We start from the raw sequence: 225116 nt of genomic DNA on the forward strand, positions 1-225116 counted from the left end.
TGAGTTCAAAGCCCAGGGCCTTAAACAAGCTGTGGGTGGCCGACATTACCTACGTGCGTACGAAGAAAGGCTTTGTGTACACCGCGTTTGTCACTGACGTTTACTCCCGACGGATCGTCGGATGGGCATTATCGGACTCGATGCGCACTTCAGGCATTACCGCTGCAAGCACTCAACCAAGCGACCCAAGTGTGCGAGGGAAACAACAGGTCTTATTCACCATTCGGATCACGGCTTATAGTACGTCAGCGTTGTCTACAACCAGCGACTTGCCCAGCACGGGATTGTCGCTTCTACTGGGACTGTCGGTGACTCCTACGACAATGCTCTGGCTGAAAACGTTAACGGCCCCTCATAAGAACGAGCTAATCCATACTCGCAGGTGGAATGACGTTGTAGAGGTAGAAATTGCGACATTCGAGTGGGTGTCATGGTGGAACGAGGTAAGGCTCCACCAAAGCCTGGGATACCGAACCCCGGCCGAGGCGGAAACCGAATTGTGGAAGAAAAACCCGCAACAGGGAATAATAGAAATCAAGGCAAATGCCTAGGAACAAAACTCGGGACACTTCACTACTATTATTTACAGACTGAAACCTCTATCTGGTACAAGGATCTAGTTCATGACCATTTCCTCACTTCTTACCCTGATGGGGATTTGGCTCGCGGCTTTGGTGTCTCCGGGCCCGGATATCGTGCAGGTCATCCGCGTGGCCCCACGATTCACGCGCGCCGGGCTATTGTGCGCGGTGGGGGTATTTAGCGGAACGGTCTTTTGGATTGTCGCCTCCCTGGCAGGTTTATCGGCGTTGATTACGGCGCGGCCGGGCGTGCTGAGCATCTTGCAATTGCTCGGTGGTCTTTTCTTGCTGTACATGGGCGTATTGTCCCTGCGCAGCGGGTTAGCCGCGCGGCGCGCGCCCGCCCGCGAGGTGGACACGGAAGACTACGCGGAGCAGGCGCGGGCGGCTGGCGATGCCGACGTCGAAGACATGACCAACTGGCGGGCCTTCAAGCTGGGGCTGGTGACTAACCTGTCGAACCCCAAGGCATTGGTATTTTTCGGGGCGGTATTCGCCCAATTCATCCGCCCGGAAATGTCTGTGGGGTGGACCATCGCCGTGGCGTTGATTCTTGCTGCCATGTCCTTCGTGTGGTTTTCTTCCTTCGCGCTGCTCGTGCGCGCGGCCGCGCGGTGGACGGCGCGGTATTCCGCCGGCATCGATATGGTCTCAGGCCTCGTCTTTGGGCTGCTCGGTGTGGTGATGGCCGGGGAAGGCGCCACCGCGCTGCTGAAGTCACAGTAGTTACCTGTTTCGCTGCAGGTGAGACACTTCCTACAGTTGTATGCGTTAGTAAAAATGCATATGAATGTGGAGGTGTTAGGTGGCTATAGGTGCCCTTGTGACCCTGATGGGCGTATGGTTCGCGGCCATGGCTTCGCCGGGGCCGGATGTAGTGCAGATTATCCGCCTGGGTGCGCGGTCCACCCGCGCGGCGGTGTGGGTGGCCATTGGCAGCACGACGGGCCTTGCCCTGTGGACCATCGCTTCGCTCGCCGGGCTTTCGGCATTGATCTCTACGCATGAGGGCATCTTGGTGCTCCTGCAGGTCTTGGGCGGCAGCTATCTGCTGTGGATGGCCTATAGCGCGATTTCCTCCGGCCTGCGCGAGCGGCGCGCACCCGCCACCGTCGTAGGCACGGAGAAGCAGGCACCGCAGCCGCGCGGGTTTACCCCGGACGGCATCATCAAGGCGAAGACCGCCTACCGCATGGGGTTGGTCTGCGATCTTTCCAATCCCAAGGTGGTCATCTTCTTTGGCGCCATCTTTGCCAATTTCATCGACCCAGGCATGGGCGTGGGCGGAAACGTCGTCGTCGCCGCGGTGCTGATACTGGAAAGCTTGGTGCTCTTCGTCGGCGTCGGTTTGAGCACGCGCGCGGTATCGAAGTGGATGGCCAAGAACTCGGCGTGGGTGGACATCGTCAGTGGCATCGTCTTTCTGCTCCTCGGCGTGATTATCCTCTTTGAAGGCATTCGCGGGCTCATTGCGATGTAACCTGAAGTTATGATTTTTACTACCACGAATACCGTCGACGGCTATGAAATCAGCAAATACCTGCGCATCATCGCTGGTGAGACCGTTACCGGGATCAATATGCTGAAAGACTTCGGGGCATCGATACGCAATATCACCGGCGGCCGCGCCTCTGGCTATGAAAGCGAGGCCATCAAGGCCCGCGAGGCGGCGCTGGATGAATTGTGGCGCCGCGGCCAGGAATTGGGCGCCGATGGCGTGGTGGGCATTGCCTTCGACTATTCCCCAATGGGCACCAATAATGACATGCTTTTGGTCACCGCCACGGGCACGGCGGTCTCGCTGCGCGCGCGTGACTAAGTTTCTCCACCCCCACCCATAGCCGCGCGGGAACGGCCTCTGGGTAAGCTGGGCGGCATGCTTGAGGTTGCAATTTCTGGCGAGTCCATCAAATTGGGCCAGTTTATTAAACTGGCCAGCTTGGTCGGCACCGGTGGTGAAGCCAAGGAACTTATCGCAGAAGGCGCGGTCACGGTCAACGGTGACACCGAAACCCGCCGCGGCGCCACGCTGCAGATTGGCGATGAGGTGTGCATCGAAGGCACCTGCGCGCGCGTGGGCGAGCCCGACGATGATGATGACTATTTTGATGAAGCCACCGCAGACGATGACTTTGATCCGGAAAAGTGGAGGAATCTATAAATGCCCGCATTTGAAGCCGAAGTAGGCATGCCCTACTGGATCGATCTGACCACCTCGGATCCGCGCAAGTCCGCCCACTTTTATGAGCAGGTCTTGGGCTGGGAAATCTCGGCCGAGTCCCAGGAGGACAACCCCTACCAGATGGCGCGCCTGCAGGGCCTGCCCATCGCCGGCCTCATCCCGCAGCCGGACGAGGCGCCTATGCCGGATACCTGGGTGACCTATTTCCTCTCCAAGGACATCGACGGCGATTGCCAGCGCACGGAGAACCTCGGCGGGCGCATCTTGGCCGCGCCCCAGCCTGTGCAGCTAGGGCACATGGCCCTGCTTGCCGATGCCGCCGGTGGCATGTTCGGCCTCATCCAGCCCTCCGGTCCCGAGCACTTCGTTGCCGGTGGCGAACCTGGCACCCCGGTATGGCACGAGCTGACCGCTACGACGCGATTCCAGCAGGCCATGGACTTTTATGGCGAGCTTTTTAACTGGGAGATTCGCGCCATGGAGTCCGAGGACGAGAATTTCATTTACGCCACCGCGGAAGAAGACGGCGCCCCGTTTGCAGGGTTGTGGAATGCCGAAGGCCAGTTCCCACCCCAGGTACCGAGCTTCTGGCAGACCTACCTAGGGGTGCGCGATATCGATGCCGCCGCCGAGAAAGCGGTAGAGCTCGGCGGTGAAATCATCCGCGAACCGTGGGATTCCCCTTTCGGGCGCATGTGCCTGCTCGCGGATTCCACCGGCGCGACCGTCACCCTGACCGAGGTCGAAGACGCTCCCGAGGATGAGCCCACCGAATCCGATGACGTACTCAACCCCACCAGGGACTAAGCGCGGGGAGAGGCGTTTATGTCAGACTCCTCTGATTTAGCACAGCGCGTGCTAGCCATCGTGGCCGTCATCCCACCCGGCAATGTGTCCTCCTACGGTGAGGTGGCAAAACTCGCCGAGTGCGGGGCCCGCAATGTCGGCACCGTCATGAATAGGCACGGTGGTAACGCCGCCTGGTGGCGCGTGGTCCGCGCCAATGGTGCCTCCCACGATCCCGTTCGCGCGGAAGAATACTGGGACCGCGAGGGCATCGAGCATTCTAACGGGCGCGTCGCCATGCATAAGCACGGCATGGATGCGCGGGACCTAAACGAATTATTGGGCGATGATGCTATGCGCGATGAATGATTTCTCCACCACGCATAGTTGCATTAATCGGAATAGTAGATAGTTCTTCAGTCGGGGTTTCAAGCGGGTTTTGCTGCAAGAAGGCGATATCTGCAAGGAATCCTTCTTCAATTTTTCCTTTGTGTCCACTCCAACCGGTAGCACGTGCGGAGCCAATCGTATAGGCATCGATAGCTTGCCGTACGCTTATGCGCTCAGCAGGGGAATACGCACTATTGGAAGAGGTTAATCTTTCTACAAAAGATTGGATAACCTTTAACGGGGCGCCTTCAGCTACAGGCCGGTCAGAGCTTCCAGGTAATACGGCGCCGGCATCAAGTAACCTCTTAGCTGGATAAGAGTCCTTAACTCGGTCGGGACCCAAGAGCTCTGCCATGCTATCGCCGAATGCCTTAATAAAATGTGGCTGCGGGGCTAATGCGATATCGAGTTCTGCAATGCGTTGTACCTGCGCATCAGTGGTAACGCCACCATGTTCAATGCGGTGGGGGATAGCAGGGCGACCGTAAGCCGCGGTTGCTTTGTCAATGGTGTCGATGGCAAGGTCTACCGCGGCATCGCCGAGTGCGTGCATGGCTAAAGACCACCCAGAAGCGGCGGCCCGCAGCGCGCTGGCTTGCATGGCTTCTGGGTCGTGCTGGAAATAGCCGGAATTTCCCGCGCACTGGCAATAGTCATGGCTCATAGCCGCAGTCGTTCCGAGGATGGAACCATCTGTGAAAATTTTCGTAGGTCCAATTTGTAGGCGGTTGTCCCCCAATCCTGTGCGCATTCCGGTATCAAGGGTTAGAGCTTCTGGATCATCGGCGTGATGGGGAAGGTCGTGCAAGGCGTCTAGTGTGATCATTGTCTGCACACGATGCCGTAGACGATTATTGTCTCGCGCGTTTTGATAAGCCTGCAGCTCCAGCGGTGAATGCCCAATCCATCCGCCGGCAATTCCTGCATCGGTGACAGAGGTAAGGCCTTCTGCGGCATAGACCTTGGATGCTGCGGCTAACGCCTTTTCCAAGTGAGGAAGGGCCTTAGGCTCGAGGAGCTCATTAATTGGGCGCATAGCATTTTCATCTAGTACTCCAGTAGCCTTTCCGCTTTCATCCACATTGATGGTTCCCCCTTCGATCTTTTGCTCAGGGTGGGTGCCAATGCCGGCACGTTCTAAGGCCTCAGAATTAACCGTTATTGCGTGGCCCGAATTGTGTTTTATAAGAAGGGGTCGCCCCTTGGTAATGGAATCGAGGGTATTGATATCGAGGGGGCCGTCATCCAATAGATGTGGGTTAAAGCCGGAGGCGATGATCCACTCACCCGTAGCCTCATCTAGTGATCCCTTTAGAGTGTCATAGACCGTAGAGCATTTACGCGCATCAGCAAGGCTAATCTCTAAAAGGGTTTCGCCGAACCATACCGAGTGTGCATGTACATCGTTGAAGCCAGGTAGCGCATAGCTTCCTTCGGCATCGAATTCTGTGTGAGCTGAGGAAGCGAAAGGGGCCTCTCCCGCTGGGGCAATATTGGCGATTTGTTCCCCGAAAACGGCGATATCGTATAGCCTGTTCGTCTCCGTTAAGGGCAGATGAACATTGCGGATAATAGTGCTGAACTGCATCGTAACTCCCTATAGTTGCTTGGGTCACACCCTAACAGGTGGGAAATCTTCAGGGGGAGGGATTGCCGGTAAAGCTCGTTGAATTGTGCATTTATCCAATATGAAGATGATTATATTGTAAAAAATTAGGTTTGTTATAAGTTTATTTGCGCTGGATCACAGTCTGTATAAAGTGTTGGCCAAGCAAATGAACGGAGAAAAAGTTGTCCGAACCACACAAAACGGCCCTTTCTGGGGCGCACCAGAACGAGGAAAATATAAGTGAGGAAGTCGTAAGCCAAGATATGGGACGGATTGCCTTATCGGCATTCGTCGGTACTGCCTTGGAATGGTATGACTTCTTCTTATTCGGTACAGCTTCGGCTCTGATTTTCAATCATCTATTTTTTGCATCAGGAGACCCGGCTACCGCAGCATTGGCATCCTTTGCCACTTTTGGTGTGGGATTTTTAGCTCGTCCCCTAGGGGGCGTTCTGTTTGGTCAAATGGGCGACAAATGGGGACGCCGTCCTGCATTGATCCTTTCCATTGTGGTTATTGGTACTGCAACTGGTCTGGTAGGTGTCCTCCCAGATTACTTTGCCATAGGTATCGCTGCGCCTATCCTGCTGACATTGTTGCGGCTTCTACAAGGTATTGCGGTTGGTGGTGAATGGGGTGGCGCCACCACGCTCGCTATCGAACATGCACCGGAAGAAAAGCGCGCTCGATATGCGTCGCTCGTACAAGTCGGATCGCCTGCAGGTACATTGCTATCCTCCGGCGCTTTTGCCTTGGTCTTTATGCTGGACGATGGCCAAGTAGATTCGTGGGGCTGGCGAATTCCATTCCTTGCAGCTTTCCCTTTGCTCGGGGTAGCGCTATGGATTCGTATGCAGGTTGAAGAATCTCCCGTATTTCGGGCTTTGGAAAATGAAGCAGAAAGCGCACCAAAAGGTTCGCTCAAGGAGCTGTTTACTGAATGTGCTCCTCAGCTTTTGTGGTCGACACTCGCAGCGCTTTTGGGCATTGGTGGATTCTTCGTGATGAATACATACGTGCTGAGTTATGGTTCTTCGGCGCTTGGACTAGAGCGGCAGTCATTGGTCAATGCGACTGTCTTGGCTGCTGTATTCCAGATACTCATCTTGTTCTTTTTGGGTCGCCTTGCAGAGAGGATTGGCAGCAGTCGAGTGATCGTCTTCGGCGGCATTTTAACCGCTATTGCGGCATGGCCCTTGTGGCTAATGATCGACACTGGGAATATGGCAATGGCAACGGTGGCAATCGTTCTTGGAATTTGCTTTGCCACTATTCCTTATTTCCGTTATTGGCGTGTTGTTGGGGCAGATGTTCCCAGCCAATCTTCGCTATTCCGGCATGGCCATTAGCTACAACGTATCAGGCGCAATCTCGGGGCTTTTGCCGCTCATTGCTACATGGTTGAACTCTTTCCATGAAGAGCAATCCATAGTTCCAGCCATTATTATCCTCATCGTTATTTCTCTTGCGACTGCCCTCGGTGGGTTCATGGGTGGCCGCCACCAGCGAAGCGATGATGTGCAGGTCCGGGAGAGTTAGTCGCTGACTACCAAGAGCAGGAGCTCAGCGCGAACAACGGGATCTGTGAGGTCTACTCCGCAGAGTGCTTGAATTTTCCTGATTCGAGAGCGCACGGTATGGCGGTGGACTGCGAGGTGCTCCGAGGTGGCAGCGATCTGAGAACCAGCGAGCAAGAATGCTTCAAGAGTGGGGAGCAATTGTGTCCCGTGCTCGGTATCGTAATCAGTCAAAACATCTATGGTGGTGCTGCGGCGATTTTCTAGTGCCTCGCGGACGTACGGGTTATGTAGCCAATCTGGTGCGGGTGATGAGTAGACGCCGCTCGTCCCGCGGTCAAGGCTATGTGCATGTTTATTCATCTGCGCTATTAGCTCGGGATTGACTTCGCGCCAGGGTATTCGCGGAAGGATTGAAACACGCACTGTTGGAAGATTGGGTGCGGAAAGTACTTTTTCCTGCGATACATCGTCTGCGGGGGCGGTGACGATTAGAGCAGCCGAGTTATCTACGGGCAGGTGGAAGTAATTGGTTCCGCCTTGTGCGGTCGTATGTTTTAGTGAAGCTAGGACTCGCCGTAACTGTGCTGGGGTGTCAGCGTACACTAAGTAAGCGGTGACGTTATCGGATGTGGAGAGTGTTGAAAATGCAGCCTCTAGGAGCATTGGCACACAGGATTCCAATTGCACAGCTAGGGCTAGCTGTCCCAAAAGGTCCTGTGCAGTGGACCACGGGGACTGCAGCAGTAAGCCAGCTAGCCCGACTACATGTCGGATTAGCGCGCGGTCAAAAGAGCCTATTTTTTCGGTGGCGCAGACTGTGAGGCCGTAACGATGCTGGGAATTGCTCTGAAAGTAGGTAGTTACCGTGGATAGGTTCCCTGAATTTTTAGAGTTCACAGAATGTGCCGTTGAGGTCAAGTCCGTTTGAGTGGTGTTTCTACCTTTCGATAGAGCATGCAGTGTGATGGTGTCAGGGGCCAGCACGTGCTCGGTGCTTTAACTGGTTCATGCGACCTCCTTGGTGGTGTCAGCGTCTATGACGTTGGCGGTAATCAATGCTTTGGTCTGTTCCAGGCTGGTTAGTGACATGTAGCGGTTTTGCTGGATCCAGTCATCGTGTTGTTCTGCTAGGACAGCACCAACAAGGCGCACGACAGCGTCACGATTGGGGAAGATGCCTACAACATCCGTACGCCTGCGGATTTCACGATTGAGCCGTTCAGTAGGGTTATTCGACCAGACTTTCTTCCAGACGGATTTCGGGGCGTTGGTAAAAGCTAAGAGCTCGTCGAGGGCTTCTTCCAGGTAGCTGGCAACGTGGGGGAATTTATCTTCACAAAACGCTACGACCTCACGTGCTTGGGACCACACCGATTCCGAGTCTGGTTGCTGGAATATCGTATGAAACATCGCCGATAGGGTTGGCCACTGGGTCTTGGCAACCATCGAAGACAGGTTTTTAGAAAAGTGCGTTCGACACCGCTGCCAGGACGCATTCGGCAACACGTCACTAATCGCATGCTGGATTCCTAGATGCGCGTCACTGGTGACAAGATAGACCTCATTAAGTCCGCGAGCTTTAAGATCCCTAAAGAACCCAGTCCACGACGCCACAGACTCAGATGTAGCAACCTGCATGCCCAATAGCTCACGATAGCCTTCGGCATTAACCCCGGTAGCCACGAGGACGGAAGCTTTGACCACGCGTCCTCCTTCGCGGACTTTCATGGTCAATGCATCACAGGCAACATACAGGTATGGACCGGTATCGAGTGGTCGGGTACGGAAGTCTTCGACCATCTCGTCCAGGTCTTTAGCCATGTCAGATACCTGCGACTTTGAAAGATTATTAATTCCCAAACTGGCGACGAGATCGTTCATCCTGCGTGTGGACACGCCTTTTAAATAGCAGGTAGCTATTACGGTTGTTAGTGCTCGTTCTGCCCGAGTGCGTCGTTGCAATAACCAGTCCGGGAAAAATGACCCGGTACGTAGTTTGGGTACAGCGACATCAATGGTGCCAACGCGAGTATCAAGATCGCGGTGGCGGTAGCCATTGCGGACATTGGTTCGAGACTTAGACGTGGTGGCGTAGTCGGCGCCGCAGATCTGGTCTGCTTGAGTCGATAGGATTTGGTTGATGAATCCTTGAAGCATCTCGCGCATGAGATCTGGGGATGCTTGGGCAAGCAATTCGTCTAAGTAGGTAGTCGGGTCTATAGAATATGGGCTAGCGGCCATCGTGGTTATCCCTTTCGAGGAAGTGTGGTTACGGAATCGAAAGGTACTACGGTGGTCGCCGGCCTCATTCATAAGGGGCCCACCGTCAGTTACAGATACACCACGCTACTGGACGCAACCTGCCGTTGACGGTGAGTCCGAGACAGAGAAACTGGAATCATTCGTTGTTTTCAACGCATCGAGTCCTTGATACGTAGCACTTGCAATCTCAATGCCCTGGGCATCGGTGAGGGTGACTGCGGCGTGTAGCTCTTTTCCGGCATGAGTTATGAGCGAATTAATGCCTTGGGTCGCAGCATGATTTAATCGCTCTTGTTGGCGCTCAAATACGCGTCGTTGTTCTTGGTCTTGGCGGGTGAACTCCGCATTTACAGCGTTGATGATGGATATGAACGGAATGGCACGGGGGACCTCAAACAGCGTAAGGCCATAGTCGATGCATGCGCGTTCTAGCTCGGGAGGCACCTTAGAAAAAACCAAGCCGGTTCCGAATCCGATGCCGTGTACACCGGCCGAGGCCAGCGTGCGCGCGTAGGTAGAGAAATCCGCCGGGGAATGTTCAAAGGCGAGGCCCAAGGTAAGAACGACTGCTCCTTCTTTGGTGAATTCGGTGGGATTTTTAAGTTCGCTGGCTTGGACCGTGGTGAAAGACTGGTGGGGACAATGAAGCGGGCGCAGTTGTAGTTTGCTTTGATGAAAAAGCCAGGTAAAAGTACTGGTGCTCATAAAAGTCTCGTTTGCTGTCGGAGTGGCTATACGGTCTGTATATCACAGTGGGAAATTTTCACCATAGTGTACGTAGAGGAGAAGCTATGTAGGCGGTCACAATATATTTAGACAGGTTGAAAATCACTGTGTGGAAAGGACACGATATGCGAGAGCTTGAATACCGTTTGGAGCAAACGCGCAAGGTAGAGGGACAGCTCCCTGGCCCAAAGAGTGCTGAATGGGATGCCCGGCGTAAGGCTGCACTGCCGGCTGGGCTCAATCCAGGTTTGCCTGGCTACGTGGTGGATGCCGATGGCGGAATCCTTGTAGACGCAGATGGAAACCGATTCATCGACTTGGCTTCCGGCATTGCAGTGACCTCTGCGGGCGCCTCTAATCCGGCGGTTGTACAGGCAGTACAGGAGGCGGTCGGGCATTTCACTCATACGTCTTTTCCCATCTCACCGTATTCTTCTTATATCGAAGTTGCGGAAAAGCTCAACTCGGTGACGCCCGGTGATCACGAAAAGCGCACCATCCTATTTAATTCTGGAGCGGAGGCTGTAGAAAACGCGGTCAAGATTGCCCGCAATTACAGTGGTAAAACCAGCGTGGCCGTGATGGACCGCGCGTTCCACGGCCGCACCAATCTCACTATGGCGATGACCGCCAAGCAAAGCCCTTATAAGTCAGGATTTGGGCCATTTGCGCCGGATGTCTTCCGCGCACCGATGTCTTATCCGGTTCGCGATGGCCTTAGCGGAGAAGAAGCCGCAAAGCGCACTATTACCACTTTGGAACAAGAGATCGGTGCCTCTAATTTGGCTTGTGTGGTCATCGAGCCGATCCAGGGTGAAGGAGGCTTCGTTGTTCCGGCGGAAGGTTATCTTCCCGCCATTGTTCAGTGGTGTAAGGATAATGACGTCATCTTTATCGCGGATGAAATCCAGGCTGGCATGATGCGCACTGGTACCTGGTTTGCTAGTGAACATGAGGGCATTGTCCCCGATATGATCACTACTGCGAAGGGCATTGCCTCTGGCATGCCGCTTTCTGCTGTAACTGGGCGTGCCGAAATTATGGATGCTCCACAGCCAGGCGGCCTTGGCGGCACCTATACCGGTAACCCGGTGGCCTGTGCGGCTGCCTTGGCCACATTTAAAGAATTCGAAGAAAAAGACTTCGGCGCCCGTGCTAGCCGCCTGGAAGACATTGCGCGAGAGGAGCTGGCGGAGCTTATCAAGGATGAGCGTGTTGCCGACTTCCGCGGTCGCGGCGCGATGTTGGCACTGGAGTTTGTCACAGCGGACGGTGAGCCAGACTCGGAGTTGGTGCATAAGATTGCCGACGCTGCGAAGGAGGAAGGAATTCTTATATTGACCTGTGGTCTTGACCACAACGTCATTCGCTTCCTGCCTTCGCTGGCTATTCCAGAGCACTTGTGGCGCGAGGGCTTGCAGGCGGTCGTGGACAAATTCCATGAATTTAAGTAAAGCCGGTTTGGCCTTTGTACCACCCGGCCTAGTCGCCGGTTTCCCCTTCCCAAGGCTGGATACCGGCGCGCTCCCAAGCGTTGAGGAAGGCTGTTGTCTCTTCCTCGGTGGTGATGGAAACGCGCACGCCCTCATCGAGGTAACGGCGGATAATGATGCCTTCCTCCGAAATCTTTCGCTCTACTTCTTTAGCATCACCTCGTGGTAGCCAGACGAAATTGGCGCGTGATTCGGGAACACCGAGGGCCTGTGCCACGCGGGTGCGCTGACGTTTGGTTTCGTCCACGCGTGCATCCAGCTCATCTTGGGCATGAAGTGCGGCGATGGCTCCAAGCTCGCCAATGTAGCTGACAGTGAGTGGCAAGGCGAGGAGATTGAGGGCATCGACAAGCTCGGGTGATGCCATGCCATAGCCCACGCGCGCGCCTGCAAGACCAAAGGCTTTGGAGAAAGTCCGAGCACCAATGAGATTTGGGTAGTTCTGAATCTCCTTGGCCGCATTTGGGCTATCCGGATCATCGTTGTATTCCCAGTAGGCTTCATCTAGGAGGACCACGATGTCCTTCGGTACCCGAGCCATGAAGTTTTCGAATTCTTCCTGGCTAATGGTGGTACCGGTGGGGTTATTAGGATTGCACAGGATGATGAGGCGCGTCCTATCGGTGATTGCATCGATCACTGCATCGAGGCCCAGCCGGTCATCATGCGTAAGCGGAGTCATTATGGGTTCGGCGCCAGCCATGCGCACATACAGCGGATAGGCTTCAAAAGAGCGCCATGGAAAGATGACTTCGTCGCCGGTATGGCAGGTAGCCATCACCGCCTGCTGCACAATGGCAGATGCTCCTGGGGCTACCGCGATGTTTTCTTCTGGTAGGCCCAGATAAGTCGATAATTCCGCTCGCAGCTCTGGTGAGCCATTGATTTGGTACCGATTCGCCACAGAAGCCGCCTGCGTCATAGCCCCCAGAACGGATGGAAGGGGTGGATTTGGAATTTCATTTGCAGAAAGCTTGAGCTTATTTGGCTCAGTTTTACCGGGCTTGTAGTCGGGGAATTTGTGCAAATCATCGCGTAGCATCGTAGTGCTTCTCCTTAAAATTGAATGTCAGCAGTGGAGAGATCGACGTTGAAATATAATGACAATCTTTTGAATTGACAAGGACGGAGAGGGAAGGGGGCCTTTAAATCAGGTTCCAGACCGTTACGGCCATAATGACAAGGCCCATTCCAAAGACGAAGTAATTCCAGATATCATCCTTGAACTGGGAATAGTCATCAAACTTCTTAAACATGTAGACAGGCAGTAGGTAGACCAAGAAGGCAACGAAGATGCCACCGACCACGGAAATCATGTCCACGATGGAAGGGTTATAGACGGACACCAAGGTGGTAGCCGTAAACACAATGATGTAAATGATATTGAGCAAGGTACGGCGGGACACCTTATTTGCCAATCGAGGTACAGCGATGCGCAGCAAATATTCCGTGCCTTCCTCAGAGCCCAACATGTGCCCAAAGTAAGAAGAAATGATTGCGCACATGGTGATAACTGGTGCCATGTAGGCCATGAACTGTGAGCCCGTTATGTTCGCAAAATAGGACAACACGGGGATGTTTTGCTCAGTCGCTTCCTTCATACCGTCTGCGCCCAGGGCTAGTACACATGACCAGACGAAGAACATGGTGAATACGACCAGCAGAGCAGCGGTGTAGACCTCCGTGCGGGAGACATGTTTTTCCGTCTTATCGCCGTAGGCGGGCTGCATATCTACGGAGAATTGTGAAAGCGCTGCCATGTGGGAAAAGGAAAAGACCAGGACTGGCAGAATTAACAGAATCCCTTTCAGGATGCTTAAGCCACCGTCTTCATACTCAAAGTGGATAAAACTTTGGATATCCCACTTTGGAATCAAATAGAACGAGGTGGCAGCCAGGGTGATGATGAGCGGGTAGACCAGTATTTGCGCTAGCCACAGCATGGGCTTGCGGCCAATGGCAAAAAGGCCAGTCATGATGCCAACGCAGACGATAGATAGTACCCACCGGTTAATGCTGGGGCCATCGAGCTGGTTGACAATGAAACTGTCGACCACGTTGGTGATGCTGATGCCATAAATGAGCACCGTCGGGACGATGGCCAACCAATACAAAATGGCGATGAAAAGTCCACCATTGCGACCTAAGTAATGGCGTACAAGCTCCAGGACATCTTTGCCGTGCTGTTCTTTTGGGGCACCGCTGACGATCCGAGCGTAAGTCCGGTGAGAAAAGTACACCAGCGGGAAGATGAAAACTGTGGCAAATACCAGCGGCCAAAAGCCAAACGAACCGGCGTTAAGCGGTAAGAAAAGAATGCCGGCACCAACGGCGGTGCCAAACAAGGTGATTACCCAGGAAAGAGTGGAACCAGTCGTTTCGGTCTTTTTCGATTGCTGCGAATTATCACCCGGCGAGGAAGAATTTTCAGTGTTTTCTGTATTCGCCGGATCGTGAATTGGGGTACTCATAATGATCCTCAGTTATTAATTGGGGCGGATGGAATGAAAGTTCAGTCTTTGACTGCCACGGATATCCGCGATTTAAGCGTTAAGTGCGCCTTGGCATAGCTCAGTCAGGGTGGCTGTCATCATGCGCACGCCGTCTTCCATGTCTTCATCTTTCGTAAACTCTGCCTCATTATGAGAGATGCCGTCTACGCTGGGGATAAAGAGCATGACGGTGGGGCAAGTATCTTTCATATTGGTCGAGTCGTGCCCCGCTACGGTTTGGACTTGTTCGTGCTTGAGGCCAAGCTCAGTGGCAACCGCATCGGCCAGGTGGACGCCTTCTGGTTGGTAGGGCGATAGCTTCCACTCATGCGTGGGGGTAAGTTCAATTTTTACCTTGGCTTCTAATTCGGCTTTGCTAACGATGTCGCGTACTGCCGCGTAGCCCTCATTGAGCGTTTCCCAGTCTGGGGAACGCAGGTCCAGGTTCATCTGCACTTCGCGGGCGATGGTGACTGGGGAATTGGGTAGGACTTTCATGGTCGAAACGGAGGCCTGCAGCGGGTGTCCTTCGCGGGCTTCGGCATAGCGGCGTAGTTCCGAAATCACAATGGAAGCACCAAAGAGTGCGTCTTGACGGTCCGCCAGAAGGGTAGATCCAGTGTGCCCCTGTTCGCCGCGAACAGTAACTTGGAATTTTTTGGCGCCCCACGTCTCAGCCACGAGCCCGATGGTGGCACCGGAGTTATCCATGCCGCGTCCCTGCTCGACATGGATTTCCGCATACGATGCGGCCTTGGGTGGGGTAAAGCTGCCGATGAACCCGTGGCGTTCCAGTTCAGAGTGGGCAGTGGTCCCATCCAGCGCAGTTGATTCATAGGCGCTGGTGAGATCCATCTTTCCGGTATAAACCGAGCTGCCCATCATGGAAGGTGTAAAGCGCGAGCCTTCTTCGTTGAACCAATTGACCACCGCGAGATTATGGGTGGGGGTGAGCTCGCCAGCCTCCACTCGGCGCTTGACTTCAAGCGCTGCGTGGGCGGAAGCCAGGACTCCGTAAGAACCGTCGAAGCGCCCTGCTAGAGGTTGGGAATCCATGTGGGACCCAGTGAGTACGAAGTCGGCACCGTCTATGAAACTGAGCAATCCGTATTGGTTGCCAATCTCATCGTATTCGACGCGGAAATCGTGGCTTTCTAGCCAAGTGTGGAACCAGCGGCGTACGGCAGCATCCTCGTCGGTGGCTGCCTGACGGTCGATTCCGCCGCCTGAGGTGGCACCGAAAGAAGACATGGTATGAAAGTCTTCGATAAATTCCGGTGTGTCTTGTGTCGAAGTAGCAGACATAAAAGGCTCTCCTCAGCTCTTTGTAGTGTGCATCACAAAGAAATACATTAGCGAGCAATATTACGTTTTATTAGTGAATTTGAGAAAATGATGGGTTATAGTGGCTTTTATTGTGCATTTGCACAAAAAGAGGTTGGAGAGAGCTGAGGCCGGTAATGGGAGGTGCAATGCCCGCAGAAAGGCTGGATACAGAGTGGAATGACCTCGTCCGCAGCATCGAAGGGGATGTGGGCACATTCGTCGATGAGTTCATCACGGAGTTTTTAGCACGCAGCCCCTACGGTGATATCGCCGTTGATGAGTCGGATTTGCGGGAAACTTCACGGGCGGTATTTACCGCATTGATTACTAAACTATGGGATGCTCCCCAGGGCGAGTCGGCCCTTCCTGTTGGCGAGCAAGCAGCGCTTGATAGGCGCTTACAGGAATTTGGCCGCTTGCGGGCACTGCAAGGGATTTCCATTACTGCGGTGGTAGAGATCATGCGCCTAGACTTCATCGTTCTTTGGCGCGGGCTAGCTAAGCGTTCCACCCCACAGACTCAACGTGCTCTAATCGCGAATGCAGAGCGGGTACAAGCTGCCGTTGATGAGATTTCTTCCCAAGTCAGGGTGGCGTTTATGCAGCAACAAGCGGCGATGCGCAATGACGCGAGGGTCAGTGCGCACCGTCACTTGGAAAGACTGTTTAATGCCCCAGAGCTAAGTCAGAACCAATTAGAGTCTATTGCCCAGGCCTTAGGGGTGGACCAACATGAGGTTTATGATGTTCTCGTTGCTGGTCCCTCACACGCCGCCCAGTTGGAGCAGGCTTTGGCGCCGTATCTGGCGGCCGGTTCGGCGTGGGGTATTTATGTGCGCCAGGCTTTTTGCGCTTTTTACCCGGTTGCAACAGCACGAGGTAATGAGGCGGCACCAACGGCAAGTCCAGAGGTTGCAGACGCGTTAGCACCAGAGGAATACTGTGGCTTAGATCGTGCCCGTGAGATGACTGCGAAGGCCGTTTCCAGCATTGTTCTGCCAGCCCAACGAGGGATCGGCGCAGTGCGCGCGTGTAGTGGCGGGCTTATTGATATGGCGGCGGCGGTAGAAGCTTCCGGCGTGATGGGTGATAAGGGACCAATAGCAGCCGAGGAAGCTTTGCCCATAGCCTTAAGTAGTTATGCGTATCATCTGCTTCCCGGCGGTACTGATGAGCCCGTAAACTGTATGGAGCGATTGCCGGACAAAGAACGCACCAAGTTGATTGATACAGTCACATCCTATTTTGCGGACGGTTCTATCAAAAGCACCGCCCGCGCGCTGGATTGTCATCGCAATACAGTCATTAACCGGCTCAAGCACTTTCAAGCAGTAACAGGGTTATCACCATTGGTGCCTGCCGATGCGTTCTACATAGGAATGGTGCTCTATCGGCTAAAGCACCCTGTTAAATAGCGCGGTTTTATCGCGCCGCAGGCAATGACAGATCCTGATCGGTATACACATTGACCACGGCCGGAATGCCGTTATTTACTGCCGTCAAAGCGCGTTCGATGGCTCCGGCAACATCCGCGTCCGCATCCACTGATTCTCCATGGGCACCGTACCCTTTGGCGACGGCGGCAAAATCTGGATTAGCCAATTGCGTACCGGAAACACGGTCTGGAAAGTGATTCTTTTGGTGATCACGGATGGTACCGAATTCACCGTTGGTCATGATGACCGTCAAAAATGGTGCCCCGAATTGTACAGCCGTGGCAAGTTCCTGACCATTCATCAGGTATTCCCCGTCGCCGGCAATGGCAACCACGGGGCGTTCAGGAAATTGCAATTTCGCCGATACCGCACCTGGGACGGAATAACCCATCGACCCGTTGCGCGCTGCTAGTTGAGAAGGGTAGTGCTGGGTGGGCAGAAATTGTTGTGCCCAAATGCAGTGGTTGCCTGCACCAAAGGTAAAAATGGCCTCTTCCGGGAGTTGGTCTTGCAACGCCTTAATGACTGCTTCCATATGCGCGGTGCCTGCAGAGGTTGCTCGCCAGTCCGACTCACTTGGAATGGTGGAGAACTCCTGGTGAGCGCGACGAGCGTTTTTAAACCACTCGGATTGCGCTGAAGATACCTCTCCGATGGTGATGTTGTCGAGGGCTTCCGCCAAGGCAACGGGGGAAGCCAAGATATGGCGGCTGATGGCTCCGGAATGTCCACGTAGGCCGGTATCGATGTTGACCACGATATTTTCCGGATGGGGATCTTGGCGCAAGGTATATCCGTCGGAGGGGACATCGGTAAGCAAAGCTCCTACCTCCAGTAGCACATCGGCTTCGGAAAGGAGCTCTGCGGCATGATCATTGCGGCCATAGCCCAACCAACCGGCATTGGCTGGCGAAGAAAAGGAGATGCGGTCGCTGGCGCGAAAATCGTGCACCACGGGAATCTGGTTGATTTCCGCGAACTTTTCGATCGCTCGCGCGGATTCTGGGGTCCAGCGGCCGCCGCCGGCAAAAATTAACGGCTTTTTGGCAGCAGCCAGCTTTTCCGAAACATAAGCGGCATCCGCTGCAGAAACGGCTCCCTCCGTCACTGGGATGGGTGCTTCAATTTCGCCTTCAAAGTCCTGGTAGAGCACATCTTCTGGTAATCCCACGATCACGGGGCCGGGACGGCCTTGCTTGGCCTGGAAGAAGGCTTCTGCCACGACGCGGGAGGCGCGCGTTGGATCATCGAGGACGAAAACCTGCTTGGCCTGAGTGCCAAACCACGCCTTAGGGTCGAATTCCTGGAAGGATTCACGGTCGCGGTCAGAGAAGGGGATGAGACCGACGAAGATAACCATTGGAGTGCCATCCTGCCAGCCGGTGTGGACTCCTACGAAGGCATTGGACGCGCCGGGGCCGCGGGTGACCATGGCAACACCGGGCTCGCCCGTAGCCTTGCCGTAAGCCTCTGCCATATAGGAAGCGCCGCCTTCTTGGCGGGACACGATCGCTTCTACAGGTGAGTTATACAGCCCGTCCAGGACAGGCAGGAAGCTTTCTCCAGGGACGAGGAATGCCCGAGAGGTGCCGTGGGCAGCCAGGGATTCGGCGATAGCGGTACCAACATGACGACGAGTCATAGCAGTCACTCCTTAAAACTGTGCGCTGAATTACTGCATTCATTATCCAAGTCTGATGCTATGCCTGTCTAATGCCTAAACCGCTGCTATTTCATTACCATTGCGCATAACCAATGCTTAAAATAGGTATGTGGATATACAACGCGTCAAATATTTCCTTACCCTGGCGGATTCGCCCACAGTCACCGCAGCGGCTTCTAAGCTCGGCATTACCCAACCGGCATTGAGCCGGCAATTGCGTCGCTTCGAAAAAGAGGTCGGCCTCGAGCTGTTGGAGAGGGGCACGGGCGCAACTGGTTCTCCTGCTACTTCATTGCGGTTGAACGATACGGCTCGATCACTTCTTCCCGCGTGTCGTCGCCTTTATGCTGAAAACCGAAGTACCGAACGTGCCGCAGAAGTCCTGCGGCAAGGTGTCGTAGAACGGCTAATTATTGCTGCAACACAAACTACGATTTCCACCATCGTGGCGCCTCTGATTGCTACTGCTCAAGAAGGCATTCCAGTGGTCACCACACAGCCGATAGAACACTATGCAGCATTCAATGCTTTGGAAGGCAATGCCGATGCCGTGGTGTCTCCATTGCCCCCACGAGATGACCTCTGCTTTCATGCGTTGGGGCAAGCCCCCATTCGCGCCTGGGTGCCGCCAAGCTGTGCGTTGGCCGGGCGGGACAACGTGGATATTGCGCAGCTATCCCAACACAGATTGGCGCTTCCTAGCCACCGCAGCGTGTCCCGCACTCTGTTTGATGCCTTCCTTGGTACCGCAAGCGCCCCGCTCGGAGAGATGATTGAATGCGATGACACCGCCACCTTATTGGCGTTAGCTAAAGCGGAGAAGGCCCTTGCGATTTGTACTGCAATTGCCGAGGCTAACTTGGTACCGCTAAAAATTACTGCGGGCGACGAAAGCCTTCAGGGGGTACCGCTGTATTTGGTGTGGAATCCGGGCCATTTTGCTAGCGCGCAATTAGAGAAATTGGGCGATGCACTGCAGAACTATATTGCTGCGGCTACGACGGCCTAAAGCGATAGTCTGGGGAACGTAAGAATGGCGGACAAAATAGCGCCTCCTCTGCTGTGTTGTGGTTATAGCTGTCATCGTTGCTTGCGTATTTATTGCCGCGCAGTACGAACTAAACGCTTGGCGGATACAACAAGAGCGCTATGGGTGGGGCATCGAGCACTCCCACGGGCGCGTCGCCATGCATAAGCACGGCATGGATGCGCAGGACCTAGAAGTATTGCTGCAATAGATAGTACAATAGGGAAACTTTTTGCATTTATAGCCTGCGGCGATGTACATCCAGGGCTACGCTAAATGCGTTATGAAAAAGCTGGCAATAAGTTCTCTCGTTACCACACTCTCCTTCGTGACCATCCCTGCTGCCCAAGCGGTCAGCCTCGATCCCCACTCCGTGCCTGAGCGCACGCAGATCACCGTCAGGCACGATTCCGGCGCCACCGTCTCTACCGCCAATAGTCACGAGTCCCGCCCGGCGCTATCCTTGAGCAAGATCTACCTGGGGTATTGGGTGCTCAAGTACGGTTCTGTTGCCGATAAAGCCCAGGTAGAACATATGATCCGCTATAGCGACGATAACGTGGCCAGCGACCTGGACCGCCGCTACCCGCAGGCCATTCCCAGCATCATCCAAGAATTCGGGCTGAGCGAGACCCACTACACCGGCTACTGGGGAACCACGCAGACCTCGACCGAAGACGTCGCGCGGTTTACCGCGGAGATCCAGCACGATCCCATCGCTGCGCCCATTTTTGCGGGAATGGCCACTGCTGCTCCCGTGGCTGCGGACGGGTATCGCCAGGATTTCGGCACCGACCACATTCCCGGAGTGTGGGGCACCAAATTCGGTTGGTCCGATGATCGCACCATCCACGCCTCCGTATCTACTGGGCATGGGTTTACCGTAGCCGCCAATACCTACGGGGACGCACAGACCCATACCGCGGATGTCACGCGCGGCATCGGCAATGCGCCGGTCGGCGGATCCAGTGAGGCCATCGGTGCCCGCATCGAAAACGACCTCAACCTGCCGGAACCTGCGCAGCAGGCGCTTCGCGATGCCACCCGCACCGCCGCCGACCTCGAGCGCCAAGCGTGCGCGAACGCTAATCAAGCCCTAGCGCAGGTAAGCTCGGTCCGGGTGTGCCAATAAGCGCCGAAGGGCTGGCCTTTAGATCAGGTTCCAGACGGTCACTGCCATAATGACAAGGCCCATGCCAAAGACAAAGTAATTCCAGATGTCGTTTTTGAACTGGGAATAATCATCGATCTTTTTAAACATGTAGACCGGCAGCAGGTAGACCAAGAATGCCACGAAGATGCCGCCGACCACGGAAATCATGTCCATGATGGAGGGGTTGAATACTGACACGAGGGTCGTTGCCACGAATACGATGACATAAATGGTGTTGAGCAGCGCGCGGCGCGAGAGCTTATTGGCCATGCGGGGAACGGCAATGCGCAGGAGGTACTCGGTGCCTTCCTCGGAACCAAGCATGTGCCCGAAGTAGGAAGAGATGATCGCGCACATGGTAATAAGCGGTGCCATATAACCAATGAACGGCGTGCCCGTGACGTTGGCGAAATAAGACAGCACCGGGATGTTTTGATCGGCTGCCTCCTTCAATCCGTCCGCGCCGAGCGCGAGGACGCAGGACCAGACGAAGAACATGGTAAATACCACGAGCATTGCGGCGGTATAGAGCTCCACGCGGGAGACGAATTTCTCCGTCTTCTTGCCGTAGGCCGGCTGCACGTCTACGGAGAACTGCGATAGCGCGGCCATGTGGGAAAAGGAAAAGACCAGAACCGGCAGGATGAGCAGAATACCTTTAAGGATTCCCCAGATACCGCCTTCGTATTCAACGTTGAGGAAGCTTTCAAAATCCCACTTGGGGATCAAGTAAATGGAGGTTGCCGCCAGGGCGATGATGAGAGGGTAGACCAGCATTTGCGCCAGCCACAGCATGGGGCGGCGGCCGATGGCAAAAAGGCCCGTCATGACGCCTACGCAGGCAATGGACAATATCCACCGATTGATGCTCGGCCCGCCGAGCTGGTTGACGATGAAGCTATCGACCACGTTGGTGATGCTGATGCCGTAAATGAGCACCGTCGGCACGATGGCCAGACAGTACAATACGGCGATGAAGAGGCCGCTATTGCGGCCTAGGTAGTAACGCACCAGCTCCAGGACATCCTTGCCGTGCTGTTCTGGTGGCGCGCCGCTAACTATGCGGGCGTAGGTCCGGTGGGAAAAATACACCAACGGGAAGATGAAGACGGTGGCGAAGACGAGCGGCCAAAATCCGAAGGCACCTGCGTTGAGCGGCAAAAAGAGGATGCCGGCACCAACACCGGTGCCAAAAAGCGCGATGACCCAAGACAGGGTGGAGCCCACTGCCTTTTGCCGGTTGGCTTCCTCTGCGGAGTTTTCGGGAGCTGCCCCCTCTGTACTTTCCGTGCTGTTATCCGTGCGGGACTCGTAAGTTGGGGCATTCATGAAGGTCTTCAGTCCTTTAAGTGGAGGATAGGTGGCAAAAGCGCCTTGAAGCGAGTGTAGCGAAAGTCACTACTAATATGTGCCATAAACCACATATTTATGCGCCCGAGAGAGCACCAGAAGGCTCAGGCGTTCAAAGCAACCGCGTTTGTCCAAAAATCGAGGGAAATTTTGGCGGAATGCGGTTGTTTTGGACATTTTGGGAGAAACAAGCACGGCTTGGGGTTAGCGGGTGAAGGCTAGCGCGTCCTGTGCGGTGCTGTGGCTGTAGCTGTCATCGTTTTTGGCGTATGTATTGCCGCGCAGGATGAGCCAGACGCTTAGCGGGTACAGGATGATCGCTACGGCGAGGGCCTGGATGATGGCGGCGATATCGGAATCGTGCAGGTAATTCCAGCCAAAGTGCAGGAGGAAGGATACCGCGAGGCAGCCGAGCGCCACGCCGATGCGCCACCAGAGCGGCTTGGCGGCAGCGTAGAGGGCCCAGCCGATGCCCCAACCGGCCAGCGCCGTGAGCAAGACGTGCAGGCCAGGGCCGGCGATAAGGCGCAGGCCCCACATCTGCACGAGCCCGGCGAAATCGCTATTCGGGTGGGTGGTAGCGCCCATGGAGCCGTAAAGGATGTTTTCGTTGGCCTCAAAGCCAAGGCCCACGACGGCGCCGACCATCCACCCGTGCCAGGGGCGGTTGAGCTGGCGGAAGGACATCAGGACGAATAAAACGCCTGCGGCCTTGGAAATCTCTTCGGGATAGGCGCCGCTCCAGGACATGAAGGAATCGACCCAGCCTGAATTGATGGCGAGCTGCATGACCGCCGGGGAGCTTATAGATGCCAAGCTAATGGCCATGCCGGAGCCCCATAAAAAGGCAAGTGGTGCCCATACGCGCGCCGGGCGCGCCCACATGGGGCTCAGGCGCAATAGCGCGATGACTACCGCGACGAGGATCGCCGCGATGAGGAAGCTGATAATGCCCATTAGCGGCGAGATAAACAGCGTAATGAATGACTGGGAGATAAATCCGATAAGCCCCAGGCCGGAGAAAATCCACAGCGCGGTGCGAAAGAGCTTAGACATTTTTACACCAAGGCCTTTCCAGAAAACTCCTCGATATCAGCGGTGACTTCTTCTGGTAATTCGTCTTGCCCGAAGGCCTTCCAGAGGCGTTGAGTGGTCGTGCGCGTTGCTGCGGAATCCCCGGTGACGGTGACCACCCAGTCCTTATTCTCGTCCGCACCGGTGCCGTTGATGGAGATGGCGGCGGTGGAGGAGGGGGCATCGGCAAGCGCGAGGGCGCCATCTTTACCTTCGTAGACTTCGCCTTCAGGAAGGCCTGGGGCCATGCCATAGGCGCGGACCATGCGGCGCAGGGTGTGCTCATCGTCGTCGGTATCTTCCACGATGACGGCCTGCACGGTGACGTCACCGCAGGTCCAACCAACGCTGGCCAGCGAGGCATAATCGCGCTCGCAGTACAGATCGGAGACGGTAATGTCCCAGTCGTGGCTGGGATCAGACAGGGTTACCTGCTCCACATCGGCGTGGTGTTGCGGTAGCACCGCGTGGACGATGGCGGGCAAGGCAAGGACCACCGTCACAAAAGCAAGGGCGGCGATAAATAGGCTGCGCGGCCGGGCTGGTGGAAACCGGAATTTTTCCATAGTCCATACCTTAACTGGAAGGTTTGGCCTACAGTGGCAACCATGAAAGATCTTTATCAATTGGTCAATGGACCTTGGGTAGAAAATCACGTTGTCCCAGATGATCGCGGTGTGGATGGCACCTTCCACGCCCTGCGCGATGAAGCAGAAGAACTGGTTCATGACATCGTTAAAGATAACGATGGCCGCCCTGGCAAGCTCTATGCATCCTTCATGGATACTGAGGGAGTCAACAATGCTGGCATGGCCCCGCTGGATGCGGACCTTGACCGCCTGAGCGCCGCCGACCCCACGGAATTGGCGCACCGCTTGGGCGAGCTCGAGCGCGAGGGCGTGGGGGCGCCGGCGACGTTCTGGGTAGAAAAGGACTCCGGCTCGGAAGAAGCCGTGGCCTATATCGTGCAATCCGGGTTGGGCCTGCCGGATGAGGCCTACTACCGCGAAGAAGCGCACGCGGAAACCCTGGCCGCCTACGAAAAGCACGTGGCCGAGATGCTGGGCTTTATCGAGCCCACCCGCCTATTTGGCCTCGGCACCGAGGTTGCCGCCGAGCGCATCGTGGGCCTGGAAAAGGAACTGGCGGCGGGCCACTGGGACGTGGTTTCTACCCGCGATGCGGTAAAGACCAATAACCCGTGCGAGTTTTCTGAGCTGCCCTCCATCACCCAAGCTTTGCTCGCCGGCGGAAAGCTGCCGGAGCATCGCGTGGTGAATATGATGCCGTCCTACCTGGAGCATTTGGAAAAGCTCTTTACCGCTGACCGCATGGCCGATTGGCAGCTGTGGGCCACCTGGCACATCCTGCGCTCCCGCGCCGCCCTCTTGCCGGAGGAAGTGGGCGCCAAGAACTTCGAGTTCTACGGCACCCGGCTCTCTGGCGCCACCCAGCAGCGCGACCGCTGGAAGCGCGCGGTGGGCTTGGCCGAGAGCCTGGTAGGAGAGGAAATTGGCAAGGAGTTCGTGGACGCGCACTTCCCAGAATCCTCCAAGCGCGAAATGGATGAGCTGGTGGACTACCTCATCGCTGCCTACCGCGAGCGCATTTCCCAGCTGGAGTGGATGACCCCGCAGACCCGCGAGCGCGCCCTAGAAAAGCTCTCCCAGTTCAAGGCCAAGATTGGTTTCCCCGATACCTGGCGCGACTACTCCGGGCTGGAAATTTCTGACCAGGGCGCGGATCTGATTGCCAATGCCCGCGCCGGGTCCGCCTTTTCCCACGACTATGAGCTGACAAAGATTGGCAAGCCCGCCAACCGCGACGAGTGGGTCACCACCCCGCAGACCGTCAACGCCTTCTATAACCCGGTGGTCAATGACATCACCTTCCCGGCCGCCATCCTGCGCCCGCCGTTCTATAACCCGGATGCGGATGCCGCTGAGAACTTCGGCGCCATTGGTTCTGTCATTGGGCACGAAATTGGCCATGGCTTTGATGACCAGGGCTCGCAATTCGATGGCCAGGGTAACCTGAACTCCTGGTGGTCTGATGAAGATCGCGCGGATTTTGAGGCGCTTACGGCAAAGCTGGTGGAGCAATTCGATGGCCAGGTCCCCACGGTGCTAAAGGATGCCGGCACCGAATCCGCCGGCGTCAACGGCAAGTTCACCTTGGGTGAAAACATTGGTGACCTGGGCGGATTGGGAATTTCCGTGGTGGCCTACAAGAATTACTGCGCCGATAAGGGCATTGACCTGCTGGGCCAAGAAGAGGAATTTGTGGTCGACGGTGCCGAGCCGGAATTGGCCGAGCACACCTACAACGGCCTGCAGCGCTTCTTCTTGTCCTGGGCCCGCGTCTGGCGCACGGCCATCCGCCCGGAGATGGCGACCCAGTACCTGGCCATTGACCCGCACTCGCCCGCGGAGTTCCGCTGCAACCTCATCGCCGCGAATATCGCCGAGTTCTACGAGGCTTTCGACGTGGACAAAGACTCCCCGATGTACCTGGCCCCTGAGGACCGCGTCACCATCTGGTAAAACGGTTCTCCCCCGAGCCCACCTTGTGCGCATCATGTGCACGCGTAGGCTCGGGGATATGACTGATGCACACGATAAAGATCCGCACCGGCCGCTAGAGCCCGGCCAAGAATGGCGCATCGGCGGGCAAGACCGCCAGATGAGCGAGGAAGAACAGCTAGAGCAGCTGGTTTCTTATATCGACGCCCATTATGAGACGCCGGATTTCCGCCCGCCTTGGGCCGGCGGTGGCTCGCCGGAGGCGGACCAGTATTGCGCACTGTTGCCAGACCGCATCACCCACGCCGCCATGATGGTTCTGGGCACCGGAGTTAATCAAGCGCTGCCCGGCACGGCGTTTACGGACGGCATTACCGTAGAATCCGCCGAGGTCGGCGCCATTTTTCGCCCCTCTGAGCCCACTGGCCGGTGGGCGGTATCGCTGCACTCCGGCGGCTGGTGGCGCGGCGATGGCAAGGCGCTGGAAATGCAGTGGCGCCCCGAAGTTGCCGCCGCCGCGCAGCTATCCGGCACCACGATCATTGACGTGGATTATCCGCTCGCGCCGGAGCATACGGTCAACGACATGGTCGCGGCGGTCAACCGCGCCATTGATTACGCCCGCGAGCAGGGCGCCTCCCACGTCACCACGTGGGGATATTCTTCCGGCGGTGCATTGGCAGCGCTCGCGCCTGCCGATGCCCTCTTGCTCACCTTCCCCGATTTCGGCGCTCTGGCCAACCTGCCGGAGGACTACCGCGTGGGCTATGAACTGCCCAAACAATTCCCTGAGACCTTCGTGCAGACTGCGACCGAGGACGAGATAGCCGATCGCGTCCGCATTCCCCAGGCTAAAGAGCGCGATTATGTCTCGACCCACCGCGTATCCACCCCGACCATGGCGCGCCAACGGGTGCAGGATGCAGCCGAATTTTTGCGCGGTGAGCTGGCGCAATAGATTAAGGCTCCATTATTTCAGCGATAATCGGGAACTTATGCCAATAAGGCTGCGACTAGTGAGCCATGAAGACTACAACTCATGGTGCGCTATCACGCCTGCATAAGTTTGCCGGCGTGATCGTCGCGCCGTTCCTCATTGTTGCCGCGCTCAGCGGCTTCTTCTACGCGCTCGCGCCCACCCTTGAGCAGTGGGTGTACCACGATGAAATCACCGCCACCGCGCAGGGCAGCCCGCGCAGCTTGGACGATCAGATCGCCGCGGCGCAGCGCCAACACCCCGGCGCTGCGGTGGCCGCGGTGGAGGCGTCTGAAGATCCAGAAGAGACCACCCGCGTGCTGTTCACGGATCCAGATGCTAAGAGCCCTAGCTACACCCATGCGGTATTCGTTGATCCAGTAGACCTGCGCATTACCGGCGAAGAACAACAATACGGCGGCTCGCGGGCGCTGCCACTGCGCACGTGGCTGTCCAATGGCCACCGCACCCTGTGGCTGGGCGAGCCCGGCCGCATCTATGCGGAGCTCGCTGCGTCCTGGCTCGGCGCGCTGACGATCGCCGGTGTCTATCTCTGGCTCAAGCGCAGGAAGAAAAGCCAGAAGAAAAACAATAAGGCGCTGCGGATACACGCCCGCTTGGGCAGCTGGTTGCTGCCCGGTTTCCTATTCCTCACCATCACCGGCTTGACCTGGTCGATGGTTGCCGGCAGCAATATTGGCAAGGTGCGCGAGGAGCTCAACTGGAAGGAACCGTCCGTGGCAACTTCTGTGGCAGAAGCCGGTGCCGGCACAGGGGCAGGCGAGGGTTCCGGCGCGCATGCTGGCCACGAGGGCCACGCGGGTCACGAGGGCCACGCTGGGCATAGCAGTGGTGAGGTCACGGACAACGACGTGCTCGAGGGCGCGCAGACGGCCTTGTCCACCGCTCGCAGTGAGGGGCTTACCGGGGTGCTGCGGATGACCCCGCCGGAGCAGGTCGGCGATGCCTGGACGGTGCGCGAGGGGCGCGCGGCATACAAGCTGCGTAGCGATGCCGTCGCGGTAACCGCAGATGGCCGTGTCATCGACCGCATCAATTCGGCGGATTGGCCGCTGGCCGCCCGGCTTACCTCCTGGCTTATCCAATTGCACATGGGCACCCTCTTCGGCATCTACAGCCAGGTGGCCTTGGCCGCGCTGGCGTTGGGCCTTCTCGTCATCAGCATCGCCGGGCTGTGGATGTGGTGGAATAAGCCGCGCCGCCGCCTCCCCGAGCTAAAAATAACCCCCGCCGTGGTGGCAGGGGTTGTGATCTACTCGATCATTGCGCCGCTATTTGGAGCATCGCTGCTCCTCTTCTTCGCCGGCGACTGGCTGGTACGCCGGCTGCGGCCTCAGTCCCGATCCCGGTCCCGGTCCGGCTCTCAGTCCGGAACGGGCCGCAGCAACGGGGACAGTGGGCCTACTGCTCGTCCTCGGGGCGAATCTTCATCTCGGATTCCTTCCACAGTCCAGAACGGGTAACGTCCTCGTAATCGATTTCTGCGTCGGCCGGGGTATTGCCCTGCGAATCGGTACGCAATTCGTACTTTTCAATGGCACCCCAGTCGCGCGCCCAATCGTTATTGAGGTAGCTCGGGATCTCGTAGGAGTAGTTCACCGCTTCCGCGGTGGACATGGCGCCACCACCGGCGAATGATTGGAACTCCGTGAGCGAGGTCTGCGCCGAGGCATCCGGCAGGATGCGGTACTCCGGAATCTCGGTCACGCCGGCGTAGTGGTCAAAGGTGCGCTGGCAGGGGAACTGCAGGGCCACCGCCCAGTCCAGCAAGGCCGGGGTTTCCTTGGGGAATTGGTTATTGATGGTGTCCAACTCCGGCACGCGCGGTGGGGTAAAGGCAATCCAGTCATCCTCGTCGGTGGAGTCATCCTTGGCCACGAGGCGAACCACGTTGGCATCGTCAGGCAGCTTATCCATCGGGATGCGCAGGTTGCGCCACTTGGGGGTTGCACCGACGGCGGACATCTCCTCTTCGCCCTTATTGCTGACGTTGCCATCCTCATCGATGGTGCCGTACTCCAAGGTGAGCTCCATGCCGTCTTGTTCCACACCGTTGACGTCATGGTGGTAGATATTGCCGGCCGCAGAAACCGCGAGTACCGGGGTCTTCTCGGTTGCCTCAGGCAGGTTGTACCACTGCGTGGTCACCTGCGAGGTGGCCTCTTGGTCTTCAGAGTACGAGCCCAAGACCGGCACGGTGGTGTAGTCCAAGTTGAAGGGCAAATGCATGGTGGAGCCATTGACTCCTTCGGTGCCGCGCACGCCGCCCTCAGAGGTATTAGTGGTCTCTCGGGCGTGCTCATCCTTTTTGCGCTTGGTCTCCTGCGAATCAGAGGAACCAGAAGAATCGGAGTCATCGCCGCCCAATTCGGTATCCGAGCCCGAGGTCGCGTCCTGCGAGGCAGAATCGGAGTCTCCCGAGCTGCCGCCGATGGCACCGACGGAAGCCGAATTCTGGTCTTCTGGCTCGATCGACTCAGGGATATTATTCGGGCCGAAGCCAGCATGGGTCTCGTCCTCATTGATGAGGGACTCGCCCAAGCTACCGCTGACCGGAGTGAGGAAGGAGTCATTGGTATTGGTCTCCACCAGGGTCTCGTTCGCCAGCGAGCAGGTATCGCCGCGCAGGGACGCGAGGTTGCCCTTGCCCACGGAGTAGGAATCCGCCTGGGCGATGGTGGACTTAGCAAAAGAGGCCATGGAAAAAGCCACCACAATGGCGCAGGCTAGCGCGATGGGCGCGGACATGATGCCGGCCGAGCGCGATACCTTGGCCGCGGCGTCGTCCTTGAACTGTTCCACAGTGCCGTCTTCTTGCGCCTGCAGCTTGCGGTGATCGTGGCGCAGGGATTGCACCACGCCAACCGCGAGGACGACCAGGGAGATGGCCAGCAGGATCTTATTGGCCTCAACACCCTTGAACTGCACCGTGCGGTCCCACCACGGGATGCCGAAGGAGGAGACATACCACCACGCGTTCCAGCCCGCGAACGTTAGCGCGAGCAAGAAGATGACCGCCGCGATGCTGAAGGTGCGGGCGCGCGGCGAGTGCAGCGCAAACCGGGAGAGGACCACGGCGGCGAGCGCGGCAATGACGCCTGCTACGCCGGCATAGATGCCAAAGTGGTGCGTCCACTTGGTTGGGGTGAACATGAGGAAGAACATGGACAGCGCCACGATGATGAGCAGGCGCTGGGTAGGGCCAACGGCGATGCCGCTGATCCGGCGATCCTTAATGACCGCCGCCGCAATAAGCGCCAGGCAAAACAGCATGGTAAATACGGCAAAACGGCGGGTCAGCGAGCCGTCCACGGATTCTTGGAAGAGCGTGGAGTAGCGGGCATATTCCGAATACCACGGCAGCGACGGGCCGACCTCAGAGCGGACGCGGGTGGATTCCATGACATTGGCCAAGGTTTGATCCCCGAAAGCTGCGACCATGATGGCGGTGCCAGACGCCAAGAATGGTGCGATAAGGGAAAGCCAGCCGGTGGCGCCGCCGCCCATGGCGGGAACGCGCTCGCTCATGGCGCGGAAAAGGTGGGGCACGCTCACGAGGAAGACGCCGACTGCAAATAGGCCGGTTGGCCCAGCGGCCAGCGTCAGGGTAGCGGAGATGGTACCCACCGCGGCGGGCAAGAGGCGGCGCGTGGCGATGGATCGCTCAAACGACGCCCAGGTCAGCATGACGCCGAAGGCCACGATCGGCTCCGGGCGAATGCCATTGTTATACGGCAGCCAGAAGGCCAGGAACATCAGCGCGGCCGTCCAGTGGCTAACGCGGCGCTTGTCGATGACCTCCCCAAACCGCGGCAGCATTTCGCGCGAGAGGATAAACCAGGTGATAAGACCTGCAATCAAGCCCGGCAGGCGCACGAACACGGACGCGGTGGAGATTTGGGACAGCAGCGCGACGAGGTCGTAATACGGCGCACCGAAAGGCGCCTCGGGCACGCCGTACCAGCGGTAATAGTTGGCCATGTAGGTGGCGTTATCGAAGACGCGGCTCATGGAGAAGATGAAGCCATCGTCTGAGGTATTAGCGCCGAAGATGTACCAGAATCCCAAGATGGCGGCGACCACGCCATCAAGCGGGCGCACCTTCTTCCACGATTCCGGCATGAACTTCAAGCGGCGGCCATCAAGCCGGTCGATGCGCCAGAGGCAGTAGAGGGACACAATGACCATGGCGCCGCCCAGCCACATGGCGATGGTCTTAACCGGCGACGGCGAAGAGGTAAACCGCGAGTTGATATCGACGTGGACATTGAGGCCATCATCAACCAAACGCTGCACGTCGGCCTTATCGTCCAATTCGGTATAGACGCCGGTTACCTGTGGGCGCAGATCGTCGTCGGTGGTCTTTTTATGCTTGCCCACGCTGACGGTGGTGCCGTCGCCGGTGGCGGAGATCTTGAGCTTGGCGGCATCGTCAAGCTGCGCTACCTCCTTGGCGTTGAGGGTAAGCAGCACCTCATCGAGCGAGACGACGGATAAGCCGTCATCGTTGGCGCGGACGAAGAGCCCGCGGTTCGAGGCCTTCTTTGACTCCGGCGGCACGGTGCCATAGACCATGTTCTGGCCATCGCGCAGCTCATTGACCGCGGACATGGGGATGGTGGCCTCTAGCGACTCGGGAGCCACGGAGATAAGCGGTGCGTTGATGGATTGCACCGAATCATGCTGCGGCCAATCATAAGACGACTGGGTCTGATCCACCGGCAGCAGCGGGGTGGCTACAAAACACAAGAAGCCAATCAATCCGGCAATGATCGCCGTCCACCGCAGCCCCTTTGGGGCGGTGGAAAAGCTCAAGCCGGAAGATCTCGCTTTATTCGAATTCACAGTTAGGCTATCTGACACGGCGATTAGTGTACGTCAGATAAGCCGTACTTCTTGGGTCCACGCCCGATAACACGGGCGAAGTGTGGGTGAACTTACTGGGTTCGTACCGCTGTTACGAAAGGACCGGTTTGTTTGAGCTCCCAGCCCTTGTCAAAAACCTCGGCGTTGAAAAAGACCGCGCGGAAGCGAATATTGGGCTGGTTGGGATAAATATCCTCGGCCAAGTGCAGCTTGTAACCGTCGTCTTTATTGTCTAGATCGCCGCGGAAAATCATGACATCTGGCCCGCGCCATGGGGTGGAATCCAGCGACTCCTTGAATTCCTCGGGGCTTTGCTCCCAGGAATCATTAGCCCAGGTTTCAATCTGGTCATTGCGGGTCGTAAACTCGCCCAGCGGATTGGCATAGTGGCTGGTAAAAGCGTTAAAGCCCCAGTACGGGTAGTAGGCCATGAACGTCTTTTCATCCGTGAGGACCACGGTTTCATTGGCGGTATAGCCCTGGTCCTGGATGAAGTTGTGGATATCGAGGTAGTGGTGGGAGGAATCGCTGGTAAAGCGGTCCCCACGCTCACCGTAGCCATCGGTATCGCGGTAGGCGTAGTCGATGGCATCCTCATTTTCCTCTGGGATCTGCTGGGCGTAGAACACACCCGCCAGCGTTAAAATGACGCCGAAGACGGCGGTCAGGCGCTTATTACCCGCGCTGGAGAAGCTGGCGGGGTACAGGCGGTGGATGCCAACGGTGCGCACCTCCCCTAGGGCGAGGATGCCGGCGGTGGCAAAGAGCAGCACCACGATGACCTCGAGGCGGAAGCTCAGCAGCGTGGTGCCGGCCAGGGTCACCACCATGGATAAGATGATCCACCCGTAGATGCCGATGAGGGCAAGGCCGAGCGCGCGCATCTCCGCGTTCTGCAGGCGCATGACGATGTAGACCAGGCCGACCAAGCAGAGGAATCCGACGATGCTCAAGGACAAGAAGGGCACCGGAAGCTGTGTGCCTTCTTCCGGCAGGTAGTGCTGCGCGGTGGTTTGCAGCGGGGCAGAGGAGTGCAGCACGCTCCAGAGATAGGGGGCCCATGCAATCAGCGCGATGGCGATAGAGATAACCGCGATGATGATAAGCCGGATAATGGGGCGCCACGTGCGCTCATAGAATGCGGTAAATACCGCAATGAGGCTCACGACGGTAAGCGCGGCCGCGCCAGTAAATAGCGTGTAGAACGTGGCGGAAATACCCAGGTACAGCGCCACCGCAAGGATGGACAAGCGTGATCCCTGGAAAGCCCTAGTGCTCAAGACCGCAATGGCAGGAATACCCATGGCGATAACGGCAGAGTACGGCTCTTCCGCCGCGATGGTGAGCGTGACGGCGGTGGTGGTCAGCGCGATGGCGGTTCCCACGGGCAGGGACTTAGTGAGGTGCTGCCAGATGGGAACGAGGATGCAGCCTGCTACCGCAATGGAAATCAGCGACCAGGGCTGGTAGACCTCCCAGCCTGGGACGCCGAGCAACGAGCCGAGGCGCCCTCCCAGCCAGAACCAGCCCAGCGGGTAGAAGGTGGGCATGTCCAGGTAGTTCATGTCCGCATAGCCCATTTGATCCACCGAGCGGGTAAGAAACTGGGTGCGGAATGCTTGGTCCACCTGCACGCCATCGAGCCACAAGCGCGAAGCAGAAAGCGGCAGGCCGATAGACGCGAGGGTGAGAAGGGCCGGCGATAGGTAGGTCACCGCGTACGTCACCCACGTGCGCCACCGCGGCCTGGAGAAAGTCTCCTTGTAGTGGTCATAAATCCACCACGCGCTAAATCCACCGGCTAGAACCAAGGTGATGACGACGCCGACGGTAGATAGCGCGCGGGTGACCATGGAGGTATTAAAGGACGGCAGGGATACCGCCTTGAAGGCATACCAACCAAGGAGGGTGACGATGCCGCCACCGAGGGCGGCGAAAAGGATACCCAGCAGGGTAGAGCGGTGGGGGAGTGCATCTGCGTGATACGCGGTGGTGCGATTCTTCTCGCTCGCTGGAGCTTTTTGGGAAGGCGTAGCTGGGCTTGTCATGCCCTTTAGTTTCGCATACCTTAATCCCACTTCTGGGATAAGGCGCGGTGTGAGCTGGCTTATTAACTAGCAAAGTGCGCAGGGCCGCGGGCCTTTTAGGGGCCCTGCGTACCCTGCGCGCTGCGAGGCACGCCGGAACCGCGGTTAGAACGGCAGCTTGCGGAAGATAGGCTGCGGGATGAACTTGAATGCCAACGAGACGTACTTGAACAGCGGGTGGACGTAGATGGATTGCTTGCCATCCAGTACCGCCTGCACGGTGGCCTTGGCCACGTCAGAGACGTTGACGGTCAGCGGGGCATCGCCGGCCTCGGCCGACATCTTGGTGCGAACCTGGCCCGGCCGAACGACGAGCACGTTGGCACCGGTACCGCGCAGTGCTTCATCCAAGTTGATGTAAAAACCATCCACGCCGGCCTTGGAGGCGCCGTAGACAAAGTTGGAGCGGCGCACGCGCATGCCGGCCACCGAGGACATCGCCACGATGGTGCCGTGGCCCTGCTGCTTGAACTTTTCGGCCAACAGCACGCCGACGGAGACGGGCGCGGTGTAGTTGGTCTGGGCGGAAGCTACGGCCTTGTCGTGGTTTTGCCACAGCTCTTCTTGGTCACCTAGGGTGCCAAAGGCCACGATGGCGATATCGACATCGCCGCGCTCCCAGGCCTTATCGATGACCGCCGGGTGCGAGTCAAAGTCGGTGGCATCAAAGTCCACGACCTCGACATCCGCGCCGCGGGCCTCCAGGTCAGCCTGCGCCTTTTCGATGCGCGGGGACTGGGCGCGGGCAGCCAGGGTGACCTTGGCAGGTCCGCGCTCAAGGAACTCAGCGACGACGCCGAGGCCAATTTCAGAGGTACCGCCCAAAAGCAGGATGTGCTGGGCTTGGCCTACTGCATTAAGCATGGTTTAAAAAATCTCCTTCATGAGGGTGGTGATGAGTCCAGTGATTAGTGCAGCTCGAGGCGGCGGGACATATCGGAGGCAAAGACCCCGGTGGGGTCGATGTCATTGCGGGTCTTGAGCCAGCCTTCTAGGCCCGGGTACATCTGGTGGAAGTTCTCGGCGGAGGTGCGCGATTCCTTTGCCAAGTACAGGCGGCCGCCAAACTCCATGACGCGGCGATCCAGGTCATCGAGAAGCTCGCCCAAGCCCGGGCGGATGGGGAAGTCCACGCAGACGTTCCAGCCAGGCATCGGGTAGCTCAGCGGCGCGCGGTTTCCTTCGCCGAAGAGCTTGAATACGTTCAGCGCGGAGTAGTGGCCGGAGCGCTGGATATCGCGAATGATCTCCTTGAACGGCTCCACGGCCTCCGTGGGAACGACGAACTGGTACTGCAAAAAGCCCTTGGAACCGTAGCCGCGGTTCCACTCGCCAATGAGATCGAGCGGCTGGTAGAACTGCGTCAAGTTCTTTACCTGGTTCTTCGCCGGCGCGCCCATGGTGTAGTAGGCCAAGCCCACAGCAGAGAGGCTGAGCTTATTCAGCGTCCAGGACGGGAAGATATCCGGCACGGTCATCAGCTGCGGCGCGTTGAATTTCAGCGGATCCTTCGCCAGCTTGGGGGCCAATTCCTCGAGCTGCGCCAAGGTGGCAAGGGAGCCGCGGGAAATGGTGGAGCGGCCCAACTTCGGCTCTGGGGAGATGACATCGAACCAGGCGGAGGAGTAGGTGTAATTGTGCTCCGAACCATCCGAGTGGAAGGCAATGGTTTCTTCCAGGTTATCGGTGCGATCCGTATCCGCGATGAAGTAGGCGGTCTCCGTCTTGGTCATGCGGATGGTAGCGCGCAGGATGATGCCGGTAAGGCCCATGCCGCCGATGGTGGCCCAGAAGAGCTCACCGCTGGGGTCATCGTCGCTGCCCTCTGGGGTGAGGTGGAGTACGCGGCCATCAGCAACCAACAGCTCGATGGAAACTACGTGGTTGCCAAAGGAACCGGCGGAGTGGTGGTTCTTGCCGTGGATATCGGGGCCGATGGCGCCGCCGATGGTGACCTGGCGGGTGCCCGGCAGGACCGGAACCCACAGGCCATAGGGCAGCGCGGCCTTCATGAGCTGGTCGAGGGTGACGCCACCATCGACATCGACAAGCGCGGTCTCCGGGTCAATGGAGTGGATCTTGTTCAGCTTTTGCATGTCGATGACCAGGCCGCCGCCATTTTGGGCGGGGTCACCATAGGAGCGTCCCATGCCGCGGGCGATGACGCCGCGGCGCAGGTGGGCGGGCTTGTCCGAGTTATCTTCCGCAACCTGTGCCACTGCGTTCTTGATGACGTTCACGTCTTCCGTGGACAGCACATGGGCGGTCGTGGGGGCGGTGCGGCCCCAGCCGTGCAGGGACTTTTCGGTGGTATGTAGTTCCATCTCTTACTCTTTGCTCGACGGATTGTATCGATGTACCAGCCTACCTAGCTCATAGTGCGGTGGCTGGAGTGACGTTCGTGATATTTAAAACATCGTGGGGCACACAGGCGGCCCCGAATGGTGTGTTTCAGAGATCCATGATCTCGCGGATTTCTTCCGGCAGGCCTGCTTGGGACTCAATGGTGGGCCCTTCGTAGGCGCCCAAAATCTCGTACACGCGGCGCCGCGAAGTGGAATCCAAAATCGGCATTTCCTCTGCCATCAGGCGCGTCATAAAGGGGCTAAGCGGCAGATTGGTGTGCTCTGTTGCTTCAAAATGCCCGTTGCGCTTATCGTCCTCGGCACGCTCATCTTGAGCGGCTTGCTGGGCCGGCGTCATATGCTCTGTCTTTTCCGAGTACATGCGCAATAGCTTACCGCCGCTTAGAGTGGTCGCTATGACAAACAACCACGAAGCAGCAGAAAAATCCCGCGATAATTATGCCCTCGATGACACCTTGGCAGGCCGAATCACCCAAGCGGCCGCACAGGGCATCGTCACCTCCTACCCAGATTGGATCAAATCCACAAAGGGCCTTATCACCGCTTACGTTTTGTCCACGATTGGTTTTGGCGCATTGGTGGCCTATACCAACGCCCAGGCCGAAGAGGACGGCGATGAACCGCGCTCCCCGCAGGAATTTGCGGATAAGGGCCTAAAGCTCTGGGCCATTTTGGCCGCGGTGCTCATCTTGGTGGGCCTTGCTTTGTGGGCCGATGTAGCCGTGTCTCGCAAGGTGGTGTCTTTCCTGCGCAAGCGCGGCGTTAAGCGCCCGTGGACGCTGTTGGGAGCAATCGGAGCGGCCGCGACGTTTATTATCAGCGAGCTAGAAGCGCGCGATATAGAAAAACTGGCTTCTTAAAATTTGCGTATGGTGGGGCCCATGAATGCAGGGGTCACCGATATTGGACAGGCACGGGCTCGCCGTGCTGACCCGCTGCTGTCATTAAAGCGGGAACCGCTCACCGTTATTTGCCAAGCCTCCAATATCCGCGCGGATGAGGAGGTGCACCGCCAAATCGGCTTTAGCGATGCACTTACCCTGCACGAGCTGCAGAAAGTACTGCATATCTGCTTTGGGCTGCCGGATGAAAAGTCCCCGTGGCATTTTTATGAACACACCGATGCCCGCGGTCCGCGCCTTGATCCAGAGCGTCAAGCTTCCGAATTCCTCTGGCGTGAGGGAGACCAGATCGATTTTGTGTGGGGGCTCTGGGACTTTGAGCTGGTGGTCGCGGAAATCTATCCCCGCGATAATGGCACCCCCAGCGCGCTGTGCGTGGGCGGCTCGGGCAGCCTCTTTGCACCCTTTGAACTTACCGCGGTGAACCGGGCATTAACCGGTGAAAAGATCACCGATGAAGTCCTGGCACAGGTTAAACCCCAGGTAAGGGCGCTCATCGAGCGCACCAAGCTTTATGACTTTGTTCCGCTCTTACAGGCCATGGACTTAAACCGTGGAAGCGACCTACCGGCGGCCACCGCCGAGGCACTGGCTAGCCTGCCGCGTGAGGTTACCAACGAGGGCAAGGATGCCTTTTGGTCCATGGCCTTGGCGCTATCCTGCATGGGCGGTGACGAGCTGACCGATTCTGTGGTGGAAACCACCATGGATGCCTTGGGCTGGGTCAACGATGATGGCAACACCTTGAAAGGCGCGGAGATTCGCGCGCTGTGCGAGGCCTCTTTGCGCCAATTGGCCCAGGTTGGTGCCTACGGCAAAGATGCCGCCGCGCCGGTGTACCGCCTAGACATGTACCGCGCGCTGCTGCGCGGGTAAGCTAACTGCCTGTGACTAATCCACTTGAAGATGCTGCAGAAGTAAAGCGCCCCTCCAGCTCTTTGAAGCAGCAGCTGGTGCGATTTATTGCGGTGGGCGTCTTTGCCGCCGTCATTGACTATGGGCTGACACTGTTATTGACCCACTTAGGTCTGCACCGCTCTGGGGCGAAAGCGATTGGTTGGGTTTTTGGCACCATCGCTGCCTATCTGGCCAATGCGCGCTGGACCTTTGGCACGAAGGTGTCCGGCCGCACGGCCGCGACGGTGGGCGTGTTATACGTATCCACCTTTGCCGTGCAGAATTTCTTGTACTGGGTGCTCAATGAGCCCCTCATTTCTTTAGGTTTTGAGGGCGCGGTGAAAGACACCATCGCCTTCGTCATTGCCCAAGGCGTGGCGACGGTGACCAACTTTGCCATCCAGCGGGTCTTTATCTTTAAGGAAAAATAGGCCAGCGGCACGCCTTAGGAGCGATTACCGGGGGCGGCGGAAATCCTCGCGGCGCCCGCGGTTGTGCAGCTTGAGCCACTCCAGGAAGCCGGCCGGATCGTGGCGTTGGACCAAGAAGAACCAGCCAAAGCGAGCAAATTCCTGGGGCAAAAGCTTGCGCATGCCGCGCTGCCACAGCAGGTAGCCGCGGTTGCGGTAGGTGAAAAAGCGCTTGAACTCGCCTTCCGGGTACTGGGTATGCATCTTGCCGCCCAGGATGGGCTTGAATTCATCCGAGCCATCTGGGTGCAGGTAGCTGGTGGTCAAGGCGGTGCCGAAGGACAGCCCGGAGTTGACCAAGCGGCGGTGGTATTCCACCTCATCGCCGCGGATGAAGAGGCGATAATCCGGCACGCCGATGGTTTGCATCGCCGCGGCGGAAATCAGGGCGCCGTTAAACAGAGAGGCGATGCCGGGCAGGAAGTCTCCCTCGAGTTCCTCCATGCGGCGGCGCCACACCAACCCTTGGCGCAACGGGAAGGCCAGGCGGCCGGGATCGTCGATATTGCACACGGCAGGTGAGACTTCGTGCAGGTTATTATTTCCTGCCACGCGGTAGAGCTCTTCTAATACGCCGTAATCGGCGGGGCGGCCATCATCATCGGCGCACCACACGGCGTCGGCACCGAGCGATAGCGCGGTAAGAAAACCGAGGGCGAAACCGCCCGCACCGCCCAGGTTGGTCTTGGACGGCACATAGACCGCTCGATCACCTGCCAGGGATTCCACCGCGTCACGGACCGCATCTTCGGCGCCATTATCCACCACGATGACCCACTCGACGGGGTGGGTTTGGTTGACTACCTTTTCGAGCGAGGCGCGCAGCAAGTCCGCGCGCTGGTGAGTGACAATGACGGCAGCGGTGGTACCGGTGGAATCAAGGGTGGCAGTCATGCGTTCCATCTTGCCACCGGGGAATGGATCTGCCGCGGATAAACACTCCGCGTGGGCTAAGCTGACTTTCTATGGAAAGCATGTGGCCACCGTTCGGGCTAAGGATATACGCGAGCGATACTACCCACCCCGGCATCGAACTCCGCGTGATGCGCGATGAGGATATTGCGGCAATCGCCGGTGTGGCGGCAGAGGATATCTACGGCGCAGACATTCCGGATTATGCCTTTCCGTGGCTCTTTAAGCCCGGGATGAATACGCCTGCAGCGGCGGCCCAGTTCCGGTGGACCAACCGCGCGCAGCTGCGCCCAGAAAAGTGGTCCTTGGATTTCATCGTGCGCGAGGTGCATTCGGGGGAAATCCTGGGCACCATCGATGCGCGGGCGCAGGACTTTGCTATGGCGCGAGAAATCGCGACCGGGTCGTGGGTCTTTCACCGGTTCCAAGGCCAGGGTGTGGGCACGCTCATCCGGCACGCGGTGGTGGCCTTTGGGCTCGATTACCTGGGTGCGCAGGCGATGACCACGAGCTGGGTGGCACAGAATGAGGCCTCGGCGCGGGTGAGCCAGAAGCTGGGTTACCAGGTGGTTTCTGAAGGGGAAGAAAAGGCGGGGCCGCAGAATAGTTCGCAGCGGCACGTGATTGCGCGCGTGGCGGCCCCCAATTACAAGCGCCCGGATGACCTGCATGTGGAGGTCTCCGGGCTGAGCCAGCAGCTGCTGGGGATGCTGCGCTAGCTTCTACCCGGCTGCCTCTTCGCCCTCAAAGCGCTGGCGCAGATCGCGCACGTATTCGCCTACTTCTGGGCCCTCGTACTGGCCCACGACCTCGGAGACCTCGCCCACGGAGCGGATTTCGCCGTGATCGATCCACAGCGCGGTATTGCACAGCTGCGCCAAAAAGTCATTGGAGTGAGAGGCAAAGACCAAGATGCCGGAGCGCTTAACCAGCTCTTGCAGGCGCACGCGGGCCTTGGCCATGAAGGCGGCGTCGACGGCGCCGATGCCCTCATCCAGCAGCAGGATTTCCGGCTCGATGGAGGTCACCACGCCGAGTGCCAGGCGCACGCGCATACCGGTGGAGTAGGTGCGCAGGGGCATCGATAAGTAATCGCCCAGCTCGGAGAACTCCGCGATCTCATCCATCTTTTTCTTCATCTGCTTGATGGATTGGCCCAAAAACAGCCCGCGGATGATGATGTTGTCGTAGCCGGATACCTCTGGGTCCATGCCCACGCCCAAGTCAAAGACGGGGGCGACGCGCCCGCGGACATCGGCAGTACCGCGCGTGGGCTCGTAGATGCCGGAAAGCAGGCGCAGCAGCGTGGACTTGCCGGCGCCATTGTGGCCAACGAGCCCGACGCGATCGCCTTCGCGCAGGTGCAGGTTAATATCCCGCAGCGCCTCAACCACCACGGTGTTGTGGGCATTTTTCCCAATGGCACCGCCCGCAGTAGAAAGCATGGCCTTTTTTAGGGAGCGGGATTTAGCATCAAAGATGGGAAAGTCCACGCACGCGTTATACGTATCGATTGAGACCATTAGTTTTTATCCTTTCAACGAGCCTCATGGTGGGGATGGGAGTAAAGGAAGGGAGGCTATACCCAGTAGCTCACGCGGAAGCGCCACTTGCGCATGACTAGCCCGGCGATGAACAGGCCGATTGCGGTGCAGCCGATGACGATCCACCAGTGGTAGGCGGCAACGGGCTCACCAATCATTGGGGCGCGCACGATTTCCAGGTAGTGATACAGCGGGTTGATTTCCGCGATGCGGGCGCGGTCTGCCACCGCACCGCCTTGGTCCTTGAGCGTATTGGTCATCCAGACAATCGGGGTGACGTAGAACAATAGCTGCGTCAGGGCCTCTAGCAGCGGGGCAACATCGCGAAAGCGCGTGGCGATGATGCCAAAGAACATGGTGACCCACACACCGTTGATGAGCAGGAGGAGCAGCCCGGGGATGAAGAGGAAGAATTCCCAGCCCAGGTTGCGCGGGAAGATCATAATGAGCAAGAGCCAGATGATGAGGTTATGGCCCAAAAACAGCGTTTGGCGCCACACCAGGCGGTACACGTGCACCGAAAGCGGGGCGGGAAGCTGCTTAATCAGTCCCTCATTTTCAATAAAGACCGTGGCGCCTTCCTTGATGCAGCCCGAGATGAAGGTCCACATAATAAGGCCCACGGTGACGTGGGGAAGGAATTCCGCGACGGGAATCTGGAAAAGCATGGAATACAGCAGGCCCAAGGCAAGCGCCATCACACCGGTGGCGATGGTGATCCAGAACGGGCCAAGGACAGAGCGGCGGTAGCGCTGCTTGATATCTTGCAGGCCCAGCTTGAACCACAGCTCACGCTGCTGTGCACCCCGCGTAAGGTCCGCGAAAGCAGCCTTGAGGGTCATGGACTGGGACGCTGGGACGGCCTCGCCTTCTGGCTGGGAGGTCATGCGGGCGATATCAGCGCGCAGTTGATTGTTATCTTGCACGCCCAACACCCTAGCGCGCGTGCTGGGCAAACGGGGAACTACACGCCGCTAGCCTGCGAAAACAGCGATGCCCAGGGAAAATTCAGATTTGGGAAACTGAAGCCAAATGCGTATACAGTAGGGAATCGACCGCCACGTGGTGGCAGTTGTTCAGTGCGATGAAGAAGGGGACCTAATGCCAGCAGCTTCGGCACACTATGACGTCTTTAGTGCGCGAGGTTTGTACACCGGGCTATCTGATGGCTGGACGTACCTCAACGCGCACGCGGTGCCCCAAATTTCGGAGCGCGTGACCTCCGGCGTTGCCCGGTCCTTCCGGATGGCGACGGCGGTAGCGACGCAAGAGGGCCCAGGCGGCGCCCACTCGGCCGCGCCAGAGCCGGGTCGGCTGGCAGGCGATGGCAACTACGCGGCAGCGCGCATGGCCATTGCGGATCTCACCGGTTCCAAGGCGGACCGCGTGGTCCTTGGCCCATCCTTGCCCGTGCTGTATCAATCCTTAGCGCGCGCGGCACGCCCGCTATTGGGCAGCAACTCCTCGGTGGTGCTGTCCAAGCTGGACCCGCCCACGCTGTATTCCGCTTTTTCTGAGGTGCGCGCCGATATCCGCTGGGCGCAGCCGGATCTGGGCACCGGCGAATTGCCGGGATTCCAGTTCGCGGAGCTTGTCGATGGCTCCACCAGGCTCGTCTCCTTTTCCGCCGCGCATGAGCTTCTGGGCACGGTATCCCCGGCCGAGGAGATCATTGACACGGTGCGGGGGCGCTCGCGTGCCTGGACGCTTCTCGATGTCTCCGCAATCGCGCCTTACCGCCCCATCCGCTTCGATGAGCTGGGCGCGGATATTGTGGGCATCGACATCGGGCTGCTGGGCGGGCCGCAGATGGCTGCCTTGGTCTTCCGCGATACGCGCATGCTCCGCCGCCTGGATGCCCTAAATCCCATTTATTCCAAGGAAGACGGCCGCAAGCTAGAAACTCCCGTCTCCTCCGGCTTGGCTGGCGGCGTGGGGCCACTGGTAGACCACCTCGCGGCCCTGGCCGGTGGGGATAAGGGTTCGCGCCGGGTGCGGCTTAATAAGTCCATGACCGCCCTGAATGCATACCTCGAGGACTTGCGCGCGGATCTGTACTCATTTTTGAGCACGCTTCCCGCCGTGCACATCCTGGGTATTACCGGCGAGGCAGCAGCGGGTGCGTCCGATAATCGCTTGCCGCGCCTTACCTTTGCGGTCCAGGGCGTGCCCGCGGAGACGGTGTACAAGCGCCTCTTTGATAATGGGCTCGTCACCACTCTGGCCCCGCAAACGCCGCTGCTTACGGAAATGGGCGTGGAAGAGATCGGCGGTGCCGTCACCGTGGCATTAGGCCCGTTTAATACCCACTACGATATCGAGCATCTCGTTCGCGTCGTTGCCTCGCTCGCCTAGGTTCGCTTGAGTAAGGCGCGCCGGGAAGCTACACCGTAAGGACCAGAGTGCCGGTGACCTCGCCGCTGTCGAGGGCGGTGTGGGCTTGGGCGGCATCGGCAAGCGGGTACGTGCCATGCAGCGCGTGTTTCACGCGGCCATCTTCCAGCATGGGCCACACATTTTTGATGGTGCCGGCGACGATCTCCGCCTTATCGTCCAAGTCACGCGCGCGCAGTGTCGTGCCCTGAATGGTCAGGCGCTTCGGCAGCATGGGAGCCAGGTTGATATCCGCCTTGGTGCCGCCCTGCATGCCAATGATGATGAGCTTGCCGTCCTTGGCCAGGCACTTCATGTTCTTTTCCAGATACTTCGCACCGATGATATCCAGGATGGCATCGCAGCTGCCCTTGAGCTCGTCGACGAAATCCTGCTCCTTGTAGTTGATGAGAATATCCGCGCCAAGCTCGCGGCAGCGATCCAGCTTTTCCTGCGAGCCGGCGGTAACAGCCACCTCAGCGCCCAGCGCCTTTGCCACCTGGATGGCAAAGGTACCGATGCCACCGCCACCGCCGTGGATGAGCACGCGCTGGCCCTCGTGCAGGCCCGCCTCGATGCCCAAGTTGGACCACACGGTGCAGCCGACCTCAACCACGGCCGCGGTTTCTTCCAAGCTAAATCCCTTGGGCAGCGGAAGGAGTTGACCCTGCGGGACGGCGACGTATTCCGCATAGCCGCCGCCCGCGAGCAAACAGCCCACCTCGGTACCGGTTTCCCAATCCGTATCGCCGGCATCCTCAATCACGCCGGCGGCCTCTAGGCCAATGATTTCCGATGCCCCTGGTGGCGGCGGGTACGCGCCCATCGTCTGCAGAATATCGCCGCGATTGACGCCCGCTGCCTTCACCTTCACCAGTACCTCGCCGGATCGCAGCTCAGGAACGTCTACGTCCTGCAGCTCTAGCGACCGTGGGGTATCAGGATCGGTCTGGACGATTGCCTTCATCTGTGTAGCACTCATACCGCCAATCTAATGGAGAAGGTGTGGTGTGCGCCACGTCCCATTTCCTCGTGGGGCAATGTGATTCGCGCGGGCCGGTTTAGTAAGCTAACCAAGTTGCCTTTTCGGCACGATGGAGACGTGGCAGAGCGGCCGAATGCACCGGTCTTGAAAACCGGCGAGGTTTATTCCTCCGCGGGTTCAAATCCCGCCGTCTCCGCAGGTGTCATGAGTCGCGACATGCTTGACAGGTCAGTCGCGACATCGTTGACAAACCGGCACCTCAGTTGTTTTTGTTCTGGGGTGCCGGTTTTTCTGTTATTTAGGGTTTAGGGGTAGGTCTCCTTTTTCCAGTAGGGCTTTTGGTAGTCGCGGGCTGTGTCGATGTAGTGCTCGGTGATGATTTCTCCGGTCGCAGCTAGTGATGTGGTTGTCGGCGATGGCCATGAGGATTTTTGTTTCTTGAATGCGCGCCCGATGCCTAGGTGGAAGAGCTTGCCGTCGTAGCGGACGGTGACTTTGCCTTCTGTCCCAGACGATGTCTTTTCTGGTGCGCCATTCTTGTGTGAGATTGTTGAGGCTGGCTTTTGCCTAGGCCCACCCCACGAAATTAATACCCCCATACATGACCTTCGCTGCCTCTTACCAGATTACAGAGACAACTACAAGGCGTAACACCGGGACCCCCACCTTGCCCAAATGGGGCGGAAGCTCTCAGTTTCTTACACTGTCGAGACTGTATGTGCAGCATGAATGTTTAGATTAGGGTCTAATATACCCCCATATAGGTTGGTTCGAGTGTCGTTCCAGGATTTGAAAATCAAGGCTGTGCATGTGTTACCTGGCGTTTTGGTGAATTATTTAGGTTTTAAGAAAGTTCCTAAATATTTAACTATGGACTACCCGTATGTATAAGGCTACCCTAACCTTATCTGTCAATTATCTGGTGTTTAGCTGTTTTTAAATGCGGTGGCGGGAAAGGGCTACGGATGAAATTCGCTAAGAAGTTGACTGCAACTATTGCGGTATGTGCCAGTGTTACTTTTGCTGGTGCTGGTGTTTCAAGCGCCAAGGTTTTTCACGGTCATTGGATTGGTGGCCGTATTGAAGAGGCGTATCACCGGCTTGGTGGGTGGCAGACTTTTGGTGACGCTACAACTGATGAGCGTGTAGCTAAAAATAATGGTCGGTTCCAGGTGTTTGCTAAGGATGCCTCCATTTATTGGCATGCTGGTGTTGATAATGGAATTGCTCACCAAGTGGGTGGGCGTATTCGCAATAAGTGGGGAGATCTTGGCTGGGAAGGCGCGGCCTTGGGATATCCCATTACGGATGAGTTGAAGACCCCTGATGGTAAGGGGCGGTTCAATCATTTTCAGGGCGGGTCTATCTACTGGTCGCCAGAGACTGATGCTCATCAAGTGTGGGGAGGCATTCGCGATAAATGGGCTCAGCAAGGCTGGGAGACCGGTGAGCTAGGGTACCCAACCACCGATGAGTTGCTTACCCCGGAAAAGACTGGGCGCTACAACCATTTTCAAGGCGGATCTATTTACTGGTCACAAGCTAGCGGAGGCCACAGTATTTCTGGCCCCATTCGGGATTTCTGGGGAAGTCAGGGATGGGAACGTAGCTCTTTGAAGTTTCCCACATCGGAAAAATACGCTGCAGGCGGAGGCATAAAGCAGGATTTCCAGGGCGGATCTATTCAGTATTTTAAGCCTACTGGCAAGGCCCTAAAGGCTTATGACAATCAAAATATTTCGAGTTACCGTCAGATTTATCCACTGTTTAACACCACCGACTTCAAGCGGTGGCATGCAGCCGGGGTCTATCGCGAAGTTATCCAAAACATGGATAAATACTTTCCTCTCTCCGGGTGCCCTGACGAAATTACTGAAGGCTCCGTATGCACTTTTACAGGTGTGGGCGGAGCTAAAAGCAAAGTAACCGTAGAGCGTATCTCTGATGAGGGATTCTCACTGGTTACTGCTAGCGATCATCCTGAAGGCGGCGGCAGAACACTAAACATCCGATTCGATGAAGTAACTTCCCCCAATGCCGGTGATGACAATGTTGTCTTTGACAACGACAGCGTAGAAACTTCCTACACCGGCTCTGACAAAACATGGGTTCGTCTCGTAGTTGAATCCTTTGGTCCGACACAGACCTCAAAGGTTCAAGGTCCTTTTAGCTCCGATCACATTGGTTCACAGGTATGGAGCAAGTTTGCCGGAACTGTGCGTTCAACAATTGACTCTTCCTCGACGACGTATATCCCGTTGGCACAGTAGCCACAGTGTTTATCCATGTATCTAGATTCAAGGAGCCTATTGTGAACTCTTTTGTTCAACGCTTATCTATTGGAGTGCTTACCTGCATAGTTTCTGCTGGTCTTGCTACCTCTCCTGCACTAGCGGGAATACCTGTGACCATCACAGCAGGTGACGGTGGCCTCGTTCAAAAAGACTGTGCTACTGGCGCGGAGTATGTGCGTATTGATTCTTCCGAGCTGGAAAACTCTAAAGCGTGCTTTTTCCTTACAAAGCCCACAGGCTGGGTGGCCGTGAACATTACGGGATCGTATGGAGTTGTCAATCGCTTAAAAGTGCCGGTTTCAGTGGCCTTTAAATTGCCCGATGGTGAAGTGTACTGGCAGAGAGTAGTGGAACCAGGAAAAATCCAAAGCATCGACGTCGGACATAATCGTTCTACTGTTGTTGAAATGCAGGTTACCCCGGTGGCGACCTCAAATGGTGCTGGCACTGGCGACCTTAGCGTGGATACAGTCAACCCACACGTGATCAGTATGCGTGCTGCTGGACGGTATGCAGGCGGAAAAATACTGCGATTGTCTTGGGCCGGAGTAGAACTATCAAGCATAGATAGAAACTCAGGCTTTAATGATCGCCTCGATGCGTCTTTTAAAGTAGTCCCAGCCCGCGATGGCTCTCAGTGCCTGTCCTTGGAAGCAGCTGCATACTCGGGCGTCTACTTGACCATGCAATCTAACGGATCAGTATCTGTTCAAAGCAACCCGAACGCCAAAGGCGCAACGTGGTGTCCTGCGAGTGTGGCAGAAATCCCCACAGGAACTCGCCTTGCCTCGGCATTAAATCAAAATCGTGTTCTCACAGCAAGTGGGACGCAAAAGATTGCGACCACCACTTCTCGCACGAGTGAATCGGTGTGGTTTATTGACCAGGGCCTTGCCCTACCCGGGAAGTAAACGCAAAACATGTAATAAAAGGGCCGCCACTGTGTATGCCTGCCTTTCTTCAGGCTGCTGTCGCTGTAGCGCATAGCGCCCAGTTAACCCCATACCTTTAGATAAGAAAGTCCGCACATGCGCTACAAGCATCATCACCCTGCGAAGACAATGACACATTGCGCTCGAAAAATCATGTCCGCCATCACCGCTGCTGCAGTAGGGCTTAGCCTTTCGTCAGCGCATGCGCTTGCCCAAGCAGATCAACGCGACCTGGGCGCTGAGATTGCTGATGAACAGCAAGCGAGAAACTATGCCATTGAAATGGTGAGCACCAACTTCCCTGCCTCGCAGGCAGCTGCTGAAGAAGTACTTCGGGGCGGGCAAGAAGAATTATCTGCTTATGCGAAATCAGGCATGGATGAGGCCCGCACTCAAGATCTTCGCCACATAGTGGTGACAATCTCTTCACTATCTGAAGAAAACGTTCAAAACGCAGCCAAACAGGCACTTGATGCAGGTGATATCGACAGTCTTAGCAACTTTATCGATACTGGGTGGCAAACAGCCCAAACCGAAGATGATCGTGCCACAGCGTGGAAAGCTACCCAAGCACCAGAAGGAAGTGTCCTTAAAGCAGCAGCCGAACAGGCACTATCTGCAGACACTGAAGAAGCCCTAAGCGAGTTTGCAGCTACAGGTGCAGATAAAGCTCGCTGGGATGATAAACGACGCGAAGTCTACGAACTTTCTCGATCCCCACTTCCATCAGTTGCTGCAGGCGCTTCAGAAGCACTGATAACAGATACAGATACAGCAATTGAGTCGTATCTTCGCTATGGGCAGTTTGTTGATGCAGCCCAAGACTCAGAGAAGATGAGTATTACCGAACTGGTCGATACCGCTATCGAAGAGTCCGATAAAGCCCAGCGTGCCGCAAGCTTCGCTGCAACAAACGCTGACCAAGCCAGACGGGCAACAGAGGCATCTCGACAGGCTACTCAAAAAGCAAAAGATGAGGCACTAGCCGCCGATGCAGCACAAGTAAGGGCAGACAATGCCGCAGTGTCGGCAGGAAAGCTTGCTAACCAGTCTGCCCAAGTAGCCGATAACGCAGTGGCTGCAGCAGCAGAAGCACGACAAGCCTTAGCCCAAACTGCCGATGCTCTAGCTCGTGCAGCCTCTGCTGCTTCTCGGGCGCGTATTGCAGCCCAAGAAGCAGCATCTCGTGCTTCTGCGGCAGGCTATGACGCCTCCATGGCATCTCAAGCGCGCCAAGCAGCCGAACAAGCTCGTGATGCTGCACGGGCTGCTGACAAAGCCGCGCAATCTTTTGCCCACGCAGACGCTGCTGCCGGTTTTGCCCGCACCGCCAGTGGTGCCGCAGCCAGCGCTGCAAACAATGCTGATGCGGCAGCAGCCGCTGCATCCGAAGCAGCAGCCGCCGCAGGAGCTGGTGACCAAGCCGCTGCAGAAGCACGAGCAGGTGCCGCACGAGCACGAGCAGCAGCCTCTCGAGCACGCGCAGCCTCTAACGAAGTCGATGGAATCGTCAACCAGATTACCGAACTAGTACGAAAAGCCCGTACAGCTGCTCGACAAGCCGCCGACCACGCAAATAAAAGCGCCCAAGCCGCTGAAGACGCAGCACGAGAAGCCGGCAATGCTTCTGCCGCCGCACAACGAGCCGGTGCTAATGCTCAATCAGCCCAAGAAGCAGCCTTAAAATCTATCGAGGCCATCAACCTTGCCAATGACATCGCTAAACTTTCTCAAGAAGTTGCCACCCAGCGCCAAGAACAAGAAGCCCAATACCTCAAAGACCAAGCAATTCAAGCAAATGAAGATGAGGCCCGTGACGATAAATATAAAAGCGATCAACTAGATAGGCGTAAGAAATTTGAAGCAACGCTAAGGAAGTTGGGGGCGTATTCTGAGCTTGAAGAGTCGGCAGATGGCTTTGGGGCGAGCCTTTCTGAGCCAAGCGATATCAGTGAGCTTCGCGATGCAACGATTGCTGCAGCGATAGTCGGCGGTCCATCCGTATCCGAAGCAGCAAAATTAGCTCTATCAAGCGGGACAGACCAAGATCTTCGGCAGTTTGCTACAAACGGGTATTCTGCCGCGTTAATAGATGATGAGCGAAACCAACTCAGAACGTGGTGGGCAACCGACCCGAACGAGGAGGTTCGCAATGGAGCCGAGGAATGGGTAAATGCAGACGGTGTAGTCGTTCATTGGTTTGCAACCGACGAAGTGAAACGGCTTCGCACCCCTATTCTGCTTGAAAAGGCCTGGGGCCTCAAAGAAAACGCCGGAAAAGCAGTCCAGCAAGCTGCAGACGCAGCTATTTCCGAGGGAACATATGATGCTCTTGATGATTTTGTCAACGGGACCGGCTATTCCAAAGCTCTCCATGAAGATCAACTCCAACAAGCCTACGAATTGGAAAGAACAGGCGGACCGGAACTAAAAGCTGCTGCGGAAGCTGCAATTCTAGGAGACCGAGAAGGGCTCAATGAGTTCATCACCATCGAAGCAGCTCGAAAAAGCGCAAATGATGCCGAAAAGAACACCCATGACCAACAGGTCAACGCGCTGTTAGAGAAAGGCTTCTTTGCAGCTCACCGAGCAGCAGAGGAAGCCGCTAAGGCACAGGAGTCCTACTTTTCCGCCTATGGTGATGCTCGGAAAGCCGCATCATTTGCACAGGAAGCTACGAAATGGTCTGGCCGTGCTCAGCAATCAGCGCAACGAGCACATATGTCTTTGGCATCGGCGCAAGAATCACTGAATTTTGCAAAAGAACAGCAACAACGTTCACATACAGCTGCAAACCAAGCTGAACAAGCTGCAAACCAAGCGTCTGCGAATTCTGATCAAGCACAAAGCTTTGCTTTAGATGCCCACTTATCGGCTAATCAAGCACGATCCTCTGCAGAGCAAGCAAGAGGATCGGCTGCAGCGGCTGGTAAAGATGCTGCAGCCTCTGCGCAGGCTGCAGATTCTGCATACCAAGCAGCAACCGAAAAATGGCAAAACGAACAAGTAGAGCTTCAAGCCGCTTACGAAGCTGGAAAAATTCAAGACGGCGTAAACACAAGTTCACCCGGAATTCTCGAAAGCATAAAGGAAGCGATTGGAAAAGAAGCATTAAATCTTCTTCTTGATTTCATTGGGGTTACCGATGTTATTAACTGCTTCCATGGTGAGATTTCTGGTTGCCTATGGACAGCGGTAAGCCTGCTCCCAGCTTCGAAACTTCTAAAAGCAGGCAAAGCAATACCTGTCCTGCGTAGACTCTTAAGCAAAACTGGCGAAATCCGCCATTTGCTCAGCGCACGACGCGCCGAACGTTCAACCAAGCTTAAAGAACTTCACAACATCCCATCCTGCGGACTCGTTTCCCTCAGCTCATCTACCTCACCCAAAAATCGAGTCCAATTTGCGCTAAATAGTACGAGCTTCCTTGAACGCCTGCGGTTTGAAGAAATTGCAAGCACGAAATGCACTGTTGGTTCAATATCGGGAAGGATCTATCGAGGAGGAAACTACTATCAACTTATGACACGTGCTTGGACCAACCCGCTCCAAGCATTCAGAGTCCAGCGGCACCACATCATTTCCTCTTCCGCGATCAAAAAAGAGGAGAAGTCACTTCCGAAAGGAATGAATCGTAACAATGCTCCCGCAATTCAAATGGACCCAGCAGATCACAAGGAGACTTTGTCTTGGGGAAGCGGTCCTGACGCAAAGAAATACCAAGAGGAGCAGGCTCAACTAGTTCGAGAAGGGAAAATTGATGAAGTATTTCAAAGAGAATACGAATATAATAAAAATAGGTTCGCCGGAAAATATGATCAGGCGCTAGACGAAATGATTGACGACGCTCTAGCCCGCGGTTTCCTAAGCAAAGACTTCCGTATCGGAAACAGTCGGGCAGCAGACAATCTAACAATGAAGCCAAACTACGCCACGCTTGTGGCCTAGACTGCAAAGAATAGAGCTCTCGTCTAAGTTGGATCTTCCAAAAGGCGGGGTCTAGAAGATAAACATCTTGCGTCAAGGAGTTGTAGAAAATGAAGTTTACTTTTGATGTTCCTGAACCGTTGCAGCTATCTGCACCTGTTTCATATTACGAAAATCTTCTGTCTGATTACCGATACCTGGATATTTCTTATCTCGGTATCGGCAGAACGGGCCAAATTTTTGGCAAATGTGAGATGGGGGGCATCGACTACGACATTAAGGGCTTTGAAAACGACGGATTGATTGCCTCAGTAGAAATCTTGGACGCGCGGGAGTCAGATAGCTTCCTTGATATCCCACTGTCATTGTCGAGTCGAAAGTTTGTAAAGGCCCTAAAAGATGTGGGGATCGAATTTGAACACGACCGTGACGGCATAACCATTCCCCACGACAATGGGACAATCGCATTGTCGTACCAATTCGGCAAAGTTGTAGCTATTTACTGGGGGTAGCTAGCCAATTTCAATCACACGAGTGTGCAGTCTGACTTACGCGACAGCCTAACCGAAGACCTTGACGTATTAAACAACCGACGAAGAAAGAAGTGCATCGAAAAAATGAAAATTGAAGGTACCTGTCCCTTGCCCGTACAACCCGGTATGACGGTGAACCAGGCTACTAAAGCATGCTACGACTCGGAATTAGGTGCGGATACGTATGAAGAGCAGTTTGAAGGCTGGGTTGATATCGAAACACTCGAGCCCGGTGATCCTGGCCGCAAGATTGTGTGCTGCGTGGAAGACGGTAAGTGCGTCACCGTTGAAATGAAGTACCTGGAGGTACCAATCACGGATACTTTCTATGGTGTTGACCTTAATCGTCGCCCCGCCGAGACCGCACAGGAGAGCACCAAGCGAGTCGCACAAGAGCTACAGCGCCAAGGAATCCGTGCTGAGATAAATGATTTCCTCATCTTATTGCCTGACCAATTCGTCGCAGTCGAAGTCGACGAAGGCGTTGCGTGGTTTGATCCTGAATATTGGAGTCTTGAGGACTTTCTTGAAACGTCGTTCCTTGCCTAGTGAAAAGTAATTCTTAGACGTTAGCGAACTCGCCGGCGACAGCATGCTTTAACGGAAAACAATTAGGATAATCCCCAACTTTGGCGAAAGTTCTAGTTTCCCGCTTTGTACTGCGGTATATGGCTAAGGTCGTTGCGCTCGTATTGCGAGCAAGGATCTGAACCTTGTTAGGTAGCCCCCGAACATCTAGCCCTGTAGGGCTGGAAGGAAATATAAGCTACACCCTATTGTTACGCCGGTGTGCGGCAGAATGTTTCCTGTAAAATAGGGCCGTTCCTAATATTGTTTTACACGTGTCTATCAGGGTTCAGGCCTTATGTTTACAGAAAGTGGTGAGTGTGGTGTTATCGTCTGACGGTTTCCATATTGAAAGTCATGGACCTGACCCCTGTTTGGTGGACACCTGATATCCAGCCCAGTCGGGCTGGGAAGAAAGGTAATCTACCATCATGTCCAGGTATTCCGAACAGTTCAAACGCGATGCCGTGGCCCTCTATAAGGAACAATGAGGATCTCTCGCTGAACTCAGCATTAGCCGAACTCGGCATCAACCGAGCTTCGCTGCATTCTTGGGTCAAAAAGTACGGCACCGGCAAACGTGCCCGCATAAAAGCCGTGCATGATAAAGCCCAGGCAGCGAATGAATCCGAACGCATTCGCCAACTGGAGAAAGAAAACACAAAACTGCGCGAAGAACGTGACATCCTGCGTAAGGCTGCGAAGTATTTTGCCGAAGAGACTCACTGGTGATCCGCTTCCAGTTTGTCTATGACCACCGAACCGAATACTCGGTTAAGCGGATGTGCCACGTGTTGAAGCTGAATCGCTCCTCGTTTTATAAATGGGTCCACACCCGTGAAAAGCGCAGGTCAAGGATGTATTCTGATGCCCTTATTGGTGCAAAAATCAAGGCCACTTTTGATGATGAGCATGGTCTTTATGGTGCTAAACGCATCGCTGCAAGCCTCAACAGTGATACGGATTTCAGCCCGATAAATCACAAGAAAGTCGCACGAATTATGAAAGCCATGGGGCTTAGAGGCTTTACCAAGCGCCGCCGATGTGTCACTACCAGGCGCAAGCCTGGCCACCGAGTCATGCCGGATTTGCTAGGCCGCAAATTCGCAGCTAACGAGCCGAACCGCGTTTATGTCGGCGATATTACCTACTTGCCATGTAAAGGAGGGAAAAACATGTATTTGGCCACTGTCATTGACACGTATTCACGCAAACTTGCAGGTTATGCACTTGCAGACCACATGCGTGTCTCACTGGTCATCGATGCTCTAGCTCACGCGCATGGTGTGCGTGGCAGTCTTGACGGGGCTGTATTCCATTCCGATCACGGCAGCGTGTACACCTCACAGGCCTTTAGGAACTATTGCTCGTCGTTGGGTGTGCGCCAGTCTATGGGAGCGGTAGGAACGAGTGCTGATAATGCCTTGGCAGAATCGTTTAACGCCACTTTAAAGCGGGAAGTGCTGCGTGATCGGAAAGTCTTTGACAATCCGATCGCCTGCCGCCGGGAAGTCTTCCGGTGGTGCATGCGCTACAACACGCGCCGGCGGCACTCCTGGTGCAATCTTGTAGCGCCTGATGTCTTTGAAACCGAGACTTCGGCTATACTGACCACAGCAGCATAGCTAGCCCCCGATGTGTCCACTTTCCGGGGGTCAGGCCCTACAGCAAATGTGGAGCTAACAGGACACCGGAAAGCTGCCTAAGCTAACGAGCTTCACGCTTGTTGCTGCGGCATTTCATACCGGGGGATGACGCGCCTAGTGCGGCGCAGACTTAATCTTGGAAATGTACAGGGCAAGTCAGGTGTGGTTGTGGTGCTGGCTTTGTCCCGGAGATAAAAATGCTCGATGAAAGGACTCCATGAATACCTCGGAACTTTATGTAGCAGCAGCGGAATCTACTAACCCTAATGACACGTGGTGGTTCCTTGGGTTCCTGCCCATTATTTTGCTCGTCGCGTTCTGGATTGCGGCGGTTATTTCTATTATCGCTTCTGGGTACACGATTGCGGCCAAGGTGCTCTTTATCGCCGCTACCTTTGCCCTTCCCTTCTTGGGGCCGCTTATCTGGTTCCTCTTTGTTCGCGGCAGGGAAGACAAACAAAGGCGCTAGAAGGGCCATCGTGTGGCTGGGTCTAGGGCATCCCGTGCTGTTCCAACCACGCGTTAATGCCGCCGCGCAGGGAAACAACTTGCTCGTAGCCGCGGCCGCGCAAAGCGTGGACGGCTTGCGCGGAGCGGATGCCGCTGGCACAGTAGATAACGGCGGCATCGCCCTGGCCGATGTCTGGGTCTTCGCCAGCGAGGATGCGGTCGAGGGACAGATGCGTTGAATGAGGAATGGCGGCGCGGGCGCGCTCGGCGTCGGTGCGGACATCGATAAGCGGGGCGTGCGCGGGGATCTCGCGGACCTCGGGGGCATCGGCTGGCTGGGTAGGCTGCGCGCCGGTGGGGCGGATGGGGATATATTCCCAGGTCCCAGATAGGGCCTCAAAGTAGCCGAGCGTGCCAATAAGCGGGGTGCCGACGCCGGTAATGATCTTCAAAGCCTCCAAGGCCATCGCGGATCCCACCGTGCCGACGATGGGGCCCAGGACGCCGGCTTGGGAGCACGACGGAACCTCGCCCGGAGCCGGGGCGGTGGGGAAGACATCCTCGTACACAGGGCCCTTGCCGGACCAAAAGACGCTCATCTGCGCATCAAAGCCCAGGATAGAAGCCCAAATATGCGGAATGCCCAGGCTGTGGGCGGCCCATGAGCACAGGTAGCGGGCGTCGAAATTATCCGTCCCATCGAGGACCACGTCGCAGCCGCGCAGCTGCTCGAGGGCGGTGGCGGATTCCAGGCGGCCGTGGCAGATGAGCTCCACCTCAGGGTTGAGGGCCCGCACCGCCGCTGCGGCCGATTCGGTCTTTGCGGTGCCAATGGAGGCGGTGGTGTGAATGACCTGCCGGTGGAGGTTGGAGGGGGAGACGAGGTCGTCATCGAAAAGCGAGATGCGGCCCACCCCGGCCCCTGCTAGGTAGAGCAGCGCCGGTGAGCCAAGCCCGCCCGCGCCGATGACCGCGACGTGGGAGTCAGCCAATTTCTGCTGGCCCTTTTCACCCCACAGGGCCTCTTGGCGGGCATAGCGGATGCTCATTCGAGGCCCACCCAGTTGACGGAGCCATCGCCGTGGCTTTGTTCCTTCCAGATGGGAACCTCGGCCTTGACGCGATCGGCACAGGCCTCCGCGGCGCGGAAGGCATCGCCGCGGTGGGCAGAGGCGGCGACGACGGTAAAGGCCAGATCGCCCACCTGTAGATCGCCAGTGCGGTGGGCTGACCACAAGCGCACGGGGTGTTGGCCTGCTACTTCATCGACGATCTCGCGCAGCTTTTCCGGGGCGCTGGGGTGCGCGGTATAAGTTAGCAGGGTGACATCGGGCCGGCCGCCATCATGATCACGCACGATGCCCTCGAAGGTGACCACCGCGCCCATGGCTGGGGTGATGATCTCTGCCTTGGCCGCGGCAAGGAGGGGCTCGAGGGGCTGCTCGGTCAGCATCGTGCCGACAGTGAGCCCGGTCTGCGCGGCGACATAAGAGGGATCAGTGCTCATGTTTTCCTTCTAACATATCGACGATGTGGACGATTAATTCATCTAGCACGGCGCACCCATCTTTGACCCCGCCGGTAGAACCGGGCAGGGTCATGGCAAAGGTGGTGTCATTGACGCCTGCGACCGCGCGCGAGGCCACCGCGGTGGGGATATTCTCCAGGCCCTTATTCCAAAAGGCCATGGCGATGCCGGGAAGCTCGCGCGTGAGGTGGGGTTGGACGGCATCGACGGTGAGATCGTCCGGGGTCAGGCCGGTTCCGCCAGAGGTGAGGATGACCGCGGGCTTTTCGGCGAAGGCCTGGTCCACCGCTGCGGCGATATCGGCATCGGGCACCACGCGGGCATCAGGGCAGTCGAAGCCCTTGCGGCGCAGGAAATCTACCGCGATGGGGCCCGAGCGATCTTCGTAGACCCCGGCGGCGGCGCGGGTGGAGGCGACCAAAACAATGGCGGTGCGAGCAGAACTCATAGGGGATAGACCTTTACTTTTTCTCCTGCGCTGAGGCTCTTACCAGCAGGAATGCGGATGAGGTGGGTGGCATCGACGGCTTGGGCCAGCAGGTGGGAACTAGCGCCGCCGGTAACCCGGGCCTGCGCACCAGCGTACCCGCGGCGGAATTGATCCTTGTGGGGTAGGCCCTCGATGGCGTGCGCGATTGGCACGCGATATGCCGCGGGCGCCCAGCCCAGGGTGGGGGCCACAAAGAGGCGGAAGCTCACCATGGTAGAAATCGGATTGCCGGGCAAGCAGATGACTGGGGTGCCATGGAAACTGGCGATGCCCTGCGGCCCGCCAGGCTGCTGGTCCACGTGGCCAAACCAGCCGGTGAGCACCTGCCGGATAACCTCGTATTTGCCCGCGGAAATCCCGCCGGAGGTGACGATGGCATCGGGGCGGTAGTCCTGCGTGGCCTCCTCCAGCGCGCGGGTGAGCACCTCTGGATCGTCATCGGTGGTGACGTATCCGGCGACCTCGATGCCGGCGCGGTGGGCCATAGCGGAGATGAGGGGCGCATTGGCATCAGGAATAGCAGCAACACCCGTACCAATTTCCGCGCCGCCGGTGCACACGAGGATGCGGGCGGGGCGATAAACGCTGACCTCCTCGATGCCCTGGGAGGCCAGCGCGGCCAGGCGCACCGGAGTGAGCTTCTCGCCCTTGGCGGCCAGGAGAACGCCCTGCTGGAGGTCCGTGCCCGTACCGCGGATGAATTGGCCCTCCTCAGTGGCCGGAACTGTAATGGTCTCGCCTGGCTGGAGGAATTCCTGCGGCTGGCACTTTTCAATCGGCACGATGGATGCCGTGCCCTCTGGAACCTTGGCTCCGGTCATGATGGGGCAGGCGGTGTGCAAGGGACCATCCAGCAGCTCGGTGGGATTCGCGCCGGCGGCGATGGTGGGGCCCACCTCGTACGATCCGGCTGCGGTGGCGGGCAGCGCGTAGCCATCCATCTGGGAATTGCTAAAGCGCGGCGAGGGGAAGGCGGTATGGACATCGGCGGCAAGGACCATCTCCTGCGCCTGCCCCAGGGGCCGGGAGATGACTTGGCGCGGGCCGAGGGCTGCCGCGACCTCGTGTGCGTGGGTTTCGGGAGTGCGCATAGAGCCAAGTTTACCCGCGAGTTCGACACGTTCGAAGCCTGCGGGCATAGTAGAAAGCATGTTGACCGTTCACTATTTCGCCGCCGCTCGTGCCGCGGCCGGCGTTGCTTCGGAGCAGGTAAAAGCGCCCACCACCTTAGGCCAGCTCATAGAGCAGCTGGGTAAGGACCACACCGGCACCACCGAGGCCGGCATGAGCATGAAAGAGGTGCTGGGGCGCTGTAATTTTCTTATCGATGGCGCCGGGAACACCCAAGCGGACTCGCCGCTCATGGGCGTGACCCGCGTTGACGTGCTTCCGCCCTTCGCCGGGGGATAGCCCGCTCCTTCGGACCGGCTGGTGTGTTAGACCAGCCAGCGCCTTAGACCGGCTTGCGCAGTGGGCTGGTAAAGAAATTAACCAGGCTGCTGACCAGGGACAAGATGATGGCGCCGAAGATTGCAGAGCCCCAGGAATTGACCACAAGGTGGCCAATTCCTAAGTCAAAGGCGTTAAGCGTCCACTCCACGATCAGCAGGGCGGCGCCATTGATGACGAGCGCGAATAGTCCGAGGGTAAGGCAGGTTAGCGGGGCGCCGATAAAACGCAGCACGGGCATGACCACCGCGTTAATAATGATGAAAACAATGGCCACGGCAATGAAATTGCCCAGCTTATCCGGGGTGATATAAATCCCGGGAATAATGCCCACTACGACCCAGAGCGCAATCGCGATGGCGACCACGTTGAGGGCAAAATTGGTCAACGAACGCATTTAGCCTCCTACGGTATCGTTCCACGCCCGAAGCAGGGCGTTAGTTTCTTCCTTAGTTGTAATGGTAATGCGGATGCCTTCGCTAAAGGCGCGAACGAGCACGCCGCGTGTGGCCAAGCGCGCGGCTAATTCCTGCGGCGTTCCTAGCTTTTCAATATTCGCCGCCGGCAGCCATACGTGGTTGGCCTCCGAGCGGGGAACGCCCCACTCTGCCAACTCCTTTTCCACGCGCTGGCGCTGGCCACAAGTCTCTTCGGTGCGCTCGCGCAGCGAATCCTGCGCTGCGAGCGCGGCACGGGCACCGGCCTGGGCCACGGCGTTGATGGAAAACGGAATCGCTACCTTATTCAGTGCCGCGATGACGTCTTCTGGGCCATAGGCATAGCCCACGCGCACGCCGGCCAAACCATAGGCCTTGGAGAAGGTCCGCAGGAAGACCACGTTGGGGTAAGTACCAAAAAGCTCGGTGCCCAGCGGGGTATCGGCATTCCGATTATATTCGATATAGGCCTCATCGAGGGCCACGAGGACATCGCCTGGCACCGCGTCCATAAATTCGGAAAACTCCGCCTTAGTCACGGTAGTGCCGGAAGGATTATTCGGATTGCAGACGAAAATCAGGCGCGTATCTGAGGTAATTTTCTCCGCCATTGCGGGCAAATCCACGCGCTGGTCCGCATCGAGCGGAACCGGAATGGGGCGCGCACCCACCACCTGGGCAAAAATGGGATAAGCCTCAAAGGAACGCCACGGGAAAATCACTTCCTCACCGGGCCTGGTGGTGATTTGTACCAATTGCTGGCACAGCGCGGAAGAACCCGTGCCCACCGCAACCTGGTCAAAGCTCACGCCTAAGTGCTCGGCCAGATCCTCACGCAACTCGGTGGCCGCGATATCCGGGTAGCGATTGGCCTCGGCAGCGGCGCGGGCCATAGCCTCGGCGGCCTCAGGCAGCGGTGGCTGCGTGGCTTCATTAGAAGACAACTTGAGGGCATCATCGTGGCGCGCGCCGGGCACGTAGCCAGGGATGGCGCGTAAGTCGGAGCGAATCATGGCTACCACTCTAGGTCGTCTCTCCTGCGCGCGTGGAAGAAAACCGGGGACAAAACCAGGGGGTTAGTTTGGCCGTGGCGCATGCGGCAGGTATTGTCTTTTACGGTTCTTTCTGAACTTGGAGATGTGCCAGAGCGGCCGAATGGGGCTCCCTGCTAAGGAGTTGACCCTTCTGGGGTCCGGAGGTTCGAATCCTCTCATCTCCGCCACCCAAATCCCGGGCAATTGCGCTCGGGATTTCGTCGTTTTGCCAGCTTAAACAATAGGCCTAAGCGGCGGCTTAAACGGAGTTAAATGACAAAATGTGGTGGCCACCAAGCAGGAGCCAGACCCCTATTCTGTAAGCAGGGATACGAGTATTCGCTCGCTACGGGCATGAAGCGGAAATGCAGTTCTCCGAGGGCGCTTTTGGAGCGCAAGGAGATTTTTCAAAAGGATGAACTCGTCACGTGGTGAATTTTTATCGTGAATAATGGCGCTATGGATAAAGTGCAGAAGATAAAGAACGGAATTTTGCTCGCTTTAGCAGTTGCCTCTTTGGTGTTAATTGTTTTGTGGCTGACCGATGTAATAGGCATCGGCTTAGTGACCATCTTCATTGTTGTTCTGACTGCTGCTTCTGTGGGAGTGCGCGTGTGGGCGGAGAATGCAGGGCGTCAGTCTAAATAAGTAGTACACCGCACCCCGTTTATCCCAGGGTGACTGTTACGTGACCGTTGGTTCATGATTTTCCCTGGCGCAGGTGGTGCGGTGTAGGCGTAGTTTCCTTTGCTGATGCGCGGGCTTGACCACTTTACAGCGCCGGAAAAACCTCGCTGCGCAGGAGATCAGCAAGCTCGCACTGCGGGTCGGCGGGATCGATCCAGGCGGTTTCGGCGATTTCGGCTGCGGCGTGGGCGATGACGGGGCGCGGGTAGGTAAAGATATGCCCGCGGACGGTCTGGCCCGGTTCATTGGCAGCGGGGGCAGTGAAGGTGCCGAGCTCGGTAAGTTCAGGTAGGCGAACCCGGACGCCGATTTCTTCTTCCGCCTCGCGCGCAGCGGCCTGGACAGGGCTTTCGCCTTCTTCTAGCTTGCCGCCCGGCAGCTGGAACTTCGTGGATGAGGCCTTGCGTACGCCAAGCACGTGGTCAAAGGAATTGCGGAAAACGATTGCTGCGACTTCAATCATGGCCCCGATCATAACGAGGTGGCCGGCGAACAGGCTCGCAGCCTTATCGCGCCAAGGGTGGACATTGAATATAAGGTAGGAAGGCATGAGCGATTCGAGGTTTCCCCGCTCGGTATTTGGGGTAGGAAGCGACCCTGATCCGCGTTTTACGCTGGCGAATGAGCGCACCTTCCTCGCATGGATCCGCACCTCGCTCGCGCTGATTGCCGGGGGAGTGGCCTTGGAAGCTTTCGACGTGCCGCTGCCGGCGACGCTGCGCGCGGTGGTCTCCGCATTCATGCTGGTGGTGGCGATTGTGCTGCCGGTAGTCGCGTGGGTGCAATGGAAGCGGGCCGAGCGCGCCTTGCGGCAACAGCGCCCGTTGCCCTTTAGCATCGCCATCCCGGTGCTTGTAGGCACCATCGTCGTTATCGCGGCTGTCCTGCTGGTAGGCGAGCTACTTGCCTAGCCCGCAGCAACATGGGGAGCTCTTTGACCCCGGCTTGCAGCCCGAGCGCACCCGCCTATCGTGGCAGCGCACCATCCTCGCGCTGGCGGTGATACTCCTAGAGGTCATGCGGGTGGTCAGCGTCAGCGTGTTTCTCCCGTTGCTGGCGCTCGCGGCGGGAGTGCTGGTGCTGATAGTGGCGGTGAGGAAGCGGGCATCGCTTGTCGATGCCTCCCTACGCACCCACCGCCACCTCCCCGGCGCCACCGTCTTGGCCAGTAGCGCGGTGCTGGTCTCCCTGCTTGCGGCCTTTGCCCTGTGGGGTGTTTTTGCCTAAAGGCAAAGTTTTCCGCCGCAGCGCTGTGTACTGGTGGGGGATACGCGTAATCTATGTGAGGCTATATCAATTACGGTGGCCACCGGTGCCGCGGTATGAGGGGCGAGAAGGGCAAGGTGATGGCAATGGCGGATACTCCTGAGCAGGCCAGCGATACGGTCGAGGCATGGTTGAAGCAGGATTCTGCCATTGACCCACAAAAGGCACCCCGCTTGCAGGCGCTGCTTGATGAGGTGCCGCTGCAGGAGCTTATCGCCATCGTCGAGCGGCAAAATGCCATCCGCGCCGCGCTGGCCCTGCGCTTGCTGCCGCGGCGTAAATCCATTGTGGTATTTGATGCCCTAGATGCCAAGCACCAGGCCGATATCATCGATGAGCTGGGCAATGCTGATGTCTATGAGTTCTTCGACGAACTTGAGCCGGAAGACCGCGTGGCCCTTTTGGATGAGCTGCCGGCGGAAATCGCGGACCGGCTTTTGCGCTCGCTTACCAAATCGAAGCGGGATGTCACCGGGGTTGTCTTGGGCTACACCAAGGGCTCGGTGGGCCGCCGCATGTCGCCCGAGGTCCCCGGCATTCATCCCGAGATGAGCGTGGAGGAAGCGCTGCGGACCCTGCGCGCGAAGGCCGATGAGCTGGAAACCATCTATGCGGTGCCCATCACCCGCGCGGACCGCCGCCTAGTGGGCGTGGTGACGCTGCGGGAGATTTTTACCGCGGAGGAGGGCACCACGATTGGGGACATCATGCAAAGCCCCATCTATGCCAATGCCAATGATGATGCGGAAGAAACCGCCAGGTGGTTCCTGCCGCTCGATATTTTGGCATTGCCCATCGTGGATGATTCGGACCGCCTGGTGGGCCTTTTGACCTGGGACGATGCCATTGACATCGTCGAGGCAGAGGACAGCGAGGACTCCGCGCGCGCCGGTGGTACCGAGGCCCTGCAGCAGCCGTACCTGTCCACGCCGCTATTGAAATTGGTGAAGTCCCGCATCGTGTGGCTGCTGGTTCTTGCGGTATCTGCGCTGTTGACCGTGCGGGTCCTAGACGCCTTCGAGGACACCTTGGCGCAGGCCGTGGTGCTATCGCTGTTTATCCCGCTGCTGACCGGTACCGGCGGCAATACGGGAAACCAGGCAGCAACGACGGTGACCCGTGCGCTGGCGCTTGGCGATGTCCGCGGGCGCGACCTCCTCGCCGTCCTCTGGCGCGAGCTCCGCGTGGGCATGCTGCTTGGTGCCGTATTGGGCTTGGCCGGACTTGGCCTAGCAACGGTGGTATACGGCGTGGATATAGGCCTAGTCATTGGTTCGACGTTGTTTTTAATCTGTTCCATATCCGCCACGGTGGGCGGGCTGATGCCTATCGTTGCAAAGACCATTGGCGCGGACCCTGCCGTATTTTCCAATCCGTTCATCTCCACGTTCTGCGATGCCACGGGTCTGATCATTTATTTCCTCATCGCCAAGTCGGTGCTCGGGCTATAAACTTCTCTGGAACACGGGGTCTGGCGTTCCGAGCGGGGGTAGCCAACCGGTGGGGGAGATTTCACATTATGAGTAGCTGTGGTGTGTGAATTTTAAAAGCAGTGGGGGTGAATGCCGTGAAGTTTGTGGTTTCTGGTGCAAATGTTTTGTAGGGTCTTAGCATGCTCTGCACGGACTGAATGATGTTCGGGATGCACCAAGGATCCGGCTCGATTGCTGGTAATTGATAGAGCTATCACACCCCCGCCCTGCTAAAAGTCTCTCTAGCAAAGGAGTTCGCGGCATGACCACCCCGCATACTCACGAATCTACCGCCCAATCAGAGGGCGCTGAGGATCCCGGTGCCCCACGCAATGAATGGCGCCGCCAGTTCATCGGTCTTTTCATTGGCCTAGCCCTGGCTATCCTCGTATTTTTCATCTTCCCCTCGAATGCGATCGACACCGTCCAAGAGTCCAGCGGCGTGGATGCGGAAGCTGACTACACCCTCGGCGCCATTCGCACCGTGGCCGCGGTGACCATCCTCATGGGTGTGTGGTGGATGACTGAGGCCATCCCGCTAGCGGCCACCGCGTTGATTCCCCTGGTGATCTTCCCCTTGTCCGGGGTGGGAACCATTAAGGAAGTCGGTGCGCCATATGCCTCTGCCACCATTTTCTTGTTCATGGGTGGCTTCCTGATCGCGCTGTCGCTGCAGCGCTGGAACCTACACCGCCGCCTTGCTCTTTACGTGGTCAAGCTCATCGGCACCTCGCCGCGCCGCCTTATTTTGGGCTTTATGCTGGCCACCGGATTCTTGTCCATGTGGGTATCGAATACCGCGACGGCCGTCGTCATGCTGCCGATCGGTACCTCCGTGCTGGCCCTTACCGCAGAGACCGTTGGTGGTTGGGATAAGCAGAAGAAGTTCGCTACTGCGCTCATGCTGGGTATCGCGTACTCGGCCTCCATCGGTTCGCTAGGTACCTTGATCGGTACCCCGCCGAATGCATTCTTGAATGCGTATATGGCCGATACATGGGAGGTTACCCTTGGCTTTGGCCGCTGGATGGCCGTCGGTGTGCCCCTAGCACTGACCTTCCTGCTCATCGCGTGGGCGCTGTTGATTACCGTCTTCAAGCCGGAAATGACCGAAATTCCCGGCGGCCGTGAGCTGATCAATGAAGAGATCAAAGCGCTCGGCCCGTGGACCCGCCCACAGATCATGACTGGCATCATCTTCGTGCTGGCCGCGCTGGCTTGGGTATCGCTGCCCATTATCCTTGGTGACTTTGATAACTACGATGACGCCATCGTCGGTATTGCCGCAGGCATCCTCTTGTTTATCTTGCCGGCTGACTCGGAGCGCCGTATTCGCTTGCTGGACTGGAAGACGGCCAATGAAATGCCGTGGGACGTCCTTCTCCTCTTTGGTGGTGGCCTGTCCCTGTCCTCGGCCTTTAACTCTTCCGGTCTGTCCCTGTGGATTGGTGAGATGGCTAAGGGGCTTAGCGTCTTGCCGATCGTCCTGATCGTGGCAGCTGTGGCCACCTTGGTGCTCTTCTTGACGGAGATTACCTCCAATACCGCTACTGCGGCGACCTTCATCCCCATCATGGGTGGTGTCGCCGTGGGTGTGGGTCTTACCGGCGAAGGTGATATCAACGTCTTGCTGCTCACCATCCCGGTTGCCTTGGCCGCAACGTCTGCCTTTATGCTCCCAGTGGCTACCCCGCCGAATGCCATTGCTTACGGTTCGGGCTATGTCAAGATTGGCGAGATGATCAAGGGCGGTGTTGGCCTCAACATCATTGGTATCTTCCTCATCACCCTCACCGTCTTCCTGCTGGCGGTTCCTATCTTCGGACTGACGGTCTAGCCCACCCACCGGTCGGCCAGACCCTTGTAGCCATCCTTTAATGAAAAACGTTACCATTAAAGGATGGCTACACCTGTTACCGTGCTGTCCGGATTTCTAGGCAGCGGAAAGACCACGCTCCTCAACCACCTGCTCGCAAACCGTGAGGGCCGCAAACTCGCGGTCATCGTCAATGACTTTTCCGAGGTCAACATTGACGCCGCCCTCGTCGCTGGCGAGGGGCACCTCGAGCGCGGTGAGGATCGCTTCGTGGAACTATCGAATGGCTGCATTTGCTGCACCCTGCGCGAAGACCTCATTGAATCTGTGGGCAAGCTAGCTCGCTCCGGCCGCTTCGATCAGATCGTCATCGAATCCACCGGCATTTCCGAGCCCATGCCGGTGGCAGCCACCTTCGAGTGGGAATTTTCCGATGGCACCACGCTTGCCGATGCCGCCCCCATCGACACCATGGTCTCCCTCGTCGATGCCTCAACCTTCCTAACCCAATTGCGTCGTGGTCGCAGCCTCGTCTCCGAAAGCATCGAAGCCACGCCCCAAGACGATCGCACCATTTCCGATCTCTTAGTGGATCAGGTCGAGTTCGCCGACCTTATCCTCATTACCAAGACCGACCTGGTCGATGCCGCTGAGACCGAGCGCGTGGTCGCCACCGTTCGCGCCATGAACCCGCGGGCTCGCGTAGTGCCGGTAACCCACGGTGTTATCGAGCCTGGGCTTGTCCTGGATGCACATTTGTTCAATGCTGCCACCGCCGCGTCCTACCACGGCTATGCCGAAGAGCTGGCTAACCCACACACGCCAGAAACCGAGGAATATGGCATTTCTTCCGTCGTATTCCGTGCCGATCGCCCCTTTAATCGTGAGCGTCTCATCGCCGCCTTGCGGGCCAGTACGGGCCTCGTGCGTTCTAAGGGTTATTGCTGGATCGACACCGACCTGCGCGTAGCCCACGCCTGGCAGCAAGCCGGCCCTAACCTGCAAATCATGCCAGCGTCACTGTGGGCCGCCAACGGCGTAACTCCTGGCACGGAGCTCGTGCTCATTGGTATCGATTTCGACCACGAATCCACCCTGCAGGCTTTCCAGGACGCCCTGCTTTCCGATGCCGAAGCCTCCGTCCTCGTATAACCCCGCGCCGAGTCGCAGCATGAACGGCGGGTGAACTACACGCCTTTGACTATCCCGCCGATCGTGGTTGTGTACTGGTGATTTGTTACTTTGCATGTCCGTGGGTATAGTAAATTCTCGTTGCACAGCAGAGCATCCGCGCTGCTACACAACGGACTGCGCCCGTAGCTCAACGGATAGAGCATCTGACTACGGATCAGAAGGTTGGGGGTTCGAATCCCTCCGGGCGCACAAATGTCATGAGTCGCGACATGCTTGACAGGTGAGTCGCGACATCGTTGACAAACCGGCATCTCAGTTTCTTTTTGTTCTGGGATGCCGGTTTCTTCTTATTCTGGGCCTAGGGGTGGGTCTCCTTGTTTCCAGTAGGGCTTTTGGTAGTTGCGGCTGGTGTCGATGTAGTGCTCGGTGATGACTTCTCCGGTTTCGGCTAGTGATGTGATGACGTGGTTGTCGGCGATGACCATGAGGATTTTCTGTCTTTTCCATTTGCGGCCTATGCCTAGGTGGAAGATTTTGCCGGCGTAGCGCACGGTGGTTTTGCCGTTGTCCCAGACGACGTCGTTTCTTGTGCGCCATTCTTGTGTCGGGTTGTGGGCTGGGTTGGCTTTGGTGCCGGTGGTGTAGGCCTGGTGTGGGGTGCGTCGGCCTAGTGCTTTGTGGGGGCGTGTGGTGTTGTAGTAGTCGCGGAATTCATTGAGGAGTGTCTGCAGGTCAGCTACGGTTTTAGCGGGTGGTCGGGCGTTGATCCATTTTTTGAGGGTTTGGTGGAATCGCTCGATTTTTCCTTGGGTTTGGGGATGGCCTGGTCGGCCGTTTTTCTGTTGGATTTTGTTGGCGTTGAGGACTTTTTCAAAGGCGTTTCGTCCGCCTTTGCGTCCTGCTAGGCGGGCGGTGAAGACGAGGCCGTTGTCGGTGAGTGTGGATGCTGGTGGTCCGTATTCTGCTATCAGGCGTGATAGTTCCTCGGCGACTTGTGTGCCGCTAAAGGCTGCGGCTGCGGTGATTGATAGCAGGTAGCGGGAGTGATCGTCGAGGAAGTCAAGGACTTCGATGCGGGTGGTGTCCGCTAGGTACAGGTGGGTGATGTCAGCCTGCCAGCATTCGTTGGGCATGGCTGCTTCGAAGCGGATGAAGGAGCTTTTGGGCTTCTTTTTTGGTGCTGGGGTGATGAGTCCTTCTTTTCTTAGGATGCGGCGGATTGTCGAGGTTGAAGGGACGCGTTTGCCGTCTTGTTGTAGGTGGTAGGCAATGGTTTCTGGACCTGCGTCGAGTCCGTGACGGGTGAGCTGTTTACGGATTGTGATGATGTCTTTGCACACGGTGTCTGGCACGGCTTGGGGGTGAGTGCGTGGGGCGCGGGATTTCGGCGCGATGGCGTCTGTGCCACCGGCATCGAAGGCATGAAGGATTTGGTAAACGCGTTGGCGAGAGATACCGAATTGCTTGGCTACTTGTGATGGGCTGCGCTTTTGCCCGCGGACTGCTTTGACGATGGCGAGGTTACGGTTGGGACTGTTCATAGTGTCAAACATGTCCCGACTCACCTGTAAAACATCACCTGACACGGTAAGGGTGGGCTAAGTGTCAAGTTTGTCCCGACTCACCTGTCAAGCATCAGGACTGCCTTCGCAGGAACAGGGTGTCAAATATGTCGTGAACTCAGACACCTCCGGGCGCACAAATGTGAAGTCTCGAGACATTGTTTCTATTTCGATGTCTCGGGGCTCTCTTCGTGTTGGGGGTTCGTTTTTAGATTTCGCCTGTGTGGGGGTTAATGGCGGCGATGTCGTTGTTGATGCAGATGAGCATGATTTCTTTGGTGCGGTGTTTTCTTCCGACGTAGAGTTTGCGCATGTTGCCGGCCCAGCGGAGGGGGCCTGACCCCCGATGCGTCTACTTTCCGGGGGTCAGGCCCTATGTCCAAGAAAAGTCACACTATTTTGGCAAGCCTATCCTTTACAGTCGCCAGGAATTAGACTCAGAAATGGATGCACATTAGGCCTGCCTTAAAGTACCTGCAAGCATCTGCCTTAGTCCGTTGTAGGTGGGCCTTCGAGAAAGGAATCCACCATGACTCACTCCTCCCACCAGGACAATCCACTTCCCTATGCGCAGCGTCGTGCAGAAGATGTACCCGGACACTGGCTGCTCGCGCGGCTGGGCAAACGAGTGCTGCGGCCAGGCGGTTTGGAACTCACCCGCAAGTTGCTCAAGCATGCCGGTCTTAGTGGTGCTGATGTCGTCGAGTTGGCACCGGGCTTGGGGCGCACCGCCACCGAACTATTAAGTTTCCAACCTGCCAGCTATGTCGGTGTGGAAAAAGACGAAGATGCCGCACGCATTACCGGTGAGATCGTCAAAGACACCGGACGCATGGTGCATGCTGATGCCGCGGATACCGGTTTGCCCGATGCTCACGCTGACGTCGTGCTGGGTGAGGCAATGCTAACGATGCAATCGCCGAACGGAAAACAAAAGATCGTCGACGAGGCCGTGCGGGTGTTGCGACCAGGTGGACGCTATGCGATTCATGAGCTCGGCTTGCAACCCGACGATCTTGATGATGAATTCAAAACAGAGCTGCGCAAAAACCTCGCGCGGGTGATTAAGGTCAATGCCCGCCCGCTCACCGTGGTTGAGTGGACCGAGCTTCTCGAAAACGCTGGCTTAGTCGTCGAATGGACAGATACCGCGCCAATGGCGCTGCTAAAGATGCGCCGCAATCTTGCCGACGAAGGACTGCTGGGTACGTTGCGCATCATCAAAAATGCCTTACGCGATAAGGAGGCCAGGCGCCGCATGTTGGCAATGCGCAAGCTTTTCAACGAACACAGCGATGTCTTGCGCGGTGTGGCTTTGGTGGCCCGGAAACCGAGCTAGAACCAACCAAACGACGAGGTTAAGGCGCGCAACTCGCAGAAAATACCACGGTAATTCTGCTGAACTTCACATCCCCACCAGATTAACTATCGCTAAAATGAAGGATGAATCCAATCACAGAAAGGATGATCTATGAGCTACGTTAACATCACTGCCCTTTCCTTCCCTGAAGGTGCTGGCCCGGAAATCGAGCAGCGCTTTGCGCAACGCGCAAAAGGTGTCGACAAGGCCGAAGGCTTTGAAAGCTTTGAGTTGCTGCGCCCCGTCGCCGGTGAGGATCGCTACTTCGTCGTCACCCGGTGGGACAGCCAGGAAAACTACCAAAAGTGGGCTGATGCACGGCCAGCAGGCAACCATGTCGAAGACGAAAAGCGTGGCATGTCCGTCGACGTGCTGGGCTTTGAATCCATTCAGCTCGAAAGCTAACTCATCAAAAATCTTCACAGGCACGACAAGCGAAACCGCGGGCCCGGAAATCCGGAACCCGCGGTTTTCATTATCCCCCGGTTGCACGCGCTAACTGGCGAACCAGCCAGCGCGGCCTGTACTAGTTTTAAAGCTCGCTAATTGGGGTACGGTGTGGCAACACGCGCGGGCGCTTACCCGCGATGTCGGTTGCGTCCTTTAGTGTGGTGTATCTGTAACTGACGGTGAGGGTCTGATGGATGCATGAGGCGACCACCGTAGTACCTTTCGAATGAGAGTGGGTGTGGGAACCTAACCCGCATGAGGAGGGGCCCGACCCCCGACGTGTCCACTTTCCGGGGGTCGGGCCCACATTCTGGGCGCAGGTATGCGCCAACCTGGCCAATCGTGGGGTCAAAGACGTCTTTATCGTCTGCTGTGACGGGCTGAAAGGCCTGCCAGAGGCAGTTGAGGCAACCTGGCCGAACTCTATGGTGCAAACCTGTATCGTGCACCTGATTCGCGCCGCTAACCGGTGGGTAGCTTACGGGGATCGCCGGGGCGTATCAGCCGCGTTGAAAAAGATTTACACTGCCACGGACGAGCCCACAGCACAGGTTGCTTTAGACGAATTTGAAGCCTCCGAGCTGGGTGAGAAATATCCCCGCTCAGTCAAGGTCTGGCGTGATGCGTGGGCGCGTTTCGTACCGTTTCTGCAGTTCCCACCAGCAGCCAGAAAGGTAATCTATACGACGAACTCCATTGAGTCGTTCAACAACCAGCTGCGTAAAGCTACCCGCAACAGGGTGCAGTTCACCAACGATGAATCAGCGATAAAGACGCTGTGGTTGATGATCTGCAACATCGAAGACAAACGAGCCGCAAAGAGGGCAAAGCAAGGCAAACGAGTCTCAGCGACAGCCGGCAGACTCATGGAAGGAGCCCGAGTTTCCGGCTGGAAACAAGCCATTAACCAAATGGCCGTGGCCTACCCCGACAGCTTCGACAAATACCTATAAACCTACCCCCACACACAAACAACTTGACACCCTCCGAACAAGCAAGCATTGATAGATGCAGGTCTGCACTACATTTTGTCGGTGAAACCCCACCGTGCCTGAGGTGATTGAAACCTGGCGGCGGGAAATCCCTGGTGAAGCCTACGCCCACGGCCAGATCTGGACACAAGCCTCGGCAAGCGATGCGCGCAAACACACAACCCCGAATACGGTGACCCACTTCCAGTACTCCTATGATCGGGCCAGACGCGGCCTGCGCGGAATCAAAGAGCAAGTCGCAAAAGCCAAACGCGCTGTTGACGGCGAAATCGCCATTAAGCGCAACCGCTATTTCGATCTTTCCACCCCGAACAAGAAGGTCAACTACGCTCTCGCTGCCAAACACCGAGCCCTAGCCGGAATTAAAGGCTATGAAACCGACCTGACCGCTCTTCCCGCCCAGGAGGTTATCGGGCATTACCGCAGGCTATTCCACATTGAAAATGTCGTATCGGATGTCGAAATCAGACCTGAAAGCACGCCTAATCTATGCGAGGAAACAAAACTCGATCACAGCACATCTCAATATTGTGATGGCAGCACTAGCCGTGACCCACCTGATGGAGACCCGCAGTGGTCACTTCATCAAACGCCTCGTGAGAACACTCAAGAAATACCGCAGCTTTCAACTCGTCGTTGGCGGCGAAACCATTCACGCCGCCGTACCATTCCCGCCCGACCTCACGGCCACCATCCAAGTAATCACCGGCCGCGAACTTCCGCACAAAATTGGCCTAAGTCAGGTTAGAAGGGAATCAGCACACCGTCTCGTGGGATTCGTGCTCTGGGTGCTCAATCTGGATGGTGGAGTGCTCGATACCGTGTTCGCGCAGGGCCTGCTGGGCGGCATCCAACAGCGGGCCGGTGCCGACGGTGCCGTCGCGCACGATATGCACGGTCGTGAGCACGTTCACGCCGTCCAGGCTCCACAGGTGCAGGTCGTGGATGTCAGCAACGCCCTCGACCTGCCGCAGCGCGGGCTCGATCGCACTGGCGTCGAAGTCCGCCGGGACTTGCTCGAGCAGCACGCTCGTCGAAAGCCGCATGAGCTGCCAGGCGCGCGGCAGCACCATCGCCGCGATCGCTAGGGAGGCGATCACGTCCGCCGCCACAAACCCCGTGGTCAGTACCACGATGCCGGCCACGATTACTGCGACAGAGCCGAGCATATCCACTAACACGTGCAAGAACGCGCCCTCCACGTTGATCGAGGATTTGCGGTGCCGGTGCAGAACCCACGCCGATAGCGCATTCGCCACCAGGCCGATCACCGCGATGATCAGCATCGTTTTTCCCTGCACTTCGGCCGGGCTCTGCAGGCGGCGCACCGCCTCGACGACAATCCACACCGAGATCGCCAGCACCATCACTGCGTTCGCCAGTGCAGCAAGCACCTCCACTCGTCGGTAGCCGTACGTGGCCTGAGCCGATGCTTGTCGGCGCCCAACCAACACCGCTGACACCGCGATGATCAACCCCGCAGCGTCGGAAAGCATGTGCATCGCATCCGCCATCAGCGCCATCGAACCCGCCAACCAGCCGCCGATCAGCTCCGCGAAGAAGACGGTGCCGGTAATGCCTAGCGCAATCAAGAGTGCGCGCAGCGGCGTGCTGGAGTGATCGTGGTCGTGGTGCTCGTGTGCCATGCACTCAGCCTATCCCCGTCGACGCTTATTGACAATTAAATGCAAATGGATGGCGGTAAGCGCAGCCACTGAGGCCAAGTCGGCCTGCTTTAGGTCATTGTGCAGTTGTCCTTTGAATGTGTAGAGAAGCTGAAACATGAACAACCAAAAAGTAGGGTTAAGTAGCAGAATGTGTGTCCGTTCGGCGTGTTGCGGGGCGGGTACACGGTTAGTTACTTCATGGGGTCTTTTCTGATTCCTATCGAGTGTTCGTACTCGGTTGGGATAGCGTTGTCGTAGAAGGCTGGTCGGCCTGTTTCTTGGTCGGCTTTGTTGTGGTTTTCTTCGGCAAGATCGTTGACTTTGGCGAGTTGATCTTGGCCATAATTGCACTGCCTGGCGATATTTAGCGGATCGTCAGGCAGTTGCTTTTTGGTGTGGAGGTACCACTCGAGCATTTTTCGTTGGCGTTCCCCTGACCTGCTTCGGTGCGCATCGGCGATGCGTTTGAGCTGGGCGTTTATGCCGCCTTCAAGACTGTTTGTCGTTGAAGCCCAGCGCTTAGGATCAGGCACATTCGGTGGTGGCTTAAGGTAAGTAAACAACCAATTGTTGCGCGATAGGTGCAGCAGTGAGTTGTAGGCTTTGCGTATTCGCAGATGAGTCCATTCCCACTGGTTATTGAGTGTTCGGCGTTCCTTTGGCACGGGTGTTTTCTCGTTGAGGAATGTTTTGAATACCTGACCGAAGTCGTGCAGACGTAGCGTCCACTCCCGTGCCTGTTCGAGTGTGGTGACACGGGTTAGTTTCAGCGCCAGTGCGTAGATGGTTTTGCCGGCGTCGGTGCGCGGCCGTGAGGTGGTGTAGCGGCGGATGACGCGTTGCGCATGGACGAGACAACGCTGAATCATCGCGTTTGGCCAGCAGGCTTTAATCGCGGTGAGTGCGCCTTGTCCGACGTCGATGACGACGCAGAGCGGCTCGGCGATTTTGCGAAGAAGCTGCGTGTATGCGTGGACAGTTTCGTGTTTGGTCCAGTGCCAAGCAATGACGTGGTGGCGTCGATGAAGATCTGCTCGTAGACGCGCTGCGGGGCACCGTCGTTGGGGACGTCGATGAGCCAAAACGGTTCAATCGGCGATCAAGTGTCCAACGACTCACCCTTTGTTGCCCGGCGAGTTCAGACAACGTCACTGTGGAGGTGACATAGGAGATGAAGGCTTTAAAGTCGCAGGCCTGAGTGAGATCGGTGCGGGTTCGTGTCGTGGAGCTGCCGCAGTTCGGGTCTTTGCACCGCCACCTGGTTGTGCCTTTGGATGTGGTTCCGTTTTTCTTCATTTGCCCAGCACATACCGGGCATCGTGGTCTGTTTTTACTCACCCGGAAAGCACACCAGAGAGTGTCTGATGGTTTGTGTGTGGGTACCTAACCTGCATGAGGAGATGGATCAGAATGACTACTGTGGCGAGACGAGATCCGGCTGATAAGGCCAAGATTGATGCGATTGAAAAGAAGCTGCTTGCTAATCCTGACATCGCGAAGCTGATTGATGACCTAGGCAGGTCGACAATGGATGCCAATGACTTGGTTCGCGGCATGTTGTAGGCCTCGATTACCAGGGGACTCAACGCGGAAATGGATGCCCATTTGGGCTACGAGTCTGGCGACAGGAGCGCTAAAGCTGCTGCTGGGACAGACAATTACCGCAACGGGTCGTATCCAAAGACCGTGGATTCTAACTATGGGCCATTAACCGTTGATGTCCCGAGGGATCGGGCTGGTACATTCTTGCCGACTATGGTTCCTAAAGGTTCTAGGCGCTTGACTGATGTTGATGACATGATCGTCAGCTTGTATGCCGGTGGGATGACAATTAGGGATATCCAGCATCATATGGCAACGGCGATGCGGGTTGATATTTCCCATGAGACGATTTCTGCGGTTACTGACGCCGTGCTCGATGAGGTTATGGTCTGGCAAAACCGCCAGCTAGACGAGTTCTACCCCGTGGTTTTCCTGGACGCGTTGCGCATTAAAGTCCGCGACGACGGCCGAGTAGTCAACAAATCTGCGTACATGGCTATCGGCGTGGATCTCGACGGTATTAAGCACATTTTAGGATTGTGGATTGCCAAGGAAGAAGGCGCTTCATTCTGGGCGCAGGTATGCGCCAACTTTTCTAACCGTGGGGTCAAGGACGTCTTTATCGTCTGCTGTGACGGGCTGAAAGGCCTGCCAGAGGCAGTTGAGGCAACCTGGCCGAACTCTATGGTGCAAACCTGTATCGTGCACCTGATTCGCGCCGCTAACCGGTGGGTAGCCTACGGGGATCGCCGGGGCGTATCAGCCGCGTTGAAAAAGATTTACACTGCCACGGACGAGCCCACAGCACAGGTTGCTTTAGACGAATTTGAAGCCTCCGAGCTGGGTGAGAAATATCCCCGCTCAGTCAAGGTCTGGCGTGATGCGTGGGCGCGTTTCGTACCGTTTCTGCAGTTCCCACCAGCAGCCAGAAAGGTAATCTATACGACGAACTCCATTGAGTCGTTCAACAACCAGCTGCGTAAAGCTACCCGCAACAGGGTGCAGTTCACCAACGATGAATCAGCGATAAAGACGCTGTGGTTGATGATCTGCAACATCGAAGACAAACGAGCCGCAAAGAGGGCAAAGCAAGGCAAACGAGTCTCAGCGACAGCCGGCAGACTCATGGAAGGAGCCCGAGTTTCCGGCTGGAAACAAGCCATTAACCAAATGGCCGTGGCCTACCCCGACAGCTTCGACAAATACCTATAAACCCAGCCCCACACACAAACAACTTGACACGCTCTGAGCTGACTTACTGGGCAGCTAAGCACGATACTGTCGAGGCGTTCATCCCACCGGGAATGCCCTGGCATAACGGGTTTGTGGAGTTCTTCCACAACCGGCTACGTGACGAGCTGTGAGAGGACGAGATATTCGACTACCCCCGCCCATGCGTCGCGTTGCCTGCGACTGTGGTCACAGCGCTATAATACCTATTATCCTCATTCGAGCCTAGGGTTTATCCCGTCGACTGAGTACGCTAACCAATGGTACCAAACCCAGGAAGGCACTCAAACCGCCCGGTCCTAAAACCGGCCCGGACCATATAGTCACTGAGCCGAGATTAATGGCATAGTACCTGGAGCACATCATGTTCACATTACTGCATCAATAAATCCTGTTTGACACTCCGCGAGTTGCGGCGGGTCAAGAGGTTGACCCGTGAGAATTACCCATTCCGGAAATCCGGCGCTGGGTTCATGCTGCGCGCATGAGCTTTCAGTCGCGGGTGCCAAACATTGAGAGACACGATGCAGGATTATAATACTTCTGATCAAAAATTTTGGACCATCGTACGCAAGAACCATCCTGACTATCTACGGTGGTTCTTCGCTGATACAGCAAGCGCCTTGGGGGCATCCCTCGTAGCTATCCCTATTTCACTTGCGAGCTACTACCTCACTGGGAGCTTAAGTCAAGCGGGAGTGATTGGCGCCGCAAGCTCGGCGGGATCGATGATCATGACGATCCCAGCCGGCATGATCATCGATCGTTTTAACAAGAAGAAGTTACTTTTCTTCTATGGGCTGAGCCAAATTGGCATCTGGTCAACCTTCTCGTTACTGCTTTACTTGGGCAAATTCACTTTCATGCTTTTGTTCTTCTTTAGCCTGTTTGCAGGAATGATTACAGGCACCTTCGGAGGCCTAACCAACGCCATTTTGAGATTCATCATTCCTGAGAATTTGCTTGTTCAAGCGCAAGGCCGTAACCAAACTCGAGACAACATTATCTGGATGGTCGGACTACCTTTAGGCGGCTTTCTCTACGGTCTAGCCCCAGTTATTCCCTTTATCGTACAAACTTTGTGTGGGTTGGGTCCGCTTTATGCTTCAAGAACCATCAGTATGGACCTGGGGAGGTCAAGTAGTGAACAACAGTATTCGTTTCGAGAGTTCTGGTCCGATAGCAAATATTCTTTGACTTGGATTTGGAAATATCCGATGCTCCGAACAATCTTCAGCATCGATATTTTCTCCAACTTCGCCAATTTTTTCCTCATCGCGTCCGTTGACCTATGGCTGGCATACCTCAAAGTTGATGGTTGGATAATCGGCCTCACCTCAGCCATGTTCGCCGTTGGAATGATTGTTGGAGGACTTCTTCAAGACCGCCTCATCAAGCAATTTCCAGGAAGAAACATCATCCGAGTAACGATGTTTTGGGAGCTACTGTGGTATCTGTTCCTTCTTATATTTTCTCAGTATTGGCCACTTATTGCAGTTGCAGCATTTTTCATCGTAGTTCCCTCCATTGCCTGCAACTCATACTCCGGGGGAGTGCTTGCGTTATCAGCACCTCCCGAAAAAATAGAAAAATGCTCGGCAGGAGCGCGTCTGATGATGGGGTTGCTACCAATCATCGCGTCCGCCAGCGCGGGTGCAATTCTCGCCGCAATGGGTTTTCAGGCAAGCATGGCGCTATGTGCTCTGTGCTCGGTTATCTCCTGTTTGATAGCGGCAATTTCAGTCCTGCGCACACTACCTAAGGCATCCGAGTTCAATTTGCTCCCCGTATGCGAGTAAGTCTCAAGGTCATCTACCAAGAGGGTCTCTGATGGTTTGTGTGTGGGTTCCCAACCTGCCTGAGGGGATGGACCAAGATGACTACTGTGGCAGGACGAGAATTAAGCTCATAAGACCAAGATCGATGCGATTGAAAAGAAGCTGCTTGCTCACCCTGAAATCGCAAAACTGATTGATCACCTAGGAACGGTTGCATCTCCTTCCGTCGCACGGTGAGGCCGGGAAAGTGGGTGCACTCTTCTGTGGTCGGCGGGAGAGTGGGGCGGCAATATTGGCCGGGGGTAATAACGGCATTTATAAGACACAGGGCATGCAAACTGTTGATACAGCAACCTCCCAGACTTCTATTGTAGAAAAAGAGAGTCGTTATAAATATGGGTCGTGGTGGAAAACACTGCGTCTCATCACATTGTGAAGGAGAGTGCTAGGTGAGCTCATCATCGCGCATCGTCGGGCTGGATATGGCCCGTTCACTTGCCATTATTGGCATGATTATTTTGCACATGGCCTCGTTGGTATGGAGTACCAAGGTCATTTTGTCGGGTCTTCCGGCCGCCCTATTTGCCATTATCGCCGGAGTGACGATGATGCTCATTGGCAAGAACTATTCCACGCAGACGCTGTTGCGGCTAATCGCTCGCGGCGCCATCATTACGCTTATCGGATTGGCGCTATTGCCAGTCGGTGGGCAAATTCAGGTCGTGCTTATTGCCATGGGTATCACCATGATGGTGGTGTCCTGGGTGCCACCGCTGAATGTGTGGTGGAAGCTGGCACTGTTCTTCGTCGCGGCCATTGCCTCGACCGTGCACTACGCGCCTTTTACCTTGCCGCAGGTCTACCCACTGCTGGCATGGATCGCGTACTTCCTTGCCGGCATGCTGCTGTTCGAGGTCTACATCCGCCCAGGTAGCTACCGCACGGCGCTGCAGTGGATCGTCACCGCCTCCAGTGCCGTGATTGCCGCCGTCGGTACCTACTTCCGCTTCGAGCCGGATATTCCCAGCTGGCTGCGCTTTACCGGCCACACCGGCGTCGCGGGCGAAATCCTGCTCTCCGTTGCAGTGGCCGCCGTAGTGCTGCACCTGTGCCTGCTCATTGGCAGCGCGGTACCCAAGCTCGTCTACCCCTTGGCCGCAATGGGCACGATGTCCCTGACCGTTTATGTCTTGCACGTGCTCTCCGCTTATTACTGGCAAAGCCACATCTCACTGCACAAAACCGCGTGGGCGTGGGCATTTATTGGCCTATTCCTCGTACTCGCCACCATCTGGCGGAAATTCCTGGGCCAAGGCCCCCTTGAAAAGGCCGTCTCCTCCGCCGTTAAACTCGCCGTTCCTGCTGGAAAGAAGGACTAACATGTCGCGTAAAATTGCTACCGCTTTGACCACCGCTGGTATCATCGGGATGTTGGCGGCCCCCGCCAGCGCCCTTGAGCACGGCGAACCCGCCCCCGATAACGCCGAGTCCCAGACCGTCGCCGCGCTCAAGATGGGCCGCATAGGCAACTTCGGCGACTGCACCGGCACGCTCGTGGATAGGCAGTGGGTGCTTACCGCCCGCCACTGCCTGCAGTCCGTCAATAACGAAGGCACCCAGGCCCGCTTGGGAGGCAAGGTCTATGACGCGGATTCGTGGGCGCTATCCCCGCTTTCCGATGCCGGACTGCTCCACCTCACCGAGCCCGTCACCGATATCAAACCGGCCAAGATCTCTACCGATATTCCAGAGACCGGCGACCTTGGCACCCTATATGGTTGGAGTAGCAGCTCCTCCATGGCGCGCAAAGGCCAGCTGCCGATGGCAGAGATGAAGGTCTCCGAAATCCTGGGCGGCGGGCCAAGCGATGACGCCGCACAGAAGCCGGGCGCCGACAAGGAAGCCCCGGAAGGCTACGAGTCCGTGCCCGCTGAAGAAGCCATGCCGGGCCTCAAGATGCCGGGCGGCTCCAAGCCGGATGCAGACGTGAAGGTCCCTGAAGGCTACGAATCCGTGCCGGCCGAAGAGGCCATGCCCGGCCTCAAGATGCCGGGATCTGGTTCGGGATCGGATAAGCCCAAGGTGGTCTCGCCGGGTGCCACCAAGCCGGGCGCCGAGCAGCCGCAGATTGTCAAGCCTGACGGCAACGGTGGGGAAGTAATGCAGCCTGGCCAAGGCGGCATGGCCCCGATGATCAGCAGCCCGATCCTCGACGTCCACTCCACCGGTAATGCTGGTATGCAGGGCGGCGACTCTGGCGGACCGTTCTTCGTGGACGGAAAACTCGCGGGCCTAGCTACCGCGGGTACCTCGAATGCGGACCCGGAACTTCCCTCTCCAAGCGCGGCAATCACCACCCTCGCCGGCACCAAGGAGTGGGCAGAGGGCGTAATGAGCGGCAAGGATAAAGACGCCATCTTGACCGCCGAGAACACGCCCGAGCCAGCCCAAGTTCCGCAAACCAGCGGGGATCACCCGTGGATCTACTTCACCGTAGCCGTAATCGGCCTTATCGGTGCCGCGGCAGCCGCGCGCACCTTCGCCGCCGGCGCAGGCAGCGGTGCCGCCCGCAACAAGCGCCGCTAAAAGATCTCGATGCGCCCGCCCAAGGATTCGGTCTGGCGCAGCTGCGCCACCCACTTCGGCCCGCCGGGGTGCAGGCGCAGCACGGGGCGGGAAGAGATCTTGACCGGGGAGACCGATTCCTTGCGGGCGCCCGACCTGGCATCGATGCGGGTGTGGGCGCGGTAGCCGGCATCGGTAAGCTCGGCGATGGAAGGCTCGGGGGCGGCGAGTTTCTCCCGGGCATCGTGAAGCAGCTCCAGCGCCTCGTCCAAAGCCTCCACCAAGGCCGGGGCATTGGTCTCGCACATCTGCCGCACGAGGTCCGGGCGGGTGCTTGCCACCCGGGTCGCATCCTTGAAGGAACCGGCGGCCAGGGACTGCGCCAAAATGCCGCCATTATCGCCCACCGTGGCGAGGGTCTCGGCAAAAATATGCGGCAGGTGGGAAATGCGGGCGACCGCCGCATCGTGGTTGGCCACGCGGATGGGGACCGCCTCCGCATGCACCATCTGGGTCATGCGTACGACGTCCGTAAAAGTCTCAATCCATTTCTTGGGAATCTTTTCCCCGCGCGCCTCATAATCGGCGGCGTAATCGTAGGTAATGCCCCACGCGGCGCGGCGGAAAAGCCCCGTCTGGGAGTGATCCCAGCCCGATTTCGAGGTACCCGCCATGGGGTGCCCGCCCACGTAACGATCCTCCATGCCGCGGTCACAGACCTGCTGGCGCACAGGGGTTTTTACGGAGACCACGTCCGTAATGCCGCAGCTAGGGGCGTGTTCCTGAATGGCATCCAAGACGTTGCCAACCGCGGTCATGGGAACGGCGATGACAATGAGCGCCTCTTCAACCTCGGCGCGGTTAAGCACCGCCGGCAAGTCATCATTGACGTCAAAACCCTGCTTTACTGCGGTGCGGGCGGCGGAAGTCGAGTGGTTGTATCCAAATACGTCGTGGTTATAGCCCGCGAGATCGCGCAGCAAGGAACCACCGATGAGGCCGAGGCCGATAATGCAGATGGGGCGTTGAACATCTTGAGAACTCACGGTGACAATTGTGGCACAACACGACTAATCTCACGAGGTATGAGCAACGAAAATTACTCTTTCGCGGTTACCGTCGCCCGCAACGAGGGACAATGGGTCGTGCGCAGCTTCGATGATGACTTTGAGGACCCGCAAACCTCCATCACCGCGGTGCGCGCCCTGCGCTCCGAAGGTGCAGCTTTCGCCCTTCTCTGCGTCGAGGACGCCTACTTCATTGCCGTGCGGCCCGTGCCCGGTGGGGTGAAATTGCTAATTTCGGATGCCACCTATGGCGTTGACGATGATTTTGCCGCGGACTTCATGGAGCTCAATGACTATGAGATTCCAGACGTGGACCCGGAAGAGGCCGAGCCCTATGGCGAGGGCGACTTCGATATTTTCGCTGACCTGGGCCTATCCGAGGATCAGGTGGGCTATATCATCGACGATGAGGACGATTGGCCCTCCGATATGCTCCTGCGCATTGCCGGCGACCTGGGCTTTGGGGATGAGCTAGAAGACGTCATTGATAACGCCTAAGCCCCTGCAGCGCGCGCAGGAACGCATGCAGCGCGCCCTCGCGGTGGCGCGCCAAACCCCCGCCGGCGACGTGCCGGTTGGGGCGGTGCTTTATGATGCCACCGGCCGCGAGCTCGCCACCGGCGTCAACCGCCGCGAGCAATTGCGCGATCCCACCGCCCACGCCGAGATCGAGGCCATCCGCCAGGCGGTGCGCATCCACGGCGATGGTTGGCGCCTGATCGGCTGCGAGCTCGTGGTCACCTTGGAGCCCTGTGCCATGTGTGCCGGCGCCCTGCAAGCCGCGCGGATAAGCTCACTGGTGTTTGGCGCCTTTGAGCCGAAGACGGGTGCGTGCGGCTCGCTTGTCGATATCCTGCGTGCCCCCACCGCCCCCTTTACCCCACAGGTTCGCGGCGGCGTGCTTGAAGAGGACTGCGTGGCGTTGCTAGAAAAATTCTTCACCACTTTGCGCGAAAAGTGGGTATAGTGGCTGTCACACTGTAAGCGACTCATTTAAGGAGAGAGAAAATGGGCGATTTGGAAAACAAGAAGGACGACCTCGCAGGCAAGGCAAAGGAAGCTTTCGGCGAGGCAACCGGTAACGAAGACGTAGCCAACGAGGGCAAGGCCGATCAGGTCGCTTCCGAGGCTAAGGACAAGCTGTCCGATGCTGCTGACAGCATCAAGGACAAGGCCAACGACATCATCGGTGGCCTGAAGAAGGACTAATTTTATAGTCCCTTCCTAGCGAAATCGCTGCGCTGGCTTAGTGCCGGCGCGGCGATTTTGTTGCATCGGGGGTCCTCCCGTAATCTGGAACGCGGTGGCGTGTCCGAGCGGCCGAAGGTGATCGCCTCGAAAGCGATTGTTGGGTAACCCCCAACCGCGGGTTCAAATCCCGCCGCCACCGCGCAAGGCCCCGACCTGTTAATGCAGGTCGGGGCCTATTTTTGTTTTCTTCGGTGGGAAGATTTGGGAGTTAATCCTCCTGCTTTGCGTGCGCAGCCCGCGCGCGGCGGCGCTGCAGGGTGGGGAGGGACCACGTTGCAATAGCCGCGATGACGGCCATGGTGCCTGCGCTCCACATGAGGTACTTCACGGGGGTAAACCACCACGCCAGGGCCGCGATTACTGCGATGACTGCCCACACTGCGGGGACGAGGAGGCTGGGCTGTTCGGCCCACGGTTCCCGGGGGAACCGGCTGCGCGCCTCTGTGCGGATGCGGCGCGGGGCCTTTTGGGATAGGGCGAAGGAGCAGGCGACCACAAAGGCCAAGCCGATGCCAGCGATGAGCAGGCTTCCGCTCACGCCGCCAAACATGAATACGCCGACGGAAAGCGCTAAGGAGAAGCGTTCGCCGATTGTGAGAGGGAAGCTCTGAGTGGGATCGACATCGGGGTAGATGCTGGTGAAGATGTCTCGGTGGGGGTAGTTCTGCATTGTTTTCTTATTGGGGGTAGTTATTGACAGCTGAAAGAAAATCGGTCAGGATATGCTTACCTAAGTAAGCGTAGCCTATACATTCTTTTAGCGAGAAACAAGGTTCTCAACATGATTCGTAAACTGTGGAGGTCGGCGTTCGGCGTCATTGTCGCGGCGTTCCTCATGGCGGGATTCGCCCCGCTTCTATCTTCTACTCCGGTTGCCCACGCAGACGAGGCCTGCACATGGAATTGGGGCCTCAAGCAGTCATTCCGCAGCTACATCAAGGGAAATATTGCCCGCGGTGGCTGGGGTGCCAATGGCATTGGTTTTAAGGGGGACGAAACGGGCGATGGTGCGTTCGTCTTTACCGCGGGAAAGCCTGATGTCTCTGGTGGAAACGTCACGATTCCGTTCAACGGCACGCTGAGCTTTACCGGCCATGAAGGGGTCCTGGACATGACGATGTCGGACTTCAAGGTCAAGGCGTCTGGTAACCAGGCAAAGATCTCCGTGGACTATGTTTCCTACGAATTGAACCGGCAAGACTATAGCCGCGGTAAACAAATCAAAGGCGATGACGAAGTGATCGCCACCATCAATCTGGATAATCCGGTAAAAGACGGAGCTGAAAAGGTAGATTTGGCCGGCTCAACATCCCTGACCTCCGGTGGCGTCAAACTTTTCACTGGATTCTACAAAGAGGGTGAAGTCCTCGATCCGTCCTCCGGGACCATTGCGCTAGATGGTTCTTGCTCTGGCGGCTCTGGTTCCGGTGGCGGTTCGAAGCGCCCATTGACCTCTATCACGGGCTTTAATAAGGAAGCCATGGACATCCTGTCTGAGACCAATGACACGATGAACGGTATTACCACGTTTATGGGCAATACCCAGGCATTCCTTGATGAGCTGGAGTCTTTCAATAACCGTGGTGAGTCGAACTCGAATTCGGGTGGCTCTGCTTCGGGTACGTCGAACTCCACTGGAGGAAACTCGGCTTCTACTAACTCTGCATCGGGAAATTCGTCACCGAGTAACTCCGGTTCGGGCGGAAGCGGCGGTGCTTCAGGAACTGGGAAAGCAGCGGGATCGGGTCCTGCGCATTCTGGATCCGCTAACTCCGGCGCCTCGGGCTCAGGTAATTCGGGCGCGGGTGCATCCGGCGGCGACGGTGCCGTCTGTGAAGCTACTGGTGTCACCCAAGCTACAGCACAGTGGGGCGTAAAGAAGTCCTTCCAGTCCTATATCACCGGCTCTATTGCGCAAGGCCGATGGGATCTATCTGGCGTGGGATATGAAAATGGTCGTTTCCAATTCACGGGTAACTCCGGCGCTGTAAAAGATAATGCGGGCTCCGTGCAATATGGCGGAAGCATCCAGTTCTCTGGCCACCACGGCAAGCTGGATCTGAACATTGCCAACTTGGAGATCACCTTCAACGGCAACTCTGGTGAACTCATTGGTGACGTGCGTTCTTCCAATATGGAAGGCGAGAAGAAGGACTTCGGACGCACCGTCATTGGCAGCTTGAACTTTAGCTCCCTGGATGTTGGCTCCGATGCCGTATCTGGTGAAGCTTCAGTATCGCTTTCTGAAACCGGTTCTCACGCCTTCGCCGACTTCTATGAGCCGGGTCTTCAGTTGGATCCGCTGAGCTTCCACGCCACCTTGGGCGGAAGCGCTGATTGCGGCGCCGTATCTGGTGGCGGCGGTGCTAGCTCCGGTTCTGGATCCGGTGGCGCGGGCGCGGGCGGAAACGGAAAGGGCGGTTCTGCTTCCAAGGGTGGCGCTCATGCCGCAGCCGGGGACCCAGCGCATGCTGGTGATTCCTCGCAGGGATACGAGGACGGATCGAACAAGTTCAAGGTCAAGTCCGCCACGTCTCCCGGCGGAAACATGGATAACCCGACCACCTATTTACTGCTGTTCATCGTCGGATTGATCATCGCCGGCGGTTCCACCAGCCGCCTTGTCATGAACAACTCTTAGAAGGATTGCCGTGAAACTCGTTCTTCGTTTCCTCGTACCACTCCTGTGCATCTTTAGTCTTACTGCGTGTGGTGTACAGGGAAGTTACACAGATCAGCTACCGGATCCCGCCGATCTCTCGGATCCCAGGTCTTTTGAAGGCGTGAGCGACGTCAAAGACTTTGACGATATCGAGCCGGTTACTGGCAAGGCGCAGCCGGCGCTTCCGGTAGAGCTTACCGATGCCGATGGCTATGACGTCACCGTCACCGATGCCTCGCGCATCCTTGCGTTAGATATCTATGGTACCTACACCAAGACGCTGAGCGGATTGGGTTTGGCAGATAATATCGTCGGTCGTACAGTCTCTTCCACTGAGCCCAACTTGGCGGATCTCCCAGTGGTGACTGAAGGCGGTCACAACATCAACGTGGAAGCGGTATTGGAGCTCAATCCAACTCTTCTTATCGTGGATCACTCCATTGGCCCGCGTGATGCCATTGATCAAATCCGCGCGGCGGGCATTACCACTGTGGTCATGGAACCTGAGCGCACCATTGATTCCGTAGGTGAGGACATCACCACGCTTGGCGATGCCCTCGGTCTGCCCGACGAAGCACGCGAACTAGCCGATCGATCCAACAAGGAAATCGACGAGGCAAAGGAAGCCATCAAGGAATTAGTTCCTGATGACCCGATGCGTATGGCGTTCCTTTACGCACGCGGAAACGGCGGTGTCTTCTTCATTATGGGCGACGGCACCGGGGCCAAGGATCTTATTGAAGGCATCGGTGGCGTGGATCTGGCTGAGGAAAACAATCTTTCTTATGCAGAACCCGCCAATGCGGAGGCGCTGGCGCGCATCAACCCAGAGGTCATCATCATGATGACCAATGGCCTTGAGTCCACCGGTGGAATTGATGGCTTGTTAGAACGCCCAGGCGTCGCCCAGACCACCGCCGGGCAAAAGAAACGCATCGTTACTATCCCGGACGGCCAATCGTTGGCATTTGGTCCCATGACTGGTCAGACGCTGGTGAAGCTAGCAAAGGCTGTGTATGACCCCGACAATGAGTAAGGATACGGACACCTTTGCGCGCCGACGTACTCAGCGCACCTGGGTATTCATCCTGCTGGGGATCCTCACCGTTCTTGCGGCGCTCATCTCCGTTGTGCTGGGACAATATTATGTACCGCTGTCTGATCTCTTTCCCATTCTGGCAGCCGGGCACGCGCAGGATTCCTTGACCGCAAGCGTGGTGTGGGACATCCGCCTGCCGCGCTTGGTCTTGGGCCTTGTGGTGGGCGCAGCCTTGGGCGTTGCCGGCACGCTGATGCAGGCGGTATTCGCCAATCCCCTGGCAGAACCTTCCATTATCGGCGTTACCTCCGGTGCGGGCGTTGGCGCTGCGGTAGTCATCGTCTTTAATATCGAGTTCTTCGGTACCTTTACCGTTCCCGCCGCAGCCTTCCTGACCGCGCTGCTGGTTACCTTCATTATCTATCAGCTGGCGCGGTACAACGGACGCGTGGCCGTGGTGCACCTGATTCTCACCGGCATCGCCATCAATGCGGTATGCAACGCGATCATTTCCTTCATGGTGTATTTGGCGCCCACCGCCAACCGTGAGGCGATCATTTTCTGGCAGATGGGTTCCCTTAACGGTTCGCAGTGGAAACACGTGTGGGCGGTACTTCCCATCGTAGTGATAGGCCTCGCAGTGGCTCTGCGGTTGGGTAAGCAGCTGGACGTCCTCGCGCTCGGTGAGCGCGCTGCCGCGCACACCGGTGTCAACGTGCCGAGGCTGCGCATCGTGGCGATCGTGGCATCGGCAGTGCTGACCGCCGCGGCCGTTTCCTTCGCCGGCCTCATTGGCTTTGTGGGGCTAATCGTTCCCCACTTGTTGCGCAGCATCGTCGGCCCAGAAAATCGCATCCTACTGCCCGCCTCTGCTCTGGGTGGTGCCGTCCTCATTGGCTTCGCCGACGTGGCAGCGCGCACGATGATTCCTTTTGCGGATCTTCCCATCGGCATTTTCACCGCCCTGGTGGGCGGTCCCACGTTCTTCATCTTGCTGCGCCGCATGATGCGCAAAGGAGTGCACTGATGATAAACGTCAAAGACTTAACCGTTCGCGTGGGCGAGCACACCCTCGTGGACCAGGTGTCCTTTACCACCCAAGCGGGCGAAGTCACTGGGCTTATCGGTCCGAACGGCGCCGGCAAATCCACGGTACTTGCCGCCGTCGCCGGAGACATCGAATATTCCGGCGAGATCACCGTGGGTGGGCTATCACCCAAGGCACCACCGCGAGAGCTCGCGCGCACGCGTGCAGTAATGCTCCAGGACGTCTCGGTGTCCTTCGAATTCCTCGTCCGCGATGTCGTTGCGATGGGGCGCCGACCGTGGGAAGGAACTGCCTACGCGGACCTTGACGATGCTTTTATTGACGCCGCCCTCGATACCGTCGGCGTCGCACACCTAGCGGGCCGAGATATCAGCACGCTGTCCGGCGGGGAGCGCGCCCGCGCTGCCTTCGCACGGGTGCTTGCCCAAAATACCCCGGTTATCTTGCTCGATGAGCCAACGGCCGCGCTGGATATCCGGCACCAAGAACAACTGCTGGGCTCAGTGAAAGCCCTTGCCCGCGAGGCCGGTGTTGCCGTCCTTGTGGTGTTGCATGACCTCAACGCTGCAGCTGCATATTGCGATCATGTCGTGTGCCTGTCGTGCGGGGGACTAGCAGCCCAAGGGCGCGTAGACGAGGTATTTACCGGTCGCACTTTGTCTCAGGTATATGACTGGCCTATTTCCGTCGACGGGCTGCGGGTACATCCACAACGTGCCACGCCCGCAATCAACCCACTCTTCTCACATCATTTGGAGGACTTCCATGTTTAAAAGAATCTTGGTCACCGCCCTTGCGGCGACAGCGCTGACCGTGCCGCATGCTTCTGCGGAAGAAACATGCACCATCGAATCCGGCTCCTTAAATTGGGGCATCAAACACTCGTGGCGCAGCTACATCAAAGGCCCTATTGCCCAAGGTGACTGGACTACTACTGGCTCGGTTCAGGAAAACGGCGAGCCTGACAGTAAAGACTTCACCTTTGGATTTGATGTCGATCCTGAAAAATCGACGGTCACGGTAGATGAGCAGGGCAACGTGACCGCTTCTGAAATCAGGACCAAGGACTCTTCGATTACCTTCACCGGCCACCATGATGCGCTGTACTCCAATGTTAAGAGTCCTTTTGTAAAAACAACTGGGGATGAGGTTCGTCTAGGTAGTGGCTACGAAGCCTATTACGTCGAAGGCAAGCATATGACGCAGTACACTAAGGACGATCAAACCGAAGCCAATAAGCGTACTGGAGAAGGAGCATTTGCTCACGGTAAGGGACAATGGAAGAAGGAAGGTAACACGCTCACCCTCTCCACCGCTGATACTTCCTACGAGCGGCAACCAGGCACGACAGACGAAAAGGCCGAAGGCGTAGATGTACTCTTCATGGGACTTTATGGGCCTAAATATAGCCCCAAGGTTGATGAAGCTCAGCTGACCCTCAACGTTTCCCCTGATTGTGGTCAGAAGAAGAGTCCAGAGCCAGAGGATCAGCATAACCCGGAGGCCCCAGAAGCTCCGCAGGGCGAGGCGCCATCGAAGAGTGAGGAAACGACCCAGAACGAGCCGGCTCCGCAGCCACCGGCGACCTCGCAGAGCCAAGCACCTTCGAAGAAGCCAGAAACTCCAAAGCATACAGAGTCTTCAGAGACTAAGAAGCCGGAACCTAAGAAGCCAGAATCCGATAAACCGGCGAATGAAGCTCCCGAAAAAGGGAAAGATCAGGGGGGTGCAGATGAACATTCTGCCTTTGGCTCTAAGTTCGCCAAGATGTGGAACTACATCTTGGGTGTGGTGACTATCGGTAGCATGTTCGCCATCTTGGGGCAGGCCTTTATAAAGTCTGGAGCCCTAGATAGTGTCCGTGCTCTTCTCCACCGATAAAAGCAACGGATATTCGTTGAAGAGCTAAAGACATCCACGAGATATGCGCGGTACCGGCAGTAGCCCGGTACCGCGCATTTTGGCGGAAATTCGCCGCCTGTGACGCAGACGGATGGATAGGAGGTAGTCCTTTCGGTTGATTTTTGCGAATAGGTCTTGTAATTAAGGGTTGCCTAACTTTAAATTGAGGTTAGAAGTTAGGTAAGCATTACTTTGGAGGAAGTCAGTGACTGTCACTCTCAATAAGCCATTGTCCGCAGCGCTGCGCGAGGCAACCGCACACGCTCACGGAAATGCGGAAGGCTCTGCGTTTATGCAGCGTCTCATGTCGGGGCAGTTGAGCAGGGCGGCTGCAGCCGACCTGACCGGCCAGTTGTGGTTTGTCTATGAGTCTTTGGAGCGTGCCGTCCGCAGCGTAGCGCACACGTCGATCGGCGGTGCGGTGGCCGATCCACGCCTCGAACGTCGCTACGCACTGGAGGCGGACTTGGCGGCTCTGGTTGGCGGTGATTGGCGCGAAAAGATCCGAATCTTGCCAGCTACTGCCGCCTATGTTGCGCGTTTGGAGGAAGTGTCCGGCAGTGCGGTAGAGGTCGTGGCTCATCACTATGTCCGTTACCTTGGGGATGTCTCCGGGGGGCAGGTCATTGCTGCGCGCTTAGGTGCACTCTATGACATTGAATCGGATGCGCTGAACTTCTATGACTTCACTGCTATTGGCAAGATTCCTCCGTATCGCAAGGGGTATCGCCAGCGTCTAGATAACCTTTCGCTGACTGCAGGGGAACGAGGGGTCTTGTTGTCTGAGGCACAGCGCGCGTTCGCTTTCAATTCGGGAGTTTTCGCAGAACTAGATGAGCGTCACTGATTTACTTTTTCCAATCAACTAACTAAAGTAAGCCTTGCCTAATATTGATAGGCAAGGCTTCACCAATGCTCTCAAGAGGAGAATCTCATGAAAACAACATCTGTTATCGCAGCCGGTGCGGTTGCACTCGGCACCTTTACGGTCCCTATGGCCACCGCAGCTGAGGCTCCGGCTGATGGTTCTACCGGGATCGCCGCTGTGGAATCCGGCCAACTTAATTGGCCGATCAAAGAATCCTTCATTCACCACTTGGGTACCCCGTTTGCTAAAGGTGTCATTACTCCAGCCGAAGGCGCAGAAAAGGTAGACAAGGATTTCACCTTCCCCGTCGATGTAGCCGAGACCACCCTAGACGCCGATGGCAATGGAACGATTGGTACCAAGGGGTCTGTGCACCTTCAGGGCTATCCAGGGCTGGGGCCTAACGGCTCCTACGGTATGGACTTGATGTTCTCGGATATTAAGGTGGAAGTAAAAGGCCAAGATGCCACCATTACCGCGGACTATAAGCTTACCGGTGCCTCCGGCCCATTTAAGGACCAGCCTGTCGACCTATCTGGTGATGATGCCGCAATCTCTACCTTCAAGCTCTCCGAGCCTTTGGTGCCAGAGACCGGCAAGAGCTACGCCACAACCGATGCCCCGACCTCGTTCACCCAGACTGGCTCTGACATCTTCTTGGGCAAGTACCCAGTGGGGCAGCCACTAGATGATGCCGACACGGATTTCACCGTGGCATTCGAGGGTGCTTCCGCGAGCGATAAGCCGTCTGGCCAGGTGCCCCCAGAAAACAAGCCCTCCGAACAAAATCCTGCGGCCGATGGTTCTTCTCTAGGAAGCTCCTCCCTCGGCAAGCTGGATGGGGCTATTGCTGCCATTCTCGAGCGAGTGAAGAAAATCGGTTCTGCCTTTTCTAATCTGGTTCTTCCCGGCTTGAACCTGGCAAAGTACGTTTAAGTAGGAAGAAATCTTATAACTGGGTACCGTCCCAGCACCTTATCGTGGCCCCCGACCTAGTCTTCGACTATATCGGGGCCACGAAATTTTTGCGCAGGGAGGGGCACCCTGCCGCCTTGGCATCGTCTGTGAATACTGGCTGCAAGCCGGCTAGGTAATAGGGAATACCGGACATGGCCATTACACTAGGGCGAAGTTCAATCAGTCCGACTACGCGAATGCGAAGGTACAACTTCCCGTGGCTAAACTCCTTTACCGGCTAGGGCGCTGGTCTTTCCTTAATAAATGGAAGGTCATCGTTGCGTGGGTGGTGCTGCTTGCCGCCGTTGGTGGTGCCGCCGCCATGCTAATGAAGCCGATGACTAGCGAGTTCGCTATCAAAGGCACCCCGTCCATCGATGCCACTTACAAGACGATGGACCTCTTCCCGGAGGGCGGCAATCCCGCCAACTCGCCGTCGGTGAACTTGGTATTCAAGGCCCCGGAGGGCCAAAAGCTTTCGGATTCCGCCAACGACAAGGCCATCGACGCGGTCATTTCCCACCTCGAGGATAACCTGGAGATGGGCGATACCATGCGCTTTGGCAACCCCCTTGAGGTCTCGCCGCGGCTGCAGGACGAGGTCATCCACCAGTTCACGGAGATGGGGCTGCCGGAATCATCCGCGCGTGCCGATGCCGATAACCTCGCCATGGTCAACGAAGACGAGACCATTGCCTATACCACCTTCAACTTCGATGCCGAATCGCCCTATAGCGTGGAGCAGGCCGATAAGGACATCGTGACGGAAGCGATGGATATTGGCAGGCAGCAGGGGCTTACCGTTGAGGCCGGCGGCGCCGGGTTTGGCGATGAGATTCGGGTCAATTCCACCTCCGAGGTCATCGGCCTGGGCGTGGCCTTCCTCGTGCTCATCTTTACCTTCGGTTCCCTGGTCGCCTCCGGAATGCCGCTGATTTCGGCCGTCATCGGGGTTGGCCTGGGCGCATGCGGCATGATGATTACCACGCACTGGATAGAGCTCAACAACATGACGCCGGTGCTGGCCATCATGATTGGCCTGGCGGTGGGCATCGACTATGCGCTGTTTATCCTGTCCCGCTACCGCGCCGAGCGGGCCCGCATGTCCGCCCCAGAGGCCGCCGGTATGGCGGCAGGAACGGCGGGCTCGTCCGTGGTCTTTGCCGGCACCACCGTCTTTACCGCGCTTTTTGCCCTGCTCATCGCGCGCATCGAATTCCTCACCGCCATGGGGTTTTCCGCCGCGGCAACCGTGGCCATCGCCGTCCTCGTCTCCCTCACGCTCATCCCCGCGATGCTCGGACTTTTGGGGGACAAGGCATTTGCCGGCCGCATCCCCGGCGTGGCCGGCAATTCTTCCCGCAAGGGCAAGGCGCGCCGCGGCCCGACCATGGGCAATCGCTGGGTACGGCTGGTACAAAAGGTGCCCGGCTTGGCGATGGCCCTCGTCGTCCTCTCCCTCGGCGCCATGACTGCCCCCGTGCTTCACATGGATTTGGCGCTGCCTGCCGATACCACCTCGAATCCCGATACCACCCAGCGCAAGGCCGCCGACCTGCTGGCTGAAGGCTTCGGCCCCGGCATCAACGGGCCGTTCCTCGCGGTTGTCGATGCCCACACCATCAACGCCGATTCCGCCGCGCTCGCCCCATTGGTGGCAGCCCAGGGCGGACAGGACGAACCCGAGGAAAACGCCGGCGAGGGCGCCAGTGAGGCACCCGCCGAAGGCCCTGCCGATAACCCGGCCGACCATGCGCCTGACAACGCGCCTGAGCCCGCGCCGAACGAGGCGCCCGACCAGCCAGCCGAGCACCCGGCAGAACACCCCGCGGATCAGCCAGCAGATCAACCCGGCGAACAGCCAGCGGAGCCGGAAATCGCCCCCGTCGCAGAGGTCGAGGACAAGGAAGCAGCTGCTGCGCCGAAGAGCGCCGAGGACAAGGCGGCGCTGGCGTCCTTCCTCTATACCGCGGATCAATTAAAGACGCTCGGCGGGGTAAAGCACGCGCAAATCGTTTCGCTCAGCGATGATCAGCGCGCGGCACAAATCATGGTGACCCCGGAAACCTCGCCGACGGAAGCGGCAACCATTGATGTCGCGCACGCGCTGCGCTCTGCTACCAAGCAGATCGAAGGCACCACCGGCACCGAAGTCGGCCTGACGGGCCTGACCGCCGTGCAGCTGGACATCACCGAGCGCCTGCGCGATGCCATGGCGCCGTACCTCAGCATCGTCGTGGGGCTGGCGATCGTGCTGCTGCTCGTCGTCTTCCGCTCCCTCCTGGTGCCGCTGGTGGCGGGCTTGGGCTTCCTGCTTTCGGTTGGCGGCGCGTTCGGCCTGACGGTGCTGGTATGGCAAGACGGCCTGTGGGGCCTCGTCCCGGGCCCTGGCCCGCTGCTATCGTTCATGCCGATCTTCCTCATCGGCGTGACCTTCGGCCTGGCCATGGATTACCAGGTCTTCCTAGTCACCCGCATGCGCGAGCACATCGCGCGGCATCCGAAGGGCACGTCGGGGCCCTATAATGCCGTCGACGAGGCCACCATCACCGGCTTTACCCAGGGCGCGCGCGTGGTGACGGCCGCGGCGATCATCATGATTTCGGTCTTCGTGGCCTTTATCAACCAGCCGCTGCCGTTCATCCAGATCTTTGGCTTTGCCTTGGCGGCGGGCGTGCTTTTCGATGCCTTCTTTGTCCGCATGACCCTCGTCCCTGCCTCCATGTTCCTCATGGGCCGCGCTACGTGGTGGATGCCCAAGTGGCTGGATAAGATCCTGCCCACCGTAGACATCGAAGGCACCGCGCTTGAGGAAGAATGGGAAGCACAACACGGCCAGAAAGCCAGGGAAGAAGAGGAAGAAAAGGAATGAAGGACTTAAGTTTCGACATCGATAAGCGCCTGCCCGAAGGCCCCGGCAAGCATGGCCGCAGTGGTGTTATCCACACCCCGCACGGCGATATCGCCACCCCGGCGTTTATCCCAGTGGCGACCAAGGCCACGGTAAAGACACTGACGCCGGAGCAGATTCGCGCCACCGGAACGCAGGCCATTTTGTCCAATGCCTATCACCTCTACCTGCAGCCGGGCCACGACATCGTGGACGAGGCCGGCGGCGTGGCGAAATTCGAGAACTGGCACGGGCCGACCTACACCGATTCCGGCGGATTCCAGGTGATGTCTTTGGGCGTGGGCTTTAAAAAGGTCATCGCCATGGACTTGGCGGATCTCACCGAAAAGGATATTCGCGCCGCGAAAAGGGAGCGCATGGCCAAGGTGGATGAGGAAGGCGTGGATTTCCGCTCGATTATCGATGGCTCCAAGCACCGCTTTACGCCCGAAAAGTCCATGCAGATTCAGCACGGGCTGGGCGCGGATATCATGTTCGCCTTCGACGAGCTGACCACGCTCATTGATTCGCGCACCTACCAGGAGGAATCCGTCGCCCGCACGCACCGGTGGGCGCAGCGGTGCCTGGAGGAACACGATCGGCTCACCCGCGAGCGCTACCACCGCCCAAAGCAATCGCTGTGGGGCGTGGTGCAGGGAGCGCAATACGAGGACCTGCGCCGCCAGGCCACCCGCGGGCTCTTGGATTTGGATCGCGCCGCGCGAGAGAAGGGCCGGCGCGGATTCGGTGGCTTTGGCATCGGCGGTGCGCTGGAAAAGCAGAACCTCGGCACCATCGTGGGCTGGGTGTGCGATGAACTACCGGACGATAAACCGCGCCACCTGCTCGGCATCTCCGAACCGGATGACATCTTTACCGCGGTCGAAGCCGGCGCCGATACCTTCGATTGCGTCGCGCCGACCCGCCTGGCTCGCCGCGGTGGCGTCTACACGCTTGATGGCCGCCTTAACCTCACCAATGCGCGGTTCAAGCGGGATTTCAAGGGCATCGACGAGGAATTCGGCGGCTACGTGACGGAGAACTACTCGCGCGCCTACCTGCACCACCTGCTCAAGGCGAAGGAATTTTTGGCCGGTACGTTGTGCACCATCCACAACGTGGAATTCATGGTGCGGTTAGTAGATAATATCCGCGCAGCGATCAACGGCGGCTACTACGAGGACTACCGCGATGAGTTCCTAGGCCGCTACTACGCGGCGTCGAAGGCGCGGTAATCCTCGCGCTTTTTCACCAGCTTGATAACCGTGGAGGTAATGGGCAAGAGGACGACCTCAATCAGCGTCTTCCACACAAAGCCCACCACCACGTAGTTGATGAACCCGCTCGTGGTGTCGATGCCGATGACGGGCGCGGCGATGGCGCAAAACAGCAAGGTATCGCCAAACTCGCCCACCACGGTGGAGGCGATCAACCGGGAGAAAAGGCCCTTTTCGCCGGTGCGCTTCTTCATCGCGGTCAGCGTCCACGCGTTGAGCAGCTGGCCCACCAGATAGCCGGCCAGGGAAGCCAAAACGATGCGCGGCACTAGGCCCAGCGTGGCGGCGAAGGCCTCCTGCCCCTCATAGAAATCCGCTGCGGGCAGCCAGATGGCGATGTAGAAACACACGACGGCGAGCAGGGCCATCGCAAAGCCGATGTAGATGGCGCGCCGGGTGGACTTGAAGCCGTAGCACTCGGATAAAACGTCGCCGACGATATAGGCCAGCGGGAAGAGGAAGAAGGCGCCATCGGTCACGAGCGGCCCAAGCTGGACGCCCTTGGTGGCGTTGATATTAGAAATCAAAAACGTCACGACGAAAATGGTGACGAGCCAGGGATAGAGAGTGGAATGAACGGGGATAAAGCGCACTTGAGAGGAGGGGGATTTTTCCATGCCCACCATTGTGCCAAACCGTATGCTGGGAATATGAATTCCGCGACCACCGGGGCGGGCCGCTATGCCCCGAGCCCTTCTGGCGATCTCCACTTTGGCAACCTGCGCACGGCGCTTCTGGCGTGGCTCTACGCGCGGTCGACGGGGCGCAGGTTTGTGGTGCGGGTGGAGGACATCGATAAGCAGCGCTCCTCCCGCGCGGCGGCCGAGCGACAGCTCGCGGACCTTGCGGCCTTGGGGCTGGAGTGGGACGGCGAGGTCATCTACCAGCAGGATCGCGATGCCGCCTACGCCGCGGCGCTCCAGAAGCTGCCGGTCTACGAGTGCTACTGCTCGCGCAAGGATATCCGCGAAGCCTCCCGCGCTCCGCACGCCATTCCGGGCCAGTACCCGGGCACCTGCCGTGCGCTTTCCGATGCCCAACGTGCCACCAAACGCGCCCAGCTCGCCGCCGATAACCGCCAGCCGGCGCTGCGCCTGCGCGCCGATGTCTCCAGCTTCACCATCCACGACGCCCTGCACGGCGATTTCACCGGCGAAGTTGATGATTTCATCCTGCGCCGCGGCGGGCAGGACGGCGGCTGGGCCTATAACCTGGCGGTGGTTGTGGATGATGCCTACCAGGGCATCGACCAGGTGGTCCGCGGCGACGATCTCTTATCCTCCGCCCCGCGCCAGGCTTATCTTGCTTCCTTATTGGGGATTGCACCGCCGACCTACGTGCACGTGCCGCTGGTTCTGAATGCTGCGGGCAAGCGCCTGGCTAAGCGCGATGGCGCGGTGACGATGCGGGAGATGGGGGAGATGGGGGAGCCGAGGGGCATCGTCAAGCAGCTGGCGCAGTCTTTGGGCTATGAGGCGGAGACCGCCGCCGAGCTCCTCGCGCAATTCCAGCCGGAGGAATTGAGCCGCGAGCCGTATATTTGGCGCGCGTAATACTATCGAGCCCATGGAAGTTTTATTGGTTCTCATCGGGCTCATGCTGCTGACCGTCTTCGTCGTTGCGATCGGCGATAGGGTCGGGCTGCCCTGGCCCGCGCTGCTGACGATTATTACCGCCTGCGCCGTTTTCGTGCCGGGGCTGCCGCAATTCGACATCCCCACCGAGCTCATCCTTCCCATCTTTTTGCCGCCGCTGCTGTGGGCGCTGGCGCGGCGCACGTCCTGGGGCGTGATTCGCGGGCAGTGGGTGACCATCCTGAGCCTGTCCGTGCTGCTTGTCGTCGCCACCACCCTGGCCGTGGGCGCGACCGCCTACGCATTCCTGCCGGGGATTAGCATCGCCGCCGCCATCCTCATCGGCGCGGCCATCGCCCCGCCGGACCCCGTGGCCGTGGACGCGGTGGCCGAGCCCGCCGGCATCCCGCGCCGCATCATCACCACCTTGCAAACGGAGGGGCTATTTAATGATGCCGCCTCCATCGTCGCCTTCCACCTCGCGCTCGCCGCCGTGACCCAGGGCGGGGATATTTCCTTTGGCAGCGGCGTGCTGAGCTTCCTTTATTCGTCCGTCGTCGCGCTTGCCATTGGCTGGCTCATCGGGCGGCTGACGGCGCTGTTTATTACACACGTCCACGATGTGGTCGCGCGCAATGCTTTGACCTGGGTGGTTCCTTTTGCCACCTTCCTCGTGGCCGAGGAGCTGGAGGCCTCTGGTGTTATCGCCGTGGTCATCGCCGCCGTCGAGCTCAACTCGCGCGCCGATATCCAGGCCGAGGACCGGCTTTCCGGCCAGTCTTTCTGGGAGACCATGGAGCTGCTGTTTACCGGTGTCGCCTTTGGCCTTATCGGGCTGACGGTTAATACCGCCATCGCGGAGGTCGGCTCGGATTTGTGGCACTCCGTCATGGTCGGCGTGATCCTTTCGCTGGTGGCCTTCGTGGTGCGTTTTGTGTGGATGTTCTTCTACTACCGCCTCAACGTCTCGCGCGGGCGCCCGCACGTTGCCCCGCTGCGGATGCAGGAGGTGCTGCTGATGACCTGGTCCGGCATGCGCGGCCTGGTGACCTTGGCGCTGGTTTTGTCCATTCCCACCGGCGTCTTCGCCTTCCACCACGAGCTGGCCGTTATCGCCCTGACCGTCCTGCTGGTCACCATGGTGCTGCCCGGCCTGCTGCTGCCGTGGTTGATGCGGCAGCTCGATCTCACCGAGGCCTCGCAGGCCGCCAACGATAAGATGCGCGCCGCGGTGGTTTCGCGGGCGCGCGCCGCCAGCATCGATGCGCTATCGCAATTCCGCCCCGAGGACGATGCCACCGGCGAGGCCGAAACGGTCGATCCGGAAATTTCCGCCAACGTCATCCAGTGGTTCGAGGACCGCCTGGGCGATGGCGAAAACCCCGCTGAGAATAACGACGAGCGCAAGCAGCGCGCCGAGGAGGCCCGCCGTGTCGCGCTGGAGGCCCGCCGCACCGCGCTCAATGCCGCGCAGAGCGAGCTCCTAGCCCTGCGCAAGGATCGGGCCTTCAATCCGGCCATCGTGGATGAGATACTGGAAGAGATCGACCGCATGGTCATCGGCACTAAGCACCGGGAGATTTAGCCCATGGATCCACAACACTATGCCGAGCTCGAGGACGCGATGGACTACCTCTACGATTTCCTCGATGAGGACTTGGCGGACCGCGTGCGCGCCGAGCGCGAGTTCGTTCCGGCGGGCCTAGAAAGCTTGCTTGCCGATGACTCCCTCGACGACTACGTCTGGCTCTGGATCAAGGATTCCGGGCCGAATGGCTTCCGGCAGTACCTGCGCGATGGCGGTTATTCCGAGGCCGAGGTGCGCCAGACCTTTGCCTGGGCGCGCAGCGAGTGGGGCATGAATACCCCACCGCATATCGCGTGGCTTAAAGAGGACGGCTACGAGCCGCCGCGCATCGACTAGGCGAGGCGGTACGGCCCCGCCTTGCGCACCGCCGCATCGATGACTTCTGGGTTCACCGTGACGGACTCGGAGTGCTTGATGACGACATCCGCGGTGGCCTCCCCGGTCATCTCGAAGGTGGCTTGGCCCATTCCCGTATCGGCAAAGATGCCGTAGAGCTTTTGCAGGCACTTGCGTACGTCATTGTCGTTGCGGACGCCTTCGATGGCGATGCGGGTTTCGGTGACGGAAGATTTATCAGTCATAGAAACAGATTCTAATCCTTCGATGCTAGATGCGGCCGTTGAAGGCCTGGAGCGCGGAATCCTCGCGGGTGCCGCCGCGGCCATCGCCGTAGTCGGCGTAATCACCAATCCAGGCAATCCGCGATACCCACTTCACGGCCTTATACCCGTGGTTCGACTCCACGCGGGCGCGCACTGGGGCGCCCAAGTGCAGATCGATGTCCTGGTCATTGCGCGAAATAGCCAAAATGGACTGATCCTCCATCGCCGTTTCGACATCGAAGGCCGCGTAGAAAGGCTCGCGCGGGCGGTTATCGTACATCTTCTGCGCCAAACCATAGGACTCGATAAGCACGTAGTTGGCGCCTTCGGGGCGGGGGCAGAGTAGCTCGAGGACATCGACAAGCTTGGGACCTCCCCACTTGGAGGTCGCCGACCACCCCTGCATACAGGTATGCGTGGCGATGTAGGACGTCTGCGGCAGCTCCCGCAACTGCTCAAGGGTGACGGTCTTTTCGGTGCCGTTGACATCATCAGCCACGGTAATGGCGTAATCCTGCCAGCCATTGCGCTTGTACTCGGTCCACTCAGGGGACTCCTTCTCCGTCGGCGGCAGGCCGTTGGTCCAGTGGAAGGAGGAAATGGGCATCGGCGAGTCCTTGGTCTCCTTGGGCTTGCGCGGGTGGAAGTGATTCAGCGAAAGCTTGCGGCCGATTTCGGTGAACGAGACCAAGAAATTATGCGCCCGGGCGCGGTCTGCCAAGGTCCAGTAGGACAGGGCAATCCAGAAGATGATGACCGCCACGATGGTGATGACCACGGTGGTAAAGGCCTGCATGTAGCGCTCGGTGGAGACGTCGCCGAAGACGATGTGGACCATGTTGTGCTCGCGGTGCACGAAGAAGACCAGCACCACGTGGACCAGGATGAACGCGGACATTAAGACCATGCCGATAAAGTGCAGCGACCGCGCGCCCTGGTGCCCGCCCAACATCTTCACGAACCACGGGAAGCGCACGCGGATGGCCGGCGACATGCCCAGACCGGTCACCATCATGAAGGGCGCGACGATGAAGATGACGAAGGCGTAGGCAAGCTGCTGGAGGGCATCGTAGGGCGTGAAGTGCTCGATGCCGGGGGCGCTGAGGCTGATATAGACCTTGAAGGTATCCCAGGCCTCCGGGATGATGTCCCAGGACGTGGGGATGAGGCGCTGCCACAGGCCAGTGGCAAAGAGCAGCACGACATATACCAGGCCATTGAGGACCCACAGCATGACCGAAAGGCCATGCCAGTGGCGGCCGAGGCCCACGTTTTCGCGGCCCGGCAGGGTCACCAGCGGCGACCACGAAAGCTCGTCCATCAAAGAGGTATACACGCCCTCTTCCTTGGGCAGCTTGCGCTTGGTAAATCGCAGCCATTCGGTGCCAGGGGCGCAGTCATTGCGCCACCACAGGCGCGGCATGGAAGAAAGCATTTCCAGCCCAGAGCGCAAGAGCATGCCGATGAGTACAAAGTTGATGAGGTGCGTCGCGCGAAGCCACAAAGGAAAATCGGGGTTTTCGCCGAGAGCCAAGACATAGTCCATGGGGAGAGCGTCCTAGTGAGATAATTTATGGGGAAAGGAACTATCTCTATTTTGACGGGTTTTCACGGATTAAACAAGCAGGCTGTAGATATGTGAAAATCCCGACTCTTTCGAGCCGGGATTTCCAGTGGCGGAGGATGTGGGATTTGAACCCACGAGGGGCGTGAACCCCGCACGCGTTCCAGGCGTGTGACATAGGCCGCTAGTCGAATCCTCCGAGAAGAAACATTAGCAGCCGTGGCAATTAGAATGCCAATCGCCTGGTCAGTGCCGATTTTTGGGCAATTATTGGGTTTCGGTAGGGCAGGACCCGGCGCTCACCGAACTGCTGCCGCTTGCCGATGCCCCCACAGCCTTCCGCCTCGCCCCAAGCGATGTCGGGCGGCGGTGTATTTGGCTTATGCGGGCCGTGGGCGTTAAGGTAAAGACAGGATTCCGCGTGGCGTCCATCCTCTGAACTCCCCCAGGGCAGGAATGCAGCAAGGGTCAGGAGGCTCTGACGGGTGCGCGGGGTCCCTTTTTTGTGCAGGGTGCGTTAGTATTGGTGGCTAAACGTCGCACCACACTACGGAAGGTAAGACATAACTAATGTCGCTTCTCACTCTGGAATCGTCCGCTTTGGCAGAACTTGCCGTGAAAGTCCGCGAAGAATATGCGGGACTGAAGGCAAAGGGCCTCAAGCTGGATTTGACCCGTGGCAAGCCATCGAAGGCGCAGCTCGATCTCTCCAACGCGCTGTTATCGCTGCCGGGTGAGGGAAACTACACCGATTCTGAAGGCGCTGACCTGCGCAACTACGGCAACCTGAAGGGCGTGAAGAAGCTGCGTGAGCTGTGGGGCGAGTTAATCAATATTGACCCAGAGCTCTTGCTGGCAGGCGATAGCTCCTCGCTCAACATCATGTTCGACCTGATTTCTTGGTCCTATATCTTCGGCACCAATGATTCGCCGCGCCCGTGGAGCGAGGAAGAAACCGTCAAGTGGATCTGCCCGGTTCCCGGCTATGACCGGCACTTTGCCATCACGGAGCTCTTCGGCTTCGAGTTGGTGACGGTGCCGATGGAAGACGACGGCCCGGATGTCGAGGCCATCGCTAAGCTCGCCCAGGACCCACAGGTCAAGGGCATGTGGCTCATCCCCATGTTCTCCAACCCCACCGGCGTACTCATTTCGGAGGAAAAGACCCGCCGCCTGGCGGAAATGGATACCGCGGCGCCCGACTTCCGCATCGTGTGGGATAACGCCTATGCAGTACACACGCTGACAGAGGAGTTTCCGGAAGTCTTGCCGGTTCTGGACATCGCCAAGCAGGGCGGGCACCCCAACCGCTTCTGGGCCATGTCCTCGAGCTCCAAGGTCACCTTCGCGGGCTCCGGCGTGAGCTTCTTCGGCTCCTCGGCAGAGAACCTCGACTGGTACCTGGAGCACGCGGGCATCCGCGGCATTGGGCCGAATAAGATTAACCAGTTCGCCCACGCCGAGTTCTTCGGCTCCGCGGACGGCGTGCGCGAGCTGATGCGCCGCCACGCCGAGCTGCTGGCGCCGAAGTTTGCCGCCGCGCGCCGCATCCTGGATGAGCGCCTGGGCGAGTACGGCGTGGCGGAATGGACCGACCCAGCGGGCGGCTACTTCATCTCCATGGACGTCGTCGACGGCACCGCCACCCGCGTGTGGGAACTGGCCAAGGACGCCGGCATCGTGCTCACCAAGGCGGGCGCGGCCTACCCGCACGGACGCGATGAGAATGACCGCAATATCCGCCTTGCGGTGTCGCTGCCGCCGCAGGAGGAAATCGAGGAAGCCATCGACGGCGTTGCCACCTGCGTGCTCCTGGCGGCCATCGAAAAGGCGGAGGGCTAAAATCAACGCCGACGAATCCGCCGTGTGGCTCAGCGAGGTCATCCCGGCTCCCCTGGAGTTCCGGTACGTCGACGGGCGCAGGCTGGGTTTAGCCACGCTTGCCGATGCCCAATCCCTCGCCCTCACCACCACCTTCAACGACGTCGATACCGGCCTGCGCAGCGATGCCGAAGGCCTAGATGTGCGCTGCGAACTCGTCACTGTAGCGCGCGTGGGCCAGCCCGAAGTCGCCGCTGCAGTGGGGGCTGCCGCCGCGAAGCTGGAGAAGGCGGGCGGCCTCTTGCCCGCGCAACCCGGCGTCTTGCTACCATCGCTTCTTGATCTCCCCGGCGAGCCGTCCGTGCACCACGGGCTGCTCATCGCCCCGTACCTCTGGGGCGGGCAGACGCCGCAATACCGCGAGGATGACCGCCTGACGCTCGTGCTGCAGTTGGTCATGCTGACGGATGCGGAATATGCGTTTGGGGTGGAAGAGGGCGTCGGCAAGCTGCAAGAGGCTGTGGCCGAGCAGGGCATTGACCTGCTGGACTGGTCGCGCGAGGGTTAGCCGGTAAACTGGCTAACCGTGGCTTTATACCGGAAATACCGTCCAGCAACGTTTGCCGAGGTCGTGGGGCAAGAGCAGGTCACCACGCCGCTATCTGCCGCCCTCGACGCGGGGCGCATCAACCACGCCTACCTCTTTTCCGGCCCGCGCGGCTGCGGTAAGACGTCTTCGGCGCGGATTATGGCCCGCTCGCTCAACTGCGAGCACGGGCCCACCTCGACGCCGTGCGGCAAGTGTGATTCGTGCGTGTCACTCGCGCCCGGCGGCCCGGGCAACCTGGACGTGACGGAGCTCGACGCCGCCTCGCACAATGGCGTGGAGGACATGCGTGAGCTGCGCGACCGCGCCTACTATGCGCCGGCGGAATCGCGCTATCGCATCTTCATCATCGACGAGGCGCACATGATTTCCCCGTCCGGTGCCAATGCGCTGCTCAAGGTGGTTGAAGAGCCGCCGGAGCACGTGATTTTCATCTTTGCGACGACGGAGCCGGAAAAGATCATCGGCACCATTCGCTCCCGGACGCACCACTATCCCTTCCGCTTGCTTACCCCGCCCGCGATGAAGGGGCTGCTGCAAAGGACCGTCGCCTCTGAGGGCGTGCAGGTTGAAGACGCCGTCTATCCCATGGTCATTGAGGCCGGCGGCGGTTCCCCGCGCGATACCTTGTCGCTACTGGACCAGCTTTTGGCTGGTGCGGGCCCCGATGGCCTGACCTATGACCTTGCGCGCCCGCTGCTGGGCGTTACCGACGTCACGCTTCTCGATGACACCATCGCCACCCTTGCCGAAAACGACAAGGCCGGCCTTTTTGCGCAGATCGACAACGTCATCGAGGCTGGCCACGACCCGCGCCGCTTCGCCGTGGATCTGCTCGACCGCTTGCGCGACCTGATGATCCTGCAGGCCGTGCCGGACGCCATCGATGCCGGCCTGGTTTCCGCGCCTACCGACCGCGCCGAGGTGCTCACCGCCCAAGCGCAGCGCTTTTCCGGACCGCAGCTGACCTACCTTGCCTCCACCGTCAATGACCGCATCAGCGATCTGACCGGGGCCACCTCGCCGCGCCTGCTGCTCGAAATCATGTGCGCACACCTGCTCATCGGTACCTCGTCCAGCGCGGCGCCGGGTGCAGCTCTGGGCGCCGCGAGCCAGCCAGGCCAATTGCCTCAGGCCGCCCAACCCAGCGGCGCCCCGCAATCCGCACAGGCAAGCCAGCCCAACCAGGCCGGCCAAGGGGCACAATCGGCGCAGGCAGCGCAGTCAGGGCAGCCAGGACAATCGGGCCAGGCGGCACCCTCTGCGGGAAACGGCCCCGCCTTTTCGGGGGCCCAAGACCCGCAGTCGGCAGCGGCCGCCATCATCGCGCGGCGCCGCGCAAAGTCCCAGGCCCAGCAAAACCAGCCTGCTCCGGGCTCCACCGCACCGGCGGAGCCACAGCAACGACAAAACCAGGCCGCCACGGGCCCTACTGGCTCAGAGGTGCCTGCACAACAATCAAATCAAGCGGCCGCTGGCACCGAGGCACAGGGGACGCAATCGACATCACCGTCACCATCGTCTCAACCGGAGGCAACGGTGCAGCAATCGCGTGCCGAGCATGAGGGCGCCGCGCAGTCGGCGCAGGCCACCCCGGATGAGCAGTCTGCGCAGCCAGCACCGGCGGCGCAACATGAACAGCCAGCGCAAACGGAGTCGACAGGGGCTGAGAATCAGGGACGATCTGAGTTGTCCCAAGAACAACCGAGCGCGGAGCATGCGCAATCGGCGCAGGCTGATTGGGCTGGGCGGCCTGAGCAGCAGTCCACGGATTCGCAGTCTAGCGATGTGCCTGAAAAGGACGCTTCGCCTGCTGGAGCAGGCGACGACGTAAAAACTGACGATGGCGCGGATCCATGGGGTCAGGCGCGTCAGGTTCCGCAGAATGCGTCAGCCCGCGGCAACGGCCAGGCGGAGCCGCTGGAGAAGCCGGTGCCGGCGGCGACAGCGCAGTCGGAGAGGCAGAGCCAGACCCAGGCAGCGCAGGCGCCAGCGCAGCCGGAGGGGCAGCAACAAGACCATGGAGAACAACAGCAGGCGCAGGGGGCATCGGCAAGCGGCGATGACGGTGACTTCGTGGATGCGGTGAAGAGGAAATGGGTGGAGCTGAGGGGGAGCGTCGGCAAGCGTAATAAGGTTGCTGAAATCATGCTTGCCGAAGCCCGCGTGCTCGGGTTCCGCGATAATACGCTGACGTTGGGGCATACCACCGGTGCGCTGGCAGAACGCATCAATGCGCCGGCGAATAATTCCGTCATCGTGGACGTGCTGCGGGAGGAATTCCAGCGTGATATTGAGGTCAATTGCGTAGTGGGCACGGACCCGAAGACCGCCGGTTTCGATGCGCCGCAGGCCCCGCAAGCTAAACCCGAATGGAACCCCAACGCGCCCGAGCGGGAGCCCAGCGACGATAAGGAGGCGGAGAGTAAGCCTGGTTGGCGCTCGCGCATCGCCAAGGCAAGCGAGGTGGCGAAGCAGCGCGATGAGGAATTCGCGCGCACGCCGCAATTTAGCAACGGGGTGCCGCTGCCGCCTGAGCCGGAGGGCCCCGCGGACGAGCCGCCGCCGGAAGAACCGCCGGCCTATACCCGCGATGACGAAGAACGCGACATGGTCGAAGCCGCGCAGTCCGCAGGCGAAATGGACCACCGCAGCGCCACCGAGGTGGCGATGGAGCTCGTGGAAAAGGAACTAGGCGCTCGCCGTGTCTAGGACTGTGGCACGGTAGACTCGGGCGGTAGCAAAGCTATTGAGAAAGGACGAAAGCTATGGCTGAACAAGATTCCACCCCACAACCCAACGACATGAATGACCTCATCGCGCAGGCCGCGCAGGTGCAGGCCGAGCTGCAGAAGGCGCAGGAAGAAATCCTGGCCACCAACGTTGAGGGCAGCGCGGGCAATGGTCTGGTTAAGGTGACCATGACCGGTGGCGCCGAGCTGGTAGACCTGCAGATTGATAAGTCCGTGGTTGACCCGGAGGACATCGATACGCTGCAGGACCTGGTGATGGGCGCGTTTAAGGATGCCCACGCCGCTGCGGGCAAGCTGGCACAGGAAAAGATTGGTCCCCTCTCGCAGGGCATGGGCGGCCAGGGCGGACCGTCGATGGATGACATGTTCGGCGGCAATTTCTAGCTGGGCGATATTCTAAAAAGGCCGTTGTCCCGATAGTGGGGCCGCGGCCTTGACGTAATTTTGGGAGTTGTGGTGTTTGAAGGACCTCTGCAGGACCTCATTGATGAGTTTTCGCGCCTGCCGGGCATCGGCCCGAAGTCGGCGCAGCGTATCGCGTTTCATGTGTTGCACATGGAACCGGAGGATATCGAGCGCCTGCAAAATGCCTTAGGCGGCGTGCGCGACGGCGTTACTTTCTGCCGCATCTGTTGCAATATTTCGCGCGAGGATGTGTGCCGGATTTGCATCAATTCGCAGCGCGACGCCTCGACCATTTGTGTTGTGGAGGAGCCGAAGGACATCCAGGTCATCGAGCGCACGGGTGAGTACGAGGGCCGCTACCACGTCCTCGGCGGTGCGCTGGACCCGCTGGCCAATGTTGGGCCGAAGGATTTGAATATTTCCACGCTCCTCCAGCGCTTGGGTGGGGTGCTGCCGGATAGGGAATTGGCGGATTCCACGCCAGAAGCCCCGCTTTACGACGATACCCCCACCATCCACGAGGTCATCCTCGCCACCGATCCAAATACGGAGGGCGAGGCCACCGCGGCATACCTGGTGCGGTTATTGCGGGACTTCCCCGATTTAAAGATCACCAGATTGGCCTCCGGCATGCCGCTCGGAGGCGATTTGGAGTTCGTGGACGAGCTCACTTTGTCCCGTGCGCTTTCGGGGCGCTTGACCATTTAGGAGTCCGCAGCACCGACCGCGGTGCCGCTCTGTTTCTTGGGGTTTAGGGTACTGCGGTGGTTGGCCCGCGTGGCGCCCGGCCGGTGAAGACTGGGGGAGGCGCATTCGGCTCAGGCGGCGAAGCCGAATGTGACGGTGCAGCGGAACCCGGCGGGTGGGCTGGGCGGTCCGCGTGGCGGGGATGCGGCGGCAGCCAGGCGATGCGCCCGTTGATACGCGCCATCCGCCCGCGCCCCGGAAGGCCATTGATGGAATTGTGGTACGGGCACAAAAGGCACATATTCGCCGGGTGGGTGTGGCCGCCGCGGGCGTATTCGAAGATGTGGTGGGCTTGGCATTCGGCGGCGGGGCGCCTGCAAGAGGGCCAGGCGCAGCGCGCGCCTTCGGCCTCGAGCATGCGGCGCTGCTTGGCGGAGGCGTGGCGGGCGCGGTAGAGGTTGACGGGGCCTTCCTCGGGGTGGATGAGGGTGAAAAGCCCGGCGCCGGCGAGCGTGCGGCGGATAAGGTCGGCGCCGGTGATGGTGGCGCCGTTGGTCATGGCGAGGCGGACTTCGGAGCCCTCGCCGCGCAGGATCTTCAGGTAATCCGGCAGCTCGATGATGACATTGGTGGTCACGCTGGCCGGCGCGACGGCGCGGGAACCGGTGAGCCAAGCGAGGGGATTATCCTTCGCAGCGGCCCAAATATCGGCCATTTCGGCGGCGGGACCGGTAAAGCTCAGCGTGGTTTTCTCGCCGTGCAGGATGCGGCGCCCGCCGTCTTCGCGCTCGGGTGGCGGGGCGATGTCGCGCAGCAGGCGGGTGGCGGCGCGGGACACTTCGGCGGTGGTCCCGGCGGTGGCGCACAGCGTTTCGCGGAAGCGCCAGCGCTCGGTGGGATTCTTCACCCGCCGGGAGCGGCGCGCGATGAGCGCGAGCGTGGCCAGGCTGTGCTCGTTGCGGCGCGCGGCGGCTAGGGCGCGGCGTTGATAGCGCGAGTGGCTGGTGGGAGCGAGGAAAGCCTCGGCGGTGCGACGCAGCTCGCGCGCTTGGTCCGCAGGCAGGGGCAGGTCAGCGGCGGCGTAGGCCTCTTCAATCAGGTCTACGCCGCGCTTGGCGATGTCCCCCAGCTGCTCCAATAACGTCATGCCCCGCAGCCTAGGGTTGGGGACTGGGAGCTACAAGGCGGCCGAGCCCGGCCTGTGGATAACTTGGCTCAAATCGGCCCTTTTGGGTCGTGAGGGCCGAGAATTGGCGAAGTTATCCACAGGTTTAGCGCTGGGAGCGCGGCGGCTCGGCGGCGTTGAAGCGCTCGGTGCGCAGGCGGTCGACCGCGGGGATGTCCAGCGGATCGAGATCCGCGAGCGAGACGCCCATAGCCTGGGCGAGAAGCAGATCGGCGAGCTGCGGGTTGCGGGCCAAGGCGGGGCCGTGCATATAGGTGGCGATGACGCTGCCCTGCACGGCGCCTTCGTAGGTGCGCTGGGTGGAGCCATCGGCAAGATCTTCGGTGGCGGCCCGGTCGGCGTTGCCGTTACCGCGGGTGAGGGTTCCCAGCGGTTGGGCGGACGGGCCGAGGATGGTCGCGCCCAAGTGATTTTCGAAGCCGGTGAGCGGCTCGGTGAGATCTGCGGTCACGCCGGCGCCGGTAGGGGCGGAAGAAACCTCGCCGATGGCGCGGTCTTGCATGCCGGCGGTGGTGGCATCGATAAGCCCGACGCCGTCGATAATGCGTCCGGAGGCGCGGAAGGACTCGCCCAGGACCTGCAAGCCGGCGCAAATGGCCAAGATGGGGCGGCCGGACGTGGCGGCGCGGGTCAGGCCGCCATCGGCAATGAGGTGTTCTGCGGCTAGAATCTGCGCGGTGTCTTCGCCGCCGCCGATGGTATAAATATCCAGCGTCTCGGGCACGGGTTCGCCCAGCCGGATGGGGTGAATCTCGGCGTCGAGGCCGCGCATGCGGGCGCGTTGGCGCAGCACGAGGGTGTTGCCGTCATCGCCGTAGGTGCCGAGGACATCGGGAAGCACTAGGCCGATATTAAGCATTATTAGCCTCCTTGGACAGGGCCTTTTTCAGATCGCGGAAGGCGGTGTAATTGGCAAGGACCTCGATGCGGCCCTCGGGGCAGGCGGCGAGCGCATCCATGGGGTCCGGGATGAGCTCGTGGGTGATATCCGCGTAGACGAGGCGGACGGCAAGGTCGGTGCCGCGCTCACCGGCGGCCTTGACGCTGAGCCCGTTAAAGCCCTCGAATTTCACGTCCCAGAGCCAGGACATGTCGATGCCATCGGCAACCTGCCCGTTGGTGGCGATGACCAGCCCATCGGCGCTGCGGTCCACCATGGACAGGGCCTCTTGCCAGCCGGCGGGGTTCTTGGCCAGCAGCAGGCGAATCTCGCGGCCCTTCCAGTGGATGGTGGAATACCGGCCGGCGACGTCATCGATGCTTTCGGCCGCGGCAATAGCGCGATCCAAGTCCACGCCAAAGCCCTCGACGGCCGCAGCGATGGCTTGCGCGGCGTTACCGCGATTGGCGCGGCCCGGCAGCGCCAGGTTCAGCGGGCGCTTTGCGGTGGGGGTAATGACGCCATGCTTGTCGATGCCCCATGTCGGCTGCGGGCGGCGGAACTCGCGGCCATCGGCAAGCGGCTTTACTGCGTACCAGTCATCCTCGGTGCGCACGACGTGGCCGCCGGTGCGCGGGCAGGTGACGGAATCGCCGAGCCAGCCGGCGCCGGCGGAGACCCAAATGACGTTCTTGGCATCATAGGCCACCGAGGTCATGAGCACGTCATCGCAATTGGCTATGACCAGCATGTCCGGGTGGGCCTCCACGGCGCCGCGGAGGGCGCGTTCGATCTTGTTGATCTCGCCGACACGGTCGAGCTGATCGCGGGTGAGGTTGAGCAGGACGAGCGCCTGCGGGTTGAGGTTATCGGCAACGTGCGGCACGTGCAGCTCGTCGACCTCGAGGACGAGGTGCGAGGCGTCCTTGCCCGCCATGAGCGCGGAGATGATGCCGGCGTCCATGTTATCGCCGCCGTCGTTGGTGGCGACCTGGTGCTCGGCGCGGACCGCGGCGGCGAGCATGCGGGTGGTGGTGGACTTGCCGTTGGTGCCGGTGACCAGCACGGCCGGGCGCCCGCCGCCCAGGTTGGTCATGATGGAGGGATCAATGGCATTGGCGATAAGGCCGCCGATCATTCCGCCGGCGCCCCGGCCGGTGGCGCGGGAAGCGGTGGTGGCCAGCTTCGCGGCGGATGTCGCGGCGGTGGTGCGCAACTTCTTCAAGGCACCCGGGACTGAAAAACTCATGCCCCCTAGGGTAGTCGGGGAAGCGGCCTAGGCGTTGTTCTTGGGCGCCGAGCCGCCAGAATTTCGCCGCCCCCGGCCGCGCCCGCCGCGCCTGCGCCGCCGCTTCTGGCTCTTGCTCTGGTTATTTCCACCGCTTTTTTGCGGGGGCTGGCGCCGCGCAGTGGTGGGGTCTTCGATGCGGGTGAGGGCATCGAGAAACGCGGCATCAGACATCAGCGGGATGCCCTTGCGCTGGGCGTGCATGGCCTTGCCCACGAGATCCGTGGTGACGTTGCACACGACAAGCGATGCCTCGCGGGTGAGCTTTTCCGAATAGTTCAGCTCCTCGCGCATGAGGGCGGAAATAATCGTATCCGGGTCCTCCAGGATTTCGGGGGCCACGACGATTTCCATGCCGCGGCGCAGTTCCTTGCCGGGCTCGTATTTGCCGGGGTTGTGGTGCTGCACGGGGGCCTCGGCGGCATCAACGCGCACGTGCGAGCGCTGCAGGCCAAAGCGGTCGGCGCGGACATCGTCTGGGGCATAGCTGCGCACCGGGCCGCGTTGTTGGTGCTGGTAGAGCTGGATGAGCAGCTCCGTCTCCTCGCGCGAGGTCTCCTGCTCCGGGCGGCGGGCGCGTTCCACCGTTGCCTTCGGATCGGCAGCCAGGCCATTCTGCTTAGCGACGCCCCTCAGCCGCACATCATTCGACCGCACGCCCTGCGCATACGAGGTGGCCAAGGTATCGATGATGCGCACCGGGGCGGGCATGTGGCCGACCTTTTGGCGGCGCCGCTTGCCCTTATTGCGACCGCGATTGCGCGCGCGGTTTTGGCGGGCGGCGGTCATCATGGCGCGGCGGGCCTCGGCGACGATAAAGCCCCAGGTATAGGGGATATCGTGGACGACGAGGGTGCGGCCATCGATAAGCTTATCCAGCGATTTAAGGATCCTGCTGAAGGCAGGTGCTTGCTCGATATCCGCGACGGTGAGCCCGTGGAGGTGGTGCGGGCCGGCGTCGATATCCGGCTTGAGCACGGCGTGGAAGCGCTGGCCAATATCGCCGGCATTATCGAAGGCCACCGCATCGATGGTGACGATGCGGCCGGTCGAGGGGTGGATGCCCGTGGTCTGCAGTGTGAGGGCCACGTAGGGGTGCTTGGTGACGGTCTCGGCTTTTTCCGGCTGCTTTTGCGGCGCGCTGTCCGCGCTGGATGCGGAGGCCTCGGATGCTGTGGGGCTTGGAGCGTCCGAAGCGGCTGTGTCGGCCGGGGTTTTCGGCTTCGCCGGCCCGCCGGAGGGGCGGACGGCGCGGCGCGGCCGAGACCGGCGCGGGCCCGGCTGCGCGGGGTCGGCGTCAGGATTGGCGGAGTCGGCTGCGGAGTGAGGGGACGCCTGGGCGTGGGTCCTAGCCGCATGCTGGGACGCCATAGTCGCCGGCGAGGGAGCCTGCGGCGACCGTGGGGAGGGGCCAGGTGTGTTATTCATCAACCTAAGTCTAGTATCCCGGAATTCCTGTGGCGGGACAGGGCGCGCCGGGCCTTTTCGTTGCCTAATCCGGTTTAGTGGACACTAAACCGCGACGATGAATACGGTCACCAGCGCCACGACGGCGACTAGGGCTATGGCCGTGACCCACCACCCGGTGTGGCGCGTGGGCTCCGGGGTGGCGGTGACGGCGCGAAAGCTGCTGGTTTCGAAGGTCTCGGTCGCCGCCTGCGTGGTGGGGGTGGCAACTGCCACGGAGTCCTCGTTGGAGGTGGGCAGCGGGTCGCCGGCGTAGATGCTCAGCACACGATCGTTGCCGCGCGGGGCGTGGTAGGCGTGGGCGAGGATGGGGGCATCGGCAAGCGGGGGCAGCGAGGGACCCGGGGACAGTGTGGTGAGGAATTTAGGGCCGAAGAAGACGTCGACGGCGTCGGTAGAAGGCACCAGGTTGACCAGCACATGCATTCGGGCCTGGGCGGGGATATCGAGGTCCGCGGGGAGATCGGTGATATCGATGGGCGGGGCGTAACCCAGCATCGTATAGGGGCCGCCGGGCGGATTATTCGCCGGCAGGCAGAGTCCGGGGCGGGGAAGCAGGAGGGTGACGTGGCCATCGGCATGCGGCTGGGCCGTGGCGGCCGGGGTGAGACCGGCGCGAAAAAGCAGGTCGATCTCGGGGTATTCCGCGCGGTCCGCGGCGCTAATGGTGCCTATCTGTTCTTGGGTTTCCACGCTTAAACCACCCTCCTGGCTGGGAGCCAGAGTGACGGTGAATTCCTCCGTGCCCTTCACCGATGCACCGTGAATGGGCAAGGCCTGCACCGCGCCGAGGCCGCGGTGGGGGATGAGGTAGGTAGAAGAAGGCATAGTCGATCTTCTACCATGCCCGGCCGCGCCCGCGTTAGGCCAACGCGCGGTTTACTGCGGAGGTAATCGCGTTGATGGAGGCGCGGGTCGTGGAAGCGGCGATGCCCGCGCCCCAGACCTTGTTCTGGTTGACGTCGGCGGCAATGTAGCAGGCGGCCTCGGCATCATCGCCGGCCGAGCGCGATTGCTGGGAGTAATCGATGACATCGAAATCGATGCCCAAGGACTCCAGCGCATTGGCGTAGGCGGCGATGGGACCATTGCCGGTGCCGGTGACCTCGGATTCCTTGCCGTTGTAGGTCACGGTGGCGGTGACGGTGGCATCGGTATCTTCGGCGGAAATATTGTCGATTTCGAACGATTCCAGCTGCAGCGGGGTGGTGCGGTCCAGGAATTCGGTGGCGAAGATGTCCCACATATTCTTGGAATTGACCTCGCCGCCTTCGGTATCGGTGATTTCCTGCACGACGGTGGAAAACTCCGCCTGCATGGCGCGCGGCATATTGATGCCGTGGTCGGTCTTCATGATGTAGGCGACGCCACCCTTGCCGGACTGGGAGTTGACGCGGATAACGGCCTGGTAATCGCGGCCCACGTCCTTCGGGTCGATGGGCAGGTAGGGAACCTCCCAGATGGCATCGCGCAGCTCTTCCCAGCTGACGTCGGTGGAATTGGCCTCCGGGCGCACCGTTGCGGCCAGCGCGTCCAGGCCCTTATTGATGGCATCCTGGTGCGAGCCAGAGAACGCGGTAAAGACCAGTTCACCGCCGTAGGGGTGGCGCTCGGGAACGCGCAGCTGGTTGCAATACTCCACGGTCTCGCGGATCTTGGGCAGATCGGTGAAGTCGATCTGGGGGTCAACGCCCTGGGTGAGCATGTTCAGGCCCAAGGTCACCAGGTCCACGTTGCCGGTGCGCTCGCCATTGCCAAACAGGCAACCCTCGATGCGGTCGGCGCCGGCCATATAGCCTAGCTCGGCGGCGGCAACGCCCTCGCCGCGGTCATTGTGGGGGTGCAGCGAAATCAAGATGGAATCGCGCCGGGCCAGGTTGCGGTCCATCCACTCGATGGAATCGGCGTAGACATTCGGCGAAATCATCTCCACCGTGGACGGCAGATTGATGATCATCGGGTTCTCGGGGCTCGGATCCATGATGTCGACCACGTCATCGCAGACCTCGCGGGCGAAATCCAGCTCGGTGCCGGTAAAGGACTCAGGGGAGTACTCCCAGCGCCAGTTGGTATCGGGGTAGTCGGCGGCGATGGATTTGATGAGCTCGGCGGCATCGGTAGCCAGCTTCTTGATGGCCGGCTTGTCCTTGCGGAAGACCACGCGGCGCTGCAGCTTCGAGGTGGAGTTATAAAAGTGCACGATGACGTTCTTGGCGCCGGCGCAGGCCTCGAAAGTGCGGCGGATCAGGTGCTCGCGGGCCTGGACGAGGACCTGGATCGTGACGTCCTCTGGAATCTTATCGCCCTCGATGATTTCGCGGACGAAGTTGAAGTCCGTCTGGGAGGCGGACGGGAAGCCCACCTCAATTTCCTTGTAGCCCATCTGCACCAGCAGGTCGAACATGCGGTGCTTGCGCTCGGGGCTCATGGGATCGATCAGCGCTTGGTTGCCATCGCGCAGGTCCACGGCGCACCACTGCGGGGCGTGGGTGATCTTCTTGCTCGGCCAGGTGCGGTCCGGCAGGTCGATGTCCTCGACCTCTACGGCGAAGGGCTGGTAGCGCTCGAACGGCATGGAGGAGCCGCGCTGCTTATTCCAGGCGGGTTGTCCCTCGCGGGGAGGGCCTGCAGGGGTGGTGATTTCGCGGGGTGCGCTGATGAAGGAATCGTTGGGAGACATGGGGTGCGGTGTCCTTAATGTGTTTGGTGTCGGGAAGTGCGACGGCCAGCTGGGCTAAGGATTGCCAGACTCCGCGACGGGGCGCTGGCCGTAGGTTTAGGCCGAAATCCCGCCGCGGCAGATAAGGAGTAGGTCGTTCCGCAATGTCATACCGGTCACACTACAGAGAATCTCACTGCGTGGCAACATATTTCATTCAGCGGGACGCGCGGGCCCGTGGCGTACCATGCTGGTGTGCCTACCGCTCCTACCACCCGCCGCCCCACGGTGACGTCCACGCTGCGCTGCTGGTTTTATGCTGCGCTCGTGGCGGTTGTAGGCACGGCGATTCGCCTCAGCGTGCTCGCGGCGATGGCCGCGGCGCAGGGCGATTCCCTGTGGGGGCTGCTGAATAAATGGGACGCCAACTACTACGTGGGCATCGCCCGGGCGGGTTATGCCCCGGCGGATGAAACGACCCTCGCATTCTTTCCTGGCTTTCCGCTGGTGGTGCGCGCAGTCAGCAACCTGCTGGGTACGGATATTGCGGGCACGGCGATGGTCCTCAACCTCTTTTTCACCATCGCCTTAGCGGCGGGCGTTATGGCGCTGGCCCGGCAGATGGGGCTGGGCACGCGCGGCCAGGTGCTCGGCGCGGCGGTGGTTACCAGCGCGCCCATGAGCATCGTTTTTGCCATGCCATATACGGAGGCGCTCTTCGGCGCGCTCGCGATCTGGGCAGTGGTGATGCTGCACGATCAGCGCTGGATTGCGGCCGGGGCGCTGATTTTTCTTGCCTCTTTCGTCCGCCTTACCGCGGTAAATCTCATCGTGGTTTTCGCGCTTATGGTGCTCTTTAAGGCGTGGCGCACCTGGTGGGCTTGGCTGAGCGTGGCGGTATCGGCGTTGCCCCTAGCCGGCTATATCTTGTGGGTCAATCGCCATTTATCCGGCGCCGGCGGCTACTTTGGCCTGCAGGAAAAGCACTGGAATTCCGGTTTCGACGGCGGCCGGGCGACGGTGTCCTGGGTGGCGGAGACGCTGTCTAGCGCCACGAATGGCGGGTATCTCCTCAGTGCCGCGGTGATCATCGCCGCCCCCATTTGCCTGCTGCTGGCCTGGGGGCGCCTGCCGCTTCCTGCCTGGCTGTTTGCCGCGGTGCTGATGGCTAATGTGCTGCTTTCCGATGGCATCATGCACTCCCGTCCCCGCCTCTTACTGCCCGCAGCGGTGGTTTTGGTGCCGTGGGTGGGCAAGAAGGGGGCATCGGCAAGCGTGGGTGCCTGGGTGCTCTTCGGCGCCTGGTTTTCGGCCTATATGCTGGCCGTATTCGAGTGGGCCATCTAGCTGCGCTGGCTGACCGGGTTGCGCGACAAAATGATGGTCGCGGCGATCATGACGCCGAGCGCGGCCATCATGACGAGCCAGCCGGCGGTGGAATCGATGAGGAATTTCTCGCCCAAGACCATATAGCCCAAGCCGAAGGCGACGATGGGCTCGAAGATGGTCATGGCCGGCAGCGACTGCGCCAGCGGGCCGGCGTTAAAGGAGTATTGCTGCACGACGGTGCCGGTCAGGGCGAGGCCGATGAGGCCGTAGAACTGCCAGCTGCCCACCAAGACGCTCAAGCCCTCGTGGGTGAAGATGTCCACCACGGCCTTAGAGAGCAGCGCGACGAAGCCATAGATGACGCCGCAGGCAGTGCCCAGGGCAAGCGGGCGCTGCTCGCGGAATTTATGGCCGGCCACGCCCAACGCGACCAGGGTGGCCAGGCCCAATAGCAGCGCGGGCCACCACTGGCTCCACTCGGGCCGGGGATTGCCGGCAACGGGGCGGCCGTAGACCACCATCACGCCGACCGCCACCGTGAGCGCGATGGACCAGAAGGTCTCGTGCACGGGCATGGGGCGCTTGGCATACCAGGCCGAAAGCGGCAGGGTAAACATGAGCGAGAGCACCAAAATGGGCTGGACCACCAGCAAGGTACCAAAGCCCAGGGCGACGACCTGGAGGCCGTAGGCGAGTATGGCCGCGCCGGTGCCGACCCACCACAGTGGGTTGGTCATGGCGGAGCGCATGACTGAATCGTCTGCTTCAAGGGCGATGCGGTGGCGAACGACCGTGCCCCAAGCAACCGTAAGCGCGGAGGCGAGCGCGAAGAATACGGCCAGGAAGTTGCTTAACACCCGCTCAACGCTAGTAAAAAAGTGACGGAGATGCATTTTGCTTATCGATGCCGCCCCCGCCCCGCCGCCTCGCGCACGCACGGGGGTGGGTGTGAATAAAATAAAAGTATTGTTTCGGAATTATGATGAGGTGTAGCGCCTTGCGGGGTAGCATAGGAATTTGACTAGTGTCCGACAGGTATTTCTGTGGCGCGCCTGCGCCCAGGAGTGCCTTTTAAAACGAAAGGTGGCAACCACACCGTGGCCCTGATCGTTCAAAAATACGGCGGCTCCTCCCTCGAATCCGCAGATCGCATCCGCGCGGTAGCGGAGCGGATTGTGGCCACTAAAAAGCAGGGCAATGATGTCGTCGTGGTGTGCTCCGCAATGGGGGATACCACCGATGAGCTTCTCGACCTTGCAGCGCAAGTCAATCCCGTTCCCCCGCAGCGCGAAATGGATATGCTCCTTACCGCCGGCGAGCGCATCTCCAATGCGCTAGTGGCCATGGCGGTGGAGTCTCTGGGCGCGAAGGCCCAATCCTTTACCGGCTCCCAGGCGGGCGTGCTCACCACCGAGCGCCACGGCAATGCGCGCATCGTTGACGTCACCCCCGGCCGCCTGACCGAGGCCCTAGAGGATGGACAGATCTGCATCGTCGCCGGATTCCAGGGCGTGAATAAGGACTCGCGCGATGTGACCACGCTGGGCCGCGGCGGGTCCGATACCACCGCGGTCGCCCTGGCGGCGGCGCTCAAGGCGGATGTGTGCGAAATCTACTCCGATGTCGATGGCGTCTATACCGCCGATCCGCGCATCGTTCCGGATGCGCAAAAGCTAGAAAAGCTCTCTTTTGAAGAGATGCTGGAAATGGCCGCCGTAGGATCCAAGATTCTGGTCCTGCGCAGCGTGGAATACGCCCGCGCTTTCAATGTTCCGTTGCGAGTTCGCTCGTCTTATTCAAATGACCCCGGCACGTTGGTGACCGGCTCGATGGAGGATATCCCCGTGGAAGAAGCAGTACTTACTGGTGTAGCAACTGATAAATCCGAGGCGAAGGTAACCGTGCTGGGCATCCCAGATCGTCCGGGCGAGGCCGCGAAGCTTTTCCGCGTCATCGCCGATGCGGAGATCAATATCGACATGGTGCTGCAAAACGTCTCCTCCTTGGAGGATGGCACCACCGACATCACCTTCACCTGCCCGCGCGCCGATGGCCCCCGCGCGATGGAGCTATTGAGCAAGCTGCAGTCTGAGGGCGGCTGGTCCAATGTGCTTTACGATGACCAAGTGGGCAAGGTCTCCCTCGTCGGCGCCGGCATGAAGTCCCATCCCGGCGTGACGGCGGACTTTACCGAGGCCCTGCGCGATGTGGGAGTGAATATGGAGCTTATTTCCACCTCCGAAATCCGCATCTCCATGCTGACGCGCGAAGCGGACCTAGAGAAGGCGGCGCGCGCCCTGCACGATAAATTCCAGCTCGGCGGCGAGGAAGAAGCCACCGTCTATGCTGGAACCGGACGCTAAACCAGAACAAATAAAGAGGAAGACAATGACTACCGTTGCAGTCGTCGGCGCCACCGGCCAGGTCGGCCGCGTGATGCGCTCCATTTTGGAAGAACGCAATTTCCCGGCGGATAAGGTGCGCTTTTTCGCCTCTGCCCGCTCCGCCGGAACCGAGCTGGAATTTCGTGGCGAGCAGATCGAAGTGGAGGACTTGGCCGAGGTCACCGAAGAATCCGTGGCCGATGTCGATATCGCGGTATTTTCCGCGGGCGGGTCCACCTCTGAGAAGTGGGCCCCGGTCTTCGCTGCCGCGGGCGCTACCGTGGTGGATAATTCTTCGGCCTACCGCAAGGACCCGGAGGTCCCGCTCGTGGTATCGGAGGTAAACCCTGAGGAGGCGAAGAACACGCCGAAGGGCATCATCGCCAACCCGAACTGCACCACCATGGCCGCCATGCCGGTGCTGAAGGTCCTGCACGATGCCGCCGGCCTCAATAAGCTGCACGTATCGTCCTACCAGGCGGTATCCGGCTCCGGCCTGGCGGGCGTGCAGACACTCGCCGCGCAGGTCTACAGCGTGGGTGATCACAACGTGAACCTGGTCCACGATGGTTCCGGCCTCGATGATGAGGACCTGGGGCCCTTCGTTGCGCCCATCGCCTATAACGCGCTGCCCTTTGCCGGCAACCTCGTCGATGACGGCAGCAATGAGACCAACGAAGAGCAGAAGCTGCGCAATGAATCCCGCAAGATTCTCGGCCTGCCGGACCTCAAGGTCGCCGGCACCTGTGTGCGCATCCCCGTCTTTACCGGCCACACCCTGACCATCCACGCGGAGTTCGACAAGCCCATCACCCCGGAGCAAGCCACCGAGCTTCTGAGCGATGCCCCAGGCGTGACGCTTGCCGATGTCCCCACCCCCCTCGCTGCCGCCGGCAAGGACGATTCCTTGGTCGGGCGCATCCGCCAGGATCAGACGGTAGATGACAATAAAGGCCTCGTGCTCGTCGTCTCCGGCGATAACCTGCGCAAGGGCGCTGCGCTTAATACCATTCAGATCGCAGAACTGTTGGTATAGCCGCAAGGTACCACCGCGCCGGGCAGAGCTGCGAAGCCTTGCCCGGCGCTTTGCAATATGAAAAATCGGCTCCTCGCTTCCCACCGCGGGAAGGAGGAGCCGAATTGTATTTAGTGGCGCTTAAACCTTAGTCTTCGTCTTTCTTGCCAAAGTCCAAGTCGCTGTCGACGGAAGGTACTTCCGGCTTCGTGTGCTGGACGTAGGTGACGGAAGGTGCGGGCTCTGAACGGTCGTAGTCGAGTTCATCGTCCTCTTCGAGCTCCTCGTGGATATCCTCGGCGAGGTGATCGATAAATTCCTGCGTCCCCATATTGGATGCTGCGGCTAGCATGCGCAGCTCGCGCTCATTCTTCTTGGTAAAGCGCTCGCGAGGGTCGAGCTTGCGGGCGACGAGATCGTGGGCACGCATGCGGCGATCGGATTCATCGGCAAGCATGCCGCGGTTTTTAATGCGGTTATAAACCATCACGAAAATCATCAGTAGGCCGAGGTAACCCAGGATGGGGTAGACGTTGCTGACCAGGGACTGGAAGCCGATGAAGGACAGGATGAAGCCGATGATGCAGGATGCGGCGTATACGGGGTAGAAGCGCTGTGGGTTATTGCGGGTCAGGCGCTTGCCCAGCGCGTAGAACATACCGATGGCAGTGTTAAAGACCATGCCGTAGATGACGAAGGTCATCAAGATGCCAAGAACTGGGTGGATGCCCGTAATCAGCTTCAGGACCGGCATGTCCTCGCCGTTGACGTCCTTGGCCTCGAAGAAGAGGGCGAAGACGAGCAGGGCCAGCAGGATGAGGTAAAGGAAACCACCGATGAGGCCACCGATGCCCACGGCGCGGTTATCTAGGAAGTTACCGCCGATGACGATGGACATGGACACGGCCGTCATGACGTTCAGGCCGGTGTAGTTCAGGGCGGAGAGCCACCAGTTAGGCAGCGAGGTATTGACGTTATCGATGGCCCAGGTATTCAGGGATGCGAAGTCCACATCGGCCGTAAGGATGGTGTAGCCGGTGGCCAGTACCACGAAGACGATGATGAACGGGGTGATGGTACCGATGACGCGGGTAACGCGGTCCACATCCATAAGGCCCACCAGCAGCACGAGGATCAGCATGACGGTGCCGCCGACCCACACGGGGATGCTGGGGAATTGCTGGTTGATATTGGAGCCACCACCGGCGAACATGACGAAGCCGATGGAAAACAGCGTAATCAGCGTGGACCAGTCCAAGATCTTGGCGGTGACTGGTGAAGCGATCTTGTTGTAGACAGCGGTGTGTTCCACCGCCTGGAAATAGGAGCCCAGCTGCAGGATGGACACGCCGGTGACCATCATGAGGGCGGCGGCGAGGGCGATGCCCCACAGGCCCCATTCACCGAAAGCTACGAAGTACTGCATGGCTTCTTGGCCCGAGGCAAAGCCTGCGCCCACCACGACGCCAATAAACGCCATGGAAATTCCGATTGCGCGTTTAATCATGAGGGGAGAAACTCTCTTACTCACACTCGCCGGGCCCGGCTTTGGGAACGCGCGGGCCCGGATCGACGGTCGATTTATCACGTGTGTGTATCTAATAGAATCACATTTCACCCGTCACTTCACAGCTGAAATCGCGTCACTTTAGTATTTTTCTACCCCGCCCTCAGGCCGCATGCGCCCGCTGCGCTGCCCTAAGTACCTGCACTTTGATAAGTATTGCGGCGAAAGTATACGTCTAGGCGCTCGAACATTCGGGGGTATTAATTTGCGCCCTCGATGAGGTCCTTGCGGGCGCGCGCCACGCGGGAGCGGATGGTGCCAACGCGCACCCCGGCGATCTTGGCCGCTTCCTCATAGGTATAGCCCAGCACCTGGGTGAGGATGAGGGCTTCGCGGCGGTCGGCTGGCAGGGCATCGATAAGCGCACGGGCATCGATCCAATCGCTCCAGGAACCGGAATTTTCCGCGGCGGAGCTCATGGCGTCCTCGTATTGCGTGGCGGATTTGCGGGGCCGGGCCATGTCGTGGCGGATATTATCCACCCAGACGCGCCGGGCCAGCGAGAGCAACCAGGTGCGCGCGGAAGAGCGGGCGGCAAAGCGCGGCAAGGCGCCGATGACGCGCAGGTAGGTCTCTTGGGTGAGGTCGTCGGCGATTTCGGGGCCGCCCAGGTGGGCGAGCAGGCGCCAGACGTCATCCTGGGTGGCCTTGATGAACTCCGTAAGCGCTGCTCGGTCGCCGCGCCCAGCCCGGAGGGCGAGCTCGGTGACGCGGGCGTCGTCTGCTGCGGAGTGGTGGGTCACCTGAATGAATCTACCAGTAGCTCCTGGATTTCTTATCCAAGGTTGCGGTGGCTGGGGCACGAGCAATCAACACATGCGCGCGCAAAGTAGCGCGGCGCCGTTAAACGTAGTAAACTATGGGTTGTCCGTGATTGATAATTGACCCCAAATTATCGACTGATTGCCAGGAGGCAAAGACATACCATGACTGATTCCACTGCTGATGACATCCTGAACAAGGGACAGCGTCCCGCAGGTAAGGGCACCACGACCCGTCCGTCCGGCCAGCCCGTGCCGTCCGAGAACACGTCCGTGACCGCCGGCCCCCAGGGTCCGGTCGCGCTCAACGATATTCACCTCATTGAAAAGCTCGCCCACTTCAACCGCGAGCGCGTGCCTGAGCGTACCCCGCACGCCAAGGGCCACGGCGCCTACGGTGAGCTGCACATCACCGAAGACGTGTCCGCCTACACCAAGGCCAAGGTCTTCCAGAAGGGCACCGTCACCCCGATGATGGGCCGTTTTTCCACCGTCGCCGGCGAGCAGGGCTCCCCGGATACCTGGCGCGACGTGCACGGCTTTGCCCTGCGCTTCTACACCGAAGACGGCAACTTCGACATTGTGGGCAATAACACCCCGGTATTCTTCCTGCGCGATGGCATGAAGTTCCCGGACTTCATCCACTCCCAAAAGCGCCTGGGTTCCAACGGCCTGCGCGATGCCGATATGCAGTGGGATTTCTGGACCCGCAACCCGGAATCCGCCCACCAGGTGACCTACCTGATGGGTGACCGCGGTACCCCGAAGACCACCCGCCACCAAAATGGCTACGGTTCCCACACCTTCCAGTGGGTCAACGAAGACGGCGAGGCCTTCTGGGTGAAGTACCACTTCATCTCCCGCCAGGGCGTAGAGAACTTCACCGATGAAGAGGCCACCGTGGAAGCCGGTAAGAACCCGGATAGCCACCGCGCGGACCTCTACAACGCCATTGAAGAGGGCAACTACCCCATCTGGGACGTCAAGGTGCAGATCATGCCGCTTGCGGAGGCTGAGGACTACCGCTTCAACCCCTTCGATCTGACCAAGGTCTGGTCCAAGAAGGACTACCCACTGCACGATGTGGGCTACTTTGAACTCAACCGCAACCCGCGCAATTTCTTTGCCCAGATCGAGCAGGTTGCACTCGATCCCTCCAATATCGTGCCGGGCGTTGGCCTGTCCCCGGATATGATGCTCCAGGCTCGCGTCTTTGCCTACGCCGATCAGCAGCGCTACCGCATCGGGCCGAATTACAAGCAGCTGCCGGTCAACCAGCCGCGCAATGCGGAGAAGGTCAATACCTACGAGCATGAGGGCCCAATGCAGTATTTCTACAATGCTCCAGAGGATCCGGTGTACTCGCCCAACCGACATGCGAAGGGCGCGGGCGTGCTTGACGATGCCTCCGTCAACAACCGCGAGGACCTCGAGACCACCACCGCGGCGGACCTCTACGTGAACCCGGATCCCCACGGCCAGGACTTGGTCCGCGCGCCGTACGTGCGCCACGCGGAAGACGATGACTTTGTGCAGGCCCGCGACCTGTACGAAAACGTCTACGACGACGCCGCCAAGGAGCGCCTGGTCACCAATATCACCAACGCGATGGCCGGCGTTTCCGAAGAAACCGAAGAGCGCGTGTACCAGTACTGGACCAACGTCCACCCGGACTTGGGCCAGCGCGTGCGCGAGGTCTTCGCTGAAAAGAAGTAGCCCGCCGCTGCGCTTGTACTGCTTCTTAGAGGCATAAGACACAGGCCGCCTTCGACTATCTGCTGTGAACTGGGGCAGTTGGCCGAAGGCGGCTTTTGTGATTTTTTACGCTGGGCTAGTTGCAGCGGCGCATATCGTCTGCAACGAATTGAGGCGCGCCCTGGTTAAGCCATTTATCCACGTCATAGCACGGCTCGCTCATCCCCGAGGTGGCTTGGCCAATCGGGCGGATGACCGTCCATGCGCCATCGACAAAGTGGGCCCATACGAGCCAATCTGTTTGGTTTTGACCAAAGTGTGCCCAAGTGCCATCGCAATCGAGCACCACAATATTGCTCATATCGGGGGCTAGGGGAGCAAAGGATGCTGGTGAGCAATCGCCCTTTGCTTGCTTGGCAGTAGTGGTGACCGTGACCTCTTGCGGGATGGGCTGCTGCGCGTGCGTCTGTGCGGGCGAGGTTGCTGGGGCATCGGATGTAGTAGCCGTCGTTGGCTCCGGAGAGCTCGTAGCGCTGGAGTTCGAGCTGGAACTGGAGCTGGACTGCGCCACGGCATCGGAAAATTGGGGCTCGCTAGGGTTGGCGGAGTTATCGGCATCATCGGCGCAGGACACCAGTGCCATGCTCAGCGGAAACGCGGCCGCGCAGGCTAGCGTGCGGGAGAGAACGGATTTTCGGGGGGATAGGCATGTCTTAATAGTAGATTCTCTTTGTTATGCGCGGGGATCGGCGCGCCTGCAGAAAGGGAATGACCTGCAGCGATAGGTTACTAGCATGACCAAAAGCCTTGCCTCGACCGCGTCTACTGCGTCCGCGAGTTCCTCGCGGTGGCGCACGCTCTTATTGCTCGTATTGCTCGCCGTACCACTTATCGTTGGTACCGCAGTGGCGACCTGGTCGCAGTGGGAGCCGGCGCACGCGTGGTCGAGCGCCGCGCAGCCTTATGGCGCACCGCAGGCGAATTCGGCATCGCCAGAGCTCAAGGAAGCTGCCGAGGCCGCCAGCCGCGCCCAGGCGCAGGCCAGCATCTTGAAATCCGGGGCGGACCGGTTGAACAAGGGCACCAGCGAGCTGGATAAGGGCGCGGGCGAGCTAGGAGAGGGCGTCGACAAGCTCGCTGGCGGTTCGCAAGAGCTGGTGGCGGGGCTGAACCAGCTGCAGTCGGGGACGAATACCCTCGGCGGAGGGGCGACGGAGCTGGCCAATACCGTTGGCGGGGCCGTCGACCAGGTCGTGGGCCTGGGAGCCGTCCAAGGCCAAATCCTGGAGGCCATCGATGGCACGGTGCGCGATTTGGAGGGAAATGATTCCAAGGAAGCGAAGCAAGTGCGCTCGCAACTGGGGGATCTGCGCAAGCAGGTGGAAAATTTCCGCCTCGATGAATCCCTGACCGGGGAGTTGAAGAAGCTCAAGGATGGCTCGCGCGATCTCTCCAATCAGCTGGCGGTAAATGGCTATGCCTACCACGATGGCATCAACCAGGCCGTGGCTGGCGCGCAGCAGCTCAACCAGTCCATCGCGGAGCTTAATAGCCGCGTGGATGAGGCACTCGATGGGGTGGGCAAGCTTGACGATGGCGCCGGCAAGCTCACCGGCATGGCAGAACAAAACCAATCGAACCTGGGCGAGGTGCAGCGCTCGTTGCCTCCCGCGCACGTGGCGGCGGGCGAGGATGCGCGCCAGCTGAGCCCGGTCATCGCCATGCTCATTTCCGCGCTCGTCTTGCTGGCCGGATCCGCCGCCGGTGTGGCGTGGAAACTGGGATTCCGCCCGTGGCTGATGGTCCTCGGCGGATCGCTGGCAGCGGTGGCCATCGGGGAGATCCTGCTTTACGTCCTATCCATCGGCCTTACCCCCATCGCCGCCGTGGCCGCCGGCGGGGCGCTCTTCCTGGGTGCCCTGTCCTCCGCGCTTATCGTGCGCGGCCTGCTCGAACTGTGCGGCATGACCGTGGGGTCCATCCTCGCTGCGCTCTTTGGCATTGGGCAGACCGCGTTGGTGGGCTGGCTGTGGAAATCCGCGGCCATCGCCGGGGTGGACAAGGTATGGCAGGTAGTGGCCAACCTTTTGCCGCTGAACTGGACGACGGCCGCCGTGACCGTGGCTGGCAACGACGGGGAGGCCGTGGTGCTGTGGACGGGCCTTGGCGTCTTGGGCGCTATCACTCTGGTGGGCCTGAGTGCAGTGAAATGGCTCGTTCCTGTCAAAAAGAGTCAAAAATCCGGCGCTAAAGTATGAAAATTTATACTTAAATAGACAAAAGCTTGTATAAAGCTGGCAATATTTGCCAGCGCTATGGCTGGAATACGATAAGTGTTATTCTTACTAGTGCTCACACCGCCTACTTAGGGGGTAGGCGAGCGGCTTGCGCCGTTGTGAGTGATAGGGAATAGGGACGACGCGGTGCTGTAGGGGCGCCGCGTCGTTTCCCGTTTTTACCCAAAGCTATATATCCACGGTGGGTGAGGGTTGTTTTATGCGCCCACCGGCAGGAATGTGCGCTACCACACAGTAATGTTTAACATTAGCCATACGTCTTTTGGCTAATGGCGTGCGCCATACGGGCGCCAGTGACATTTAAAGGAGCGCAATGCAGACCTCCCTCGGGCTGACCCTGATGGGACTGGCCATCATCTTTGTAACGGTGGGCATCCTCATCCGCGGCCGCGTTAATCCCATCATTCCCATGACCTTGGTACCCGTCATCGGCGCTGTGATAGCCGGTTTCGGCATAGAAGATATCGCGGATTTCTTTGGCGAAGGCTTAAGCTCTGTCATCAACGTCGTGGTGATGTTCATCTTCGCCATTATCTTCTTCGGCATCCTGCAGGATGTGGGCCTTTTTACCCCGGTGATCCGCAGCCTCATCAAGGCGACCCGCGGCAATGTCATGGCCGTGACTATAGGCACGGCCGCCATCGGCATCGTGGCGCACCTCGATGGTTCCGGTTCCACGACCTTCCTTATTACGATTCCCGCATTGCTGCCGCTGTACCGGGCGCTACACATGTCGCGCTATGTCCTCATTACCATCGTGGCCCTGGCCGCTTCAGTGATGAATATGGTCCCGTGGGGCGGGCCGCTGGGGCGCGCCGGTGCGGTGGTTGAGCAAGACCCCAACGATATCTGGCTGCACCTATTGCCCATCCAGGGTGTGGCGGTGGTCCTCATCTTCGCCATCGCCGCCCTATTGGGGTGGCGCGAAAAGCGCCGCTTGGCCAAGCTGCAGGAAAGCGGCGAGATTAAGGGCGCCATTTCAGTGGACGTGAATTCGTTGGCGGATGATTTTTCCGCCAAGCAGGCCGAAGAACAGCAGAAACTTGGGTTCAGGTACCGGAAAGCCCGGTGGGTGACCATCGCGAATATCGTCGTCGCCTTGGCCGTGCTCGCCGCTCTGCTTTCGGGCTTGTTGCCACCAGCGCCCGCATTCCTCATTGCTACCACCATTGCCTTGGTGGTCAACTTTGACGGCGCGATGGAGCAGGGCGACGCCTTGCGGCGTCACGCCCCCAACGCCTTGTCCATGGCCGGAGTGATCATCGCGGCCGCGATGTTCTTGGGCGTGCTCAATGAGACCAAGATGCTAGAAGAAATCGCGCTGAGCCTGGTGAATATCCTGCCGGAAAGCGTGGCGCCGTATTTGCACGTCATCGTGGGATTCTTTGGGGTTCCGCTGGATCTGTTGACCTCCACGGATGCGTATTACTTCTCGGTACTGCCCATTGTCCAGGGTACGGTGGAGTCCTTCGGCGTCAGCGGTATGGGCGCTGCGAGCGCACTTATCATCGGCAACGTGGTCGGAACCTTCGTCTCCCCATTTTCGCCGGCGCTGTGGTTGGCGTTGGGACTGGCGGACGGCCAGATGGGCAAGTACCTCAAGATAGCCTTCCCCATCGCATGGGTATTTTCCATCTTCCTCGTTGCCATCGCATTCTTTACCGGAATGCTGGCCTAAGAAACGGTGGCCCTGGAATCCAAGGCGAAGGGTCTTTTGCGAAACCACCCGCCCACCTGCACCATCGGTTTCCGTAGTCGGTTCCGTTGGGAAACGCAGTTTGAAGTGTTCCAGATTTTGTCATCTACTCAAACGGAATAAAACCTAGGAGACTTCAGCCTGAAGAAGAAACCCGCCTTCACAGACGAAGGTGGGTTTGAAGATTTTGTCGGTGGTTATGCTTCATTCATGGGGGCCAACGTACAGAACTCTAATATTGTCAGGTCCCCAGTAGCACCAGTAAATCCTCCATGCTTGGGGAGTGTGATTCTCTACATAAGAGATATAGATGGTCTCACCATTATTGGCCGTCTTACCCTTCATGGTATGCGTGTTAAGGCTTGGGTATGAAGGGCCTGGGTCTTCCAAGAACCCAATTGCTTTCTTGACCTTTTTCCTCTTGTCGGGATACTTGGCTAGCGCTTTCTTAAGGTCTTCTGCGGCGGATAGGGCAAACTGGATCTTGAAGCGTGGCATTTCTTCTTGCTGGTCAGTTAGAGTTCAAAATCCACAAATCGGCCGTCTGTGTAATCTTCCAAGCTATCTCGGAATACGCGAAGGGCATCGGGGTTCGAGTAAAGAAGCTCGATATCTTGGTTCATGTCTTCTTTCGCAACGTGGGTTACGCGACCTGCAGAGTCCGAAAATGCCAGCATCTTCCCGCAATCAGCCGCGTTCTTGTGAAGCGTGTTGCTCATGCTGCGTCCTTTCTGTGTTCAACCCGTCCAGTTTAAATCCGGTTGGGTTTCCCGTTGGTTGTCTCCGTCGGGCTGCTGTCCATTTTCTCATAAAGTGTGACAGCGGTGCACTTGCTTGAGGCTGTGTGCGCTCTGAGCTTGTGGCTCTGGCTCGGGTGTCTAGAATATCGAAAGAAAGGAACCCCAAACAGGGGGTGATCTTATCCCGTCCCTACATTCATCAGGTCTGGGTATCAAGGTCGGTGAACGCAGAAGCCAATGTTATGCTCGCCCTACCTTTGAATGTTGTGTTATTTCTTCATCTGTCCTGCACAAATGGGGTATCGTGGTCGGTTAGTGGGCATCGGAAAATTCAACAAACTCACCGCATGCCACATGCAGGTGCCATTCCGGTGGATTGAACAAACAGCAGGACCGAATAAGCCACAACAGTTTATTCAGCTCCTATTTAGACAAGCTAGCCAAGGCTTGCGCTGAAACCCAGACACACTTTTTGCTATTTAACTCGAAAAAGCCCGCAGTTTCCTGCGGGCTACTGTCGGGATAACAGGATTTGAACCTGCGACCTCTTCGTCCCGAACGAAGCGCGCTACCAACCTGCGCCATATCCCGGTCACTGCTTAAAAGCAGTACTGAGATACTTTAACGCACGGTGAATGAGATCGGCAAAACCGCAGGTCTAATCCACCTCAGTGATCCGCAGCAGGGTGGCTGAGGGGCGGCAGAATAAACGCACAGGGGCGAATTTGGAGGTGCCCAGGCCATTGGAGACGTGCATCTTCATCGGGCCGAAATCGTGCAGGCCCTGTGCGCGCGGGCGGTCGATGCCGCAGTTGGTCACGATGGCGCGCGAACCAGGCAGGCACACCTGCCCGCCGTGGGTATGGCCGGAAAGGGAAAGCTGATAGCCATCGGCGGCGAATTTTTCGAGCACGCGCGGCTCGGGGGCGTGGAGGAGCGCGAGCGAGAGATCGGCATCCTCATGGGGCGGGCCGGCGATTTCGGAATAATCGTCCAAGTCGTGGTGTGGATCGTCCACACCGGCCACGGCGAGGCGAACATTGCCCACCTTGAACTCGCGGCGCGCCTGGTTGCCGTCGTACCAGCCGTGCTCCACGAAGGCCGCGCGCATGCCGCGCCAAGGAAGATCCACGTAGGAGGGCTCGCGCTTTTTGCCCAGCAGGTACTTGAAGGGATTGACCGGGCGGGGTGCCCAATAATCATTGGTGCCAAATACGAAGACGCCGGGCCGGGCGAGAAGCGGGCCGAGCGCGCGCAGGGTATCGGGCACGGCCTGTTTATCGGAAAGATTATCGCCGGTATTGACCACGAGGTCTGGATCCAGCGCATCGAGGGCGGAGACCCAGTCGATCTTGGTCTGTTGCCCCGGGATCATGTGCAGGTCAGAAATATGCAGCAGGCGGAACTCTTCTTCGCCGCGCAGGGTGCCCTTGGGCAGGAGTGGAAGAGTATATTCCTTGAGCTCGAATTTGTTGAGCTCGCTAAAGCCCCAAGCAGCAACACCTAGGCCGGCGGCGACGCCGCCAAGAATCCGTTGAAGTTTCACAGCTTCTACACTACCTGCCTTAAATGGACGTATATTGAAAGGCATGAGCGAGCTAAAAGATACTATCCGAGCAGATCTGAAAACGTCGATGAAGGCCAAGGAAAAGCAGCGCACCAGCGCCATTCGCGCGCTGCTCGCGGCAATCCAGGCCGAGGAAACTACCGGCTCCCGCCACGAGCTGGAGGATGAAGACATCCTCAAGGTCATCGCGCGCGAGATTAAAAAGCGCCGCGAGTCCGCGGAGGTCTATGAAGAAAACGGCCGCCCGGAATTGGCAGAGGCTGAGCTTGTCGATGTCCCCTTCTTCGAGGCCTACCAGCCGCGCCAGCTCGATGACGCGGAGCTTAAGGCCTTGGTAGAAGAGGCAATTGCTGAGGTAGAAAAGGAAAACGGCGAAGCACCCACCATGAAGCAGATGGGTGCGGTCATGAAGGTGGCCAACGCAAAAGCCGCCGGCCAAGCCGACGGCAAGCGCCTTTCCGCAGAGGTTAAAGGCCAGCTTAATTAAGCTTTAGCGGCCGAGGAGGTTGCGGATATCGTTGCGGAAGTTATCGATATCTTCTTGGCGGATTCCAAAGTCCTCAGGACTGAGGTTGAAATCGCCGGCACCATGTCCTCCCTCGTTGCTTACACCGGTAGTGTTCGCGCTGCCGGTGTTATTTTGTGCGCCGGTGGCATTCGCACTGCCGACGCCGCTGGAGGGGGATTGGGTGGCAGGGGAGCCATCGGAAAGCTGCAGCGTAATCTCCGCGCCTTCCTTCTTGCCGTCCTTGCCGGTAATCGCGCGCACCACGCGGCCGTAGGGGACGTCCCCGCCGACGACGCGCGAGGTCTTTACCACGTAGCCCCGGGCCTCAAGGGCGCTGCGGGCTTGGGACTCGCTTTGCCCGCGCACGCTATCGAGCAGCTTATCCCCGGTGGTGCCGTCATCGTATTTCTTATTGTAGTTGGGCAGCCCGCTCTGGGTAGCCCGCGGCAGCTGCGAAGCCATGGTGAAAAATGTCTGCGCGGGCTCCAAGCCACCAAAGAGGTTGCCGGCGCCGGTGCACTGGCGCACGGGCGAGGTACACAGCGGCTGGGTATCGGTGCCGTCGTTATAAATATAAGGAGCGGCGGCGAGCCCGTCGTTGAATCCCAAAAAAGCCGAGGACTGGTTGGACTCGGTGGTGCCGGTCTTGGCGGCGATGGGGGAGCTAAAACCGGCGGCCTGGGCGGCGTCCTTGGCGGTGCCCTGCGTGGCATCTTCAGACAGCGCATTGGACAGGGCGTGGGCCACGTCTTGGTCTACTGCCTGCTCGCACGGGGTTTCCTTGAGGTAGACCTCGTTGCCGTTTTTATCCAGGACCTTGTCAATGGGGTTGGGCTCGCACCACCGGCCATTGGAGGCAATGGTGGCGCCCACATTGGATAGCTCCAGCGGATTGACCGGGGTGGGGCCCAGGGTAAAGGAACCGGAATTGGCGTCCTTCGTGCGCTGAGCGATGGAGGTGTCCTTATCAAAGGTGCCCTTGTCGCCGTAGGAGCGCAGGCCAAGGCGCACCGCCATATCCACGATGGGCGCCACGCCAACCTGCTCGGTGAGCTTGATAAACGGCGTATTGGGCGAGTGCGCCAGCGCCTCTTGCAGCGACATTGTGGCCTTATAATTGCCCGCGTTCTCCACGCAGTAGCGGTTGGCGGGGCAGTTATCGGCGCCGCCGTGGCCAAGGCCTTCGGCCTCGTAGCGGGTGGGCACATCCACCGTATTTTTAATGCCGTAGCCAGCCTCGATGGCGGCCGCGGCGGTAAAGGTCTTAAAGACAGAACCGGCACCATTGCCCACCAAGGAGTTGGGCTGCGGCAGCAGGGTCTCATTATTGTCCTGATCCAGCCCGTACGCGCGGGAGGAGACCATGGCCAAGACCTTGCGGTCCGACGTGCCCGGCTCGATAACGTCCATAACCTCGGCCACGCCCTGGGCATCCGGGTTGGTGTGCGATTGCACCGCGGATAGCGCCGTATCCTGCACCTGCGGATCCAGCGTGGTCTTTACGGTATATCCACCGTGGGCGAGCTGGTCTTGGTCAATGCCCTTTTCCTCGAGGTACTGCAGCACAAAGTCGCAGAAAAAGCCGCGATCACCTGCGCCGATGCAGCCATTGTCTAGGGTATTGGGCTGCTTGCCGACGCCCAATTCCTCCCCCTTATACTCATCCGCATCCGCCTGCTCCAGATAGCCGTTATCCACCATGGATTGGAGCACGACGTTGCGGCGGTCAAGCACCTCTTCCTCATTGGTAAAAGGGTTGAGGCGCTCCGAGGACTGCACCATGCCCGCGAGCATCGCCGCTTGCGGCACCGTGAGATCTGCGGCATGGCTATCAAAATAGGTCCGCGCGGCGGCCTCCACGCCGTAGGCATGGTTACCAAAGGAGACCAGGTTGAGGTAATTGGTGAGGATTTCCTTCTTATCCAATTCCTCATTCATCTGCGTTGCCATGCGCATTTCGCGCAGCTTGCGGGTTGCGGACTGCTCGGTCGCCGCGGCCCGTTCTTCATCGGTTTGCGCGGAGACGAGCAGGAGGTAGTTCTTGACGTACTGCTGGTCAATGGTGGACGCACCCTGGGAGACCCCGCCGGAGGTGAGGTTGGTCCACAAGGCTCGGAAATTGCCTTGGAGATCGACGCCGCCATGTTCGTAAAAGCGCTCGTCCTCAATCGAGACGATGGCGTTTTTCATCGCGTCCGAAATCTCATCGCCACTTACGGGGTGACGGCGTTGGCTATAGACGTAGGCCATATCTTTGCCCGAGGCGTCTTGCACCGTGGTGACGCCGGGGATATTGCCCGCTGTTAGATCTTGCAGGTCCGATTGCATGGTCTGGTTGGTGCGGGCGATCGCCACGCCGGAAATGCCCGCAAAGGGGGCGAGCGCGAGCGCGATGAGCGCGGCTACCAAGACCGTGGACAGGGCTATCTTGGACAAAGATTTGAAGACAGTCACCCCCAATACCCTACGTGGTTTGCCTGGCAATGGGGAAGGTGACCTGCACCCCCTAAAGTGTGACCTTGTAGACAATTCCGCGTTCTAGTGAATAGACTCAGGCCTCGGTACATAGTATTCCGTCTGGGAAGGAGAACACTCACCCATGACCGTTCGAGTGAAGACTGCGGGAATGTCCAATACAGCCCGAAATCCCGAGCGTGGTGAGTGGGTCACTCAAGCAAAGTGCCGCAATGAGGACCCAGACGCATTATTTGTGCGCGGCGCTGAACAGCGCAAAGCTGCCGTCATTTGCCGCCACTGCCCGGTATTAACGGAATGCCGCGCAGATGCCCTTGATAACCGCGTGGAATTTGGCGTGTGGGGCGGGTTGACCGAGCGCCAGCGCCGCGCGCTGCTGCGCAAGAACCCCCACATCACTGACTGGGCCAATTACCTGGCTAAGGGCGGCGAACTCGTCGGTATTTAAGGCGGTCAGAGGGGTAATTGCCCGCCCGCCAGCGGTGGCGCTCCGGAATAGGGGCGGCATAAGTCGTATTAAATCGCTAGAATGAAACCCATGACTAAATGGGAATACGCAACCGCACCAGTACTGACCCACGCCACCAAGCAGATCCTTGACTCTTGGGGCGAAGATGGATGGGAATTGGTCTCCATCACCCCTGGCCCGAACCCAGAGAACGTGGTGGCCTACTTCAAGCGCGAGGTGGCAGAGTAAATGAGCTTTTCCGCTCGCTTGAAAGAGCTAGGGGTGGAACTGCCGGGCGTCGCTAAGCCGCTGGCTTCTTATGTGCCAGCGCTGCGCGTGGGCAATCAGGTATGGACTTCTGGCCAGCTTCCGCTGGTGGATGGCTCCTTGCCGGTGACCGGCAAGGTGGGCGCTGAGGTCACCACGGAACAGGCCCAAGAACAGGCCCGCACCGCCGTGCTCAATGCCTTGGCCGCTGTCGATGCAGAGATCGGGCTGGACAATATCTCCCGCGTGATCAAGATCGTTGGCTTCGTGGCGTCGGATCCCGGCTACGAGGATCAGCCAGCGGTGGTCAACGGGGCATCGGATTTCATTGGGGAGGTATTCGGCGAAGCTGGCACGCACGCTCGTTCTGCAGTCGGCGTTGCGGCCTTGCCAAAGAACGCCCCGGTGGAGATCGAATTGATCGTAGAGATCGCTGAGTGATCGGATAGGCTGGTAGGCATGGAGCACCCCGCATATAGTCAATTGCGTCCCGTAAGCCAATCCGTTGGCGTAGTTCTTTGTGATAATCCCAGCTATACCGCCCTCGAGGGCACGAATACCTGGATTATTAGTGCCGCTGAAGACTCCCGGTCGATCGTCGTAGATCCGGGGCCGGAGGATGAAGGCCACCTCAACGTTGTGCATCGTCATGCTGGTGAGGTGGCTTTAATTCTGCTTACCCACCGCCACGATGATCACGCTTCGGGCGCGCAGCGGCTCCGGCAGATGACTGGCGCGCCCATCCGCGCCTTCGATCCCAGCTATTGCAATGGCGCGGAGGCGTTACAGAAGGGTGAGATCCTGACTTTGGAGGGCATCACCCCGCAGCTGGAGGTCCTGCACACGCCGGGCCACACCGCGGACTCCACGTCCTTCTTCGTGTGGAGCGGGGAGGTGGAAAATTCCCGGCTAGAAGGCATTATCACCGGCGATACCATCGCGGGGCGCCACACCGTTTTGCTTTCTGAAACCGACGGCGATTTGGCCGATTACCTGCATGCTCTGGACGTGTTGGAATCCCGCGGCAAGGATGTTCCGCTCTTCCCGGGCCATGGTCCGGATTTGGAGGATACCTCGCAGGTGGCGCGCAAATACATTGACCGCCGTCACTACCGCCTGGATCAGATCCGGGAAATCCGCTCCCGGCTGGGCGATGACGTGGATCTGACCACCTTGGTCAATGAGATGTATGACGATGTGGATCCGGTGCTGCGCCATGCCGCCGAGCAGTCCACGCGCACCGCGTTGAAGTACCTCGACGGCACCGGCACCGGTTCCGGTACCGATAACTAACGCGCGGCGCGGCAGGAAACCTGCTAAAACGCTTATTCCCTCCGCCCCTAGTGCTTGTGCACGGGGGACGGAGGGAATTTTTTAGCGCGCGCGGCGGGCGAGGTGCTCGGTATCGACGATGAGCACGGACTTGCCCTCGAGGCGAATCCAGCCGCGGTGGGCGAAGGTAGCCAGGGCCTTGTTGACGGTCTCGCGGGAAGCGCCGACCAGCTGGGCAATCTCTTCCTGGGTGAGATCGTGGTTGACGCGCAGCGCGCTGCCTTCCTGGACGCCGAAGCGGTTAGCCAGTTGCAGCAGGGTCTTGGCAACGCGGCCGGGCACATCGGTGAAGATGAGGTCCGCAAGGTTGGCGTTGGTGCGGCGCAGGCGGCGGGCCAGCACGCGCAGCAGCTGCTGGGCGATGGCGGGGTGATCACTTACCCACTTATCCAGCAGCTCGGAGTTCATGGTGGCGGCCTGGACCTCGGTCACACAGACGGCGGACGAGGTGCGTGGGCCCGGATCGAAGATGGAGAGCTCGCCGAACATATCGGACGGGCCCATCACGGTCAGGAGGTTTTCGCGGCCATCCGGGGCGTGGCGGGCGAGCTTAATCTTGCCGGAGGTGATGATATACAAACGGTCTCCGGGCTCGCCTTCATCGAAGATGGTGGTACCGCGCGGGAAGCGCACTGTCTCCATCTGCTCGAGAAGATTCTGCACTGCTACGGGATCAACGCCTTGGAAGATTCCGGCGCGGGAGAGGGTGTCCTGTACGCCTTCCACGTTTTACTCCTTGGATGTCGACTGCGATAAGTCACTAAAGTGCTTGGGCCACATCCTTTTGCGGGCTCCGGGGAGGCACGCTAATGCGGAACAAGCGGGGTCAATTTTTTAGCGTACCCCATTTTACAGTGCAGTTCGTCACTTTTGGGCACTGCCCTAGTTTCGTTCACATAACAGAAATGGGATCACTTACGCCCCTAACGTTACAGCCTGCGCGTTTTCTGCTAATCCGCGAAGACAATCGCTTCCAGTTTTTCCATGAGGAGGGCAAAAAGGGCGATGCCAAGCGGAACGAAAATAACAAGTGAAATCATGTATTCCCATCCTACTAAGCTTGGCGGCATGAGTTCATCACTGCCGGCCACCGCGGCCCCGAGCAAGAGAGCGCCCGTCATTAATGAACGATTGGCGCATGAACACCCCGATGCGCGGTGCGAGCTCGATTTTGATTCGCCCCTCCAGCTTTTGGTGGCCACGGTGCTTTCCGCACAGTGCACGGACGCGCGCGTGAACTCGGTAACCCCTGAGCTGTTTCGCACCTATCCCACCGCGGCCGATTATGCGGCGGCTAGGCGGGAAGATTTGGAGGCGATCCTGCGGCCGCTGGGGTTTCAGCGGGCGAAGGCGGGGCATCTCATGGGCATCGGCGAGCGCCTCGTTTCTGAATTCGACGGTGAGGTGCCACAGACCGTAAAGGAATTGACCTCCCTGCCTGGGGTGGGCCGCAAGACGGCGCTGGTGGTGCTGGGCGATGCCTTCGGGATTCCCGGCCTTACCGTGGATACGCACTTTAGTCGCCTGATGCAGCGCCTGGAGCTGACGGGGGAGAAGACGCCGGTGAAGATAGAAAGGGACATCGCCAAGCTCATTGCAGAGGCCGAGTGGACGATGTTTTCCCACCGTGTCATTTTTCACGGCCGGCGGGTCTGCCATGCCCGGAACCCGGAGTGTGGGAATTGCGTGGTGCGGGATCTGTGCCCGGCTGCATTAAGCTAGCGGTATGAAAAAATACGTCTTCGGCACCGTCATTGCGGCCATTGTCATCGCTGTCCTCGTGGTGGTGGGGGTCATGCAGCTGCGTGGGGATGACACCGGCGCGGGTGAATCGGCGCAGGCCCCTGGCATGGAATCGGGCACGGCGGGCGACCAGGACGTGGCCGAGCGCCCAGATTGCCCCGCGGGGCCCATCGCCGGGGTGGATCTGGAATGCCTGGGCGGCGATGATGCCGGTGAGGGGGACAAGGCGGATGAGGGAATTACCATTGCCAACGTGTGGGCGTGGTGGTGCGAGCCGTGCCGCGCGGAATTGCCCTACTTGGACGAGGTGGCAGAATCCCACCCGGACTGGAAGGTCATTGGGGTGCACGCGGATAAAAACGCCACCAACGGGGCCGCGTTCCTCAATGACGTGGGGGTAGACCTGCCGAGCTTCCAGGATCCGGATAATAGCTTCGCGGGCACGCTGGGCCTGCCGGGCGTGGTTCCCGTGACCGTGATTCTCCGGGATGGGGAAGTGATCAAACAGGCGGCCCAGCCGTTTACCTCTGCGGACGAGATTGAAAAGACGGTCAAGGAGGCGCTTGCCGGATGAGTAAAGTATGGCCCGAATACACACCCGAGTGGATAAAACCCGCGCTGGGTGTCGATACGAGTCAGGTGCAAGAGCTCATTGGTAAGCGGCAGGCCTCGCAGCTCAATGGCTCCGAGGAAGAGGTGCCAACCAAGCGGGAAGCCGCGGTGCTGATGCTACTGAGCGGAAACAGCGTGGAGGATGGCGAAATTTTACTCACGCACCGTTCGCCGTCCCTGCGCTCGCACTCCGGCCAGATTGCCTTCCCGGGCGGCCGGCGGGATCCGGGTGATACGTCGCTGGTTGATACCGCGCTACGGGAGGCATGGGAGGAAACCGACCTGCAGCGCCATACGGTCATGCCCTTAGAGCAGTGGGAGCAGCTGCACATTCGCGCCACGGGCAATCCGGTCAGCCCGATTTTGGCCCATTGGAAGCAGCCGGGCGAGGTCTATCCCGCAAGCCCGGCGGAGACCGATGATGTGTTCTTCGTCCCGATTAGGGAGCTCATTGACCCCCGTAACCGCCTGCTGGTGGGCTTCAAGCAATGGCAAGGCCCGGCGTTTTATGCCAATGATTACGTGATTTGGGGGTTTACTGCCGGGGTGTTGGCAGCATTATTGGAGCATTCTGGGTGGAGTGTACCGTGGGATAACAATTCGGTCATAGACCTGCGTGACACCCTCAAAAAGTCCCGCAATAATGAGAAGATGTCTTAATTGCCCGCGCGCTTAACGCGCTGGGAGACGCACGAGATTTCGATAGAGAAAGAACCAAAGCCATGACTGCTGCGCTCATTGTTGACGGCCTGATTGTGCTTGCCGTGTTAGCAGCATTGCTCAGTGGTTGGCGCAATGGTGCGCTCGCCGCGGTGCTCTCCGCCATCGGCGTGGGCGCGGGCCTCGTGGTGGGCATCGCCGTAGCCCCCAGCGTATTGCGCACAGTGGACGAGCCTTCGCTGCGCCTGCTCCTGCTCGTGGGCATCCTGGTTTTGCTGGTGGGCATCGGGCAGATCATCGGTTCTTCCTTGGGCACCAGCGTGCGCGATCGCATGAAGGCGCGCAGCACCCAACGAATAGATTCGCTCTTCGGCGCGGTCTTTCAGTCCTTCATCGCGCTCATTGTCATCTGGATGATTTCCATTCCCGTGGCCACCAATCTGGGCGGTTCCGCGGGGCAGGGGCTGCGCGATTCCCGCATCCTGAGCAACCTCAACGCGGCCGCCCCGCCGCGCCTTGCTTCCCTTCCCAATGGCGTGGCGGCGTTGCTCAATGAATCGGGCCTTCCGCCGCTGGTTTCGCCGTGGGAAAAGTCCATCAGCGGCGAGGACGTCGAGGACCCGGCACCAGACGTGCAGGACCCGGAGCTGGTGCGCAGCATCCGTCCATCCATCATTCACGTGCTTGGCGATGCCGAAGAGTGCTCCCGCCGCCTCTTGGGCTCCGGTTTTGTGGTGGCCGATGACTATGTGGTGACCAATGCCCACGTGGTGGCCGGCACCCAAACGGTGAGGCTGGATACGAAGCTAGGCCTGAAGGACGCCACGGTGGTCTATTACAACCCAGAGGTCGATATCGCCGTCTTGCGCGCGCCGGATCTGGGCATCCAACCCCTGCCGTGGGCGCAGCAGCCGGCGCAGACCGGCGATGATGCCATGGTTATGGGCTTCCCACACTCCGGCCCCTTTAACGCGGAAATGGCCCGGGTGCGCGATCGTATCACCATCGCCGGGCCAGATATCTACTCCCAAGGCAGGGTAGAGCGCGATTCTTATACGGTGCGCGGCAATATCCAACAGGGCAATTCCGGCGGCCCCCTGGTCAATACCGCGGGCGAGGTCTTGGGCGTTATCTTCGGCGCCTCAGTAGATGATTCTGAGACCGGATACGCGCTGACCGCAGACGAGGTCATCGGCCACATTGGGGATGTCACCCAATTGCAGCGCCCGGTAGAAACCGGCGAGTGCGTGGCGCACTAGCTTTCGCATTAGAACCGCGTGGGGAATGTCTCCCCACGCGCCCTACGCGTCGAGCCAGCGGCGCAGCTCGTCGACGAACTCCTCGGGGGCCTCGAGGAAGGGCAGATTCTTGGCCCCTGGGATCGAGGTGGCGCTAAATCCCGCGCGTGCGCGCAGGGCCGCCCGCTGGATGACGGGATTCCATAGGCGCTGTTGGGCGTGGATGAAAAGGACGGGGCGCTTGACGGCTAATTCGGACCAGTTCAAGGGCACCACGGCGGTGCGCATCCGGTGATTCCACAGGATCCCGCGGCGCACCTTGCCAATCTGGGAGGCGCGCAGGCGCAGGGCAAGGATGGACTCTAGGGTGGCATCGGCAAGCGCGGGCCCCGTATCCAAACTGAGCTCCTTGCGATAGGCCCGGGGGCTGAGCAGCAGGGTATTCGCGCGGGTGACCTTTGGCAGGTGGCAGAGCAGGGAACGCAGGATCATCCACCCAAAATCCCAGGGGCGCGCGGCGATGGCGCGGCGGATATCAACCGGGTGCGCGGCCGAGACCGAAACCAAGCCGCGCACGCGATTGGGGCGCTCGGCGGCCAGGCACCACGCTACCGCGCCACCGGTATCGGCGCCGACGATATAGGCATCCTCGTGGCCCAAGGCCTGGATGAGGCCATCCAGATCCCCGACCAAGGTGCGGATATCCTGGCCGGGATCGATGGGCGGCTTATCGGACATGCCAAAGCCGCGCATATCCACCGCGGCGACGTGGTAGCCGCACTGCGCGAGGGGGCCTATGACCTCCTGGAAATCGAACCAGCCGCCAAAAGCGCCGTGAATAAAAACGACGAGGGGATCGGCGCTATCGCCCGCTATGGCCACGTGCAGGCGGATGCCCCGGGTGTGGACAAACTCGTGCGCAAAGGGTCCTTCCAGCTCAACCGTGGAGGGGGGAAGTGGTGCTAAGGCCATGGAGGGCAAGGCGCCTTTCTATGTGTACAGAAAATCCGCCCCAGGAAAGGCTGAGGCGGATCTAATAGTGCGTGCGGTTTAGGTATACAGGCCGTGAGTGTCCTTGCGGTCCAGCGACTTCTGCGCCTTGCCCGGAATCAGGTTCTTGAGTTCCTTGGTGGAATCTATGGTCTTCTGCGGCGCCTTGACCTTCTTGACGTTCTTGACACCGAGCAGGGCGAGGGCGCCGGCTGCCACGATCATCACGAGGAAGACGATCAAGTAAGCGGCCCAGCGATCTAGCCAGAGCGCGAGGAGCTCAGCGACGAAGATGAAAAAGAAGAAAGAGCTGTACAGCGCGATGGTGCCCGCTGCACCGAAGAAACCGGCGCCGATGCCGCCCTTCTTTGCGGACTGCGCCAGCTCCGTCTTGGCCAGCTCTACCTCAGAGCGCACGAGCTGGGACATCTGCTCGGTGGCATTGGAGACCAACTTGCCGATGGAGGTTTCGGAGGACGATGCATCAACATCGTTCAAAGGAATCGAATTAACCTTTGGTGCGAATTGATCGGTGCCGTCAGTAAATAATCCATCGTTGCTCACGATTAATTCTCCTCGTTTTTCATCTAAACCTTGTAACGGCCCCAATGATAATAGATACAGCGCGGTTTTACGGTGCCACGCCAAAGGTAGGGGCCTTCGGGGCTCGGGGCGTCTAGGGCTATCCTAATGTATATGCCAGAAAATGACCCGTTATCCCCGTTATTTCGCCTCCCGGGGGTGAAAGAAGGTGCGGAAAAGGCCGCGGCGGCCATCGCGCGCGCCCACCGCAGGCCGGCCGGGCTGCGCAGGTATGAGGTCATCTCCGCGGAGTCCTTGATGCGCGGGGCGCGCGCCAGCGTGGCCTTGGATGGGCATTCCATCCCCCCGCATCCTAGCCCGGGTGATGTGGAAAGCGGGCCGCTCGCCGGCGCGGTCAGCGCGTATTCCGTGGTAGCCCCTGAGATGGTAGATTCCACCGTCCGCTCCTTTGCCCGCGCGCCGCTGCAAGTGCTTGCACGCATCGACGTTGCCGACGGCGGCAACGGGATTCCCAGCGGCGATAGCGCGCGCTTGCAGGGCTTGGCGCGCCTGATTGCGCAGGGGAGCGGCCCGGCATTCCGCGATCTCTTGCCAAGCGTCGTGCACGCCGAAATCGCAGCCGGCGAATTCTTTGGCCCGCGCAGCGGCGTGGTGGCGCGGGTTGCGGCCCGCCTGGCCGCCATACACACCGGCTTCGATCCCCGCGGGTTTGCCGTGCCAGAGGTGTATTTCCACCGCCATTCCACGGCCTACCGCGAGTGCCGCGCGAGCTACCGCGACAGCCCCGGCGAGGTGGTGCTTTTTCACCTCTCCGCATGGGAGGTAGGCGGCAAGGAAGCTGACGCTATCGCCCGCGCGGCCTAACCGTACGCTCGTACCCGGTAGGCGGTGAACATTCATTCGGTGCAGGTCAGGGCCGTGCAGGTAGATTATTTTTCTTAGCTGTTGTGATCGGGTAATGAACGTGTCATAATAATCGGTGCAAGGCCCCGATATACTGTGCGGCCTGCCCCGGCTCGCCCCCCGAGGCCGGGTTACTGACGGCCCGCGCGCACCCCCCGATGCGCGGGCCGTCACCTATATCTACGGTTATCCACAAGGCTTTGTTGAAAATGCAACTAACTGAGCGATAAGTGGTAACCTTCGCGCGTTTATCCACAAGCGGGAAGTCCCGTCCCTAGTGCAGGTGGAGCCGGTGCTTCAGGCTAGGGGGCATGAATACAGCACACTCTCGCTCCACCATCGTCGTTGCCATAGGTGAAGAAGCCTTGCGCGCAGAGGCGGTCCACGCAGCCGCCGCGACCAGCCACGAGGTCATTACGGTAACCGATCCCCGCGATATCCCGCGCAGCCTTCCCGGGGCTTATACGGTCTTGGTCGACGCGCTCATGGCGCGCGTTATCGCTTCGGCGCAAGCCGCACAGACCTCGCCCGCCCCGGTGCTTTTCCTCGCCGCGGACCCGGGTCCCATCGATTATGAAGCAGCGCTTGCCTGCCATGCGGACCGCGCCTTCATTATTCCCGCGGAAATTAAGGACTTGCTGGCGGCTATTGCCCAGGCAGCGCACCCGCCGGAAGATCGCCCCGGTAGCGCCACCATCGCGGTGGTGGGCGCCAGCGGTGGGGTAGGCACCTCCACCTTTGCAGCGGCCCTGGCGCGATCCCACTGCATGGCGGGAGAGCAGGCGCGGGCGCTGCTTATCGATGCCACCGCGCACTCCGGCGGCCTCGATCTCCTCCTCGGCGTGGAAACGGCGCCGGGTGCTCGCTGGCCGGAGCTCAATATTGGCGATGGCAGCATCGACGCCGCCGACCTGTACCGCGCCTTACCGTCTACCGCCGATGGCATAGCGGTGTTATCCGCAGCGCGCAGTACGGTCAAAGACACCTTCATGCTAGATGCCACGCTCTTGGCGGCGGCGACGTCCGCGGCGCACGCGGGCGAGGGCCTGTGCGTGGTGGATTGCACGGTCGAAAATATCCCGGCTGCCTGCACGCACGTGGTGTTGGTGGTGGCCGCGGAGGTGCGCTCGGCAGCAGCGGCCGCACAACTCATCCTGCGCCTGGATGAGGCGCGGCGCGATATCGTGGTGGTCCTGCGCCAACGGCAGTGGGCGGCTCTCAGCGCGCCAGAGGTAGAAGACATCATCCACCACCGAGTCAGCGCCCAATTGCCCACCGTGCGCGGGCTCACCCGCAGCATCGAGATCGGTGGATTACCGGCCCGGCTCCCCGCGGCGCTTGCTAAGACCGCCCGTGCGGTGCGCGAGGAGGTAGGGGCATGAGCGCGGCGATGGATAGTTCGGCCGAAACCATGGAAAAGACCATGGAGAAGATGCAGCGCGTCATTGCCGCCGAGCCGGATCTGGTGCACGACGCCTCTAGCTTGGCCCGGCGGATCCGCGAGGAAGCAGGGGTTATCAGTGACGTCGCCGTGGTGGATCTGCTCCGGCGCTTGCGCCAAGATGCCACCGGCATGGGGCCACTGGATGCCTTATTGGCCCGGCCGGGCGTGACCGATGTCGTGGTTAACGGGCCCGAAGACGTCTTTATGGACCGCGGTGAGGGGCTCGAGCGCAGCGATATCACCTTTCGCAACGATGGGGAAGTGCGCCAGCTCGCCTCCCGGTTGGCGGCGGCCTCGGGCACGCGGCTTGATGATGCCCAGCCTTTTGCCGATGGCCGCGTCACGCGCCCCGATGGCGTCGTGCTCCGAGTGCATGCACTTTTAAGCCCACCCGCAGTGGGCGGGACGTGCATTAGCCTGCGCGTATTGCGCCAGGCACAGACCACCTTGCCGCAGTTGGTGGCCAATGGCACCGTGCCGGAAGACATCGGCCAGCTGCTTATCGCGATGATGAAAAAGCGAGTGTCCTTCCTCGTTATTGGCGGTACCGGTTCTGGCAAGACGACGCTGCTCTCGGCGCTTTTAGGAACCGTATCCGAGCGCGAGCGCATCGTGGTCATCGAAGATACAGCGGAGCTGTCGCCGCACCACCCGCATTGCGTGAGCATCGTCTCGCGCCGGGCAAACGCGGAAGGCAGCGGCGAAATCACGATGGCGCAATTGCTGCGGCAGGCGCTGCGCATGCGCCCGGACCGCATCGTCGTCGGTGAAATTCGCGGCCCAGAGGTAGTCGATCTCCTCGCCGCGCTGAATACGGGACACGATGGTGGCGCGGGCACCTTGCACGCCAATTCCCTCTTTGAGGTACCCGCCCGCATGGAGGCCCTCGGTGCACTCGGCGGCCTGGACCGCAGCGCCCTGCATTCGCAATTAGCGGCAGCTGTCAACGTGGTGCTCACCATGGAGCGCACGCCGCACGGTCGGCGCCTGGCCCATATCGGCGTCTTAGAGGGCAATCCGGTCACCCCGCGCATTGTCTGGAGCGCAACCGAGGGACCCGCGCCCGGCTTTGCGGAATTCTCCGCCTCCCTGTTGGAGGAACAGCGCGAAGAAGCAGGAGGTCAGGCGGATGCTTAGTTTCTTATTGCTCGCCGCAGCTCTCTTGCTGTCTGCGCCCTCGAGCGCGGCCCGCATCGCCGGAAAGGGCAGCCGTATAAAGGCCAGCTCCTTGGTCATCTTGGGTGCCGTATTCTGCGGCAGCTTGGTCTTCTTTTCAGTCGGGCGGATGAGCATTGCGGTCGCGGCAGCGATCATCGCTTGGTGCGTGTCGTGGTATATCAAGGACATCATGGCCGCCCGCACGCGCCGGCGCGGCCGCGAGGCTCTGGCCGGATACTTTGGGGTCGTCACCGCTGACCTGCGCGCCGGGGCAACCCTGGCAAGTGCGCTAACACGCGGGGCGGAGTCCCTTCCCGCGACGACGCCGCGGGATATGAGCGCAGCCTTAGAATCCACCGCTACCGCCGTGGCGCGCGGTGCGCCCCCACACGTGGCGCTCTCTGGCGCCCATGCGGATGCGGAACTTACCCGGCTGGGCCACCTGCTCGAATTATCTACTCAGCATGGCATCGGGGTAGCCAGCCTCTTTGAGCAAGCCCAAAGCCGGATGGATGCGCTGCGCCGCCACCACCAATCCACCGCGGCCGGGCTGCAAGGACCCCAAGCTACGGCCACGGTCTTGGCGTGTCTTCCCATTGCGGGCATCGCCATGGGCGGGGCGATGGGGGCCAATTCGCTGGGCTTCTTGCTCGGCGGGGGATTAGGGGGAATCCTACTGGTCATCGGGGTGGGGCTTGCCTGCGGCGGCTTTGCTTGGTCCCGCGTCATTATCAGGAAGGCGGCACCATGATGGCTTTTATCTGCCTAGCGCTGGCGGTGCTCGTTGGGATGCCGGCCACCAAGGGGCGGCTGGGACCTGCTACGGCACAGAACGCAGCGCAACACACGGCGAAGACCCCGCGCGCCGGCCCAAGAAAGCGCGATGGCGCAACAGTGCGCGGGGGATTGATGAGCAAACTCCAGCCCTCTACCACCGTGGATCCACTCCTCGTGGCCGGGGATATCGAGCTTTTCGCAGCTTGCCTGAGTGCGGGCCTGACGGTGCATGCGGCTGCTACGGCAGTCGCGCGTACGGCAGAGGCCGATACCCAGCACCTGTGGGAGACGGTATCCGCGCTCCTAGGAGTTGGCGTGCCCACGGAATCTGCATGGGACCACATGAAGGGCCATGCGGGATTAGAGGACGTGGCGGGGCTTGTCATCTTATCGGGCCAGTCCGGCGCCACCATAGCCGCCGGATGCACGCGAATCTGTACTTCTTTGCGCGCCGAAGCATCTGCTCACGCTACGGCTAAAGCAGAGCGCGCAGGAGTATTCATTGCTCTCCCGCTGGCGGTGTGCTTCCTGCCAGCATTTATCGTTCTAGGCCTCGCGCCCGTAGTGATCAGCTTGGGCGCGCAGCTTTTCTAGACACACCATTTTTCACTTCTACTCAACCACCACACCTTTTAAGAAAGGACTCTCCATTATGTCTGCACTACTTATTAAGTACTCCCAGCTCACCCGCGCCCTCGTCCGCAACGATGAGGGGATGAGCACCATTGAATACGCCATGGGATCGCTTGCGGCTGCGGCACTTGCCGGCGTGCTGTACATGGTCATTAACGGCGGCGGCGTGGTCGATGCCATCGAGGGAATTATCACCGATGCGCTATCGAATACCCCGAGCTAACCGCGCGCACTAGAACACAAGAAAGGAGGAATCATGCGCACGGTAGTCGATGACGATGGTTCCGTGACCATCGAAGCCGCCCTGGCATTAAGCTCCCTCGTCCTCGTGGCGGCGGGCATCATCGGTGCGATCGCGACGATGGCGTCCTATATCGCGGCGGTGGACATGGCGGGCGCGGCGGCTAGGTCGCACGCCATCGGCGTCGAGTACCAACCGGCCCGCGAGGATGCCCGGGTAAGCGTGCAGGAAAGCGCGGGGCTTATTCGGGCATCGGTAAGCGTCGATGCTCCCATCGGCACCATGAGCGCGGAGGCGGTCTTTCCCGCTGAGGTGGCCGGCAATGACTAGCAAACTGCGCGGCGAGGACGGATACGCCACCATCGCCGCCACCGGAATCATCGTCGCCATCATCAGCTTATTGCTGGTCATCGCGGCGGTGGGGTCGCGCGTGACCGCGCGCCACGAAGCGCAGGTGGCCGCGGACCTTGCCGCGGTGGCCGGCGCGTGGGCCTTGGCTACCGGCAAGGATGCGTGTGCGGCGGCGGACAGCACCGCGCGGGAAAACGGCGCGAGCCTCGAGGAATGCACCGACAATGCACCCGATATCATCGCCGTTGCCGCGGTGCGCGGCCAGAGCGCCACGGCCAAGGCGGGCCCGGTTTAAACCGCGGTCTCTTGCGTCATGGTGACGAGCGCGCCGAGCAGCTTGATGGCACCGTCCTTGCTCAGCGGGTTATTGCCGTTGCCGCACTTGGGCGATTGCACGCACGATGGGCACCCGGCCTCGCAGGGGCAGGAGCGCACCGCCTCAAAGGTGGCCGCGATCCACTCGGGGAAGCGGCGGAAGCCTTCTTCGGCAAACCCGGCGCCGCCGGGGTGGCCGTCGTAGACAAAGACGGTGGGAAGCTGCGTATCCGCGTGCAATGCGGTGGATACGCCGCCGATATCCCAGCGGTCGCAGGTGGCGATAAGCGGCAACAGCCCAATGGCGGCGTGTTCGGCCGCATGGAGGGTGCCGGGGATATCGGCGGCGGTAATGCCCATCGCAGAAAGCGCCAGCGGGTCGATGGTATAGGCCACGGCGCGGGTGGTCAGCCGCTGTTCGGGGAGATCGAGGGGGATATCGTCGCCGATGGTGCCATCGGCAAGCCGCACCTGGTAGCCGGTGACGCGGTCGGTGACCTCGACCTCCACGTCCGCCACCCACAGGCCCGGGGAATAATTGACCAGGTTATCGGCCTCGCGCACGATGCGAATATCCGTAGTAGAGCGCGGGGTGGTTGAATACTCGGGGGTCTCCGGGCGGGCGAGTGCCACATAATCGGATAGGAGGAGCTCCTCGATGACAAAACTTTCGCCCTGGTGCAGGTAAACCGCGCCGGGGTGGACCTGGCCGGTCGCGCGCGCTGCATCGATGGTGCCCAGTAGCCGCCCATCTGAGGCATCCACGATCATGACCTCCTCGCCCGCACCGCCGCGCAGCGATACCGCCGAGTGGGCGGTTTCCGGCGAGAGCTCCTCCGCGCTGGAGGCGGGAATGGGCACGGCAAACCACCCGCGTTCGCGGCGGCGCACGAGGCCCTGCTCCGCAAGCTGGTGGATGACCTCGCTGGCACCCCACTCAGCAATGGTGGCATCATCCAGCGGTTTTTCCACCGCCGCGCAGTAGATATGGCCAAAGAGGATATAGGGGTTCGTGGGGTTAAAGACGCTTGCTTCCACCGGTTTTCCCAGTAGCGCATCGGGGTGGTGCACCAGGTAGGTATCCATGGGCTCATCGCGGGCGACGAGCACCACGAGCGAGCCTTGCCCGCGGCGGCCCGCGCGCCCGGCCTGCTGCCAAAAACTGGCCACCGTGCCCGGAAAACCAGCGGTGACCACGGCATCGAGCCCGCCGACGTCGATGCCCAGCTCCAGGGCGGAGGTGGTGGCGACGCCTAAGAGAGAGGCATCGTCAAGCGCCTGCTCCAACCGGCGGCGGTCTTCGGCCAGGTAGCCGGCGCGGTAGGCGGCGATGCGCTGCGCGAAATCCGGCCGGCCCAAACTGCCGGAAAGGGTCTCGGCGGCTACCATCGCCACGACCTCGGCGGAGCGGCGGGAGCGCACAAAGGTCATGGTCCGGGCGCCTTCCGCGATGAAGGTTGCCATCAACTCGGCGGCCTCCGTGGTGGCCGCGCGCCGCACGGGGGCGCCGTGCTCGCCCTCCGCGCCCTCCAAGAACCCAGGCTCCCAGAGCGTGACCGTGCGCGCGCCGGTGGGGGCGGAATCCTCAGTAATCGCGTGCGCCGGGCGGCCGGTGAGGCGTTCGGCATGCCGGGCCGGGTCATTCATGGTTGCGGAGGCATAAATGATGGTGGGACGCGATCCATAATGCCGGCACAGGCGGAGCAAGCGGCGCAGAACCAGGGCCACATTGGCGCCGAATACGCCCCGATAGGAGTGGCATTCATCGATGACGATGAACTCCAGGTGGCGCAGCACCCGCGCCCACCGCGCGTGCGCGGCCAGCATGGACATGTGCACCATATCGGGATTGGAAAACACCAGGCGTGAATGCTCGCGCACGCCTGCCCGCGACTCCTGGGGCGTATCGCCGTCATAGGGCGCGGGCACCACGTTCTTGAGCTCCGGAATCCCGCGGCACAGCTCGAGCGCGGATTGCAGCTGGTCCGATCCCAGGGCCTTGGTGGGGGTGAGGTAGAGCGCGCACGCGGTCTGTTCCTCCGCCAGCCTGGTGAGGATGGGCAGCTGGTAGCCCAAGGATTTGCCGGACGAGGTGCCGGTAGAAATCACGGCGTCGCGGCCCTGCCACGCGCATTCGGCGAGCTCGGCTTGGTGCGCATAGAGCTTGCCGATGCCCCCATCCATCACCTCCTCCTTCAACCCCGGCAGCACCCACTCCGGCCAATCGGCGTAGCGCGCCCGCTTTGCCGGGAGCGTGGTGTGAAATGTCAGGGTGGACTCAGAAAGGCGCCGCTGGATGAGTTCTAGGAGCTCTTCACCAATGGGGTTATCGCCAGCCGGGTGAGACAATTTTTACCCCCTTGTGAGTTAAATCTATCGCTTTGGCGTGGAACGTGTCACACTGTTGACAGGCCAATGTTGTCTTGGTGCGGTTTTATACTTCACGGTACTGCTCGAGGACCCATTTACCGAATAACTACCGGCGCGGCAATCCGCGCTACCTATTTAAGAAAAGGAACTCAGTTCACCATGACACAAGGAACCGTTAAGTGGTTTAACTCCGAAAAGGGATACGGCTTCATCGAGCGCGAGGACGGCGGCGGAGACATCTTCGTGCATTACTCCGAAATTCAGGGCAGCGGCTTCCGCACCTTGGAAGAAAACCAGAAGGTCAGCTTCGAGGTTGGATCCGGCCCGAAGGGCGACCAGGCGCAGGCCGTTTCCATTCTCTAAAATTCTCTAGGGTTTTTAAGCGCCGTAGGGCGTTTCGGCGTAGCCGCGGCGGGTATCCCACCACTCCATGATGCTGTTTTGGGCCTTTTGCAGTCCCAAGCCGATGAAGATGGCGGCGATAATGCTGATGACCATCGCAAATAGTGGGGTATCGGAGAACGCCATGCCGCCGACATAACCAATGGCCAAAGCCTGGAATACCCAGAGCATCACGCCAATGGTGTCGAAGAAGAGGAAGACCGGCCAGGGAAAGCGCATTGACCCCAGCAAAATGGTCATAAAGAGCCTGGCTGAGGGGATAAAGCGGGCAATGATAATGGCCGCGCCGCCGCCGCGGCGCACATTGCGTTTTACCCAGGAGAGGGCCTCGTAGGCCTTCGTTCCTTTTTGAATGCGGTTAAGCAGCGGCATGAACCGCGTGCCCAGCAAAAAGCACAGGTTATCGCCCAACATGGCTGCTACCAGCGCCACAAAGAACATGGTGGGCAGGTGCGGAAATCCCTGCGAACCGGACCAAGCGCCGACCATATTCAGCGGGATTTCGGAGGGGAGCACTGGAAAGAAACAGTCCCCGAAAATGAGCAGGCCCACGATGGGATAAACCCACTCCGTGCCCATGATGGCTTCAATCCACATGGTTACTGTGTCAACCATCTAATCCTCCACGGGGTGTGTTGTGGGTGTGCTATCGTCCCCAACAATGCTTTCACAGCTGCTGGACTTTCTAAAAAGGTCAGTATAGACCGGTTCGGTGGGGGTGCGAAGTGCCCCCTACACAGCCTTTTGGTGTTACCGAGTATATGGTGCGAAGAACGGTATAAACCACCTGTGTACGCTAGGGGCGATTGCTGAAAGCGCACAAATTTTAATGTTCGCATCATCGAAAGGGATGAAGTCGAAGTGGCAGAAGCGGCCGAGCCGGGCAAAACTTTAGTGATTGTGGAGTCGGCAACTAAGGCGAAAAAGATCCAGCCGTACCTGGGAGATAACTACATCGTGGAGGCCTCCGTGGGCCATATCCGCGATCTCCCGCGGGGCGCTGCCGACGTGCCGGCGAAGTTCAAGAAGGAATCTTGGGCCCGCTTGGGTGTTAACCCGGAAGATGACTTCGCCCCGCTTTACGTCGTTAGCCCGGATAAGAAGAAAAAGGTCGCTGACCTTAAATCCAAGCTGAAGCAGTGCGATAGCCTCTTGCTGGCAACAGACCCGGACCGCGAGGGCGAGGCCATTGCTTGGCACCTGTTAGAGGTCTTAAAGCCCAAGGTGCCGGTGCGCCGCATGGTCTTTAATGAGATCACCAAGTCCGCCATCTTGGAGGCAGCGGAAAACACCCGCGATTTGGACTATGACCTTATTGATGCCCAAGAAACCCGCCGCATCCTCGACCGCCTCTATGGCTACGAAGTCTCCCCGGTGCTGTGGAAGAAGGTCATGCCGCGGCTTTCGGCCGGGCGCGTGCAGTCGGTGGCCACGCGGGTCATCGTCGAGCGCGAGCGCGAACGTATGGCGTTTATCTCCGCCGATTACTGGGATTTGCTCGCCACCCTGGACGCGGGGGCAGGCAGCGGCGAGGGCCCGTCGGCCTTTGACGCGCGCCTGACCGCGGTCAATGGCAAGCGCGTGGCTTTGGGCCGCGATTTCGACGATCGCGGAAACGTGAAGACCAAGGACGTTATCGTCATCACCCAGCCGCAGGCAGAAGCCTTGGAAAAGGCCCTGCAGGGCGCGAGCATGACAGTAGCCGGGGTAGAGCACAAGCCTTATACCCGCAAGCCTTATGCGCCGTTTATGACCTCGACGCTGCAGCAGGAGGCGGGCCGGCGCCTGCACTTTACCTCTGAACGCACGATGCGCATTGCACAGCGCCTTTACGAAAACGGCCACATTACGTATATGCGTACGGACTCCTCTTCGCTGTCCAAACAGGGCTTGAACGCCGCGCGTAGCTCCGCTACCAGCATTTATGGCGAAGAATACGTCTCGGATTCCCCGCGCGTCTATGACCGCCGCGTCAAAAACTCGCAGGAGGCGCACGAGGCGATCCGCCCCGCCGGCGAGTCCTTTGCCACCCCGGGCCAGCTGTCTAGCCAGCTGGATGCGGAGGAATTTAAGCTTTATGATCTGATTTGGAAGCGCACCGTGGCCTCGCAGATGGCCGATGCCAAGGGCACCTCCATGAAGGTGGCGGTCGCCGGCACCGCGACCACGGATAATGGCGCCTATGATGTCGAGTTCTCTGCAACCGGCCGCACCATTACCTTCCCGGGTTTCTTGAAGGCTTACGGCGCCGACGAGGATACGAGCAAGAAGAGCGAGAACCGCCTGCCGCACCTGGAGCAAGGCCGCGATCTGAAGGCCGAAGAGGTCTCGGCAGAAGGCCACTCCACCAACCCGCCGGCGCGCTATACCGAAGCCAGCCTGGTGAAAAAGATGGAAGACTTGGGCATCGGGCGCCCGTCGACGTATGCCTCTATCATCAAGACCATCCAGGACCGCGGCTACGTGGTCTCGCGCGGCAACGCCCTAGTGCCTTCGTGGGTTGCTTTTGCCGTGGTGGGCCTCTTGGAGGAAAACTTCACCGAGCTGGTGGATTATGACTTCACCTCGTCCATGGAAGATGAGCTGGACTCGATTGCCACCGGCACGGAGGACGGCACGGACTGGCTGAACGGCTTTTACTTTGGCAACGCTGAGGCCAACGAGCACAAGGCGGCGTCCATCGCGCGGCATGGCGGGCTGAAATCGCTTATCGATGTCAACCTTGAGGCCATCGATGCTCGCAAGGTCAATTCGCTGAAGCTCTATACCGATTCTGAGGGACGCGAGGTCTTCGTGCGCGTTGGCCGCTACGGGCCCTATATCGAGCGCGCGATCGGCACCAACGAGGACGGCAGCGTGGAATACCAGCGTGCTAACCTCTCAGAAACCGTCACCCCGGATGGGCTGAATGAACAGCTGGCGGAAAAGCTCTTTGCCACCTCGCAGGGCGGGCGCCAGCTGGGTGAAAACCCCGAAAACGGCCGCATGGTGGTGGCTAAAGAAGGCCGCTTTGGCCCCTATGTCACCGAGGTCGTGCGCGATGATGAGCGGGAGAAGGCCGAGGCGGAGGCCTCGGAGATCGTCGCGAAGGAGCGCGCCGAAGAGGATAAGCAGCGCGCCGAGGAAGGCAAGCGCGCCAAGAATTGGGAGACCAAGACGGCCGCGAAGCAGAAGGAAAAGCGCATCAATGACTACATTGATGAGAAGCTGAAGCCGGGCACGGCCTCGCTCTTTAGCTCGATGGAGCCGCTGACCGTCACGCTGGAACAGGCCCTTGAGCTGCTGTCTTTGCCGCGCGAGGTGGGCGTGGACGACGGGGAGATGATCACCGCCCAAAACGGCCGTTACGGCCCGTACCTGAAGAAGGGCACGGATTCGCGCTCACTGGCTAAGGAAGAGCAGATCTTTAGCATCACCCTGGATGAGGCCCGCCGCATCTATGCGGAGCCGAAGCGTCGTGGCCGCGCGGCCGCACAGCCGCCGCTGAAGCAGCTCGGCGATAATGACGTTTCGGGCAAGCCTATGACCGTTAAGGATGGCCGCTTCGGCCCGTACGTTACGGACGGCACCACCAATGCGTCCCTGCGCCGCGGCGACGATCCGGAGCAGCTTACCGATGCCCGCGCCAACGAGCTCCTCTCCGAGCGCCGCGCCAAAGAGGCCTCTGGGGAGACGAAGAAGAAGTCCACAAAGAAGTCTTCTAAAAAGAGCACAAAGAAGTCGACCAAGAAATCGACGAAGAAGGCAACCAAGAAGTCCAGCAAGAAGGCCACTAAGAAGGGCACGAAGAAGGCGGCTAAGAAATCCAGCTCGAAGCCTTCGCCCGGCACGAAGAACGTGGTGAAGGCCGGCTCGCGGAAGAAATAAGTGCAGAGATAAGTAAGGTGGCGGGCATGAATGATTTTCTTGCCCGCACCGAGGAAGGCGCCGCGGCCTTGACCCGCGCGGTGTCTGAAACTTTTGCTGATGTCACCGACCCAGCCCGGCGCACGCCGCGGGGCTGGCGGCGTTTCGCGTACCTAGCGCTAGGCGAGTCCACGGTGTGGTCCCGCCTCTTTGGCTGGAAGAAGGCCCACGCCGTCACGAGCGCGCCGCTTCTGCCGCTTTTGGCGGCGGAGGCGCAGGACCCCACCCTGAGCCCCGCCTTGTTGGCCGGCGCGGTGGGGCAGGCGGAAAAATCGCGCCGCTTGCATCACCCCTCTTTCCTTGGGGTGGCAGGCGTTAGCGCTAGCCACGCGGCATATTCTTGGGTGCTTTATCGGCGCGGCGCGCGCAACGATGCCCGCGGGTGGGGCCTGCGCGCCATGGCGTGGGCGGCGGCGCTCCTCGCCACGCGCAAGCAGCCCACCCGGACCGCGGTAGCGGTGGGCGGCGCGGCGGTGCTGACCACCTCGGCGCTGGCGGGCGATCCGCGCCTGCGCACCGATGCGACGAAGGGCTTGAGCCACGGCGCCAATCTCTTGGTAGCGGCGGAGGGCCTGACGGCACTGCGGGCGCGACTGTCTTTTGCTGAGTCTCAGCAGAAGACGCGGATACTGAAGAAAAATAAGAAACAAGCCAAGCCCACGAAGGTGGCCCGGGCGGTGGGCACGGCGGAGGCCGGCGCCTTTGCCTTGGGGCACTTCCTGCTAGTCGATGCCCTGACTAGGTAAGATCCTGACTAGGTAAGGTCCTGACTGGGTAAGCTCCGCTCCGGCTGCATGCTCGGGCCATAAGATAGCCGGCGGTGTACCACCTCGAAGGGCCCGCGCAGGCCCAGCGCTTCGAGCACGCAGGCGCCGATTACGGTGACCAGCCACACGCCGCAGGCGAGGGCGGCTTGGCCGAAGGCGCCTAGCTCGTGGCCGTAGTCCAGCGTGAAGGGGTGCACGATAAGGAAAAACAGTATCGACTGGCCCACATAACCGCTCATGGATCGCTTTCCCAGCGCGACGAAGGGCCACAAGAAGGCGGGCACGGAGGCACCGGTTGCTAGGCGCTCTTGCACGGGCTGCAAGATGAGGGCGAGCCCGGCAAGGATTCCCGGCCCGGTTAGCACGCCGAGGGTGGAATTGGCGCTACTGGCGGCGTTCGCCCAGCGCTCATCAATGACCCCGAGGGTGCCTAAGGACCACAGCGTGCCAATGACCAGCGTTACGGCGGCGGCGATGGCCACCCAGCGCAGGAGTTGGGGGCGGTGAGAGGGGACATCGGCAAGCACGCCCTCGCGCGCCCACACAAAGCCCACCAGCATGACCGGCAGGTACATCAGCACGATGAGCGGGGCGGAGATGATCTGCGCGCCCAGGGTGAGAAGCTGGCTGAGCAGCAGGTCACCGTAGGAATTTACCGTGCCAATGGCATCGACGGGGATATCGAGCCCGCCGTCAATCGCGGAGAAAATAAACGTGGCGATGCCGAGCACCGTCAGCACCCCGAGCGCGATATGAGAAATCTTGCGCAGCGTAGAATTGTGCAGCGTGAGCAGCAGGGCAATGACTATGCCCGCTATGCCGTAGACAAACATGATATCGCCCCAAAACAGCAGCACCATGTGCACCGCGCCCAACAGCGCGAGGAAGCCATAGCGCTTGGCGATGACCCTCCTTGCCTCCCCCAGCGGAAATCCCCGCCGCCACAGGCTCATCGCAATAAGCCCCACGCCGAAGCCCAGCAGGGTCGAAAACATGGGTAGGCCGCGGTTGTGCACGAAGAAAGCGCCGAAGACGACGGCGATTTTATCGAGCACGCTGTCATTGACGATGCCGCCGAAATACGCGCCCGGGCGATCCTCGGTGATGATCCACGCGGTGGTCATATTCGCAATCGCGATGCCTAAAAGCGCCATGCCGCGCGCTGCATCGGGCACGATGAGGCGGGTGCTGGCCATTAGATTTCGCACCTTTCTGCCAGGCTGGCGCGGATGGGGCGCGCCAACTGGGTCATGCGGCGGCGCCCGCGCAGCTCGATGGATTTCATGACGGTCCAGCGGGCCTGTTCGGCCTCGTTGGCGGTCTTTAAGGTAGCAGCATTGGTCAAGACCTGGCCGGGGGTGTCCTTGGCCATTTCGGTAAGGCGCGCGGCCTCATTGACGGCATCGCCGATGACGGTGTACTCGAAGCGATCCGCGCCGCCGATGTGGCCGGCCACGACGTGGCCAGAGGCGACGCCGATGCCGGCCTGCAGCTCGAGCCCGCGCAATTCCCCGCGCAGCTCGCGGGCGGCCTGCAGCGCCATTGAGGTCGAGTCGTACACGTTGAGCGGCGCGCCAAAGACGGCGAGGGCGGCATCGCCTTGGAACTTGTTGATGATGCCCTTATTGCGGTGCACCACCGTCACGACGTGCTCGAAGAATTTATTGAGCTCCGTGACCACTTCTTCGGGGGAGTGGTTGACCGCGAAGGTGGTGGAACCGATGACATCGATGAACAGCACCGCGACTTTGCGGTCCTCGCCGCCCAATTCGGGGCGCTCATCAAGGGCGCGCTGGGCCACCTCGGTGCCCACGTAGCGGCCGAAGATATCGCGGACGCGCTGGCGCTCGCGCAGACCGCGCATCATCTCATTGAAACCTGCCTGCAGGACGCCGAGCTCGGATCCATCGTAGATATCGACCTCGGCATCGGACTCGCCGCGGCGCACGCGGTTAATCGCATCCTGCAGCTCCACGATGGGATCGACCACGCTCATGATGGCGAAACTGGTGCCGATAAACCCAGTGGCCAAGGCGGTGAGGGCTAGCGCCACGATGGCCGGGATGATTTCGCTGGCATCGCCGGAGAAAAGCCCGGTGTTCTGCCCCAACAGCACCAGCACGATGCCGAGCAGCGGCACGCCGGAGGTCATCAGCCAGGTGGAAAACAGGCGATACTTGATGGGCGGTTCGACGGTGGAATCTTCAAAGCGGCGGGCGACGGCCTGCGCGGCGACGGGCCGCACGAGGCGCTCTGCCTGCAGGTAGGTCAAGATGATGACCACCAGGCCCGCCAGGGTGGTGGAGATGCCCACGACGAGCCCGAGCCGCCCGGATTGCCCGCTGGAGATTGCCACCGTCAAGATGATGCCGATGAGCCAGACCGCGGCCGCGACTAGGGATTGGTACACGGGGATGCGCAGCACGAGGGTGCGCACCATATTCGGATCGTGCGCATCGGGATTGCGCTGCCAGTCCAGCACGGGGCGGAAGAGCAGTAGGGTGGCGGCGATGCCGATGATGACGGCAAAGATGAGGTAGACCGCCGCCACGCCCTTCAAGTTGGGTAGCTCGGCGGCAAAGTCCTCGATTTCCGGCATGGGCAGGAAATAGAGGATGAAGGTCATGATCGCGATGGCGCCGATGAGATTGGCGCCCAAGACCAAGGCAGCGTATACCGGCCATTGGGTTCCCATAAGCCAACGAGCGCCACGCAATAGTCTGTTCATAACTACTTACTGTAGTAAGACCAGTAGGCTAGAGCGAGTGAATACGGGAAGCGTTGCGCAACGATTGGCAGATACCCCAGGTGTGGCCCGCACTATCTTGGGTGCCGCGCGGGCGGCGCGGGGGATGCCGGGGGCAGATCCGCGGGCGATGAGCCATTCCTGGCTCTTTACCGGCCCTCCCGGTTCCGGGCGTTCCTTAGCGGCAATCGATTTCGCGGCCGCGCTCATGTGCACGGATCCAGAGGAGCCGGGCTGCGGAAAATGCGAGGCCTGCCGCGCCGTGCTGGGCACTAAGCAGCACACGGACCTGGTCTTGGTGGACCCGCAGGAGGTCATCATCCCGGTGGATACGGTTCGCGAGGTCATCGGGCGCGCCGCGAGCCTGCCCACGGTCGCCCCATGGCGCGTGGTGATCTTCAATAATGCGGATCGCCTCAACAATAACGGCGCCAACGCGCTGCTCAAGACGGTAGAGGAGCCGCCGGAGCGCACCGTGATCATCATGTGTGCGCCTTCCGATGCCCCCGAAGACTTCTCCCAAACCCTCCGCTCGCGCTGCCGGCACCTGTACATCCCCTCGCCGTCGGTGGAAAATATCGTTGCGCAGTTGGTGAGCGAAGGCGCCTCGGATCACGATTCCCGCCTCGCCGCCGTCACCTCCCTGCGCCACGTGGGCAGGGCGCGCCACTTGGTGGCGGATCCTACGGTGCAAAAGCGCCGCGCGGTGGCCATCAACCTGGCCGAGGACATCTTCCACGAATCCCAGGGCTTTCAGGCGGTGACCTCGCTTCTCAAGCTGGTGGATGCGGATGCGAAGGAATCGCACAAGGAGGAAGAAGAAGCGGAGCTGGCCAAGCTGGAAAATACCTTTGGCGTGGGCGCGAAGGGCAAGGGCGCGGCGAAGGCGCAGCGCGATGCCCGCACCGCCATCAAGGACTTACAAGAACAGCACAAGAAGCGGGCGAAGCGGCGGGTCATCGATAACCTCGACCTGGTGCTCGTCGATCTCTCCGGAATCTACCGCGACGCGCTGATGACAAAGGTGGGCGCGCAGGTGGAGATGACCCACCCGGATTTCGCGGGACTATCTGGCGAGCTGGCGCAGCGGGTAAGCGAGGAGGGCCTCTTGGAGTGCCAGTCCGCCATTTCTTATTGCCGCGAGCAGCTGACCCAGAACGTGGGCACGCAGATTGCTTTCGACGGCTTGGTGGGCAGGCTGCGGCGGGCCTGCCTCTAGCGCTGGGGCGCTGTCTAGTACCGGGACTGTCGCTAGTATCGGGCCGGAGTTTAACACCGGCCCGCCAAAACCAGGCCTGAGCCCCGATTTCTTTTCCGCGCCACCCCTGCGATAGAATCGCCAGTGCTGCTTTAAGCAGCGCGCCGCCTTAGCTCAGTCGGTAGAGCATTTCACTCGTAATGAAAAGGTCGCGAGTTCGATTCTCGCAGGCGGCTCCATTTTTATATGTGCGGGGTTCTTCCTTAATATAAACTCTCCTTCAATAGAAGCAGGCCATATGGCCTCGATGAGAGAAGGAACGAGACACTGCTTATTGCTACCGTCGCAGCAGAAATCCTCTTTTGGGAGTGCCTTATTCTGGGCGGTGTTCTCCGCTACATCGTCAAGGCCCCAAGAATTGGACTGGCATTTTTTATCGCTACGCCAATTATTGACATAGTCTTGTTAATTTTCTCATTTTTCACTCTGCATACTGACGGCGAAGCGGGATTCATGCACGGTTTCGCAGCTTTTTATATCGCATTTTCGCTGGTCTTTGGCGGCGACATCATACGCGCGGTTGATCGGAAACTCAGCGGGAGGTCGAAAACCGAGTCTGGGAATCAGTCCGATAATAATGTAAGAAAATCCGTATATGCCAGCGCGGTGACGGCTGCGATCCTGATAGTTAGCATCGCGGTGGTAGGGCTAGACGGCAGCTTCTGGTTGATTTATTGGCTTATTGCCGTGCTCTTTACCCCACCGATGTGGTGGGGCATTGAAAAATTTAGTCGCCGTGCTTAAGCAGGCGCGGAACCACCTTGCCGGTGGCATTGCGCGGCAGCTTGGATAGGAAGTGCACGTCGCGGGGCACGGAGTGCTCGGCGAGCTTATCGTGCACCCAGGCGCGGATGGCATCGGCAGTCAGTTCACGGCCGGCGGCATCGGCAGTAGGCACCGCCCAAACGGCGATGCGGCTGAAGGTCTCGCTATCCTCCACACCACCCGCGTGCACCTCATCGATGCCGGGCATGGCCTCGAGCACCTCGGTCACGGACTGGGGATGGACATTCTCGCCGCCCACGATGATCATGTCATCGGCCCGGCCCACGACGTGGAGGAAGCCCTGCTTGTCGATGTACCCCAGATCACCGATCGACAACAACCCATCGACCCGATTGAGTTTGAGCTTGGGGTTGGTATAGCCGGTCATGGCGGTGGAATTGGTGAGGTAGATTTCGCCCACCTCGCCGCGGGGAACGGGGTGGCCCTCCTTATCGAGGATGCGCAGCTTGGTGCCATTGGCCACCTTGCCCACCACATCGGGGTTTTCTGCGACCTGTTCCATCGTGGCCGTTGAGGCAAGCGCCAGCTCCGTGGAACCATAAACATTGCAGAGGATGGGGCCGAAGCGCGCATTGGTGTCCTTGACCACCTGCGGGGTAAGGGCATTGCCGGCAGAGGCGATGAAGTTCAGGCTCGAGGTATCGAAGGCGCCCTCGGGATCGTGATCCACCAAGCGCTTGAAAAAGATGGGGGAGGAGAGCATGCCGTCGAGGCGGTAGCGTTGGACATCATCAAGCACCTGCTCCGGCTCAAAAATTCGGCGGGTGACAATGGTATTGCGCAGCCCCAAGGCGATATTGATGCAGGCCCACCCCCAGGTGTGGAAGATGGAGGCCGTCATCTGCACGCGCTGATCGGCGCGCCACGGGATATTGCCCACGATGGACGCGAGGACAACCGGCAAGGTCGGCTCGGGACGGACGATGCCCTTGGGGATGCCGGTGGTGCCGGAGGACATCAGCACGATGGGGCCGTGCTTGGGAAAGGCGGGCAGCGCGATATCCAGGGGATTCTTCACGATCTTATCGAGCGTGGGCAGATCGCTTGCCCCCGTATCGTGGGCGATAATGACCGGGATATCGAGGTTGGGATCGACGCGGTCGATGAATTCATCATCGATGACCAGGACATTAATGCCATTTTCTTCGATGCAGCCGGCCAACTGCTCTGGGGAAGAACCGACATTGAGTAGGTAGATCCCGGCACCAGCGTAGCCCTTGGCACCGAGCGGGATGATGATGCCGCGGCCGTTGCGGGCCATGACGCCGAGCCGGATTTCCGGCAGCTCCAGGGACTCTAGGTAGCGGGCGAAATTCTGCGCGTGGGATCGCAGCTGGCGGTAGGTGAGGGTGCCGTCGTCATCGATAAGCGCGAGGCGATCGGGGCAGGTCAAATAGGCCTGCTCGATTTCACGCGCCGTGGTGAAGCGGTAGCGCGCGAGGTTGGGCAGGAGCTTGATCTGCCCGCTCAGCCCGCCTTGCCGGGTAATCAGCCCCGATTTGAAGAGGGCAGGGAAGAACTGGCTGAGCGCGGACGCGTGGAAAGAAACATCAGACAATTTCATGAAAGAGATAACTCCGAAAAGGCGAAGATAACAAAAATATAACTACGATCGATATCGTTAGAAGGAAAGATGATGTTGCTTCTAACTCGAAAAATGTTACTGGAGTGACTAATCTACACTTAAGTTACAAGGTTTGAAGAAAAGGTCCCTCAATGAAATCCCTAAAACTCAAGGCATTTTCGGTCGTCGCTTCCGCGATCGCGGTGGTGGGCGTGGCGGTAGCGGCGCCGCAGGCTAGCGCGGCAGAGCGCAATCTCGTTTCCTTTGGTGACTCGGTCATGGCGGATCCGAATGGCGGGGAATACTTGAAGGATCGCTTCAATCCAACGCGGGTAATCGGGGAAAACTGCCCCACCTCCTTCAACTATGCGAAGCGGGCCGGCGCCAAGATGGGCCTGCCGGTGCGCGATTTCTCCTGCTCTGGTGCGGTGTCGATGTCGAACGGCCCGCAGATTTGGCAGCAGGTGGATGCCGCCATCGGATCGGGCGCGCTGACCCCAGATACCGCGCGCGTGTTGATTACCACCGGCTTCAACGACACCTATAACCACCGCGATCTGAACATGGATCAGATCCGCCGGGAATTTACGGATCGCACCGCCCCGCAGGTTGAGCGGATTAAGCAGGCCGCACCGAATGCCCGCATTCAGATCGTGGGCTACCCCACCATCGGTTCGGGGCCGCACTACTGCCTCGTCCACGTTGGCCCGACGCCGCTGGATTCGACCTTCCTGCCCATGGTTCAGGACTACGAGAATAAGGCGCAGTGGATGCAGGTTGATCTGGCGGCCCGCACCGGCGTGCAGTTTTTGGATATGAAGCCATCGACCCGCAATAACGGCATGTGCGCTAATGCGAATGACCGCATGTGGGCAGGTCTCGTGGACTTTACGGCGGGCGCGGGTAACTTGCCTATCCACATGAACCAGCGTGGCCACGAGCACGCGGCCAACGTCATTGCAGCTTCCTAGCAACCATTTTCATTACCGCGGCCATATTGAAAATGTAGGTATGGTTGTGGACATGACTGTAAAAGCTGTTATTGCCCGCTCTAAGGGCGCGGAAGTTGAGACCGTAAATATCGTCGTTCCCGATCCCGGCCCCAATGACGTCATCGTGCGGGTGCAGGCTTGCGGTGTATGCCACACCGACTTGGCCTACCGCGATGGTGACATCGAGGATGCCTTCCCCTTCCTGTTGGGCCACGAGGCGGCAGGCGTGGTGGAGACCGTAGGTTCCGCGGTCACCCACGTGGAGGAGGGCGATTTCGTCGTCCTGAACTGGCGCGCAGTGTGCGGCGAGTGCCGCGCTTGCAAGAAGGGCGAGCCCAAGTACTGCTTCAATACCCACAACGCTTCGAAGGCCATGACCTTGGAGGATGGCACTGAGCTCACCCCTGCGCTGGGCATCGGTTCCTTCGCAGAGAAAACCCTGGTCCACGAGGGCCAGTGCACGAAGGTCGATGACATGGACCCCGCAGCTGCCGGCCTACTGGGCTGCGGCATCATGGCCGGCTTGGGCGCTTCCGTCAATACCGGCGATATCCAGCTGGGCGAGTCCGTGGCCATCTTCGGCTGCGGCGGCGTCGGCGTGGCGGCGATTGCCGGTGCGAAGCTGGCGGGCGCGGCGAAGATCATCGCCGTAGACATCGACGAGTCGAAGCTGGAGACCGCGCGCGAGTTCGGCGCCACCGACACCATTTGCTCGAAGGGCATGTCGGAGCAGGAGGTCATCGATGCGGTGCGCGATCTCACCGGCGGCTTCGGCACGGACGTTTCCATCGACGCGGTGGGCATCCAACCGACGTGGCGCCAGGCCTTCTACTCCCGCGATCACGCCGGCCGCATGGTGATGGTGGGCGTGCCTAACCTGACCGACCACGTAGATGTCCCGGCCATCGACCTGTACGGCCGCGGCGGTTCCATCAAGCCGGCTTGGTACGGCGACTGCTTGCCGGAGCGCGACTTCCCCGCATACGTTGCCCTGCACAAGGCCGGCAACTTCCCGCTGGATAAGTTCGTTTCTGAGCGCATCGCGCTTGACGATGTCGAGTCTGCCTTCCAAACTATGAAGGACGGCAAGGTACTACGTTCGGTGGTGGAATTTTAATGCAGATTGAAAGCACGGTAACTTCTGGCAAGTTCCGCTTGGATGGCGGCGAATGGGACGTGGACAATAACGTCTACGTGCTAGGCGATGCCTCCAGCGTCTACATCGTCGACCCCTCCCACGATCTCGATGCCGTGGCAGAGTTGGTGGGCGATCGCCAGGTTGAGGGCATCATCCTGACCCACGGCCACAACGATCACTGCGAGCTCGCGCCGGAGGCGGCGAAGCGCTTCGACACGGATGTCTACATGCACCCGGACGATGACATGCTCTGGCGAGAGGCGAATGGCGATGCCCACTACATCGACCTAGCCGATAACGGCCAGTTCGACATCAACGGCGAGAAGATCACCGTCTACCACACCCCGGGCCACTCGCCGGGCTGCGTCGTCCTCTACGTCGATGGCACGCTGCTGTCTGGCGATACCCTGTTCAACGGCGGCCCTGGCGCGACGGGGCGCAAGTACTCGGATTTCGATGTCATCATCGAATCCCTGCGCAACGTCGTCTTCAACCTGCCGGATGATACGAAGGTACTGCCGGGCCACGGCGATGCCACGACGGTGGGCGCGGAAGCGGCGCGCATCGACGAGTACATCGAGCGCGGCTACTAATAATCGCGCAAGTACTCTCCGTAGCCGGATTTGAGGAGGGGCTGGGCTAGCGCTTCCAGCTCCGCCTGGGAGATGAATCCGGCTTCGTAGGCCGCCACCTCGGGGGAACCGATGATGATGCCCGTCCTCTTCTGCATCACCTCTACGTAGGCGGCGGCCTCGCTCATGGAATCGACGGTGCCGGTATCCAACCACACGCTGCCGCGATGGAGGCGCTGCGCACTCAGCGCGCCGCGGCGCAGGTAGGCCTCGTTGATGGAGGTAATCTCGAGCTCCCCGCGATCGCTTGGCGTGATGGACTTAGCGATATCGATGACCGAGTTATCGTAGAAATACAGCCCCACGACGGCATGATTAGACCGCGGTTCCGACGGCTTTTCTTCAATGCTGAGCGCTTGGCCGGCGTGGTCGAATTCCACGACGCCGTAGCGCTGCGGATCCGATACTTCATAGGCAAAGATGATGCCGCCTTCTGGATTGCGGCACTGGCTTAGTTCCCCGCCGAAGCCGTGGAAGATATTATCGCCGAGGACCAGCGCAACGCTGTCATCACCAATGAAATCCTCCCCAATCAAAAAGGCTTGCGCCAATCCTTCTGGGCGGGCCTGCACGGCGTAATCGATCATCAGCCCGAGCTGGGATCCATCCCCGAAGAGCCTTTGAAACGCCCCGGCGTCCTCTGGGGTAGTGATGATGAGGATCTCCCGAATGCCCGCCTGGATGAGCGTGGTCAACGGGTAGTAGATCATCGGCTTGTCATAGATGGGCATGAGCTGCTTAGAGATGCCCTTAGTAATGGGATAAAGCCGCGTTCCGGATCCACCGGCGAGGATTATGCCTTTCATCGCTACTCCTCGCTGGCCTTGCTGGGCTCGCCAGGAACGCTAGGGTACAGCGCGAGGTACAAGGCGAGGGCGGCCCGCCAATTCTGCGGGGAAAAGCCCGTGGCCTCGATTTTGTCTAGGGCAAGCGTCGATTCTTTGGGCCGTGGTGCTTCGGGGCCAGCGATTTCCCGATACTGTTCGGTGCTTACCGGCGTGACCTCTGATGGGTCATGGCCCAAGCCGATGAATACGGACATCGCCATTTCATCGCGCCCGACGGTATCGCCAGAATTGGAAATATTATAGATTCCGTACTCGGGCCGGGTGCGCAAGAGATGCGCGATGCCCTTGGCCAAATCCTCGGCAAAGGTGGGTCGCCCGCGCTGGTCATGAATGACCTTTGGCTCCTTATCCGCTTCGGCGAGGCGGCGCATGGTGGCGATGAAGTTTGGGCCATCGCCAAATACCCACGAGGTGCGCACAACATAATGCTGCGGTGCGGTTTGCGCGGCGGTTTCGCCAGCGGCCTTCGACGCCCCGTAGGCGGAAAGGGGCGAGGGAATCTCGTCTTCGGTATGCAGATCCTTAGAACCATCGAAAATATAGTCGCTGGATACGTGCACGAAGGTCAGCTGGTTTTCGGCAGCGATGCGGGCGAGCTTGGCCGGCGCTTCGGCGTTGACGGCCCAGGCGGCGGCGCGATCCTCCTCGGCACCATTGACGTCGTTGTAGGCGGCGCAGTTGATGATGGCCTCGTATTGCTTCCACTGGCGCTGCGGGGGATTGGTGATGTCGAACTCCGCATGGGTGCAGAACTCGGCATTCTTGAGAACCCGCTTCAGCGCACGGCCGAGCTGGCCATTCGCACCGGTAACGAGGATTTTGCGGGGTGGCATGGGGGTGACGTCGGCAAGCGCAGGCAGGTGCTTATCCTTTTCTGATACCTCACGCGGTTCGAGGGGCCACTCCACGGCGTCGAGGTTGATTCCGGTATAGCGCGCCTCGGGGGACCAGTGCTCGTTGACTAGGTAAGAATAGGAAGTTTCCTCGAGAGCCTGGAAGCCATTGGCAACCCCGCGCGGTACAAATACGGCAGTCTCCGGCCCCACTTCATGGGTGACGATTTCCCCGAAGGTTTCGGATCCGTCGCGGAGATCGCACCACGCGCCAAAGATCTTGCCGTTCGCGACGGAGACGAGCTTGTCCCAGGGCTCGGCGTGCAGCCCGCGCGTGGCACCGGTGCGGTTATAAGAAATATTATTTTGCACCGGCTGGAACGAAGCCAATTCTGGTGCGGCCTCGCTAAGTTTCTCGCGCTGCCAGTTTTCCTTGAACCAACCGCGGTTATCTCCGTGTACGTCCAGCTCGATGATGCGTAGGCCTTCAATGGCGGTGTTGTGTACCTGCATAATTACTGTCCTTGCTCTTTATAGCGGGCTTCTACAGATTCCTTTTGGGAGCGCCACCACGTTTCGTTATCGCGGTACCAGGCGATGGTATTTTCCAAGCCCGCCCGGATATCGGTGAAGCGGGGCCGCCAATCCAATTCGCGGCGCAGCTTGGTAGCGTCCATGGCATAGCGCTGGTCATGGCCGGGGCGGTCCGCCACGTGCTCGTACAGGGCCCGACCTTCCTGGGTATGCCCCATGAGTTCGCAGATTATCTCGATGATGCGCTTATTATCGATGTCCGGCTGGTCAGCGCCGATATTATACGTTTCACCGATCCGCCCCTCTTCGATGATTTTTAGCACCGCCGCGTTGTGATCGTCGACGTGGATCCAGTCACGAACCTGCTCGCCCGTGCCGTAGAGCTTGGGGGTATGCCCGGAGAGGATATTGGTGATTTGGCGCGGGATGAATTTTTCGATGTGTTGGTAAGGCCCGTAATTATTTGAGCAATTAGAAATGGTGGCGCGCAGGCCAAAGGATCGGACCCATGCCCGCACGAGGTGATCGGAGCTCGCCTTGGTGGCCGAATAAGGGCTGGAGGGCGCATAGGCGGTATCCTCCGTGAAGTTGGTATCCGCCCCAATTTCTAAGTCCCCGAAGACCTCATCGGTAGAAACGTGGTGAAAGCGGACATCGTATGTCCGGCACGCCTCTAGAAGGGTATAGGTGCCCACCACATTGGTGTGGATAAACGGGGAGGGATCCCGCAGGGAATTATCATTATGGGACTCGGCGGCGAAGTGCACTACGATATCCGCCTTAGCGACGAGCGGATTCACCACCGTAGCATCCGCGATATCGCCCTCCACTAATTCCACATCGAGCCCCGCAAGGTTATCCCGGTTGCCGGCATAGGTCAGCTTATCTAAGACGGTGATGCGGGTATCTGGGCGAACCTTGGCCATGAGGCGCACGAAATTGGCACCGATGAAGCCGGCGCCGCCAGTAACGAGCATGGTGTGCATGAGTCTCCAGTGTAGGGCAGTCCGTACAAGCGCTGCGCGTGGACAGCCCCAAAACGCTTGTACACGCACTTCTAGGCCGCACGACATGATCGTACGGCCTGAAGGCACGGTAGAGAGTGGGTGGTAGGGCATGCTCACGCTGCGCCGGGAGGCGGCGGAGAAGGTGGTGAGTCCGGAGCCGAAGGCTGCGGCGAATCGCCCGGGGAACTGGGTGGTGAATCCACCGGTTCATGAGGCTGAGCAGGCGGGTCGGCGAGCTTGCGCGCCGGGGCTTGCTCTGCCGCAGGGGAGTCATTGAGCTCCACCGAGGGCGAAAGCCCGCCGGTATGCGCTGAGCGGTAACCTACACGGCCCGTTTCCGGGTCTCTTTCCGCATGCCCCATGCCATTGCGGCCATCGCGGTTATCGTTATTGTCCACGTGGTGCCGGCGGCAGAGCAGGGTGAGGTTCCGGAGGTCTGTAGCTCCCCCGTGGGACCACGCCTGCAGGTGGTGGACATCGCAGTCTTGCCACGGCCGGTTGCAGTCCGGGTGGGTGCACACGATTTCACTGGCGGCGAGCGCTAACTTTTGCCATAGCGAAGCGGTGCGCTTGGTGCGCCCGAGCTCGAGTGGGAAGCCCTTGTCATCAACGGCGCAGAAAAAGTCGTGCTGCGCGGCGCCCAAGCGGAGAAGATCGAGCGGGGATAGGTCGATTCCCACGCTCGTGGTGAAGCGGGTATCGCTGTTCATCGCTTGTAGCTCTTCAAGGGTAGTGGCGACGAAGAAGGAGCCGAGGCCGTCCGACTTCTTTTGGCCTGAGGATAAGTAGCTTCCCAGTGCTGCGGTCAACTGATCCGCCATGCGCTGGGCATAGGTGCGGGTATCGTCTTCGGGACTCAGGCTCTCGCTGCCCTTATTCTTGGCAGGGGCGAAAGCGCTGGCCAGGACGGCGGCGGCAGAGGCATCGAGGTAGCCGGAAATGTGCACGCCACCGTCTGCATCTTGGTTAGAAATGCTGAAGCGGCGCTTGCGGGTGGCCGCGTGCGGATCGCGCTTCCCAGAGGGATCGACGGCGTGCTTATTTGCTTTGCGGATAGCGTGCCGTAGCCAATCGCGCAGGGACTCATAGGAGCGACGCTTGGCTTCCTCTAGAGCCTTATTGCGCAGCTCCCGCGGCCCAGGGACCGCGAACTTATTGAGGTTGCGCAGCTCCCGTTCGATGAGGTTGAGGACGCGTTCCGGGATGGGGTCTTCCTCGAAGAGCTTCTTGCGGCGCTGTTCTTCCGCGCGGCGCTCACGTTCGGCGCGGCGGCGCGCTTCCTCCTCGGCTTTCTTTTGCGCGGCCGCGTCTGCCTCGTCGTCTGCTGGCGGGGGAGTAGGTTCAGGATCCTCGATGGGTGCAAAGAGGTTCTTGCCGTTGCGCAGGCGTGCGGCGGCTTCGGACTCCGTGAGGCCAAGGCGGGCGACTAAGTAGTCCTTAGCCTTAGAAGAGCCGACCCGCCTGCCGGCATCATCGCGCTCTGCAATAAAGGCAAAGGCGGCATCGATGGTGGATTTATAGCCCAGCGCCCGCTCTAAGTGTTCGAAATTGGGGTGGAGCAATTCGAAGGAGAGATCGTCCGGATTCTGCATAAGGTTGCGCAGGCGCGTAAGCCCCGCAGCCACATCAGAAATGGCTGTATTGATTTCCGTATGCTTGGCAGTTTCCATGGTTCCTCCTCCTTCCTGTTTCGCTTTCATGTTCTATTCTATGTCAATAAAACACCAGCGCAACCGCAAGAAAGGAATTGGTCAATAGACTGTACATTCCCCAACCAAACGGGCCCAGACGCAACCAAACGCAAGCAACCCCCGCCAAACAGCGCCCGAAAACCACTAATCCGGAAACTTAGGCAACGCTGTTTCATCGAGCCATGAGGCAACGGTGGCATCGAAAAGAGCAGCGTCCGGCGCAGCCTCCCGGAAGGCCGAGAGAAGATCTGCGGGCTCGACCACGGAGTGCTGATGCTGGGTGAGATAGGAGGTGAGGGTGGGGAAGAAGGCATCGCCAAGCAGCCGGTGAATGGCGTGTACCGCGAGGGCCCCGCGCTTGTACACGCGGTCATCGAACATATCGCGCGCGCCGGGATCAGAAACCTTGATGTCTTGGCGCTTGCGCATCAGAACTTGGTAATGCGAGCGCGCCGCCTCGCGCGCGGAGGACGCACCCTTGTGCTCACCCCACAACCACTCGCTGTAGCAGGCAAAACCCTCATTGAGCCAAATATCCGTCCACGCAGAAAGGCCGACGGAATTGCCGAACCACTGGTGGGAAAGCTCGTGCGCGATGAGCCGCTCGAAGGCGTGATCGCCCTTCACATGGTTGGAACCGAAAATGGACAAGCCTTGGGCCTCGAGGGGAATCTCCAGCTCATCCTCGGTAATGATGACCTGATAGGCGGGGAACGGATAAGGCCCGTAGATAGAGGAGAAGAAATCCACCATCTCCTGCTGCCGGGAAAACTCTTCGCGTACGCGCTCGCGCAAGAACGCCGGGGCCCACGCCTGGGTATTAGCCCCCAGCGAATACGAAGAAAACTCGCCTACCTGTACCGTTGCCAGGTATGTGGCCATGGGGTGGCGCGTGCGGTAGTGCCACCGGGTGGTGGAACCGCCGGCCTTGCGGGAGACCAATTCGCCATTGGAAATGACGGTAAAGGGGCTATCGGCGGTGATGATGATGTCATACGTCGCCTTTTCAGAAGGCGTGTCATCGCACGGGAACCAGCTGGGCGCGCCATTGGGCTGGCTGGCCACCAACGAGCCGGATTCGGTTTCCTCCCAGCCAATTTCACCCCATGTGGTGCGGATGGGGCGCGGGCTCCCGCCGTAGCGAATGTGCAGCTCAAACTCGGTTCCGGCAGGGATTTCGGAGGCAAAACGCAGGCGCAGCTTCCCGGAAGATTGGCGGAACTTAGCCACCCGAGGCGCGTGCTTGGCGGTCACGCGCCGCGCCACCATCGCCCCGCCAAGATCTAAGGTTAAGGAGGTCAGTTCCTCCACCGCGCGCACGCTCAAAATGGCCTCGCCCTGCAGCAGGTTAGGCTCCACGCGATAGTTCAAGTCCAGCGTGTAGTGGGTAACTTCAAATCCGAGGTTGAAGTCCACGCCAGTATAAGGATCAGTATGCGCACGCGAAAAGGCGGTAGGAAGCAATGTCATAATTGCACCCTACCGCCCGTTGCGCGCAGCCTAAATTTAGCTATTGAAGCCCCGCTCGAATACTGGCCAGGAATCCTTCAGATCCTGGTTCCAGTGTGGCCACGAGTGGGTTCCGGTATTGCGGAAGTTAAAGGTTGCTGGCACGCCAGCCTGGTCAAGCTTGGCCTTGAAGTTGTGGGTGCAGTAGTTCACCCCGGCCTCGATGGCGCCGCCTTCAACCTGCAGGGTAGCGGAGCCCTGCGCTGCCTGGAGCGGGTTGTAGCCCTTGGACTGGATGTAGGAGAATGTGTCTTCCTCGCTAGCCAGACCAGAGCCAGAGGACACGTACAGCTCGGTGCCGTGCAGCTTCTCGGCATTCATCATGGCGTCGTTATAGCGGTTGGTGGGAGAACCCAGCGGGCCCCACATCTGGTCCACGCTGCCGCCGCCGCGACCAACGGTCAGCTCTACGCCCTGGCGCTCAATGGGGTACGCGGTAGCCGCGCAACCAGCAAAGGAACCAACGGCGTCGTAGAAGCCCTGGTTGTGCTGCGCCAGCAGCAGGGAGGAGGTGGCGGACATGGACATGCCCGCGATGGCGCGGTGGTTATCGGCATTGATGTGCTTCTCGATGGCCCCCGGCAGCTCCTTGGTCAAGAAGGTCTCCCACTTCTGTGGCCCCTGGAGGAAGCCCGAATTCGGCTCAGAGATCCAGTCGGTGTAGTAGGAGAAAGCGCCGGCCTGTGGGACAACGACGTTGACGTCCTTCGAGTGGTAGAAGTCAACGGCATCAGAAAGCTTCAGCCAATCCATGTCCTGTTCCGCGCCGCCTGCACCGTTGAGCAGGTACACGGTCGGGCGGTTTTCATGCTGGGCGCGGACGACGGCCAAAGGAATCTTCCGGCCGTTCATCGCCGGCGAGGTTGCCTCGAGCTTTTCAACGCGCGCATCATCCTTGTACTTCTTGTACCAGGACTTACCCTCGATTTCCGGGGTAGGCTCCAGCGGGGAAATCGTGGACTGTGCGGCATCGCCCGCCACCTGCTGCGGGGTCAGCTCGGCCGCGCCTGCCACGGGGGCATAAGCCAAGCCCGTGCAAACCGCAGCTGCCGCGAGGACAGAATTGAGACGCTTCATGGTGCTTCTTTCCTGTAGGGAGTGGACTCGATAACTATACTTCGGCCGCGAAAAATCGGCATATTGAGGAAGTATATTCAGTGTTTAGCCATATAGATATCGCCATTTATAGTGCCCAATAAATGCCCGCCGGTAAAGACCTAGGCCGATTTGGGGCATGAGCGGGGGTAAGCGGTGCTCTATACGCCTGTACCTTTGTTAATAATAACAAACACTGTGACAATAGAGGTTTGTGTGTCATAATCTCCCAAGAAGTCGCGGCGCAGCTGTAACGCCAGCAGAAATGGCTGCGTTAGTGCTTTTAGTGTGAAAAGCTAAGCAGTGCGATTGTGCACGTGCGCTCCAACAAAAGAAAGAACCTCAATGAACGTTTTCGATACCGTCCTCGTTTCCATCAACGAATTCCTCGGCCCCTTCATCCACTCCGCGTTGGAGGCCTACTCCAAGCTGCTGGTTTCCTTTCACCTGATCTAAACCTGCGAAGCCTCAAGGGTCCTGCGGGGGTGCATCTGCTGCTTGCCGATGCCCCCTTTGCAGGGCCCTTTCCTTCTTCTCACCGCCGCATGGGGTGGGGTGCCCCCAAGTGTGACCAATTACGCGACAATGAGGAGAAAGTTACGTATCCTGTAGGGCGTGACTAACGAACATTATGACGTAGTAGTACTCGGTGCGGGCCCTGGCGGCTACGTTGCCGCCATCCGCGCAGCTCAGCTTGGAAAGAAAGTCGCTGTTATTGAAAAGCAGTACTGGGGCGGAGTCTGCCTCAACGTAGGCTGTATTCCCTCCAAGTCGCTGCTGAAGAATGCAGAGGTTGCCCACACCTTCAACCACGAGGCGAAGGCTTTTGGCATCTCCGGCGATGTTTCCTTTGATTTCGGTGTGGCCCACAAGCGTTCCCGCAAGGTTTCTTCGGGCATCGTCAAGGGCGTTCACTACCTGATGAAGAAGAACAAGATCACCGAGATTAACGGTCTGGGTTCCTTCAAGGACGATAAGACCATTGAGATTACTGAGGGCGATGACGAAGGTAAGACCGTTACCTTTGATGACTGCATCATCGCTACCGGTTCCGTGGTCAAGTCCCTGCCTGGCGTTGAGCTCGGCGGCAATATCGTCTCCTATGAAGAGCAGATCCTGAACGAGGAAGCACCGAAGTCCATGGTCATCGTGGGCGCCGGCGCCATCGGCATGGAGTTTGCTTATGTGCTGGCCAACTACGGTGTGGACGTTACCATCGTGGAGTTTATGGACCGCGTCCTGCCGAATGAGGACAAGGACGTATCCAAGGAGATTGCTAAGCAGTACAAGAAGCTTGGCGTTAAGCTCCTGACGGGTTACAAGACCACCTCTGTGAAGGACAACGGCGACGATGTCACCGTTGAGGTCGAATCCAAGGATGGTTCCAAGCAGGACACCCTGACCGTGGATCGCGCCATGATCTCCATCGGCTTCGCTCCGCGCGTTGAGGGCTTTGGCCTTGAGAACACCGGCGTTGAGCTGACTGAGCGCGGTGCCATCGACATCGATGACCGCATGCGCACCAACGTTGACCACATTTACGCCATCGGTGACGTCACTGCGAAGCTGCAGCTCGCACACGTGGCAGAGGCACAGGGTGTTGTAGCGGCAGAAACCATTGCTGATGCAGAAACTCAGCTCTTGGGTGACTACAACAACATGCCGCGCGCTACCTTCTGCAACCCGCAGGTCGCTTCCTTTGGCTACACCGAAGAGGCAGCCAAGGAGAAGTTCCCTGATAAGGACATCAAGGTTGCTACCTTCCCGTTCTCCGCAAACGGTAAGGCAGCCGGCCTGAATGAGACCGCCGGCTTTGTCAAACTTATTGCTGACGGCGAATTCGGCGAGCTCATCGGTGGACACATGGTGGGTTCCAACGTTTCGGAGCTCTTGCCCGAGTTGACCTTGGCTCAGCGTTTCGACCTGACCACTGAGGAAATCGGCCGCAACGTACACACCCACCCGACCTTGTCTGAGGCTATGAAGGAAGCCGCCGAGGGCATCAGCGGCCACATGATCAACCTCTAAACAAGCGTTCCCTATACCGCATAACGGCACCGCAGCGTTCTCCAGAAAGGAGGACCGCGGTGCCGTTTCGCTGTGTGCGGCTAAAGCCCAGCTAGTAAGGCGCGACCGCCGAGCGGTGGATATCGATATCGATCGCCTCGTTGATGGGCGGGAAAGCGCGCTGCGAGCAGTTTTCGCGCGCGCAAGTACGGCAGCCAGGTCCGATGGGCGTGGCGGCGTGGAGATTGGTGAGGTCGAGGCCCTCCGCATAGACCGTGCGATCGGCGTGGCGGGCCTCGCAGCCCAGGCCAATGGCGAAGAGCTTATTGGTATCGCCGTAGCGTCCTTGGTGGTGCTGCACGGCCCGGGAAATCCACAGGTAGTTGCGGCCATCGGGCATCTGCGCGAGCTGGCGCGAGATGACACCTGGACGGGTGAAGGTCTCGTAGACATTCCACAGCGGGCAGGTGCCGCCGTTATTGGAAAAGTGCACGCCGGTGGCGGATTGCCGCTTGGACATATTGCCGGCGCGATCCACGCGCACGAAGGTAAACGGAACGCCGCGCAGATTATCGCGCTGCAGGGTGGAAAGCCGGGAGGCGACCGTCTCGTATCCCACGCCGAAGACTTGGCATAGGTACTCCACGTCGTAGCCGGCGCGCTCGGCCTCGCTGTGCATCATGGCATAGGGCATGAGCGTGGCGGCGGCGAAGTAGCTGGCTAGGCCGCGTTTGGCCAAGCTGCGGGAGGAATCAGAGGTAAAGGGCTCATCGGCCACGAGCGCGGAGATCTGGTCCTGGGCCTCGAGCAGGCCAAGCTCGGCGGCCATGCGGAAGGCGCGTTGGCCCTCGCTCAGGCGCGAGGCGAGCGTGAACTGCCCGCTCTCGCGGTCAAAGCGGTGCAGCGTGCCATCCATCTGCGCCGTCAACTCGATATCTACGCCGTGTTCCTCGCGCAGCCGGTTCGCCAGCGCCTGCTCGGCATCGCGAATGCCGAATTGGGTGACCCGGAGGTCATCGGCAAGCGCCTCCGCATGATGGTCCAGTCCGTCCAGGTAATTTTGCCGGGCATAAAAGAAGTCGCGCACCTCATCGTGCGGCATGGATAGGGCAGCTGCGCTTTCCGATGTCCGCCTCGTATCCGTGGCCAGCGAGAGCTTATCGCGCACGTTGCGGTAGCGGCGGTGTACATCGACAAGCGTGCGGGCGACGGTGGGGTGGTTATATACCAGCTCCGATAGCTCCTGAAGCTCCACCGGGGAGGGGCAGAGCTCCTTGTCTTGGATGACGTCCTGGATCTCCGCGAGGAGACGGGAGTCATCATCGCGGGAGAAAAACGTGGCGTCGACGCCAAAGACCTCGGTAATGCGCAGCAGCACCGGCACGGTGAGCGGGCGGACATCGTGCTCAATCTGGTTGACGTAACTGGCGGAAAGGCCGAGGGTGCCAGCTAGGGAGGCTTGGCTGAGATCGCGTTCACGGCGAAGCTGGCGAAGGCGAGAGCCCACATACGTCTTACTCATGCGCCAAAGGTTACTAGTAGCGAGCGCGGCTGTGCATCTTTATGGCGAAAATTTTGTGAAGACTCTTCGCTACCTGGACACGCTGTTTGTGGGGTTTCATGCGAAAGTTTGACACATAAAGGGGTGGACTAATCACTTGCGCAACATGGAGTGGCGAAGCTCACAGTTTGGGCTACAAATATGAAACATCTGCATTGCGGAAATGAAGGTACCCAAGGTAACAGCGTTTTCACATTCTTGTTCTCAGGCTACCCTTACCTAAAAGATCTCACCGCCTCGTCGCGCTTGCGAACCAGGAGCAATTGGCCGCTCGAAAATAACTAGTAACCAGCGGTTAAGCCCAGTTAAGGTAAGTACGACTATGGAGGTGTCATGACTTTAAGAAATCCGGACCGTGAGGCAATCGCTCACGGCCACATCACTAATGAACCAATTCGTCAGCAGCCCGGAACGCCATCGTGGGTACTGAAGCTCATCATGGCCGTTACCGGTTTGCTCTTTGCGCTTTTCGTCGTCGGCCACATGGCCGGCAACCTGAAGCTGTACATGCCGGCACACAACGGTGAGCCCGCCCTGGATGAGTACGGCGAGTTCCTGCGCTCTATGGGTGAACCGCTGCTGCCGCACGGCTCTGCCCTGTGGATCATCCGCATCGTGCTGATCGTGGCAATCCTTGCCCACATCTACGGTGCCTTTACCTTGGCTTCCCGCTCCAAGGCATCCCGCGGCAAGTTCAAGCGCACCAACCTGATGGGTGGCCTGGATTCCTTCGCCACCAAGTCCATGCTGGTAACTGGTATCGTGCTGCTGCTCTTCATCATCTTCCACTTGCTGGACCTCACCATGGGCGTACAGCCGATGGCCCCAGAGGGATTCGTTGAAGGCTCTGTTAAGGCCAATATGATCGAAACCTTTAGCCGTTGGCCGGTCACCATCTTCTACGTGCTGGCAATGTGCTGCCTCTTCCTGCACCTGACCCACGGCATCCGCCTCGCCGCATCTGACCTGGGTATCACCGGTGCAAAATGGCGTCAGACCTTCTTGGTCTTGGCCTACATCATCCCGGCCGTTGTATGCATCGGCAACATCGTTATGCCTTTGTCCGTTGCCCTGGGCTTGGTCAGCTAAAGGAGATAGGAACCCATGACTACTACTGAACTCAAGCGTGAACACCCCAACTTCTCGCACCCAAAGTCCATCGTTGAGGGCGTCTCCGCTGGTAATATCCTGGAATCCCAGGAACCGCACGGCGTGCCGATGAAGGATATGTGGGCTCACCACGTTGACCACATGAACCTGGTCTCCCCACTGAACCGCCGCAAGTTCGAGGTCCTCGTTGTAGGTACCGGCTTGTCCGCGGGTGCTGCTGCGGCAGCCCTTGGTGAATTGGGCTACGGCGTCAAGGTCTTCACCTACCACGACTCCCCGCGCCGCGCGCACTCCATTGCTGCGCAGGGTGGTGTCAACGCCTCCCGCGCCAAGAAGGTGGACAACGACTCCGCATACCGCCACACCAAGGACACCGTGAAGGGCGGCGACTACCGCTGCCGCGAGTCCGACTGCTGGCGCTTGGCCAACGAGTCCGTTCGCGTTATCGACCACATGAACGCCATCGGCGCGCCGTTTGCCCGTGAGTACGGCGGCACCCTGGCCACCCGTTCCTTCGGTGGTGTGCAGGTCTCCCGTACCTACTACACCCGTGGTCAAACAGGTCAGCAGCTGCAGCTGTCCACGACCTCTGCGCTGTACCGTCAGATCGGCCTGGGCAATGTGGAGCTTTTTGCCCACAACGATATGCAGGACATCATCACCTACGATGACAATGGCAAGAAGCGCGCGGGCGGCATCGTCACCCGCAACCTGATTACCGGTGAGCTCAAGGCCTTCACCGGCCACGCCGTCATCCTGGGTACCGGTGGTTACGGCAACGTCTACCACATGTCCACCCTGGCGAAGAACTCCAACGCCAGCGCCATGATGCGCGCTTATGACAAGGGCGCTTACCTGGCTTCCCCGGCGTTCGTGCAGTTCCACCCGACGGGCCTGCCAGTTAACTCCGATTGGCAGTCCAAGACCATTTTGATGTCGGAGTCCCTGCGTAACGACGGCCGCATCTGGTCCCCCAAGGAAGAGGGCGATGACCGCGACCCGAACACCATTCCGGAGGAAGAGCGCGATTACTTCTTGGAGCGCCGCTACCCGGCCTTCGGCAACCTGGTTCCCCGTGACGTTGCCTCCCGTGCAATTTCCCAGCAGATCAACAAGGGCCTGGGCGTTGGACCGCTGAAGAACTCGGTCTACCTTGACTTCCGCGACGCCATCGAGCGTCTGGGTAAGGATAAGATCCGCGAGCGTTACTCCAACCTCATTCAGATGTATGAAGAGGCCATTGGTGAGTCCGCGTACGAGACCCCCATGCGCATCGCTCCTACCTGCCACTTCACCATGGGCGGCCTGTGGACCGACTTCAACGAGATGACCTCTATTGACGGCCTCTTCGCCGCCGGTGAGTGCTCCTGGACCTACCACGGTGCTAACCGCCTGGGCGCTAACTCCCTGCTTTCGGCTTCCGTTGATGGCTGGTTCACCCTGCCGTTTACCATCCCGAACTACTTGGCTGACCACCTCAACGAGGACAAGCTGGCCGAGGACTCCGCTGAGGCACAAGAAGCCGTGCAGAAGTCCCAGGAGCGCATCGACAAGCTGATGCAGGTCCACGGCGACGACCCGCACGGTCCGTCCCACTACCACCGCCAGCTGGGTGACCTGCTGTACTTCGGCTGCGGTGTGTCCCGTAACGTCGAGGACCTGAAGGACACCATCGAGAAGATCCGCGCCCTGCGCGATGACTTCTGGAAGAACGTTCGCATCCCTGGTGAGGCGAATGACATGAACCAAGTCCTGGAATACGGCCTGCGCGTTGCCGATTACCTGGACCTGGGTGAGCTCATGTGCATCGATGCCCTCGACCGCGATGAGTCCTGTGGCGCTCACTTCCGCGAAGATCACCTTTCTGAAGAAGGCGAAGCCGAGCGTGACGATAAGAACTGGTGCTTCGTTTCCGCCTGGGAGCCGGGCGAGAACAAGAACGAGTTCATCCGCCACGCAGAACCCCTGTACTTTGACTCGATCCCGCTGATGACAAGGAACTACAAGTAATGAAATTGACACTTGAGATCTGGCGTCAAGCCGGACCCACCCAGGAAGGTAAATTCGAAACCGTCCAGGTGGATGATGCCTCCGAGCAGATGTCCATTCTGGAGCTATTGGACCACGTCAACGAAGGCTACGTTGAGCGCGGCGAAGAGCCTTTCGCTTTCGCCTCTGACTGTCGCGAGGGTATCTGCGGCACCTGTGGTTTGACCGTCAACGGTCGCCCACACGGCCCGGGGCAAAACACCCCTGCCTGCCAGCAGCGTCTGTTCAACTTCAACGATGGCGACACCATCCAGTTGGAGCCATTCCGCTCCGCTGCTTACCCCGTCATCAAGGACATGGTGGTTGACCGCTCCGCACTGGACCACGTGATGGAGCAGGGCGGTTACGTATCCATGGATGCTGGCACCGCACCGGATGCTGACACCATGCACATCAACCACGAGACCGCCGAGTACTCGCTGGATCACGCAGCCTGCATTGGTTGCGGTGCCTGCGTTGCTGCCTGCCCGAACGGTGCGGCACACCTGTTCACCGGCGCCAAGCTGGTTCACTTGTCCATGATGCCGCTGGGTAAGGAAGAGCGCGGCAGCCGTGCCCGCAACATGGTTGCTGATTTGGAATCCAACTTCGGCCACTGCTCCCTCTACGGTGAGTGCGCCGATGTCTGCCCGGCGGGCGTCCCACTGACCGCAGTATCTGCCGTTACCCGCGAACGTGCACGTGCTGCTTTCCGTGGCAAGGACGACTAAGCTAGAGTTATTCCGTAGGAATACTAGGAACGAGAGAAAGACAGAAAGACTCCGCCATGAGCGATAACACCCACGTAGTTGCTGACTACCAGAGCGAAACGTATCCGGAGTTCTCCGGCAAGATTCAGGACAACTACATCGAAGGCTACGATCCAGTATCCTTCGCAGCTCCTCACTCTTCCCTTCTCCGCACCTCCACGTGGGTCGGCATGGGCTTGATCCTGTCTTGCCTGCCAGCAGCCGGCATCCTCATCTGGGGCCTCGGCGTGTGGGACACCCCGCTGGGCACCGCAGGTGAAGGCAACTACGGCCTGACCATCGCCATCGGCGTCATTTCCTTGGTTGTGGTGGCCATCGCAGCCGCCGGCACCATCCACTATGGACGCCGCTACTACCGCCAGTACCGCAAGGAAACCGGCCGAGTTAACTAAGGCGCACGCCTAGTTCAGGCAACGTCTCAGTTTCTGTACTGACTCTACACAACCCCCGCCTCTACCGCATATAAGCTCTGCAGGAGGCGGGGGTTGCTTGTATTTGAAGCAGATAGGGGTTAAGTAGCAAGAGGGGATGCGGACATTTTTAGGAATATTTAGAGTAGCAGCTTGCGTCGGCGTTGATTGATGCTTAATCTGCCGAACTCAAGCTTGATTCTTCGTTCGTTTTAGAAGTCGACATAGTTATGAATCGCTTTTTCTAATTCCTCATGATGTCGCCATTTAGGCCCATAGAACATCTCATTTGGACCTGACCCCAGTTTGGTGGACACCTGATATCCAGCGGTTGCGTCCCTTAGTGTGGTGTAACGCTTGCTGATGGTGGGCCCGAAAATAGTAGGGCGGTCACCGTCGGAAACTTTCGACTCAACAACCACATCTCACCGAACGGCATATGACGATGACCGCTGCACCACATTCTATCGACCCTGCAACCTACTTGGAGAGAGTGTCTAATGGTTTGTGTGTGGGTACCTAACCCGCATGAGGAGATGGACCAGAATGACTACTATGGCGAGACGAGATCCGGCTGATAAGGCCAAGATTGATGCGATTGAAAAGAAGCTGCTTGCTAACCCAGAAATCGCGAAACTGATTGATGACCTAGGCACGTCGACAACGGATGCCAATGGCCCAGTTCGGGGCATGTTGCAACGACCCTCTGAACTCAAGCCCGTCGCAAACGCTGCAAAGACCCCATTCGTAACGCCGTATTAGCGCTTATGATTAGGTGGAATCAGATAACTTAAGAGCTGAGTAGGCTACTGATGAAAAATGGGGCTTGGCCTCTTTAGCAAGTAATCACCGCGTCTCTCTTAGGAGCTATCGTGGTGACCATTATATTGCTCCAGAGCGAGCAGGGAACCTTAGTGGAAGCAATTTTAATCTTCTGCTTGTCTTCGGTTTTCCTTTTTATCGTGTTCTTTTCTGCAGCGAGACTATTCAACGCGCTCTACCGACGTTGGAACTTTTCTAATCAGGAATAGACGTAAATTTATAACGTTCATTCCTTTCTTGACTGGAACAGCAATTGTTCCCATCAATGCCGCAGTCGCACTTTGATCTGTACCAGCGCAGCGCCGAGCGTTCGTCCGCGGGGTGCACCGGCAAGAGTGCTACCTGTATGCCCGGCAAGGTCGTAGGCGAATCTCAGTTCCGCGGTGTTGAAGTGTCCCAGGTTTTGTTCCGTTTGAGTAGATGGGAAAATCTGGAACATGCCGAGAAAATTTGACCAGGATGCGAAGGACCGTGTGGTCCGTCTCGTGGAGGACCGCATCTTGGCGGAAAATATGTCGATGCACCCCGCGTGCCAGGCAGTAGCTCCAAAGCTGGGGGTTTCATGGCACACAGCTCGTCAATGGACTTAAGCCTGCTCGCCGTGCAGGAAGAACCCCAGAACCTGTGCCTGAAGATGTGGCTGCCGAAAACGCGAGGCTACGTCGTGAAAATCAAGAGCTACGCGATACTAATGAGTTGTTGAAGGCTGCCTCGGCTTTTTTCGCGTCGGAACTCGACCCGAAACGTTAAGAAATGATCCGGTTCATCGATGAAAACCGGAATCGTTTCACTGCCCGAGTTCATCTGCAAGACGTTGAAAAATAACCGGGCTGGTGGGTTTATCACCTCGCGTGGGTATCGCCAGTCCAAGGCTCGCGGGTTAAGTGCTCGTCGCCTTCGTGATACTGTTCTGGTTGAACGCATTAGTGCTGTTCATCGGGATAATTACGGTGTCTACGGTGTGCGGAAAATGTGGCATGCGCTTTACCGTGAAGGAATCGATATCGGTCGTGAACACGCTACCCGGCTGATGCGCCTGGCTGGCGTTTCTGGCAAAGGCAAAGGCGGATCACCAATCACAACCCGAAAAGCTAACGTGCCTGATTTGCGCCCGGACTTGGTCGAGCGTGAATTCAAAGCCCGGGGCCCGAACAAGCTGTGGGTGGCCGACATTACCTATGTACGGACACGAAAAGGATTCGTCTACACCGCGTTTGTCACCGACGTCTACTCCCGGCGGATCGTCGGGTGGGCGCTGTCAGATTCGATGCGGACCGAAGCTTTGCCGCTGCAAGCACTCAACCAAGCGATTGTGAGTGCTGAGGAAACAACAGGTCTCATTCACCATTCGGATCACGGCTCGCAGTACGTCAGCGTTGTCTACAACCAGCGACTTACCCGGCACGGCATTACAGCTTCCACCGGAAGTGTTGGTGACTCCTATGATAATGCTCTGGCTGAAAACGTTAACGGCCCCTCATAAGAACGAGCTAGTCCATACCCGCAGGTGGGATGACGTTGTAGAGGTAGAAATCGCGACGTTCGAGTGGGTGTCATGGTGGAACGAGGTAAGGCTCCACCAAAGCTTGGGATACCGAACCCCGGTCGAGGTGGAAACCGAGTTTTGGAAGCAGAACTTGCCACAGGCAATAATGGAAAACAAGGCAAATGCCTAGGAACAAAACTCGGGGCACTTCAAGTAGATCGTTTATCAGGGCCGCCAAAAAGGGGACGAGGCGGACCATGAGCGCGCCAACGATGAACAAGGCGATAAGCCCAATGCCGATGACGGCGCCGAGGGCTAGCTCCTTGAGTGTGTGGCCGTGGAAGCATGACCGGTCGACCCACAAACACCATGTGCCCAGCCAGATGGCGGCGGTGAAGAATGTGGCGGCGTAGAAACCTCCCGAACCAGCCGGCGCCTGAGAGGAATAGAACAGTCCGATGGCACCCAAGATTGCAGGTAGAACTACCCGCCAGAGAATCGGCAGGCGGGTGGCGGTGGCATCACCGTGCGGCATGAAGGCCTTTCACAGTGGGGAAATCAATGAGGGAGCTCGACGCGGGAGGTCATGATTTAGTGTAATCGCGTACTGTCGAAAGTATTGACAACATCGCACTCGTCGACGTGTGCCGGGAGCCAGGAGAAAACATGAATAAAGATACCGCTGTGTAGGCACGGCTGGCGCTTGTCACGGGGGAAGGTGAGATTTGAAGGGCATATCTGCGTAGGGGAGTTCGGGAGGAACTAGTGGATGATTTCGAGTGTCCGGAGATGCCTCACGTGTATCTGCCGGCAGTTAATGCGGACGATGGGTTGACGCGTTGGGAGTTTCTGCAGGGGGCGTTGGATGAGTTCCAGAAGCTTGAAGGTATCAATAAAGATGCTTTTCTCGAGATGCAACAACTTTTGCTGCGTTGGAGTGAGCGTGGCGCCCGAGAAGATGACGTTGCATTGGTGGAGCCATCGGGCACGAGGGTTCTCAATGAAATTCTGAACCCGCCATGGTTAGGCGAGTTGAAAGGGTGGGGAACTGGTGGGAATGGCGAGGACCGTCATTTTCGACTGTACTTCCTCGATATCTCTTCGAGGCCGGGTGAACCGGCCCACCAGATGCTTGTGAGCTTGTGTAAAGAAAAGCGGATCTTTGATGACACGCCTCAGGGAGCTCATAGGACTAACGAGGCGCAGGATCGAGATATTTTGCGGGCTATGCGGTCAAGTCCGTTTGAGTGGTGTTTCTACCTTTCGATAGAGCATGCAGTGTGATGGTGTCAGGGGCCAGCACGTGCTCGGTGCTTTAACTGGTTCATGCGACCTCCTTGGTGGTGTCAGCGTCTATGACGTTGGCGGTAATCAATGCTTTGGTCTGTTCCAGGCTGGTTAGTGACATGTAGCGGTTTTGCTGGATCCAGTCATCGTGTTGTTCTGCTAGGACAGCACCAACAAGGCGCACGACAGCGTCACGATTGGGGAAGATGCCTACAACATCCGTACGCCTGCGGATTTCACGATTGAGCCGTTCAGTAGGGTTATTCGACCAGACTTTCTTCCAGACGGATTTCGGGGCGTTGGTAAAAGCTAAGAGCTCGTCGAGGGCTTCTTCCAGGTAGCTGGCAACGTGGGGGAATTTATCTTCACAAAACGCTACGACCTCACGTGCTTGGGACCACACCGATTCCGAGTCTGGTTGCTGGAATATCGTATGAAACATCGCCGATAGGGTTGGCCACTGGGTCTTGGCAACCATCGAAGACAGGTTTTTAGAAAAGTGCGTTCGACACCGCTGCCAGGACGCATTCGGCAACACGTCACTAATCGCATGCTGGATTCCTAGATGCGCGTCACTGGTGACAAGATAGACCTCATTAAGTCCGCGAGCTTTAAGATCCCTAAAGAACCCAGTCCACGACGCCACAGACTCAGATGTAGCAACCTGCATGCCCAATAGCTCACGATAGCCTTCGGCATTAACCCCGGTAGCCACGAGGACGGAAGCTTTGACCACGCGTCCTCCTTCGCGGACTTTCATGGTCAATGCATCACAGGCAACATACAGGTATGGACCGGTATCGAGTGGTCGGGTACGGAAGTCTTCGACCATCTCGTCCAGGTCTTTAGCCATGTCAGATACCTGCGACTTTGAAAGATTATTAATTCCCAAACTGGCGACGAGATCGTTCATCCTGCGTGTGGACACGCCTTTTAAATAGCAGGTAGCTATTACGGTTGTTAGTGCTCGTTCTGCCCGAGTGCGTCGTTGCAATAACCAGTCCGGGAAAAATGACCCGGTACGTAGTTTGGGTACAGCGACATCAATGGTGCCAACGCGAGTATCAAGATCGCGGTGGCGGTAGCCATTGCGGACATTGGTTCGAGACTTAGACGTGGTGGCGTAGTCGGCGCCGCAGATCTGGTCTGCTTGAGTCGATAGGATTTGGTTGATGAATCCTTGAAGCATCTCGCGCATGAGATCTGGGGATGCTTGGGCAAGCAATTCGTCTAAGTAGGTAGTCGGGTCTATAGAATATGGGCTAGCGGCCATCGTGGTTATCCCTTTCGAGGAAGTGTGGTTACGGAATCGAAAGGTACTACGGTGGTCGCCGGCCTCATTCATAAGGGGCCCACCGTCAGTTACAGATACACCACGCTACTGGACGCAACCGGCTATGCGTCTAGGGAAGCGATGGTGTCAGAAAAACCGGGTCACTTTTCGGCCATGGCCGAAATAGGGATGTGCATTTTAATGCACATAGCTTATGATGGGATGGAACATAGGGAAGCAGGGGTGAATTGATAATGGCGAAGTTAACTATCAAGCCGAAGGATGCGTTGCCCGGGGACCTCATCGGGTCGCAAATGGACCTCATTGAGCAACTCGTGGAGTTTCGAAAACTGCGAGGTATGACGCAAAGCGAGGTGGCATCGCGCATGGGTGTCGACCGCTCTGTTGTCACCAAGTTTGAATCATTGGTGGGACTTGGGAAGAAGAACCACACAATGAAGATGATTCGTGCGTACGCAAACTCCGTTGAAGCGTATGTGGCGCACGTTGTAGTAGATGGTCGTATCCAGCACGGAAGTGCTCCCTACGCCGAGCTTAAAGAAAATATTGCTCGGCGGATTACCGCTTTGGCAAACGTGAACGAGGCTCACGAACAATTCCCTGATGCTGGCCGTGGTCAGCTGGGAACGGACTTTGTATTTGCTGCCCCGGTAGAGTCCGCTGAAACAGGAGTACTGCAGCAGATGGACTACACAATGGAGTGGACTCTTGTCTAAGGAACAACGGGCTGGCTATGCGACGTGGCAGTTGCTTCGCGCTGAGGGGCAGCGCATCGGGGAACAACAGTCGAAGGATGTAGTGCAAAAGAAAGGTCAAGTATCTTTCCAGGTTTCGCGAGGTCAGACTAGTGAGACTCTGGTGCTTGAAGTTCGCATTGATGTTGACGTGCCGGAGCGCGCGAAGTTGGCGCTGGCCCTACGTGGTGACTGGCCAAATTCAGAACATAAAAAGTTAACGCCGGAAGAATTGGATCAGCTTCTCTTGGGCTACAAGCTTGATGAGCTCGTTGCCGTGGTCAATTACGAATTGCAAAACCTAGCGCCTAAGTTTGGCGTGTCAGCACCCTCGATTCCGCAAGAGCAATTGGAAGCCCTACGCCAAGACGCTGCGGACAAGGAAGCGGAGTAGTCCGTGCCGTTCCTTGGGATAAGGCGGATGGCCTTTCCAAGCGCGTGCCCGTTGGTGTCGCGGCTACCCGGTCGCTGAATGATGAGGTAGGCAGCGGCGGCCATAAATTATTGCAATAGTGTACTGTCAAATGTATTGATAACATTGCACTCGCCGGTTTACCAGCCCATCCAGGCTGGCGAACGGAATCTTACTAGGGGCCATTGCGCTTACCAGCAGAAACAAAGCATAGCACTACAAATAGCAACCGGTATAGCAATACCTATAGCTATATGTATAGCGTCACGGAGTACTCCTGCTGCTTGCGGCTGTCGCGCATACTTAGGCAGTGCTGGTTTCGCTTTGAGTATTTGCCCCACCCTGCCGTAGGTGATGCCAAGAAGGTAGGCAATATCGCGGTAGTTGTACCTACCATCCGCTAGCTGCCGAGCATGTTGCGACATATTGGCAAGCTCGTGCGCTTCACGCTCGCGGATGGCGGCAAGTTGGTCGCGGGTAGCTTGAGCTTGTTGCTCTACTTCACCAACAAGGTCGAGATGAACGATAGCTGTTTCAAAGGATTTTTGGTCCAAAGTTGCTGTCCATGCTCTCTGCCCAAACACAGACTTCTTCAAGGTGAGCTCTACCGAAAAAATTCCATTCGTGAGTTTCCCTAAAGAGGAGTAGGAGTTAAAACAAGTAGATTAACTGTTAAGGCAATGGACACAACGATAGAAGTTGCCCTCCAAAAAAGAACCTTACCTCTTTTAAGACTATTAAGCTGGGGCCATTTAATGTCCGCAGCAACCCAAAGAAGAGGAAAGAAAAATAGGTAGGGAAACCCAGCAACGGCTGCGCCCATAGAAATCAAAATTATCGAGGCAGGTAAAATCCCCGACCCTGCTTTAGTTGCAGGTCTTGTCTGCATTGTACTCTCCTGAAGGTACAATATTTGCTGTGATGCATTCAGTCCGACGGTTCAACTTTACTTGACTGAAAGTCTCAGAAGACTTAGACGTCCAAGTTCCATTTCCAGTCGCGTATGCGACTGGATCATTTGCGTGACCGTCGTATGACCACGTTGGAGTTTTGGTCTCACCGCCAGCATCAATTACTTTGACGCTATCAATACTTACGCCGGGGTTCCCGCAAATTTCGACGGTCTGCCACCATGTGTAAAGTGTGTTTCCAAGCAAAGCTTTCTGCTCGAAATGCACACCATCCTTGCGGCAATAGTCTGCAGATCGTGTCGCGGTTCCCGAGTCTGCTGCCTCAGAAACAACAACATCACCAGGAGTATTATACTTATCAAAAGCTTCTCGATCAGCCGATGATAGCTTTTCAATGGCTTCTTCGGGAGCCGAGGATTCCATAACACGGTTGGTCACTTCCTTGGCTTTAGATAGCTCAACCGAATTACCTTCACTATCTGCCATAGCGGGAGCTTGCATGCCACTGGCCATGCTCAGTGCGAAGACTGCACTTGCTGCAAAAGCTGACAACTTCTTGTGATTTTCAGTGTTGGTTTTCATCTGAATTCCAATCTGAGTTCTTATCGTCCTAGTCCTTGACAAACATAACCTAACGCGTGAAGGGGGCAAGGGACAATCATTCGACTTTTTGCGTAGCGGAATTGTTATATTTCCAGCGTGGCCTAACGTCGGCATCGAAGCCGACACGGACGGAGCAACCGTCACCAAGACCGCCACCTCAGTCCGGCAACGACCACCCCGCCCGGAACTGGACTAGCCCCTAGAAAAACAAAGACAAAGCACCCTACGGGGTGCTTTCATTTTTGTCCTGCCAAGTCTGCGCTGATTTACCATCATTAGGCCACTTATCCCCAGGGTTTCACCTGCGATTAAACCTATTTTCCCAGGTCGCTTATAACTATATCCCTGTATCTCTATACCCAGGGGTGATCAACCAACAAAACGTCATCTTGTGGGTTACGGTTTAGGCTCCCGCCTCGCCTTACGGCTCGTTGGGCTGCCGCCCAAATCAATAGATTTGGTTGCCACCAAGACACCCCACCGCAACTACACACCTTATTGCCCTTACGGGTAACCCCACAGTATTTACAGTCAGCACCCGTACCTTGCGCGAGAGGACCTGACCCCCTGGTGGTGGACACGCTGAAACCAGCATGTCGCTGGGGAAGTGAGGTACCTTTCCACCATGCCACGCAAGACCTACACCGAGCGGTTCAGGGGTCAACCGCAACTCGCTGCGCAGCTGGCGCGATGCCTTCGGCACACGCACCAAAACCAATGCCAACGGTGAGAAGGTCGCCAGCCTCATCGCCGCGTCGGACTCCGCCACCGCTGCCTCAGGACTGTCGGACGCCGAGCGCATCCGCGTACTGGAACGCGAAAACGCCAAACTCCGCGAGGAACGAGAAATCCTTCGTAAGGCGGCCAAGTATTTCGCGGAAGAGACGAACTGGTGAACCGCTTCCGGTTCGTTGACGACCATCGAGACCTCTACGAGGTCAAGCGGTTATGCCAGGTCTTGAAACTCAATCGGTCCTCTTACTACGCCTGGAAATCAGCTGCCCCTGCCCGCCGGCAACGCCTCGTCGATGACGCGGTGCTGGGAGCGCAGATCAAGACCACCTTCAACGCCGAGAACGGCTGCTACGGCGCGAAATGAGTGACTGCGGCGATCGACTCCGATCCCGTCAACGACCGGGGCAAGGGCGGCCGTCTCAATCACAAGCGCACCGCCCGGCTGATGCGGCAGATGGGCCTTTTTGGTTTCACCAGGAAACGCCGGGTGAAAACGACGACGTCGAGTAAACGGGACCCGAGGTTTCCGGATCTGCTGCAACGCCGGTTCACTGCGGACAGGCCGAACGCGGTCTACGTCGGCGACATCACGTACCTGCCGATCGTGGACGGGTCGAATATGTACCTGGCCACGGTTATCGACTGCTATTCGCGGCAGTTGACGGGGTTTGCGATCGTTGATCACATGCGCACCGAGTTGGTTGAAGAAGCCCTGACGATGGCCCGGAAGGTTCGCGGGAGCCTAGACGGGGCGATCTTCCACTCGGATCACGGCAGTGTTTATACCTCTGATCAGTACCGGAGACTATGCGTGCGCTTCGGTGTCACCCAGTCGATGGGCGCGATCGGGACGAGTGCGGACAACTCGTTGGCGGAGTCGTTCAACGCCTCGTTGAAGCGGGAAGTCCTGCAGGATGAGTCTAGTTTTCACTAGTCAGTTGGCCTGCCGCCAGGATGTGTTTCGGTGGTGCACGCGGTACAACACCAAACGATTGCATTCATGGTGCGGTTACCGCTCACCGAACGCCTTCGAAGACGCCGGGTTAGCTACACTTACTATCGCATCGTGATTAAATCCCCGTGTCCACTTTCCGGGGTTCGGGCCCATTGAGGGAGATCCCCGCGTCGTTGAGCGCTGCCCGCCCGGTGGGAGTGAGACGCACGGCCCGGGTACGACCCCTGCGGGAAAGCCATTCCTTATCCAGCAGAGTCTTGCAGATTCCCGTGCCGAGAGGGCCGGCGAGGTGGAAGCGGCGTTCGGTGGAGTCCATGCACGACCTGCCCGTGTCGAGCATCTTCGGGGGCACACCCCACTGTATGAACAAGCGATGACCTTGATTAGTGACCTGACAGTGCGAGTCGATGAACTCGTGCTCTTCCAGTTGTTCAGCCAGGCGCACCCCGAGCTTACCGGCGAGGTGCTGATAACAGGTGCGGCCTTCACGTAGGTTCGCATTCGCCCGTGACGCGCTGAGGCTGTGAGGAGTGGGCAGGGGCGAGCGGGCGACCACGCCAAGGCTCTCGACCACTCGTGCGATGTCTTCCCCGGCCAGGCGAATGTAGCGGTGCCGGCCCTGCCGAATGTCGTGGACGAGACCGTGGGTGACGAGCACGTCAACATGCTCGCTCGCCGTCGACCGGGCCAGGCCCGCGTACCTGCCAAGTTCACCAACCGTCCAGGCCCGCCCGTCCATGAGCGCAGCACACATGGCCGCCCGCGACGAGTCAGCCAGAGCCGACGCGACTGTCGAGATATCCGGGACCGCTTCAGGAAACACGCGCGCAACCATGCCTCCAGTGTGCACCCGGAACTGTTCGGTGACGACCGAACAATCGCAGGCATAGTCTGAACTCACCAGATTCATTGCATCAGGAGGCGAAGGGAGCGATCGCGATGAACGGGGACCGCCAACGGCTACGCGGGCACTACGATGAGGACTTCTACTGGGAACGCGTTGACCGCAACCTGGGTTGGCTCGGCGACACCACCGAGGAACAGCGTGAACGCCAAGCACGGTTGCGCGATGCCGTGATCGGCATCGTCGGCACCGGGGGCATCGGCGGTGCCGCAGCCGCCCGCCTGGTGCGCATGGGCGCACTCAACCTGAAACTGGCCGATCCCGACCACTTCGACCTGACTAACGTGCAACGCCAGTACGGCGCCGGGCGAGACACGATCGGCCGCAACAAGGCCGAAGTCGTCGCGGAGCAGGTCTTCGCACTGACCGGGGATGCCAACATCGATGTCTTCCCCGAGGGCATCACCCCGGACACGGCTGAAGAGTTCATGGACGGCTGCGACTATGTGATGGACCAGATGGAGTTCTACCAGATCAGCAACCGCTACGCCCTCCATCGCGCCTTCCGCGCCTCGGACCGGTACAGGTTCATGTTCAAGATCCCGACCGTCGCGCACTCGACGGTCGTGTTCACCTACACGAAGGACTCGATGCCCATCGAGGAGGTCTACGATCTCCCCGAGGATGCCGAGTTCACCCCGGACGTGATCCACCGGCTGATGGAACGCATCATGCCCGAGCATCAGGACTTCCCCTCGCCAGGCACGCTGGATGAGTGGTTCGTGGAGAAGCAGACGATGCCGATCTTCGGAGCCTGCCCGCCCCTGGCCGAAGGCATCCTCGTTGAACGCCTCGCCCAAGAGATCATGGACTTGCCCGGCCGTACGCCTCTGCCCGTGCAGCCCGGGTACGCGCTCTTCGACACCCTGACCTGGGAAGCGAAGACCGTTGAGAAGGCGTGGTGGGCGAAATGACACGCATGGTGCTCTTCACCGAGACCAATTCCGTCTTTGGCTCTTACTTCCTCACCCGACTTGCCAGGCACGATGATGTCATCCTGGCGGCTGTGGTGCTGCGTGAACCCGGCACACTCTGTGACTACTACCTCGATGAGCCCGAGCCCCTCGACCTCGCGAAGGACGCCGCCGAGCTGGATGTGCATACGCTGCGGCCGGCGCACATCAACACCGACGAATTCATTACCGCCATTGGGGGCCTGGCGCCGGACTACTTCATCGTCGCCAACTACCAGCTGCGGCTCGGGCAGCGACTCCTCGCGGTTCCGAGCTACGACGCCCTCAACTTCCACCCCAGCCCGTTGCCCCGCTATGCGGGGCTGGCACCGTTCTATTGGATGGCCGAGAACCACGAGACCCAGGGCGGAGTCTCCGCAGTGCGAACGACAGCTGGGCTCGACGAGGGCCCCCTCGTCGCCCAGCAACTCCTCACGCTCACCGGGGGAGAGACGGCCAGGGAGATCCGGGACATGCACTTCGCCGCGTCCTGGCGCCTGTTCGATCTGGTGCTGCCGACACTACTGGACCGGTCCTACCGGACCTGGGATCAAGACCTGAGCAAGCGCACCTACTTCGGCCACCCGCCCGCCGAGGCTTCGCTGGAGTCTCGCGTATGACCGCGCATCGGCACACGGCGCTGGTCGCGACCCTCCTCGGTTTCTTCATCGTCATGCTCGATACGACCATCGTCAATGTCGCCCTCGCCGAGATCGGCACTGACCTCGACACGACGGTGGGCTCACTGCAGTGGGTCGTCGACGCTTACACCCTCGTGTTCGCCGCGTTCCTTCTCACAGCTGGGGCCGCATGCGACCGTCTCGGGGCCCGCAGGGTCTACCTCGCTGGCCTGGTGGTCTTTGCTGTACTCTCGGCCGTGTGCGCCCTCGCTCCCACAGGCGGGTTCCTCGTCGCTGGTCGCACCGTCCAGGGCGTGGGCGCGGCAGCGATCGTGCCGGGCTCTCTGGCATTGCTGTCGGCTGTGTACGACGATCCGAAGGAACGAGCACGCGCCATCGGGCTGTGGGGCGGCGCAGGAGGTGTTGCCGCCGCGATCGGACCGGTCCTGGGCGGAGCGCTGGTGTCGGCGATCGGGTGGCGGGCGGTGTTCTGGGTCAACCTCCCCATCGTCGCTATCGGCTGTCTGCTCACCTTGTGGGCAATTCCCGCGCTCACGGGCAGTCGCGCGAGACGGGTGGACCTACCCGGACAGGTGCTCTCCGTGCTCACGCTGGTGGCAGTAACCTATGCAGTCATCACCGCAGGCGAACACGGATGGTCACCCTGGCAGGTAGCCGCGCTGATCGCCGGGGGCGTCTTCCTCGCCCTGTTCATCATCGCAGAGCGACGACACCCGGACCCGATGCTGCCGATGGCCTTGTTCACTCGTGCCCGGTTCTCCGTGGCCGCAATGGTAGGGCTCGCGCTCAACATCAGCTTCTTCGGACAACTCTTCGTGCTCTCCCTCTTCTTCCAGCAGTACCTGGGATACGAGCCGTGGCTGGCAGGCCTCGCGCTGGCACCACAGGCGTGCAGCGCCGTGGTCGCGTCACCGCTGGGCGGCCGTGCCGTCGCCCGGTGGGGCGCGTTCCCCACCATGCTCACCGGCCTGGTAGTCGGCACGATCGGCTTCAGCAGCCTCGTGCTGCTCACCGCAGAAACCCCTTACGTGGTGGTCGCGGTGTTGACCTTCACAGCTGGATTCGGGATGGCCTTCGCGATGCCGGCCGCGACCTCGGCCGCAGTGGCCTCGGCCCCGCCGGAACATGTCGGCATTGCAGGAGGAGTCATCAATGCCGCCCGCCAGACCGGCAGCGTCGTCGGCGTCGCAGTCCTCGGCGAAATGGTCGCCAGTGGAGCGTTCCTCACAGGCTTCCACACAGCCGTCGCGGTCGCCGGTGGAGTCTTCGGTGCCGCAGCGCTCGTAGTTGTTGCCACCATCATCAGTCACCTACAGGAGCCAGTTACACCTGAAGTTTAGAATCATTGTGTGATGAAGCACCATCGGAGGAGGTCGAAGAAGCCGCCAGTCGAACGCGTACTGTGCTCCGAAACTGGTAAACGCGAATACGAGCACTATGATGACGCCGTGCACGTAGCACTGAAACGGTCGCGACGGGCAGGGCCGCTGCGGATCTACGAATGCCCCTCGTGCGGGTCGTGGCACCTAACCAAGCGCCCTGACTGGGGTAAACCACCGGCGAACTAATGACACTGTACGGGTCTGTCTCGGCGAGGAACGCTCCGGAGCGCGTCTTTCCTGGACGCTCCAGGAGTTTCGTTCTCATGCATAGGCAGCCGAGGCGCGCTGCAAGGCTTGTAGCCCTGAGGTCAGTCGCCTAGGGCTTTGTACCATGAAACTAGGCGCGCCAGCGACCATAGGCCATGGTCAGAGAGTATGAACACTGGTGACCAGATAGCAGGTCGCTTGTGTCAGGCAATGCGCCGGCGCATTGCCTGACCAGTATGAGCAACAGAGCGCGCTCAAAACGTTAGGGCGCGCACGCGCAAAAGAGAGCAGTCCCTTTTCGTAGTCACCTATGCTCCTCAGCCCACCGGGGTATGCACACAGCGCTCATACACTAAAAGAGTCACACTGAAGTGCCCCGAGTTTTGTTCCTAGGCATTTGCCTTGTTTTCCATTATTGCCTGTGGCGGGTTTTTCTTCCAAAATTCGGTTTCCACCTCGGCCGGGGTTCGGTATCCCAGGCTTTGGTGGAGCCTTACCTCGTTCCACCATGACACCCACTCGAATGTCGCAATTTCTACCTCTACAACGTCATTCCACCTGCGAGTATGGATTAGCTCGTTCTTATGAGGGGCCGTTAACGTTTTCAGCCAGAGCATTGTCGTAGGAGTCACCGACAGTCCCAGTGGAAGCGGCAATGCCATGCTGGGAAAGGCGCTGGTTGTAGACAACGCTGACGTACTGCGACCCGTGATCTGAATGGTGAATGAGACCTGTTGTTTCCTCAGCACTCACAATCGCTTGGTTGAGTGCTTGCAGCGGCAAAGCTTCGGTCCGCATCGAATCTGACAGCGCCCACCCGACGATCCGCCGGGAGTAGACGTCGGTGACAAACGCGGTGTAGACGAATCCTTTTCGTGTCCGTACATAGGTAATGTCGGCCACCCACAGCTTGTTCGGGCCCCGGGCTTTGAATTCACGCTCGACCAAGTCCGGGCGCAAATCAGGCACGTTAGCTTTTCGGGTTGTGATTGGTGATCCGCCTTTGCCTTTGCCAGAAACGCCAGCCAGGCGCATCAGCCGGGTAGCGTGTTCACGACCGATATCGATTCCGTCACGGTAAAGCGCATGCCACATTTTCCGCACACCGTAGACACCATAATTATCCCGATGAACAGCACTAATGCGTTCAACCAACGCAGCATCACGAAGTCGACGAGCACTTAACCCGCGAGCCTTGGACTGGCGATACCCACGCGAGGTGATAAACCCACCAGCCCGGTTATTTTTCAACGTCTTGCAGATGAACTCGGGCAGTGAAACGATTCCGGTTTTCATCGATGAACCGGATCATTTCTTAACGTTTCGGGTCGAGTTCCGACGCGAAAAAAGCCGAGGCAGCCTTCAACAACTCATTAGTATCGCGTAGCTCTTGATTTTCACGACGTAGCCTCGCGTTTTCGGCAGCCACATCTTCAGGCACAGGTTCTGGGGTTCTTCCTGCACGGCGAGCAGGCTTAAGTCCATTGACGAGCTGTGTGCCATGAAACCCCCAGCTTTGGAGCTACTGCCTGGCACGCGGGGTGCATCGACATATTTTCCGCCAAGATGCGGTCCTCCACGAGACGGACCACACGGTCCTTCGCATCCTGGTCAAATTTTCTCGGCATGTTCCAGATTTTCCCATCTACTCAAACGGAACAAAACCTGGGACACTTCAAGTCAACATTTCAGAGTTTATGCACAATTAACGTTCTCGTAACCTCTTTGTCTATAGGGTGATTTCCTAATTAATATGCGGTGAGCTATCGAGGGTGTTGTAAACATATGGTTAATTTTCACTCCTTTCGCTTGACCGCTTGAACGTTTGATGAATAAATAAAAAAGTCTCTAATTTCACATATCGATAGGGTGACGAATTTAGTCACTCACGTACCAGGAAAGGGTTTTATAAAATGTCCGTTAAGAAAATCTTTGCCTCTATCGCGCTTGCGCTGGCGACGAGTGGAGGGCTAGCCACTGCCGCTCAAGCCGAAGCCGCAACTGGCAATCATGCACAACAAGAGACGAAAAAAGATGCTTTGACGTTTGACTCAAAGGACGGACGCAGATCATTTGATGCAATGGACGGCGTAGGGCTTAAGCCTCACCTGCAAAGCGGAGATAAAGTAACACTCTCCGGGGCAACCGTAAATGTACATAATAAACACGGCGATCTAGTCGCTTCAGTAGATGCAGAACTACCTAAAGACATGAAGCTTTTCCAAGATAAGGACGGGACCATCGTCCCCGTGTCATCTTCGGGGATTGCTGAAAGGGCCTGCACCAACAATAAATGGGTCAAGTGGGGTGTAGGGGCAGCAGTTGAAGGCCTTGTATGCATTCCCGCTTCAGCGGGAACCGCTGGAGCCGCAGGAATCCCTTGCACCATTGCGGCGGGGGCAGCAGCAACTGCAGTAGGATGCTAAGCATGGCTAATCTCACCTCATTTGCTCTCGACGGCAGAGTGAAAACATCCTTCGGGAATAACATGCGCCCCATCACACTCGCTCTCCTTATGGCAGGGATTTTCACGTCTGCTAACGTTTTCATAACATGGAGCAATCCCGTTCCTTGGTGGGCTCACCTTTTAACATTTCTATTGTTCACAGCCCTCATGCTGGGGAGCGTAAAGACAGCAGCTAAGGAAGTGTCCCCTTCAGTTTATGAACTTCCATACGATAAGAGGTTGATTACTTTTTCTATAATAATGGCAGTCATTGCCATTATTGGTATTGTCATTTACACCTTGTCTTAAAGCATGCCATATGCATACTCGTTTTTATTTCTCCTGGAGCGGCGTCGACCCCATAAGTAAACGCATCAATTTCCTGATGTGATCTAAGAACGGCAATTACCACTTAAGTGAGTCAGGAGTACGTCAGCCGCAGAAGCGGAGGACGCTCCTGATTGGGTACCCTTCATCTACAAATGTGCCCAAATATATTGGTTTCAAGACAGTACTAATAATCAAGGTAAGCGCCGAAAAAGTGCGTCCATGGCCGATGTCACCACCCGCGCTGACTTCCCACACGGTCAAGGCGGAAAGACTAAACGGGTAAGAACCTTTAAAGGTTCTTACCCGTTTAGTCTTTTATCGTGTCTCAGAACTCTTATTTAGGAAAGCGCATTACACCTGTTGAACAGGAACTTCTTTGTGCCTAAACAATAGAAGCAATTTGAGCTGCAAAGACACTCATTTTAATATCCGCACCTGTCTGCTCGCGGAACTCTTCAGACGCCTCAGACCAATTCCCTTGTTTAGCAAGAGCTACTACATTTTTCATTCGCTCTTGGTGAAGTGTCCCAGGTTTTGTTCCGTTTGAGTAGATGGGAAAATCTGGAACATGCCGAGAAAATTTGACCAGGATGCGAAGGACCGTGTGGTCCGTCTCGTGGAGGACCGCATCTTGGCGGAAAATATGTCGATGCACCCCGCGTGCCAGGCAGTAGCTCCAAAGCTGGGGGTTTCATGGCACACAGCTCGTCAATGGACTTAAGCCTGCTCGCCGTGCAGGAAGAACCCCAGAACCTGTGCCTGAAGATGTGGCTGCCGAAAACGCGAGGCTACGTCGTGAAAATCAAGAGCTACGCGATACTAATGAGTTGTTGAAGGCTGCCTCGGCTTTTTTCGCGTCGGAACTCGACCCGAAACGTTAAGAAATGATCCGGTTCATCGATGAAAACCGGAATCGTTTCACTGCCCGAGTTCATCTGCAAGACGTTGAAAAATAACCGGGCTGGTGGGTTTATCACCTCGCGTGGGTATCGCCAGTCCAAGGCTCGCGGGTTAAGTGCTCGTCGCCTTCGTGATACTGTTCTGGTTGAACGCATTAGTGCTGTTCATCGGGATAATTACGGTGTCTACGGTGTGCGGAAAATGTGGCATGCGCTTTACCGTGAAGGAATCGATATCGGTCGTGAACACGCTACCCGGCTGATGCGCCTGGCTGGCGTTTCTGGCAAAGGCAAAGGCGGATCACCGATTACAACCCGAAAAGCTAACGTGCCTGATTTGCGCCCGGACTTGGTCGAGCGTGAATTCAAAGCCCGGGGCCCGAACAAGCTGTGGGTGGCCGACATTACCTATGTACGGACACGAAAAGGATTCGTCTACACCGCGTTTGTCACCGACGTCTACTCCCGGCGGATCGTCGGGTGGGCGCTGTCAGATTCGATGCGGACCGAAGCTTTGCCGCTGCAAGCACTCAACCAAGCGATTGTGAGTGCTGAGGAAACAACAGGTCTCATTCACCATTCAGATCACGGGTCGCAGTACGTCAGCGTTGTCTACAACCAGCGACTTACCCGGCACGGCATTACAGCTTCCACCGGAAGTGTTGGTGACTCCTATGATAATGCTCTGGCTGAAAACGTTAACGGCCCCTCATAAGAACGAGCTAGTCCATACCCGCAGGTGGGATGACGTTGTAGAGGTAGAAATCGCGACGTTCGAGTGGGTGTCATGGTGGAACGAGGTAAGGCTCCACCAAAGCTTGGGATACCGAACCCCGGTCGAGGTGGAAACCGAGTTTTGGAAGCAGAACTTGCCACAGGCAATAATGGAAAACAAGGCAAATGCCTAGGAACAAAACTCGGGGCACTTCAGTGTCTCGCTTGATGGTTCCTCATCATTCCCCTGGACTACGGGTTCAAGACGGTGATAATGCCCATGGCGGAGCATCGGTCTCCGATCAGCCTGGAGGTCTGGTCCTATAAAACTCATTCTTCCTTCACTCTTGGTATAGTTTTTCGTAGGGATTGAAGGCCGACAGAAATCACAGCCACCCTCGATTCGAATGTACAAAGATACGTGAGTGACTATGTTAAAAGGAATCACCTACGCATCGCTGGGTATGTTAGCGGTCTCCTCCTCCCTGTGGGCCATGTACATGCAAGACAATGCATTTGTGATTATGAGCCTGCTTTTTGGACCAGTGGTCACTATATGGCAGATTCATCTCTATAAGGTGACGATTCCAAGCGCCGTTAATTTTATTGCGATAACCACTGGGATTGTGTCGGCTTTAGGTTTTGCAGTCCGGGATGATTTTTCAAATTTAACTAAAGCATTCTTAAGCTTTGGCACTGCTGGCGCATTGATCGCCTATGTTGGTTTCGCCGTTGTAGTGATTATTAATTCTCGCCTGAAGTGAAGGCCGTGGGAAGTTTTCAGCTCCTCAATCCCCACCTTTACCCAGCTGCCTAAAGGCTTAGGGGCGATACAAATCCTAATCAAACGATTTTAGCCAAGCCAGCTTTCTTGCCCCTTTGCAATGCCAACTAGTGTTATAGAGCGAAGCTCGAATGCACCTACGAACTCCAAGGAGAATTCATGACGCACCGCTCGGACGCAGAGCTCGATACGGCGAGGGAGCCGGCATCGTCAGGCACCGGTGTGCCGCAGGCCGGCAATCAGGAGGCGCGCCGGGCGGACCTGCGGCGGTGGAAAGCGATTGCGCTGTCGCTGCTTTTGCTGGCGGCGGTGATCTTTTTGGGGTGCTCGTGGTGGCAGGCATCGGAAAGCGGAGCGCCGGTGTGGGTGGGCTACGTGCGTGCGGCGGCGGAGGCTGGCATGGTCGGTGGCCTGGCGGACTGGTTTGCGGTGACTGCACTCTTCCGCCGGCCGATGGGCTTGCCTATCCCGCATACCGCGCTGATTCCAAATAATAAGGACCGCGTGGGCGATGCGTTGAAGGACTTTGTGGAGGAGAATTTCCTGACCGCGGATGCGCTGAGCGCTAAGGTGCGGGATGCGGAGCTGCCGCTGTGGTTGGCGCGCCAGGGGGCAGAACCCGGCAAGGCGGAGGAAGTCTCCGAATGGATTGGTCAGCGCGCCGCCAGCGTGGTGGAGGACCTCGACCCGGCTGAGGCGGAGCAGTTCATCCGCACCCAGGTCATGGACCGCCTGGCGGAGCCGGAGTGGGGGCCGCCATTGGGCCGGTTGCTGGAGGGCTATATCGCGGACGGCAAGGCGCGCCCGCTGGAGGATGACCTCATTGACTGGGCGCACAAGAAGATTCTTGGCATGGAATCGACGGTGGTCACGGCCATCGATGAGCGCATGCCCGGGTGGGCGCCGCGCTTTGCTCGCGAGATGGTGGGGGACAAGGTCTATAACGAGCTCGTCGAGTTCGCTGATGAGGTTCGCCGCGATGGCAACCACGAGGCCCGCCTGGCCATTCGCCGCAACTTGTCCAAGCTGGCTGCGGACTTGCAGTGGGATGCGGATATGCGCGAGCGCATCGACAGCATCAAACAGGAGATGCTCGCCTCTGATCAGGTCCAGCAGGCGCCGGCAGCGATGTGGCGCACGATTTCCACTACGCTAATTGATCAGTTCAATGACCCGGAATCCTTCCTGCGGCAAAAGATGACGGCCAAGGTGAAGGAATTGGCGCACCGTTTGCTCGAGGATTCCGAGTTCCTAGCCCAAGCCAATGACCTCGTGGACAAGGCCGCGCGCTACGCGGTGGAGAAATTCGCCCCGGAGATCATCGCGATCATCCCGGAGACCATTAAGCGTTGGGATGCGCAGGAAGCCTCCCAGAATATCGAGCTGATGGTGGGGAAGGATCTGCAATTTATTCGCCTTAACGGCACGATCGTCGGCTCTCTGGCAGGCTTGGCCATATATGCTGTTAATCATCTCATTTTCGGCGCCTAATGCGCCGGAATAATTCATCACACGGAGGTTTTCATGACTGAGAAGAAGAAGCTTTTTGATTCCCTGAAGGAAGCTGGCGCGTCCGCGCTGAATACCGCCAAGGACTTCGGTGGCCGCCTGCAGGAAGAGCGCGAGAACCAGGGTGCGCAGGGGGCGGGCGCACAGGACCCACAGGGCGATAAGGACGGCATGCTGGATAAGGCCACCACTACCGCCAAGCAGTGGGGCGCGTCCATCAAGAAGGCCGCGGAAGAAACCCGCGACTCGGAGGCTTTCTCTGAGGCGAAGGACAAGTTCGCGGATGCGTACCAGGAAACCCGCGAGGGCGTGAAGGACGCGTATGGCTATGCCCAGGAGCGCGTGAACGAGAAGAAGAACGCGCCCAAGAACGGTAATTCCGCTGCGGCGGACAAGGACGATAATATTATCGATGGCGAAGTTATCGATACCGACGAACCCACGAATTAATCTGCATGTACGTTTTACTTGACATTGCCTATAAGTTTCCCATCTACTTCTTCCAGGCCCTGACCATTGCTGCCATCATCGGTGCTGTCCTCGCGGCATCTACGCGCGAGGACGCGTTTCGGGCCGGCGACCGCAAGGGGAAATGGGTATGGGTAGGCCTGCTTGCGGGCTCGGCGGTGGCGATGGCTACCGGCCTGCAATTTTTGGCGTGGATTGGCACGGTCATCACCGGCATCTACTGGTTTGACGTGCGCCCGCAGCTCAAGGCCATCATCAACGGCGACTACAGCTACTAAGCATGAAAAATCTCCTGCACGCTTCCGCCGCCGAGGTTAGGGAGCAGGCCACGGGGCAGCATGTTTTGGTCTCGCCGCACCACGTGACGGTGGCGGCTGCAGCAGAGCCGGCGGGCATTACCGCCGTGGCGGGCTATCCCACCGGCCGGCACCACACGCTCATCAAGGCCTCTGAGGCCCGCCTGGCCATCCAGTCCGGCGCGGACGAGGTCTGGGTCAGCGTGGACGCCACGCTTGCCGATGCCACCCCCATCCTCTCCGAGCTCGTAGCCATCCGCGAGGCTTGCCCGGACCCGGCCCGCGTGGGCCTCATCCTGCCGGAGGCGGAACCGGCACGGTCCCTCGCGGAAACCGCTGCCGCCCAGGCCGGTTTTCACAAGATTGTCATAGGAAAAGGCAGCGAGCTGTCCAGCTCGCTGCCCGTCGTAGAATTTCCCGCCGCCTAAGTCGCGCCCTAGGCCGCCACTCCCTAGGTCGGCGCTGTTAGGCGGCCTTCTTCTGCTCGCCGCTCTCGGCGGAGAAGTGGTCCATATCGTTCATCGGGACATCGGTGCCGGTGATGGTCAGCGTGAGCTTGCCATCGCCCACGTCCACGGATTCGACCTGCATGTCATTGGCAACGAGCTGCTCAGACATGCCGTCCTGCAAGGCATCAGAAATGGCGCTGGTGGCTTGCTCTGGCAGGGAGAGGCCAAAGATGGCGGCCTCGGTGGCATTGATCTCCAGCTTGCCGTCACGGGCGGTGGGCTTGAGCGAAAGGCTGGCCAAGCCGCCGCCGAATTTCACCTCCAGCTCGTCGCTTTGGTCATTCGCGGTGATTTCAGTGACCACCATATTTCCAATGGTTTCGCTGCCGGATTGGTCTGAGATTCCTTTTTGGAAGCTGGCCAGCAGATAGTCATCCGGAACGGTAGTGGTGGCGCGGAGGAAGCCGGCTACTGGGTTATCGGTATCCGTCGACATGTCTTCCACGTGGATTTCGGAGGCGGGTTGCCCCTTGATCTGCGATCCTTCGATCTGCAGGGTCGACGGCGTGGTCATATCCATTTGGGAAATCGAGCCGCGCATAAGCCCAAAGAGGAGGGGGCTGCCGCCAAAGCTTACCGAGGGATCCTCCGTGACCTCGATGCCTTCTTCTTTGGCGCTATTTTTAAACTCCTCGGTCATCTGATTACCAATGAACCAGCGCAGGCCAAACTCGGCGATGAGGATTAAAACAAGCAGCGCTACGAGGACGCCTACGACAATTTTCCACGCGAGCGATCCGCCCGATTTCTTTGCAGCCATGACTACCAGTGTGGCGCATGAGGCGGCCGGTGGCAATGTGTGCTGGATATTAGCGGGGCGCGATGCTCTCCCAGCTCACAGTGAGCGTATTATCGCGCAGCCGGCGGCGGGGAGGGTGGAGGTTGAAGGGGGCATCGGCAAGCAGGGCCTGCGCCATGCGCCACCGCACCCGCGGGCCGTGCGGGGCCCACCCGGCGGCGCGATCCCAAGCCCTATCGGCGGCCTGCAGGAGCTCGTGGATGGGCTCGCCGGGCACGTTGCGGTGGATGAGCACCTTGGGCAGGCGCTCGGCCACATCAGAGGGGCGGGCCACGTCGAAAGGATCCCATGCGAGCGTCAGCGTCTTCGGGCCATGCTGATCGAGCAGGATCCACGCCGCGCGTCGCCCCAGCTCATCGCAGGTGCCCTCCACAAAGAACCCGCCAGGTGCCAAGCGCGAGCACACCGTCTGCCAGGCCTCCGCAACCTGGTCCACGTCGTATTGGCGCAGGACATTAAAGGCGCGCACCACCTGCGGCCGGTAGCCCGCGAGCTCAAATCCGCCCAGCTCAAAGCGCACGCCATCGCGCGGCGGCAGCACCCTGTCCGGGTGGATTTCCAGCCCGCGCACATCCACGCGGGGATTGATGCGGCGCAGCCACCGCGCCCACTCCACGGTGGTGGTATGCGAGGCACCGTAACCCACGTCGAGCGCGAGCGGGGTGCGCACGTGGCGCAGCAGGGCCGAGATTTCCGGGTGCGCCATCATCCACCTATCGCAGCGCCTGAGCCGGTTGTAGTTGGTGGTGCCGCGGGTAATAACGCCAAAAGGCCGACCCGCTGCTGCGCTGGCGCGCAGGTTATGAGCGTGGTAGGCCATGGGAATCGGTGGATGCTAAGGCTGGGATGCCTTAGAGGTTTTCAGAAATCCACTGTTCGGTCAGCTTGCCCTCGTTATCAAAGAGCTCTGCGAGGGATTCGCCCACCTTCGGCTCGATGGCTGCGCCCATCATCGGGATCTTGACGGAGATCTCGTTGGTGTAGGTCAGCTTGGTCATCTCGCCCTCGCCGGCCAGGGAAATCTCGCCCTTGAAGTCCACCGGGGTGCCCTTGACGTCAGCGGTGTAATTGACGTCAGCGGCCTGGCCGTTGAGCTCGCCCACGGTGACCACGCGCTTGACCTTGAGGTCCTGCGAGACCATGGCGCGCACAGCCTCTGGCAAGAGGTTGGTCGGCAGGACCTCGTAGAGAGTTGCTACGTTATCGGAGAAATCGTGAACCTGGCCTGCCTCCGGGGAAAGATTTTCCACGATGTACTCCCAGTACCCCTGGGTAAGCAGCGCCTTGTGAACCATGTCGATAGGCTGATTGATGGTTACGGTGTTTTCACTACGAGTTGACATGCTTAACAGACTACCTTGGTATACGTGCTTGATAAATTTTTGACGCAACAACTCACAGCAATCGAAGGCGTAGACGTGGATCCCACGGCGAGCTTTGCCGATCTCACCACCTTGCGCGTGGGGGGAAAGCCACAGGTCACGTTGCGTTGTTCGCTGCCCGAAGCAGCGGTTGCGGCACTGCGGTACCTCGCGAAAGAAAAAGTTCCTTTCATCGTGGTCGGCGGCGGCTCCAACCTGCTGGTTTCTGATGGCGAGGTAGACGTAGTCGCCGTTGTCCTGGACTTTGCCGCGGTGGACATGGATACCCAGACCGGTCTCGTGCGCGCCCAAGCCGGCGCGGTATGGGACGAAGTCGTGGCGGAATCCGTGGCGCAGTCCCTGGGCGGAATCGAGTGCCTGTCCGGCATCCCCGGCACGGTGGGCGCGGTGCCCGTGCAAAACGTGGGCGCCTATGGCGCCGAGATTTCTGAGGTCTTGACCCGCGTGCGCTTGTATAACCTGCGCACTGATGCCGATGAGTGGGTTCCCGTCTCCGATCTCGATCTTGCCTACCGCTACTCCAACCTGAAATTTACCGGCCGCGCGGTGGTACTCGAGGTCGAATTGCAATTGACCACGGACGGGCTCTCTCGCCCCCTGCGCTTTGGGCAGCTTACCGATAACCCCGGCGAGCGCCGCCCCGTCGCCCAAGTCCGCGAGGAGGTCCTCGCCCTGCGCCGCGGCAAGGGCATGGTGCTCGATGCCGCCGACCACGACACCTGGTCCGCCGGCTCCTTCTTCACCAACCCCGTGGTCGAATCCAGCGTCGCCGACGCCATCCAGGACAAGGTGCGCGCCACGCTTGGCGATGCCCCCGCCGACCGCATGCCCCGCCACCCCGTCGCCGCACAGGGCGATACCTCCCCGCATGAGAAGCTCTCGGCCGCTTGGCTTATCGATAACGCCGGCTTTACAAAGGGCTACCCCGGCTCCGGCCCGGCAACGCTATCCACCAAGCACACCCTGGCGCTGACCAATCGCGGAAACGCGACCGCCGCCAATATCGTCGCCCTGGCCCGCACGATCCGCGATGGCGTCCGCGAGGCCTTTGGCGTTGAGCTCGTGCCCGAGCCCGTGTGGCTGGGCGTATCCATGGACGAGGATTAGGCCGCACCTCTCGCCGCGATGGGGCCTCAGCCACTAGGTTCGCGCCGGGTTTTAGGCCCCGCGAACATAAAAACGTCCAAAACAACCGCGTTCTTCTAAAATTCGTCCTCATTTTTGGCGAAACGCGGTTGTTTTGGACGTAATCGTTGCTTGCGGGCAGCGCGGGCGGCTCAAAAGCCGCCCCAGCGCAATGCTCTGCGCTACGGCCGGCGCATCTTAGGCAGCCATGACCTCGAGCCACTCCGGCTTGGCGTCCAAGAACTTGCGGGCCGCATCTTGCGCGCCCTTCAGGCTGTGGTGCGCGCCCCAACCGCACTGCTCTTCGTTGGCGGCGGGAACCTCGGTGGCGGAAAGGATATCGTTCAGCGCACCCTCAACGGCGCGCAGCAATTCATCCTGCTCCATACCGTTGGTGATGGCGTAGAAGCCGGTGCGGCAGCCCATAGGAGCAAAGCCGATGAGCTTATCGGTGTAGTTGCGCATAAAGTTGGCCATCATGTGCTCCACGGAGTGCAGCGCCTCCGTGTCCAGGTGTTCCTTATTGGGCTGGCAGAAGCGCAGGTCGTACTTGATAATCTCCACGCCGCCGCCCAAATCGGTGCGGTCAGCCACGCGGATATAAGGCGCGCTGACGAGGCGGTGGTCGAGCTCGAAGGACTTGACGTTAATCTTTTCTTGGTTCTGTTCAGTCATACTCCCCAGCCTAATCGCTGCGAGTGTCACTTCACAGAATAGATTCTTAGGCCGCATACGCTGCGTAACTATGAGTGCCTTGGACGATGCCCCCGCAACCGGCAGCAAGCAAGCCCGGAAGCAGACTGCCCAACAGCAAAAGATCGTGCCAAGCACCGTTACCACCCTGGTCACCGTGGAAAGCCCCGCCGCCGATGTCGATCCGTGGGCGCGCGGCAACCGCCTGCGCAAGGACAGCTGGGGCCTGGTAATGCGACGCGTGTGGGCTGATTTCTTCCACGATGCCTTAATGGACCGCGCCGCCGCGATGACCTACTTCACCCTCATGGCCTTCGCGCCCACTGTCCTAGCGGCATATTCTATTGCCACGCTGGTCTTTTCTTCGCGCCGGGGCGAAGTGGAGGCGTTGACCACGCAGTTCATCGAAACGTACGTGCCCCGTTCCATGGCGGAAGAGGCCGGAAATATCGTCAGCTCCATTATCGGTTCCACGCGGGAGGGCACGTTTGCGCTGGTGGTCTCCGTCCTGATTTCACTCTTCGCCGCCTCGGCGTATGTGCGTGCCTTCTCACGCACCGCCAATACTGTCTACGGCCGGGTGGAGGGACGCGGCACCATCCGCACATGGGCGTTGATGTGGGCCATTACCGTGGTCCTCGTCATCGGCGCGGTGGTGGTCCTGTGTGCCAATTTATTGCGCGATACCGTCGTGGACAGCGTCATCGAGCCCGTAGCACTCCGCCTAGGGCTGCATGGAACCGTGGACTTTTTCGGTGGCATTTTTATGCCGGTGTGGAATTGGCTGCGCTTTCCCATAACTGTCGTGGTGGCGCTGGCGCTTATTGCCGTGTGGTACCACTTTGCGCCGAACGTTCGGCCCAGCCGTTTTCGCTGGATCACCTTGGGCTCGGTGGTAGCGCTAGTGACGAACCTGGTGGTGTGGGGCGCATTTTCCCTCTACATCAAGTACCTGGCCGGGGTGAGCATTTACGGGGCATTCGGAACGGTCATGGCGGTATTTATGACCGTCTGGCTGTCCAATACGATGCTGATTTTGGGCATCAAGATCGATGCGGAGGTCCTGCGTGCCAAGGAGCTGCAACTTGGTTTGCATGCTGAGCGCTATATTCAAGCCCCGCCGCGCTCCGAATTCGCGGCGCAGCAGCAGGTGCGCGCGAAGAAGAAACTAGAAGAGCGCTCGGGGCGCATCTTTGCCTATGCCGCCCGCGGCGGGCAGTAGCCCCTCATCGGGGAGTAGCCCTGCACCGGGACGTAGCCCGCGCCGGGACACCACCGCTGCCGAGGATTAACGGGAGGACACTTCCGCTACCAAGATGTCCTGCACCTGGCGGCGGCGCAGCTTGCCTAGCTGATCGGTGGGCAATTCTTCTTGCACCACGAAATGGCGCGGGACCTTATAGCGGGCCAAGAGGCCGCGGCAGTGCTCGCGCAGCGCTTCCGCGTCGAAGGTGGCGCCGGGGTGGAGCACCAGGCAGGCGGCGACGTCCTCGGAACCATCGGCGCGCGGGACGCCGGCCACCGCGGCTTGGCTTATCGCAGGATGGCTTAACAGGGCGTGTTCCACCTCGCTGGGAAAGACGTTAAACCCGCCGGTGATGATGACCTCTTTAATTCGGCCGACCAGCCGGAAATGGCCATCGGCCTCGCGCACCCCCATATCGCCGGTGCGCAGCCACTCGCCGTGGAATGCCTCCCGCGTGGCGGCGGGATTATCGAGGTAGCCCGCAAAAACCTGGGGCCCACGGGCAAGGATCTCACCGGGCGTGCCATCGGGTTGGCTGCGGTCTAGGTCGGCGGGATCCCCGATGCGCAATTCGGTATCGGCAAGCGGCTTGCCGATGGTCCCCACGCGCCGACCTTCACCAAGCGGGTTAATGGTCAGCACGGGGGAGGCCTCCGTGAGCCCGTAGCCCTCGACGAGCATGCCGCCGGTGCGGTCTTGCCAAGGCTCGATGATGCGCGCCGGCAGCGATGCAGCCCCGGAAATGGCGTAGCGCACCCCGCCCAGGTCCGCTGCTGCTTCGCCGGCCTGCTCGTACATGGCTCGCTCATAAATGGTGGGCACACCCGGCATCCAGGTCGGCCGGCGCTGTGCCAAGGCGCCGACCACGGCCGCGGGGCGCGGGGCGGGCAGCAGGATGATCTCGGCGGCGCAGCGCACGGCGAGCAAGACGCTCATGGTCAATCCGTAAGAGTGGAACATCGGCAGCGTGGCAAGGAAGCGCTCGTGGCCCGGGCGCAGATCGGCTTGGGCTTCCAATTGGATGCAGTTCGCGGCCAGGTTGCCGTGCGTGAGCACCACGCCCTTGGGCTGGCCGGTGGTGCCGGAGGTGTAGAGGATAAGGGCGGCATCGGCAAGCGCGGCCTGGCGGTGGGGAACTGGGGTGCCGGAGAGGGGAAGGGGCGCCTCCAAAGACACGGGGATCACCGTGCTGGCCAGGCCATCGACCACGGCGGCAACCTGATCCCACACCAAGGCGATGCGGGCGCCGTGGTGGGCAAAGAGCGGGGCCAGCTCGTGGGCGGTGTACTGAGGGTTATGTTCGACTACGACCGCGCCCAGGCGCAGCACCGCGAAAAAGGCAATGAGGTGCTGCGGGGAGTTGGGCAAGACCAGCGCTACCCGGTCACCGGGGCGGATTCCCATCTCCCGCAGGGCGCCGGCGGCAGCGGCGATGCGGGTATCCAGCTCCGCGTAGCTCAGGGTCTCGCCGCCGAAAAAGGTGGCGGGACGGTGGGGGAAGTTGGCTACGGCGGTGGCGAGGAAATCCGTCAGCGTGGCGTCGTATTCGAGGTCTGACATGGTGGTTAATACTAAGCCTTCTGTGAGAGGAGATCGAGCAGATCCTGTTGCACCATGCGTCGGCGGATCTTGCCCAGCTGGTCCGAAGCCAGCTCCTCAAAGTGGTAGAACGTGCGGGGGACCTTGTAACGGGTCAAGCGCTCACGGCAGAAGGACTTGAGGCCGTCTGGGTCCAGGACGGCGCCATCGCGCAGGATGACACAGGCGACGACGTCTTCGGAGCCATCCTTGCGCGGGCGGCCCACCACGGCGACCTCCTTGACGTCTGGGTGCTTGCGCACCACTTCTTCTACCTCGGCCGGGTAGACGTTAAAGCCGCCGGTGATGATGATTTCCTTGATGCGGCTGACCAGGCGAACCCAGCCTTCCTCATCCATGATGGCCATATCGCCGGTGCGGAACCAGCCATTGTGGAAGGACTCCGCGGTGGCCTTTTCATTATTGAAGTAGCCCTGGAAAATCTGCGGCCCGCGAGCCAGCATCTCGCCCGGCTCGCCGTCCGGCTGAGTCTCATCGAGGTTATCCGGGTTGCCAATGCGCACCTCAACATCGGGGAAGGGCAGGCCCACATAGCCCGGGCGGCGGTTGCCGTTCATGGGGTTGCCAATGAGCACGGGCGAGGTCTCCGTCATGCCAAAGCCCTCTACGAGGCGCCCGCCGGTCATGGATTCCCAGCGCTCCATCACGTCAACCGGCAGGGTGGCGGCGCCGGAGAAGGCGTTGCTGATGCCGGCGAGATCCACGCCCTTGTCCTCGGCGGCGTCCATGATCTTCTCGTACAGCGTGGGCACGCCCGGCAGCCAGGTGGGGGTGTGCTTCTTAATGATGTCCATGATGAGCGGCATCTGCGGGGACGGAACCAAGATGAGCTCGGCGCCGAAGTAGATGCTGAGTACGCACAGCGTGGTCATGCCGTAGGCGTGGAAGAGCGGCAAGGCGGCGAGGAAGCGCTGGTCGGTGGCATCCATATTCGTCAGCCAGGCCTCGCCCTGCACGCAGTTGGCGATGAGGTTGCCGTGCGAGAGCAGCGCACCCTTGGGCTTGCCGGTGGTGCCGGAGGTATAGAGGATGAGCGCGATATCGTCCTGCGTGACCTTGGCAATCTCTAGATCCTTGCCGTCGCCGCCGATGGCAGAGCCGATCAGCGTGGACCAGGCCACGGTATTTGGGGCCGCGCCGGTCAGCTGCTCACGCTTAGCGGCCAGCGGCGGCAGGGGAATCCGGAGTGCGAGGCGCTTTAAGGGCGGCATTGCGTCGATCATGTTGACGGAGACGATGGTCTCCAACGGGGTGGTGGCGCGCAGCTTATTCAGCGTCTGCGCCGTTTTATCCCAGGCGATGACCACGCGCGCGCCGTGGTCCTGGAACAGCCCCTCGAGCTCGTGGGCGGTGTAGAGGGGGTTGTGCTCCACTGCGGTGGCTCCCAGTAGCTGGATGGCATAAAACGCCACCACGTGTTGGGGGCAGTTGGGCATGACGATGGCGACCCTATCGCCAGGCCGGATGCCAAAGGCCTTAAGGCCCGCGGCGGCTGCGCGCACCTGTGCGTCTAATTCCGCGTAGTTCTGCGTATTGCCAAAGAAGTAGGTAGCGGACTTATTCGCATTGATGCGGAGGTTATTGACGTAGTAGTCAACGATGGTTTTATCGCCATAATCAAGCGTGGTGGGGGTCCAGTCACTGTAGTGCTTAATCCAGGCCCGGGATTCGTATGCGGACACGCGCTACCCTTTCGTTTGGTAAAGAAAAATATTACAAAGGGCGAGTATACCCAGAACGTGAGGAAATCCTCTAGTTTTCTTCGAGTGCCAGCAAAAAACGCTTGATATCCAGGCCTCCGGCATAGCCGCCAAGCGATCCATCGCTGCGCAGCACGCGGTGGCAGGGCCGAATAATCGGCAGGGGATTGGCGCCGCAGGCGGTGCCGACCGCCCGGGTAGCAGCGGGGCGCCCCACGGCGGCGGCGAGCTCGCCATAGCTTGAGACCTCGCCGTAGCCAATGGTGTCGAGCTGCGCGTGTATTTGGGCGCGAAATTCCGTCGTTGGCGCCGGGTTGAGCGGCAGGTCAAACTCGCGGCGGCGCCTAGCGAAATACTCCGCGAGCTGCTCCTGCGCCGCATCTAGGATGTCTGCACCGCGCTTGTCGATGCCCCCATTCACCCCGCCGCTTACCTCGCCGCGAACCTTAATGGTTTCGCGGTGTCCCTTGCTTTCCTCGTTGCGGTCTCTACTTACCTCGCCGCGAACCTTACTGGTTTCGCGGCGACCCAACTGGATCGCGACGAAGTCGACACGGGACAGTCCGTCTGCGTCTGCGGTGAGCAGCAGTGGGCCGATGGGGGTATCGATGGTGCGCAGCATGGTGGTTGAACTCTAGGTGTTTTAGGAGTTCTTCTCTGCTTCGAGGCGGTTGATGAGGTCTTCTTGTACCTCACGGCGGCGGATCTTGCCCATTTGGTCCTTGGCCAGTTCCTCAAAGTGGTAGAAGGTGCGCGGGACCTTGTAGCGGGTCAGGCGCTCGCGGCAGTAGTCCTTGAGGCCTTCGGGGTCGAGCGCGGCGCCATCGGCAAGATCGAGGCAGGCAACGACGTCTTCGGAGCCGTCCTCGCGCGGGCGGCCCACCACGGCGGCGTCGTCAACGCTGGGGTGCTCGCGCAGGATTTCTTCGACCTCACCTGGGTAGACGTTGAAGCCGCCGGTGATGATGATTTCCTTGATGCGGCTGACCAGGCGGATGAAGCCGTCTTCTTCCATGATGCCCATATCACCGGTGCGGAACCAGTCACCGTGGAAGGCGGCATCGGTGGCTTCTTGATTGTTGAGGTAGCCCTTGAAAATCTGCGGGCCGCGGGCCAGCACCTCGCCCTCAACGCCGTCTGGCTGGGTTTCATCCAGGTTATCGGGATTGGCGATGCGCACCTCGGTATCTGGGAAAGGAATGCCCACGTAGCCGGGGCGGCGGTCGGTGCTCATGGGGTTGCCCACGATAATCGGCGAGCACTCGGTAAGGCCGTAGCCTTCCACGAGCAGGCCGCCGGTGGCGTGCTCCCACTTATTGACGGTCTCAGAAGGCAGGGTGGATGCACCGGAGAAGGCCGCGCGCACGCCCTTGATGGGAACCTCTTGTTCCTCGGCTGCCTTGACGATGCGCTCGTACAAGGTAGGAACGCCCGGGACCCAGGTCGGGGTGTGCTTCCTCATCAACTGCATGATGAGCGGGATCTGCGGCACGGGGAGAATGACCAATTCGCCGCCGATGAGCTGGGCCAAGGTGACGTTCATGGTCAGGCCGTACGCGTGGAAGAAGGGTAGGGCGGCGAGCATGCGCTCTGGTTTATCGCCCAAGCCCGGAACCCAGGCCTTGCCCTGGAGCAGGTTGGATACGAGGTTGCCGTGCGAAAGCATCGCGCCCTTGGGTGCGCCGGTCGTACCGGAGGTGTACATCACCAGCGCGACGGTGTCCTTATCAATGTCTTCCGGCGTCTTAATATCGCTGCCGTTGCCACCGATGGCATCGCCAATCAGCGCCTCCCACGGCACGGTATTCGGCGCTGGGGCGGAAAGCTGCTCGCGCTTGGCCTTGAGCGGGGGAAGCGGCAGGCGCAGCGCGGCGCGCTGCAGGGTGGGCATGGCGTTGATCATGTTGATGGACACGACCGTTTCCAGGTTGGTGGTAGCCCGCAGCTTCTCCAGGGTGGGCGCGGCCTTGTCCCAGGCGATGGCGATGCGCGCGCCGTGATCCTGGAAAAGTCCCTCCAGCTCGTGGGCGGTATAGAGCGGATTGTGCAGCACAACCTGGGCACCGAGCTTCAAGATGGCATAAAAGGCCGCGATGTACTGCGGGCTATTGGGGGCAACGATGGCTACGCGGTCACCGGGGCGCACGCCGAAGGCCTTAAGGCCTGCTGCGGCGGCGCGCACTTGGCGGTCCAGCTCGGAATAGTTTTGGGTGCGTCCAAAGAAATACGTGGCTGACTTATCGCCATTGACCTCGAGGTTGTTGTCATACAGGTCCAACAGGGTGGTGGTGCCATAGTCGAGGCTATGCGGCGTCCACTCCGGGTAATACTGGAGCCATGCCTTTGATTCGTAAGCGGACAATGCGTGACCTTTCGGTAGCGTAGGTTGTTGGCAGGGGCCAGTATAGCGCCGCTAAGATGGGACAACATGCGCATCGCCATGATTTCTATGCATACCTCCCCCATTGAGCAGCCTGGCTCCGGGGATGCCGGCGGAATGAACGTCTACGTTTTAAATATTGCCTGCCAATTAGCCCAGCTTGGCGTGGAGGTGGACGTCTATACCCGCGCGACCCGCCCCAGCCACAAAGAAATCGTGGACGTGGCCCCCAACCTGCGGGTGATCAACATCGTGGCAGGCCCCTTTGAGGGGCTAGAAAAGGAAGATTTGCCCACCCAGCTCGCGGCCTTTTCCGGTGGCGTGGTGCAATTTGCCAAGTGGCAGGGCAAAAAATATGACCTTATTCATTCCCACTACTGGCTGTCCGGCCAAGTGGGGTGGCTGCTGCGCGATCTTTGGGGCATCCCCCTCGTCCACACCGCCCACACGTTGGCCGCGGTGAAAAACGCTTACCGCACCGCCGAGGACACCGTGGAATCAGAGGCGCGGCGCATCTGCGAGCAGCAATTGGTGGATAATGCAGACCTCCTCGTGGTCAATACCGATCAGGAAGCCCGCGACTTGGCGGAGCACTACGATGCCGAGCGCGACATCATCCGCGTGGTCTCCCCGGGTGCCGACGTGGGCCTTTTCACCCCTGGCACCGACCGCAATACGGAGCGCTCCCGCCGCGAGCTGGGCATACCACTGCATACCAAGGTCATCGCCTTTGTAGGGCGCCTGCAAAAGTTCAAGGGACCGGAGGTTCTCATCCGCACTGCCGCCGAGCTCTGCCACCGCGAGCCCACCCGCGATTTCCGGGTACTCATCTGCGGCGGGCCATCGGGAGCCAATGCTTCGCCGGAGGCGTATAGGGAATTGGCGCGGGAGTTGGGCGTGCAAAAGCGCGTGCGCTTTTTAGGACCCCGCCCGCCCGAGGAGCTGGTGGGAGTGTACCGCGCCGCGGATATCGTGGCGGTGCCCAGCTACAACGAATCCTTTGGCCTGGTGGCGCTCGAGGCACAGGCCTCTGGCACGCCGGTCGTCGCCGCGGCCGTGGGTGGGCTGCCCATCGCCGTCGTCGATGGTGAGACCGGGTTGCTGGTGCCGTCCCACGATCCGAAGGAGTGGGCGGATTCCTTGACCCAGCTGCTGGACGATGACCCCCGGCGCATCGCCATGGGCGAGGCCGCCGTCGCGCATGCCGCGCGCTTTAGCTGGACCAACACGGCTCGCGAGCTGACGGAGATTTATGCCGAAGCCCAGCAGATTCCGGTGCCTGACTGCCACCAACGCCGCGCGATGGGAGACTAGCCTCACTGACGCGCCGGGCGGTTTCGTGGCATGCTGGAGGCATGACTAACGGAAAACTGATTCTTCTTCGCCACGGCCAATCCACCTGGAATGAATCCAACCAATTTACCGGTTGGGTCGATGTTGATCTGACAGAAAAGGGTGAGGCAGAGGCCAAGCGCGGCGGCGAGCTGCTCGCGCAAGAGGGCATCCTGCCCAACGTGCTGTACACCTCCTTGCTGCGCCGCGCCATCCGCACCGCCAATATCGCGCTGGATGCGGCCGACCGCCACTGGATCCCGGTCATCCGTGACTGGCGCCTCAACGAGCGCCACTACGGTGCGCTGCAGGGCCTGAACAAGGCCGAGACCAAGGAAGAGTACGGCGAGGACCAGTTCATGGCATGGCGCCGGTCCTATGACACGCGCCCGCCCGAGCTTGCCGATGACGCCGAGTACTCCCAGGCCAACGACCCCCGCTACGCGGATTTGGACAAGGTCCCACAGACGGAGTGCCTGAAGGACGTTGTCGAGCGCTTCGTGCCCTACTTCGAGGAAGAGATCCTGCCACGCGCCAAGAAGGGTGAATCCGTCATGATCGCAGCGCACGGCAACTCCCTGCGCGCGTTGGTTAAGCACCTCGATGGCATTTCCGATGATGACATCGCCGGGCTGAATATCCCGACCGGCATCCCGCTGGTGTACGAGATTGCGGAGGATGGCTCCGTGGTCAACGAGGGCGGCACCTACCTGGATCCAGAGGCCGCCGAGGCCGGGGCCGCTGCCGTCGCCGCGCAGGGTGGCAAGTAACCCACTGCTGCATATAAGTCCCCGGGGAGGTGCTCCCTGGGGACTTTCTAATGGTTAGGCTTAATGGCGTGGAATTAATTTTTGTCTTTCTCGCGGGCGTGGTTGCCTGCGCGGTGGTGCTGCCGTTAATTTCGCGGGTGCGCGAGCGCATGGCACGCCGCCAGCGCGCGAGCGATGCCCAGGCAAACCAGGTCACCACCGTGAGCCAAGGCCTCCACCTCGCGGTCCAGGGCTCGCCCACGGCGCTGACGGTGCTCGATAGGAACCAGGAAATCATCCTGTCCAACCCCGCGGCGCACGAGATGTCCGTGGTCCACGATCGCGCCGTGAACCCGGAGATCTGGAAGACCGCTGAGCAGGTCTTTGAGGATAAGGAAACCCGCACCGTGGACTTGGCCATCCCCAAGCGCCGCACCGGGCACCGCGTCACGCAGGTCAAGGCCGTCATCAAGCCGCTGACGCTGAACGATGGCCGCTTCATCATCATCTACGGCACCGATGAGAGCGAAAACGTGCGCATGGAATCAGCGCGCCGTGACTTCGTGGCCAACGTCTCCCACGAGCTGAAAACCCCGGTGGGCGGCATCGCGCTGCTTGCCGAGGCCCTGCTTCAAGACCCCGAGGACCCGGAGCACGTGAAGTACTTCGGTACCAAGGTGCAAAAAGAGGCCAACCGCATGGCGGATATGGTCAGCGAGCTGATTTCCCTGTCCAAGCTGCAGGGCGCCGAGGCGCTGCCGGAGATGGAACCGCTCTTTGTAGACGATCTCATTGACGAGGCGATTTCGCGCAACCAGCTCGCCGCAGACGCGCGCTCCATTAGGTTGACCCAAGGGCCGTCCGTAGGCGTGCAGGTCATGGGCGACCGGTCCCTCTTGGTAACCGCGCTGTCCAATCTTATTTCCAACGCGATCAATTATTCGCCAGAGGAATTGCCGGTCTCCGTCTCACAGAAGGTAGTGGGGGATGATGTCGTGCTGATCCGGGTGACGGACCGCGGCATCGGCATCCCGCCGGAGCATCAAAAGCGCGTCTTCGAGCGCTTTTTCCGCGTTGACCAAGCCCGGTCGCGGCAGACGGGAGGCACTGGCCTAGGATTAGCAATTGTCAAACACGTGGTGGCCAACCACGGGGGCAATATCAAGCTGTGGTCGCGGCCTGGCACGGGCTCTACTTTTACCATCGAGTTGCCCATATATAAGGAAGAGAAGCCAGCGCACGACGCTGACTTGCAGGATAATGAAGACAGGGATTCCGTCGATGCGGCGGCTCCTGGGCTCCAGCGTGCGGTAGCACGCGTTGCAGCACGTCGAAAGGATAAAGCACAATGACCACCATTCTCATCGTGGAAGATGAAGAGTCGCTGGCCGATCCGCTGGCATTCTTACTCCGCAAGGAAGGCTTTGAGCCGATTATCGCCCTCGATGGACCATCCGCGCTGGAGAAATTCGCCGATAATGACATCGACATCGTGCTGCTTGACCTCATGCTGCCCGGCATGTCCGGCACCGACGTGTGCAAGCAGCTGCGCGCCACCTCCTCCGTGCCGGTCATTATGGTCACCGCGCGCGATGCGGAAATCGATAAGGTCGTGGGCCTAGAGCTGGGTGCGGACGATTACGTCACCAAACCGTATTCCTCCCGCGAGCTCATCGCCCGCATCCGCGCCGTGCTGCGCCGCGGCAACGATCAGTCTTCCCACGCCGACGCCGCGGAGGGCACCGAGGTAGAAGACGAGCAGATCTTATCCGGCGGCCGCGTGAAGATGGATGTGGAACGCCACATCGTCACCGTGGCGGGCGAGCCGGTAGCGATGCCGCTCAAGGAGTTTGACCTGCTGGAATACCTCCTGCGCAACGCCGGGCGCGTGCTGACCCGCGGCCAGCTCATCGATCGCATCTGGGGTGCGGATTACGTGGGCGATACCAAGACGCTCGACGTGCACATCAAGCGCTTGCGCACCAAGATTGAGGAGCACCCCTCCCGCCCGAAGCACCTGGTGACGGTGCGCGGGCTGGGCTATAAATTCGAGCTCTAGTACCAGCCGGCCTTGATGCTGGCTGGGTGCTGGGTTAGCTGCACGCCGTGCTCGGCGGCTTCAGCGCGGGCACGGCATTGTTGCGCCAAAATATCGTAGCTTTCGCGCCCCATGAGCGCGACGAGCTCGTCCTCGTGCGATTGCCACATCGGCAGCGGGTTGGCGTGGCAGGCGCCATCGGTAGAGCAGTACCAATCAAAGTCTTCGCCGCCATTGCCCCAACCGCGGCGGTCATATTCGCCGATGGTGGTGCGCAAAATCTCCTGCCCATCGGGGCGCTCTTCATAATCCTCATAGCGCCGCAGCGGCAATTGCCAGCACACCTCCGGCTTGACCACGGTCAGCTCCTCGCCACTATCGACGGCCCATTGGTGCAGCGCGCAGCCGGTGCCCGTTTCCCAGCCGGCGCGGTTGGCAAAGATGCAGGCGCCATCCACGATGGGCGTTTTCAGCGCCGGTTCCGGTTCGCCGTCCTCGCCGTCGAGCTCGTCCCATTCCAACCACGGCTCTAGCTCATCGGTGTTTTCTTGCGCCAGGAACTCATCTACCCCCGCTGGGCGCAGCTGCCAGTAGCGCGCGGGCATGCGGGAGACGGCATCGTAAAGCTGATCGCGGTCTTGTTCATCGGCCATATATGCACCGTGCACGCAGCAGCCCACATCGGGCTGGTTCTTATCGATGCCCCTGCACGCCGACGTGCCAAATTGGCAGCTGTAGTGCGATTCCACCCACGTGAGATCGATGGAAAAGACGTGGTAAGGGTCGTTTGGGTTGGTAAATTCGAACCACTCCCGCGGAAAATCTGGGGCCTCTTCGCGCCCGGCTTTAATCGATGCCGCCGCTGGCGAGCTCGCGGGAAAACCTAGGTAAACGGTGTCAGATTTTGGGCGATTCACACCTAACCACGGTAGACCTACTACGCTATTAGTGTGCGATTAGGTGTATTAGACGTTGGAAGTAATACCGTCCACCTCGTTGCGGTCGATGCCGCAATGGGGGGACGGCCTACTCCGATGAGCGATTGGAAGACCCCACTCCGGCTGGTAGAGCAGCTGGATAAGAAGGGAAACATCCACGAAAAGGGCCTGAAAAAGCTCGTGTCCGCCGTGGGTGAGGCAAGTGAGCTGGGTGACAAACTCGGGTGCGCCGAATTTATCGCCTTCGCGACCTCCGCGGTTCGCTCTGCCCCTAACTCCGAAGCAGTGCTCGATGAGGTGGAAAAGCAGACCGGCGTGCGCCTGCAGATCCTCTCGGGCGTGGAGGAAGCGCAGCTTACCTTCCTCGCTGCCCGCCGCTGGTACGGCTGGTCCGCCGGGCGCATCACCAACTTGGACATCGGCGGTGGCTCCCTGGAGCTATCCACCGGTACCGATGAACACCCTGACCTGGCCTTCTCCCTCGATCTGGGCGCAGGCCGGCTGACCCACAACTGGTTTGATACCGATCCGCCTGAGAAGAAGAAGGTCAGTGCGCTGCGCGATTTCATCGATGCAGAGCTTGAAGATGCCGTCACGCAGATGAAGGCGATGGGTCCTGCCGGCCTAGCGGTGGGCACCTCGAAAACCTTCCGTACCCTCTCGCGCCTTACCGGCGCGGCACCCTCGTCTGCAGGGCCATACGTCAAGCGCACATTGACCGCACCGGGCCTGCGCCAGTTGATTTCATTCATCACGCGCATGACTGCAGCAGACAGAGCGGACCTTGAGGGTGTAAGTTCGAACCGATCGCACCAAATCGTCGCCGGCGCTTTGGTTGCCGAGGCAAGCATGCGAGCCCTGGGAATTGAGAAGTTAGAAATCTGCCCATGGGCGCTGCGCGAAGGTGTTATTTTGCGCCGGACCGACAAGGGATTGGAATAGGAAGAGATCATGGCTGACGAAAAACAGTTGACCGTGGCCGAGCTGCTGGCTCGCAATAAGAAGGACCGCACGGACAAGGACGAGAAGACCTCTCGCCGCCGTCGGCGGAGCCTCGATGAGGGCGGCGTATCCGTTGCCGAGCTCACCGGCAGTCTGAAGAAGGTAAAGTCCACCCCGCCAGAGGCGAAGCACACCAACGTCTCCATCGACGATGACGCCCCTGTCATCCGCGCGCCAAAGTCCAAGGACGAGCAGTCCGTAGGAAACAAGGCCGCGGAGTCTAAGACCTCGGAGTCCAAGCCTGCAGCGGGCAAGGCCGCTGCAGGTAAGCCAAGCGCGGAGAAGCCAGCCGCGGGCACGCAGGAAGGCTCGAAGCAGGGCGTGGGGCAGTCGGGCATCGGCAAGCCTGCGCAAAGCAAGCCATCCCAGCCCCAATCCGCTTCCCCTAAGCCGGCTGCTGAGAAGCCTTCCGCGGCTACCCCGATTGCGTCCCCGGCACCGAAGCAGAACGGCAAGCCGAGTGGGCCTACCGCCTCTCCTAAGCCTGCGGCAGGTTCTGCCTCGCAGCCGACGGCCAAGCCTGCCCCCGCGCAGAAGGCTAATGCGCAGAAGGCAAACGCGCAGGAGGCAAAGAAGCCTGCGCAGTCGGAGCCGGAGGACAAGGCTGCGGCTAAGGACGCCGAGAAGAAGTCTTATCAGCCGTCCGCGGATGATACTGCGGTGATCCAGCGCATCGGCAAGTCGCAGTCCTCTCAGTCCTCGCAGGACAAGCGCAAGGATGCCGCTGACGGCGCCGAATCCGGAGCCAAGGAGAAGGCAGGCGCAGCTAGCGCTGCCGCTGCTGCGACCGCAGCGGGAGCCAAGGATGCCAAGGACGCGGGAACCAAGGGCAAGGCTGGCGCGCCTGCGCAAAAACCTGCCGCGGCCGCAAAGAAGTCCGACGATACCGGCGAGCTGCCCCAGGTGCGGGACGAGGAAATCACCGAAGAGCACGAGAAGCTTAACCCCATGTCCATCCTCATCATGGTGGTTGTGGGCATCGTCTTGGCGATCATCATCTTCAAGGGCTTTGAAGTGCTGTGGGATAACTTCCCGCGCACCGTCGTGGCCATCCTGGCGCTCTGCGTCACCGCAATCATGGCTGGTGTCACGCATGCGCTGCGCACCGCCCGCGATGGCTTCTCCATGTTCCTTGCAGGCATTACCGGCCTGATATTGACCTTTGGGCCACTGCTTTTGGTCATGCTCTAAACCGGCCATCCGCTGAGAACCACCCGGCTGCTTCCCTCGTGGAGGTAGCCGGGTGTCGTTATTTTTGGCATGGTGGAGACTATGACAAAGATTGCAATTTTAGGTGGAGGACAAATCGGTGAGGCTTTGACCTCGGGTCTTGTGGAATCGGGCTTTAATGCCTCCGATATCACGGTGACTAACCGCACGGCCTCCCGCGGTGAAGAACTCAAGAGCAACTATGGCGTTAATGTCACGACGGATAACGCCGAGGCGGTGGACGGCGCGGACTATATCTTCGCGTCCGTCAAGCCTTACGCCATCTTGGACCTGCTGGGCGAGATTAACCCAGCCAAGGACGCCGTGGTGGTCTCTATGGCTGCTGGGCTGACGCTGGAGGCCCTGCAGGCCGCTGCGGGCGAGGGCGTGCCGGTTGTGCGCGTTATGCCCAATACGCCGATGCTGGTGCGCCGCGGCATGTGCACCTGCGCCGCCGGCGAGCACGTGACTGAGGCCCAGATGCAGGGCGTGACGGAGCTCCTCGAGGCCGTTGGTGAGGTTGCGGTCATTCCGGAGAAGAATATCGACGCCGCGACCGCCCTGGCGGGTTCCTCGCCGGCGTACTTTTTCCTCGTGGCAGAGGCGCTTGTCGATGCCGGCGTGCAGCTCGGCCTCCCCCGCGATATCGCCGAAAAGCTCGCCGCCCAGGCGGCTGCCGGCGCGGGCGATATGCTGGCCAACTCGGGCCGCTCGGCAACGCAGCTGCGCGCAGGCGTGACCTCGCCAGGCGGCACCACCGCCGCGGCCGTGCGCGAGCTGGAAGAGTCCGGCCTGCGCGGTGCGTTCTACCGCGCCGCCGAGGCATGCTCCGATAAGGCTAAGGAGCTGGGCTAGAAGCCCGCCTAATGCGACCAGTTCCCCGTGGTGGGGGTGTAGTTGCCTCACACCACTTGGGGGCCGTACGGGAGCCATGAGGCGGTTGTTACGCAGCGCTTTTGGCGGTGAACTGAACAACTGCTGTGAAAAAATTTGGCACTTGGGTCGCATTAGTCACATGTTTCACGATAGGCTGGGACAAGCACGTGCGTGAAGTCCTGTGGGAGGGGAAGCCTACAGCGCGTAACGAGCTGAAGGGTTAGATAATTATGGCAAATGAAGAAAAAGGAACCTTTCTGACCATCGCGGAGGTCGCTGAAATCATGCGCGTCTCCAAGATGACTGTCTACCGTTTGGTTCACGCAGGCGAAATGCCGGCAGTCCGCGTCGGACGCTCTTTCCGCGTTCACGAGTCCGCCGTCAACGAGTACCTCGAGGCATCCGTTTACGGAGCGTAGGTTCTCGCGCCTTTCAGGCAGCGCCCACTTCTGTTGGCTACTTTTGGTCAGCGGTGGTGGGCGCTGTCTCGTTTTCCCGCGCGACGTCTTGCCGCGGGTTTCCATCGGGGCCACTTTTGGAGACACGCTGGGGACTAGGTAAGATGGATCGCATTCGTGTCGGCACGCCGTGATGGCCCGCATATGTGCGGCCAAGGTGGCAAAGAGTGCACCTTTGCCGTTTCAGGCGCCGGCAGGTTCACAGTACGTACTAAAAGAAAGTGAGGACGCCTGTTATGGGTTCTGTCATCAAGAAGCGCCGCAAGCGCATGTCCAAGAAGAAGCACCGCAAGATGCTGCGCCGCACCCGCGTGCAGCGTCGTAAGTTGGGTAAGTAAACCCAACAGCCCACGAATCCTCCGCACCGTGCCTTAGCGCGGCGGCGGAGGATTTCTGGTTTTCGGGCCGAGCGTGGATTCTCGGTCGTTCTTCCGCTGCACATCTCCACATACGTTTGCTTGTTTTGAGCTGTAGAATCAATTCAACCCACAAAAGTTGGGCCATGCGATGCTTCATGTGCTTAGCATCTGATTCAAGGGAGGTTCCCGAGTGGGGTCCTTAGCTGTCTTTGGTACGTATCTTTTAGCCATCGTTTTGATAGGCGATGCCGTGCTTTCTGTGAAGCCGCCCAAGTTCATTAGTCGCTGTCTTAGGGGCGTCAATTTTCCTCAAGACTGGTGGTGGGCGCTTATCGGAATTAAGGCGCTGGCCGCGCTTGGATTGATCGTCGGAGCCGTTTTGAATAACCCGTCGATTACAGCCACTGTCTCAGTCGGCGTACTTGGTTACTTTATTTTCGCCATCATCGCTCATATCAAGGCGAACTTCGTAGGTAAGGAGTTCTGGGTAAATTGTCTCGGGATGACGGCTCTTAGTGCGGTTGTTCTGGTGTTCAACGTCGCGGCGATGGGGTAGCAATAGCCACACCGAGGGGCTTGAGAAAGCAATGTGCTGAGTGCCGTTGAGAGACGGCAGTGCTGGTTGTATTGCTACTTCCGGAAATAGCGCCAGCCGCCATAGGAAAAGGCGGCCGTGACAAGCGCTGGAAGGCCGTAGGTGCGGATGGCGCGGCGGATGGAGCGGTAGTCGCGGACGATCCAACCGCGCTCTTCTGCGATATTGCGCAGTTTGCGGTCCGGGTTAATGGCCACGGGGGTGCCCACCATGGTGAGCATGGGCATGTCATTGGCGGAGTCGGAGTAGGCGGTGCACCGGTCCAGATCGAGGCCCTCGATGGTAGCGAGGGCGGCCACGGCGTGCTTCTTACCCGGGCCGTGGAGGATATCGCCCACCAAGCGTCCGGTGAACTTGCCGTCTTCTACCTCTGCGACGGTGCCGAGCGCGCCGGTAAAGCCAAAGCGGCGCGCCAAGACCTGGGCGAGCTGGACTGGGGTAGCGGTAACCAGCCACACCTGTTGGCCGGCGGCCAGGTGCATCTCAGCGAGCTGTGTGGTGCCGGGGTATGCGCGGCGGGCCAGGGAGGCTTCGACGATTTCCTCGCAGAGATCGATGAGCTCATCTACGCTGCGGCCCTTGACAAACTCCAAGGCCTGCGCGCGACCGGCGGCAACGTCTTTTGCGTTCTCCGCGCCGGAGAGGCGGAATTTTAGTTGCTTCCAGGCAACCGGGAGTATCTCAGAGATGCGGATATAGCGCCGGCGGGCGAGCCCAAAGCCGAATTCCACCAAGGAGGAACCCTGAACGAGGGTATTGTCCACGTCGAAAAAGGCGGCGGCACCCACATCGACGGGGACGTCCGGATCTTGGTCCGTGATGCGCGGGGAGCCTGCGGCGTCGTAAGAGCCGGAGACGGAGGCGATGCCGGAGGCAAAGTCCTCGAGCTCGAGCCCGAATTCCTCTAAGGCGGCGGCAGCGGCCGCCTCACCTGCGGCGCGTTGTTCTTCCTCGCCCAAGGGGGCCAGCGCCTGGTTTTCTAAGAAGTTGCGCAGATTGCCGCGCGAGGCCGTCCAATTGGCCAAAAAGTCGCGGGGAGATTCGGGGAACCCGGGGGGAGGTATAGCGGACACGAGTGGAATAAACAGCTTTCGCAAACGCGGGGTGGACTAATATGTCCATAGTAAACGTTTCCACCGTCGGCGTCCTTATGAGGAGAATCCCGCCCCTATGTCCCAGCATCTAGTCGAGCTCATGGTGCGCCCCACCTGCGGTTCCTGCAAACGGGTAAAAGAGCAGATTACCCCCGTTATCCAGGCGGCCGGCGCCCAGCTGGAAGTGCGCAACGTAGAAGACAGCCGCGAGCTCGAGATGGAATTCGGTGACCGCGTTCCCGTTGTAGTGATAGACGGGGAAGAATTCGCCTGCTGGGAAGTCGATAACGAAGAGCTGGCTGCCGAGCTGCGCTGACGATTCGGGTTCCACGCCCATGCGGGGTAGTCTTTGGAACCATTGCGGTCAATCAAAAGGTTGAGGAGTGTGGAGCATGAGCGTGCTTGTTGTGGGAATGTCCCACCAATCGGCACCCGTGGCGTTGCTGGAAAAGTTGAGCATGGACGATGTGGTGCAGCATTCCGCCTGCGGGCAGTTGGTTGATGCCGAGTCCCTGACTGAGGCGATGATTATTTCCACGTGCAACCGCCTCGAGGTCTACACGGTGACCAATGCCTTCCACACCGGCGTGCAGGACGTCATCCGGGTGCTTAAGGAAGTCTCCCAGGTCGATGAGGAAGAGCTGCGCAATTACCTCTACGTGCGCTATGCCGATGCCGCCGCGGAACACCTCATGTCCGTTACCTCCGGCCTGGATTCGATGGTGGTGGGCGAGCAGCAGATCATCGGCCAGGTACGTTCTGCCTACCAGTCCGCCTCCGAGCAGGGCACGGTTGGTCCGCGCATCCACGCCTTGGCACAGTCCGCGCTGCGGGCCGGCAAGCGCGTGCACTCGGAAACGGAGATCGACAAGGCCGGCGTCTCGATGGTGACTTTCGCCTTTGACCAGGCACTGCAGCGCCTCGATACGGAGGATCTGCAGGGCAAGTCCGCGCTCGTGCTGGGTGCTGGGGCAATGGCCTCGCTTGCGGCCACCCACGCGGGCCGGCTGGGCATTGGCGAGCTGGTGATTGCCAACCGCACCCGCGAGCGCGCCGAGCGCCTTGCCGGCCACGCAGAAGAGGCCGGGGTGCGCACCCGCGTGGTGGACTTTCAGGACCGCGCCGCCGCGCTTGCCGATGTCGACCTCGCCATCTCCGCCACCGGCGCCGAAGGCTTTACCATCACCGCCGGCGATATCCCGCCCGCGCACCCGCTGATGCTCATTGACCTCTCCCTCCCACGCGATATCGATGACGAGGCAACGAAAATCGATGACGTGGACTTGGTGAACATCGAGCGCCTCAGCAAGTCCCTGTCCGCGGCCGCCACCGACGTCGCGGCCGGCACGAGCCCGCACGAGCAGGCCCGCACCATCGTGGACGAGGAGCTTGCCGCCTATACCTCCGCCCAGCGCGTGCGCGATGTGGCACCGGCTGTCAGCGCCCTGCACCGCCGCGCGGCGGACCTCGTGGAGTGCGAGGCGGCCCGCCTGCAGCAAAAGCACCCGGAGCTAGAGGGCAAGCAGCTTGCCGATGTCCAAGGCGCCCTCAAGCGCGTCGCCGACAAACTGCTGCATGAACCGACGGTGCGGGCGAAGAAGCTGGCGGCATCGGATAGCAGCTTTAACAGCGAAAATGCCCTGCAGGAGCTTTTTGGCCTGCAGCTGGAAGGCTCCGGCGTTGCCGTTGCCGTCAATGAATTGCCCACGCTGAATAAGGAGGCGTAAATGTTCCAGATCGGTACCCGTGGCTCCAAGCTCGCCACCACCCAGGCAGGACACGTCCGCGATTGGCTTATCGATGCCGGATTCGATTCCGAACTCCACATCGTCACCACCGCAGGCGATACCAATATGGCCCCGGTCGAGCGCATCGGCGTGGGCGTATTCACCCAGGCGCTGCGCGAGGCGCTGTACCGCGGCGAATGCGATATCGCCGTGCACTCTTTCAAAGACCTGCCCACGGCCGAGGATGACCGCTTCCGCTTGGTTATCCCGCAGCGCCAGGACAGCCGCGAGGTGCTGGTCGCCCGCGATGGCATGACCCTGATGCAGCTGCCGGAGGGCGCGCGGGTGGGAACCTCGGCGCCGCGCCGCATCTCCCAGCTGGCCGCGCTGCGCCCGGACCTGGATATCCGCCCGCTGCGCGGCAATATCGATACCCGCATGTCCAAGGTGACCGACGGCGAACTCGATGCCGTGGTGCTGGCCTATGCCGGCCTGCTGCGCGGCGGCTACGAGGATCGGGCCAGCGATATTTTCGATCCAGAATTATTCATGCCCGCCCCCGCCCAGGGTGCGCTTGCCATCGAGGCCGTCGCCGGCACCGAGGCCGCCGCGGCGCTCGACGCTGTTGTCGATGAACAAGCCACCGCCGCAGCCCTCGCCGAGCGCGCCGTTCTCGCCCGCCTCGAGGCCGGCTGCACCGCGCCCGTGGCCGCCACGTCCCGCTGGAATGGTGATCAGCTCACGGTGCGCGGCGGCGTCTTTGCGCTGGATGGTTCCCGCCAATTGACCGCCACCGCCTCCGGCACCGCGGCGGACGCAGCGGAAGCGGCGGAGTTGGGCGCGCGGGTCTCTGATGAGCTTTTCGCCCAAGGCGCGGCCGACCTGCTTGGTCAGTAATTTCTACTTTAAGCGCTAATAATTTAAGGTGTAGATACCATAGATCATTTTTTGCAATGATACCCGGCCCCCTTTAAGGGCATCCCAGGACGTCGCGCCTGGGATTTTGGCCGTTATGACCTTGATACCCACCGACGGCGCGGGGAGAAACACTGCAGGCGATCATGTCCGTGTGCGGTGCCGCGGGCCCAGATCTAGAAAAGAACTTTATGAGCAATGCTGTGTCAGACACCCAGTTGGGCAAGATCGTCTTCGTGGGCGCTGGTCCGGGAAACCCAGACCTGCTGACCGTCCGCGCCCGCGAAGTTCTGGCCAATAACGCTTTCGCCGTGGCCGATCCGCAGGTCATGCAGGGCGTGCGCGATGCCGTCGCCACCGCGCTGCCCGTCCCGCAAGAGCTGTTGGATGCCGCGGAAGAGGAATACGCGCAAATGTGCGCCGATGCCAAGGCCAAGGGCGCGCGCCGCAAGCCGCCCCGCCCGCCGGCACCGACCGCCGCGGTGGTCTACGCGCCGGGCGAGGACATCGTAAGCCAGCTGCGCGAGTGCCTTGCCGAGGCCGATGGCGAGGACGTCATCCGCCTCGTGACCGGCAACCCGCTCAACCGTGAATCCATCAAGGCCGAAATCAACGCCGTGGCCTCCGCCGGCCTGGAATTCCAGGTCGTGCCGGGTATGTCCCTGCCCTCAACCGTGCCGTCTTTTGCCGGGCTAGCCCTGGGTTCGACGTACACGGAGGCTGATGTCACCGATGGTGCCGACTGGGACGCGCTCGCCAATGCCACCCAGCCCATCGTTTTGCAGGCCACCAAGGACGACCTCGCGGAGATTTCCACCGAGCTGCAGCAGCGCGGCATGCCGGCGGAAACCGAGGCGTTTGTGACCGTCCACGGCACCACGCGCCTGCAGCGCACGTATGAGGCAACGCTGGGGACCATCGCCAAGCTGGATGCGGACTTGTCCGGCCCGCTGGTGGTTACACTCGGCCGCAGCATCGATGACCGCACCAAGTACTCGTGGTGGGAAAACCGCCCGCTCTACGGCTGGCGCGTGCTGGTGCCGCGCACCAAGGAACAGGCCGGGCCCATGTCCGCGCGCCTGGCCGGCTACGGCGCCATCCCGCAGAACGTGCCGACGATTTCCATCGAGCCGCCGCGCAACCCGGCGCAGATGGACCGCGCCATCAAGGGCATTGTCGAGGGCCGCTACAAGTGGATCGTCTTTACCTCCGTCAATGCCGTGACCGCCGTGTGGGATAAGATTTCCCAGCTCGGCCTGGACGCGCGCGATTTCGCCGGCGTGCACCTCGCCGCAGTGGGCACCAAGACCGCCGATGCCATCCGTGCCAAGGGCATGGTGCCGGAGCTTTTGCCGCACAAGAAGAAGCAAAACGCCGAGGGCCTGCTCGAGGTCTTTCCCAATTACGTCGAGGACATCGACGCCGTGAGCCGCGTCCTCCTGCCGCGCACCGATATCGCCGCCGATACGCTTGTCGATGGCCTCCAAGCCCTCCAGTGGGACGTCGATGACGTCGTGGCCTACCGCACCGTGCGCGCCGCCCCGCCCTCGGCAGAAATCCGCGACATGATCAAGACCGGCGGCTTCGACGCCGTGGCCTTTACCTCCGGTTCCACCGTGCGCAACTTGGTGGGCATCGCCGGCAAGCCGCACCAGCGGACGATCATCGCGTGCATCGGGCCATCGGCAAGCGCGGCCGCAGAAGAGCTGGGCCTGCGCGTCGATGTCGTGCCGGATGTTGCGGACGTGCCCGCGCTTGTCGATGCCCTCGCCAGCCACGTCGCCGCCCTCCGCGCTGCCGGTAACCTGCCCGCGCCCCGCAAGAAGCGTCGCGCGCGCAAGAAGACTACTAAGGTCGAGAAGGCGTAAGTTTTTAGTCTCGCTCTAAGGAGTACCCAATGAGCTCTTTTCCTGCCCGCCGCCCCCGCCGACTGCGCTCCACGCCGCAGATGCGCAACCTCGTCGCCGAAACCACGCTGCGCCCATCGGACTTAATACTGCCGATGTTTATTGCAGACGGCCTCGATGAGCCGAATGAGATTTCCTCCATGCCCGGCGTGTACCAGCACACCTTTGACTCGCTGCGCCGCGCGACCGAAGAAGCCCTCGAGGTCGGCGTTACCTGCGTGGACCTCTTCGGCGTTCCGCTGGAAAAGGACAAGGACGCCTCCGGCTCCGTGGCCTGGAATCCCGACGGCATTTTGAACCGCGGCATTTCCGCCCTGCGCGAGGAATTTGGCGATGACCTCATCATCATGGCCGATACCTGCCTCGACGAGTTCACCTCGCACGGGCACTGCGGCGTCCTCGATGACCAGGGCCGTGTGCTTAACGATGAATCCGTCCAGCTCTACCAAAAGATGGCCCGCTCCCAGGCCGAAGCCGGCGCGCAGATCATTTCCCCGTCCGGCATGATGGACGGCCAGGTTGCCGCCATCCGCGCAGATTTAGATGAAGCCGGGCGCGACGACGTCTCCATCATGGCCTACTCCGCGAAGTACGCCTCCGCCTTCTTCGGCCCCTTCCGCGAGGCCGTCGGCTCCTCCCTCGAGGGAGACCGCCGCACCTACCAGCAGGACCCGCGCAACTTCCGCGAATCCCTGCTGGAGGCCGAGCTCGATATCGAAGAGGGCGCCGACTTCGTGATGGTCAAGCCGGGCTTGCCGTATTTGGATGTCTTGTCCGCAATCGCGGAGGCTTCCTCGGTACCCGTCGCCGTGTACCAGGTCTCCGGCGAGTACGCGATGATCAAGGCCGGCGCCGCCAACGGTTGGGTCGATGGCGAGGCCATCATGCTCGAGTCGCTCACCGCCTTCAAGCGCGCCGGTGCCGATCAGATCCTGACGTACTTCGCCACCGAAGCCGCACGCCTGCTCAAGTAAAGGATTTTTGTGACACAGCCTTCTTCTCGTCCGACGCCGCCGCCCGAGTCGCCGTCCGCGTCGCAGCCCGGCAGCTCAGGGCCGCAGCCCGGCAACCCAGGGGCGCAGCCCAGCAATCAGCGTGGGGGCGGTAAGGACAGTTCCAAGCGCCCTGAGACCGTGGTCTACATGCTGTGGCTCTGGCTGGGCGTCGTCGCCGGCGAGACCGTCCACCAAATCCTCAACGTGGTGCTGACCCTGCTCA

Annotated in this window: 213 protein-coding genes, 7 tRNA genes, 1 other RNA gene and 10 pseudogenes (2 of these 231 cut by a window edge); 146 read left to right on the top strand and 85 right to left on the bottom strand. The window is 59.4% G+C overall.

Annotation, left to right across the window (positions count from 1 at the left end; all coding sequences use genetic code 11):
• The 8 genes from HMPREF1287_RS12880 to HMPREF1287_RS08855 all read left to right on the top strand — a co-directional run.
• A protein-coding gene (locus HMPREF1287_RS12880) for a hypothetical protein (RefSeq protein WP_284637196.1) crosses the window boundary here: on the top strand, positions 1 to 3 show its 3' portion. The gene continues 159 nt to the left of window position 1, outside the view; only the last 3 of its 162 coding nucleotides appear in the window; its start codon lies off the left edge, out of view; the stop codon is at positions 1 to 3.
• Positions 4 to 74: 71 nt separating this feature from the next.
• Positions 75 to 551, top strand: a complete 477-nt coding sequence (locus HMPREF1287_RS12885) for an integrase core domain-containing protein (protein ID WP_369707507.1) — start codon at positions 75 to 77, stop codon at positions 549 to 551.
• 72 nt (positions 552 to 623) lie between these two features.
• Entirely contained in the window at positions 624 to 1307 is a 684-nt protein-coding gene (locus HMPREF1287_RS08830; protein WP_023016486.1) for a LysE family translocator, read from the top strand.
• A gap of 106 nt (positions 1308 to 1413) precedes the next feature.
• Positions 1414 to 2061 (top strand): LysE family translocator, encoded by a 648-nt coding sequence (locus tag HMPREF1287_RS08835; protein WP_232218889.1) that lies wholly within the window; start codon positions 1414 to 1416, stop codon positions 2059 to 2061.
• A 9-nt stretch (positions 2062 to 2070) separates the two neighbouring features.
• Positions 2071 to 2400: a YbjQ family protein gene (locus HMPREF1287_RS08840; RefSeq protein WP_023016488.1), complete on the top strand. Its 330-nt coding sequence runs from the start codon at positions 2071 to 2073 to the stop codon at positions 2398 to 2400.
• A gap of 57 nt (positions 2401 to 2457) precedes the next feature.
• Positions 2458 to 2742: an RNA-binding S4 domain-containing protein gene (locus HMPREF1287_RS08845; protein WP_023016489.1), complete on the top strand. Its 285-nt coding sequence runs from the start codon at positions 2458 to 2460 to the stop codon at positions 2740 to 2742.
• A complete protein-coding gene (locus HMPREF1287_RS08850) occupies positions 2743 to 3570 on the top strand; it encodes a VOC family protein (RefSeq protein WP_023016490.1) in 828 nt (275 codons plus the stop codon).
• 18 nt (positions 3571 to 3588) lie between these two features.
• A complete protein-coding gene (locus tag HMPREF1287_RS08855; protein ID WP_023016491.1) occupies positions 3589 to 3918 on the top strand; it encodes an MGMT family protein in 330 nt (109 codons plus the stop codon).
• On the opposite strand, the gene HMPREF1287_RS08860 is transcribed toward HMPREF1287_RS08855, so the two are convergent.
• Entirely contained in the window at positions 3902 to 5527 is a 1626-nt protein-coding gene (locus HMPREF1287_RS08860; RefSeq protein WP_023016492.1) for an amidohydrolase, read from the bottom strand. The genes HMPREF1287_RS08855 and HMPREF1287_RS08860 overlap by 17 nt on opposite strands.
• Before the next feature lie 203 nt (positions 5528 to 5730).
• Between HMPREF1287_RS08860 and HMPREF1287_RS08865 the strand changes: the two genes are divergently transcribed.
• Positions 5731 to 6897 (top strand): MFS transporter, encoded by a 1167-nt coding sequence (locus tag HMPREF1287_RS08865; RefSeq protein ID WP_232218852.1) that lies wholly within the window; start codon positions 5731 to 5733, stop codon positions 6895 to 6897.
• Between the two features lie 186 nt (positions 6898 to 7083).
• Here the strand turns inward: HMPREF1287_RS08865 and HMPREF1287_RS12620 are convergent, their stop codons facing one another.
• From HMPREF1287_RS12620 to HMPREF1287_RS08880, 3 genes are all read right to left on the bottom strand, one after another.
• Positions 7084 to 7299, bottom strand: coding sequence for a helix-turn-helix domain-containing protein (locus tag HMPREF1287_RS12620; protein WP_198010370.1), 216 nt, complete (start codon positions 7297 to 7299; stop codon positions 7084 to 7086).
• Between the two features lie 774 nt (positions 7300 to 8073).
• Positions 8074 to 9309 (bottom strand): IS256 family transposase, encoded by a 1236-nt coding sequence (locus HMPREF1287_RS08875; protein WP_023016495.1) that lies wholly within the window; start codon positions 9307 to 9309, stop codon positions 8074 to 8076.
• Positions 9310 to 9414: 105 nt separating this feature from the next.
• A complete protein-coding gene (locus tag HMPREF1287_RS08880) occupies positions 9415 to 10035 on the bottom strand; it encodes a PucR family transcriptional regulator ligand-binding domain-containing protein (protein WP_023016496.1) in 621 nt (206 codons plus the stop codon).
• Between the two features lie 146 nt (positions 10036 to 10181).
• Between HMPREF1287_RS08880 and gabT the strand changes: the two genes are divergently transcribed.
• The gene (gene gabT, locus HMPREF1287_RS08885) at positions 10182 to 11510 is read left to right on the top strand and encodes a 4-aminobutyrate--2-oxoglutarate transaminase (RefSeq protein ID WP_023016497.1); all 1329 of its coding nucleotides are present in this window, start codon (positions 10182 to 10184) and stop codon (positions 11508 to 11510) included.
• A 28-nt stretch (positions 11511 to 11538) separates the two neighbouring features.
• Here the strand turns inward: gabT and HMPREF1287_RS08890 are convergent, their stop codons facing one another.
• The 3 genes from HMPREF1287_RS08890 to HMPREF1287_RS08900 all read right to left on the bottom strand — a co-directional run bounded on the left by HMPREF1287_RS08890 (position 11539) and on the right by HMPREF1287_RS08900 (position 15346).
• The gene (locus HMPREF1287_RS08890; RefSeq protein WP_005276271.1) at positions 11539 to 12591 is read right to left on the bottom strand and encodes a histidinol-phosphate transaminase; all 1053 of its coding nucleotides are present in this window, start codon (positions 12589 to 12591) and stop codon (positions 11539 to 11541) included.
• A gap of 103 nt (positions 12592 to 12694) precedes the next feature.
• Complete coding sequence (locus tag HMPREF1287_RS08895) at positions 12695 to 14020, bottom strand: amino acid permease (RefSeq protein WP_023016498.1); 1326 nt, start codon at positions 14018 to 14020, stop codon at positions 12695 to 12697.
• 72 nt (positions 14021 to 14092) lie between these two features.
• Entirely contained in the window at positions 14093 to 15346 is a 1254-nt protein-coding gene (locus HMPREF1287_RS08900) for a M20 family metallo-hydrolase (protein WP_023016499.1), read from the bottom strand.
• Positions 15347 to 15513: 167 nt separating this feature from the next.
• Between HMPREF1287_RS08900 and HMPREF1287_RS08905 the strand changes: the two genes are divergently transcribed.
• Positions 15514 to 16782: a helix-turn-helix domain-containing protein gene (locus HMPREF1287_RS08905; protein WP_023016500.1), complete on the top strand. Its 1269-nt coding sequence runs from the start codon at positions 15514 to 15516 to the stop codon at positions 16780 to 16782.
• Between the two features lie 7 nt (positions 16783 to 16789).
• Here HMPREF1287_RS08905 and HMPREF1287_RS08910 read toward each other — a convergent pair whose 3' ends face one another.
• On the bottom strand, positions 16790 to 18445 hold the full coding sequence (locus tag HMPREF1287_RS08910) for a thiamine pyrophosphate-dependent enzyme (RefSeq protein WP_023016501.1): 1656 nt from the start codon (positions 18443 to 18445) through the stop codon (positions 16790 to 16792).
• Positions 18446 to 18575: 130 nt separating this feature from the next.
• Here HMPREF1287_RS08910 and HMPREF1287_RS12250 point away from each other — a divergent pair, with 130 nt between their 5' ends.
• The 3 genes from HMPREF1287_RS12250 to HMPREF1287_RS11955 all read left to right on the top strand — a co-directional run bounded on the left by HMPREF1287_RS12250 (position 18576) and on the right by HMPREF1287_RS11955 (position 20625).
• Positions 18576 to 19475: a LysR family transcriptional regulator gene (locus HMPREF1287_RS12250; protein WP_034653312.1), complete on the top strand. Its 900-nt coding sequence runs from the start codon at positions 18576 to 18578 to the stop codon at positions 19473 to 19475.
• Between the two features lie 58 nt (positions 19476 to 19533).
• Positions 19534 to 19704, top strand: a complete 171-nt coding sequence (locus HMPREF1287_RS12735; RefSeq protein ID WP_023016503.1) for a hypothetical protein — start codon at positions 19534 to 19536, stop codon at positions 19702 to 19704.
• Between the two features lie 117 nt (positions 19705 to 19821).
• On the top strand, positions 19822 to 20625 hold the full coding sequence (locus HMPREF1287_RS11955; protein ID WP_232218854.1) for a hypothetical protein: 804 nt from the start codon (positions 19822 to 19824) through the stop codon (positions 20623 to 20625).
• An 18-nt stretch (positions 20626 to 20643) separates the two neighbouring features.
• Here the strand turns inward: HMPREF1287_RS11955 and HMPREF1287_RS08925 are convergent, their stop codons facing one another.
• The 3 genes from HMPREF1287_RS08925 to HMPREF1287_RS08935 all read right to left on the bottom strand — a co-directional run bounded on the left by HMPREF1287_RS08925 (position 20644) and on the right by HMPREF1287_RS08935 (position 23636).
• Entirely contained in the window at positions 20644 to 21975 is a 1332-nt protein-coding gene (locus tag HMPREF1287_RS08925; RefSeq protein ID WP_023016505.1) for a hypothetical protein, read from the bottom strand.
• 225 nt (positions 21976 to 22200) lie between these two features.
• Complete coding sequence (locus HMPREF1287_RS08930; RefSeq protein ID WP_023016506.1) at positions 22201 to 23052, bottom strand: PrsW family intramembrane metalloprotease; 852 nt, start codon at positions 23050 to 23052, stop codon at positions 22201 to 22203.
• Positions 23053 to 23054: 2 nt separating this feature from the next.
• Positions 23055 to 23636 carry a hypothetical protein gene (locus HMPREF1287_RS08935; protein ID WP_023016507.1) on the bottom strand — a complete coding sequence of 194 codons (582 nt, stop codon included), beginning with the start codon at positions 23634 to 23636 and terminating at the stop codon, positions 23055 to 23057.
• 42 nt (positions 23637 to 23678) lie between these two features.
• Between HMPREF1287_RS08935 and HMPREF1287_RS08940 the strand changes: the two genes are divergently transcribed.
• The 3 genes from HMPREF1287_RS08940 to HMPREF1287_RS08950 all read left to right on the top strand — a co-directional run bounded on the left by HMPREF1287_RS08940 (position 23679) and on the right by HMPREF1287_RS08950 (position 28052).
• A complete protein-coding gene (locus HMPREF1287_RS08940) occupies positions 23679 to 25613 on the top strand; it encodes a M13 family metallopeptidase (protein WP_023016508.1) in 1935 nt (644 codons plus the stop codon).
• Between the two features lie 58 nt (positions 25614 to 25671).
• Positions 25672 to 26550 (top strand): alpha/beta hydrolase, encoded by an 879-nt coding sequence (locus HMPREF1287_RS08945; RefSeq protein WP_023018204.1) that lies wholly within the window; start codon positions 25672 to 25674, stop codon positions 26548 to 26550.
• 65 nt (positions 26551 to 26615) lie between these two features.
• Positions 26616 to 28052 carry a PepSY domain-containing protein gene (locus HMPREF1287_RS08950; RefSeq protein WP_023016510.1) on the top strand — a complete coding sequence of 479 codons (1437 nt, stop codon included), beginning with the start codon at positions 26616 to 26618 and terminating at the stop codon, positions 28050 to 28052.
• Here HMPREF1287_RS08950 and HMPREF1287_RS08955 read toward each other — a convergent pair.
• The 5 genes from HMPREF1287_RS08955 to HMPREF1287_RS08975 form a co-directional block, all read right to left on the bottom strand.
• Positions 27991 to 31452 (bottom strand): arabinosyltransferase domain-containing protein, encoded by a 3462-nt coding sequence (locus tag HMPREF1287_RS08955; protein WP_232218856.1) that lies wholly within the window; start codon positions 31450 to 31452, stop codon positions 27991 to 27993. The two genes, HMPREF1287_RS08950 and HMPREF1287_RS08955, sit on opposite strands and share 62 nt — an antisense overlap.
• A 74-nt stretch (positions 31453 to 31526) precedes the next feature.
• Complete coding sequence (locus HMPREF1287_RS08960; protein ID WP_023016512.1) at positions 31527 to 33503, bottom strand: galactan 5-O-arabinofuranosyltransferase; 1977 nt, start codon at positions 33501 to 33503, stop codon at positions 31527 to 31529.
• A gap of 144 nt (positions 33504 to 33647) precedes the next feature.
• On the bottom strand, positions 33648 to 34406 hold the full coding sequence (locus HMPREF1287_RS08965) for a decaprenylphospho-beta-D-erythro-pentofuranosid-2-ulose 2-reductase (protein ID WP_005280641.1): 759 nt from the start codon (positions 34404 to 34406) through the stop codon (positions 33648 to 33650).
• A 44-nt stretch (positions 34407 to 34450) separates the two neighbouring features.
• Positions 34451 to 35866: an FAD-binding oxidoreductase gene (locus tag HMPREF1287_RS08970; RefSeq protein ID WP_023016513.1), complete on the bottom strand. Its 1416-nt coding sequence runs from the start codon at positions 35864 to 35866 to the stop codon at positions 34451 to 34453.
• A gap of 127 nt (positions 35867 to 35993) precedes the next feature.
• Entirely contained in the window at positions 35994 to 36269 is a 276-nt protein-coding gene (locus HMPREF1287_RS08975; protein ID WP_005280647.1) for a hypothetical protein, read from the bottom strand.
• A 34-nt stretch (positions 36270 to 36303) separates the two neighbouring features.
• Here HMPREF1287_RS08975 and HMPREF1287_RS08980 point away from each other — a divergent pair, with 34 nt between their 5' ends.
• From HMPREF1287_RS08980 to HMPREF1287_RS08990, 3 genes are read left to right on the top strand one after another with little or no spacing between them, the layout of a single operon-like run.
• Complete coding sequence (locus HMPREF1287_RS08980) at positions 36304 to 36768, top strand: hypothetical protein (protein ID WP_023016514.1); 465 nt, start codon at positions 36304 to 36306, stop codon at positions 36766 to 36768.
• Between the two features lie 9 nt (positions 36769 to 36777).
• Positions 36778 to 37686 carry a hypothetical protein gene (locus HMPREF1287_RS08985; RefSeq protein WP_084519510.1) on the top strand — a complete coding sequence of 303 codons (909 nt, stop codon included), beginning with the start codon at positions 36778 to 36780 and terminating at the stop codon, positions 37684 to 37686.
• 11 nt (positions 37687 to 37697) lie between these two features.
• Positions 37698 to 38138: a GtrA family protein gene (locus tag HMPREF1287_RS08990; protein ID WP_005280656.1), complete on the top strand. Its 441-nt coding sequence runs from the start codon at positions 37698 to 37700 to the stop codon at positions 38136 to 38138.
• A 24-nt stretch (positions 38139 to 38162) separates the two neighbouring features.
• Here HMPREF1287_RS08990 and HMPREF1287_RS08995 read toward each other — a convergent pair whose 3' ends face one another.
• A complete protein-coding gene (locus tag HMPREF1287_RS08995; RefSeq protein WP_198010371.1) occupies positions 38163 to 39080 on the bottom strand; it encodes a glycosyltransferase in 918 nt (305 codons plus the stop codon).
• Between the two features lie 62 nt (positions 39081 to 39142).
• Between HMPREF1287_RS08995 and HMPREF1287_RS09000 the strand changes: the two genes are divergently transcribed.
• Positions 39143 to 39808 (top strand): GNAT family N-acetyltransferase, encoded by a 666-nt coding sequence (locus tag HMPREF1287_RS09000; RefSeq protein WP_034653321.1) that lies wholly within the window; start codon positions 39143 to 39145, stop codon positions 39806 to 39808.
• A gap of 3 nt (positions 39809 to 39811) precedes the next feature.
• Here HMPREF1287_RS09000 and HMPREF1287_RS09005 read toward each other — a convergent pair whose 3' ends face one another.
• Both HMPREF1287_RS09005 and HMPREF1287_RS09010 read right to left on the bottom strand, forming a co-directional pair.
• Complete coding sequence (locus tag HMPREF1287_RS09005) at positions 39812 to 40612, bottom strand: ABC transporter ATP-binding protein (RefSeq protein ID WP_005276318.1); 801 nt, start codon at positions 40610 to 40612, stop codon at positions 39812 to 39814.
• A 56-nt stretch (positions 40613 to 40668) separates the two neighbouring features.
• Entirely contained in the window at positions 40669 to 41520 is an 852-nt protein-coding gene (locus tag HMPREF1287_RS09010) for an ABC transporter permease (RefSeq protein WP_042404151.1), read from the bottom strand.
• Between the two features lie 214 nt (positions 41521 to 41734).
• Here HMPREF1287_RS09010 and HMPREF1287_RS09015 point away from each other — a divergent pair, with 214 nt between their 5' ends.
• A complete protein-coding gene (locus HMPREF1287_RS09015; protein ID WP_023016519.1) occupies positions 41735 to 42988 on the top strand; it encodes an aminotransferase class V-fold PLP-dependent enzyme in 1254 nt (417 codons plus the stop codon).
• A 28-nt stretch (positions 42989 to 43016) separates the two neighbouring features.
• Here the strand turns inward: HMPREF1287_RS09015 and HMPREF1287_RS09020 are convergent, their stop codons facing one another.
• Entirely contained in the window at positions 43017 to 43973 is a 957-nt protein-coding gene (locus HMPREF1287_RS09020; RefSeq protein WP_023016520.1) for an NAD(P)H-quinone oxidoreductase, read from the bottom strand.
• A gap of 129 nt (positions 43974 to 44102) precedes the next feature.
• Between HMPREF1287_RS09020 and HMPREF1287_RS09025 the strand changes: the two genes are divergently transcribed.
• Positions 44103 to 44187, top strand: a tRNA-Ser gene (locus HMPREF1287_RS09025).
• Positions 44188 to 44296: 109 nt separating this feature from the next.
• On the opposite strand, the gene HMPREF1287_RS09030 is transcribed toward HMPREF1287_RS09025, so the two are convergent.
• On the bottom strand, positions 44297 to 44590 hold the full coding sequence (locus tag HMPREF1287_RS09030) for a hypothetical protein (RefSeq protein WP_023016521.1): 294 nt from the start codon (positions 44588 to 44590) through the stop codon (positions 44297 to 44299).
• Between the two features lie 366 nt (positions 44591 to 44956).
• Between HMPREF1287_RS09030 and HMPREF1287_RS09035 the strand changes: the two genes are divergently transcribed.
• From HMPREF1287_RS09035 to HMPREF1287_RS09065, 7 genes and pseudogenes are all read left to right on the top strand, one after another.
• The gene (locus HMPREF1287_RS09035) at positions 44957 to 46261 is read left to right on the top strand and encodes an LGFP repeat-containing protein (RefSeq protein ID WP_023016522.1); all 1305 of its coding nucleotides are present in this window, start codon (positions 44957 to 44959) and stop codon (positions 46259 to 46261) included.
• Positions 46262 to 46302: 41 nt separating this feature from the next.
• Complete coding sequence (locus tag HMPREF1287_RS12255; protein ID WP_023016523.1) at positions 46303 to 47196, top strand: AbfB domain-containing protein; 894 nt, start codon at positions 46303 to 46305, stop codon at positions 47194 to 47196.
• A gap of 117 nt (positions 47197 to 47313) precedes the next feature.
• On the top strand, positions 47314 to 51165 hold the full coding sequence (locus HMPREF1287_RS09040) for an ALF repeat-containing protein (protein WP_023016524.1): 3852 nt from the start codon (positions 47314 to 47316) through the stop codon (positions 51163 to 51165).
• A gap of 89 nt (positions 51166 to 51254) precedes the next feature.
• Positions 51255 to 51656, top strand: coding sequence for a hypothetical protein (locus tag HMPREF1287_RS09045; protein WP_023016525.1), 402 nt, complete (start codon positions 51255 to 51257; stop codon positions 51654 to 51656).
• Positions 51657 to 51761: 105 nt separating this feature from the next.
• A complete protein-coding gene (locus HMPREF1287_RS09050; RefSeq protein ID WP_023016526.1) occupies positions 51762 to 52226 on the top strand; it encodes a hypothetical protein in 465 nt (154 codons plus the stop codon).
• Between the two features lie 449 nt (positions 52227 to 52675).
• Positions 52676 to 53869 (top strand): annotated as a pseudogene (locus tag HMPREF1287_RS09060) (IS3 family transposase).
• 238 nt (positions 53870 to 54107) lie between these two features.
• Positions 54108 to 54359 carry a hypothetical protein gene (locus HMPREF1287_RS09065; RefSeq protein WP_023016528.1) on the top strand — a complete coding sequence of 84 codons (252 nt, stop codon included), beginning with the start codon at positions 54108 to 54110 and terminating at the stop codon, positions 54357 to 54359.
• Between the two features lie 22 nt (positions 54360 to 54381).
• Here HMPREF1287_RS09065 and HMPREF1287_RS09070 read toward each other — a convergent pair whose 3' ends face one another.
• From HMPREF1287_RS09070 to HMPREF1287_RS09085, 4 genes are read right to left on the bottom strand one after another with little or no spacing between them, the layout of a single operon-like run.
• The gene (locus HMPREF1287_RS09070) at positions 54382 to 55389 is read right to left on the bottom strand and encodes a ThiF family adenylyltransferase (RefSeq protein ID WP_023016529.1); all 1008 of its coding nucleotides are present in this window, start codon (positions 55387 to 55389) and stop codon (positions 54382 to 54384) included.
• Positions 55386 to 55847 carry a molybdenum cofactor biosynthesis protein MoaE gene (locus HMPREF1287_RS09075; RefSeq protein WP_023016530.1) on the bottom strand — a complete coding sequence of 154 codons (462 nt, stop codon included), beginning with the start codon at positions 55845 to 55847 and terminating at the stop codon, positions 55386 to 55388. Before HMPREF1287_RS09075 ends, HMPREF1287_RS09070 begins: the two co-directional genes overlap by 4 nt.
• Positions 55837 to 56316, bottom strand: a complete 480-nt coding sequence (locus HMPREF1287_RS09080; RefSeq protein WP_023016531.1) for a MogA/MoaB family molybdenum cofactor biosynthesis protein — start codon at positions 56314 to 56316, stop codon at positions 55837 to 55839. Before HMPREF1287_RS09080 ends, HMPREF1287_RS09075 begins: the two co-directional genes overlap by 11 nt.
• On the bottom strand, positions 56313 to 57449 hold the full coding sequence (locus tag HMPREF1287_RS09085) for a molybdopterin molybdotransferase MoeA (protein ID WP_023016532.1): 1137 nt from the start codon (positions 57447 to 57449) through the stop codon (positions 56313 to 56315). Before HMPREF1287_RS09085 ends, HMPREF1287_RS09080 begins: the two co-directional genes overlap by 4 nt.
• Positions 57450 to 57507: 58 nt before the next feature.
• Here HMPREF1287_RS09085 and HMPREF1287_RS09090 point away from each other — a divergent pair, with 58 nt between their 5' ends.
• Positions 57508 to 57768, top strand: a complete 261-nt coding sequence (locus tag HMPREF1287_RS09090; protein ID WP_023016533.1) for a MoaD/ThiS family protein — start codon at positions 57508 to 57510, stop codon at positions 57766 to 57768.
• A 43-nt stretch (positions 57769 to 57811) separates the two neighbouring features.
• Here the strand turns inward: HMPREF1287_RS09090 and HMPREF1287_RS09095 are convergent, their stop codons facing one another.
• Both HMPREF1287_RS09095 and hisC read right to left on the bottom strand, forming a co-directional pair.
• Complete coding sequence (locus HMPREF1287_RS09095) at positions 57812 to 58204, bottom strand: phage holin family protein (RefSeq protein ID WP_023016534.1); 393 nt, start codon at positions 58202 to 58204, stop codon at positions 57812 to 57814.
• Positions 58205 to 59257: a histidinol-phosphate transaminase gene (hisC, locus tag HMPREF1287_RS09100; protein ID WP_023028132.1), complete on the bottom strand. Its 1053-nt coding sequence runs from the start codon at positions 59255 to 59257 to the stop codon at positions 58205 to 58207.
• Between the two features lie 120 nt (positions 59258 to 59377).
• On the opposite strand from hisC, the gene HMPREF1287_RS09105 reads away from it, so the two are divergent.
• Positions 59378 to 59466, top strand: a tRNA-Ser gene (locus HMPREF1287_RS09105).
• A gap of 271 nt (positions 59467 to 59737) precedes the next feature.
• Positions 59738 to 59926 (top strand): hypothetical protein, encoded by a 189-nt coding sequence (locus HMPREF1287_RS09110; protein ID WP_023016536.1) that lies wholly within the window; start codon positions 59738 to 59740, stop codon positions 59924 to 59926.
• A 124-nt stretch (positions 59927 to 60050) separates the two neighbouring features.
• Here the strand turns inward: HMPREF1287_RS09110 and HMPREF1287_RS09115 are convergent, their stop codons facing one another.
• Complete coding sequence (locus HMPREF1287_RS09115; protein ID WP_034653750.1) at positions 60051 to 60428, bottom strand: NUDIX domain-containing protein; 378 nt, start codon at positions 60426 to 60428, stop codon at positions 60051 to 60053.
• 85 nt (positions 60429 to 60513) lie between these two features.
• On the opposite strand from HMPREF1287_RS09115, the gene HMPREF1287_RS09120 reads away from it, so the two are divergent.
• The 6 genes from HMPREF1287_RS09120 to HMPREF1287_RS09145 all read left to right on the top strand — a co-directional run bounded on the left by HMPREF1287_RS09120 (position 60514) and on the right by HMPREF1287_RS09145 (position 65902).
• Complete coding sequence (locus HMPREF1287_RS09120; protein WP_005276372.1) at positions 60514 to 60876, top strand: YidH family protein; 363 nt, start codon at positions 60514 to 60516, stop codon at positions 60874 to 60876.
• Positions 60869 to 61192, top strand: a complete 324-nt coding sequence (locus tag HMPREF1287_RS09125; protein WP_023016538.1) for a DUF202 domain-containing protein — start codon at positions 60869 to 60871, stop codon at positions 61190 to 61192. Before HMPREF1287_RS09120 ends, HMPREF1287_RS09125 begins: the two co-directional genes overlap by 8 nt.
• A gap of 125 nt (positions 61193 to 61317) precedes the next feature.
• On the top strand, positions 61318 to 62682 hold the full coding sequence (gene mgtE / locus HMPREF1287_RS09130) for a magnesium transporter (RefSeq protein WP_034653328.1): 1365 nt from the start codon (positions 61318 to 61320) through the stop codon (positions 62680 to 62682).
• Between the two features lie 283 nt (positions 62683 to 62965).
• Positions 62966 to 64540 carry a DASS family sodium-coupled anion symporter gene (locus HMPREF1287_RS09135; protein ID WP_005280716.1) on the top strand — a complete coding sequence of 525 codons (1575 nt, stop codon included), beginning with the start codon at positions 62966 to 62968 and terminating at the stop codon, positions 64538 to 64540.
• Positions 64541 to 64603: 63 nt separating this feature from the next.
• Positions 64604 to 65671: a GTP-binding protein gene (locus HMPREF1287_RS09140; protein ID WP_005276381.1), complete on the top strand. Its 1068-nt coding sequence runs from the start codon at positions 64604 to 64606 to the stop codon at positions 65669 to 65671.
• Between the two features lie 158 nt (positions 65672 to 65829).
• Positions 65830 to 65902 (top strand) — tRNA-Arg (locus HMPREF1287_RS09145).
• A 98-nt stretch (positions 65903 to 66000) separates the two neighbouring features.
• Here HMPREF1287_RS09145 and HMPREF1287_RS09150 read toward each other — a convergent pair.
• Positions 66001 to 67194, bottom strand: a complete 1194-nt coding sequence (locus HMPREF1287_RS09150) for an IS481 family transposase (RefSeq protein ID WP_034653752.1) — start codon at positions 67192 to 67194, stop codon at positions 66001 to 66003.
• A 550-nt stretch (positions 67195 to 67744) separates the two neighbouring features.
• On the opposite strand from HMPREF1287_RS09150, the gene HMPREF1287_RS09155 reads away from it, so the two are divergent.
• From HMPREF1287_RS09155 to HMPREF1287_RS12625, 4 genes and pseudogenes are all read left to right on the top strand, one after another.
• Entirely contained in the window at positions 67745 to 68554 is an 810-nt protein-coding gene (locus HMPREF1287_RS09155) for a class I SAM-dependent methyltransferase (RefSeq protein ID WP_005280722.1), read from the top strand.
• A gap of 132 nt (positions 68555 to 68686) precedes the next feature.
• On the top strand, positions 68687 to 68980 hold the full coding sequence (locus HMPREF1287_RS09160; protein WP_005276388.1) for an antibiotic biosynthesis monooxygenase: 294 nt from the start codon (positions 68687 to 68689) through the stop codon (positions 68978 to 68980).
• A gap of 344 nt (positions 68981 to 69324) precedes the next feature.
• Positions 69325 to 69978, top strand: a pseudogene (locus HMPREF1287_RS09165) (IS256 family transposase); the annotation flags it as partial.
• Positions 69979 to 70072: 94 nt separating this feature from the next.
• Entirely contained in the window at positions 70073 to 70765 is a 693-nt protein-coding gene (locus HMPREF1287_RS12625; protein ID WP_172596693.1) for a hypothetical protein, read from the top strand.
• A 7-nt stretch (positions 70766 to 70772) separates the two neighbouring features.
• On the opposite strand, the gene HMPREF1287_RS09175 is transcribed toward HMPREF1287_RS12625, so the two are convergent.
• Together HMPREF1287_RS09175 and HMPREF1287_RS09180 are read right to left on the bottom strand one after the other, a co-directional pair.
• A complete protein-coding gene (locus HMPREF1287_RS09175) occupies positions 70773 to 71663 on the bottom strand; it encodes a cation diffusion facilitator family transporter (RefSeq protein WP_023016542.1) in 891 nt (296 codons plus the stop codon).
• Between the two features lie 212 nt (positions 71664 to 71875).
• Positions 71876 to 72980 (bottom strand): annotated as a pseudogene (locus HMPREF1287_RS09180) (IS1249 family transposase).
• Positions 72981 to 73094: 114 nt separating this feature from the next.
• Between HMPREF1287_RS09180 and HMPREF1287_RS12890 the strand changes: the two are divergent.
• The 5 genes and pseudogenes from HMPREF1287_RS12890 to HMPREF1287_RS09205 all read left to right on the top strand — a co-directional run bounded on the left by HMPREF1287_RS12890 (position 73095) and on the right by HMPREF1287_RS09205 (position 78820).
• The gene (locus HMPREF1287_RS12890; RefSeq protein ID WP_023016544.1) at positions 73095 to 73247 is read left to right on the top strand and encodes a hypothetical protein; all 153 of its coding nucleotides are present in this window, start codon (positions 73095 to 73097) and stop codon (positions 73245 to 73247) included.
• Positions 73248 to 74438 (top strand): annotated as a pseudogene (locus HMPREF1287_RS09190) (IS256 family transposase); the annotation flags it as partial.
• Positions 74439 to 74980: 542 nt separating this feature from the next.
• Positions 74981 to 76255 (top strand): MFS transporter, encoded by a 1275-nt coding sequence (locus HMPREF1287_RS09195; protein WP_023016546.1) that lies wholly within the window; start codon positions 74981 to 74983, stop codon positions 76253 to 76255.
• 428 nt (positions 76256 to 76683) lie between these two features.
• Positions 76684 to 77613, top strand: coding sequence for a DUF418 domain-containing protein (locus tag HMPREF1287_RS09200; protein WP_023016547.1), 930 nt, complete (start codon positions 76684 to 76686; stop codon positions 77611 to 77613).
• Between the two features lies 1 nt (position 77614).
• Positions 77615 to 78820 (top strand): trypsin-like serine protease, encoded by a 1206-nt coding sequence (locus HMPREF1287_RS09205; RefSeq protein ID WP_005276411.1) that lies wholly within the window; start codon positions 77615 to 77617, stop codon positions 78818 to 78820.
• On the opposite strand, the gene HMPREF1287_RS09210 is transcribed toward HMPREF1287_RS09205, so the two are convergent.
• Positions 78817 to 79845 carry a prephenate dehydrogenase gene (locus HMPREF1287_RS09210; protein WP_023016548.1) on the bottom strand — a complete coding sequence of 343 codons (1029 nt, stop codon included), beginning with the start codon at positions 79843 to 79845 and terminating at the stop codon, positions 78817 to 78819. The two genes, HMPREF1287_RS09205 and HMPREF1287_RS09210, sit on opposite strands and share 4 nt — an antisense overlap.
• Positions 79846 to 79884: 39 nt before the next feature.
• Here HMPREF1287_RS09210 and HMPREF1287_RS09215 point away from each other — a divergent pair, with 39 nt between their 5' ends.
• The 4 genes from HMPREF1287_RS09215 (at position 79885) to HMPREF1287_RS09230 (ending at position 81256) form a co-directional block, all read left to right on the top strand.
• Positions 79885 to 80364, top strand: a complete 480-nt coding sequence (locus tag HMPREF1287_RS09215) for a tRNA adenosine deaminase-associated protein (RefSeq protein WP_023016549.1) — start codon at positions 79885 to 79887, stop codon at positions 80362 to 80364.
• Entirely contained in the window at positions 80351 to 80833 is a 483-nt protein-coding gene (locus HMPREF1287_RS09220) for a nucleoside deaminase (protein ID WP_255342442.1), read from the top strand. The genes HMPREF1287_RS09215 and HMPREF1287_RS09220 overlap by 14 nt, the downstream gene beginning before the upstream one ends.
• A gap of 41 nt (positions 80834 to 80874) precedes the next feature.
• Positions 80875 to 81075: a CsbD family protein gene (locus HMPREF1287_RS09225; protein ID WP_005276418.1), complete on the top strand. Its 201-nt coding sequence runs from the start codon at positions 80875 to 80877 to the stop codon at positions 81073 to 81075.
• A gap of 93 nt (positions 81076 to 81168) precedes the next feature.
• A tRNA-Ser gene (locus HMPREF1287_RS09230) sits at positions 81169 to 81256 on the top strand.
• Positions 81257 to 81325: 69 nt separating this feature from the next.
• Here HMPREF1287_RS09230 and HMPREF1287_RS09235 read toward each other — a convergent pair.
• On the bottom strand, positions 81326 to 81787 hold the full coding sequence (locus HMPREF1287_RS09235) for a hypothetical protein (protein WP_023016551.1): 462 nt from the start codon (positions 81785 to 81787) through the stop codon (positions 81326 to 81328).
• Between the two features lie 111 nt (positions 81788 to 81898).
• Between HMPREF1287_RS09235 and HMPREF1287_RS09240 the strand changes: the two genes are divergently transcribed.
• The 9 genes from HMPREF1287_RS09240 (at position 81899) to tgt (ending at position 93718) form a co-directional block, all read left to right on the top strand.
• On the top strand, positions 81899 to 83758 hold the full coding sequence (locus tag HMPREF1287_RS09240; protein ID WP_023016552.1) for an HtaA domain-containing protein: 1860 nt from the start codon (positions 81899 to 81901) through the stop codon (positions 83756 to 83758).
• Between the two features lie 10 nt (positions 83759 to 83768).
• Entirely contained in the window at positions 83769 to 84815 is a 1047-nt protein-coding gene (locus tag HMPREF1287_RS09245; RefSeq protein ID WP_005280755.1) for a hemin ABC transporter substrate-binding protein, read from the top strand.
• Positions 84796 to 85845, top strand: a complete 1050-nt coding sequence (locus tag HMPREF1287_RS09250) for an iron ABC transporter permease (protein ID WP_023016553.1) — start codon at positions 84796 to 84798, stop codon at positions 85843 to 85845. The genes HMPREF1287_RS09245 and HMPREF1287_RS09250 overlap by 20 nt, the downstream gene beginning before the upstream one ends.
• Complete coding sequence (locus HMPREF1287_RS09255; protein WP_023016554.1) at positions 85845 to 86639, top strand: heme ABC transporter ATP-binding protein; 795 nt, start codon at positions 85845 to 85847, stop codon at positions 86637 to 86639. Before HMPREF1287_RS09250 ends, HMPREF1287_RS09255 begins: the two co-directional genes overlap by 1 nt.
• A complete protein-coding gene (locus HMPREF1287_RS09260; protein ID WP_023016555.1) occupies positions 86632 to 87747 on the top strand; it encodes an HtaA domain-containing protein in 1116 nt (371 codons plus the stop codon). Before HMPREF1287_RS09255 ends, HMPREF1287_RS09260 begins: the two co-directional genes overlap by 8 nt.
• Positions 87748 to 87973: 226 nt before the next feature.
• Complete coding sequence (locus tag HMPREF1287_RS09265; RefSeq protein WP_023016556.1) at positions 87974 to 88615, top strand: heme oxygenase (biliverdin-producing); 642 nt, start codon at positions 87974 to 87976, stop codon at positions 88613 to 88615.
• 87 nt (positions 88616 to 88702) lie between these two features.
• On the top strand, positions 88703 to 89572 hold the full coding sequence (locus HMPREF1287_RS09270; RefSeq protein ID WP_023016557.1) for an HtaA domain-containing protein: 870 nt from the start codon (positions 88703 to 88705) through the stop codon (positions 89570 to 89572).
• Positions 89573 to 89810: 238 nt separating this feature from the next.
• The gene (locus HMPREF1287_RS09275; RefSeq protein WP_023016558.1) at positions 89811 to 92465 is read left to right on the top strand and encodes an MMPL family transporter; all 2655 of its coding nucleotides are present in this window, start codon (positions 89811 to 89813) and stop codon (positions 92463 to 92465) included.
• On the top strand, positions 92462 to 93718 hold the full coding sequence (gene tgt / locus HMPREF1287_RS09280; protein WP_023016559.1) for a tRNA guanosine(34) transglycosylase Tgt: 1257 nt from the start codon (positions 92462 to 92464) through the stop codon (positions 93716 to 93718). Before HMPREF1287_RS09275 ends, tgt begins: the two co-directional genes overlap by 4 nt.
• Here tgt and HMPREF1287_RS09285 read toward each other — a convergent pair.
• Entirely contained in the window at positions 93694 to 94386 is a 693-nt protein-coding gene (locus HMPREF1287_RS09285; protein ID WP_023016560.1) for a queuosine precursor transporter, read from the bottom strand. The two genes, tgt and HMPREF1287_RS09285, sit on opposite strands and share 25 nt — an antisense overlap.
• Positions 94387 to 94410: 24 nt before the next feature.
• Here HMPREF1287_RS09285 and gluQRS point away from each other — a divergent pair, with 24 nt between their 5' ends.
• Genes gluQRS through HMPREF1287_RS09300 form a run of 3 tightly spaced genes read left to right on the top strand, consistent with a single transcriptional unit; the run spans position 94411 to position 97258 of the window.
• Positions 94411 to 95313, top strand: coding sequence for a tRNA glutamyl-Q(34) synthetase GluQRS (gluQRS, locus tag HMPREF1287_RS09290; RefSeq protein WP_023016561.1), 903 nt, complete (start codon positions 94411 to 94413; stop codon positions 95311 to 95313).
• Positions 95314 to 95326: 13 nt separating this feature from the next.
• Positions 95327 to 96919, top strand: a complete 1593-nt coding sequence (locus HMPREF1287_RS09295) for a sodium:proton antiporter (RefSeq protein WP_023016562.1) — start codon at positions 95327 to 95329, stop codon at positions 96917 to 96919.
• Between the two features lie 3 nt (positions 96920 to 96922).
• Positions 96923 to 97258: a hypothetical protein gene (locus HMPREF1287_RS09300; protein WP_005276440.1), complete on the top strand. Its 336-nt coding sequence runs from the start codon at positions 96923 to 96925 to the stop codon at positions 97256 to 97258.
• Here HMPREF1287_RS09300 and HMPREF1287_RS09305 read toward each other — a convergent pair.
• The 3 genes from HMPREF1287_RS09305 to HMPREF1287_RS09315 form a co-directional block, all read right to left on the bottom strand.
• Complete coding sequence (locus tag HMPREF1287_RS09305; protein ID WP_023016563.1) at positions 97255 to 97503, bottom strand: hypothetical protein; 249 nt, start codon at positions 97501 to 97503, stop codon at positions 97255 to 97257. The two genes, HMPREF1287_RS09300 and HMPREF1287_RS09305, sit on opposite strands and share 4 nt — an antisense overlap.
• Positions 97504 to 97528: 25 nt before the next feature.
• Positions 97529 to 99070 (bottom strand): molybdopterin-dependent oxidoreductase, encoded by a 1542-nt coding sequence (locus tag HMPREF1287_RS09310; protein ID WP_023016564.1) that lies wholly within the window; start codon positions 99068 to 99070, stop codon positions 97529 to 97531.
• Between the two features lie 128 nt (positions 99071 to 99198).
• Positions 99199 to 99287 (bottom strand) — tRNA-Ser (locus HMPREF1287_RS09315).
• Positions 99288 to 99496: 209 nt separating this feature from the next.
• Here HMPREF1287_RS09315 and ffs point away from each other — a divergent pair.
• From ffs to HMPREF1287_RS09340, 6 genes are all read left to right on the top strand, one after another.
• Positions 99497 to 99593: signal recognition particle sRNA small type (gene ffs, locus HMPREF1287_RS12270), an RNA gene on the top strand.
• A 65-nt stretch (positions 99594 to 99658) separates the two neighbouring features.
• Positions 99659 to 100930, top strand: coding sequence for an aminotransferase class I/II-fold pyridoxal phosphate-dependent enzyme (locus HMPREF1287_RS09320; protein ID WP_023016565.1), 1272 nt, complete (start codon positions 99659 to 99661; stop codon positions 100928 to 100930).
• A 22-nt stretch (positions 100931 to 100952) separates the two neighbouring features.
• On the top strand, positions 100953 to 101477 hold the full coding sequence (locus HMPREF1287_RS09325) for a suppressor of fused domain protein (RefSeq protein WP_023016566.1): 525 nt from the start codon (positions 100953 to 100955) through the stop codon (positions 101475 to 101477).
• Between the two features lie 18 nt (positions 101478 to 101495).
• A complete protein-coding gene (locus HMPREF1287_RS09330) occupies positions 101496 to 104228 on the top strand; it encodes a DNA polymerase III subunit gamma and tau (protein WP_034653335.1) in 2733 nt (910 codons plus the stop codon).
• Positions 104229 to 104284: 56 nt separating this feature from the next.
• Positions 104285 to 104653 carry a YbaB/EbfC family nucleoid-associated protein gene (locus HMPREF1287_RS09335; protein WP_005276451.1) on the top strand — a complete coding sequence of 123 codons (369 nt, stop codon included), beginning with the start codon at positions 104285 to 104287 and terminating at the stop codon, positions 104651 to 104653.
• A 72-nt stretch (positions 104654 to 104725) separates the two neighbouring features.
• Entirely contained in the window at positions 104726 to 105382 is a 657-nt protein-coding gene (locus HMPREF1287_RS09340) for a recombination mediator RecR (RefSeq protein ID WP_023016568.1), read from the top strand.
• Between the two features lie 43 nt (positions 105383 to 105425).
• Here the strand turns inward: HMPREF1287_RS09340 and HMPREF1287_RS09345 are convergent, their stop codons facing one another.
• The 6 genes from HMPREF1287_RS09345 to leuA form a co-directional block, all read right to left on the bottom strand.
• Positions 105426 to 106508: an HNH endonuclease signature motif containing protein gene (locus tag HMPREF1287_RS09345; RefSeq protein WP_023016569.1), complete on the bottom strand. Its 1083-nt coding sequence runs from the start codon at positions 106506 to 106508 to the stop codon at positions 105426 to 105428.
• A 124-nt stretch (positions 106509 to 106632) separates the two neighbouring features.
• Entirely contained in the window at positions 106633 to 107406 is a 774-nt protein-coding gene (locus tag HMPREF1287_RS09350) for a type 1 glutamine amidotransferase (RefSeq protein WP_023016570.1), read from the bottom strand.
• Positions 107399 to 108676, bottom strand: coding sequence for a MurT ligase domain-containing protein (locus HMPREF1287_RS09355; protein ID WP_005280819.1), 1278 nt, complete (start codon positions 108674 to 108676; stop codon positions 107399 to 107401). The genes HMPREF1287_RS09350 and HMPREF1287_RS09355 overlap by 8 nt, the downstream gene beginning before the upstream one ends.
• A 27-nt stretch (positions 108677 to 108703) precedes the next feature.
• The gene (locus tag HMPREF1287_RS09360) at positions 108704 to 109804 is read right to left on the bottom strand and encodes an exonuclease domain-containing protein (protein WP_369707508.1); all 1101 of its coding nucleotides are present in this window, start codon (positions 109802 to 109804) and stop codon (positions 108704 to 108706) included.
• 423 nt (positions 109805 to 110227) lie between these two features.
• On the bottom strand, positions 110228 to 111010 hold the full coding sequence (locus HMPREF1287_RS09365) for a hypothetical protein (RefSeq protein WP_023016572.1): 783 nt from the start codon (positions 111008 to 111010) through the stop codon (positions 110228 to 110230).
• A 34-nt stretch (positions 111011 to 111044) separates the two neighbouring features.
• Entirely contained in the window at positions 111045 to 112862 is a 1818-nt protein-coding gene (gene leuA, locus HMPREF1287_RS09370; RefSeq protein ID WP_023016573.1) for a 2-isopropylmalate synthase, read from the bottom strand.
• A gap of 234 nt (positions 112863 to 113096) precedes the next feature.
• On the opposite strand from leuA, the gene HMPREF1287_RS09375 reads away from it, so the two are divergent.
• Positions 113097 to 114188, top strand: coding sequence for a hypothetical protein (locus tag HMPREF1287_RS09375; RefSeq protein WP_232218861.1), 1092 nt, complete (start codon positions 113097 to 113099; stop codon positions 114186 to 114188).
• On the opposite strand, the gene HMPREF1287_RS09380 is transcribed toward HMPREF1287_RS09375, so the two are convergent.
• A complete protein-coding gene (locus tag HMPREF1287_RS09380) occupies positions 114185 to 115027 on the bottom strand; it encodes a DMT family transporter (protein ID WP_034653341.1) in 843 nt (280 codons plus the stop codon). The two genes, HMPREF1287_RS09375 and HMPREF1287_RS09380, sit on opposite strands and share 4 nt — an antisense overlap.
• 240 nt (positions 115028 to 115267) lie before the next feature.
• On the opposite strand from HMPREF1287_RS09380, the gene HMPREF1287_RS09385 reads away from it, so the two are divergent.
• Both HMPREF1287_RS09385 and HMPREF1287_RS09390 read left to right on the top strand, forming a co-directional pair.
• A complete protein-coding gene (locus HMPREF1287_RS09385; RefSeq protein ID WP_023016575.1) occupies positions 115268 to 116533 on the top strand; it encodes an aspartate kinase in 1266 nt (421 codons plus the stop codon).
• A gap of 25 nt (positions 116534 to 116558) precedes the next feature.
• Positions 116559 to 117590, top strand: coding sequence for an aspartate-semialdehyde dehydrogenase (locus HMPREF1287_RS09390; RefSeq protein WP_023016576.1), 1032 nt, complete (start codon positions 116559 to 116561; stop codon positions 117588 to 117590).
• 127 nt (positions 117591 to 117717) lie between these two features.
• Here the strand turns inward: HMPREF1287_RS09390 and HMPREF1287_RS09395 are convergent, their stop codons facing one another.
• Complete coding sequence (locus tag HMPREF1287_RS09395) at positions 117718 to 119076, bottom strand: membrane protein (protein ID WP_034653345.1); 1359 nt, start codon at positions 119074 to 119076, stop codon at positions 117718 to 117720.
• A 260-nt stretch (positions 119077 to 119336) separates the two neighbouring features.
• Complete coding sequence (locus HMPREF1287_RS09400) at positions 119337 to 119879, bottom strand: RNA polymerase sigma factor (protein ID WP_005276476.1); 543 nt, start codon at positions 119877 to 119879, stop codon at positions 119337 to 119339.
• A gap of 183 nt (positions 119880 to 120062) precedes the next feature.
• On the opposite strand from HMPREF1287_RS09400, the gene HMPREF1287_RS09405 reads away from it, so the two are divergent.
• Positions 120063 to 121613, top strand: coding sequence for a catalase (locus HMPREF1287_RS09405; RefSeq protein WP_023016578.1), 1551 nt, complete (start codon positions 120063 to 120065; stop codon positions 121611 to 121613).
• Between the two features lie 115 nt (positions 121614 to 121728).
• Here the strand turns inward: HMPREF1287_RS09405 and HMPREF1287_RS09410 are convergent, their stop codons facing one another.
• Complete coding sequence (locus HMPREF1287_RS09410; protein ID WP_023016579.1) at positions 121729 to 122235, bottom strand: hypothetical protein; 507 nt, start codon at positions 122233 to 122235, stop codon at positions 121729 to 121731.
• A 151-nt stretch (positions 122236 to 122386) separates the two neighbouring features.
• Here HMPREF1287_RS09410 and HMPREF1287_RS09415 point away from each other — a divergent pair, with 151 nt between their 5' ends.
• Together HMPREF1287_RS09415 and HMPREF1287_RS09420 are read left to right on the top strand one after the other, a co-directional pair.
• Positions 122387 to 123850, top strand: a complete 1464-nt coding sequence (locus tag HMPREF1287_RS09415) for a hypothetical protein (RefSeq protein ID WP_023016580.1) — start codon at positions 122387 to 122389, stop codon at positions 123848 to 123850.
• A gap of 352 nt (positions 123851 to 124202) precedes the next feature.
• Complete coding sequence (locus HMPREF1287_RS09420) at positions 124203 to 125567, top strand: CitMHS family transporter (RefSeq protein ID WP_005280862.1); 1365 nt, start codon at positions 124203 to 124205, stop codon at positions 125565 to 125567.
• 533 nt (positions 125568 to 126100) lie between these two features.
• Here the strand turns inward: HMPREF1287_RS09420 and HMPREF1287_RS09430 are convergent.
• From HMPREF1287_RS09430 to HMPREF1287_RS09440, 3 genes are all read right to left on the bottom strand, one after another.
• Positions 126101 to 126304, bottom strand: coding sequence for a hypothetical protein (locus HMPREF1287_RS09430; protein ID WP_023016582.1), 204 nt, complete (start codon positions 126302 to 126304; stop codon positions 126101 to 126103).
• 538 nt (positions 126305 to 126842) lie between these two features.
• Positions 126843 to 126916: transfer RNA gene (locus HMPREF1287_RS09435), tRNA-Pro, on the bottom strand.
• A 67-nt stretch (positions 126917 to 126983) separates the two neighbouring features.
• Positions 126984 to 127871, bottom strand: a complete 888-nt coding sequence (locus tag HMPREF1287_RS09440; protein WP_023016583.1) for a metallophosphoesterase — start codon at positions 127869 to 127871, stop codon at positions 126984 to 126986.
• A gap of 43 nt (positions 127872 to 127914) precedes the next feature.
• On the opposite strand from HMPREF1287_RS09440, the gene HMPREF1287_RS09445 reads away from it, so the two are divergent.
• Entirely contained in the window at positions 127915 to 128379 is a 465-nt protein-coding gene (locus HMPREF1287_RS09445; RefSeq protein ID WP_005276488.1) for a GatB/YqeY domain-containing protein, read from the top strand.
• Positions 128380 to 128382: 3 nt separating this feature from the next.
• On the opposite strand, the gene HMPREF1287_RS09450 is transcribed toward HMPREF1287_RS09445, so the two are convergent.
• Complete coding sequence (locus HMPREF1287_RS09450) at positions 128383 to 130854, bottom strand: transglycosylase domain-containing protein (protein WP_023016584.1); 2472 nt, start codon at positions 130852 to 130854, stop codon at positions 128383 to 128385.
• Positions 130855 to 130999: 145 nt separating this feature from the next.
• Between HMPREF1287_RS09450 and HMPREF1287_RS09455 the strand changes: the two genes are divergently transcribed.
• The 4 genes from HMPREF1287_RS09455 (at position 131000) to HMPREF1287_RS09465 (ending at position 132883) form a co-directional block, all read left to right on the top strand.
• Positions 131000 to 131323 carry a WhiB family transcriptional regulator gene (locus HMPREF1287_RS09455; RefSeq protein WP_005276491.1) on the top strand — a complete coding sequence of 108 codons (324 nt, stop codon included), beginning with the start codon at positions 131000 to 131002 and terminating at the stop codon, positions 131321 to 131323.
• A gap of 90 nt (positions 131324 to 131413) precedes the next feature.
• Positions 131414 to 131572, top strand: a complete 159-nt coding sequence (locus HMPREF1287_RS12495; protein WP_126318073.1) for a DUF4177 domain-containing protein — start codon at positions 131414 to 131416, stop codon at positions 131570 to 131572.
• The gene (locus HMPREF1287_RS09460) at positions 131573 to 132031 is read left to right on the top strand and encodes a RidA family protein (RefSeq protein ID WP_005280879.1); all 459 of its coding nucleotides are present in this window, start codon (positions 131573 to 131575) and stop codon (positions 132029 to 132031) included.
• Positions 132032 to 132049: 18 nt separating this feature from the next.
• A complete protein-coding gene (locus HMPREF1287_RS09465) occupies positions 132050 to 132883 on the top strand; it encodes an MBL fold metallo-hydrolase (protein WP_005276494.1) in 834 nt (277 codons plus the stop codon).
• Positions 132884 to 132964: 81 nt separating this feature from the next.
• Here HMPREF1287_RS09465 and glxR read toward each other — a convergent pair whose 3' ends face one another.
• The gene (glxR, locus tag HMPREF1287_RS09470) at positions 132965 to 133648 is read right to left on the bottom strand and encodes a CRP-like cAMP-activated global transcriptional regulator GlxR (RefSeq protein ID WP_005276495.1); all 684 of its coding nucleotides are present in this window, start codon (positions 133646 to 133648) and stop codon (positions 132965 to 132967) included.
• Between the two features lie 342 nt (positions 133649 to 133990).
• Between glxR and nth the strand changes: the two genes are divergently transcribed.
• The 4 genes from nth to HMPREF1287_RS09490 all read left to right on the top strand — a co-directional run bounded on the left by nth (position 133991) and on the right by HMPREF1287_RS09490 (position 137196).
• Positions 133991 to 134644, top strand: a complete 654-nt coding sequence (nth, locus tag HMPREF1287_RS09475) for an endonuclease III (RefSeq protein ID WP_034653352.1) — start codon at positions 133991 to 133993, stop codon at positions 134642 to 134644.
• A 4-nt stretch (positions 134645 to 134648) separates the two neighbouring features.
• Positions 134649 to 135239 carry a TlpA disulfide reductase family protein gene (locus HMPREF1287_RS09480; RefSeq protein ID WP_023016587.1) on the top strand — a complete coding sequence of 197 codons (591 nt, stop codon included), beginning with the start codon at positions 134649 to 134651 and terminating at the stop codon, positions 135237 to 135239.
• Entirely contained in the window at positions 135236 to 135937 is a 702-nt protein-coding gene (locus HMPREF1287_RS09485) for a CoA pyrophosphatase (protein ID WP_023016588.1), read from the top strand. The genes HMPREF1287_RS09480 and HMPREF1287_RS09485 overlap by 4 nt, the downstream gene beginning before the upstream one ends.
• A gap of 62 nt (positions 135938 to 135999) precedes the next feature.
• A complete protein-coding gene (locus HMPREF1287_RS09490; RefSeq protein ID WP_023016589.1) occupies positions 136000 to 137196 on the top strand; it encodes a MarP family serine protease in 1197 nt (398 codons plus the stop codon).
• Positions 137197 to 137238: 42 nt separating this feature from the next.
• Here HMPREF1287_RS09490 and HMPREF1287_RS09495 read toward each other — a convergent pair whose 3' ends face one another.
• Both HMPREF1287_RS09495 and HMPREF1287_RS09500 read right to left on the bottom strand, forming a co-directional pair.
• Entirely contained in the window at positions 137239 to 138147 is a 909-nt protein-coding gene (locus tag HMPREF1287_RS09495) for an alpha/beta fold hydrolase (protein WP_005276501.1), read from the bottom strand.
• 78 nt (positions 138148 to 138225) lie between these two features.
• On the bottom strand, positions 138226 to 138729 hold the full coding sequence (locus HMPREF1287_RS09500; protein ID WP_023016590.1) for a phage holin family protein: 504 nt from the start codon (positions 138727 to 138729) through the stop codon (positions 138226 to 138228).
• Between the two features lie 126 nt (positions 138730 to 138855).
• On the opposite strand from HMPREF1287_RS09500, the gene HMPREF1287_RS09505 reads away from it, so the two are divergent.
• From HMPREF1287_RS09505 to HMPREF1287_RS09540, 8 genes are all read left to right on the top strand, one after another.
• Positions 138856 to 139572 carry a hypothetical protein gene (locus HMPREF1287_RS09505; protein ID WP_023016591.1) on the top strand — a complete coding sequence of 239 codons (717 nt, stop codon included), beginning with the start codon at positions 138856 to 138858 and terminating at the stop codon, positions 139570 to 139572.
• A gap of 350 nt (positions 139573 to 139922) precedes the next feature.
• Positions 139923 to 140993 carry a septum site-determining protein Ssd gene (gene ssd, locus HMPREF1287_RS09510; RefSeq protein ID WP_023016592.1) on the top strand — a complete coding sequence of 357 codons (1071 nt, stop codon included), beginning with the start codon at positions 139923 to 139925 and terminating at the stop codon, positions 140991 to 140993.
• Positions 140990 to 142192 (top strand): TadA family conjugal transfer-associated ATPase, encoded by a 1203-nt coding sequence (locus tag HMPREF1287_RS09515; RefSeq protein ID WP_023016593.1) that lies wholly within the window; start codon positions 140990 to 140992, stop codon positions 142190 to 142192. Before ssd ends, HMPREF1287_RS09515 begins: the two co-directional genes overlap by 4 nt.
• Positions 142185 to 142964 (top strand): type II secretion system F family protein, encoded by a 780-nt coding sequence (locus HMPREF1287_RS09520; protein ID WP_023016594.1) that lies wholly within the window; start codon positions 142185 to 142187, stop codon positions 142962 to 142964. The genes HMPREF1287_RS09515 and HMPREF1287_RS09520 overlap by 8 nt, the downstream gene beginning before the upstream one ends.
• Entirely contained in the window at positions 142961 to 143584 is a 624-nt protein-coding gene (locus tag HMPREF1287_RS09525; protein ID WP_023016595.1) for a type II secretion system F family protein, read from the top strand. Before HMPREF1287_RS09520 ends, HMPREF1287_RS09525 begins: the two co-directional genes overlap by 4 nt.
• Before the next feature lie 58 nt (positions 143585 to 143642).
• Positions 143643 to 143846 carry a DUF4244 domain-containing protein gene (locus HMPREF1287_RS09530; protein WP_023016596.1) on the top strand — a complete coding sequence of 68 codons (204 nt, stop codon included), beginning with the start codon at positions 143643 to 143645 and terminating at the stop codon, positions 143844 to 143846.
• A 33-nt stretch (positions 143847 to 143879) separates the two neighbouring features.
• Positions 143880 to 144194 (top strand): hypothetical protein, encoded by a 315-nt coding sequence (locus tag HMPREF1287_RS09535; RefSeq protein ID WP_023016597.1) that lies wholly within the window; start codon positions 143880 to 143882, stop codon positions 144192 to 144194.
• A complete protein-coding gene (locus tag HMPREF1287_RS09540; protein ID WP_023016598.1) occupies positions 144187 to 144510 on the top strand; it encodes an Rv3654c family TadE-like protein in 324 nt (107 codons plus the stop codon). Before HMPREF1287_RS09535 ends, HMPREF1287_RS09540 begins: the two co-directional genes overlap by 8 nt.
• Here HMPREF1287_RS09540 and HMPREF1287_RS09545 read toward each other — a convergent pair.
• Positions 144507 to 146879, bottom strand: a complete 2373-nt coding sequence (locus tag HMPREF1287_RS09545) for a DEAD/DEAH box helicase (RefSeq protein ID WP_023016599.1) — start codon at positions 146877 to 146879, stop codon at positions 144507 to 144509. The genes HMPREF1287_RS09540 and HMPREF1287_RS09545 overlap by 4 nt on opposite strands.
• Before the next feature lie 180 nt (positions 146880 to 147059).
• Here HMPREF1287_RS09545 and HMPREF1287_RS09550 point away from each other — a divergent pair, with 180 nt between their 5' ends.
• On the top strand, positions 147060 to 147263 hold the full coding sequence (locus tag HMPREF1287_RS09550) for a cold-shock protein (protein WP_005276524.1): 204 nt from the start codon (positions 147060 to 147062) through the stop codon (positions 147261 to 147263).
• A gap of 15 nt (positions 147264 to 147278) precedes the next feature.
• On the opposite strand, the gene HMPREF1287_RS09555 is transcribed toward HMPREF1287_RS09550, so the two are convergent.
• Positions 147279 to 147917: a DedA family protein gene (locus HMPREF1287_RS09555; RefSeq protein WP_023016600.1), complete on the bottom strand. Its 639-nt coding sequence runs from the start codon at positions 147915 to 147917 to the stop codon at positions 147279 to 147281.
• Positions 147918 to 148163: 246 nt separating this feature from the next.
• On the opposite strand from HMPREF1287_RS09555, the gene topA reads away from it, so the two are divergent.
• Together topA and HMPREF1287_RS09565 are read left to right on the top strand one after the other, a co-directional pair.
• Entirely contained in the window at positions 148164 to 151169 is a 3006-nt protein-coding gene (gene topA, locus HMPREF1287_RS09560; RefSeq protein ID WP_023016601.1) for a type I DNA topoisomerase, read from the top strand.
• 26 nt (positions 151170 to 151195) lie between these two features.
• Entirely contained in the window at positions 151196 to 151954 is a 759-nt protein-coding gene (locus HMPREF1287_RS09565; protein WP_023016602.1) for a hypothetical protein, read from the top strand.
• A gap of 8 nt (positions 151955 to 151962) precedes the next feature.
• On the opposite strand, the gene HMPREF1287_RS09570 is transcribed toward HMPREF1287_RS09565, so the two are convergent.
• Together HMPREF1287_RS09570 and HMPREF1287_RS09575 are read right to left on the bottom strand one after the other, a co-directional pair.
• Positions 151963 to 153171: a DUF418 domain-containing protein gene (locus HMPREF1287_RS09570; protein WP_023016603.1), complete on the bottom strand. Its 1209-nt coding sequence runs from the start codon at positions 153169 to 153171 to the stop codon at positions 151963 to 151965.
• Positions 153171 to 154703 (bottom strand): adenylate/guanylate cyclase domain-containing protein, encoded by a 1533-nt coding sequence (locus HMPREF1287_RS09575; protein WP_034653358.1) that lies wholly within the window; start codon positions 154701 to 154703, stop codon positions 153171 to 153173. Before HMPREF1287_RS09575 ends, HMPREF1287_RS09570 begins: the two co-directional genes overlap by 1 nt.
• Before the next feature lie 37 nt (positions 154704 to 154740).
• Between HMPREF1287_RS09575 and HMPREF1287_RS09580 the strand changes: the two genes are divergently transcribed.
• The 3 genes from HMPREF1287_RS09580 (at position 154741) to HMPREF1287_RS09590 (ending at position 156723) form a co-directional block, all read left to right on the top strand.
• Positions 154741 to 155940: a DNA polymerase III subunit delta' gene (locus tag HMPREF1287_RS09580; RefSeq protein WP_023016605.1), complete on the top strand. Its 1200-nt coding sequence runs from the start codon at positions 154741 to 154743 to the stop codon at positions 155938 to 155940.
• A 142-nt stretch (positions 155941 to 156082) separates the two neighbouring features.
• A tRNA-Thr gene (locus tag HMPREF1287_RS09585) sits at positions 156083 to 156158 on the top strand.
• 223 nt (positions 156159 to 156381) lie between these two features.
• Positions 156382 to 156723, top strand: coding sequence for a hypothetical protein (locus tag HMPREF1287_RS09590; protein ID WP_232218863.1), 342 nt, complete (start codon positions 156382 to 156384; stop codon positions 156721 to 156723).
• On the opposite strand, the gene HMPREF1287_RS09595 is transcribed toward HMPREF1287_RS09590, so the two are convergent.
• Complete coding sequence (locus HMPREF1287_RS09595) at positions 156707 to 158329, bottom strand: AMP-binding protein (RefSeq protein WP_005276538.1); 1623 nt, start codon at positions 158327 to 158329, stop codon at positions 156707 to 156709. The two genes, HMPREF1287_RS09590 and HMPREF1287_RS09595, sit on opposite strands and share 17 nt — an antisense overlap.
• A 152-nt stretch (positions 158330 to 158481) precedes the next feature.
• Between HMPREF1287_RS09595 and HMPREF1287_RS09600 the strand changes: the two genes are divergently transcribed.
• From HMPREF1287_RS09600 to HMPREF1287_RS09610, 3 genes are read left to right on the top strand one after another with little or no spacing between them, the layout of a single operon-like run.
• Positions 158482 to 159300: a GDSL-type esterase/lipase family protein gene (locus tag HMPREF1287_RS09600; RefSeq protein WP_023016607.1), complete on the top strand. Its 819-nt coding sequence runs from the start codon at positions 158482 to 158484 to the stop codon at positions 159298 to 159300.
• A gap of 52 nt (positions 159301 to 159352) precedes the next feature.
• Complete coding sequence (locus HMPREF1287_RS09605; protein ID WP_023016608.1) at positions 159353 to 160438, top strand: S-(hydroxymethyl)mycothiol dehydrogenase; 1086 nt, start codon at positions 159353 to 159355, stop codon at positions 160436 to 160438.
• Complete coding sequence (locus HMPREF1287_RS09610) at positions 160438 to 161052, top strand: MBL fold metallo-hydrolase (RefSeq protein ID WP_023016609.1); 615 nt, start codon at positions 160438 to 160440, stop codon at positions 161050 to 161052. The genes HMPREF1287_RS09605 and HMPREF1287_RS09610 overlap by 1 nt, the downstream gene beginning before the upstream one ends.
• On the opposite strand, the gene rfbA is transcribed toward HMPREF1287_RS09610, so the two are convergent.
• The 6 genes from rfbA to HMPREF1287_RS09640 form a co-directional block, all read right to left on the bottom strand.
• Positions 161049 to 161897 (bottom strand): glucose-1-phosphate thymidylyltransferase RfbA, encoded by an 849-nt coding sequence (gene rfbA / locus HMPREF1287_RS09615; protein WP_023019843.1) that lies wholly within the window; start codon positions 161895 to 161897, stop codon positions 161049 to 161051. The two genes, HMPREF1287_RS09610 and rfbA, sit on opposite strands and share 4 nt — an antisense overlap.
• Before the next feature lie 2 nt (positions 161898 to 161899).
• Positions 161900 to 163285, bottom strand: coding sequence for a dTDP-4-dehydrorhamnose reductase (gene rfbD, locus HMPREF1287_RS09620; protein ID WP_023016611.1), 1386 nt, complete (start codon positions 163283 to 163285; stop codon positions 161900 to 161902).
• Positions 163286 to 163287: 2 nt separating this feature from the next.
• Positions 163288 to 164292: a dTDP-glucose 4,6-dehydratase gene (rfbB, locus tag HMPREF1287_RS09625; protein ID WP_023016612.1), complete on the bottom strand. Its 1005-nt coding sequence runs from the start codon at positions 164290 to 164292 to the stop codon at positions 163288 to 163290.
• A 134-nt stretch (positions 164293 to 164426) separates the two neighbouring features.
• Positions 164427 to 165983 (bottom strand): HNH endonuclease signature motif containing protein, encoded by a 1557-nt coding sequence (locus tag HMPREF1287_RS09630; protein ID WP_023016613.1) that lies wholly within the window; start codon positions 165981 to 165983, stop codon positions 164427 to 164429.
• Positions 165984 to 166148: 165 nt separating this feature from the next.
• Positions 166149 to 167474 carry a M1 family metallopeptidase gene (locus tag HMPREF1287_RS09635; protein ID WP_023016614.1) on the bottom strand — a complete coding sequence of 442 codons (1326 nt, stop codon included), beginning with the start codon at positions 167472 to 167474 and terminating at the stop codon, positions 166149 to 166151.
• Between the two features lie 36 nt (positions 167475 to 167510).
• Positions 167511 to 168590 (bottom strand): alpha/beta hydrolase family protein, encoded by a 1080-nt coding sequence (locus tag HMPREF1287_RS09640; RefSeq protein WP_005276560.1) that lies wholly within the window; start codon positions 168588 to 168590, stop codon positions 167511 to 167513.
• A gap of 633 nt (positions 168591 to 169223) precedes the next feature.
• Between HMPREF1287_RS09640 and lpdA the strand changes: the two genes are divergently transcribed.
• The gene (lpdA, locus tag HMPREF1287_RS09645) at positions 169224 to 170636 is read left to right on the top strand and encodes a dihydrolipoyl dehydrogenase (protein WP_005276561.1); all 1413 of its coding nucleotides are present in this window, start codon (positions 169224 to 169226) and stop codon (positions 170634 to 170636) included.
• A gap of 91 nt (positions 170637 to 170727) precedes the next feature.
• Here the strand turns inward: lpdA and ramB are convergent, their stop codons facing one another.
• On the bottom strand, positions 170728 to 172137 hold the full coding sequence (gene ramB, locus HMPREF1287_RS09650; protein WP_023016616.1) for an acetate metabolism transcriptional regulator RamB: 1410 nt from the start codon (positions 172135 to 172137) through the stop codon (positions 170728 to 170730).
• Between the two features lie 372 nt (positions 172138 to 172509).
• Here ramB and HMPREF1287_RS09655 point away from each other — a divergent pair, with 372 nt between their 5' ends.
• The 8 genes and pseudogenes from HMPREF1287_RS09655 to HMPREF1287_RS12905 all read left to right on the top strand — a co-directional run.
• Complete coding sequence (locus HMPREF1287_RS09655) at positions 172510 to 173265, top strand: succinate dehydrogenase cytochrome b subunit (protein WP_023016617.1); 756 nt, start codon at positions 172510 to 172512, stop codon at positions 173263 to 173265.
• 15 nt (positions 173266 to 173280) lie between these two features.
• Complete coding sequence (locus tag HMPREF1287_RS09660; RefSeq protein WP_023016618.1) at positions 173281 to 175296, top strand: fumarate reductase/succinate dehydrogenase flavoprotein subunit; 2016 nt, start codon at positions 173281 to 173283, stop codon at positions 175294 to 175296.
• On the top strand, positions 175296 to 176045 hold the full coding sequence (locus tag HMPREF1287_RS09665; RefSeq protein WP_005276565.1) for a succinate dehydrogenase/fumarate reductase iron-sulfur subunit: 750 nt from the start codon (positions 175296 to 175298) through the stop codon (positions 176043 to 176045). The genes HMPREF1287_RS09660 and HMPREF1287_RS09665 overlap by 1 nt, the downstream gene beginning before the upstream one ends.
• Before the next feature lie 56 nt (positions 176046 to 176101).
• A complete protein-coding gene (locus tag HMPREF1287_RS09670) occupies positions 176102 to 176476 on the top strand; it encodes a hypothetical protein (protein ID WP_005276566.1) in 375 nt (124 codons plus the stop codon).
• Positions 176477 to 177040: 564 nt separating this feature from the next.
• Positions 177041 to 177193: pseudogene (locus tag HMPREF1287_RS09675) on the top strand (IS256 family transposase); the annotation flags it as partial.
• A 514-nt stretch (positions 177194 to 177707) separates the two neighbouring features.
• Positions 177708 to 177906, top strand: a pseudogene (locus HMPREF1287_RS12895) (hypothetical protein).
• 179 nt (positions 177907 to 178085) lie between these two features.
• Complete coding sequence (locus HMPREF1287_RS12900) at positions 178086 to 178799, top strand: IS3 family transposase (RefSeq protein ID WP_369707493.1); 714 nt, start codon at positions 178086 to 178088, stop codon at positions 178797 to 178799.
• Positions 178765 to 178869 (top strand): annotated as a pseudogene (locus HMPREF1287_RS12905) (hypothetical protein); the annotation flags it as partial. The gene HMPREF1287_RS12900 and the pseudogene HMPREF1287_RS12905, both read left to right, overlap by 35 nt.
• Here HMPREF1287_RS12905 and HMPREF1287_RS12910 read toward each other — a convergent pair.
• Positions 178870 to 179337, bottom strand: coding sequence for a hypothetical protein (locus HMPREF1287_RS12910; RefSeq protein WP_023016623.1), 468 nt, complete (start codon positions 179335 to 179337; stop codon positions 178870 to 178872).
• A 230-nt stretch (positions 179338 to 179567) separates the two neighbouring features.
• Between HMPREF1287_RS12910 and HMPREF1287_RS09690 the strand changes: the two genes are divergently transcribed.
• Complete coding sequence (locus HMPREF1287_RS09690; RefSeq protein ID WP_023016624.1) at positions 179568 to 180086, top strand: hypothetical protein; 519 nt, start codon at positions 179568 to 179570, stop codon at positions 180084 to 180086.
• 40 nt (positions 180087 to 180126) lie between these two features.
• On the opposite strand, the gene HMPREF1287_RS09695 is transcribed toward HMPREF1287_RS09690, so the two are convergent.
• Positions 180127 to 181362 carry an IS256 family transposase gene (locus tag HMPREF1287_RS09695; RefSeq protein ID WP_023016495.1) on the bottom strand — a complete coding sequence of 412 codons (1236 nt, stop codon included), beginning with the start codon at positions 181360 to 181362 and terminating at the stop codon, positions 180127 to 180129.
• Between the two features lie 254 nt (positions 181363 to 181616).
• On the opposite strand from HMPREF1287_RS09695, the gene HMPREF1287_RS09705 reads away from it, so the two are divergent.
• The gene (locus HMPREF1287_RS09705; RefSeq protein ID WP_005276570.1) at positions 181617 to 182099 is read left to right on the top strand and encodes a helix-turn-helix domain-containing protein; all 483 of its coding nucleotides are present in this window, start codon (positions 181617 to 181619) and stop codon (positions 182097 to 182099) included.
• Positions 182092 to 182511, top strand: coding sequence for a hypothetical protein (locus HMPREF1287_RS09710; protein WP_005276573.1), 420 nt, complete (start codon positions 182092 to 182094; stop codon positions 182509 to 182511). Before HMPREF1287_RS09705 ends, HMPREF1287_RS09710 begins: the two co-directional genes overlap by 8 nt.
• A gap of 209 nt (positions 182512 to 182720) precedes the next feature.
• On the opposite strand, the gene HMPREF1287_RS12505 is transcribed toward HMPREF1287_RS09710, so the two are convergent.
• Together HMPREF1287_RS12505 and HMPREF1287_RS12510 are read right to left on the bottom strand one after the other, a co-directional pair.
• The gene (locus tag HMPREF1287_RS12505) at positions 182721 to 183083 is read right to left on the bottom strand and encodes a hypothetical protein (protein ID WP_156905074.1); all 363 of its coding nucleotides are present in this window, start codon (positions 183081 to 183083) and stop codon (positions 182721 to 182723) included.
• A gap of 312 nt (positions 183084 to 183395) precedes the next feature.
• Positions 183396 to 184022, bottom strand: a complete 627-nt coding sequence (locus tag HMPREF1287_RS12510) for a hypothetical protein (RefSeq protein WP_155802668.1) — start codon at positions 184020 to 184022, stop codon at positions 183396 to 183398.
• 646 nt (positions 184023 to 184668) lie between these two features.
• Between HMPREF1287_RS12510 and HMPREF1287_RS09725 the strand changes: the two are divergent.
• Positions 184669 to 185848 (top strand): annotated as a pseudogene (locus HMPREF1287_RS09725) (IS3 family transposase).
• Here the strand turns inward: HMPREF1287_RS09725 and HMPREF1287_RS09730 are convergent.
• On the bottom strand, positions 185849 to 186643 hold the full coding sequence (locus tag HMPREF1287_RS09730) for a helix-turn-helix transcriptional regulator (RefSeq protein ID WP_005276583.1): 795 nt from the start codon (positions 186641 to 186643) through the stop codon (positions 185849 to 185851).
• Positions 186644 to 186672: 29 nt separating this feature from the next.
• On the opposite strand from HMPREF1287_RS09730, the gene HMPREF1287_RS09735 reads away from it, so the two are divergent.
• Genes HMPREF1287_RS09735 through HMPREF1287_RS09745 form a run of 3 tightly spaced genes read left to right on the top strand, consistent with a single transcriptional unit; the run spans position 186673 to position 189571 of the window.
• Entirely contained in the window at positions 186673 to 187551 is an 879-nt protein-coding gene (locus HMPREF1287_RS09735; protein ID WP_023016627.1) for a ThiF family adenylyltransferase, read from the top strand.
• Positions 187548 to 188210, top strand: coding sequence for a formyltransferase family protein (locus tag HMPREF1287_RS09740; RefSeq protein WP_005276586.1), 663 nt, complete (start codon positions 187548 to 187550; stop codon positions 188208 to 188210). The genes HMPREF1287_RS09735 and HMPREF1287_RS09740 overlap by 4 nt, the downstream gene beginning before the upstream one ends.
• Complete coding sequence (locus HMPREF1287_RS09745) at positions 188207 to 189571, top strand: MFS transporter (RefSeq protein WP_005276588.1); 1365 nt, start codon at positions 188207 to 188209, stop codon at positions 189569 to 189571. Before HMPREF1287_RS09740 ends, HMPREF1287_RS09745 begins: the two co-directional genes overlap by 4 nt.
• A gap of 638 nt (positions 189572 to 190209) precedes the next feature.
• Here the strand turns inward: HMPREF1287_RS09745 and HMPREF1287_RS12915 are convergent.
• The 3 genes and pseudogenes from HMPREF1287_RS12915 to HMPREF1287_RS12925 all read right to left on the bottom strand — a co-directional run bounded on the left by HMPREF1287_RS12915 (position 190210) and on the right by HMPREF1287_RS12925 (position 191494).
• Positions 190210 to 190482 (bottom strand): integrase core domain-containing protein, encoded by a 273-nt coding sequence (locus HMPREF1287_RS12915; RefSeq protein WP_051138300.1) that lies wholly within the window; start codon positions 190480 to 190482, stop codon positions 190210 to 190212.
• Positions 190403 to 191116, bottom strand: a complete 714-nt coding sequence (locus HMPREF1287_RS12920; protein ID WP_369707494.1) for an IS3 family transposase — start codon at positions 191114 to 191116, stop codon at positions 190403 to 190405. Before HMPREF1287_RS12920 ends, HMPREF1287_RS12915 begins: the two co-directional genes overlap by 80 nt.
• A gap of 179 nt (positions 191117 to 191295) precedes the next feature.
• A pseudogene (locus HMPREF1287_RS12925) lies at positions 191296 to 191494 on the bottom strand (hypothetical protein).
• Between the two features lie 239 nt (positions 191495 to 191733).
• On the opposite strand from HMPREF1287_RS12925, the gene HMPREF1287_RS09755 reads away from it, so the two are divergent.
• On the top strand, positions 191734 to 192246 hold the full coding sequence (locus HMPREF1287_RS09755; protein WP_023016631.1) for a hypothetical protein: 513 nt from the start codon (positions 191734 to 191736) through the stop codon (positions 192244 to 192246).
• 2 nt (positions 192247 to 192248) lie between these two features.
• Complete coding sequence (locus HMPREF1287_RS09760) at positions 192249 to 192575, top strand: hypothetical protein (RefSeq protein WP_023016632.1); 327 nt, start codon at positions 192249 to 192251, stop codon at positions 192573 to 192575.
• A 403-nt stretch (positions 192576 to 192978) separates the two neighbouring features.
• On the opposite strand, the gene HMPREF1287_RS12790 is transcribed toward HMPREF1287_RS09760, so the two are convergent.
• Complete coding sequence (locus HMPREF1287_RS12790) at positions 192979 to 193104, bottom strand: hypothetical protein (RefSeq protein ID WP_255342443.1); 126 nt, start codon at positions 193102 to 193104, stop codon at positions 192979 to 192981.
• Between the two features lie 14 nt (positions 193105 to 193118).
• Between HMPREF1287_RS12790 and HMPREF1287_RS12930 the strand changes: the two are divergent.
• The 8 genes and pseudogenes from HMPREF1287_RS12930 to HMPREF1287_RS09790 all read left to right on the top strand — a co-directional run bounded on the left by HMPREF1287_RS12930 (position 193119) and on the right by HMPREF1287_RS09790 (position 197694).
• Positions 193119 to 193317: pseudogene (locus HMPREF1287_RS12930) on the top strand (hypothetical protein).
• 179 nt (positions 193318 to 193496) lie between these two features.
• Positions 193497 to 194210 carry an IS3 family transposase gene (locus HMPREF1287_RS12935; protein WP_369707493.1) on the top strand — a complete coding sequence of 238 codons (714 nt, stop codon included), beginning with the start codon at positions 193497 to 193499 and terminating at the stop codon, positions 194208 to 194210.
• Positions 194176 to 194403 (top strand): integrase core domain-containing protein, encoded by a 228-nt coding sequence (locus tag HMPREF1287_RS12940; RefSeq protein WP_198012635.1) that lies wholly within the window; start codon positions 194176 to 194178, stop codon positions 194401 to 194403. Before HMPREF1287_RS12935 ends, HMPREF1287_RS12940 begins: the two co-directional genes overlap by 35 nt.
• A 237-nt stretch (positions 194404 to 194640) precedes the next feature.
• Complete coding sequence (locus tag HMPREF1287_RS09770; RefSeq protein WP_005276599.1) at positions 194641 to 194973, top strand: hypothetical protein; 333 nt, start codon at positions 194641 to 194643, stop codon at positions 194971 to 194973.
• A gap of 179 nt (positions 194974 to 195152) precedes the next feature.
• Positions 195153 to 196484 (top strand): DUF445 domain-containing protein, encoded by a 1332-nt coding sequence (locus HMPREF1287_RS09775; protein ID WP_005276600.1) that lies wholly within the window; start codon positions 195153 to 195155, stop codon positions 196482 to 196484.
• Between the two features lie 33 nt (positions 196485 to 196517).
• A complete protein-coding gene (locus HMPREF1287_RS09780) occupies positions 196518 to 196952 on the top strand; it encodes a CGLAU_01105 family protein (RefSeq protein WP_005276602.1) in 435 nt (144 codons plus the stop codon).
• Positions 196953 to 196957: 5 nt separating this feature from the next.
• A complete protein-coding gene (locus tag HMPREF1287_RS09785; RefSeq protein WP_005276604.1) occupies positions 196958 to 197248 on the top strand; it encodes a DUF2516 family protein in 291 nt (96 codons plus the stop codon).
• Between the two features lie 2 nt (positions 197249 to 197250).
• Positions 197251 to 197694, top strand: coding sequence for a hypothetical protein (locus HMPREF1287_RS09790; RefSeq protein WP_005276605.1), 444 nt, complete (start codon positions 197251 to 197253; stop codon positions 197692 to 197694).
• Positions 197695 to 197731: 37 nt separating this feature from the next.
• Here HMPREF1287_RS09790 and HMPREF1287_RS09795 read toward each other — a convergent pair whose 3' ends face one another.
• From HMPREF1287_RS09795 to HMPREF1287_RS09805, 3 genes are read right to left on the bottom strand one after another with little or no spacing between them, the layout of a single operon-like run.
• Positions 197732 to 198535, bottom strand: a complete 804-nt coding sequence (locus HMPREF1287_RS09795) for a DUF2993 domain-containing protein (RefSeq protein ID WP_023016634.1) — start codon at positions 198533 to 198535, stop codon at positions 197732 to 197734.
• 49 nt (positions 198536 to 198584) lie between these two features.
• Positions 198585 to 199394 carry a hypothetical protein gene (locus HMPREF1287_RS09800; RefSeq protein WP_023016635.1) on the bottom strand — a complete coding sequence of 270 codons (810 nt, stop codon included), beginning with the start codon at positions 199392 to 199394 and terminating at the stop codon, positions 198585 to 198587.
• Between the two features lie 31 nt (positions 199395 to 199425).
• Entirely contained in the window at positions 199426 to 199917 is a 492-nt protein-coding gene (locus HMPREF1287_RS09805) for a DUF2505 domain-containing protein (protein ID WP_023016636.1), read from the bottom strand.
• Between the two features lie 24 nt (positions 199918 to 199941).
• On the opposite strand from HMPREF1287_RS09805, the gene HMPREF1287_RS09810 reads away from it, so the two are divergent.
• Positions 199942 to 201063, top strand: a complete 1122-nt coding sequence (locus HMPREF1287_RS09810) for a UDP-N-acetylmuramate dehydrogenase (RefSeq protein ID WP_023016637.1) — start codon at positions 199942 to 199944, stop codon at positions 201061 to 201063.
• 216 nt (positions 201064 to 201279) lie between these two features.
• Here the strand turns inward: HMPREF1287_RS09810 and HMPREF1287_RS09815 are convergent, their stop codons facing one another.
• Positions 201280 to 201756: an S-ribosylhomocysteine lyase gene (locus tag HMPREF1287_RS09815; RefSeq protein ID WP_023016638.1), complete on the bottom strand. Its 477-nt coding sequence runs from the start codon at positions 201754 to 201756 to the stop codon at positions 201280 to 201282.
• A gap of 70 nt (positions 201757 to 201826) precedes the next feature.
• Here HMPREF1287_RS09815 and HMPREF1287_RS09820 point away from each other — a divergent pair, with 70 nt between their 5' ends.
• Positions 201827 to 202996 carry a YihY/virulence factor BrkB family protein gene (locus HMPREF1287_RS09820; RefSeq protein ID WP_023016639.1) on the top strand — a complete coding sequence of 390 codons (1170 nt, stop codon included), beginning with the start codon at positions 201827 to 201829 and terminating at the stop codon, positions 202994 to 202996.
• Positions 202997 to 203062: 66 nt separating this feature from the next.
• Here HMPREF1287_RS09820 and HMPREF1287_RS09825 read toward each other — a convergent pair whose 3' ends face one another.
• The 4 genes from HMPREF1287_RS09825 to HMPREF1287_RS09840 form a co-directional block, all read right to left on the bottom strand.
• The gene (locus HMPREF1287_RS09825; protein WP_023016640.1) at positions 203063 to 204580 is read right to left on the bottom strand and encodes an AMP-binding protein; all 1518 of its coding nucleotides are present in this window, start codon (positions 204578 to 204580) and stop codon (positions 203063 to 203065) included.
• An 11-nt stretch (positions 204581 to 204591) separates the two neighbouring features.
• Positions 204592 to 206301, bottom strand: a complete 1710-nt coding sequence (locus HMPREF1287_RS09830) for a long-chain-fatty-acid--CoA ligase (RefSeq protein ID WP_023016641.1) — start codon at positions 206299 to 206301, stop codon at positions 204592 to 204594.
• A 70-nt stretch (positions 206302 to 206371) separates the two neighbouring features.
• Positions 206372 to 206941, bottom strand: a complete 570-nt coding sequence (locus tag HMPREF1287_RS09835) for a methylated-DNA--[protein]-cysteine S-methyltransferase (RefSeq protein WP_023016642.1) — start codon at positions 206939 to 206941, stop codon at positions 206372 to 206374.
• Positions 206942 to 206962: 21 nt separating this feature from the next.
• Positions 206963 to 208681 carry a long-chain-fatty-acid--CoA ligase gene (locus HMPREF1287_RS09840; RefSeq protein ID WP_023016643.1) on the bottom strand — a complete coding sequence of 573 codons (1719 nt, stop codon included), beginning with the start codon at positions 208679 to 208681 and terminating at the stop codon, positions 206963 to 206965.
• A gap of 66 nt (positions 208682 to 208747) precedes the next feature.
• Between HMPREF1287_RS09840 and mshA the strand changes: the two genes are divergently transcribed.
• From mshA to HMPREF1287_RS09860, 4 genes are all read left to right on the top strand, one after another.
• The gene (gene mshA, locus HMPREF1287_RS09845; protein WP_023016644.1) at positions 208748 to 210013 is read left to right on the top strand and encodes a D-inositol-3-phosphate glycosyltransferase; all 1266 of its coding nucleotides are present in this window, start codon (positions 208748 to 208750) and stop codon (positions 210011 to 210013) included.
• Between the two features lie 41 nt (positions 210014 to 210054).
• Positions 210055 to 210801 (top strand): phosphoglyceromutase, encoded by a 747-nt coding sequence (locus tag HMPREF1287_RS09850; RefSeq protein ID WP_005276632.1) that lies wholly within the window; start codon positions 210055 to 210057, stop codon positions 210799 to 210801.
• Between the two features lie 68 nt (positions 210802 to 210869).
• The gene (locus tag HMPREF1287_RS09855) at positions 210870 to 212132 is read left to right on the top strand and encodes a sensor histidine kinase (RefSeq protein ID WP_369707497.1); all 1263 of its coding nucleotides are present in this window, start codon (positions 210870 to 210872) and stop codon (positions 212130 to 212132) included.
• A complete protein-coding gene (locus HMPREF1287_RS09860; protein WP_023016646.1) occupies positions 212129 to 212839 on the top strand; it encodes a response regulator transcription factor in 711 nt (236 codons plus the stop codon). The genes HMPREF1287_RS09855 and HMPREF1287_RS09860 overlap by 4 nt, the downstream gene beginning before the upstream one ends.
• Here the strand turns inward: HMPREF1287_RS09860 and HMPREF1287_RS09865 are convergent.
• Positions 212836 to 213735, bottom strand: a complete 900-nt coding sequence (locus HMPREF1287_RS09865) for a hypothetical protein (protein ID WP_023016647.1) — start codon at positions 213733 to 213735, stop codon at positions 212836 to 212838. The two genes, HMPREF1287_RS09860 and HMPREF1287_RS09865, sit on opposite strands and share 4 nt — an antisense overlap.
• A 33-nt stretch (positions 213736 to 213768) precedes the next feature.
• Between HMPREF1287_RS09865 and HMPREF1287_RS09870 the strand changes: the two genes are divergently transcribed.
• The 6 genes from HMPREF1287_RS09870 (at position 213769) to HMPREF1287_RS09890 (ending at position 218216) form a co-directional block, all read left to right on the top strand.
• Positions 213769 to 214698 (top strand): Ppx/GppA phosphatase family protein, encoded by a 930-nt coding sequence (locus HMPREF1287_RS09870; protein WP_175279178.1) that lies wholly within the window; start codon positions 213769 to 213771, stop codon positions 214696 to 214698.
• Between the two features lie 9 nt (positions 214699 to 214707).
• Positions 214708 to 215949: a hypothetical protein gene (locus HMPREF1287_RS09875; RefSeq protein WP_023016648.1), complete on the top strand. Its 1242-nt coding sequence runs from the start codon at positions 214708 to 214710 to the stop codon at positions 215947 to 215949.
• 81 nt (positions 215950 to 216030) lie between these two features.
• Positions 216031 to 216822: a pyrroline-5-carboxylate reductase gene (gene proC, locus HMPREF1287_RS09880; RefSeq protein ID WP_023016649.1), complete on the top strand. Its 792-nt coding sequence runs from the start codon at positions 216031 to 216033 to the stop codon at positions 216820 to 216822.
• A 251-nt stretch (positions 216823 to 217073) separates the two neighbouring features.
• Positions 217074 to 217262 (top strand): helix-turn-helix domain-containing protein, encoded by a 189-nt coding sequence (locus tag HMPREF1287_RS09885; RefSeq protein ID WP_005276651.1) that lies wholly within the window; start codon positions 217074 to 217076, stop codon positions 217260 to 217262.
• Between the two features lie 275 nt (positions 217263 to 217537).
• Positions 217538 to 217639 (top strand): 30S ribosomal protein bS22, encoded by a 102-nt coding sequence (locus HMPREF1287_RS12320; protein WP_003855542.1) that lies wholly within the window; start codon positions 217538 to 217540, stop codon positions 217637 to 217639.
• 211 nt (positions 217640 to 217850) lie between these two features.
• The gene (locus tag HMPREF1287_RS09890) at positions 217851 to 218216 is read left to right on the top strand and encodes a DoxX family protein (protein ID WP_023016650.1); all 366 of its coding nucleotides are present in this window, start codon (positions 217851 to 217853) and stop codon (positions 218214 to 218216) included.
• Positions 218217 to 218290: 74 nt separating this feature from the next.
• Here the strand turns inward: HMPREF1287_RS09890 and HMPREF1287_RS09895 are convergent, their stop codons facing one another.
• Positions 218291 to 219328, bottom strand: coding sequence for an HAD family phosphatase (locus HMPREF1287_RS09895; protein WP_023016651.1), 1038 nt, complete (start codon positions 219326 to 219328; stop codon positions 218291 to 218293).
• A 97-nt stretch (positions 219329 to 219425) separates the two neighbouring features.
• On the opposite strand from HMPREF1287_RS09895, the gene HMPREF1287_RS09900 reads away from it, so the two are divergent.
• The 6 genes from HMPREF1287_RS09900 to HMPREF1287_RS09925 form a co-directional block, all read left to right on the top strand.
• On the top strand, positions 219426 to 219665 hold the full coding sequence (locus HMPREF1287_RS09900) for a glutaredoxin family protein (RefSeq protein WP_005276722.1): 240 nt from the start codon (positions 219426 to 219428) through the stop codon (positions 219663 to 219665).
• A 76-nt stretch (positions 219666 to 219741) separates the two neighbouring features.
• Positions 219742 to 221076: a glutamyl-tRNA reductase gene (locus HMPREF1287_RS09905; RefSeq protein ID WP_023016652.1), complete on the top strand. Its 1335-nt coding sequence runs from the start codon at positions 219742 to 219744 to the stop codon at positions 221074 to 221076.
• Positions 221077 to 221973 carry a hydroxymethylbilane synthase gene (gene hemC, locus HMPREF1287_RS09910; protein ID WP_023016653.1) on the top strand — a complete coding sequence of 299 codons (897 nt, stop codon included), beginning with the start codon at positions 221077 to 221079 and terminating at the stop codon, positions 221971 to 221973.
• A 209-nt stretch (positions 221974 to 222182) separates the two neighbouring features.
• Positions 222183 to 223859: a uroporphyrinogen-III synthase gene (locus tag HMPREF1287_RS09915; protein WP_232218866.1), complete on the top strand. Its 1677-nt coding sequence runs from the start codon at positions 222183 to 222185 to the stop codon at positions 223857 to 223859.
• Between the two features lie 29 nt (positions 223860 to 223888).
• Positions 223889 to 224872 carry a porphobilinogen synthase gene (gene hemB / locus HMPREF1287_RS09920; RefSeq protein ID WP_023016655.1) on the top strand — a complete coding sequence of 328 codons (984 nt, stop codon included), beginning with the start codon at positions 223889 to 223891 and terminating at the stop codon, positions 224870 to 224872.
• Between the two features lie 9 nt (positions 224873 to 224881).
• Positions 224882 to 225116, top strand: partial view of a hypothetical protein gene (locus tag HMPREF1287_RS09925; protein WP_023016656.1) — the start only. It continues 596 nt past the right edge of the window; only the first 235 of its 831 coding nucleotides appear in the window; it begins with the start codon at positions 224882 to 224884; its stop codon lies beyond the right edge, outside the window.

It is taken from the genome of Corynebacterium sp. KPL1986 (assembly GCF_000477975.1).
In the GTDB taxonomy this organism is placed as follows: domain Bacteria; phylum Actinomycetota; class Actinomycetes; order Mycobacteriales; family Mycobacteriaceae; genus Corynebacterium; species Corynebacterium accolens.

Excerpts from the sequence above, each read along its gene's own strand:
- HMPREF1287_RS08830 (WP_023016486.1), top strand. The coding sequence starts at position 624 with ATGACCATTTCCTCACTTCTTACCCTGATGGGGATTTGGCTCGCGGCT.
- HMPREF1287_RS08835 (WP_232218889.1), top strand. The coding sequence starts at position 1,414 with ATGGGCGTATGGTTCGCGGCCATGGCTTCGCCGGGGCCGGATGTAGTG.
- HMPREF1287_RS08840 (WP_023016488.1), top strand. The coding sequence starts at position 2,071 with ATGATTTTTACTACCACGAATACCGTCGACGGCTATGAAATCAGCAAA.
- HMPREF1287_RS08845 (WP_023016489.1), top strand. The coding sequence starts at position 2,458 with ATGCTTGAGGTTGCAATTTCTGGCGAGTCCATCAAATTGGGCCAGTTT.
- HMPREF1287_RS08850 (WP_023016490.1), top strand. The coding sequence starts at position 2,743 with ATGCCCGCATTTGAAGCCGAAGTAGGCATGCCCTACTGGATCGATCTG.
- HMPREF1287_RS08855 (WP_023016491.1), top strand. The coding sequence starts at position 3,589 with ATGTCAGACTCCTCTGATTTAGCACAGCGCGTGCTAGCCATCGTGGCC.
- HMPREF1287_RS08860 (WP_023016492.1), bottom strand. The coding sequence starts at position 5,527 with ATGCAGTTCAGCACTATTATCCGCAATGTTCATCTGCCCTTAACGGAG.
- HMPREF1287_RS08875 (WP_023016495.1), bottom strand. The coding sequence starts at position 9,309 with ATGGCCGCTAGCCCATATTCTATAGACCCGACTACCTACTTAGACGAA.
- HMPREF1287_RS08880 (WP_023016496.1), bottom strand. The coding sequence starts at position 10,035 with ATGAGCACCAGTACTTTTACCTGGCTTTTTCATCAAAGCAAACTACAA.
- gabT (WP_023016497.1), top strand. The coding sequence starts at position 10,182 with ATGCGAGAGCTTGAATACCGTTTGGAGCAAACGCGCAAGGTAGAGGGA.
- HMPREF1287_RS08890 (WP_005276271.1), bottom strand. The coding sequence starts at position 12,591 with ATGCTACGCGATGATTTGCACAAATTCCCCGACTACAAGCCCGGTAAA.
- HMPREF1287_RS08895 (WP_023016498.1), bottom strand. The coding sequence starts at position 14,020 with ATGAGTACCCCAATTCACGATCCGGCGAATACAGAAAACACTGAAAAT.
- HMPREF1287_RS08900 (WP_023016499.1), bottom strand. The coding sequence starts at position 15,346 with ATGTCTGCTACTTCGACACAAGACACACCGGAATTTATCGAAGACTTT.
- HMPREF1287_RS08905 (WP_023016500.1), top strand. The coding sequence starts at position 15,514 with ATGCCCGCAGAAAGGCTGGATACAGAGTGGAATGACCTCGTCCGCAGC.
- HMPREF1287_RS08910 (WP_023016501.1), bottom strand. The coding sequence starts at position 18,445 with ATGACTCGTCGTCATGTTGGTACCGCTATCGCCGAATCCCTGGCTGCC.
- HMPREF1287_RS08925 (WP_023016505.1), bottom strand. The coding sequence starts at position 21,975 with ATGAATGCCCCAACTTACGAGTCCCGCACGGATAACAGCACGGAAAGT.
- HMPREF1287_RS08930 (WP_023016506.1), bottom strand. The coding sequence starts at position 23,052 with ATGTCTAAGCTCTTTCGCACCGCGCTGTGGATTTTCTCCGGCCTGGGG.
- HMPREF1287_RS08935 (WP_023016507.1), bottom strand. The coding sequence starts at position 23,636 with ATGGAAAAATTCCGGTTTCCACCAGCCCGGCCGCGCAGCCTATTTATC.
- HMPREF1287_RS08940 (WP_023016508.1), top strand. The coding sequence starts at position 23,679 with ATGAAAGATCTTTATCAATTGGTCAATGGACCTTGGGTAGAAAATCAC.
- HMPREF1287_RS08945 (WP_023018204.1), top strand. The coding sequence starts at position 25,672 with ATGACTGATGCACACGATAAAGATCCGCACCGGCCGCTAGAGCCCGGC.
- HMPREF1287_RS08950 (WP_023016510.1), top strand. The coding sequence starts at position 26,616 with ATGAAGACTACAACTCATGGTGCGCTATCACGCCTGCATAAGTTTGCC.
- HMPREF1287_RS08960 (WP_023016512.1), bottom strand. The coding sequence starts at position 33,503 with ATGACAAGCCCAGCTACGCCTTCCCAAAAAGCTCCAGCGAGCGAGAAG.
- HMPREF1287_RS08965 (WP_005280641.1), bottom strand. The coding sequence starts at position 34,406 with ATGCTTAATGCAGTAGGCCAAGCCCAGCACATCCTGCTTTTGGGCGGT.
- HMPREF1287_RS08970 (WP_023016513.1), bottom strand. The coding sequence starts at position 35,866 with ATGGAACTACATACCACCGAAAAGTCCCTGCACGGCTGGGGCCGCACC.
- HMPREF1287_RS08975 (WP_005280647.1), bottom strand. The coding sequence starts at position 36,269 with ATGTACTCGGAAAAGACAGAGCATATGACGCCGGCCCAGCAAGCCGCT.
- HMPREF1287_RS08980 (WP_023016514.1), top strand. The coding sequence starts at position 36,304 with ATGACAAACAACCACGAAGCAGCAGAAAAATCCCGCGATAATTATGCC.
- HMPREF1287_RS08985 (WP_084519510.1), top strand. The coding sequence starts at position 36,778 with ATGGTGGGGCCCATGAATGCAGGGGTCACCGATATTGGACAGGCACGG.
- HMPREF1287_RS08995 (WP_198010371.1), bottom strand. The coding sequence starts at position 39,080 with ATGGAACGCATGACTGCCACCCTTGATTCCACCGGTACCACCGCTGCC.
- HMPREF1287_RS09000 (WP_034653321.1), top strand. The coding sequence starts at position 39,143 with ATGGAAAGCATGTGGCCACCGTTCGGGCTAAGGATATACGCGAGCGAT.
- HMPREF1287_RS09005 (WP_005276318.1), bottom strand. The coding sequence starts at position 40,612 with ATGGTCTCAATCGATACGTATAACGCGTGCGTGGACTTTCCCATCTTT.
- HMPREF1287_RS09010 (WP_042404151.1), bottom strand. The coding sequence starts at position 41,520 with ATGACCTCCCAGCCAGAAGGCGAGGCCGTCCCAGCGTCCCAGTCCATG.
- HMPREF1287_RS09015 (WP_023016519.1), top strand. The coding sequence starts at position 41,735 with ATGCCAGCAGCTTCGGCACACTATGACGTCTTTAGTGCGCGAGGTTTG.
- HMPREF1287_RS09020 (WP_023016520.1), bottom strand. The coding sequence starts at position 43,973 with ATGAAGGCAATCGTCCAGACCGATCCTGATACCCCACGGTCGCTAGAG.
- HMPREF1287_RS09030 (WP_023016521.1), bottom strand. The coding sequence starts at position 44,590 with ATGGGGGTATTAATTTCGTGGGGTGGGCCTAGGCAAAAGCCAGCCTCA.
- HMPREF1287_RS09035 (WP_023016522.1), top strand. The coding sequence starts at position 44,957 with ATGAAATTCGCTAAGAAGTTGACTGCAACTATTGCGGTATGTGCCAGT.
- HMPREF1287_RS09040 (WP_023016524.1), top strand. The coding sequence starts at position 47,314 with ATGCGCTACAAGCATCATCACCCTGCGAAGACAATGACACATTGCGCT.
- HMPREF1287_RS09045 (WP_023016525.1), top strand. The coding sequence starts at position 51,255 with ATGAAGTTTACTTTTGATGTTCCTGAACCGTTGCAGCTATCTGCACCT.
- HMPREF1287_RS09050 (WP_023016526.1), top strand. The coding sequence starts at position 51,762 with ATGAAAATTGAAGGTACCTGTCCCTTGCCCGTACAACCCGGTATGACG.
- HMPREF1287_RS09065 (WP_023016528.1), top strand. The coding sequence starts at position 54,108 with ATGAATACCTCGGAACTTTATGTAGCAGCAGCGGAATCTACTAACCCT.
- HMPREF1287_RS09070 (WP_023016529.1), bottom strand. The coding sequence starts at position 55,389 with ATGAGCATCCGCTATGCCCGCCAAGAGGCCCTGTGGGGTGAAAAGGGC.
- HMPREF1287_RS09075 (WP_023016530.1), bottom strand. The coding sequence starts at position 55,847 with ATGAGCACTGATCCCTCTTATGTCGCCGCGCAGACCGGGCTCACTGTC.
- HMPREF1287_RS09080 (WP_023016531.1), bottom strand. The coding sequence starts at position 56,316 with ATGAGTTCTGCTCGCACCGCCATTGTTTTGGTCGCCTCCACCCGCGCC.
- HMPREF1287_RS09085 (WP_023016532.1), bottom strand. The coding sequence starts at position 57,449 with ATGCGCACTCCCGAAACCCACGCACACGAGGTCGCGGCAGCCCTCGGC.
- HMPREF1287_RS09090 (WP_023016533.1), top strand. The coding sequence starts at position 57,508 with ATGTTGACCGTTCACTATTTCGCCGCCGCTCGTGCCGCGGCCGGCGTT.
- HMPREF1287_RS09095 (WP_023016534.1), bottom strand. The coding sequence starts at position 58,204 with ATGCGTTCGTTGACCAATTTTGCCCTCAACGTGGTCGCCATCGCGATT.
- hisC (WP_023028132.1), bottom strand. The coding sequence starts at position 59,257 with ATGATTCGCTCCGACTTACGCGCCATCCCTGGCTACGTGCCCGGCGCG.
- HMPREF1287_RS09110 (WP_023016536.1), top strand. The coding sequence starts at position 59,738 with ATGGATAAAGTGCAGAAGATAAAGAACGGAATTTTGCTCGCTTTAGCA.
- HMPREF1287_RS09115 (WP_034653750.1), bottom strand. The coding sequence starts at position 60,428 with ATGATTGAAGTCGCAGCAATCGTTTTCCGCAATTCCTTTGACCACGTG.
- HMPREF1287_RS09120 (WP_005276372.1), top strand. The coding sequence starts at position 60,514 with ATGAGCGATTCGAGGTTTCCCCGCTCGGTATTTGGGGTAGGAAGCGAC.
- mgtE (WP_034653328.1), top strand. The coding sequence starts at position 61,318 with ATGGCGGATACTCCTGAGCAGGCCAGCGATACGGTCGAGGCATGGTTG.
- HMPREF1287_RS09135 (WP_005280716.1), top strand. The coding sequence starts at position 62,966 with ATGACCACCCCGCATACTCACGAATCTACCGCCCAATCAGAGGGCGCT.
- HMPREF1287_RS09140 (WP_005276381.1), top strand. The coding sequence starts at position 64,604 with ATGGCTACACCTGTTACCGTGCTGTCCGGATTTCTAGGCAGCGGAAAG.
- HMPREF1287_RS09150 (WP_034653752.1), bottom strand. The coding sequence starts at position 67,194 with ATGAACAGTCCCAACCGTAACCTCGCCATCGTCAAAGCAGTCCGCGGG.
- HMPREF1287_RS09155 (WP_005280722.1), top strand. The coding sequence starts at position 67,745 with ATGACTCACTCCTCCCACCAGGACAATCCACTTCCCTATGCGCAGCGT.
- HMPREF1287_RS09160 (WP_005276388.1), top strand. The coding sequence starts at position 68,687 with ATGAGCTACGTTAACATCACTGCCCTTTCCTTCCCTGAAGGTGCTGGC.
- HMPREF1287_RS09175 (WP_023016542.1), bottom strand. The coding sequence starts at position 71,663 with ATGGCACACGAGCACCACGACCACGATCACTCCAGCACGCCGCTGCGC.
- HMPREF1287_RS12890 (WP_023016544.1), top strand. The coding sequence starts at position 73,095 with ATGACTACTGTGGCGAGACGAGATCCGGCTGATAAGGCCAAGATTGAT.
- HMPREF1287_RS09195 (WP_023016546.1), top strand. The coding sequence starts at position 74,981 with ATGCAGGATTATAATACTTCTGATCAAAAATTTTGGACCATCGTACGC.
- HMPREF1287_RS09205 (WP_005276411.1), top strand. The coding sequence starts at position 77,615 with ATGTCGCGTAAAATTGCTACCGCTTTGACCACCGCTGGTATCATCGGG.
- HMPREF1287_RS09215 (WP_023016549.1), top strand. The coding sequence starts at position 79,885 with ATGAGCAACGAAAATTACTCTTTCGCGGTTACCGTCGCCCGCAACGAG.
- HMPREF1287_RS09225 (WP_005276418.1), top strand. The coding sequence starts at position 80,875 with ATGGGCGATTTGGAAAACAAGAAGGACGACCTCGCAGGCAAGGCAAAG.
- HMPREF1287_RS09235 (WP_023016551.1), bottom strand. The coding sequence starts at position 81,787 with ATGCAGAACTACCCCCACCGAGACATCTTCACCAGCATCTACCCCGAT.
- HMPREF1287_RS09240 (WP_023016552.1), top strand. The coding sequence starts at position 81,899 with ATGATTCGTAAACTGTGGAGGTCGGCGTTCGGCGTCATTGTCGCGGCG.
- HMPREF1287_RS09250 (WP_023016553.1), top strand. The coding sequence starts at position 84,796 with ATGACCCCGACAATGAGTAAGGATACGGACACCTTTGCGCGCCGACGT.
- HMPREF1287_RS09255 (WP_023016554.1), top strand. The coding sequence starts at position 85,845 with ATGATAAACGTCAAAGACTTAACCGTTCGCGTGGGCGAGCACACCCTC.
- HMPREF1287_RS09260 (WP_023016555.1), top strand. The coding sequence starts at position 86,632 with ATGTTTAAAAGAATCTTGGTCACCGCCCTTGCGGCGACAGCGCTGACC.
- HMPREF1287_RS09270 (WP_023016557.1), top strand. The coding sequence starts at position 88,703 with ATGAAAACAACATCTGTTATCGCAGCCGGTGCGGTTGCACTCGGCACC.
- tgt (WP_023016559.1), top strand. The coding sequence starts at position 92,462 with ATGAAGGACTTAAGTTTCGACATCGATAAGCGCCTGCCCGAAGGCCCC.
- HMPREF1287_RS09285 (WP_023016560.1), bottom strand. The coding sequence starts at position 94,386 with ATGGTGGGCATGGAAAAATCCCCCTCCTCTCAAGTGCGCTTTATCCCC.
- gluQRS (WP_023016561.1), top strand. The coding sequence starts at position 94,411 with ATGAATTCCGCGACCACCGGGGCGGGCCGCTATGCCCCGAGCCCTTCT.
- HMPREF1287_RS09295 (WP_023016562.1), top strand. The coding sequence starts at position 95,327 with ATGGAAGTTTTATTGGTTCTCATCGGGCTCATGCTGCTGACCGTCTTC.
- HMPREF1287_RS09300 (WP_005276440.1), top strand. The coding sequence starts at position 96,923 with ATGGATCCACAACACTATGCCGAGCTCGAGGACGCGATGGACTACCTC.
- HMPREF1287_RS09305 (WP_023016563.1), bottom strand. The coding sequence starts at position 97,503 with ATGACTGATAAATCTTCCGTCACCGAAACCCGCATCGCCATCGAAGGC.
- HMPREF1287_RS09310 (WP_023016564.1), bottom strand. The coding sequence starts at position 99,070 with ATGGACTATGTCTTGGCTCTCGGCGAAAACCCCGATTTTCCTTTGTGG.
- HMPREF1287_RS09320 (WP_023016565.1), top strand. The coding sequence starts at position 99,659 with ATGTCGCTTCTCACTCTGGAATCGTCCGCTTTGGCAGAACTTGCCGTG.
- HMPREF1287_RS09335 (WP_005276451.1), top strand. The coding sequence starts at position 104,285 with ATGGCTGAACAAGATTCCACCCCACAACCCAACGACATGAATGACCTC.
- HMPREF1287_RS09345 (WP_023016569.1), bottom strand. The coding sequence starts at position 106,508 with ATGACGTTATTGGAGCAGCTGGGGGACATCGCCAAGCGCGGCGTAGAC.
- HMPREF1287_RS09350 (WP_023016570.1), bottom strand. The coding sequence starts at position 107,406 with ATGCTTAATATCGGCCTAGTGCTTCCCGATGTCCTCGGCACCTACGGC.
- HMPREF1287_RS09355 (WP_005280819.1), bottom strand. The coding sequence starts at position 108,676 with ATGAGTTTTTCAGTCCCGGGTGCCTTGAAGAAGTTGCGCACCACCGCC.
- HMPREF1287_RS09365 (WP_023016572.1), bottom strand. The coding sequence starts at position 111,010 with ATGCCTTCTTCTACCTACCTCATCCCCCACCGCGGCCTCGGCGCGGTG.
- leuA (WP_023016573.1), bottom strand. The coding sequence starts at position 112,862 with ATGTCTCCCAACGATTCCTTCATCAGCGCACCCCGCGAAATCACCACC.
- HMPREF1287_RS09390 (WP_023016576.1), top strand. The coding sequence starts at position 116,559 with ATGACTACCGTTGCAGTCGTCGGCGCCACCGGCCAGGTCGGCCGCGTG.
- HMPREF1287_RS09395 (WP_034653345.1), bottom strand. The coding sequence starts at position 119,076 with ATGATTAAACGCGCAATCGGAATTTCCATGGCGTTTATTGGCGTCGTG.
- HMPREF1287_RS09405 (WP_023016578.1), top strand. The coding sequence starts at position 120,063 with ATGACTGATTCCACTGCTGATGACATCCTGAACAAGGGACAGCGTCCC.
- HMPREF1287_RS09410 (WP_023016579.1), bottom strand. The coding sequence starts at position 122,235 with ATGGCACTGGTGTCCTGCGCCGATGATGCCGATAACTCCGCCAACCCT.
- HMPREF1287_RS09415 (WP_023016580.1), top strand. The coding sequence starts at position 122,387 with ATGACCAAAAGCCTTGCCTCGACCGCGTCTACTGCGTCCGCGAGTTCC.
- HMPREF1287_RS09420 (WP_005280862.1), top strand. The coding sequence starts at position 124,203 with ATGCAGACCTCCCTCGGGCTGACCCTGATGGGACTGGCCATCATCTTT.
- HMPREF1287_RS09430 (WP_023016582.1), bottom strand. The coding sequence starts at position 126,304 with ATGAGCAACACGCTTCACAAGAACGCGGCTGATTGCGGGAAGATGCTG.
- HMPREF1287_RS09445 (WP_005276488.1), top strand. The coding sequence starts at position 127,915 with ATGAGCGAGCTAAAAGATACTATCCGAGCAGATCTGAAAACGTCGATG.
- HMPREF1287_RS09455 (WP_005276491.1), top strand. The coding sequence starts at position 131,000 with ATGACCGTTCGAGTGAAGACTGCGGGAATGTCCAATACAGCCCGAAAT.
- HMPREF1287_RS12495 (WP_126318073.1), top strand. The coding sequence starts at position 131,414 with ATGACTAAATGGGAATACGCAACCGCACCAGTACTGACCCACGCCACC.
- HMPREF1287_RS09460 (WP_005280879.1), top strand. The coding sequence starts at position 131,573 with ATGAGCTTTTCCGCTCGCTTGAAAGAGCTAGGGGTGGAACTGCCGGGC.
- HMPREF1287_RS09465 (WP_005276494.1), top strand. The coding sequence starts at position 132,050 with ATGGAGCACCCCGCATATAGTCAATTGCGTCCCGTAAGCCAATCCGTT.
- nth (WP_034653352.1), top strand. The coding sequence starts at position 133,991 with ATGAGTTCATCACTGCCGGCCACCGCGGCCCCGAGCAAGAGAGCGCCC.
- HMPREF1287_RS09480 (WP_023016587.1), top strand. The coding sequence starts at position 134,649 with ATGAAAAAATACGTCTTCGGCACCGTCATTGCGGCCATTGTCATCGCT.
- HMPREF1287_RS09485 (WP_023016588.1), top strand. The coding sequence starts at position 135,236 with ATGAGTAAAGTATGGCCCGAATACACACCCGAGTGGATAAAACCCGCG.
- HMPREF1287_RS09490 (WP_023016589.1), top strand. The coding sequence starts at position 136,000 with ATGACTGCTGCGCTCATTGTTGACGGCCTGATTGTGCTTGCCGTGTTA.
- HMPREF1287_RS09495 (WP_005276501.1), bottom strand. The coding sequence starts at position 138,147 with ATGGCCTTAGCACCACTTCCCCCCTCCACGGTTGAGCTGGAAGGACCC.
- HMPREF1287_RS09505 (WP_023016591.1), top strand. The coding sequence starts at position 138,856 with ATGTATATGCCAGAAAATGACCCGTTATCCCCGTTATTTCGCCTCCCG.
- ssd (WP_023016592.1), top strand. The coding sequence starts at position 139,923 with ATGAATACAGCACACTCTCGCTCCACCATCGTCGTTGCCATAGGTGAA.
- HMPREF1287_RS09515 (WP_023016593.1), top strand. The coding sequence starts at position 140,990 with ATGAGCGCGGCGATGGATAGTTCGGCCGAAACCATGGAAAAGACCATG.
- HMPREF1287_RS09520 (WP_023016594.1), top strand. The coding sequence starts at position 142,185 with ATGCTTAGTTTCTTATTGCTCGCCGCAGCTCTCTTGCTGTCTGCGCCC.
- HMPREF1287_RS09525 (WP_023016595.1), top strand. The coding sequence starts at position 142,961 with ATGATGGCTTTTATCTGCCTAGCGCTGGCGGTGCTCGTTGGGATGCCG.
- HMPREF1287_RS09530 (WP_023016596.1), top strand. The coding sequence starts at position 143,643 with ATGTCTGCACTACTTATTAAGTACTCCCAGCTCACCCGCGCCCTCGTC.
- HMPREF1287_RS09535 (WP_023016597.1), top strand. The coding sequence starts at position 143,880 with ATGCGCACGGTAGTCGATGACGATGGTTCCGTGACCATCGAAGCCGCC.
- HMPREF1287_RS09540 (WP_023016598.1), top strand. The coding sequence starts at position 144,187 with ATGACTAGCAAACTGCGCGGCGAGGACGGATACGCCACCATCGCCGCC.
- HMPREF1287_RS09550 (WP_005276524.1), top strand. The coding sequence starts at position 147,060 with ATGACACAAGGAACCGTTAAGTGGTTTAACTCCGAAAAGGGATACGGC.
- HMPREF1287_RS09555 (WP_023016600.1), bottom strand. The coding sequence starts at position 147,917 with ATGGTTGACACAGTAACCATGTGGATTGAAGCCATCATGGGCACGGAG.
- HMPREF1287_RS09565 (WP_023016602.1), top strand. The coding sequence starts at position 151,196 with ATGAATGATTTTCTTGCCCGCACCGAGGAAGGCGCCGCGGCCTTGACC.
- HMPREF1287_RS09570 (WP_023016603.1), bottom strand. The coding sequence starts at position 153,171 with ATGGCCAGCACCCGCCTCATCGTGCCCGATGCAGCGCGCGGCATGGCG.
- HMPREF1287_RS09575 (WP_034653358.1), bottom strand. The coding sequence starts at position 154,703 with ATGAACAGACTATTGCGTGGCGCTCGTTGGCTTATGGGAACCCAATGG.
- HMPREF1287_RS09595 (WP_005276538.1), bottom strand. The coding sequence starts at position 158,329 with ATGAAATTGTCTGATGTTTCTTTCCACGCGTCCGCGCTCAGCCAGTTC.
- HMPREF1287_RS09600 (WP_023016607.1), top strand. The coding sequence starts at position 158,482 with ATGAAATCCCTAAAACTCAAGGCATTTTCGGTCGTCGCTTCCGCGATC.
- HMPREF1287_RS09605 (WP_023016608.1), top strand. The coding sequence starts at position 159,353 with ATGACTGTAAAAGCTGTTATTGCCCGCTCTAAGGGCGCGGAAGTTGAG.
- HMPREF1287_RS09610 (WP_023016609.1), top strand. The coding sequence starts at position 160,438 with ATGCAGATTGAAAGCACGGTAACTTCTGGCAAGTTCCGCTTGGATGGC.
- rfbA (WP_023019843.1), bottom strand. The coding sequence starts at position 161,897 with ATGAAAGGCATAATCCTCGCCGGTGGATCCGGAACGCGGCTTTATCCC.
- rfbD (WP_023016611.1), bottom strand. The coding sequence starts at position 163,285 with ATGCAGGTACACAACACCGCCATTGAAGGCCTACGCATCATCGAGCTG.
- rfbB (WP_023016612.1), bottom strand. The coding sequence starts at position 164,292 with ATGCACACCATGCTCGTTACTGGCGGCGCCGGCTTCATCGGTGCCAAT.
- HMPREF1287_RS09630 (WP_023016613.1), bottom strand. The coding sequence starts at position 165,983 with ATGGAAACTGCCAAGCATACGGAAATCAATACAGCCATTTCTGATGTG.
- HMPREF1287_RS09635 (WP_023016614.1), bottom strand. The coding sequence starts at position 167,474 with ATGACATTGCTTCCTACCGCCTTTTCGCGTGCGCATACTGATCCTTAT.
- HMPREF1287_RS09640 (WP_005276560.1), bottom strand. The coding sequence starts at position 168,590 with ATGAAGCGTCTCAATTCTGTCCTCGCGGCAGCTGCGGTTTGCACGGGC.
- ramB (WP_023016616.1), bottom strand. The coding sequence starts at position 172,137 with ATGAGTAAGACGTATGTGGGCTCTCGCCTTCGCCAGCTTCGCCGTGAA.
- HMPREF1287_RS09655 (WP_023016617.1), top strand. The coding sequence starts at position 172,510 with ATGACTTTAAGAAATCCGGACCGTGAGGCAATCGCTCACGGCCACATC.
- HMPREF1287_RS09660 (WP_023016618.1), top strand. The coding sequence starts at position 173,281 with ATGACTACTACTGAACTCAAGCGTGAACACCCCAACTTCTCGCACCCA.
- HMPREF1287_RS09665 (WP_005276565.1), top strand. The coding sequence starts at position 175,296 with ATGAAATTGACACTTGAGATCTGGCGTCAAGCCGGACCCACCCAGGAA.
- HMPREF1287_RS09670 (WP_005276566.1), top strand. The coding sequence starts at position 176,102 with ATGAGCGATAACACCCACGTAGTTGCTGACTACCAGAGCGAAACGTAT.
- HMPREF1287_RS12900 (WP_369707493.1), top strand. The coding sequence starts at position 178,086 with ATGAAAACCGGAATCGTTTCACTGCCCGAGTTCATCTGCAAGACGTTG.
- HMPREF1287_RS12910 (WP_023016623.1), bottom strand. The coding sequence starts at position 179,337 with ATGCCGCACGGTGATGCCACCGCCACCCGCCTGCCGATTCTCTGGCGG.
- HMPREF1287_RS09695 (WP_023016495.1), bottom strand. The coding sequence starts at position 181,362 with ATGGCCGCTAGCCCATATTCTATAGACCCGACTACCTACTTAGACGAA.
- HMPREF1287_RS09705 (WP_005276570.1), top strand. The coding sequence starts at position 181,617 with ATGGCGAAGTTAACTATCAAGCCGAAGGATGCGTTGCCCGGGGACCTC.
- HMPREF1287_RS12510 (WP_155802668.1), bottom strand. The coding sequence starts at position 184,022 with ATGAAAACCAACACTGAAAATCACAAGAAGTTGTCAGCTTTTGCAGCA.
- HMPREF1287_RS09730 (WP_005276583.1), bottom strand. The coding sequence starts at position 186,643 with ATGAATCTGGTGAGTTCAGACTATGCCTGCGATTGTTCGGTCGTCACC.
- HMPREF1287_RS09735 (WP_023016627.1), top strand. The coding sequence starts at position 186,673 with ATGAACGGGGACCGCCAACGGCTACGCGGGCACTACGATGAGGACTTC.
- HMPREF1287_RS09740 (WP_005276586.1), top strand. The coding sequence starts at position 187,548 with ATGACACGCATGGTGCTCTTCACCGAGACCAATTCCGTCTTTGGCTCT.
- HMPREF1287_RS09745 (WP_005276588.1), top strand. The coding sequence starts at position 188,207 with ATGACCGCGCATCGGCACACGGCGCTGGTCGCGACCCTCCTCGGTTTC.
- HMPREF1287_RS12915 (WP_051138300.1), bottom strand. The coding sequence starts at position 190,482 with ATGGCATTGCCGCTTCCACTGGGACTGTCGGTGACTCCTACGACAATG.
- HMPREF1287_RS12920 (WP_369707494.1), bottom strand. The coding sequence starts at position 191,116 with ATGAAAACCGGAATCGTTTCACTGCCCGAGTTCATCTGCAAGACGTTG.
- HMPREF1287_RS09755 (WP_023016631.1), top strand. The coding sequence starts at position 191,734 with ATGTCCGTTAAGAAAATCTTTGCCTCTATCGCGCTTGCGCTGGCGACG.
- HMPREF1287_RS09760 (WP_023016632.1), top strand. The coding sequence starts at position 192,249 with ATGGCTAATCTCACCTCATTTGCTCTCGACGGCAGAGTGAAAACATCC.
- HMPREF1287_RS12790 (WP_255342443.1), bottom strand. The coding sequence starts at position 193,104 with ATGAAAAATGTAGTAGCTCTTGCTAAACAAGGGAATTGGTCTGAGGCG.
- HMPREF1287_RS12935 (WP_369707493.1), top strand. The coding sequence starts at position 193,497 with ATGAAAACCGGAATCGTTTCACTGCCCGAGTTCATCTGCAAGACGTTG.
- HMPREF1287_RS12940 (WP_198012635.1), top strand. The coding sequence starts at position 194,176 with ATGCTCTGGCTGAAAACGTTAACGGCCCCTCATAAGAACGAGCTAGTC.
- HMPREF1287_RS09770 (WP_005276599.1), top strand. The coding sequence starts at position 194,641 with ATGTTAAAAGGAATCACCTACGCATCGCTGGGTATGTTAGCGGTCTCC.
- HMPREF1287_RS09775 (WP_005276600.1), top strand. The coding sequence starts at position 195,153 with ATGACGCACCGCTCGGACGCAGAGCTCGATACGGCGAGGGAGCCGGCA.
- HMPREF1287_RS09780 (WP_005276602.1), top strand. The coding sequence starts at position 196,518 with ATGACTGAGAAGAAGAAGCTTTTTGATTCCCTGAAGGAAGCTGGCGCG.
- HMPREF1287_RS09785 (WP_005276604.1), top strand. The coding sequence starts at position 196,958 with ATGTACGTTTTACTTGACATTGCCTATAAGTTTCCCATCTACTTCTTC.
- HMPREF1287_RS09790 (WP_005276605.1), top strand. The coding sequence starts at position 197,251 with ATGAAAAATCTCCTGCACGCTTCCGCCGCCGAGGTTAGGGAGCAGGCC.
- HMPREF1287_RS09795 (WP_023016634.1), bottom strand. The coding sequence starts at position 198,535 with ATGGCTGCAAAGAAATCGGGCGGATCGCTCGCGTGGAAAATTGTCGTA.
- HMPREF1287_RS09800 (WP_023016635.1), bottom strand. The coding sequence starts at position 199,394 with ATGGCCTACCACGCTCATAACCTGCGCGCCAGCGCAGCAGCGGGTCGG.
- HMPREF1287_RS09805 (WP_023016636.1), bottom strand. The coding sequence starts at position 199,917 with ATGTCAACTCGTAGTGAAAACACCGTAACCATCAATCAGCCTATCGAC.
- HMPREF1287_RS09815 (WP_023016638.1), bottom strand. The coding sequence starts at position 201,756 with ATGACTGAACAGAACCAAGAAAAGATTAACGTCAAGTCCTTCGAGCTC.
- HMPREF1287_RS09820 (WP_023016639.1), top strand. The coding sequence starts at position 201,827 with ATGAGTGCCTTGGACGATGCCCCCGCAACCGGCAGCAAGCAAGCCCGG.
- HMPREF1287_RS09825 (WP_023016640.1), bottom strand. The coding sequence starts at position 204,580 with ATGTCAGACCTCGAATACGACGCCACGCTGACGGATTTCCTCGCCACC.
- HMPREF1287_RS09835 (WP_023016642.1), bottom strand. The coding sequence starts at position 206,941 with ATGCTGCGCACCATCGATACCCCCATCGGCCCACTGCTGCTCACCGCA.
- mshA (WP_023016644.1), top strand. The coding sequence starts at position 208,748 with ATGCGCATCGCCATGATTTCTATGCATACCTCCCCCATTGAGCAGCCT.
- HMPREF1287_RS09850 (WP_005276632.1), top strand. The coding sequence starts at position 210,055 with ATGACTAACGGAAAACTGATTCTTCTTCGCCACGGCCAATCCACCTGG.
- HMPREF1287_RS09860 (WP_023016646.1), top strand. The coding sequence starts at position 212,129 with ATGACCACCATTCTCATCGTGGAAGATGAAGAGTCGCTGGCCGATCCG.
- HMPREF1287_RS09875 (WP_023016648.1), top strand. The coding sequence starts at position 214,708 with ATGGCTGACGAAAAACAGTTGACCGTGGCCGAGCTGCTGGCTCGCAAT.
- proC (WP_023016649.1), top strand. The coding sequence starts at position 216,031 with ATGACAAAGATTGCAATTTTAGGTGGAGGACAAATCGGTGAGGCTTTG.
- HMPREF1287_RS09885 (WP_005276651.1), top strand. The coding sequence starts at position 217,074 with ATGGCAAATGAAGAAAAAGGAACCTTTCTGACCATCGCGGAGGTCGCT.
- HMPREF1287_RS12320 (WP_003855542.1), top strand. The coding sequence starts at position 217,538 with ATGGGTTCTGTCATCAAGAAGCGCCGCAAGCGCATGTCCAAGAAGAAG.
- HMPREF1287_RS09900 (WP_005276722.1), top strand. The coding sequence starts at position 219,426 with ATGTCCCAGCATCTAGTCGAGCTCATGGTGCGCCCCACCTGCGGTTCC.
- HMPREF1287_RS09905 (WP_023016652.1), top strand. The coding sequence starts at position 219,742 with ATGAGCGTGCTTGTTGTGGGAATGTCCCACCAATCGGCACCCGTGGCG.
- hemC (WP_023016653.1), top strand. The coding sequence starts at position 221,077 with ATGTTCCAGATCGGTACCCGTGGCTCCAAGCTCGCCACCACCCAGGCA.
- HMPREF1287_RS09915 (WP_232218866.1), top strand. The coding sequence starts at position 222,183 with ATGAGCAATGCTGTGTCAGACACCCAGTTGGGCAAGATCGTCTTCGTG.
- hemB (WP_023016655.1), top strand. The coding sequence starts at position 223,889 with ATGAGCTCTTTTCCTGCCCGCCGCCCCCGCCGACTGCGCTCCACGCCG.